The organism is Mesorhizobium sp. B2-8-5, from assembly GCF_006440675.2.
Classification (GTDB): Bacteria; Pseudomonadota; Alphaproteobacteria; order Rhizobiales; family Rhizobiaceae; genus Mesorhizobium.
This window is the reverse complement of record NZ_CP083951.1, coordinates 56,105-283,381: the sequence shown is the minus strand read 5'-3', so window position 1 is coordinate 283,381 and position 227,277 is coordinate 56,105. Positions and strand designations below refer to the sequence as shown.

Genomic DNA, 227,277 nt, shown 5'->3' with positions numbered 1-227,277 from the left:
ATCTGCCGCGAGGAGATCGCTGCCGCCGGCGCCGACATCCTCGTCTACACCAGCCACGAGGTGCGCCCGGTGATCCGCGAGCAGTCGCGGCTGAACTCGGTGCTGATCGAGGCCTACGCCACCTCGCGCGGCCGCAAGCAGTTGAAGGGCATCGAGGCCGTCTCGAAGAAATACGGCTTCAAATATGGCGTGCAGACGCTGCTCTCCTTCGGTGGCCTGACCTCGATCAACCATCCGCGCCTGCACGAGACGATGATCTCCGGGCCGATCGGCGGCATCCTGGGCGCCGCCTATGTCGGCAATCTGATCGGCAACGACTCGCTGATCTGCTCGGATATGGGCGGCACGTCCTTCGACATGGGCGTCATCACGCGCGGCCAGACACGCATCGAGAACGAACCGCTGATGGACCGCTTCAAGCTCAACGTGCCGACGTTGCATCTCGACACGATCGGCGCCGGCGCCGGCATGATCCTCAAGGTCGATCCGCTGACCCGCAAGGTCTCGCTGGGACCGGAAAGCGCCGGCTCCGATCCCGGACCGATCTGCTTCGCCAAGGGCGGCACCGAACCGACCATCGCCGATTGCGATGCCATCCTCGGCCGCCTGAACCCCCACTACTTCCTTGGCGGCAAGGTCGTGCTGCAGGTCGAGAAGGCGAGGAAAGCGTTCGAGGAAAAATGCGCCCGGGTGCTCGGCGTCGGTGTCGAGGAAGCGGCCGAAGGCATGATCGACATGCTGGAGGCCGACGCCAACAACGCGCTGCGCCGCGTCATTTCCGGCCAGGGCATCCATCCTTCGGAATTCACGCTTTTGTCCTACGGCGGCTCGGGGCCGCTGCATCTGGCCGGCTGCTCCAGGGGCATCGGCTTCAAGGACATCATCACCTTCCAGTTCGCCGCCGCCTTCTCGGCCTTCGGCTGCACTACCGCCGATTTCATGCGCCGCCATTCGGTATCGACCCAGATCGACATCGGCGCGCGGGCAAGCGATGACGAGCTGGTCGCCTTCGGCAAGAAGGTCACCAACGTCTGGGACGACCTGACCAAGGCCGCGGTCGACGAAATGGTCGCCGACGGCCACGCGCTCACCAAGATCAAGACCGTGCCGTTCCTGATGATGCGTTACACCGGCCAGTTGGAAGACGTCGAGGTGATGGCGCCGCTGTCGGCGATTCACTCCGCCGACGACATGCGCAGGATCATCGCCGAGTTCGAGGCGGTCTACGCCAAGGTCAACCATCGCGTCTCGCGCTATGGCGAGGCTGGCTTCTCGATCACCGAGCTCGGGTTGATCGCCACCGCCGACAAGGTGAAGCCAACTTTGGTCAAGCGTCCGCTCGGCAAGTCGGATCCGGCGTCTGCCCATAAGGACGTGCGCGAGGCCTATATCGGCGGCCGCTGGCACAAGGCCAATCTCTACGAGATGGACCTGCTGCAACCCGGTCACGAGGTCATCGGCCCGGCCATCATCGAACATCCGGCGACGACGCTCGTCGTCCATCCGCAGGACCGGGTCCATGTCGACGAATGGACGCTGCTCCACTACACCCACGCTTGAGAAGGGCGAACGCCATGCTGGACAAACCCGCCTCTGCGCTGCGCATCCGCGAACGGCTGATCGAATCCGAACGGCTGATGGAAGAGACCGGCTGCTATGACGGCATCACCGAGCTTCAGCTGCGCAACCAGGACCCGCTGAAATTCGAGACGCTGCACACCAAGCTGCGCGCCTACTGCGTCTCGGCGCGCGAGATGGCGCGCCGCATCTCCGCCTCGCCCGGCGTGCGCGAGGTCGGCGAGATGGTCGTCGCCATCTACACGCCGGAAGGCGACGCGATCGCGCTTTCCAACGGCATCATGGTGCATGTGCACACGATGAGCCGCTTCATCAAATGGATGATCCGCAACGGCTACGAGGAAAATCCGCAGATCCGCGACGGCGACATCTTCGCCAACAACGACGCCTTCATCGGCACCGTGCAGGTGCCGGACGTGATGGACGTCATGCCGATCTTCCATTCCGGCAAGCTCGTCGGCTGGGCCGGTGCCGTCTGCCACGAGCTCGAAGCCGGCGGCATCACGCCCGGCGGCGACGTGGCACTCGCCCAGGAGCGCTTTACCGAAGGCCTGTTCGTCTGCGCCGAAAAGGTCGGCCAGAACGACGAACTGCGGCGCGACTACGTCATCCGCTGCGAGCGCAATCTCAGGATGCCGATCTACTGGGTGCTCGACGAGAAGGCCAAGGTCGCCTCCTGCATCGATATGCGCGAAAGCGTCAAGGCGCTGATCGACGAGATCGGCCTCGACTACTGGATGCAGGTGTCGAAGGAGTTCATCGAGGAAGGCCGGCGCGCTCAGCTCGCCCGCACGCGCCAGCTCACGGTGCCCGGCATCTACCGCGGCCACACTTTTTACGGCCACGTCACCAAGGGCAAGCCCGGCTACCAGCCGCTCGGCGATCCCGACTGGCTCTACAACATCCCGATCGAGATGGAGATCACCAGCGACGGCAAGATCAAGATGGACTTCGAGGGCACGCAGCCCTGGGGCTATCATTCGATGAACTGCACGCCGGCCGGCATGGATGGCGGCATGTTCGTGACGCTGACGCAGCACATGAACTTCGAGGGCCTGGTCAATGACGGCGCATGGATGGCGACCGAGCTGAAGCTGCCGCACGGCACCTGGACCAACCCCGACAACGAGATGGTGGCGACCGCCACCTCCTGGGCGCTGTTGCTGCCCGCCTATGGCGTCTTCCAGCGGCTCTTGTCGCGCTCCTTCATCGCGCGCGGCTTCGTCGAGGAAGCCTTTGTCGGCCAGGTCAACAGCCCGATGATCGAGATGGGCGGCACCAGCCAGTACGGCACGCCCTTCGGCATGGCGCATTTCGAATGCGCCGCCGCTGGCTCGGGCGCCTTGGCCATCAAGGACGGGCTGGACACAGCCTATGTCGGCTGGAATCCGGAATCCGACATGGGCAACATCGAGATCTGGGAACAGAACATGCCGATGCTCTATATCGGCAGGTCGATCGTTCCCAATTCCGGCGGCGCCGGCAAATATCGCGGCGGCTGTTCCTTCCTGTCGACCTGGCTGGTTTCCAAGACCGATCATCTCAGGCTGGTGACCTCCGAGCATTCCTCGCGCGTCTTCGACAATGGTGGGCTGTGCGGCGGCTATCCGGCGCCGACCTGCCAGAAGCATCGCGCGGTGCGGGACTCGAACATCTTCGAGCTGGCCGAAAATGGCGCGCCGCTGGCGCACCACACCGGCACCAATCCCTACCGCTCGGAGCTGGAAGTGCGGCTGGAAGGCGAGCATGTGACGCTGGAAGGGCCGTACATCACTGCGCCGCACAAGACCGGTGACGTCTTCACCCACTCCTATAATGGCGGCGGCGGTTACGGCGACGTGCTGGAGCGCGATCCCGTCAAGACCGCCCGGGACGTCGAGAACGGCTTCCTCACCAGGGAAGCGGCCGAAGGCATCTTCGGCATCGTGCTCGACGAGGACGAGGAGGGGTTCCCGGTCGCCAATCTGGAAGCCACCAAGCGCCATCGCGCCGAAATGCGGGCAAAGCGCCTGGCGCACGCCAGGCCGGTTTCGGAATGGATGGCCAAGGAGCGCGAGCGGGTGAAGGCGGCCGGTTTCGCGCCCGAGGTGAAGAAGATGTATGCCAGCGCCATCAAGCTCTCGCCGCGCTTCACCAAGGACTTTTCGACCTTCTGGGATGTCGATGCCAAATCGACCTTCGGCGTGGAGTAAGGACCATGACCTCATACAGCAAGGAAGTCATCGCCGATCTGGTTGCCGGCACGCTGCCGTGGCCGCAGACGCGCCGCATCATGAGCGCCTACAAGGACGACGACCGTTTCTTCAAATATGTCGCGGTGCTGCAGGACCGCGTCGGCTGGAAGGATCCGATCCTGCTCCCGGTCGGCGACCATCTTTTCATCTGCCAGAGCGGCGACGAACGGGTGACGAAATGCGAATGCGGCCACTCCTTCGGCGACTACCGCAGGAACTGGAAGCTGAAGGCCGCGATCATCGTGCGCGACACGGAGGAGACGCTGCGCGAGATCTACCCCAACAGCGACCTGCCGGATCCGGATTGGATGGAAATCCGCGAATTCATCTGTCCCGAATGCGGCACGCTGCATGAGGTGGAAGCGGCTGCGCCCGGCTATCCGATCGTTCACGATTTCGAGCCGGATCTCGAAGGCTTTTATCGCGACTGGCTCGGCAAGCCGCTGGAGTCGTCAACGAGAGCAATTCCAGGAAAAGCGTGAAGCGGTTTTCCGTCCGGAATTGCGTCAACAGAGTGGGAGGCTGATGCCGCAGATGGGTCGCGTCGCAGGCAAGGTGGCGCTCGTAACCGGGGCCGGTCTCGGCCTCGGGCGGGCGTCTTCGCTCCTTCTGGCGTCGGAAGGCGCGAAGTTGGTCGTCAGCGACATCGACGAGAGGCTCGCCGGCGATACGGCGGCGGAGATCGTCAAGGCTGGCGGCGAGGCGCTGGCGTTGCGCCATGATGTGTCGAAGCCCGAAGACTGGCCCGCCGTCATGACGGCGGTCGAGCAGCGCTTCGGCCGGCTCGACGTACTGGTCAACAATGCCGGCATTGCCATTGCCCGGAACATCGAAGACACGACACTCGCCGAATGGCGGCGCACCATGGCGATCAACCTTGACGGCGTCTTCCTCGGCTGCCAGGCAGGCATCAAGCTGATGAAGAAATCCGGTGGCGGATCGATCGTCAATCTCTCCTCCATAGACGGCATCATCGGTGAGGCGGATCTTGCCGCCTACTGCGCCTCCAAGGGTGGCGTGCGCACCTTGACCAAGGCTGTTGCGGTGCATTGCGCCGAGCAGCGCTACGGCATCCGCTGCAACTCGATCCATCCCGGCTATATCTGGACGCCGCAGACAGAAAACTACCTGCGCGATCTGGGCACGCTCGAGCAGGAGAAGGCCAAGGCCTTGTCGCGCCACCCCATTGGCTTCCTCGGCGAACCCAACGACATCGCCTTCATGGTCCTCTATCTCGCCTCGGACGAATCCAAATTCGTCACCGGCTCCGAAATGGTGGTCGACGGAGGCTATCTTGCAGTGTGAACGCGGAGACCGCTTGCGATGACCAACCTCACCGGCCGCGGCGCCATCGTCACCGGCGGCTTTTCGGGCATGGGTTTTGCCATCGCCACGGCGCTCGCCAAAGCAGGCGCCAATGTCGCCGTCGGTTCCTATGTGGCGCCTCCGCAGCCGGGCAGGGCGGACGCCGCTTATTATCCCGGCACCGACGAGATCGAGCGCGTGAAGTCGGCGCTTGCCGCTTACGGCACCAAGGTGCATGCCGCCCATCTCGACGTGCGCGACAGCGCGCTCACCAACCTCTTCTTCGCCGAAGCGCAGGCGGCCATCGGCCAGGCAGATATCCTGGTCAACGCCGCCGGCACCACGGCAGAGCAGCCGGTCTGCGGCCATTCCGACGAGCTGTGGGACAAGATCGTCGACACCAATCTCACCGGCGCATTTCGCGCGACGCGCGCCGTCCTGCCCGGCATGATCGAGCGCGGCTGGGGCCGGATCGTCAACGTCGGCTCGACGGCGGCTTCCGTCGGCTGGAAGGACAATCCCGCCTATTGCGCCTCCAAGGCCGGCCTGCTTGGGCTCACCCGTTGCGTCGCGCTCGAAGGCGCTGCGCATGGCGTCACCTGCGTGATGATCAGTCCGACCTGGGTTGAGACCGAGCTGATGCGCCGCAATGTGGCGCAGGTCGTCGAGCGCGAAGGCAAGGGCCGCAGCGCCGAGGAATTGATGGACGAATTCAGGAAAGGCAACCCCCAGGGGCGCATGATGCAGCCGGAAGAGATTGCAGCACTTGCGGTCTTCCTCTGCACGGACCTGGCCAAGGGGATTACCATGGAAAACATCCAGATCACTGGCGGCGCATTGTGGTAGCGTCGGACGAGGGAGTGGATCCCGGCCCTCATGGGAGAAGGCCGGCGTAGAAGAAGGGCTATCAACCAGCTAGGGGAACTGACATGAGAATGAAAACTGCCTTGAAGGGGGTCGGTCTCGGCCTCGCGCTGATGTTTGCCGCGACGACGGCCGGCCAAAGCGCCGATCTCGGCGCCAAGGACGAGCCGATCAAGCTCGCGATGTTGGAATGGACGGGCGCGCATGTTTCGACCCACATCGCGGGGCAGCTTCTGGAGAAGCTCGGCTATCACGTCGAATACGTCACTGCCGGCAACTTCCCGCAATTCTCGGGGTTGGCCGACGGCTCGCTCAGCGCCTCGGTCGAAATCTGGCTCAACAATGTCGGCGACATCTATCCGAAGGTGCTGGCGGAGAAGAAAATCGAGGACATCGGCAAGCTCGACCTGAAGACGCAGGAAGGCTGGATCTACCCCAAATTCATGGAGAAGGTCTGCCCGGGCCTGCCAGACTGGAATGCGCTGAACAAGCCAGAATGCGTGCAGGCGCTGGCGACGCCCGAGACGGCGCCCAACGGCCGCTTCCTTGATTATCCAGCCGATTGGGGTTCGCGCGCGGCCACCATCCTAGCCGACAACAACATGCCTTACACCGCTGTGCCATCCGGTTCCGAAGGCGCGCTGGTCGCCGAGTTGGAAGCGGCCGAGGCGGCCAAGACGCCGCTGATCATGATGTTCTGGGGCCCGCATTACGCGCTGGCCGAGAGCGATGTGGGTTGGGTGACGATGCCGCCCTGCAAGGAACAGACCAACGAGCACTGCATCACGCCTCCGGACGTCGACAAGATCGTCTGGTCGGGCTTCGGCGCCAAATGGCCGGCAGCCTACGCCTTCCTGAAAGCCTTCAAGATGGATGCGACCGAACAGCAGAAGATGATGCTGGCCGTCGACAAGCAGGGCAAGGACCTCGACGCCGTCGTCAAGGAATGGATCGACAAGAACGAGGCGGTGTGGAAACCTTGGCTCGACGCCGCCAAGGGATAATTCGCCGATGTGCCTGACAAAGGCCAAGGGCAACACGGGCCCGGTTTCCGCAATGCGCGGAGCCGGGCGGGCGATCGGCACGGGTCGATAGGAATGGACACTGCCGCGCGCCCGGTCAAGCTTGCCTGCCGCAATGTCTGGAAGGTCTATGGCCGGCGCCCGGGCTACTATTTCGACTCGCGCGGCTATGTCATCGATCCCGACGCGCTGGCCGAGCGGCTGCGTGCGGAGGCGCATCTGCCGGCCGTGGTCGACGCCAGTTTCGAAGTGGCGACCGGCGAGATATTCGTCATCATGGGCCTGTCCGGCTCCGGCAAGTCGACCTTGGTGCGCTGCCTGTCGCGCCTGGTCGAGCCGAGCGCTGGCGAAATCCTGCTCGACGGCAGGAACCTGCTCGCCGCCAGCGGCAAGCAGCTCATCGAACTGCGCCGCCACGCCATGGGCATGGTGTTCCAGAATTTCGGCCTGCTGCCGCATCTGAGTGTATTGGGCAATGTCGCCTTCCCGTTGAAGATCCAGGGCAAGTCGGCGAAGGAACGGGAGACGCGCGCCCGCGAGATGATCGCGCTGGTCGGGCTCGAAGGCCGCGAGGCGTCCCTCCCGCATCAGCTCTCCGGCGGCCAGCAGCAGCGCGTCGGCATCGCCCGCTCGCTCGCGGTGGGCCCGGAGCTCTGGTTCCTCGACGAGCCGTTCTCGGCGCTCGATCCGCTGATCCGCAAGCAGATGCAGGATGAGTTCCTGCGCCTGCAGCGCATGCTGAAGAAGACCATCATCTTCATCACCCACGACATCGCCGAGGCCTTCCGCCTGGCCGACCGGCTGGCGATCATGCGGGCGGGCAAGATCGTGCAGATCGGTCGACCGGCCGACATCGTGCTCAATCCGGCCGACGATTATGTCGCGCAGTTCACCGAGGACATGCCGCTGCTGCGCGTCATCACGGCTGGCGACATTGCCACGCCGGCCGATGGCGCCGCGCTGCCGGAGCGGAGCATCGCCGCCGACACCAGCCTCGAGGCGCTTATCCCTCAGCTCGCCTCCGGCGTGACGGCCTTCGCGGTGCCCGGCGCCGGCGACGGCCCGCCGGCGGTGCTCAGCGCCGGCGCGGTGCTTGCCGTGCTGGAGCGCGAGCAGGCAAGACGCACGCGCTCATGACGGCGCCGGCCGCGATCGCACCACCCCCGCAAAGGATCGCCATCGCGCCGGCCCTTGTCCCCTGGTGCGGCCTGGCCGTGCTGACGGTGCTTTGCCTGCTGCTGAAAACCGAGCTTCCCTGGCTGGTCAGTTTCCCCAAGGAATGGACGCTGCCGCTGGCCACTTACATCAACGTCGTGACCGACGTTGTCGTCGCCGTTATCCAGCCCGGGTTCCGGGCACTCTCCGCCTTGCTCGATGCGCCGATGCGCGGCGCGCGGTTGGCGCTCGCCTGGTTGCCCTGGCCGGCGGTGATGCTGGCTGTCGCCGCGCTGGCGCTGAAATCGAGCGGCGAGCGGCTGGCGCTCTTCGCGCTCGCCACGCTCGCCTATATCCTGCTTGCCGGCTACTGGCCGCAGAGCATGAACACGCTGGCGCTGGTGCTGCTTGCCGTGCCGATCTCGACCGTGCTCGGCTTCCTGCTTGGCGTTCTCGGCTACGCTCGCCCGCACTGGCGTCCTGCGCTGCTCGGCGCGCTCGACCTGATGCAGACGGTGCCGGCTTTCGCCTACCTCATCCCGCTGCTGCTTCTGTTCGGCTTCGGCCCGGTGGTGGGCCTGATCGCCTCGGCAATCTACGCGACGCCGCCGATGGTGCGCAACACCATGCTCGGCCTCGACCGCGTGCCGGCGGCGATCAGCGAGGCCGGCCTGATGAGCGGCTGCACGCGCCGCCAGCAATTCTGGCAGGTCGAGGTGCCGACGGCACTGCCGCAGCTTCTCGTCGGCTTCAACCAAACGACGATGGCGGCGCTGTCGATGGTCATCGTCGCCGCCATCATCGGCGGCTTCGAGGATATCGGCTGGGAGGTCCTGTCTTCCATGCGCAAGGCCGAGTTCGGCCAGAGCATCCTCTCCGGCCTGGTGATCGCGCTGCTCGCCATCCTCATCGACCGTCTCACCATCGGCTTCGCCAAGGCGCCGGAGACCGGGCCGACGCGGGCCATGCGCTGGATGACGCCGCGCCGGCTGGCTGTGTCGCTGGCGGTCGCGCTGGCTCTGGCCGTGGTCATCCGGCTTGCCGCGCCCGATGCGACGCTCCTGCCGGAAACCGGGCTGCGCATGCAGATGGGCGCCGTCAACCAGTGGCTGCTGGGACTCGTGCGCGACTATGCCTGGTTCTTCAACGGCGTGCGCAATGCCGTGCTCTATTGCCTGCTTTTGCCGATGCGCGTCGGCATTTCGGGCGCGGCGACGCCTGCAATATGGGGCTTCACCCTGCCGCCGTCGGTACTGGCCGTCTATGTGGTTTTGGTGGCGGCCTTGGCTGGGTTGGCCCTGTGCCGTTTCGGCTGGCGGGCAGCGGTCGCCGTGGTCGCCGCCGGCCTTGTTCTCTACACCGGCTTTCTCGATCTGCCCTGGCCTGTCTTCATCCTTGCCGTCGCCTTGCTTGCCGGTCAGGTGGCGGGCTATCGCCTCGGTATCTTCGCGCTGGCCGGCTTCGGGCTGATCCTGGTCAACGGCCTGTGGCCGCAACTGGTGCAGTCGCTCTATCTCTGCACGCTGGCAGTCCTTCTTTGCCTTCTGGTCGGTGGCGCCCTCGGCACATGGGCGGCGCACAGCGACCGCGTCTCGCGCATCCTGAAGCCGATCTGCGACGCGCTGCAGACCATGCCGCAATTCGTCTTCCTCATCCCGGCGTTGATGTTCTTCAAGGTCGGCGAGTTCACGGCGCTGATCGCCATCATGCTCTACGCCATCGTGCCGCCGATCCGCTATGTCGAGCATGGATTGCGGCATGTGCGCGCCGATGTCGTCGAGGCGGTCGAGCAGATGGGCGCGACGCCGATGCAGACGCTGCTGCACGCCAAGCTGCCGCTGGCGCTTCCCGTCGTCATGCTCGGCCTCAACCAGACCATCATGGCGGCGCTCTCGATGCTGGCGATCGCCGCCCTTGTCGGCACGCGCGATCTCGGCCAGGCGGTCTATGTCGCGCTCGGCAAGGCCGATGCCGGCATGGGCCTGATCGCCGGCCTGTCGATTGCCTTCCTGGCGATCCTGGCCGACCGGCTCATCCAGGCCGCGGTCGCGCGCTCCGCGGCTGCGTCGCACTGATCAGACCGGAGCCGGCATACGGCCGCTGGCATGCCTCTCGTCCTCGGCGGGAATGGCCACTCTGCGGCGCCGGAAAGCCGGCAACGGGGTCAGGCTGAACAGGCCATAGTAGACGATGAAGGATGCCATGAAGTAGGGGCCGAGCATCTCGACCTCGAAGAAGGAGCGGATCAGCATCAGGCCGATCGCGCCGGCAAGCACCACCGAATCGGCGTTCCAGTCGCCGAACACCACTTTCGACACGTGCCCGTAGAAAGAACGCAGGATGACCAGCGCCAGCAAGGTGACGCCGATAAAGCCGATTTCAACCAGTGTCTCGACATAGGTGTTGTGGAAGTGGAAGCCGGAGCGGGTCGAGATGTAGAATTCCGCCCACAGCCGTTCCGGATCGGCAAAGCCTTGCACCCAATAGGCGGCATAGCCATAGCCGAGCAGCGGATGCTGCTGCGCCGCCTCCCAACCTTGCTCCCACAGATAGGTGCGGCCGGTGAGCGTCGAATCCTTGCCGAAGATGCCGAGCACGACATCCAGCAGGCCGAGGTTGAGCGCCGCGACCACCCCTGTCACCAGCGCGCCGGCGCCGACGATGAACAGCACGCGGCGATAGCGCAGCGACAGCACCTTGGTCATGCTGAGCAGCGCCACGATGCCGATCACCGCCGGCAGCGAGGCCACCGACGTTGCCGAATGGGCGATGGCCAGCATGTAGACCGACAACAGCATGATCGGCGCGGTCCAGACGAAGCCCAGCCAGTTGCGCCGGTAGAAGGCCAGGAACGCAAGGCAGAAGAAGATGCCGAGCGATGAGAAGAAGCCGATCTGGTTCTTGGAGCCGAAGGCGCCGACGAAATTGACCGTGCCGTCGATCGTGTCGAGCGCGTAAGCGCCGACTTTCAGTGAATAGAGCAGAACGAAGAAGATGCCGATCAGCGAGCCCACCACCAGCGTGCGCACGTTGATGGTGCGCGCCGTGACATAGGCGCAGACGATGTGCGAGGAATATTGCACCGCCGCGCGCGCGCTGATGCCTGCCGCCTGGGACCAGAACACCGAGAAGCAGACATAGGCCGCAAGCAGAATGGGCAGCCAGGCGCTGGAGAGCTTCCAGGTGAAGCGCCGGTAATCGACGAACAGCAGCGGCAGCCAGACGGCGTAGTAGGCGAGGATCAGGATCTGGCCGAAATTGGGCGAGTAGGCGAAGGCGAGCATGGAAACCGCGACGGCGAAAGTGCCGTAGGTCTCGTTGCGATAGGGATCGATCAGAATGGATTTCGGAATCTTCATACCGGATTTTGTCCGTTGAGCCCTTCTTGTGCGACGAACCGCTACGCCACGGCCCGCGCGCGCTGCATCTGCCGCTGCAGGAAGCGCCGCACCGGCTCGTCATAGATGCGCGTGGCGATGTCGGCGATGACGACGACCGAGGCCGCCATCACGATGCCGAACCAGGGATGATGCGCGAACGGATCGATCGAGAAGGCCTTGCCGGCCCCGGCGATGATCATCAGCATCGGCGTATGAATGATGTAGATCGGGTAGGAAATCCGCCCGAGCCAGCCATAGAAGCCTGATAGAAGCGGCGCGGTCGGTGCCACCGCGCCGGTCATCACCATGAGCGGGAAGACGATGACGATGGCGGCGAGGTCGTAGACGACGCGCGCGCCGCCGGCCGGAGCGATGGCGAAGACGGCAAGCGTGAGCAGGATCACGCCTTCGACCCAGAAGCCGCGCCGCAGGAAGCCGAGGCTGCCCTGCCAGCGCTCCATCGATCGGCAGAGCAGCACGCCCAGGAAGAACGAGAAAGTTACGCGCGGCAGGCCGCTGAGGATGGTCTTGCCAGTCATGCCGAAATCGAGCGTGCCGGCGAAGATCGAGGCGACGACGAGCAGCACGAGGCTGGCGCCGACGATCCCCGTCAGCACCCGCCGCGAGAGGAGCGCGAAGACCGCGACATAGGCGATGTTGACGATGAGTTCGAAGAACAGCGACCACGAAGCGGGATTGAGCGGAAAGATCGTGTGATAGGCGTCGCTGACCAGCGGGATGAAGAGCATGCCGGTCGTCAGCTGCATGCCGATCTCGGACAGCGGCATGTATTCGGCCGGCATGAGCCTGTTCTTGACCAGCAGGTAGAAGAAGCCGAGCAGCGTGCCGGCGAGATAGAGCGGATAGAGCCGGATCAGGCGGATGGCCACGAAGGAGCCGAAGCCCATGCCGTTCTCGATCTTGCGGTCATAGGCATGCGCGATGACGAATCCGCTGAGCAGGAAGAACAGATCGACCGCGAGATAGCTCGACGGCAGCACCTTGCCGTCGGCCAGGAACGGCGAGAAATGGTAGAGCATGACGCTGATCGCCGCCACGCCGCGGATGGCGTCGAGATTCAGATAGACGTGACGCTGGGCTGCGGGCTGCATGTTATGCCTTCAAGCGGTCCAAAACAGATCGCCCGCCCGCGCCGCAACGCGAACGAGCCTGGCTTGTCCCTCCCGCCTCCGGTTCCCGGCTCGCTTCGGGCAAGCTTCGGTCCGGCGGCGCTACTGGCTGGCCGTCGGCGCCAGCTTCACCTTGATCACGTCGCCCGGCAGAACAGGCGTGTCTTCCTTGGCTTCGATCTCGCTCGTCTTGCCGTCGGCAACCCGCACTAGCGAATAGAGCAGGGCCGGCTCCTCATCTCCGGTGATGCTGGCCGCCGTCGCGGGGTCCGACGCCTGCGCGATCAGGCCCTTCTGCATGCCGGCCTTCAACGTCGCCTCGTTCAGGTCGGCCTCGGCCTGCTGCCGGTTGGCGGTAAGGGTGGAATTCAGCGAGTTCCTGGCATCGATGGCGTCCTGCTCGGCCTTGCTGATCGACTGCTTGGCGGTGAGGATGGCCGTCTCGTAATCCAGGATCTTGCCCTGCAGGTCGGTGACCGACTGCTGCGAGGAAAGCAGGCGCGCATTGGCAACCAGGCCCTTCTGCGCCAGTGGACCGATGCTTTCGGCCTGCTTCTCGGCCAGATCGACCTGCTTCTGCTGGTTGGCGATCTTCTTTTGCAGCGATTCGATTTCCGACTGCAGAACGCCCTTCAAATCGTCGAGCGCATCGAGCTTCAGCTTCAGCGATTTCTGGTCGGAGACCAGGATCGCCGTTTCGTCGGCGACGATGGTCGCCAGTTTCGGATCGCCCCCCTCGATTTCCTTAGGCACCTCGAAAGTCGTCTTGCCTGCAAGGTCGGCATCGATCCTGGCTCGTTTGACGAGCAGGCGGATGCGCTGATCGTCATAGATATCGAAGCTGCCCTTGGCGGTAACCAGATCCTTCCCAAGCTGCGGGCCGTAATCGGCGTTGCGCCTTATGCCGCCGGCGATGCTGACTGCCTTGAGCACCGTCAGATCGGGCACGAAGGGAAACTGGCCGGGGTTCTGGACTTCGCCGGAAATATAGAACGGCCGGAACTGCGCCATCTCGACCGAGGCTTCCGGCTTGTCGGGCAGCGCCAGCTTGCGCTGCAACGCCAGCCCGATCGCCGAAGCGACTTCCGCCGTCGTCTTGCCGGCGGCCTGCATGTCGCCGACGAACGGCACCGAGAGCGTCCCGCTCGGGCCGACCGAATATTCGCCATTGAGGGCTGACCAGTCGCGGAACGTGCCGTCGACCGTCTGCCATTCGGCGACGCGGATGTTGAGCTTGTCCTGTGGGCCAAGCTGATAATCGCCGGCGGCGGCCAGCTGCGGCATCGCGAGCGACGCCGCAACAAGCAACGCGCCCGCGAAGCGGGCCGTCGTCTTGGACAGGAGACTGCAGGCGTAAGACAGTCCGAAGGGGTTTTTTGTCAAATACGTTTCCGATTCGCTTTGGCCCCATCCACCCGATGAGATCACTGCCGGATGCCTGCCCCGAATCTGGCGGAGCAGGCCCGTCGGTCAATAGCTGCCGCGTGACATCCACACGGCAGGAACGGTCTTGAAGATGATGCGAATATCCTCGGACAAAGACCAGTTCTCGACATAGTGGCGATCGAAGGCGACGCGCGTGTCGTAGGACACGTCGTTGCGGCCGCTGACCTGCCACAACCCGGTCAAGCCCGGACGCGACTTCAAGTAATAGACCGCGGCACTGCCGTAGATCTCCAATTCGTCGCGCACGACCGGGCGCGGGCCGACAAGGCTCATGTCGCCCTGCAGGATGTTGAGGATCTGCGGCAGTTCATCGAGGCTGAGCTTGCGAAGCACCTGCCCGACGCGGGTGACGCGTGGATCGTTCTTCAGTTTGCGTGTCGCGATCCATTCGGCGTTGGCATCGGCATTGGCCGCCAGATACGCAGCGAGCACGCGCTCGCCATCCGGCACCATGGTGCGGAATTTGAGGCAGGAGAAAATCCTGCCGCCGCGGCCGATGCGCTTGTGGCCATAGAAGATCGGACCGTTGTCCGAAAGCTTGACCAGCAGCGCGACCATTAGGAAAAGCGGGCTGAGCAGGATCAGCCCGGCCAGGGAACCGACGATATCGAAACTGCGTTTGAGCAGACCGCCGATGGGGGGTGGAAAATCAACGCCGACCTGCGCAAAACCCGCATTAGCCGACTTGGCGACGTCCCTCATGCAGAAGCTCCATACGTTGAACGGATGGTTTACGACAAGATATCAAAAAAATGCTGCAGCGCAACACACAATTTCCCATCGGACTGAAATGCTCACGTCATGAATTGACTAAATAATAAACCTGCCCTGCCCAAATTTTCACCTTTGTGGCACGTTTATGACAAGGTGAGAGCGAACCAGGAAAATGTAGTCCGCCTTTTAGGCCATTTTTGGACAGTGCATTCTTTGCTGCAGAAGAAACGCGGTTGCGCGCCGTCGGAAGCACTCGCCATGGTAAGTTATTCAGATAAAATACTAATCAAAGTGGCGAGTTTTACTGAAGCGGCAGGCGGCTAATTGAATAGCTGCCGGAGCCAGAGTGTGCGACGCAGCATGGCAGAGTCGATCTCGTAAAATCGTTGGAAACCATACCTGCACGGCCTTGCTCCGGCCGACCCGCCTTAATAGAGTCGCAAATTGTTCCTGTCATAGTCTGCATGGGTAAGGAAGGTCGGAAGCAACCGGCCGGATAGGGCAGCCAGAAAAAGCTCTTTGGCGCAACGGGGAGTTACGCGGGTGGGTAAGTCGCAGCTTCTGCATGCTCGTCTCGGTTGAGAGGCCGGCGAACATGTCTCTGCCAAAATTCATCGTCGGGATGATCTTCGCGCTCGCGATCGTCATCGGCTGGTCTTATTTCGATGGCGCGTCGGCGGGTACCATCCTCCTTCGCGCCGTCGTCTGTGCCGTCATCATCCAGGCCGGCTATTTCCTCCTCGTCTTTGCCATGATTGGCGGAACCACGCCGACATCGGCCGACAAGGCCCGCGAGGCTGACCGCGGCACGATCCTGAACAAGGTCGCCGACGGCGAAAAGCTAAGCGCCAGACGCAGCCTCCACTGAACGTTCGACCGGCGCCGGGACCAGTCCCGTCTCGACCGATGACGCGCCTTCGCGCTCGGCCTGCTCGCCGGACAGCATCCTGGCAAGGCGGCTGCCGGCCTTTGCCTTCAGCCGCCGATATTGTCCGACCTCGACGATGCGTCCGTTCTCGATGGCCACCACCCAGTCGGCGAAGGCAATCATCGACGGCCGGTGCGCGATGGTCAAAATCGTCATTTGGCCGCGCAGCGCCTCGATCGATTGGGCGATCAGCGACTGATTCTGCCAGTCGAGCGCGCTCGTCGCCTCGTCGAGGATGAGCAGCGAAGGCTTGCGCAGCAGCGCCCGCGCCAAGGCGATGCGCTGCCGCTCCCCGCCGGAAAGCCGGACGCCGCGGTCGCCCACCACCGTCTCCAGCCGCAATGCCAGGCGCTCCACGAAATCGGCCGCATGGGCGTTGCGCAAGGCCGCCCATAGTTCTTCGTCGCTGGCCGCGGGCGCGGCAAGGCGCAAATTGGCGGCGATCGTGTCATGCAGCAGGAACACGTCCTGCGGCACATAGGCGACCCGATCGCGCCAGGCCCTGCGATTTTGCGCCGTGATCTCCACGCCGTCGGCCAGGATGCGTCCCGCGGTCGGTTCGAGCAGGCCGAGCAGCATGTCGGCGATCGTGCTCTTGCCGGAACCGGAAGGGCCGATCAGCGCCGTCACCTTGCCGGCCGGCAGGCCGAAGGTGATATCGCTGACCACCGGCTTGCCGTCGCCCTCGCCATAGGCGAATGCCACATCGCGGATGTTGAGGCCGGTCTCGAGAGACAGTCTTGCCCCTTGTTCGGCCATGCTTTCTTCCGGCTCGCGCTCGGCATCGAAGCGGGCCTGGAGGCTTTTCATCGAAGCATAGGCCGGCAGGTTGATCAGCACCTGCTGGGTCTGGAGCTGCATGTCCATGAAGCGCGGCGCGACCCGCATGAAGACCAGGAGCAGCACGACGATCTCGGCCAGCGACAGGTGGAAACGGACCAGCGCGACATAGATGAAGAGGCTGAGCCCGATCACGCTCGTAACCTGGAACAGGGCGGTGCCGAGCGAACTGTTGCGGACGAAGGCGATGTTGTCGGTCTTCATCTTGTCCAGCGTCGCGCCGAGCTCGGCAAAATAGCTTGCCTCGACATTCAGGCTCTTGGCGACCTTGATGCCGCCGAGGAACTCGGAGACCGTGCGGTACTGATCCTGGCGATTGCCGGTCAGGGTGCGGCCATAGGCGCTGGCGCGCGCCCTGAACGGCTGCAGCGCAACCAGCAGCACCAGGCCGATGAAAATGGCGAAGGACGTCATCACCGGCGAGATGAACAGCGAGACCACGAGATAGCCGGTGAGAAGCAGCGTCGCTTGGGTCAGCATCAGCAGCGAGAAGGCGGCCACCTGCACTCGGTCGACATCGCCGTTCAGCGCATGGTCGAGATCGGAGCCGCGGATGCGGGTGAAAACGCCCCAGCGCGCCTTGCCGACGCTCTCGAACAGGTTCATGCGCACGCGGTTGACGAAGTCGTAGAGCAGCCGAGCCATGTAGACCGACTTGAAGCGGTTGAACGTCGCTTGCAGCGCCACCAGCGCGACGAGCAGGCAGAGCACGGTCGCGAGCGACAGCGTTCCGCCGGGCACCAGCCAATGCAAGGCCTCCGGCACCCGCACCGCATAGTCCTGGTCGGGCTTGCCGATCAGGCGCAGCAGCGGAACGAGCAGAAGGATCGAGATGCCTTCGGTGAGACTGCCCAGGATCAGGAAGGCAAGCGCCGTCGCCGTGCGCCGTCCGCCGACATGCGCCATCATGGCGCCGAAACCGGCGATGTCCCGGAAAAGCGACAGGCGAAACTTCGAGGACCAGCCCATGCCCTGGCTCACCTCGTTCCGGACGCCAGGTCGGTTTCGATCGCGGCGACCGCTTCGTCGATCCGGGCGAGTCCGGCCGGCACTTCGAGGCGGCTGACGCCGACCCGGCCGGCGACCTGCGCGCATTGGCTAAGATGCGCGGCGGCAAGATCGCCGGGCAGCGCCTGCCGGCCGAACCGCGTGACATAGGAGAATTTGATGATCGCTGGCAACGCGGCGGCGCCGATCAATGGCGAGATCGCCGCCCGCCCGCCGCGTTCGAGCACATAGATGCGCGATACCGGCACCGCCTCGGTGGCAAATCCGTCATGCAGCCGATGCTGCGCCTTGTCGATCTGCGGATGCACCTGCGGACGCACTTCCGCCTGCTCGAGGCGAATGGCGCTGGCCGCGTCCGCCGCGAGCTTGAGCTGCGGAAATCCGGGCAGGATCATCGGCCGGTCAGGATCGGACAAATCCAGCGCCACGACGTCGTCGGTGAGCAGGCGGTGACCGGCGCGGATCATCGCGCCCGCCGTCGTCGACTTGCCGGCGCCCTTGTCGCCCATGAAGATCACGCTCCTGCCGCCGACGGCAATGGCGCTGGCATGCAGGACGAGCAGCCCGCGCCGATGCAGGGCAAGCGCCATCACCGGCCCGAGCAGCGGAAAGGCGAGCAGCGGGTCGTCGATCCCCAGCGCCGGATCGACATCGATCCGCTTGGCGTCGCTGATCATGAAGGTGCCGACCGCCTGCCAGGAAAGATATTGGCGCGTCGCCTCGAACCGGAACGCCGCGGCGCCCAGCGATGCGCCGTCGGGAAAGTCGACCGGCCCGATAGCGATATCGAGGTCGGGTGTCGCCGGCGCCATCGGTTCCAGTTCCGGCAAGGCCACTTCCGAGCTGACGACCAGCCCATAGGCCCTGTAGAAATGGCGGACGCGTCCGCCCGGCGCCGTCGTCTCGGTGGCTGGTTCGGGCTGCGCAAGACCGTTATGGCGTTTCGTTGAATCGCCATCACGGTCTAACTCTTTGTTAGGGCATGATCTTTCTCCGAAAACCGGTTCCCACTTTTCGGGATCATGCTCTAGGGAAGCGATCGGAAGGTTCATGCGGGGCTTCCTTGGATTTGCCGCAGCCACAGCGACAGCGAAACCGAGCGCCAGACATGCTGGACGTCGGGCAGCGTCGCCTGCTCGGGCTGGCGCAGCATGCGCTCATAAACCGCGTTCACTTCAGGCAGGTTGACATAGGGCGCGATCCACTCGCTGTCCGATATCAAAAGCTTGTCCAGTAGCTCGCGGTGGTTGCCGAGCATGCCCCTGACCAGGTTGGCGGTGAAATCGATCTTGTCGCGCCGCCATTGCACCGCCGGCGGCAGAACGCCTTGCATCGCCCGGCGCAGCACATGGCGGCCAAAACCGTCCTTGAGCTTTTCCTCGCCGGGCAGCGCCAGGCAGAATTCGACGAGCGGCTTGTCCCAGAACGGATAGCGCGGCTCGACGCCGAAATTGGCGGCGGCCTTGTCGAGCACTTCGAAGGCATGCGGCACCAGCCCGGTGGACAGAAGCCAGCGATGCGTCAGCGCTTCGCTGGCGCTGACGGCGGCGGACATGTAGCCGCTGCGATGAAAGCGCTCCGCAAGATCGGTGCGCCTGGCAAGGTCCGGATTGACCAGGCCCGCCCAGGCGCGCGGTGCCGATGCCGGCCGCTGCCGCACCTTGCCGACAAGGCGTCGGGCCATCGATCGCATCCGGGCGATCCGCCAGGCCGGTCCGTAGATGGTCAGGAACTTGAAGTAGAGGGAGAGCATGCCCTCGCCATAGGTGTTCGCAGCGCTGTGCAATTCGCGCCACAACTCGAGCCACCGGCCGGCATTGGCGAGTTCGTGAAGGTGTCCATGGCCCTGCGAGACGACCTCGTCGCCGCCATGTCCATCGAGAAGCACTTTGACGCCTTTTGCGCCCGCCGTCCGGTAAAGGTCGCGCGTCAACGACAGGCCGGGCGCCAGGAACGTGCCCTCCTGCTCCTCCAGGATGCGCTCGAACTCGGCGAAGGGCGCGTAATTGCTCACCGCAATCAGCGTGGCGTCGAGCGGATTGCCGTCGAGCACCGCATCGATGAACGGCTTCTCGTCCATCGACGAGCCCTTGTCGAAAACCAGCGAGAAGGTCTTGAGCCTCGGGTTGCGCTGCGCGGCCGCGCGAAGACCAGCAACGCAAGCGATCGAGGAGGAATCGAGCCCGCCGCTCAGCATGGCGCCGACGGCCGGCGTGCCGCGCATCCGGTTCTCCACCGATTGCGCGAAGAGATGCCTGAATTCCTCGGCCGCGTCCGAGCGCGGCGGCCGTTGCGACGGCTCGATCTGCCAGTAGCGCCGCAGCACCACCTGGTGGCCTGCGACCGTCATGCCGTGCCGTGCCGGCAGGCGGAAGATCTCGGCGTAGGGCGTGGCCTGCGGATCGTCCGGCAGGCCGGCGAGGAAGCCGGAAATCTGGTGCTCGCTGAGGCGCCTGCCGATGCCGTCCAGCGCAAGGATCGGCCCGATCTCCGAGGCGAACGCGAAGCGCCTGCCGGTCGAATGATAGTAGAAAGGTTTGACGCCGAAATGGTCGCGCGCGCAAAACAGCGCCTGGCGCTCGCCGTCCCATATGGCGAAGGCGAAATCGCCCTGCAGATAGGTCGGGCAGGCCTCGCCCCATTTGAGGTAGGCGCGCATGATGAGCACCGCGTCGGCGATCGACCGGTCGCGCATGCCGAGCCGCGCCAGAAGCTCGTCGCGATTGTCCAGCCGGCAGTCTGCGGTGATGGCGAGCTTGCCGCCGGCCATCGTCAGTGGGCCGGGACCATCCTCGCCGGTCGTGTCGAGCCAGGCGTGGCCGAGCGCCACGCTGCCCTCCGTCCACCACGAGTTGCCGTCGCGGGCGCGGTGGCGCATGCGCGAAAGCATCTGCTGGATATCGCCGGCCCCGGCGGGCCGGTCATTGTCGCTGAGCACGATTCCTGCGACGCCGCTCATCGCTCACGACCCATGGTCGACCAGATGGGCAAATCCTTTGATCGAGCCGCCAAGCACGATGTGGTTGCCGCTCATCAGCCAGGCATGCGCCTTGAACTCGCTGCCCGTTCCTTTCTCGATGCCGATGCTGATCTTCGAGGCGCTGCCCTGGCGCGCGAGCAGATACTGTCCAGCCAGCGCCTGGGTAAGGCAGCTGGCGCCTGGCACGAGCCGCGCCGCGGCGGCGACGCCCCATGCGACACGCCGCAGGTCGGCGATGCTGGCATCGCGTCCGGCGTCCAGCCGCGTCACCAGGCTGCGGACACGGTTGTAGGAAGACAGCGTCAGCGCAAGCCGTACCGCGCTCACCACCGTCAGGCAGCGCGCCAGAAACAGCATTTCCTGGCCGCTCAGCGAGCGGAGCCTAGACCAGTTCCTCACTGTGGAGCCTCGCAAGCCCTGCTTCGCTCAGCCCCTTGAGCAAGCCCTCGACATCGGCCTTGCAGCGTTCGGCGTCGACATTGTAGCGCGCAAGCACGGCGCTGCGGATATCGAGGACCGATCGCGGCTCCTGGATCTGCTCCCAGATGAAGGCGCCGACGCCGTTCAGGCTGTAATAGACATTGGATTTCAGGTGGAGCAGCGCCAGTCCGGCGCCGAATTCACAAGCCACCGCCTCGTTGGTCGCGACGACGCGGTCATCGTCCGAAGGGTTCCAGTGCATCCTAAAACCTCGTTGCTGGCCCGCCGCGCCGTCAGACGTTGCCGTGGATCGGTTGCCGACGATCCCCGGCAGGAAGCCGGGGGACAAAAGCCCCCCGGGCTCACCTGTTGGAGAACACCCGGAGCCCCAACTTCGACTCCCGGATACCTGTAAGCTTTAAGAGAAAGTCAGCTCGCCGATCGGCGTGTGCGCGGGAAAGCTCGCGTCGAGCGCCGTCGTGCCAGCACCGCCCTGCGTGATCGTTTCAATCGAACCATGAACCGTCAGGCTGGGGGTTTCGTACTCATGCTTTTCAACATTCTGTTCCATTTTACTCTCCAATTAAGGACTGGAAGCGGCTGCAGGCTGCCGCCAGCATATCGCTATGCTGCAATGCGATTGCTGCACGGCACCATCCATGAGTCAAGCCTGATTTACCAAGCATTAATCAATTCTTGGTTGCGCTCGCCTTCGTTGGTAATCAAGGTGTAGGCGCCGTCATCCTAAACCTCAGCCGTCCACGAATTCAACCGTAGGTCTTTGCCGTTTAAATAAGCATCTGATTTAATTATGATAATTTGCTAGGCGAGAAATTCATTTCGCAAATGCGAAGAATTTGCTGCAAGAAATCGCCACGTTCCGGCTCGCGTTGGCATATCCGGTTTTGTCTTCAAAAGTGATTGAGCGTGCAGCGGTTTTAAACGCTGCGGTTGCAGTCACGAGCCGGCCTCTGCCCGGTTTTGGGCGATCTCGTCAATTTTCCCGATGCTTTTCTTCGCAGGTGCGGTATAAACCGCGCGGGCGGCATTTTGCGGAGAACGACATCGGGCATGGCGATGCAGGATGGCTCCTATGAAAGGCTGCGCGCCGCCGGCTGCGCTGACGAAGTCGCTTATGTGCAGGCCTGCCTGAGGCTGTTTTTCGCGCCAGGCGTCGACATCACGGGCGGCCGGGCCGACATGCCCGCGCCGACAATCTCGTCGGCCCCGGCAATCTCAGCGACCCCAACAATCTCGGCAGCCGCAACAATCTTGGCAGCCCCAACAATCTCGGCAGCCCCAACAATCTCGGCGGCCAATGTCGCCGACATCGCCAGGTTGAACAAGGTCGCCGTCTTCCTGCTCAAGGCGCTCGCGCATACGCCCGGGAATGCCGCGCCAGCGGAGTTGCCTGCCTGGCTCGACGGCTACCGCCGGCGCACCATGTCGATGAATGCCGCCTGCATCGGCGATTCGATGGCCATCGATCGCGTGCTGCGCGAAAGCCGGGTCGATTTCGTCTTCCTCAAGGGGCCGCTGCAGCAGCATCTGCTCTATGGCGACCATTTCATGAAGCCATCCGGCGATGTCGACATACTGGTTTCGCCGACCGGTTTCGCCAGGGCCCGCGATGCGTTGCGCACGATCGGCTATGAGGTTGCCGGCAAGTCGCGTTCGGTCTGGTGGGTGCGCTTCCTCGGCGAGCAGCATATGGTTCGCGAAGACGGCACGAGGGCCTCGACCGTCGACCTCCACCACCGTCTCCAGCAGCCGGGGTCGCCCAGCCCCCGCGACATCGACGGCTTCCTGCGCCGCAAGCGCGAAGTCGCGGTGGCCGGCGCCGCCATGCCGATCATCTCGGCGGCCGACACCTTGCTTTTGTCTGCGATCAGCGTCGCCAAGGCCTTTTTCAACCGCGAGCCCTGCGCCGGCTATGTCTGCGACGTCAGGGCCAGCGCCAGCCGCCTGAGCGAAGCCGAGCAGCGGATGGTTCTCGACCACGCCGCCGAGCAGGGCCTGGCGGACACGCTGCTCTTGGGGTTGCGTGCCGCCGACGTGCTGCTCGGCGCCGCCGGTACGCTGCTTTCGGATCGCGCCGACCGCATTCTGGCGCGCATCGACAACGCCGATCTCTTCCACATGGTGGTCGCGCCCTGGCTCGCGTCGCTGCGCTGGCCGCAGCGCCGCCATGTGCTGTGGGAGCTCTGCGGCCGCGAGCCGGTCCGTTACCTGGCTGAAGCCGGCTGGGCTGCCTCCGCCGACCTCAGCCGGCGCATCTTCGAGCGCCCGGCCACGATTGAGCCGGCGCGGAGCGAAATGATCAAAATCGTGGGCGGGGCGGCCACTCATGCAAGCGAAAGGTGAGCCCATGCCCGTGACGACGCCTGTGACGAGCCCGATGGCGACCTTGGGGGTCTGCGTCATCATCGCCGCCCGCAATGCGGCGCGCACGATCCCCGCCGCCATCGCTTCGGCGCTGCGCGAGAGGGAAGTCGCCGAAGTCGTCGTGGTCGACGACGCTTCCACCGACAACACCCGCGACGTGGCTTTGGCCGCCGACGACGGCAGCGGCCGGCTTGCCGTCATCCGCCTCGACGTCAATCGCGGTCCTTCCGCCGCGCGCAACGCCGCTATCCGGGCTTCAAGATCGCCTTTCATCAGCATTCTCGACGCCGACGATTTCTTCCTCGAAGGCCGCTTCCGCCGGCTTTTCGCCAGCACCGACTGGGATTTCGCGGCCGACAACATCATGCTGATCCGCGACGATGCCGCGACAGACTTTGCCAAGGTCGCCGCGCCGCCTTTCGCGGCCGATCCGGAATTTCTCGATTTCGAGCGCTTCATCGACGGCAACATCTCGCGCCGCCGCGTCCTGCGCGGCGAGCTCGGTTTCCTGAAGCCGGTAATCAGCAGGGGTTTTCTCGAACGGCATGGGCTGGCTTACGATGAAAGCTTGCGTCTTGGCGAAGATTACGAACTCTATGCGCGCGCTGTCGCCCGCGGGGCGCGCTTCAAGGTCATCAAGTCCTGCGGCTATGGCGCGATCGTCCGCGCCGATTCGCTGAGTGGGCGCCATCGAACGCAGGATTTGAAGCGTCTTGCCGATGCCGACCTGGCGCTGCTGGCGCTCGACAACCTTCCGGAGCGCTCGAAGGCCGCCTTGCGGCGCCACGAGCGCCATGTCCGCGACAAATACCGGTTGCGCAATTTCCTCGACGTCAAAGCCGAGCGTGGGCTGGCGTCGGCCGCGGCTTATGCCTTCGCCAGCCAGTCGAATCTGATCCCGATCGTGCGCGGCGTCGCCACCGACAAACTCGACGCGCTGTTCCGCCGCGCCGGGATTGCTGCAAAGCAACAAATACCGCCGACGCGCTTCCTGATGGCGGCGACGAGCGCCGCAAACGAATGATCCCACATCACGCCGCAAGCCGTCATCCCTCAAAAAATCCGCATTCGCAAAACTATGATGTTGCCTAGTCGCCCCGGTAGTGGCAGTCTATGCTGCAATGCAGCAATTTCGAAAAGGCCGACAGGATGGCTTCGATTTTTGGCTTCAGATCCCGAGATCCGGCTCGCGACCGCCAGACCGATCTCCAGCGTTTCGACCGACTGGCGAAGCTGTTCGACCAGATCGCTGCCGAGATCGAGGCGGAGAAGACCGGGCTGGAGAATCGCTACAGGTCGACGGCCGCCAACGCGGCCTTTCTGGTCGAGGCGATGGAGAATGGTTCGGCGTCGACCAGCAAGGGCTCGGATGTCAGCGCGATGACGAATTCGATCCTGAACTGCGAGCGGCGCATTGCGGAGCTCGTTCGCCAAAAAGGCCTGGTGAAGGAACTGCGTCATTCGCTCGACGCGATCGTCGAGGATGGTGCCGATCGGTCTGCACCGCAGTCCGCGGCAAGAGGCTGACGGCGCCTTCGGGTGTCGTCATCGGTACGAGACATTAGAGGAGTTCAAGAGGGCGAAGGATCGGAAGCGGCTCGCTCGCGCGGCCAAGGAAGACTTTGGGTTGGGCGGACAACACAAGGTGAGTTTGTTATGAACGCAGATCCCAGCAACACCTCCACCATGGCGGTGTGCGACAAGTCGCATACGCCCGGGAATGGATTAAACAGCCTGCGGCTCGGCGTGGTCGGCGCCTTGTTCGCCATCGCAGCGACCCTTGCGGCGAGTCCGCATCCGGCGCACGCGCAAGGGACGCAACAGGAGTTGCAAAGCGCGCCGTCCTTCGTCGATAATTTCTCGAATTTCGACCGGTCCCGCTGGTTCGTCTCGGACGGCTGGACCAATGGCGCCCATCAGAATTGCACCTGGTCGAAGGATCTCGTGCGGCTTTCCGATGGCGTGCTGTCGCTGGGCTTCGAAAAGCGCAAGCTGAAGGATCGCGATTTCGCCTGCGCCGAGGTCCAGACCAAGCAGCGCTACGGCTACGGTGTCTACGAGGCGCGCATGAAGACCGGCACCGGCTCAGGCCTCAACGCCGCCTTCTTCTCCTATATCGGTCCGCAGGACAAACAGCCCTGGGACGAGATCGACTTCGAGGTCCTCACCAAGGATCCGTCGAAGGTGCAGGTCAACAGCTACATCCAGGGCAAGCCGAAGAACGGCAAGCTGGTCGACGTCGAAGGCGGCGCCGACAAGGGTTTCAACGACTACGGCTTCGTTTGGGAGAAGGACCGGCTGCGCTGGTATGTCAACGGCAAGCTCGTCCATGAAGTGACCAATCCCGACGAGTTGCCGACGCATTCGCAGAAAATCTTCTTCAGCCTCTGGGGCAGCGACAAGCTGACCAACTGGATGGGCGCCTTCGTCGATCCCGGCAGCAAGGTGACCCTGGAGGTCAAGCGCGTCGCTTTCACCGCTTTGGGCCAACCATGCCAGTTTCCGGAATCGCTGGCATGCAGCATAAGTAACAGCAACTAGGCATGATCCCGAAAAGTGGGAACTGGTTTTCGGATTAAGATCATGCCGAACCAACTAGGCCGTTGGGCCTGAGGGACATCTGAACCGGCCGGACCACCTTTTGTGGCCCGGCCTTTGACAGGAATAGAACCAAATGAATTTGACGGTGTTTGGGATTGGCTATGTCGGTCTCGTCCAGGCCGCTGTGCTTGCCGAGGTCGGCCACGAGGTGGTGTGCGTCGACATCGACGAGAAGAAGGTGGAGCGGCTCAACCAGGGCCTGATCCCGATTTTCGAACCGGGCCTGGAGGCCCTCGTCAAGGAAAACCACGCGGCCGGCCGCATCCGCTTCACCACGGACGCGGCAGCGGCGGTCAGGCATGGCCAGATCCAGATGATCGCGGTCGGCACGCCGCCGGGCGAGGATGGCTCGGCCGATCTGAAATATGTGCTCGCCGTCGCCGAGACCATCGGTCGTGAGATGGACAGCGCCAAGATCGTCGTCGGCAAATCGACCGTGCCGGTCGGCACCTGCGAAAAGGTGAAGGCCAGGATCGCCGAAACGCTGAAGAAGCGCGGCCGCGAGGATCTCAGCTTCGACGTCGCCTCGAACCCCGAATTCCTCAAGGAGGGCTCGGCGGTCGCCGACTGCATGAAGCCGGACCGCATCATCGTCGGCACCTCCAGCGAGGACACCGAGATGGTGATGCGCGAGCTCTACGCGCCCTTCAACCGCAACCACGAGAAGATGATCGTGATGGATGTGCGCAGCGCCGAATTCACCAAATACGCCGCCAACTGCATGCTGGCGACCAAGATCAGCTTCATGAACGAGATGGCCAATCTCGCCGAGCAATTGGGCGCCGACATCGAGGAGGTGCGCAAGGGCATCGGCTCGGATCCGCGCATCGGCTACCACTTCATCTATCCCGGCCTCGGCTATGGCGGCTCCTGCTTCCCCAAGGACGTGCGCGCGCTTATCAAGACCGCCGAGGGCGTCAAGTTCGACGCCAAGCTGCTGCGCGCCGTCGAGGAGCGCAACAATGCGCAAAAGTCGGTCCTGTTCGACAAGGTCAACCACTATTTCAAGGGCGCGCTCAGGGGCAAGACATTCGCCGTCTGGGGGCTGGCCTTCAAGCCCAACACGGACGACATGCGCGAGGCGCCGTCGCGCACGCTGATGGAAGCGCTGTGGGCGGCCGGCGCCAAGGTCCAGGCCTACGATCCCGAGGCGATGCAGGAATGCCAGGCGATCTACGGCCTGCGCGACGACCTGCTTTTGTGCGGCACCAAGGAGGCGGCGCTGCGCGGCGCCGACGCGCTGTTGATCTGCACCGAATGGAAGAGCTTCCGCGCGCCGTCCTTCGACGCGCTCAAGGATGCGCTGACGACGCCGGTCATCTTCGACGGCCGCAACCTCTACGATCCCAAGGTGATCGCGCGCTACGGCATCGAATATTTCTCGATCGGCAGGATGGCGGCATGACGATGGCCGCTTGCCTCGAGGACGATCGCCGCCGCGAACGACAACGGCGCCGACAATGACCATGCGCGTGGAGCAGGAGGGTTCGATCTGATGGTGCTCGACGTTCGGCCCGAACAAATCGCCAGCGAGCATTTCGATCTCGTCGTCATCGGATCCGGCTTCGGGTCGTCCTTCTTCCTGCACGAATTCCTGAAGCGGCGCAAAGCCCGCGTCCTGGTGCTGGAATGGGGCCGCCACAACACGCATGAGTGGCAGCTCAGCCAGAACGCCAACACCGACATAGACGATGAAACCACCTACGATACTGACAATCCCGACAAGCCTTGGAACTACACGATCGGTCTTGGCGGCGGCACCAATTGCTGGTTCGCGCAGACGCCGCGTTTCCATCCCAACGACTTCAAGCTGAAGAGCACCTACGGCGTCGGCAATGACTGGCCGATCAGCTATGACGACCTCGAACCGTTCTATGGCGATGCCGAGGAGGTCATGTCGATCTCCGGCGATCCCGACATGGCGCGGATGCTGCCGCGCTCGCGGCCGTTTCCGCAGCCGCCGCATCGCATGTCGACACCCGACCGCATGATGAAGGCGGCGCAGCCGGATCAGCATTTCGTCATGCCGACCGCCCGGGCGCGCGTGGCGACCTCGCAACGCGCCTCATGCTGCGCCAATCTCAGATGCTGGCTGTGTCCGGCGGACGCCAAGTTCACCGTCAACAACGGGCTGATGCATGTGTTCCAGCATCCGGACGTCTCGGTCTGTCTCGGCGCCGAGGTGCGCCGGTTCGATCATGCCGGCGGTGCGGTCCGCTCCGTCACCTTCGTCCACAAGGGCAAGGAATATTCGGTCGGCGGCGATCTCTTCATCCTCGGCGCCAATGCCATACAGAGCCCGGCGATCATGTTGCGCTCCGGACTTGGCGGCGAGTTCGTCGGCTTGGGCTTGCACGAATCCTATGGCTGGAATTACGAAGCCTATCTCGGCGGCGTCGACAATTTCGACGGCTCGACCATCACCACCGGCCTCAATTTCAGTCTCTATGACGGGCCGCACCGGGCCGAGCATGCGGCGGCGCTCGTCTATTTCGAGAACCGCTGGCAGCACGGCATGCGCGCCGAGAAGGGAAGGCTGCGGCAGGTGCTGCCGCTGGTCATCGTCACCGAGAACCTGCTCGACCCGGAAAATCGCGTCGTGCTCGACAAGGACGAGAACGCCTTCGTGACCTTCAGGGGCGCGTCGGACTACGCCACCAAGGGCATGGCGAAAGCGCTGGAAAGGTTGCCGGAACTGCTCAAGCCGCTGCCGGTCGAACAGATTTTCGATCGCGGCATAAGGCCGACCGAATCGCATGTGCAGGGCACGCTGCGCATGGGCACGGGCCCGGTCGATTCCGTGGTCGACCGCGACATGATCCACCACCAGCTCAGGAACCTCGTGGTCGTCGGCACCAGCACCTATCCGAGCTGTTCCTGCGCCAATCCAAGCCTGACCGCGGCTGCCCTGTCCTTGCGGGCGGCGGGGAAGCTGGCGGCATGAGGGAGGGGTCGATGAAGATCACGCGCCGCACCGCGCTGGCCATCGTCGCCGGCGGCATTGCCTCCACCGGCATCGCGGCCGCTGCCATCTCGTCCTTATCGGACGAGGATCTGGTTCGCGTCACGCTCGAAAAATATTTCGGGCCGCTCAACATGCGCATCGAGCACCTGCAGCAATTCGTGCTCGAATTCCAGAACCGCAACCCCTGGATATTCCCGAGCGCCAAGGTAGCCGATGTGGTGACGCTGGCGGAAACGGTGAAGCTCGGCAAGGCGCGCGAGCTGCTGCCTCAGGACAAGCGGCGCGACCTCCGCCATTTCGACCGCTGGGTCATCGCCGAGTTCCACATGCTGACCGATTATGCCTGGCGCAGTTCGCCCGACGATCCGATCCGCTTCACCGGCTGGCATCCATGCACCAATCCCTTCGCCAATCTCGATCTGCAGAATGCGTAAGGCAGGCGGAACAGAAGACAGTATGAGGTCACCAATGGCTGCACCGCGGAAACCGACGGTCACCGTCATCGTTCCTACCTTCAACCGGGAAAAGTTCCTGCCCGAATCCATCGCCAGCCTGCTCCAGCAGACCGCGGCGCCGGATCAGATCCTGATCGTGGACGACGGCTCGACGGATAACACCAGCGCGGTGGCGGCCTCTTTCCCCGCGCCGGTGGAATATTACCGCAAGGAGAATGGCGGCAAATCGACGGCGCTGAATTTCGCCCTGAAGCACTGCACGGGAGATTTCGTCTGGATATTCGACGACGACGACGTCGCGCACCCGACGGCGCTCGAGCGGTTTCTCGCCGCCTTCGATCGGGAGCCGGCCGCCGATTTCGCTTTCGGTGAATATGCGCGTTTCCAGCAGTCGGCTCAGATCCAAGAGCAGAATTACGAGATCGTCGCGTTCGGCCACGTCAGCCAGGACAATTTCTTTCCGTCCCACCTCGAATATTGCCACGTCCACCAGCCGGGCCTGCTGGTGCGCCGCAAATGCTACGACGAGGTTGGAGGCTTCAATGAAACCCTTGTCCGGTCGCAGGACTACGAGATGATGCTGAGGCTTGCGCGCCGGTTCAAGGGCGTCAGGGTCGACGGCCTCATGTTCTTCCAGCGCCAGCACGACATGGTCCGCGGCAGCACCAAGGTGGTGATTTCCTATACCGACCGGATCAAGGCCTGGGGCTCGTACGACCGGGTGATCATGGAAGAAGTCTACAAGTCGGTCGATCTGCATGAGTATCTCGACCGCTCGGAGCAGGCCTTGCCGAAGACGGCCGATCTCGAGATGCAGGCATTGCTGCAGCGTTCGAGCATCATGGCCAGGAAGGGTCTATGGCACCACGCGGCCGAAGACATCCGCCGCTACGCCCTGCTTGCCGAACGAGCCGGAAAGACCTCGCTCAGCGACAAGGAACGCGCCATCGTGCGGCGTACATTCGAAGCCTACGATACGGGCCTGGCATCCGCCCCCGCCGACGAATTCGTCTCGGCGGTGAAGGCATGGAAGTCGGGAGCGCTGAAGGCCGACATCGTCAGGGAATACATGCATTCGTTTCCTCACTACCTGGCGCAGGACTTGAAGGCGGGAAAGGTGATCCCGGCATCGAAGTTGTTGCGGGAGTACTCGACGCTGTCGCTTTCCGCCTCGGTCAGCCGTCTGTGTCAGGCAATGACTTCGAAGCTTCCATTGGCGCGCGGCGCAGGCTGATCGGCGCGCATGCTCATCCGCCGGGCCGGATAGGAGTCGAATGATGAAAGTGCTTTTTGCGAGCGGCAACGGATACATTCCCGAGTTCACCGGCGGCGTGCAATCCAACACCCACCATCTGGTCGAACAGCTGATCGAGCACGGCCACCAGGCCTCGGTCCTCGCCTCGCTGTTCGGCGACGGCATGTTCGGCCTCAAGGCGCGCGCCAAGATGAAGCTGTTGCGGCAGCCCGCCGTTGTCGACAATTTCCCCGGCTATCCGGTGATGCGCGCGTGGTACCCCTGGGAGGCGGCCGGCTTCGCCGTCGGGAAAACCAGACCCGATGTCGCCGTCGTGCAGTGCCACAAGTCGGTCCTGCTCGGAAAAGCGCTTCTGGCGGAGGGAGTGCCGCTGGTCGTCTATCTCCACAATGTCGAGTTTCACGAACTCGCCGGCGATCCGCGCGAACTCGGTTCGGCTATATACATCGCCAATTCGGAGTTCACGGCGCGCACCTACAAGGAAAAATTCGGCATCGAGTCCATCGTGCTTCCGCCGACCATCAACGACGCGCTCTATTGCACGCACACGACCGGCGAATTCGTCACCATGATCAATCCCTATGAGGAAAAGGGTTTCGATCTGGCGGTCAAGATTGCGGCCGCCTGTCCGGAGATTCCCTTCCTGTTCGTGGAAAGCTGGAAACTGGACGACGACCATCGCGCCCGCGTCGAGAAGGCCATCGCGCCGCTCTCGAACGTTACGCTCGAAAACCGCACCAACGACATGAAGACGGTCTATGGCCGCACCAGGATCCTGCTTGCCCCGAGCAAATGGGAGGAAGCCTGGGGCCGCGTCGCATCCGAGGCGCATTGCAGCGGCATCCCGGTCGTCGGATCGAAGCGTGGCGGCCTGCCCGAAGCCATCGGGCCCGGCGGCGTGTTGCTCGACTACGACGATCCGGTCGCCGACTGGGCCGCGGCGGTCCGGCGCCTGTGGAACGACCGCCCGGAATACGAACGGCTTTCGGCCGCGGCTATCGCCTTCTCCAAACGCCCGGAGCTCGACCCCGCGCGGCAATTGGTTGTGTTTCTCGATCTTCTCGAAAGGGCGGCCCGGCAGGGCGTCCGCCGCGCCGCCTAATTTCTTATGCCGGGCGCTTCACCCGGTTCTTCAGCGCCTGGTAGCCGCGCTCGCCGAGCAGCGCGCGCGCCGTCGCCTTCACGGCCTGCTTTCGCCCGTCGAGTGAATTGATTTGTCTCAGCCGCGCCGGCAGGTTGCGCGCCGCCTGCTGCAGCGCCGGCAGCGACATCGGGTCGGGCAGGCTCACCATGTTGGTTTCGACGCACAGCACCGGCTTGCCGGAGAGCTTCGCGATCCTCTGCGCCTGCTCGTGCTCGCTCTCGATGAACAGGATGGCGTCCGACTTGCGGTAGAACTCGGCCTTGAAGCTGCCATGCGCGCCGAGCCGCTGCCGCTCGGCCTTGTTGGGCAGATCGAGCATGATGAGATGATCGTATTTGATGTCGCGGCTGGCGAGCCATGCCTCGGTAAGCTTGCGGTATTTTTCCAGCCGGCTCGTCACCAGCCAGCCGATCTTGCGGGTCGGCCCGAGCAGCGGCCGCGCCTCGGCCAGGAACTTCTCGTAGGCCGGGCCGTCGTCGTTTTCGTCCTCGGTCGGATCGAGGCAAAGCACGCCGTCAATGTCGACGCAGCACTGCTCGAGGAAGACATGGTGCATGAAATTCCACTGGAACATCCTAGGATGCGGCACGGCCTCGAAGACCATGTCGGTCTCCTCGTGCTGCAGCGACAGCCCGAACACGGCGGCGAAGATGAAATCGCCCTCGATGCCGCTGGCCGCGACCTTTTCGCGCGCATCGCGCATGGCGGTGCCGCCGATGATGCTGTCGTCGATCACCAGGATCTTGCGCATCTCGGAAGCCTGCCGGTCGAGGCCCGCCCAGCGTTTCGTGATCCCGGAAGTATAGATCCTGCCGGCCAGGAAGCTGTCGAGATCGGTCATCGGGATGTTCGCGATCAGGCTGACCATGGTGCCGGCGAGGATGCCGCTCCTCGGCACGCCGACAACCAGGTCGATGTCGCGCGGCAGCCGGTGCAGGTTGCGTACGATCGCGTCGTTCATGTCTGAAATCGATCGGTAGTTCATGCGGTTATCCCTGTCCTGAAGTCAGCATTTCGCGAGCAGGCCGGGCTCATTTGGCCCCGCTCGGGGCTGCGAGGACCCCTCGTGCCGGGATCAGCCGCAAGGCCTCGCGAAGCGCTTCGCGGCCGGCGCTGAAGGCAAGTGCGACGACAATGGTGGCAAGATAGGAGAGCGCCGCGCCGGCGGCCAGCGCAACGACGGGCGGCGCCTGCAGCATCGGTTTGGCGAGCCAGACCAGGCCAAACGCCAGATGCGCGCCAAGCACGAAAGGCAATGCCGCGTGAAGCACATGGCTGGCCTTCAGCGGTCCGTGCCTGCCGACATAAAGCCACAGGAAGGGCGTGCGCATATATTCGCTGATTGCGTAGGCGACCGCGACGCCCAGCGCCCCGTAGGGCAGGCCGATGGCGAAGGCCAGCACCGAGGTCACGGCGGTGACGATACCCCAGCGCATGAAGTCACCCGAGCGGCCCTGGCTTACGAACAGCCATCCCGCGGGGTTGTTGAGCGGCTGCAGCAATCCGGCAAAGCCTAGCGCCAGGAAGATCGGCGCGCTCCCCCGCCACTGCTCGCCGAGCACGAAGGGAATGAGCGTGTCCGACATGGCGGTGGCGAAGGCGACACCCGGTAGCGCGACCAGAAGGATAAGCGGCATGACACGCAGATAGGCGCTGCGGTAGCGGTCCGGCTCGTCCTTCAATCGCGACAATGCCGGCACCATCACCTTCGACAGCGGGTTGGTGATCTGGCTGAGCGGGAAAAGCAAGAGCTTGTAGGCGCGGTCGTAGAGGCCGAGCTGCGCCTCGCCCCAGTATTTGCCGATCAGCACATTGTCGAGGTTGCGAGCGAAGAAATTGGCGAAGTTGAAGCCGGTGATGCCGGCGCCGAAATTGATCAGCGCGCCGATGCCTTCGACCTTGCGCGGCAGGCCGGGGCGCCAGCGCGAAAAATACCAGTAGCACAAGGTCGGCAGCACCGCGCTCGCCAGCGTGCCGGCGAACAGCGCCCAATAGGAGCGATCGATGAAGGTCCAGGCGATCGAGACGACGACACCGACGATGGCGCTGGCGATGTCGATGATGGCCAACCGCGTGAACTCCATGCGGCGCGTCAACAGCGCCACATGCTGGGCTCCCAGGCCATAGGCTACGATCTGCAGGCCAAAGGCGGCGACTAGGCCTGTCACGCGCGGCTCGCCATAGAAGGCGGCGACCAGCGGCGCCGAAGCCGCAAGCACGCAGGCCAGCAGCGCGCTCACCGCCACGTTGATCCAGAACAGGTAGTTGACCTCATCGTGACGGATACCGCTCTTCTGGATCGTCGCCTGGGTCAGGCCGAAATCCTGGAACAGCGCGATGAAGGCAAGCACCGGCGCGCACATCGCCACGACGCCGAAATCCTGCGGCGACAACAAGCGCGACAGCACGATGACGGAAATGATCTGCGTCGCCACCCGCACGCCTTGCGCGATCGCGGTGACAACCGCGCCGCGTCCGACCGATTTGCGCAGAGAGCCCTCAGGCGGATCGAATGCACTGGTTTCCAAATTCAGGATCCCTGATCTTGCATCGGTCCGACATCGTCGCGACCGGCGCCCGCCGCCATGCATAAGCTACCGCAAGATGTTTTTGCAGTGCAACAAAAAATCTGCGGGCGCTTGCTACGCCGCACCAAAATTGTTGCGATGCAGCAAAAGCTGTACTAGCATCCCCGATGGGTGGGCCAACAGCGGTCGAGTTACATGCTGCATGTCTTGTACCTTGTGCATGACGTATCCGACCCGGCGGTGCGCCGGAGGGTTCAGATGCTCAAGGCAGGCGGCGCCAGGGTCACCTTGGCGGGCTTCCGCCGCACCACCGGTCCGGTCGCCGAAATCGAGGGTGTCGAGCCGGTCGACCTTGGCGCGACGCGCGACGGCCGATTCGCACAGCGCATCGCCGCGGTCGCCAAGGCAGCCGTGTCGATCGGCGCGAAATTGGGCGCCGTGTCCAGGCCCGATCTCATCATCGCGCGCAACCTCGAAATGCTGGCGCTGGCCCGCCGCGCCAGTAGCGCGCTCGGAGCGAGCGTGCCGATCGTCTATGAATGCCTCGATATCCACCGTCTGGTGCTGCGCGACGATTTCGTCGGCAGGACGCTGCGTGGCGCCGAACGTCATCTCGCCCGCGACGTGAGGCTTCTGGTGACAAGCTCGCCGGCCTTCATCGCCAATTATTTCGAGCCGTTCGGGCAGATCGTCGCACCTGTCGAGCTGATCGAGAACAAATATTTCGAGGCGGCATCCGTTGTCGCCGCGCATTCTTTCGAGGATGACAGCCCGGCGACGCCGCCTTGGCGCATCGGCTGGTTCGGCGCGCTGCGCTGTCGCCGCTCGCTGGAGCTGCTGGCCGATTTCACCCGCCGCCAGGCGGGCCGTTTCGAGGTCGTGCTGAGAGGCCGCCCGGCGCTGTCCGAATTCCCGGATTTTCATGGTTTCGTCGAGGCAGAGCCCTGGCTTTCGTTCGAGGGGCCTTACCGCAATCCGGAGGACATGGCGACAATCTATGGGCAGGTGCATTTCTCCTGGGCGATCGATTTCTTCGAAGCCGGCCAGAATTCCGAATGGCTGCTTCCCAACCGCCTCTATGAGGGCTGCCGCTTCGGCGCCGTGCCAATCTCGATGGCGGACACCGAAACCGGCAGGTTCCTGAAACGGCAAGACATCGGTGTGCTCCTGCCCGAAGCGACGCCCGAAGACATCGAGGCGATGCTCGGTCGGATGGATCAGGATCGATATCGCGGCCTGAAGTCTCGGGTGTTGGCGCGCAACCCCAGAACCTGGAGCTACGACCGCAGCGATTGCGCGGCCTTCGTCGACAAGCTGCGCGGCCTTGCCGCAATGCCTTCAAATTTTGCGACGACGGAGGCGGTGGCGTGATGGCAGGGGACTCGCAAGAGCCGATGACGCAGGCCACCACACCGATCCTGATCGTCATTCCATGCCTCAACGAGGCAGCCCATATCGGCGGCCTGCTCGACCAGTTGCGGCCCGCTGCGGCGCGGCTCGGCGGCCGCATCGTCGTCGCCGACGGCGGCAGCACCGACGGCACGCAAGCCATCGTCGAAAAGATCGTGGCGAAGGATGCCCGGGTCGTCCTGCTCGCCAATCCGAAGCGTCTCCAGAGCGCCGCCATCAATCTCGCGGTGGCGACCCTTGGCGAAGGCGCCGACTACCTCATCCGCATCGACGCGCATGGCGGCTATCCGGACGATTACTGCGAGCGGCTGGTCGAGGAAGCCCTTGCCACCGGCGCCGATTCGGTCGTCGTTTCGATGCTGACCGCCGGCACCGGCGCCGTGCAGAAGGCGGTCGCGGCGGCGCAGAATTCCAAGCTCGGCACCGGTGGCTCGAAGCACCGGCACATGTCCGAGGGCGAATGGGTCGATCACGGCCACCACGCGCTGATGCGCATCGCCGCTTTCAGGCATGTGGGCGGCTACGACGAGAGCTTCAGCCACAACGAGGACGCCGAGCTCGACTACCGCCTGCGCCAGGCCGGCTACCGCATCTGGATGAGCGGCAGGACGCAGATGGTCTACTATCCGCGCTCGACGCTGAAGAGCCTCTATTTCCAGTATCTCGGCTATGGCCGCGGCCGCGCCAGGAACGTCCTGAAGCATCGCATGGTGCCGAAGGTTCGTCAGATGATCCCGCTGCTGGTGGCGCCCGTGGTGCTGCTGGCCCTGTTTTCCTTCGTCCACTGGACCGCCGCGGTGCCTTTCCTTTTGTGGATGGCCGTGTGCCTCGGTTACGGGCTGGTGGCGGCGCTACGCCAGCGCAACGCCAGCATCGCGCTGGCCGGGGTCTCGGCGATGGTCATGCATTTTGGCTGGTCGGCCGGCTTCTGGCAGCAGCTTCTGGCGTCGCGCTCCCAGCGCAAGGTGGCGTGATGGCCAGCCGCTCGATCGACATCTGCATCTGCACCTTTCGCCGGCCGGAGCTGGCTGACACGCTGCGCTCCGTCGCCGCGCTGGAGAAGCCCGAGGGCGCGGTGATCGGCGTCGTTATTGCCGACAATGACGACGAGCCCAGCGCGCAGAAGCTGGTGAAGGCATTGGCCGAGGAACTGAAGCTGCCGGTCCGCTACCGCCACACGCCGGCGCGCAACATCTCGATCGCCCGCAACGCCTGCCTAGACGCCAGCGTGTCGGACTTCGTCGCCTTTATCGACGACGACGAGACGGCGTCTCCCGGCTGGCTGGTCGAATTGATGGAGGCGGCCGACGCCACGGGCGCCACGGCGGTGCTCGGACCGGTGCGGGCGCATTATCGCCAGGACGCGCCGGACTGGATGCAGAAGGGCGACTTCCATTCCACCTTGCCGGTTTGGGTGCGCGGCGAGATCCGCACCGGCTACACCTGCAACGTTCTGCTCAAAATGACCGATGCGAGCCTGCGCGGCCGGCGCTTCAGCCTGGCGCGCGGCCAGACCGGCGGCGAGGATACCGAGTTCTTCGATGCCATGGTCAAGGCCGGCGGCAGCATCGCCTTTGCACCCGAGGCTTTCGTCGACGAGGTCGTGCCGCGCGCCAGGGCCGCGTTCGACTGGCTGCGCCGCCGCCGCTTCCGCTTCGGCCAGACGCATGGCCACCTGATCGGTCGCGGCGCCGGCGGCGTGCGCCGCGCCGGCCAGGTCGGGCTGGCTTCGGCCAAGGCCGCCTATTGCTTCGGCATGGCCATTTTGACCGCGATCAGCCCGGTTCGACGGAACCGCAGCGTGCTGCGCGGCATTATGCACGTTGGCGTCATCAGCGGTTTGGTCGGCGTCCGCGAAATCCGCCAGTACGGCCTCACTTCGCCAGAACAAGGAAACAAGCGTGCAGCCTGACGTCAGCTTCGTCATCGCCGCCTATAACGCGGAGGCCACTCTCGACCGCGCCATCGCCGGCGCGATCGCGCAACTTGGCGTGACCGTCGAGGTCATCGTCGTCGACGACCAGTCGCGCGACGGCACGTTGGATGTGGCGCGCGCTTATCCGCAAGATATCGTCAAGGTGGTGGCGCTGCCCGCCAATCGTGGTCCTGGCGGCGCCCGCAATGCCGGCCTCGACCTGGCGCGCGGCCGCTGGGTGGCAGTGCTCGATTCCGATGACGCGGTCCTTCCCGACCGCCTGGCCACGATGATCTCGCGCGCCGAAGCGGCGGGTGCGCAAATTGCGGTCGACAATGTGCAGGTCGTGCGCGAGGACGGCACGCCCGACGACATCATGTTCCCGGCCGGCTATCTCGAAGGCCTGCGCGAAATCTCGCTGGCCGACTACATCGCCGGCAATCTGGTCTTCGAATCGCGTTTCAATCTCGGCTATCTGAAGCCGATCTTCCAGCGCCGCTTCCTCGACGACAACAGGCTGCGCTACGACGAGAAGCTGCGCATCGGCGAGGACTACATCCTCCTGGCGAGCGCGCTGGCCAGCGGCGGCCGCTGCGTGGTTGAGCCGACAGTCGGCTATGTCTACCACATCCGCACCGGCTCGATCTCGCGCGTGCTCGAATTGCATCACGTCGAGGCGATGACGCGCGCCGACGCCGCCTTCGCGGCGGCATATCCCATGGACAGCAGCGCAAAGGCGGCCTTCGCCAGGCGTGGCCGCAGCCTGCGCAAAGCGGCGTCGTTCCTGTCCCTGGTTCAGCATATCAAGGCACGCGCCCCGCTCAAGGCGATCGGCGCGGCGCTCAGGGATCCGGCCGCGATCGGGCATATGTCGATGCCGATCGCGGTCCGGATCAGAAGGGTTGCGGCGCAAATTCGCCGTGGGGGTGGGGAGATGAAGCATGCGGGCGATTTGATAGCCGGCGATAGGTAGAAATCTTTTCTGTCAGAAGGAAGAGCAGATGCAGAAAGTCAGGAAGGCAGTCATCCCGGTGGCGGGGCTCGGAACGCGGTTCCTGCCGGCGACCAAGTCGATGCCGAAGGAGATGCTGCCCGTCGTCGACAAGCCTGTCGTGCAATATGCCGTCGACGAGGCGTTCGAGGCTGGCATCGAGCACATCGTCTTCGTCACCGGCCGTAACAAGGCGGTCATCGAGGACTATTTCGACCTGCATCCTGAACTGATCGGCACGCTGGAGCAGACCGGCAAAAAGGCGCAGTTGCAATCGCTGGAAAGCCTGTTGCCGGAGGCCGGCGCCACCTCCTTCATCCGCCAGCAGTCGCCGCAAGGTCTCGGCCACGCCGTCTGGTGCGCGCGCGACGTGATCGGCAATGAGCCCTTCGCGCTGCTGCTCCCCGACATGGTGTCCTTTGGTGCGCGCGGTTGCCTTGCCGAGACGGTCGATCTTTATCAGCGGACCGGCGGCAATGTGATCGCCGTCGAGCGCTGCGACCCGGCCGAAACCAGCAAATACGGCATTGTCGGCCGCGGCGACGACGTGGCATCCGGCTTCGAAGTGACGGCGATGGTCGAAAAACCCGCGCCGGCCAATGCGCCGTCGAATTTCTACATCAACGGCCGTTACGTTCTGCAGCCGGAGATATTTGCGCTGCTCGGCAATCAGCAGCGCGGCGCCGGCAACGAGATCCAGCTCACCGACGCCATGGTGCGGCTGGCCCAAAGCCAGCCTTTCTACGCGCGGCCTTTCGATGGCCGCATGTTCGACTGCGGCTCCAAGGAAGGCTTCATCGAGGCCACCATCGCCTTCGCCCTGGCGCGCGACGACATGAAGGGGCCTGTCCTCGAGATGCTGCAGCAATTCGTCCGGTCGCATGAGCGCCGGGAAGTAGCCGCATAATGCCCATCTTTCGGGTGCATATGCGAACCCGCGATGGCGCGACAGCCACTCAAGCGCCAGGGCCTTCCGGCCCGGCGCATCCTGGCAACGACGTTGCGCGGTCTTTTCTGGTCACGACGCCGATCTACCAAGGCCGATAGCGCCTGCAACCTGGAATTGGACCGAAGATGAACTATGCCAACTTCCCTCTCGACAAGAGGATGCCGTTGCCCAGCACCGATCCGGAAAAGGGTGAAGACTTCATCGATATCGAGCGTCTGCTTGGCATGGCCGCCCGACAGGTCAAGGTGGTGGCGGTCTGCGCCATCATCGGCTTGTTCCTGGGCGTGATCTATCTGCAGACCACACCCAAGCAATATATGTCGGTGGCGAGCGTCCTGATCGACGAGGGCCTGAACAAGGTCGTCGACGATATCTCGGCGGCGTCGCAAACCATGCAGACCGACGCTTCGCTGCTCAGCCAGATCGAGATCCTGACGTCCGCGCGCCTTGCATCGGTGGTGGTCGACAAGCTGAAGCTCGACCAGAACGAAGCGTTCATGAACCCGCCGCAATCGGCTCTGGCCAAGGGCATCGGTTTCTTGCGCGGCGCGGTCGGCTATTTCCGCGGCAGTTCGGCCGATGACATCCCCGGCATGCAGAATGTCGACGAAGCGACGCGCCAGGCCATGATCAAGACGGCACGCCACGATTATGCCGTGCTGAAGCTGCAGAGCGAGGTGCTGGCGCAGCGCAACGGCCGCAGCTACGTCATTTCCATCGGCTACCAGGCGCCTGATCCTGCCTTGGCCACGGCCATCACCAAGGCCTATGCCGACGCCTATCTGGCCGACCAGCTCAATGCCAGCTTCGACGCCACCGAGCGCGCGGCCTTGTGGCTGCAGGGCCGGCTCACGGAGTTGCGCGAAAGCTCTCAGCAGGCAGCGATGGCCGTCGAGAAGTTCAGGGCCGAACATGGATTATCTGCCAACAGCGACGGCCAGCTCTTGAGCGACAAGCAGCTCGCCGATCTCAACGCACAGCTCATCGTCGCCCAGGCCGATACCGCCAGAGCCAGCGCCCGCTACCAGCAATACAAGGCGATCGTCGACAGCGGCTCCGAAAGCGCCTTCAACGATTCGGCCATCGGCGCCGACCAGCCGAGCAGCTCGGTCATCATCGCGCTCAAGACCCGCTATCTGGCCGTCGCCAAGCGCCTGCAGGACGTCGAGACGAATTTCGGCAAGGATCACCCGCAGGCGATCGCGTTGGCCAAGGAAAAGGCCGATGTCTCGGCGCAGATCTTCGGCCAGCTGAAGCAGCTCACCGAAAGCTACCGCAACGATTTCGAGGTGGCGCAGGCGCGCGAGACGGCTTTGCGCGACAAGATTTCCACCGCCGCCGGCAAGAGCTCGATCGACAACCAGTCGCAGGTGAAGCTGAAGGAGCTCGACCAGCAGGCCCAGGCGCTGACCACGCTCTATCAGACCTTCCTCAGCCGCTATGAGGAAGCTTCGCAGCAGCAGTCCTTCCCGGTCGGCAAGGTCCGCATCATTTCCGACGCGACGATGCCGCTCGCGGCTTCCAGCCCGCGCACCTTGCGCGTGCTGGCGCTCTCGCTGGTGCTCGGCCTGATGCTTGGCGCCGGCTTCGGCGGCCTCAACGAGTTCAACGAGCGTTTCTTCAGGACGGGCGAGGACATTCGCGACCGCGTCGGCCTGAAATTCCTCGGTTATCTGCCGACGATCGGCGGCGGCAAGGCCAAGGATAGCAAAGCCGACGACCTGCCGGCCGACGGCAAGGTGGCCAGTCTCTCCGCGGCTGAGAGACGGGCGCGCATGCGCGTCAGCATCGACGCCCCGGCCTCGATGTTCGCCGAGACGCTGCGCAACGCCAAGATCGCCTTCGACGTGGTGATGGAAGACCGCGGCAGCCGGGTGATCGGCGTCATTTCGGTGCTGCCCGGCGAAGGCAAGTCGACGGTCGCCGCGAACCTTGCCGGCCTGCTCGCCGCCAACGGCGCCAAAACCCTGCTCATCGACGGCGACTTGCGCAATCCTGGCTTGAGCCGCAGCCTCGGCATGGAGGCCGAGCAGGGCCTGATGGAAGCGGTGGTCAACGGCCAGACCTGGCAGTCGGTCGGTAAGGTCGACCGCCAGACCAAGCTCGCGATCATTCCCGCCGTGCTGCGCGGCCAGTTCTCGCACACCAGCGAGCTTCTGGGCTCGGCCGGCATGCGGCGCTTCATCGACAACGCCAAGGAGACGTTCGAATACATCATCGTCGACCTGCCGCCGCTCGGCCCCGTCGTCGACGCCAAGGCTTTCGCGCCGCTGGTCGACGGTTTCGTGCTGGTCACCGAATGGGGCCGCACGCCGCGCAACATGGTGCGCTCGATGCTGGAATCCGAGCCCTATATCGCCAACAAGGTGATCGGCGCGGTGCTCAACAAGGTCGATTTGAAGAAGCTGGCCAAATACGGCTCGCTCGGTGGCTCGGAAAGGTTCTTCGACCGCTATTCGACCTATTATCTGGACAAGTCGGAATCGCGCGCCAAACAGGCTGCCTGACGCGCCGTCTTCAATCTCTTGAAGACAGCAGCCGGCCGTATTTGCCGACGATCCTGAGCGCGGTCAGCCGCCCGGTTTGGAAGGCGCCGGTGTCGATGTCGAGCCGGCGCCCGTCGAGCGTCGGAACCTCCACGACCGTGTGTCCGTGCACCACCCAGCGGTCGAGACGGTGCGCAGCCTCGAAGAACTCCTCGCGGATGTTGAGGAGGTCGCTCTCGTCCTGCGCCTCGAGCGCGATACCGGGCCGGATACCGGCATGGACGAAGACGAAATGCTCGGAGCAGACCATTATGGGCAACGTGCGCAGGAAGTCGACATGGCCGGCGGGAAAGGCCTCGCGTATATGCGCGTCCGTCCGTTCGCTGGAACCGTAGAGGCTTGCCAGGCGGTCCGGATCGATGCCGTAGGAGAACAACGTCTCGCGCCCGCCATAGCCGAGCCAGGTCTCACGCGAGAGATAGCCATCCAGATAGAGGAGCAGCGCGACCTCGTGGTTTCCCACCAGGCAGACGCGCAGGAACCCTCTCGGCGGCGGCGCCATCAGATGGTCGACCACGCGCCGCGAGTGCGGCCCGCGGTCGATATAGTCGCCCAGCATGATGATGATCTTGCGGCCGCTGAACCGCTGCGCATCGAGCTGGATCTTTTGCTCCAGCGCGCGCAGTTCGTCGTGGCAGCCATGCACGTCGCCGATCGCGTAGACGACCGTGTCGCGCATGTCCATGACGAGGCGCTCGCGTGGCGCGGGTCGAGGGCGTCTCGATCGTTGGAAAAGATTCACGGATTGAGGCTCGGCTATTTGCACTGACTGCGCCTCGATATCATGCCGAATGCAAACAATTCCACACCGGCGCGCGATCGGCAGTCGCGTCGTCAGGCGGCCTTCAACCGATAGCGGAACAGCGTGTAGTCCAAGAGCCGCCGGATCCGCGGCTCGGCCTCGGCCGCGATCAGCCAGCTCACCGCGATCATGGCAGCGCCGACAATGGGAATAGCGGCCAGATAGGGCACACCGGCGCGCGTCAGGGCGCCGAGCATCGCCGCACCGACGACATCGTGGATGAGATAGAGCGGATAGGTCATCAGTCCGATCCGCCGCCAGCCGCGCCAGGACAGGTCGAGGCGCAGCGACCACGCCATCAGCGCCACCGCCGCGAGGAAGACGACGATTGGCGCCGTGTAAGGCATCGTGGCTTCCACCTTGACGCTGTGCACGTCGACCGAGCTCGCGATCTGCAATGCGCCCCCGAACAGGAACAGCGCCGCGAAGGCAAGCCGCGGCAGGCTTATCGCCTTGAAGCGCATCAACCACAGAAGCACGCCGACGGCGAAGAACGCGCCGTGATGCACCAGAGCCAGCTGCAGCCAGCGCGTCTCGGCGAGAGCGGTCCAGCCGAAGGCGAAATAGGCGCACCAGAACAATGTGCTGGCGAGGCCGATGACGATGGCCACTATCTCCATCAAGTCGAATCGGCCGAACCGCAGCAGGACCCAGACGATGGCATAGAACGCAATCTCGATACCGAGCGTCCAGTAGACGCTGTCCACCCACGGTTCGAAGGGCACGAACAGCCCGGTGCGGACGAGGCGGATCACGGCGTCCGTCGGCCAGGAGAGGCCGACAGCGAGCAGGACGATGGCGGAGATCGGCGCGCAGATCCAGACCGCCGGCATAAGCCGCCGGAAGCGCGCCTCGAAGAATTTCAGCGGCGTGGAATTCTCGGCGCTGAAGGCGATGACGAAACCGCTGATGACGAAGAACACCTGCACGCCGACCCAGCCGGAACCGGCGAAGGCCATTTCGGGATGCGGCGGGATGCCACCGGTGGCGCGCGCCGAAACGCCGTCGGGGAAGGCCCAGACCCAGAAGCCATAATGATAGAACATCACCATGACGGCAGCCAGGAAACGCAGGATGTCGACACCGCCGAATGTCGTCTTGTGCTGAGCCATGCCGTGCCTTCGGTATGGCCCCCCACGCAAACTTTAAAGTCTATTGCTGCGCTGCACAACAAGCGATTGCAGTGCGGGACAAATTCGTGAATTCTTCCTTAACGCGGCCGTCTGCTTGGCGACTACACCCCGATGCCGCGGCCCTTCAGCGCCGCCGTGATCTCGTCGAGAATGGCGGGATCGTCGATGGTCGCCGGCATTGTCCATTCCTCCTTGTCGGCGATCTTCTGCATCGTGCCGCGCAGGATCTTGCCGGAGCGGGTCTTGGGCAGCCGCTTGATCGTCACCACCGTCTTGAAGGCGGCAACCGGGCCGATCCGCTCGCGCACCAGCCCTACCACCTCGCTTTCGATCGCGCCGCTATCGCGCGACACGCCGGCATTGAGAACGACGAAGCCGAGCGGCACCTGGCCTTTCATGGCATCGGCAATGCCGATGACCGCGCATTCGGCGACATCGGGATGGGCCGCCAGCACCTCTTCCATGGCGCCCGTCGAGAGCCGGTGGCCGGCGACGTTGATGATGTCGTCGGTGCGGGCCATGACATAGAGATAGCCGTCCTCGTCCATCATGCCGGCGTCGGCCGTCTTGTAGTAGCCGGGAAACTCTTCGAGATAGGCCTGGCGGAAGCGGGCGTCGGCGTTCCACAGCGTCGGCAGGCAGCCGGCGGGCAATGGCAGCTTGACCACGACATTGCCGAGCGTGCCGCGCGCCACCTCGTGGCCGGCATCGTCGAGGATACGGATGTCGTAGCCCGGCATCGGCACGCCGGGCGAGCCGTATTTCACCGGCAACAGCCCGAGCCCCGCCGGGTTGATCGTCATCGGCGAGCCGGTCTCGGTCTGCCACCAATGGTCGATTACCGGACAGCCGAGCTTCTGCTCAGCCCATTTGATGGTTTCGGGATCGGCGCGCTCGCCGGCCAGGAACAGGGTGCGGAATTTCGACAGATCGTATTTCGGCACGAACTCGCCCTTGGGATCCTGCCCTTTGATGGCGCGGAAGGCGGTCGGCGCGGTGAACAGCGCCACCACGCCATGCTCTGCGATCACCCGCCAGTAGGTGCCGGCGTCCGGCGTGCCGATCGGCTTGCCCTCGAGCAGCACGCTGGCGCAGCCATGCAGAAGCGGCCCGTAGACGATATAGGAATGACCGACCACCCAGCCGACGTCGGAGGCAGCCCAGAACACTTCGCCGGGCTTCACGCCGAACTCGTTGTCCATGGTCCATTTCAGCGCGACCATGTGGCCGCCATTGTCGCGCACAATGCCTTTCGGCTGGCCTGTCGTGCCGGAGGTGTAGATGATGTAAAGCGGGTCGGTAGCCAGCACCGGCACGCAGTCGACATTGGCGCCGGCCGCCCGTTCACGCGCCACCGCGTCCGCATAGTCGAAGTCGTAATTGTCCTTCATCTCGCAGCGCAGCTGCTCGCGCTGCAGGATGAGGCAGGCGTCGGGCTTGTGCTTCGACATCTCGATCGCCTTGTCGAGCAGCGGCTTGTAGGCGACCACGCGGCCTGGCTCCAGGCCGCAGGAGGCGGTGATGATCAGCTTCGGCTTGGCGTCGTCGATACGGGTGGCGAGCTCATGCGAGGCGAAGCCGCCGAAGACCACCGAATGCACGGCGCCCAGCCTCGCGCAGGCGAGCATGGCGATCGCAGCTTCCGCCACCATCGGCATGTAGATGATGACGCGGTCGCCCTTGCCGATGCCGCGATGCCTCAGCACCGAGGCCAGCGCGACGACCTCGCGCTTCAATTCGGCATAGGTGAATTTCCGGATCGTGCCGGTGATGGCGCTGTCATGGATCAGCGCCAGCTGGTCGGCGCGTCCGCCGGCGACATGGCGGTCGATTGCGTTGTAGCAGGTGTTGCAGGTGGCGCCGATGAACCAGCGGCCATAGACGCCTTCCGCTGGATCGAAGACCTTTTCGGCTGGTGTGTACCAGTCGATCGCCTTCGCCGCCTCGGCCCAGAACCCTATGGGGTCGCTTTTCCAGCCCTCATAGACTTCGCGGTAGCGTGAGGCCATGTGGTCTTCCTCCAGGATGTTTGCCGCTGGGGAATAGCCTAAGTCGTTCTTGCCGGCCATGTCTTCCTGCATTTTGGTCGACATCGCCGGTAAACGGCTCCGTCCGGCGCCTGGCTGGAGGCGTCGCCGTCACGGTCTGCGATATCAGCCGGCTTAGAGCGGTAGCGCGGCCAGCATCAGCCCGACGCCGCCGGCGATCAGGATGGCCGCCGCAAGCGCCTTCCGATGGCGCTCGAACGCCGTCGGAGCCCGTTCCCAATTGTAACGCATACACATCACTCCCCAAAGCCCGGCGGACTCATAGCTTACCCAAGGGCAGGAAGGCAAGACTTCGCTAATATTCGCCCCGCGACGGGCAAGGCCTGCCGAGCTATCGTCCCCTTCGCCACCCCACAGCGATGGACAGCCTTGCTGTGCCGCGCTAATTGCTCTTCAGCGAAGGGAGCGGGCGGATGGCGGAAATCGGCTCTGAAACGGTGCTGCGCATGGCGGACGATGCGTCCGTGCAGCATGTCGGCGATGGCGCCGTCGTGCTCTTGGCGCGCAGCGGCCAGCTTTACACCTGCAACGACACGACCGAGGCTTTCCTCGACAAGGTGAACGGTGCGCGCAACCTCGACCAGATCGTCGACCTGCTGTCGGACGAGTTCGAGGTCGACAAGGCAACGCTCGACCAGGACATGGCCGAATTGGCCGCCGAACTGGTGGCCGAAGGCATCCTCGCCGACCCGGGCGCGTGATGGCCGACGGCCCTGCCCTGCGCATCCTGTTCCGCGTCCATTTGTGGCTCAGCGCCCGGCTGATGCCGGTGCTGGTCGGGCGGCGCGATTTCGAAGGTGTGTTGAAACTGGCGCCGCTGCAGTCGCCGGCGCCCTATCGTGACTTGCCCTGGACCTACATCGTCCACCGCGTCAAGCGAACGGTGCGGCGTCCCTGGCTGATGCGCGACCGCAGGTGCCTTCGGGAAGGCCTGCTCGGTTTTCGCTTTCTGCGCATGGCCGGCCTTGATGCGGAGCTGCGTTTCGGCGTCGATGCCAAGTCGATGAACGAGCCTCGCCTGTCGGCGCATTGCTGGGTCTGCCTCGACGACAAGCCGGTGGTCAGCGACAGCCAGCCCGGCATGGTGGAGATCTACCGCCACCCGGCCAGGATGAAGGCGCCAGCCGCTTGAGCGACCAGACTTTCCGCTACGACCTCAACGGTCAGGTTCTGGGCATCACCGCCGCGCGTGCCGATCTGTGGCCGAGCTTCGACCTGATGCTCGGCGCCTTGCGTGTGGACGAGCCTGTCCAGCCCGGCTTTCGCGTCGACATCGTCGAAACGCTTGAGTTGCACGAGAACCCCGAAGGAAAGCTGGCTTTCGACGGCGAAGTGCCGCTGGACGGCCATTGCCGCATGATCGACGCCGGAAGCGTCTTCCATCTCGTCTTCCCGGGCCAGCAGACCGTGTCGATCCACGACGGCGGGGGCCAGGCCGAAATCCGTCTTCATCCGGACAGCAAGATCAAGTGGACCCTGCTGATGATGGTGCTGGACGCAGCGCTCGACGCGGACGGCCAGCATATGCTGCACACCGCGGGCCTCACCTTGCCTGGAAAGGACGGCCTGGTTCTCATTCATGCGCCAAGCGGCACAGGCAAGTCGACCACATCGCTCGCGCTTGCGTCGCGGGGCTTCGGCCTCTGCTCGGACGACGTGATGATCCTCAACGCAAGCGGGCAGGGCATCACCGCCTGGGGCATGCCGCGCAGGGTGAAGGTCCACCGCAACACGGCGGCGATGCTGCCCTTCGTGGCGCCTTGCCTGGGCGAAAAATGGGACACCGAGGGCGAGCAGTCCGTTTCGCTGGACCGCCTCGGCGAAATCATCCGCGTCGAGGATGTGGGCGCCAGACCCGTCGCCGCGCTCCTGCATCTTGCGCGTTCGGCAGGCACCGAGACCCGGCTGCTGCCGATGGCCAGGACCGACGCCATGGTGGCTTTGGCCACGGACAATGTGCGGACCGGCATGACCGGCCTGCTGTCGCTGCAGAAGAGGCGCATGGCGATGATCGCCGCCCTGGTGAAGGCGGTGCCGACCTTTACGCTCGAAATCGGGGCAAGTCCCGCCGATGCGGCCGCGTTGATCCAGGCTGCCCTTGAGGCGTGTTAGAGCAATTCCAGGAAAAGTGTGGGCGGCTTTGCGTCCGGGAATTGCGACAAAACAAAAGCCTGGAGCATGATCCCGAAAAGTGGGAACCGGCTCTCGGAGAAGATCATGCTCCAGCAAAGAGTTAGCCCTTCGCGCCGAAACGCCGGATGTGGAAGGATCGCTGTTCCCGCCGGGCCTGGCGGGGTTTCGACTGCCATCGCAACAACAGCCTGGACAGCTTGTTGTAGCCCAGATGGACGACGCGGGCGTCGGCGCAGTCGAACTCCACCAGCCCCCATCGGCATTTCGCCGCTTCGCCGCTGGGTGGCCCCAGGCGGCGGACCGGCTGAGCCAACCGGACTGGTCTTCCATTGATCAGCACACTGACCGGAACACTCGGTCCGACGATCCGGCACAGTCGGGCGACATGGTCGCTTGACGACTGCGTGCCGACGATCAACGGGCCCTGTTCGATCTGCGCCCAGACATATGCCCCATCCGGCTGGGGCAATCCGGCAAGCCCGCCACGGCAAAACTCGGGCGCAATATCCGCCGCGAGCGCAGCCATCGCGTCGGCCAGGGCCCGGTTCACCGTTGCGGCCGAATGCCAGTCCTCTGCTACAAAGCCAACATGCGCGAGGATGTCGCCCTCGTCGAAGCCGGACGTCATCTTGTGCAAGGTCACGCCGCCATGGGCTTCATGCATCTGGTCGATAACCAGCCGGTGTATCGGATGCGGGCCGCGATAGTGCGGCAGAAGCGCGGGATGCAGGTTGAGGCCGCCGTTTGGAAACAGCTCCAGCACGGTTCGCGGGATCAGCTTGCCATATCCGAAGCAGATCAGAAGATCGGCGCCGAGCACGTCGAGCTCTCGCCCGAGCGTATCCCAGTCGTAGGGCGGGCTGAATTCGATCAGCCGGGGCATGGCGTGTCTGGGATGAAATATCAACGCAAACCGTCGCCGCAGGCGACGGCGCAGGACACTGAAGCTGAAGCGTTTGCCGGCACGTGGGCCCGGCACGACCACGGCGGCGATGCCGTGGCCGCCATTTGCCCAGCGCGCAAGCATGGGCGCGGTGACGGGAGAAACCTCGGTGACGAACACGGCCGAGAGCGGTTTCTCCATCCCAGGCTCAGGCTGGATATGGTCGCGGCCGCGCCAGCCTCTGCACCCAGCGGAAGGCATCGCGGCTGAGGCGCGAGCGTAGCTTTTCGCGGGAATTGACCCGAAGCAGCATGTTGCCGGTGATGAGCCATTTCGCCAGCCGTATCGAGAGGTCAGGCTTGATGCGGTTGGCAAGCTCGATCGCGCGTGGCGCGCCGAACAGGCGTCCGGTGACGTTGAGGACCGTGGCCAGCTCAAGCTCGATGCCGGTCATGCGGGCGGCCTCGAGCAGCCGCGTTTCCTCCTCCGGCGATTTCAGCCCCCGCACGCCTTGCAGCACGTCGACGCAGAGCTGCAGCCGGTGGAATTTGTGGCCGCCGGCGGCATGGACGATGGCGATGGTGAGGAGCGCGGCCGGCGTGTCGGTTTCGCCGTCGTCGATCGCCTGCAATTCACGAAATCCCAGCGACAGGCGCCGGCGCATACCGGTGTCGTGCACCAGATCGCCATGCAACTCGATCAGCAGGCTGGAGTTCTCTTTCTCCAGCCATTTGAACTCCTGCAATTCATGCGACTCGGCCTCGTCGCTGCCGAGCTCGAAGCCGCATTCGCCGATGGTCTTGTTGGCTTCCTCGATGCTGGCGGGGTCGACGAGAATGTCGATGTCGGTGAAGGGACGGTCCGCAACCTGGCGATAAAGCTTGCGTGCGAACACCGGTCCCTTGACGATCCGGGCCGGCACGCCTTTCGCCGCCAATGCCTTCATGATGCGGTCGCCATGGTACTGCAACAACATCGACTGACCGGTCGCCATCGTCGCTTCATCGCGCAACTCCGACAATTTCCGCTGCAAGGCTGTGTCCTGCGGCAGTTGAGCGTCGCCGATTTCCCTCAGTTTGCGCAGCATGATCGGCAGCACGCCGTGGAACTCCGCATTGGCGAGCAGCGCCAGCAGGGTTTTGGCCGCAAGGCCATTGCCCGCGGCGGCCGGTGCCTCGGGGTCGGCGAAGGTCAGCAGCAGTTTCTCATCGGCAGGCGCAAGAGAAGGCAGCATCAATCTGGTCGAGATTCGTCCATGGAAGACAGATATGGCGAACATGGTTGCAGAAAAGCATCAGGGATGCCAGCAGCGCGAGGGCAAACCCCGCGCATGAATTGACAGTGCGAATAGCTTTGCCGCATTCTCACAAGCTGGAGTCGGAGGGCACGAAAATGACCAAGAAGCAATATCGAGCACCGGTGCTGCGCAAGGTGGGCAAGCTGTCCGCTGTCGTCGCCGGCCCGTCAAAGGTGGTCTAGGCCATCAATCCGCAGCTTCAGCTCGGCTGAAACCGCTTACATCCCCCAGCGCAGCGTCGCCGTGTGAACCGGCGCGTCCCAAAGTGCTGACGTTTCGTCGTCGAGCATGGTCAGCGTGATCGAGCATCCCGCCATGTCGAGCGACGTCACATAGGATCCGACGAGCGAGCGGACAACCGTCACGCCCTGTTTCTCGAACATTCTGCGGGCGCTGTTGTACATCACATATAGCTCCATCGACGGCGTGCCGCCGAAGCCGTTGACGAACAGCAGCGCCGGTCCTTTGGCCCGTTCGCCGAGGTCGCCGGCAATCGCGGCGCAGACCTCCTCGGCGATGGCATCGGCGCTCTTCAGCGTGTCGCGCCGCCGGCCGGGCTCGCCGTGGATGCCGACGCCGAATTCCATCTCGCCGTCGCCGATCTCGAAGGTCGGCTTGCCGGCGGCGGGCACCGTGCCGCTGGTCAGCGCCACACCCATCGAGCGCGTCGCGGCATTGACGCGGTCGCCCAGCGCCTTGAGCGCGGGCAGCGGCATGCCTTGCTCGGCCGCCGCGCCGACGATCTTTTCCACCACCAGCGTGCCGGCGACGCCGCGCCGCCCGGTCGTGTAGGACGAGTTCTCGACCGCGACGTCGTCATTGGTCACCACCTGCAGCACGCCGTCCGCCATCTCGGCCGCCATGTCGAAATTCATCACGTCGCCTTCGTAGTTCTTGACGATGAACAGGCAGCCGGCGCCGGTGTCGACGGACTGCACGGCGGCCAGCATCTGGTCGGGCGTCGGTGAGGTGAAGACCTGGCCGGGGCAGGCGGCGTCGAGCATGCCATGGCCGACAAAGCCGCCATGCAGCGGCTCGTGGCCGGAGCCACCGCCCGAGATCAACGCCACCTTGCCTGGCTTCAGTTCCCTGCGGCGGATGAATTTGTGCTCCTCGCCAAGCACGAGGATGTCGGCATGGGCCGCCGCAAAGCCATCGAGGCTCTCGGTCAGGACCGTGTCCACCGAATTGATGAATTTCTTCATGGCAGTCCTCCCGACGGTCTTTAGTTTACGCAATTCCGAAACGGAAAACCGCCACACACTTTTCCTGGAATTGCTTTTGCTCAGCTGCTGCCCTTGCCGGCGATGCTGGTTATCTTCTGGATGAATTCGTTGATCGCCCGGTCGAGCGCGGCGTTCTGCCTGTCGTCGCCGAAATCCGGCACGATGAGCGAGACATGGCGTGTCTTGCGCGGACCGGAAGCCGCGGGCACTTTGCCGGGATGCGCCTGGTGATAGGCGGCCATGAACTGGTCGCGCTCGGCCTGGCTGAAGTGGCAGACGGAAAAGATGGACGGCAGATGCTTTGACGGGATCGGGATCGAATAGGCCGGGCTGGAAATTTGCGTGACGAAGCTGCGGTGCTTGCCGAGCGCATCGGCAAGGCGCTGGCGCATGCCCGAAGGGCGCTGGTCGATGACCTGCGACAGGATCGTCTTGTAGGCGCGGATCGCCTCTTCCGAGCCTGTTTCCGGTATCTTCTCGGTCCTGCCCATGCCGCGCCTACACCGGCACGTCCGCGATGGCCGCCTTGGCCATGGCGAGTTGCGCGGGAGCGACCGACAGGTCGCGCAGGCCGGCCTCGAGCAGCGCCGGGATGGCTGCCGGATCGCCGCCCGCGTCGCCGCACAGGCTGACCGGGATACCTCTTTCCCGCCCGAAGGCGGTGACCGCAGCGATCAGCCGCAGCACCGCCGGGTGACGGACGGAGTTGAGATGCGCCACGGCTGCGTTGTCCCGCGCGGCCGCCATCACATATTGCGTCAGGTCGTTGGAGCCGATCGAGAAGAAGGCGACATCGGCGAAGGCTTCTGGCGCCAGCGCGACGGACGGCACCTCGACCATGATGCCGAGCGGCGGCAGCCTGTGCGCGACGGCCTGCGCGGCAAGTGCTGCCTGTTCCCCGGCGAACAGCGTGGCGGCTTGGCTGTACTCGTCGGGCGTGGCGATCATCGGGAACATCACCTTCAGATTGCCGTGGATGGCGGCGCGCAGCAATGCCCGGATCTGTACGCGGAAGATATCGCGCCGCGCCAGCGACAGCCTTATGCCGCGCAAGCCGAGAAACGGATTGGTTTCCTCGACCGTGAAACCCGGTATCGGCTTGTCGCCGCCGGCGTCCACGGTGCGGATGGTCACCGGCTTGTCGCCGGCCCAGTCCAGCACCTTGCGGTAGGCACGGTATTGCATCTCCTCGTCCGGCAATGTCTTTCCGAACAGGAATTCGGTGCGCATCAGGCCGACGCCGTCGCAGCTTGCGATATCGATGCCGTCGACGTCGGACGGGTAGGCGATGTTGACCTGGACGCGCACGGTGGTGCCGGCCTTGGTCACCGCCGGCTCCGTCAGGAATGTCCGCGCCGCGCCCTGCCGGTCGGCGAAGGCGGAGGCGGATTGCCGGAAGGCTTCGATCTCGGCCGGCGACGGCGAGAAAACGATCCCGCCGCGCTCGGCATCGAGCAGCGCCGGGCCGGTGAGCGGTCCAGCCGGGATGTCGAGACCGACGACCATCGGCACGCCGCGCGAGCGCGCCAGCATGGCGACATGGCTGGCGGTGCTGCCACGCTTGAGCGCAATGCCGCCGCCTTTGCTCCAATCGGTTTCGAGAAAACGCGTCGGCGCGATGTCCTCGCCATAGAGGATCGCGCCCGGGGGCGCCGCGACCTCGCTGTCCTCGCTCAGCGCCCGCAGCACCTGATCGCGAATGTCGCGCAGGTCCGCGGCGCGGGCGCGGAAATAGTCCTGGTCCGACGCTTCGTAGCCGGCGACCTCGCCGTCCAGCGCCGCGCGCCAGGCGGCGTCCGCCGCCTGCCCGGAACCGATCGCCGCGAAGGCCGGACCGCTCAGGGCGTCGTCCTCCAGCATGGCGATGTGGAATTCGAGGATGCCCGCGGCGTCGCCGTCGGCGGTTTCGATCAGCGCCGCCAGCCGGCCGACGGCCTTGCCGATCGCCACTTCCAGCGCAGCTCTCTCTTCCGCCGCGTCCGCCTTGGCTTCGTAGCCGGCCGGAGGCTGGTCGAGATCGAACAGCGGGCCTTCGGCGTAACCGGGGGAGGCGGGGATGCCGTCAATCCGCATGGCTCGCGTTCCTTGCGAGCACATCGACATGCAGATACGTCTCAAGCGGACCTGGCATGATCCGCGTCCTCGTCGAAGTCACGCTGCACCAGATCGACCAGCGCTTTCACCGCCTGGGCCGCGCCGTCACCCTTGGCGCGGATGTGCAGCATGGTCCCTTTCGGCGCCTTGGCCGCCATCACCTTGACGATGCTCTTGGCGTCGAACCAGGGACCGTTGGCGGCCACCGCCACTTCCACCTCGGCCGCGAACGACTTCGCGAGCTTGGTGAACTTCACCGAAGGGCGCGCGTGCAGGCCCACGGCGTGGGTGATCAGGACCGTTGCTTCGGCAGATGCGGACATTCAGTCGGTTCCCGTTCCTTCACGCCGGCGACAATTCATGCGCCGTCGCCACCACTTCCTTGAGCGAGGCGCCGCCAGAGGATTCGGTCGCCGCCATCACCGCGCCTTCGACGATCGGCGCGTTGCAGACGACTATTCTGTGAGAGCGCGGCTCGCCGATCATCTCGATCGCCATCTCCGAATTGGTCTCGGCGCCGCCGAGATCGACAAGTATGGCGACGCCCGCTTCCGACCAGGCTTTGTCGATCGCATCCATGATCGCCTCGACGCTGGTGCCGAGCCCGCCATGGCCGTTTCCACCGCACCATGCAAGCGGCACTTCATCGCCTACCATCTGGCGCACCATGTCGGCCGTGCCCTCGGCGACCAGGGGCGAATGCGACACGATGACGATACCGACATTGCTCATCAAATACCCTCTATCGCTTCCGCGACTGCGCGCACCAGCAGCGCGGTCGAGCGCGCTCCGGCGTCCATATGCCCGATCGAGCGCTCTCCCAGGAAGGAAGCGCGTCCGCGCAGGGCCTTCATCGGCACCGTGGCTTCCGCCGCCTTGTCGGCCGCATCGACGATTTCGGTGGCCGTCTTGCCTTGCGTCAGCGCCTCATACACCGGCTGCAGCACATCGAGCATGGTTTTTTGTCCCGGCTGCGATTTGCCGCGCGCCGCGACCGCCTCGATCGCCTTGCCCAGCGCCGCGGCCAGCCCGCTTCGATCGGGTGCTGCCGGCATGTCCTTGCCGAGCGCCATGAACAATGTGCCGAACAGCGGCCCGGAGGCGCCGCCGACGGTCATCACCAGCTTGGTGCCGACCGCCTTCAGCGCCTCGGGCAGCGGCTTGGCCGAAAAGGCGTCCGCCTCGGCGCGCACCGCCTCGAAGCCGCGCTTCATGTTCAGCCCGTGGTCGCCGTCGCCGATCGCCTGGTCGAGCGCGGTCAGTTCCTCGGCATGCGCCGCGATCGTATCGGCCGCCGCGGCGATCAGTCTGGAGAAATCGGCTGCGGCCATTTTTCTGCCCTTCATGCCGGGGCAAACAGCGCCGCCACGGCAGCGAAGACTTCGGCTACCGCGAAGGCGCCGGGATCCGCAACGTCGAGCTGCCTGCCGATATAGGCGGAACGGCCGGCCTTCGCCTTCCGCATCGCGGCGGTTGCCTCGGCGCCTTGCCGCGCTGCTTTAGCCGCCGCTTCCAGTCCGGTTGCGTCGAGAGCCCGCAGTGCCGGCTCCAGCGCATCGACCATCGTGCGGTCGCCGACCTTGGCGCCGCCGTAGAAGGTCATCCGGTCGAGCCCGGCGAGCAAGGCCTTGCTGACCGACGCGCCGCTGCCGAGTGACTGCGACGCGGCGGTGAAGAAGATCGACAACAGCACGCCGCTGGAACCGCCCATCGACGAGCCCAGCGTATCGCCGATCGCAGCGGCGGTAGCGGCGCGATCGGCAAGCGGCAGCGTCTCGATGCGCTCGAGGATGCTGCGCGCCCCGGTCGCCACGGTCGAGCCGGTGTCGCCATCGCCTGCCTTGGCGTCGAGCGCGTTGAGCGGCTCTTCCAGCGAGATCAGCCTTTGGCAGACGGCTCTGATCAGCCGCTCTCCGGCCGCATCGTGGCTAGCTGGCTTTGTGGCTGTGCCGATGGCGGGCTTGGCCATCGCCACGACGACCGGCGCGCGAACCGGCTTTGCCGGCAGCCAGGCATGCGGGCCGACGGGCGCGAGCAGCGCCGCCTCGCGCTCGGCGTCCAGCTTGATCAGCGACAGCGAGAAGCCGTTCATGTTGAGCGCCGTCATCAGATGCCCGGGGCCGATCGTCAGCGCCACGGCCTTGGCGAGCGGCGAGGCGAGCACCGCATTGGCGATCAAGGACATTTCGAGCGGCGGCACCGAGCCGAGATTGTTGATCAGCAAGGCATAGCGGCTGCCGGTGTCAAGCCGCGCGGCGAGGCGCTCCGCCATGATGGCGACGAATGCGCCGGCGCTCTGCAGGGCGATGCGCTCGACGCCCGGCTCGCCATGGATGCCGAGGCCAAGCTCGCCGTCTTCGGCGCCGAAGCGCTCCTCATGCGCCTGTCCGGGGATCGAGCAGGAGGACAGCGAGATGCCGAGCGAAAAGATGTCCTTCGCCGCCGCGCGCGCCGCGGCCGCGACCGACGCCAGGTCACGGCCGCTTTCCGAAAGATGCCCGGCGATCTTGTGCACGAACAGCGTGCCGGCGACCCCGCGCGGCTGCGCGATATCGGGCAGCGCGATATCGTCGCCGACGATCGCCATCTCGACCGCCAGACCCTCGGCGCGCGCCTTCTCCGCGGCCAGCCCGAAATTGAGCCGGTCGCCGGTGTAGTTCTTGACGACCAGCAGGCAGCCGGCGGGGCCGGTCGTGGCGCGGATCGCCGCCAGCACCGCCTCGACGCTCGGCGAGGCGAAGATCTCGCCGGAGACGGCTGCCGTCAGCATGCCGGTGCCGACGAAGCCGGCATGCGAGGGTTCATGCCCGGCGCCACCACCGGAAACGATCGCCACCTTCGTCTTGTCCCAGTCGGCGCGCAGCACGACCTTGATCTCGGGATAGCCGTCGAGGCGGGCGAGCGCGCCCGATCCCGCCGTGGCGAGGAAGCCGTCGAGCGCTTCGGTGACGATCGTGTCCTTGCGGTTGAAAAAGTGCTTCATGGATTTCGTCCAGTCCGTATCTGCGGTCGTCAATCGGTGTGCCAATAAGGCGCGAGGCGGCTACATCAGTCCCCCCGCTACATCAATCTTTGCCCGTCCGAGCCGAAATAGAGCGGCGCCATGTAGCGGATCGTCACCTTGTCCCCCTTTGCGAGCGGCGTGTCGGGATCGGTCAGCGTCACCAGCTTCTTCGCTCCCACGGTCACATGCAGGTGGTTCTGGTCGCCGAGATGCTCGACCCAGTCGACCACGCCGTCGGCATGGCCATTCATCGCCTTCTCGATCGCGAGATGCTCGGTGCGGGCGCCGATCGTCGCCGTTCCGGTCGGCGCGCCGCCGTCGGGCAGCAGTCCGGCCGGCAGGAGGTTGATCGCCGGCTGGCCGAGGCGCGCCGCGACATGAAGGTTTGCCGGCTCCGAATAGATCGCGCGCGGCGTGCCGATCTGCACCAGCACGCCGTCGGCGAGGATGCCGATGCGGTCGGCCATGGTCATCGCCTCGATCTGGTCGTGCGTGACATAGAGCATGGTGGCGCCGAGCTCGGACTGGATGCGCTTCAACTCGAGCCTGAGATCGGCGCGCAGCTTGGCGTCAAGCGAGGACAGCGGCTCGTCCATCAGGTAGATCGCCGGCTTGCGCACCAGGGCGCGGCCGATGGCGACGCGTTGCATCTCGCCGCCCGACAGTTTCGTCGAGCGGTTGTCGAGCTTGTGGTCGATGCGCACCATGCGCGCCACTTCCTCGACGCGGCGCCGCACCGCCTCCTCCGGAAAACGCCGCGCCGGAGAGCGCAGCGGGAAGGCGAGGTTGTCGAACACCGAAAGATGCGGATAGAGCGAATATTGCTGGAAGACGAAGGCGGTGTCGCGCTCGGCCGGCGACAGCGCGGTCGCGTCATGGCCGCCGATATGGATCGTGCCGCTGTCCGGCCGCTCCAGCCCGGCGACCAGCCTCAGCGTCGTCGTCTTGCCGGCGCCGGTCGGACCGAGCAGCACGACGAATTCGCCGTCCTTGATGGCAAGGTCGAGATCGTTGATCGCGACGGTGTCGCCGAAACTCTTGGTCACGCCCTTGATATGGACATCAGCCATGGCGCGCCTCCACTGCCTGATCATGCATGGCGGTCCTGACCGCACGTCCGGAGCCCTTTTCGAACAGCGACAGCCGGGCGCTGCTCAAGGCCAGTCCGACCTGTTCGCCGGGGCTGAGATGGATGCCGGCCGGCACCCGCGCCTTGATGATGCCGTCGGCCGTCTCGACCGCGACGATCTGCGTGGTGCCGAGATATTCGGTGCCGTAGATGGCGCCGCGCAGCTTCGAGGCATCGTCGAAGCGGATGTGCTCGGGCCGGATGCCGAGCGCCATGTCGGCGGGTTCGATGTCCTCGCGGACTTCCGGCACCGTCACCTTGGCGCCCTGCACGACGATCTCCTTCGCGCCCCTGGCAAGCCCGCCGCCGAACTTCAGGAAATTCATCGGCGGCGAGCCGATGAAATCGGCGACGAACATGGTTGCCGGCCGGTCGTAGATCTCGCGCGGCGTGCCGAACTGCTCGATGACGCCGTGATTCATCACCGCGATCTTGTCGGCCATGGACATGGCTTCCATCTGGTCGTGCGTGACATAGACGGTCGTGGCGTGGATGCGGTTGTGCAGCTCGCGCAGCTCATGCACCATCAGGTCGCGGAACTCGGTATCGAGCGTGCCGAGCGGCTCGTCCATCAGGAAGCATTTCGGCCGCCGCACGATGGCGCGGCCGAGCGCGACGCGCTGGCGGTCGCCGCCGGCCAGGCCGGAGACCGACTTGTCCAGCAGATGGTCGATACGCAGCAGCTTGGCGGTCTCCTCGACGCGGCTGCGGATCTCGGCCGACGCCATGCCCTGCGCCAGCAACGGAAAGCCGATATTCCGGCGCACGTTCATATGCGGGTAGAGCGCGAAGAGCTGGAAGACGAAGGCGATGTCGCGCTCGCGCGCCCGGCGCATGGTGACGTCCTCGCCGCCGAGCAGGATCTTGCCGCCGGTAGGCAGCTCGAGGCCGGCGATCATGCGCAGCGTCGTCGTCTTGCCGCAGCCGGACGGCCCGAGCATGACGAAGAACTCGCCGTCCTCAACGACGAAATTGGAATCCTGCACGGCGACGAATGCGCCGAAGGCTTTCCTCAGGTTCTGAACACGGATATCGGCCATCGTTATTCCGGGAATTTCGAGACGATGATGAACATGACCGTGCCGGCAAGCATGGTGATGAAGGAATAGGTGTAGAGCGACAGCGCGAAGGGCTGGAACAGCATCAGGAAGCCGATCGCGATGATCGCTGTCGCGATGTTTTCCATCAGGCCGCGCCTTGCCCAGCGGGGCCAAGAGGAGCGCTTGGAGACAACGGTGCGGCTCATGCGTTCCTCCCTTCCTTCTCGTTCAAGGGGAGAGATGATTGCCAGGTGGTTCCCCCACTCCGTCGCTGCTTCGCAGCGCCACCTCTCCCCCCTCCGGAGGGAGAGGAAGGGAGCTTGGCTGAATGAAGTTCGCGCCCTTCCTCTACCCCGTCGATCGGGGGAGAGGTGTCGAGCGAAGCTCGACGGAGTGGGGGTCGACTTATTCCCACACTGCTCATTTGCGCACCGCGCCGAAGGTGATGCCGCGCAGGAGCTGCTTGCGGAGCAGGATGGTGAAGACGAGGATCGGCACCAGGAAGATGGTCGTGCCTGCCGCCACCGCCGGCCAGTCCTGGCCACCCTCGCCGATGATGGTCGGGATGAAGGGCGGCGCTGTCTGCGCCGTGCCGGAGGTCAAGAGCGCTGCGAATGCATATTCGTTCCAGGCAAAGATCAGGCAGAAGATGGCGGTCGCGGCGATGCCGGTGGTCGCCTGCGGCAGCACGGTGCGCCAGAAGGCTTGCAGCCGCGTATAGCCGTCGATCATCGCGGCCTCCTCGTATTCGCGCGGGATCTCGTCGATGAAGCCCTTGAGCAGCCAGACCGCCAAAGAGACGTTGACCGCGGTGTAGAGCAGGATCATGCCGAGCGCGGTGTCGGAGAGGCCGAGTTCGCGATACATCAAGTAGATAGGGATCGCCACCGCGATCGGAGGCATGAAGCGCGTCGACAGGATGAAGAACAGAAGGTCGTCGGCTAGAGGCACCTTGAAGCGTGAGAAGCCATAGGCCGAGAGCGTGCCGAGGAACACCGCGCAGAAGGTCGAGCCGAAGGCGATGATCAGCGAGTTGACGAAGCGCGGCAGGAAGTTCGACGGCCCGGCGATCACCATGTTGCGCTTGCGCACGGTCTCGTCGCAGAAGCCGGTCGCCGGCCCGAGCGAGTTGATGTATTCCGGCGTCTGCCGGGTGCGGGTGGTGAACAGGTTGCAATAGCCCTCGATGCTCGGCTGGAAGACGATCTTCGGCGGGTAGGCGATCGAATCCGGCGGCGTCTTGAAGCTGGTGGCGAAGATCCACAACAGCGGCACGATCGAGATCAGCGCATAGGCTATGATGATCGTGCCGGCGATCAGCTTCGCGTTCGACGAGGGTGCTACGACGGAATGGGCGGTGGTCAGGCTCATCTCTGCTTCACCTTGTTGAGCGCCTTGACGTAGATGTTGGCGAGGCCGAACACCGCGACAAACAGGATGATGGCGAAGGCCGAGGAATAGCCGGTGCGCCAGCTCTCGAAGGCCTGCCGCTTCAGCGTGATCGAGGCGACCTCGGTGGTCGAGCCGGGTCCGCCGCCGGTCAGCAGGTTGACCATGTCGAACATCTTGAAGTTCTCGATGCCGCGGAACAGCACGGCCAGCATGATGAAGGGCAGCGCCATCGGCAGCGTGATCGACCAGAATTGCCGCCAGTTGGAGGCGCGGTCGACCTCGGCCGCCTCGTAGATGTATTCGGGAATCGAGCGCAGGCCGGCGAGGCAGATCAGCATGACGTAAGGCGTCCACATCCAGGTGTCGACGATGATGATTGCCCATGGCGCCAGTTCGACATTGGACAGCATCTGGACATTCGTCGGCGGAATACCGGTGACGAAGGAGATGACATAGGAAAACAGCCCGATCTGCGGCTCGTAGAGGAAGCGCCAGAAATTGCCGACCACAGCCGGCGACAACATCATCGGCACCAGGATGATGGTGGTCCAGAAGGCGTGGCCGCGGAACTTGCGGTCGATCAGCCAGGCCAGCGTGAAGCCGATGACGGTCTGCAGGAGGATCGTCCAGAACACGAAATGCGCCGTCGTCTGCATGGCGATCCAGATGTCCTGGTCGCCAAGGATGCGCTGGTAATTCGACAGCCCCAAATTCTTCACAACCTCGTTGGGCCGGTTGGCGCGGTAATTGGTGAAGGAGAGATAGATCGCCCAGAACAGCGGGAAGATGTTGATGGCCAACAGCAAAAGGATCGTCGGCGAGATGAACAGCCAGGCGAGGCCCTTGTCGCTGATGCCCCGGATCTTCTTGGCCAACGGCTCCGGCGTCGCCCGGGCAACGTTGTCCGCAGTCCGATTGAGCATGGTAAGTCCTGCTTCGGTCACGGGTAAGTCTCGGCTATGGAATTTATCTGAACTGCGTCCCGTGCCAAGGGCGGCACGGGACGCGTCGATGTTGCTCGGGAGGAGCGGTTACATCTTGCCGTCGTCCTGGAACACCTGCGTCCAGTCCTTGACCAGACCGTCCAGCGCGTCCTTGGGCGAGCCCTGGCCGGCCACGACATAGTCATGGAAGCGCTTCTGCGAGGCCTGCAGCAGCGGCGCGTAGCTGGGTTCGGCCCAGAAGTCCTTCACGATCGCCATCGAGTCGAGGAAGGCCTGCGCATAGGGCTGGCTGGACGGGAATTTCGGGTCCTTGACCACCGAGTTCAGGCAGGAATAGCCGCCGAGCGACCACCACTTGGCCTGCACGTCCTTGTTGGCGAACCACTTGATGTATTTCAGCGCCGATTCCTGCTTGTCGGAGTAGGAAACCACCGAGATACCCTGGCCGCCGAGCTGCGCGAACTGGTCGCCGTCGGGACCCTTCGGATTGACGAAATAGCCGATCTTGTCGCCGCCGACATTCTCGTCCTTCTGCAGGCCGGGCCAGGTGAAGGCGAAGTTCATATGCATCGCCACCTGGCCGGATTTGAAGGCGTCGACGCCTTCGCCCATGTAGCTGTTGGAGGCGCCGGGCGGCGTGCAGCAATCATAGAGCGACTTGTAGAATTCCAGCCCCTTCACCGATTTCTCGGAGTTGACGAAGCCTTCCATCTCGTAGGGCTTCTTCGGGTTCTCATACTGGAAGCCATAGCTGTAGAGCACGTCCATGGCGCCCATGGTGATGCCTTCCGAGCCGCGCTCGGTGTAGATCGAGGCGCCATAGACCGTCTTGCCGTCGATCTGCCGCTTCTGGAAGAATTCGGCGATCTGCTTCAGCTGGTCGAAGGTGGTCGGCGGGGCGAGGTCCCAGCCATACTTTTCCTTGAATTCCTTCTGCAGCTCGGGCTTGGAGAACCAGTCCTTGCGATAGGTCCAGCCGACGACGTCGCCCATGGCCGGCAGCGCCCAGTAGTTCGGCGTGTTCTTCGGCCATTCGGAATAGCCGACCACGGTTGCCGGCACGAAATCGTCCATGCTGATCTTCTCCTTGTCGAAGAAGTCGTTCAGCTTGACGTAATGGCCGTTCTCGGCGGCGCCGCCGATCCACTGGCTGTCGCCGATGATCAGGTCGCAGAGCTTGCCATGCGAGTTGAGCTCGTTGAGGAAGCGGTCGGCGTAATTGGTCCACGGCACGAACTCGAACTTCATGCCGATGCCGGTTTCCTTGGTGAAGTCCTTGGACAGTTCCACGAGCGCGTTGGCCGGATCCCAGGCCGCCCAGCACAGCGTCAAGTCTTCCGCATGCGCGACGTTCGAGACGGCTGTCGACGCAGAGATCGCCGAGGCCAGTCCCAACGCCAGTTTCAAGGTCGATTTCATGCCTTACCTCCCATTTGCGAAACGCGTCCGGATGACGGTTTCAAGAGCCCCTCAACCCTCGCTCCTCCGAGGGCCTGAACACGGCGAGCTATGCGTCGCTATGGTGCGCGACGCGCCGCCGATGTTTAGTAATTTGTTTAGTGATGCCATTTTTACTAAACAACGCAAGCGAATTCGTTGCTGCGCCGCAGCATGACGAAACGGGTGATTGAAATCGTTGGGAAATGGTCGCCGGACGCTGCGCCCGCCGCGGTCAGCCGGCCCGGTCGGCGGGGCCTGGGTTTGCCGTCACCGGCCGGATCGGCGGCGCCGGCGGCAGGAGCGCGCGTATATCCGCGAAGGGGAAGGTCGGCTCGAAGCGGAAGCCCTCGGCCAGCGCGCCGGCGGCGCCGTTGCATTGCCCGGCGCGAAACTCGTTCTGGAGGCGTGCCCTGTGCACATAATGCTCTGGACCCTGCGAGTGATGCGCGCGGATCGCTTTCGCCTTGATCTCCCAGTGATGCGAGGTCTCGACATAATGCGTCGGCGAAAAACCGGTGCCACCGAGCGTATCGGCATGCAGCACAGGGACGGCGAAGGATGCGGCTATGCGCACGCCATCGGACAGGGCGCGATGGTCGCCGTGGTAGTCGTAGGGCGCATGGGTGATAGCGAGGTCGGGTTTCACCTCGCCGATCAGCGCCTTCAGCACCGAAATCAACGCTGCATCGGCAATGAGCGCGCCGTCGGGAAAGTTGAGGAAACGCGGCTCGACGCCGAGCAGCCCCGCCGCCTTGGCCGCCTCCTCGCGCCGCAGGCGGGCAAGCGTCTTCGGGTCGCCCTTGCCGCCCTTGGCACCATCGGTGGCTATCGCAAAAGTCAGCTCTGCGCCTTGCGCCGCATAGGCGGCCAGCGTACCGAACATGAATATCTCGATGTCGTCGGGATGTGCCCCCAGCGCCAATATCTTCACGTCTTCTCTCCCGGAAATGCTATGCCGAACGGAATCCTGCTCGCCCTGATCGCCTATGCAAGCTATTCGTTCAGCGACGGGGTCATCAAGAGCCTGGGCGGGCAGTTCACCGTCTTCGAGATCGGCTTCTTCTCGACCTTGTTTGCCGGCTGCTTTCTGTTCTTCACCAAGCCCAATGACGAACGCTGGCGCGATTTCTGGCGCACCAAAAGGCCATGGGCGGTGCAGGCGCGCGCCTTGGCGGGCATCGCGTCGGGTGTGCTCAGCGTTTATTCCTTCACCACCATTCCGCTGGCGGAAGTCTACGCGCTGATCTTCCTGGCGCCGCTGCTGGTCACCATCCTGTCGACGGTCATCCTGAAGGAAAAGGTCGGTCCCTGGCGGTGGCTGGCCGTGGTCGCCGGCTTCTTCGGCGTCATGCTGGTGGTGCGGCCGGGCTTTCGCGAATTGCATCTCGGCCATCTCGCCGCCTTCGCCAACGCCTTCCTCGCCGCCACCAGCGTCATCCTGATGCGCTCGCTCGCCAAGCAGGAAAAGCGCACGACGATTCTCGGCGCCCTGGTCGGCTATGGCCTTGTCTTCAACGGCGTCGGCGCGGCCGCGACGTCGTTCTCGCTCCCCAATCTCGGGCAATTGGTTTGGCTGATGCTGGCCGGTGTCTTCACCGCCGGCGGACAGCTGCTGCAGCTGCTTGCGGTCAAATACGCGCCCGCGAACCGCATCGCGCCGACGCATTACTCGCAGATCGTCTGGGCGGTCATCCTCGGCGCGCTGTTCTTCCAGGAATATCCCGACTGGCTGTCATTGGTCGGCCTGGCGGTGGTCGGCGCCTCCGGCCTTCTGACGATGGTGCGCGAAGAGGTGAGGCTCGGCACCGTGCGCTGGAACCCGTTTTCGCGCACCAGGCTTTGACCGCGCACCGGTCTGGCAAGTTGCATGGCGACCGCGACCGCTGATATGCGGGCCAGATGACGACGAAATCCCTGCCGGAGCTTCCGGTCACTGCCGTGCTGCCGGCGCTCGGCGAAGCGCTCTCGCAGCGCAGCAGCGCCGTGCTGGTGGCGCCGCCCGGCGCCGGCAAGACGACGCTGGTGCCGCTGGCGCTGCTCGACGCGCCCTGGCTGGGCAAAGGCCGGATCGTGCTGCTCGAACCGCGCCGGCTGGCCGCTCGCGCCGCTGCCCGCCGCATGGCCGAGCTGCTCGGCGAGGAACCCGGCGGCACAGTCGGCTATGCCATGCGCATGGAGAACCGCACGTCGGCGCGGACAAAAATCCTGGTCGTCACCGAAGGCGTGCTCTCCCGCATGATTCTCGACGACCCGGAACTGCCCGGGGTTTCCGCGGTAATCTTCGACGAATTCCATGAGCGCTCGCTCGACGGCGATTTCGGCCTGGCGCTGGCGCTCGACGTGCAGGGCGCGCTGCGGCCTGACCTGCGTCTGCTGGTCATGTCGGCGACGCTCGACGGCGCCCGCGTCGCGAGGCTTCTGGCGCAGGCACCGGTGATCGAAAGCGAGGGCCGCGCTTATCCGGTCGAGGTTCGCTACGACGAACGGCCGGCCGGCCTGGCGATCGAGGACGCCATGGCCAAGGCCGTGCGCGCAGCCCTGGCCGGCGAGCAGGGCAGCGTGCTCGCCTTCCTGCCCGGACAGCGCGAGATCGAGCGCACCGCCGAGCGGCTTCAGGGCAATGTCGCCGCCGACACCGACATCGTTCCGCTCTACGGCCAGCTCGACAACCGGGCGCAGGATCAGGCGATCAGACCGGCGCCGGCCGGCCGCCGCAAGGTGGTGCTGGCGACCTCGATCGCCGAGACCTCGATCACCATCGACGGCGTCCGTGTCGTCATCGATTCCGGCCTGTCGCGCCTGCCGCGCTACGAGCCGGCGAGCGGCCTGACCAGGCTTGAGACGGTGCGCGTCAGCAAGGCGTCGGCCGACCAGCGCGCCGGCCGCGCCGGCCGCACTCAAGCCGGCGTGGCGGTTCGCCTGTGGCGGGCCGAGCAGACCGCGTCGCTTCCCGCCTTCACGCCGCCGGAAATCCTCGAGGCCGATCTGTCCGGACTGCTGCTTGACTGCGCCGCCTTCGGCGTCGCCGATCCGTCCAGCCTTTCGTTCCTCGATCCGCCGCCGGCCCCGGCGCTCAGCGAGGCGAGGGTGCTGCTGAAGGCGCTTCATGCCATCGACGATGCCAGCCGGCTGACGAAGGCGGGTGCTGCCATGCGCAAGCTGGCATTGCCGGTGCGGTTGGCGCATATGGTGGCAGAAGCGGTGAGAGGCGGTCATGCGCAGGAAGCGGCGACACTTGCCGTATTGCTGACCGAGCGCGGATTGGGCGGCGACAGCGCCGATCTCGAACGCCGCCTGATCCGCTTTCGCGGCGAGAAATCGCCGCGCGCCAACGCCGCCAGGCAGCTCGCCGAGCGTTTGGCCAGACAGGCTGGCGGCGGGCAGGGTGGCGAGGCGGTCTCCGCCGGCTCGCTCCTCATCCATGCCTGGCCGGATCGGGTGGCGAGGGCGCGCGGCGAGCGCGGCCGCTTCGTGCTCGCCAACGGCTCGGGCGCCATGGTCGAAGCAGCCGATCCGCTCGCCAATGAGACCTGGCTGGTGGTCGCCGACCTGCAGGGCAAGGCGCAGAACGCCCGCATCACCGCCGCTGCGCCGGTCGGCGAAACCGATATCCGCGCCGCTCTTGCCGATCGCATCGAGACGAAGCGCGAGACGACCTTCGACCGCGAGCGCCGCGCCGTGCGGGTGCGCGAAACCGCGCGGCTCGGCGCCATCACCTTGTCCGAGCGTATGCTGCCGGCGCCGTCGGGCGCCGATGCCGATCAGGCTATCCTCGACGCCTTACGGGAGCACGGCCTGTCGCTGCTCGATTGGGGCAAGGATGCCGAGACGACGCGGCAGCGGCTCGGCTGGCTGCATCGCGGCCTGGGAGCGCCCTGGCCCGACGTTTCGGATGAAGCGCTGGTCGAGGGCCTCGACGACTGGCTCTTGCCGTTTCTCGCCGGCGACGCCTCTTTCGCGGCCATCAAGCCGGCGACTTTGTCGTCGGCACTCATGGCCTTGGTCCCGCACGACCTGCAGCGCAAGGTCGACGCGCTGGCGCCGACCCATTTCGACGCGCCGTCGGGTAGTCACGTGCCGATCCGCTACGACGGCGAATGGCCGGTGCTTGCGGTCCGCGTGCAGGAGCTGTTCGGCCTCGACCGTCATCCGGCGATCGCGGGCGGCACCGTGCCGCTGACGCTGGAGCTTCTCTCGCCGGCGCACCGCCCCATCCAGACGACGCGCGACCTCCCCGGCTTCTGGCGCGGTTCCTGGGCGGATGTGCGCGCCGATATGCGCGGTCGCTATCCAAAGCATGTCTGGCCGGAAAACCCGCTGCTGGCCCCCGCCACCAGCCGCGCTAAGCCGCGCGGAACGTAGGATTGCACAGAAGCTTGGTGGGCCTCGCTGGCGAGCGGTATACGTTGGCGATTAGCGCAAACGCTCATCACTTCGTCATCCACGGGCGGAGCAAGGAGCGAAGCGACGCGCGTAGACCCGAGGATCCATTCCGTGACTTCGAAGCGTTGCGACGGTTCAGAATTCCGCTCCGCTGCGCTCTACGATCGAGGTAACGGAATGGATCCTCGGGTCTGCGCTCCGCTTCGCGTCGCTCCGCCCGTGGATGACGAAATCGCGAGGCCTCTCGGCCAATCACCAAGCGCTCATGATGGTGAACCGAAACACCGGCTGCCAATCGCTCAAGTCGCCTTTACAGCGCTACTAGCGCTTACCCTCCCGCGGTTATAATCGTAAGTCGATGATCAACATCCTGCGCGCGCCCGATTCCCAGCAAAGCCAGCGGCTGCGGCTCAACACGCTCATCCGCCTGCGCTGGCTGGCCATCGTCGGCCAGAGCCTGACCGTGCTGGTCGTCGCCTATGGCCTGAAATTCCCGCTGCCGGTGTCGATGTGCTTCGCGCTGATCGCCTGCTCTGCCTGGATGAATCTGTGGCTCACCTTCCGCTATCCGGCGGCGCACCGCCTGACCCCGCTTTCGGCCTTCGCGATTCTCACCTTCGACGGCATCCAGCTCACCGGCCTGCTCTACATGACCGGCGGCCTGACCAACCCGTTTTGCGTGCTGCTTTCGGTCCCGGTCGTCATCTCGGCCGCTTCGCTGCCGCTGCCCATGACCGCGGTGCTGGGCGCGCTGGTCATGATAGCCGCCACGTTGCTGGTGTTCTTCCACCTGCCACTGCCCTGGTATGAGGACGCGCCGCTGCCGATGCCGTTCATCTATGTCGCCGGCATGTGGATGGCGGTGTTCGCCTCGATCGCCTTCACCGCCATCTATGCATTCCGTGTCGCGGCGGAGGCGCGCCTGCTCGCCAACGCTCTGGCCGCCACCGAACTGGTGCTTCAGCGCGAGCAGCATCTGTCGGCGCTGGACGGGCTGGCGGCGGCGGCCGCGCACGAACTCGGCACGCCCTTGGCGACCATCACCGTCGTCGCCAAGGAGATGGAGAAGGCGCTCGGCAAGGACCCGAAATACGGCGAGGACGTGAAGCTGCTGCGCTCGCAAAGCGAGCGTTGCCGCGAGATCCTGAAGCGGCTGACCAGCCTTTCGTCGGAAGGCGAAGCGCATCTGTCGCGCATGCCGCTCACCTCGCTGGTCGAGGAGGTGACGGCGCCGCATCGCGATTTCGGCATCTCGATCCGGCTGCGGCCCGGCGAGTGTATCGGTCCCGAGCCCATCGGCCAGCGCAGCCCAGGCGTCATCTACGGGCTCGGCAACCTGGTCGAGAATGCCGTCGATTTCGCCCGCAAGTCGGTCACCGTCAGCTGGAGTTGGGACAATGACAAGGTCCTCTTCTCGATCACCGATGACGGGCCGGGCTTTCCGGCCGAGATCATCGACCGCATCGGCGAGCCCTATATGTCGACGCGCCAGGGCACGGAGGCCGGCGGCGGCCTGGGGCTAGGGCTGTTCATCGCCAAGACCTTGCTGGAACGATCGGGCGCCACCATCGATTTCCGCAATTCGAGCGGGCTTGGCGAAGGCGCGGTGGTGCAGATCGCATGGCCACGCGGCGTCTTCCTCAACCAGGACCAGGCGTCGGCCACCATGTTCGACAATGCCTAAAGCAATTCCAGGAAAAGTGCGCAGCGGTTGGGCTCGGCGACTTCGCCGTAGTTTTCCGTCCGGAATTGCGAAACGGTGAAAAGCCCTGCAATTACTGCATGGCAGCTCTGTTGCCGGCTGTAAAAATTGGACATTGCCCTTGCGGGACTGTATCTGCGTAAAAGTAAGGCATGCCGCCCAAAACCGTGCAGCTTTTTTGGCAAACGGCGTGCCTGGAAACAAGGACTTAAGGCGCATTCGCTAGAATTCGTTCCGGGGCGAGGTGGTTCAAGTCAGTAGGATGCCGATAAGATGAGCGGAGACGAAACGACTGTTGCAATGGTGGAGGGCGAGGACACCTCGCTGCTCATCGTCGAGGACGACAAGCCGTTCCTCACCCGGCTCGCCCGGGCGATGGAGACCCGGGGCTTCGTGGTCGAGACGGCGGAGAGCGTGGAGGAGGCGGTCGCCAAGGCGCGCGCCCATCCGCCAGCCTATGCGGTGGTCGACATGCGGCTCGGCGACGGCAATGGCCTCGATGTCGTTGCCGCCATTCGCGAGAGACGCGACGATGCCCGCGCCATCATCCTGACCGGCTACGGCAACATCGCCACCGCGGTGACAGCGGTGAAGCTCGGCGCCATCGACTACCTCTCCAAGCCCGCCGATGCCGACGACGTCTTCGCCGCGCTTACCCGGACCTCAGGCGAGCGCGCGGCGCCGCCGGAAAACCCGATGTCGGCCGACCGCGTGCGCTGGGAGCACATCCAGCGCGTCTACGAAATGTGCGATCGCAACGTGTCCGAGACGGCGCGCCGGCTGAACATGCATCGGCGCACCCTGCAGCGTATCCTCGCGAAGCGGGCTCCGCGCTAGGCAAGCGTCGTCATCCACGGGCGAAGCGGACGCGGAGACCCGAGGATCCATGCCGTGACCTTGGCCGGAGGATGCAGCGGAGCAGAATTCTGCGCCGTCGGCACCGCTCCGATGTAACGGAATGGATCCTCGGGTCTGCGCTGCGTCGCTCCGCTCCTTGCTTCGCCCGTGGATGACGAAGAGACGGACGTTTCGGCCAATTTTCGAAGCATCGGCTGCGGTGTCGCCCGTAAGCCTTGCATCGCCACTGACGTTGCGCATCATTGGACCACAGATTCCCGGCCAACAGGCTAGGTTAGCGAGGCACCATGCAAGACGAACGGCCGAAATCGATCCTGCGTGAATTCCTCGACGGCGAGGCCGCTGGCGGCATCATCCTGATGGTGGCTGCAGCCCTTGCGCTGATCGTCGCCAACTCGCCTTTGGCCACAACCTATTTCGCCGTCCTGCACGCCTATCTCGGACCGCTCAGCGTCTCGCACTGGATCAATGACGGGCTGATGGCGGTGTTCTTCCTGCTGGTCGGGCTGGAGATCAAGCGCGAGATGCTGGATGGTCAGCTCTCGACCTGGCCGCGCCGGGTGCTGCCCGGCATCGCCGCCGCCGGCGGCATGCTGGTTCCGGCGCTGGTCTACGTCGCCGTCAATCGCGACAACGCGGCCGCGCTTCCCGGCTGGGCGATCCCGACCGCCACCGACATCGCCTTCGCGCTCGGCGTGCTTTCGCTGCTCGGCAGCCGGGTGCCCGCCTCGCTGAAAGTCTTCCTCACCGCTCTCGCCATCATCGACGATCTCGGCGCCGTCATCATCATCGCGCTGTTCTACACCAGCGGCCTGTCGCTCGCCTACCTCGCGGCCGCCTTCGTCGTCATCGCCTTGCTGGTCGTGCTCAACCGCATGCGCGCCATGAAGCTCTGGCCGTATCTGCTGCTCGGCGCGCTGCTGTGGGTGCTGGTGCTGAAGTCGGGCGTGCACGCCACGCTGGCCGGCGTGGCGCTGGCGCTCACCATCCCGCTGGAGCGTTCTCCCGGCATCAGCCACGATCTCGAGCAGTCGCCGCTGCACCGGCTGGAACACGGCCTGCACAAGCTGGTGCCCTTCCTCGTCATCCCGATCTTCGGTTTCGCCAATGCCGGCGTCTCGCTCGGCGGCCTGAGCTTTGCGGCCCTTGTCGAGCCATTGACGCTGGGCGTCGCCGCCGGCCTGGTGCTGGGCAAGCTGGTCGGCGTCTTCGGCTCCTCGGCGCTCGCGATCCGCTTCGGCCTCGCCGACCTGCCGGTCAATGCCGGCTGGCTGCACATGCTGGGCATTTCGCTGCTTTGCGGCATCGGCTTCACCATGAGCCTGTTCATCGGCCTGCTCGCCTTCGCCAGCGACCCGGCGCTTCAGGATGCGGTGAAGGTCGGCATCCTTGCTGGCTCGCTGGTTGCCGCGCTGCTGGGCGCCGCCATCCTGCTCATGGCGCCGGCGGGCAGCGGAGTGGAAGAAGAAGTGGAATAGGTCAGCTGCAACGCCTATTTCCTCTCCCGCCTAGTGCGCGAGGAACAGGCGCTACTCGCTCTCGCCATCGAGCGCCGGCACGGCGACGCCGGCAAGCTCGGCCGCCAAGAGCCGCGCGGCGCCCGCGCGGGCCATCCGCAGCATCAGCGCCTTGCGCGTCGCTGCCGCCATGCGGTGCTCTGGTGCATCGCGCAGGATCTCCGCGCCGTAGCCGTCGGAAAGGATGAAGCCGCACTCCTCGGGAAAGATGTCCTGGGGAACGCCGGGATGGGTGGCGAAGAAGAAGCGGTCGGAATGCAGCCGGTAGTCCGGCCATTTGCGGTCGACCCTGAAATCCTCGATCGAGGATTTGATCTCGATGATCCAGACGTCGCCCTGCCTGGTCAGCGCGACGAGATCGGCGCGGCGGCCTGTCGCCAGCGAAAGCTCCGGCAGCACATGCGCGCCCATTTCGGTCAGCAGCCGCTGCACGCCGCGCCGCACCAGCATGGCGCGCTCCGACTGGCGGCCGTCGATCAAAGGGTTGAGGGGAATCGGGGAAACGATGGGCATGGATGGCACCATGCCAGATTTTGTTCACGGTTTGAACCCGTTTTCTAGGGGCGATTATATATTTGACAGACCCAAGCGGACGTGCGATAACGATTCCAAGAAGTTATCGTTATGTCCGTTCTGTCCCGCCCCTACTTTCATGATGAAGCCGCCGCATTTGAGCATGTTGAGGGTATGCTGTGGCCGCAGGGTCCGGTCTGCCATCATTGCGGCTCCATGGAAAAGCACTACGCCTTGAAGGGCGGTCGCACCAAGCCTTCCAAAAAGAACCCGCACGGCCTTGAAATCCACGGCCTCTACAAGTGCAGCGATTGCCGCAAGAAGTTCACGGTTCGTATGGGCACGATCTTCGAAGTGTCCAAGCTCCCGCTGCACATTTGGCTTCAGGCAATTCACGCCATGTGCGCGAGCAAGAAGGGCGTTTCGGCTCACCAACTGCACCGCGCTCTGGAAATCACCTACAAGACCGCTTGGTTCCTTTGCCATCGCATTCGTGAAACCATGCGCTCGGATGACTTCACGCCCATGGGCGGCAACGGCAAGACCGTCGAAGTTGACGAGACCTATATCGGCCGCCTCAAGAACACGCCGGTTAAGCTGCCGTTATGGAAATATGAGGGCCGAAAACGGCGAAAGTTTCGGTAGCGAAACGAGCGGCGCGGCTTATATGCATTTATTTCATCACGTCAAGCCTAATGGTCTTGAACTGGACTTGAAACGCTATATCTTGATTCGCGAGCCCTGCTTCGGTCGAAGCCTTGCGTTCATACGTAGGGTACTCATGTAGGCCTTAGTGGGGCTTCTTTCTTTTCCCTCTTTTCAGATCCTGGATGCTGTTGTTTGGCTTGAACAACCAGTGCCTGTAGGGGTGTGACCATCTCTCTTCGACGCCATTCGCGCATGCGGTGCTGGTCCCAACGTTGAAGTTTGGATAGAGCGACCAAATTTCATCTTTTATGGCTTTGTATACGGCCTCTTTGGCGACTGCTCGCTTCGACCGCCGGGCGCGGGGTTTTGGCGGTCGAGTGTGCTTTTCATTCAAGCGGGACTGCATCGCTCCAAGCACTATGTCTAGGCCTTGCAGGACTGGGTGAGCCTTTGAGTTGACGGAGGCAATGTCATCCTTCTTGATTGTCACCTGTGCCTGCCTCCAAATCGGGAAAGCGGACAAAGACGACATATAGTCTTTGAATAACTCAAATTTTGAACTGGTCTGCGGAACATCATCAAGAAGCAATGAGACTTTGGTGCCTTCATGGTTTCCGTTGCAGTAGCGCAGGCCGAACGAGTGCTTCACAAATTGATAGTACAGTAGAAAATAATCGTTTCCAATATGCTCGTCCGTCAGGCCCCGTGCTTGATTTATGTTTTGGGTGAACATAACTCGCATCTTGATTCTGCCATCTCGCACAAACTCAAAATAGTATTTGATAAATTCTATGTATTTGTCTTTGTAAGATGCGGTAACTCTATCCCACTTCATTTCTGAGTGTATGTTAAGCTGCTCTTTTTTTGTGTCTAGCAATGCCGTTAGCACGCTTTGATCACTTGCACGTATCAAAGCTCCGCCATAGAAATGCGAGTAGAATTCACCCTTATCGTCGGATTCGTCGCAATATATGATTAGAGATTGCCGCATTATGCCCGCCCAGCGAAAGGAGCGTCACAATGCCCGAACGAACCGAAAAGCCGCAAGTAGAAAAGTTCCGCGAGCTGGCGCGCAAAATTGGCACCGCCGATTCCGAAGAACCGTTGAACGAAGCCCTCAGGAAGGTTGCGAAGGTGCCACCGCCCAAGCAGGAAAACCATAAAAATAGCGACGAATAAGGTGTCTTTACAACCTTCGATTCCTTGACCAATCGGTAAAAGCATTATTAACTTTTTGCCGTTACGCTGCCGAAACGACCCCGCTTTTTCAAGGACCCGAATGCGAGATGCGGATGTAAGGCGGGCGATCAAGTTTAAGCTTGATGCCCTCCATAGAGACGATCCCTCGACGCGCATTGTCGAGGAAATGGGTATTTGGGGATCGACAGTCCGTGTTGATATGGCTGTCATTAACGGTGAACTTGCTGGCTATGAGCTTAAGAGCAACGCCGACACCGTACTAAGGCTCCCATATCAGGTTGAGATTTACAGCAAGGTATTCGACCGTATGACGCTCGTTGTCGGCGACAAACTCGCCGACAAAGCTCTTCCTCTGATACCGGCATGGTGGGGTTGCACCGTCGCAACCATGCAGAATGATCAAATTCGGCTCACGCTGAAACGCAAAGGCCGCAAGAACCCTTCCGTCGACCCTAGCGTCGTCGTTCAAATGCTGTGGCGCGAAGAGGCAATATCGGCTCTCGAAGCATACGGTTTGGCGGATGGCTGGCGGACCAAGAGGTCCGCCGATATTGCAAACCGCCTCTTGACAGGCTTGTCACCCAAGCAACTAGCCGACGAGGTCCGCAAGGCTTTGAAGGCGCGAATGAAGCTAGGGCAATTGGCTACGGGTAAGCTCAATATGTCTATTGATGCCGTATGCGACCCAAGTGGCCGGGCTGCCTGCTGAGGTACCGGGGACGCCTGCGATAGCATTGATCGTCAGATCTCCCCAGCAAGCCGGCAATGGCACACGCTGAAGAAGCGCCACAATGGATGCCGCATAGCTGCGGTATTGCACGTCGCGAGCAACTGAGCCGGGGCCTTTGGTTTTCACGCCATGGAATATCTGAAACTGGCCGTGCGGAGTATATTTTGCGTTGATAGGCACGGGGCCAGGTATATTGTCGGTGGAGGCGTCAGGGCCTACCGTCGCGTAGTCTCCGAAGTGCAGGGCGTAGCCAACGGGATGGGCAACTAGAGCTTGCCACAGATCAAGCTCCGCGCGCGCCAACATCGTTTGGCCAACTAAGTAGCCAGTCAGCGTAGCTGGAATATTTCCACCTGCGACCGTTACAGAGCGCCACGCTTGGGCTTGGTGCAAATTCTGAAACACAGTGCGGGTAGCGGCACCCAAGGCCAGCGCGGTTCCAACGCTGCCGCCAAGGTCAACAATCAAGTCAGTTTGGGCTATCGGGCAGTACCAGTTGCCGACCAAGGTTGCGAGATTGGTCATTTCATTCAAAGTGACGCGCAATGCCGCGCCCCTGTTATCCGCCGCGATCATGCGGGAAACCGCTGAGTGGTAGGCGGGAGGGGCCAAATATTTTACTGATGGCACAAGTGTGAGCCCAGCCGCGTTCGCGCTTGCTCTTATGTTGTCAAGATGGTGGAACGCTGGGGTCCCCGGCAGGTCTGAGGCGTCAATGAATAGCTTGCCGGTGCCCCAGGCATCGCTGACCTGCTTAACGAACGCATCAGGAGCACTAAGCGGCGCGTTTTTTGGCGGTGTTTTCGGTGGGGCCTTGGGCGGCTTAGTATCGCCGTAACTCAACTGCGCCAATACAATAAGCGGCACAACGTTGGTGCGGCCGGCTGGACTAAGGTTGCTCAGCGCTGTCCGCTCTCCTTGCTTCCATCTTAGAATCGGAACGTAATTGACCATACGAATCTTCCCCCCAGTTTCGATTTTCTTGGGGCGAAGCTAACACGCCAACTGCTGCATCGCCAGTCGGGTCTGTCAAATATATAATCGCCTTTCTATGGGCTTCGCTGCACTTATTGCGAGTCGCCCGCCCGGAATTCATCCGCCAGGAGCCTGGCCAGGTGGTCGCGGCTCAGGCTCAATGTCTCTTTCAGGAACCACAGGAAGTTGCGCGGGCCGTCTGTCGGCAAGCCGCTTTCCTCGGCCTGGGTGATGGCCGCGCGCTGTCGCTCGATCCGCTGTTCAATCTCGCGGATATGCTGCTCGACCCGTTCGATGTCTTCCTGCATGCCCATGGCCCAGCAATCTCATTGTGCGGTTGTCAAAATAGCACCAAACCGGAAATGGTCGGAGTTCAAAGCCAAATGGGAGGCTCAAGAAAAGTTTAGTTCTTGCTAATCAAATCCCCTGGCAGCAATCTCACCGTGGAGGAATTCCCCATGACCCGCGATCAGATGCTCGCCCACCTCCGGTCCGCTGACGCCGCCGCGCGCGAGGCGGCGGCGCATGGGCATCATCCGTTCGGTTGCGTGCTTGTCGGGCCGGATGATCGCGTTTTGATGCGGCAGGGCAATCTCGACACGGTGCGCCATGCCGAGACGGAGCTCGCCCGCCGCGCCGCGGCGGCCTATGAGCCGGAGTTCCTGTGGCAATGCATGCTGGTCTCGACCGGCGAACCCTGCGCGATGTGCGCCGGCACGATGTATTGGGCGAATATCGGGCGGCTGGTCTACGGCTTCGAGGAGACCGATCTCCTAGCGCTCACCGGCGATCACACGGAGAATCCGACGATGAACCTCGCCTCGCGCACCGTATTCGCCGCCGGCCAGAAGAAGATCGAGGTCTTCGGCCCGTTCCCCGAAATCGCGGACGAACTGCTCGCATCGCACCGCGATTTCTGGAAGCGCTGACAGGCCTCGGACCTCAGGCTGCTCCCGCCATGTCATCCAGGATCGGGCAGTCCGGCCGGTCATCGCCATGGCAGGCGTGGATCAGTGTCTGCAGCGTCGAGCGCATCGACTGCAATTCGCGCAGCTTCTCCTCGATCGCCCTGACATGGGCGGCGGCGATCTCGCGCACGTCGTGGCTGGCGCGGCCGCGGTCCTGATAGAGCGCCATCAGCTGCCTGCAATCGTCGATTGAGAAGCCGAGATTGCGCGCACGGCGCAGGAAGGCCAGCCGGTGGATATCGTCGCCGGAGTAATCGCGATAGCCATTCTCGGCCCGCGCCGGACGGATCAGGCCGATCTCCTCATAATAGCGGATGGTCTTGGCCGGCAGGCCGGAACGCTCGGCGGCATCACCGACATTCATGGCGCTCTCCTCGAACCCAGGCGGCTCTATGAGCCGCCTCATTGATTTTGTTTCACAATCCTGTGAGGCCTGTTGCGGAAATGCCGCAGTTCGGCACTTACCCGCGTGCAAGATCTTGCATATAGGCAGTGCGCGCTTGGCAAGCAAAAGAAATGCCAGCATGAATGATGACAACAAAGCGGCCGACTCGTGCCGCTGGCATCCAGGCGGGGCATCGGACCTTTTCATGCGCTTGAAGTCATTTGCAATCCTTGCCGCTCTTGCGCTGTCGACCGCGATCAGCGGGTGCAGCACCATCGGTGGGCAAATGTTCACCAACAACTATGGCGCGATGACCGATGCCGGCTATCAGCTGCCGCGCATCCCGATCGAGAAGGTCCCCGCCAGGTACCACCGCCAGGAAGTGCGGTACGACTCGCCGGAGAAGCCGGGCACCATCATCGTCGATACGCAGAACAAGTTCCTCTATTTCATCGAAGGCGACGGCATGGCGATGCGCTACGGCATCGGCGTCGGCCGCGAGGGTTTTGAATGGCACGGCACCGCTCATATCGCGCTGAAGCGCGAATGGCCGACCTGGACGCCGCCCTCGCAGATGATCAAGCGCCAGCCCGAGCTCGCCAAATTCGCCGGCGGCATGGAGCCGGGCCTGAAGAACCCGCTCGGCGCGCGCGCCATGTATCTTTTCAACAAGGGCGGCGACATGGGCTACCGCCTGCATGGCAGCCCGGAATGGTTCTCGATCGGCAAGGCGATGTCGTCGGGCTGCATCCGGCTGATGAACCAGGACATTATCGACCTCTACGACCGCACGTCGGTCGGCGCCAAGGTCATCGTGATGTGATCACGAAGGCCGCGGCCAAAAGCTTTCGCAAGCGGACCGTCTAGGCAACAACAAGACGTCCAAAAACAGAAAACCGGGCTGTTGGGGCCCGGTTTTTTGTTTTTGCGTCTTGGATCGGATTTCGCTTCGCCGCACTGCGCGGCCGGCGAAGTGGATTCTCAGGCGACCTGCTCGACCTGCTGGACTTCCGGAACAAAGTGGCGAAGCAGGTTCTGGATGCCGTGCTTCAGCGTTGCCGTCGACGACGGGCAGCCGGCGCAGGCGCCCTTCATGTGCAGGAACACGGTGCCGTTCTCGAAGCCGCGGAAGGTGATGTCGCCGCCGTCCTGGGCAACGGCCGGGCGCACGCGCGTGTCGAGCAGTTCCTTGATGGTCAGCACCAACTCTTCGTCGGCCTTGTCGTAGAACTCGCCGGTCTCGCCGGCTTGGCTCGCCGGAGCGGTCGTGGCCATGACCGGCGCACCGGACATGAAATGCTCCATGATGGCGCCGAGGATCGCCGGCTTCAGATGCTGCCAGTCCGGACCGTCCTTGGTCACGGTGATGAAATCATAGCCGAAGAAGACGCCGGTGACGCCCGGGATCTCGAACAGACGGCCGGCCAGCGGCGAGGCCTCCGCCGCGGTTTCGGCGTTGCGGAAATCGGCTGTGCCTTCGCCCAGCACTTCCTTGCCCGGCAGGAATTTCAGCGTCGCCGGGTTCGGCGTCGATTCGGTCTGGATGAACATGGGTATCTCCAGGCCCTTCCCGGGCCGATAGTTTGGAATAATTCTAAATAGGCTCTATCGGCTGGACATTCAAGCGAAACGCGTCGCCCGAACAGCTGGCTGGCGGAATGTTTTTACCGGGTCCGTCACGGCTTTTGAAGTGGTTGTAGTGATCAGGTCGGCGGAGGCCTGGGATTGAGGTGGCTTAAGCTAAGCTGTCGATCTCTTCGTCGGACAGATTCTGCGGCACCACCGTGACTGGAATGGGGAAGGCCGCTCCCCTGCCGGCAACCGCGCTGACCAGCGGTCCAGGGCCTTCCTTGCCGGCGCCGGCTGCCAGCACCAGGATGGCGATGTCCTGGTCTTCCTCGATCAGCTTGTGGATTTCTTCCGTGGGCTTGCCTTCGCGCACGACCAGCTCCGGTTCGATGCCGAGCTTCTGCCGCACCTTGTTCGCATAGCCGTCGAGCGCCGCGCGCGCCGTCGCATTCGCTTCCTCGCGCATGATCTTCTCGACCCCCAGCCAATGCTGAAAATCGTCCGGCACGATGACATAGAGCAGCACCAGCACGCCGCTGGTGCTTTGCGCCCGCTTCGAGGCATAGGCGACTGCGCGCTCGCATTCCGGCGTATCGTCGATGATCGTCAGGAATTTCCTGCGATGGCCGGCTTCGCGGCTGAGGCGTTTGGAGACCATGTCTATCTGCTCGGTATGGTTCGGCCGCAATCTGCCACCGCGGCCGACCGGCGGCAAGCCGCCGGCTGGCGCGGCAATGGTCCTATGGGACCAACTCGTCGGTCAGTCCTGCAACAGGCCGATAATGTCACGCACCGTCTTCATCGTGCCCTCGGCGATGGCGCGGGCGCGGCCGCCGCCGTCCTTGAGCACGGCGTCGACATAGGCGCGGTCGCCCTCGATGCGGCGCATCTCGGAAGCGATCGGCGCCAGCTTCTCCACGGCAAGGTCGGCCAGAGCCGGCTTGAACACGGAGAATTGCTGACCGCCATATTCCTTCAGCACGTCTTCCTTCGAGATCTCGGCGAGACCGGCATAGATGCCGACGAGGTTTTCGGCCTCGGGCCGGCTTTCCAGCCCCTCGATCTCGCTCGGCAAGGCCTCCGGGTCGGTCTTGGCCTTGCGGATCTTCTTCGAGATGGTGTCGGCATCGTCGGTCAAATTGATGCGCGAGAGGTCCGACGGATCCGACTTCGACATCTTCTTCGAGCCGTCGCGCAGGCTCATGATGCGCGCCGCCGGACCACCGATCACCGGCTCGGTGATCGGGAAGTAACCGTTCACCGTCTCTTCGCCGACCTGCATTTCGACGCCGACGCCGAGCGCGGCGATCTTCTCGGAGAAGTCGTTGTTGAATTTCTGCGCGATGTCGCGGGTGAGCTCCAGATGCTGCTTCTGGTCCTCGCCCACCGGCACATGGGTGGCGCGATAGAGCAGGATGTCGGCAGCCATCAGGCTCGGATAGGCGAGCAGGCCGAGCGAGGCGTTCTCGCGGTCCTTGCCGGCCTTGTCCTTGAACTGCGTCATCCGGTACATCCAGCCGATGCGCGCCACGCAGTTGAAGATCCAGGCAAGCTCGGCGTGCTGCATGACCCGCGACTGGTTGAAGACGATGTGCTTCTTCGGGTCTATGCCGGAGGCCAGGAACGCCGCGGTGATCGATCGCGTCTGGTCGCCCAGGTCCTGATGCACCAGCTGCGCCGTCAGCGAATGCAGGTCGACGACGCAGTAGATGCAGTCGGACTGTTCCTGGAGAGCGACGAATTTCTTGATGGCGCCGAGATAGTTGCCGAGATGCAGGTTGCCGGTCGGCTGGACGCCCGAAAAGACGAGTGGCTTGAAGGCGGACATGAATTCCTCATGGCTTGTGGAGGGCCGTATAAGCGTGATTCCAAAAAGTTGCAGATGTTTTGGAGCCAATCACACGGCTGGAAACCGCGCGCGGCGAAAGTCTTGCGACGGCGCGCTTATGGACGAAGCCGGCCGCGCGATCAAGAGGCGCGGACCGAGCTGGCATGGCTCATCGGTACGTTGACATTGCCACGCATAAGCTACATCTTTCTAACTACATAAAGGAATGTAGCGATGACTATCAACATCAACAACAAGGAAGCCGACAGGCTGACGCGCGCTTTCGCCAAAGCTGAAGGGGTAGGCATCACCGAGGCAATCGTGATTGCCATGCGCGAGGCCCTGGAGCGGCGGCGCAATCGCGAGACGCCACTGGAAACGGCGGCGCGACTGCGAGCCGAGTTTGGAATCAAGCTTAGCGAACAAGCGCGCAAACCGTTGCCGCAGTCCGTTTATGATGAACTTTCCGGCGACGACTGATGTTTGTCGACGCAGCAGCCATCGTCGCGATCCTGAGCAACGAGACGGAAGCCGAGCGATGCGCGCAGGCCGTCATGGAGGCATCGGCACCGTTCACGTCGGCGATAGCCGTTTGGGAGGCCGCGATGGCGCTCGCGCGACCAGAAAAGCTGGCGATTCCGGTCGCAAGAAGCGCGGAGATTGTAGATCGCTTTCTAGAAGAGCGGGCCATTGCCTTGCGCGAGCTTCCGCCTGCACCCGAGGCAACATCCCTGTCCATCGAGGCCGCTTCGCGGTTTCGCAACAATGCTGTCCGCCTAAACATGGCGGACTGCTTCCACTACGCTTGCGCGCGATACTACGCCGTTCCGATGCTTTCCACGGCCAATGAATTCCGGCTCACGGATCTGGAGACCGTTCCCTGACGGGTGGTGGCGCTTTGGGTGAACGACGTTTCACATTGCGCCGGACCATGCCGAAATCGGCGCCGCCGGTGCCGAAGGCGGCGATGAAGTAGAGCGCGGCGCCCCCGGCGACCAGGCCAAGCACCGTCGTCGCCTTCACCACGAGCGGCGAGCCAGGCCCAATCTGTGTGGCAAAGTGGCGCTCCGCGAAGTAAAGCGCCACGGCCATGATTACGGCCGAGAGCACCAGCCGGGGAATGCGTCTCAAGAGCGGCACGTCGCGGCCCCAATGGCCGCGCCTGATCAGCATGCCGAGCAGCATCAGCGCGTTGACCCAGCCGGCAACGGCCGAGGCCACCGCGATGCCAGGCGCGCCCATCGACGGGAACAGGGTCAATGCAGTGGCGACATTCACGCCGACCGAGATGGCGGCAAAAATCATCGGCGTCCGGGTGTCCTCGCGCGCGAAATAGCCGGGCGTGAACGCCTTGATCAAAACGAAGGCGGGCAGGCCGAGGCCGAAGATCGCCAGGATCGAGGCGACGATCGGCGTCGAGTGGTTGGCGGCGAAGGCGCCGCGCTCATAGACCAGCCGCACGATCGGTTCCGACATCACCCAGAGCGCGGCTGCCGCCGGCAAGGTCATGAACAAGGTGAACTCGACCGAGCGGTTCTGCAGATTGGCGGCCTCGATCAGATTGCCCGATTTCAGCGCCCGCGACAGTTCCGGCAACAGCACGATGGCGACGGCCACGCCGACGACGCCGAGCGGGAGCTGGTAGATGCGATCGGCATAGGCGAGCGACGACACCGCGCTGTTCTGCGCCGAGGCGATCGCCGTGCCGATCAGCTGGTTGATCTGGGTGATGCCGCCGGTGATCGCCGCCGGCAGCGCCAGGATCAGCAACCTCTTGACGTTGGGCGTCATCTTCGGCCAGCGGAAGCCGATCGAGATGCCGGCATTGCGCACCGCTATCCAGACGATGGCAAGCTGCACGATGCCCGCCGCCAGCACGCCCCAGGACAAGCCGAAGCCGACATCACGCGCGTCCAGCCCGTGATACCAGGCATAGGCGAGCACGCCGATCAGGATGATGTTGAGGAAGGCGGGCGCGATCGCCGCCGCGAAATAGCGGCGCAGCGAGTTCAGCATGCCGGCCATCATGGCGCCGAGCGACATGCAGATCAGGTACGGGAACATGATCGTCGCAAGCCGGACGGTCGTCTCGAACTTGCCTGGAATGTCGGCAAAGCCCGGCGCCACCAGGTAGCGCACGATCAGCGGCATCGCCAGTTCCATCGCGATTGTCAGTGCCAAAAGCGCCGAAAACAGCACACCGAACACTTCCTCCGAAAAGCGCTTGGCGCCTTCGGTGCCATGCTGCTCGATCTCCTTGGCGAACAGCGGCACGAAAGCGGCGTTGAAGGCGCCCTCGGCAAACAGCCGGCGGAAGGTGTTGGGGAACTGGAAGGCGGCGTTGAAGGCGTCGGCGACCGGCCCGGTGCCGAGTGCCGCCGCCATCAGCATCTCACGGCCGAAACCCAGCGCCCGGCTCATCAGCGTGCCGGAAGCGACGGTGGCGAATTTCTTGACTAGGCTCATGCTGGGGACGACTGCCAGAAAAATTGCGTCAAATGGATGGTCACTCGGCCGCTGCCTTGGCCTTGCCGTTACGTTCGGACGAATTGCCTTCGAGCGTATCGATCAGCCGCTTGTGGATGGTGGCGGTGCGCGTCGGGCTGTCGATCTTCAGTCCGGTCAGGTCGGTGACGTAAAACGTGTCGATGACCTTCTCGCCGAAGGTGGTGATATGCGCCGAGGCGATGTCGAGCGACAGGTCCGACAGCGTCCCGGTGATCTCGGACAGCAGGCCCGGCCGGTCCAGCCCCTCGACCTCGACCACCGAAAAGCGGTTCGACAGCGTGTTTCGGATCTCGGCGCGGGGCGGAATCCTGAAAGCCTTGGCGCCGCGCTTCGGCTTGGTGCGCTTCTCGATCATCTCGGGCAGCCAGCTCTTGCCGGACAGCACGTCCTCGATCAGCCGGCCGACCCGCTCGGCGCGCCGGCGCTCGTCCTCGTCGAGGTCGAATTCCCTCGAGATCAGGATCGAGTCCAGCGCCCGCCCGTCCGAGGTGGTGAAGATCTGCGCGTCGACGATGTTGCCGCCGGCCGCGGCGCATGCCCCGGCGATGATCGAAAGCAGGCGCGGATGGTCCGGCGCCAGCACGGTGATCTCGGTCACCGCTTCGAACTCATGCGTCTTGACCATGGTGGCGAGCTTCTTGCCTGCCGCATCCGCCTCGCGGACGAACTCGGCGTGTCGCAACTGGTCGGGCAGATCGACGGTGAGCAGATAGTTCTCGTAGTGCAGGGCGACGTAGCGTTTGCGCTCCTTCGCCGGCCATGCCGCCAGCGCCTCGGCCAGCCGCTCGCGCGCCGCCGTCGTGCGCTCGGCGCGCGACACCTCGGAAAAGCCGCCGGTCAAAAGCAGCTCCGTCTCGAAATAGAGTGTGCGAAGCAGCTGGCCTTTCCAACCATTCCACACGCCCGGCCCGACGCCCCTGATGTCGCAGACGGTGAGGATCAAAAGCAACTTCAGCCGCTCGACCGACTGCACGATGGAGGCGAAATCCTCGATCGTCTTGCGGTCGTTGAGGTCGCGCGTCTGCGCCGTCATCGACATCACGAGATGGTTCTCGACCAGCCAGGCGACGGTCTCGGTGTCGGCCGCCGACAATCCCATATGCGGACAGATGCGCCGCGCGATCCTGGCCCCGGCTTCCGAATGGTCCTCCGGCCGGCCCTTGGCGATGTCGTGCAAAAGCACGGCGACATAGAGCGCCTCGCGGCTCTTCTTCAGTCCCGGCATCAGCGTATGCGACAGCGGATGCACCTTCGCGCCGTCGCCGCGCTCGATCTCGGCCAGCACGCCGATGCAGCGGATCAGATGCTCGTCCACCGTATAGTGGTGGTACATCGAGAACTGCATCATGGCGACGATCTTGCCGAAGTCCGGGATCAGCCTGCCGAGCAGCCCGGCCTCGTTCATGCGCCTGAGATTGAGCTCGGCATTGCGGTCCGACGTCAGTATGTCGAGGAACAGCCGGTTGGCTTCCTCGTCGCGCCGGAGCGACTTGTTGACGAGCCCGAGCGAGCGGGTGAGCAGCTTCAGCGCGTCGGGGTGGAACTCCAGCCCGTGCTTGTCGGCAAACCAGAACAGCCTGAGCAGGTTGACCGGATCGCGCTCGAACACGCTGTCGTCGGCGATGTTGATGCGGTGGTTGTCGACGATGAAGTCGGAGGTGCCGGCAAGCTTGCGCTTGCGCCGCGAGAAGGTGAGGAAGATGCGGTTGAAGCCCGGCACGTGCTTGGCCTGCTCTTCCTCGAGCGCCGCGCAGAAGATGCGGGTGAGGTCACCGACATCCTTGGCGACGAGGAAATAGTGCTTCATGAAGCGCTCGACCGCCGACAGGCCGGGATGCGTCGTATAGCCCAGACGCTCGGCGATCTCGCGCTGGATGTCGAAATGCAGCCGCTCCTCCGCCTTGCCGGTGAGGAAATGCATGTGGCAGCGCACCGCCCACAGGAAATCCTCGGCCTTCTGGAATTCGCGATATTCGGCCTCGGTGAAGACGCCCTTCTCGACCAGCTCCTCGCCGGTGCGCACGCGATAGAAATATTTGCCGATCCAAAACAGCGTCTGCAGGTCGCGCAGGCCGCCCTTGCCGTCCTTGACATTGGGTTCGACCAGGTAGCGGCTTTCGCCGGCCTTGGCGTGGCGCTCGTCGCGCTCGGCAAGCTTGGCCTGCACATATTCCGGCCCGGTGGTGCGCACCACTTCGTGATCGAAGCGCGTGAGCAGCTCGTCATAGAGCTTGTGTTCGCCCCACAGGAAGCGCGCCTCGAGGATCGAGGTGCGGATGGTGATGTCGCTGCGCGAGAGCCTGAGGCACTCGTCGATGTTGCGGGTGGCGTGGCCGACCTTCAGCCCCATGTCCCACAGCATGTAGAGCATGTATTCGACGATCTGTTCGCCCCATGGGGTCTGCTTGTAGGGCAGCAGGAAAAGCAGGTCTATGTCGGAGCCCGGCGCCAGCGTGCCGCGGCCGTAGCCGCCGACGGCAACGACCGCCATGCGCTCGGCCGCGGACCGGTTCTTGACCCGGTAGACATGGGTAGCGGCGAAATCATAGAGCGCCCGGATCAGCTCATCCATCAGATGCGAGAGCCGCTCGGCGCAGGCATTGCCGCCGCCATCCTGCTTGAGCATGGCTTCGGCGATCTTTCGCCCTTCCGCCATCCTGGCCTTGAGCAGCTGGAGGACGGCCGTGCGAACAGCCGGTCCTGAACCGTCGCCGGCGCTCGCCGCCGTCAGCGCGGTCAAGTCGCGGCGCAAGGCATCGCCATCGATGATTTCGTCGAGTTTCAGGGAGATCTTTGCCATTCGGCGGCGTCTATAGCCTGTTTTCGCGGCGCTGTGTATGGGGCGGGCGGCGCGTTTCCAGCAGCGTGCGATGGACGCCACGCGAAGCCGGATGGCGATAGCCGGAAAAATCCAAACCGGCCCTTGACCTTCCAGTTACTGGAAGCACTACCTCCGCCTCAGTTCGAGATTCAGAGGCCTGCCCATGACCCATTCCGACCATCACCACCATCATGCGCATGGCGGCTGCTGCTCCGCGAAGGATGCCGCGCCTGGCGCCGAAGCGGTGGTTCGCGATCCTGTCTGCGGCATGACGGTCGATCCGGCGGCCGGCAAGCCGACGGCCGAGCAGGGCGGCCGGACATTTCATTTCTGCAGCGAGCGCTGCCGCACGAAATTCCAGGCCGAGCCGGAAGCATATCTTTCCGCCACCGACCCGGTCTGCGGCATGAATGTCGACCGCGCGAGCGCGAAGCACTTCGTTCGCCACGAAGGCCAGGGCTTCTATTTCTGCTCCGCCAGCTGCAAGGGCAAATTCGAAGCCGAGCCGGCAAAATACCTCGCCGGCCGGCCCGAGCCTCAGCCGATGTCGAAGGGCACGCAGTACACCTGCCCGATGCATCCCGAGATCGTCCGCGACAAGCCCGGCTCCTGCCCGATCTGCGGCATGGCGCTGGAGCCGATGGGCGTGCCGACCGGCGAGGAAGGCCCGAATCCCGAGCTCCTCGATTTCACGCGCCGGTTCTGGGTCAGCGCGGCACTCTCGGTGCCCCTCCTGACCATCGCCATGGCACCGATGCTGGGCCTCAGCTTCGAAAACCTCGTCGACGGCCGCGCCAAGACCTGGGTCGAGCTGGCGCTGGCGAGCCCGGTGGTGCTGTGGGCGGCGTTTCCGTTCTTCCATCGCGGTTGGGAATCGATCCTCAACCGCAGCCCCAATATGTGGACGCTGATTTCGCTGGGCGTCGGTGCTGCCTATCTCTTCAGCCTGGTCGCTACGCTGTTCCCGGATGTCTTCCCGCATCAGTTCCGCGGCCATGACGGCGCCGTGCCGGTCTATTTCGAGGCCGCCGCCGTGATCGTCGCGCTGGTCTTTATCGGCCAGGTGCTGGAACTCAGGGCCCGCGAGCGTACCGGCTCGGCCATCCGCGCGCTGCTCGACCTCGCGCCGAAGACCGCGCGGCTGATCGGCGCCGACGGCTCCGAGACGGATGTGCCGCTCGACAGCGTCAAGACCGGAGATAAGCTGCGCATCCGCCCCGGCGACGCCGTGCCGGTCGACGGCACGGTGCTGGAGGGACGCTCGGCTATCGACGAATCCATGATCACGGGCGAACCGCTACCGGTCGAAAAAACGGAAGGCGACACGCTCACCGGCGGCACGCTGAACAAGAACGGTTCGCTGGTCATGCGCGCCGAGAAGGTCGGCGCCGAGACCACGCTATCGCGCATCGTCGAGCTGGTCGCCAAGGCGCAGCGCTCGCGCGCGCCGATCCAGGGTCTCGCCGACCGCGTGTCCTTCTATTTCGTCCCGGCCGTCGTGCTGGTGGCGACCCTTGCCTTCATCGCTTGGGCGATCCTCGGTCCCGAACCGAGCTTGATCTTCGCCATCGTCTCGGCGGTGTCGGTGCTGATCATCGCCTGTCCCTGCGCGCTCGGCCTTGCGACACCGATGTCGATCATGACCGCGACCGGGCGCGGCGCGCATGCCGGCGTGCTGATCAAGGAAGCGGCGGCGTTGGAGCGTTTTGCCTCGGTCGATACGCTGATCGTCGACAAGACCGGCACGCTGACCGAGGGCAAGCCGCGGCTTACCGATGTCGTCGCGGCCGACGGCATCGACGAGAACGAGCTGCTGGGCCTCGCCGCCGCGCTCGAAAAGGGCTCCGAGCATCCGCTGGCCGAGGCGATCGTCGAGGGCGCCGCCGCGCGCGGTCTGAAGCTGGCCGACGCGGTCGATTTCCAAGCCATCACCGGCAAGGGCGTTTCGGGCACGGTTTCGGGCAGGAAGGTCGCGCTCGGCAATGCGGCGATGATGGCGGATCTCGGCGTCGAAACGCCGGCGGCCAATGCCGAAGCGATGCAGGCCGAAGGCAAGACGGCCATGTTCGTGGCCGTCGCCGGCAGGTTCGCCGGCATCGTCGCTGTCGCCGACCCCGTTAAGGTAACGACGGCCGAAGCGATCAAGGCCCTGCATGACAAGGGCCTGCGCATCATCATGGCCACTGGCGACAACGAGCGCACGGCAAAAGCGATCGCCGGCAGGCTCGGCATCGACGAGGTCCGCGCCGGGCTGCTGCCGGACGAGAAGGGCGCGCTGGTCGAGGAATTGCGTGCCAAGGGTGCCGCCGTCGCCATGGCCGGCGACGGCGTCAACGACGCGCCGGCGCTGGCCAGTGCCGATGTCGGTATCGCCATGGGCACCGGCGCCGATGTCGCGGTCGAAAGCGCCGGCATCACGCTGGTCAAGGGCGACCTCAACGGCATTGTGAGGGCACGTACGCTGGCTCAGGCGACGATCGGCAATATCCGCCAGAACCTGTTTTTCGCCTTCCTCTACAACGTGCTTGGCGTGCCGGTGGCGGCCGGCGTCCTTTACCCGCTCACCGGCATGCTGCTGTCGCCGATGCTCGCGGCGGCGGCGATGAGCCTGTCATCGGTGTCGGTCATTGCCAATGCCTTGCGGCTGAGAACATTGAAACTGTGAGCAAAGCCCCCAGATACGCTATCCAACAGAAGGAGACCTGAATGACCTTGGCCAAGAAAATCGTGCTGCTGCTGATGGCCGCAGGAATGCTGCTTGCCGTCTTCCTCGAAAGCGTGCCGGCTTCGTCGGAAGAGATGAAGCATGACATGTCCAAGATGGCGATGGGTGCCCAGAGCCCGGCCACCGGCGGCTACGAGGCCGCGATGAAGAAGATGCACAAGGACATGATGATCAAATACACCGGCAATGCCGATGTCGATTTCGTCCGCGGCATGATCCCGCATCATCAGGGCGCCATCGACATGGCCAAGGTCGTGATCGCCAACGGCAAGGATCCGGAAATCCGCAAGCTCGCCGAAGGCGTCGTCACGGCGCAGGAAGCCGAGATCAAGGAGATGCAGGACTGGCTCGCCAAGCATCCGGCGAAGTAGCCGCTGCGGGAAATCCGGGCAGCCAGGTATCCAGGCGGCCACGAGCCTTCGGTCTGGATTTCCGGCCACGGCTGTGCTGCGATCCGGCTTCACGCGGAGAAAGCCATGCCCCCGTCAATCAACCGCTCGTCGATCAGAACCCTGAAGCTGCCGTCCGGCGAAGCCGTTCCGGTGCTCGGCCAAGGCACATGGAAAATGGGCGAGGATCGACGGCGCCGCGCCGATGAGGTGGCGGCGTTGAAGATGGGGCTCGATCTCGGTATCACGCTGATCGACACGGCGGAGATGTATGCCAGCGGCGGCGCCGAGGAAGTGGTGGCTGAGGCCATCGTCGGGCGCCGCGACGAGACCTTCCTGGTCTCCAAGGTGCTGCCCTCCAACGCCTCGCGCGCCGGCGTGAAGCGCGCCTGCGAGAACAGCCTGAAGCGGCTCGCCACCGACCGCATCGATCTCTATCTGCTGCATTGGCCGGGCAGCGTGCCGCTTTCGGAAACCGTGGAGGCGTTCGAGGCGCTGAAAACGGAAGGCAAGATCCGCCACTGGGGCGTCAGCAATTTCGACACCGACGAGATGGAGGAACTGGTCGGCTTTGACCATGGCGGCGACGTCCAGACCAATCAGGTGCTCTACAATCTGTCGCGGCGCGGCCCCGAATTCGACCTCGCCCCGTGGTGCGCGGAACGCGGCATCCCGCTGATGGCCTATTCGCCGGTCGAGCAGGGCGCGCTGGCTCGCAATACCCGGCTGGAAATCGTCGCTGCCCGCCACAACGCCACCGCCGCGCAGATCGCGCTTGCTTGGGTGATGATGCAGGACGGCGTCATCGCCATCCCGAAGGCCGGTCGCCAGGAGCACGTGCGCCAGAACGCCGCCGCGCTTGACATCAAGCTGACGCCGCAGGATTTCGCCGATCTCGACCGCGCCTTCCCGCCGCCGACGCGTAAGCGTGGGCTGGAAATGATCTAGTTCCCTTGAACAGGCGTTTTGATCGGTCACCTCTGTTTGCGTTCGCAGACGGCATACCTTGGAGATTGGCCGAAACGCCCATCGCGATCGTCATTCTAGGGCGGGGCAGGAGCGAAGCTCCGTCGCGAAGACCCTAGAATCCATGCCGGTACCTCAGCCGAAGAATGCAGCGGAGTAGAAGTTCTGCACCGTGAGCGGCGCTCTCACGTCACGGAATGGATCTATGGTCTGCGCCGCGTCGCTTCGCTCCTTGCTCCGCCATAGAATGACGAGGCTGGGACGGTGTCAACCAAACCCCGGCGTTTGCTGATTTCACGCAAATCAACGGAAAATCTTGCACCAGGGCAAACGGCAACCCTTCAAAATCCCTGGGAGGATCCGCCCTAGACCTTGGCCGGAATCCCAAGCCGCGTGCGCAGTCGCCGCAATGCCCTTGAAAACACATCGAGGTCATTGGCGGCGCGGGCCAGCGTGAGCGCGCCCTGAATGGCGGCGACGGCTTCCTCGGCCAACTCGCTGGCCTCGCCCGGTCGGTGCCCGGATCGCGCCAGCGCATCGGCGAGATGCGTGACCCATCGGCCGAAATAGTCTCTTATCTGGTCGGCGAACAGGTCGCGCGATTCATCCAGCGCGAAGGCGCCGATCAGGCAAACGCGCCGTCCCGAGCGGAAATAGCTGTCCGTCGCCGCGAGCATCCGTTCGATCCCTGCCAGCGGATCGGTGCTGTCGCGCAACGGCGCGAAGACATTGTCCTCGAACCAGCCGTCGATATGGGCAATGACAGCCCTCGCCATCTCCTCCTTGCCGCCGGGGAAGAAGTGGTAGAGGCTTCCTTTGCCGAGCCCTGTCGCCTCGCCGATCAAGGACAGGCTGGCGCCCTCGTAGCCATGCTCGCGGAAAACTTCCGCAACGACCCCCAGCAGCTGATCGCGGTCTGGCGCGATGCGCCGCATCCATTCGCCCCCTAGAGCCGGATGATTGCAGGTCGAATCGACCTGCAATCATCCGGCTCTACATCAAAGAGATAGAGCATGATGTCGCCCGAAAACCGCTTCACACTTTTCGGCATCATGCTCTAGAGCCCGAGTTCCGAAAGGCCGGGATGGTCGTCCGGCCGGCGGCCGAGCGGCCAATGATACTTCCGCTCGCTTTCGGTGATCGGCAGATCGTTGATGCTCGCCACGCGCCGGCGCATCAGCCCGGCTTCGTCGAACTCCCAATTCTCGTTGCCGTAGGAGCGGAACCAATGCCCGCTGTCGTCGCGCCATTCATAGGCGAAGCGCACCGCGATGCGGTTTTCGTTCCAGGTCCAGACCTCCTTGATCAGGCGATAGTCCAGCTCGCGCGACCATTTGCGCTTGAGGAAATCGACGATTTCGCCGCGGCCGGAGACAAACTCGGCCCGGTTCCGCCAGATGCTGTCCTCGGTGTAGGCGAGCGAGACCCGCTCAGGATCGCGGCTGTTCCAGGCATCCTCGGCAAGGCGCGCCTTTTGCGCCGCTGTCTCGGCCGTGAATGGCGGCAATGGCGGACGGCTCATGAGATCTCCTGTCGGTTTCGATCGTCGATAACCGACATTGTACCGATCGGTACAATGAGTCAATGGCCAGAGTGACGAGCGGGACAGGTGCTATCGCTTTGTCGCCAGCCCCTTCAGCCGGTAGAGCGCCTCCAGCGCCTCGCGCGGCGTCATCTCGTCGGGATTGATGGCGCCGAGCGCGTCGTCGAGCGCATCGGTCTTCACCGGCTTCGGCGCTTCGCGCTTCACCGCCACAGAAAACAGCGGCAGGTCGTCGACGAGCCGATTTGTCTTGCCCGAGACTTCGCCCTCTTCGAGTTGGTGCAGCACTTCCTTGGCGCGGGCGACGACCGCTTCCGGCAGGCCGGCCAGCCGTGCCACCTGCACGCCGTAGGAACGGTCGGCCGCGCCCTTGCCGACCTCGTGCAGGAAGACGACATCGCCTTCCCATTCCTTGACCCGCATGGTGACGTTGTGAAGCCGGGGCAATTTGCCGGCCAGGGCCGTCATCTCATGGAAATGCGTGGCGAAGATCGCCCGGCAGCGGTTCTTCTCATGCAGATATTCCACCGCCGCCCAGGCGATCGACAACCCGTCGAAGGTCGCGGTGCCGCGGCCGATCTCGTCGAGGATGACCAGCGCCCGCTCGCCCGCCTGGTTGAGGATCGCCGCCGTCTCGACCATCTCGACCATGAAGGTCGAACGTCCCCGCGCCAGATCGTCCGAGGCGCCGACGCGCGAGAACAGCCGGTCGACGACGCCGATATGGGCGCTTTGCGCCGGCACGAAGGAGCCGGTCTGGGCGAGGATGGCGATCAGCGCATTCTGCCTGAGGAATGTCGATTTGCCGCCCATATTGGGGCCGGTAAGCAGCCAGATCGCGCCGGCCTTGGCGCCGCCGTCGGGCGAGAGGTCGCAATCATTGGCGACAAACGGGCCTTCGCCCGAGCGCCTGAGCGCCTGTTCGACCACCGGATGTCGCCCGCCGGCAATGTCGAAGGCGAGGCTGGCATCGACCGTAGGCCTGCACCAGTCTTCGCTTTCGGAGAGCAGCGCCAGCGCCGCCGACACGTCGAGCACGGCCAGCGCCTCGGCGCCGGCGCGGATCTTGTCAGCCTCGCTCACCACCTCGGCCGTCAGCCGGTCGAATGTCGCGAGCTCGATGCTCAGCGCCTTGTCGGCGGCATTGGCGATCTTCGATTCCAGCTCCGCCAGTTCGGTCGTGGTGAAGCGCATGGCGTTGGCCATGGTCTGGCGATGGATGAAGCGCGCCTTGGCGGCGTCGCTGCCGGTCATGATCGCGTGATGGTTGGCGGTGACCTCGATGTAGTAGCCGAGCACATTGTTGTGCCGGATCTTCAGCGAGCGGATGCCGGTCTCCTCGATCAGCGACCGCTCCAGCCCGGCGATCACTTTTCGCGATTCGTCGCGCAACGCCCGCATCTCGTCGAGCTCGGCATTGTAGCTCGACCGCACGAAGCCGCCGTCGCGCTTGATCAGCGGCAGCTCGTCGTCGAGCGCTTCGCTGAGGTGACGGGCGAGCGCCTCGGGCAAGGCGTGGATCGAGGCAAGCGCGGCGGTGAGCTCGGCGGGCAGGGCGGCTGCCGCGAACAATTCGGCGATCGCGCCAGCCGCCTCGAAGCCGGCGCGCAGGGCGCCGAGATCGCGCGGGCCGCCGCGGTTGAGCGCCAGGCGGGAGAGCGCTCGCGGCATGTCGGCGACGCTTTTCAGGCTCGCCCGCAAACCCTGGCAAAGCCGCGTCTCGGAGCGGAAAAAGGAGACCGAATCCAGTCGCGCCGCGATCGTCGCCGGATCGGTCAGCGGCGCCATCAGCCGGTCGGCCAGCAATCGCGCGCCGCCGCCGGTCACGGTGCGGTCGATCGCCTTGAACAGCGAGCCGTCGCGGCTGCCCGACAGCGTGCGCAGCAATTCCAGATTGGCGCGCGTCGCCGGATCGATGAACAGCGTCGAGCCCTGCTCCTCGCGCTCGGGTCGCGACAGCGGCGGCCGTTCGGCCTTCTGCGTTTTTTCGACATAGGCTATGGCGCCCGAGATCGCCGACAGCTCGGCGCGCGAAAACGTGCCGAAACTGTCTGGCGTCGCGACCTCGAAGAAGCGCGCGATGCGGCTTGTGGCCGAAGCCGAATCGAACAGCGAAGGCGGTTGCGGGCTGGCGACCCGGCCCAGCACGTCGAACACCGGCCTGAGCTCCGGATCGTGGAAAGCCGGCTCGGCGACGATCAGCTCGCGCGGGTCGACGCGAAAGATGTCGGCAAGCAGTCGCTCGGCGCTCGTCTCGGCGACGCGGAAGGCGCCGGTCGAAATGTCGATCCAGGCCAGTGCGAAACTCGCCTGACTGGCCGCGCCGCCCCCCTTGACGCGGCCGAGCGCCATCAGGAAGCTCGATTCCGAGGGTGCCAGCAGCTTGTCCTCGGTGATGGTGCCGGGCGTGACCAGCCGCACCACGTCGCGGCGCACCACCGATTTGGAGCCGCGTTTCTTGGCTTCGGCGGGGTCCTCGATCTGCTCGCAGACGGCAACGCGAAAACCTTGCGCGATCAGCTTCTGCAGATAGTCGTCCGCCGCATGCACCGGCACGCCGCACATCGGGATGTCGTGGCCCTGGTGCTTGCCGCGCTTGGTCAAAACGATGCCCAGGGCCTGGCTCGCCTTCTCCGCGTCGTCGAAGAACAGCTCGTAGAAATCGCCCATGCGGTAGAACAGCAGCGAATCCGGGTTCGCCGCCTTGATCTCGATGAATTGCTCCATCATCGGCGTGACGCCGCTCGTGGCGGGCGCAGGCGTCGTCGTCTCCTGGGCGTCGGTATCTGCGAGCATGTGCATGTTCATGCGGCAACGCTAGCAGAAGTGGCAGCCCGGTTTAATGCCGGTGCCGCGAAAAGCAGGGGAAGACTGGCGCTGGCCTGTTGTGACGCGCCTGGTTGCGCCGGGCCGGCCTGGCACTCTATGCTTCCCGTGGGGAAAGGGCGGCGGGGGACTCGTGGATCGGGACAAGCTGGAGACGTTCGACGAGATGGTCGGCCCGGTCGGCTCGGCCGCCGAGCGCCTCTGGCTGCTGGCGACGCGGCGCGCCCATCGAACCGCGAACAAGCTCAGGGTTTCGGCGCGCAAGCGCTTTCCCTATATCCTGCCGGCGCGCGGTCCCGTGTCCGATCTCGACGGCGGCATCGAGATGTCGGCTCATATATTCAGCCGCGACCCGCTGGTGCTCTATATCCCGGTCGGCGGACCCCGTCCCCTGCATCCGCTGGCGGCCATCGGCCGGCGCCTTGCCGAGCGGCGCGCCACCTTTCTGCTGATGCCGATGTGGACGATGGAGAGGCCTGCCGTCATCGCCCAGATGGGCCGCGATCTTGCCTGGTATGCGGCGCGTTTTCGTCTTCATGAGGTGATTTTCCTCTGCAACAACGAGGAAGAGCGCCGTCTCATCGCCGCGGTCGGCGGCAAAGCCATGTTCTCCAATCACAATCTGATGATATCGGAAGATGTTTTCCGGCCGCTGCCGGATGTGCCGGTCGAGTTCGACGCCGTCTACAATGGCCGCATCTCGCCGATGAAACGCCACTATCTTGCCTTCGAGATCGATCGGCTTGTCCACATCACCTATTCGATCGGCGAATTGACGCCACCCGCCGCCCGCGCCTTCATTCGCCGCCTCCAGGCGCAATCGCCGCGCCATTGCATCGCCAACCCGATCGTGGACGGTCTGCCCGGCCGGCTGGCCTCCGCCGAGGTCAACCGGGTCTACAACCAGGCCGCCGTCGGGCTGTGCCTGTCCGCCGTGGAAGGGGCAATGTATTCCAGCATGGAGTATCTGATGGCCGGATTGCCGATCGTCAGCACGCCGAGCCTCGGCGGGCGCGACGTCTATTTCGATCCGGACTATTGCCTGATCGTCGATCCGGAGCCGACGGCCGTTCGCCGCGCCGTCGAGCGGCTTCGAGATCGCGCCATGCCGCGCGAGGAAATCCGCGGCAGGACGCTGGAAAAGGTTCGCGCCCAGCGGCAGGAACTCACCGCGTTCCTGTCGGCGCTTCTGCGGCGCAAGGGCAGCAGCGCTCCCCCGCTGGAGACGTGGCCGTTCTCAGGCACCGAGGGCTTGATGCGCTGGGCCACCGTGCGGGAAATTGCCGCGCTCGTCGGCGAACCGGACCGCGCCTGACCGCTTGGCCGTTTACAGCGCTGCCGTGTAGCCTTAATCCCAAGACACATAAACACGCACCTGCCTCAAGGGTGCGCGAAGGCGAGGAAATCAAAAGCATCATGGCCAGGAAAACCGAAAGCAGCGGCCCCTCCGTCAGTCCAGAGGAGGCGCTGGAATTCCACGCCATGGGACGGCCCGGCAAGCTGGAGATCGTCGCCACCAAGCCGATGGCCACGCAACGCGATCTGAGCCTCGCCTATTCGCCTGGCGTCGCCGTTCCCGTGCGCGCCATCGCCGAGGATCCGAGCCGCGCCTTCGATTATACGACGCGCGGCAATATGGTCGCCGTCATCTCGAACGGCACCGCCATTCTCGGTCTCGGCAATCTCGGCGCGCTGGCCTCGAAGCCGGTCATGGAAGGCAAAGCGGTGCTGTTCAAGCGTTTCGCCGATGTCGATTCCATCGACCTTGAAGTGGCGACCGAGGATGCCGACGAGTTCATAAACTGCGTGCGCTTCCTCGGCCCCTCTTTCGGCGGCATCAATCTCGAGGACATCAAGGCGCCGGAATGCTTCATCATCGAGCAGCGGCTGCGCGAGCTGATGGACATCCCTGTCTTCCATGACGACCAGCACGGAACGGCCATCATCTCGGCCGCCGGGCTGATCAACGCGCTGGAGATCACCGGCCGCGACATGAAGACCACGAAGATGGTCTGCAATGGCGCGGGCGCCGCCGGCATCGCCTGCATCGAACTTATGAAGGCGATGGGTTTTGCGCCGGGAAACATCATCCTGTGCGACACCAAGGGCGTGGTCTTCCAGGGCCGCACCGAAGGCATGAACCAGTGGAAGTCGGCGCATGCGGTCAAGACCGGGGCGCGCAGCCTGGCCGAGGCGCTGGACGGCGCCGACGTCTTCCTCGGCCTGTCCGCCAAGGGCGCGCTCACCACCGCCATGGTGCAGTCGATGGCCAAGAACCCGATCATCTTCGCCATGGCCAATCCCGATCCGGAGATCACGCCGGAGGAAGTGGCCGAGATCCGCACCGACGCCATCATGGCAACGGGCCGCTCGGACTATCCGAACCAGGTCAACAATGTGCTGGGCTTTCCCTATATCTTCCGGGGAGCGCTCGATGTGCGCGCCACCACCATCAACGACGAGATGAAGATCGCCGCGGCCCGGGCGTTGGCCGAACTGGCGCGCCAGGACGTGCCGGATGATGTCGCCGCCGCCTATCAGGGCAACCGTCCGAAATTCGGCCCCAACTACATCATCCCGGTGCCGTTCGATCCGCGCCTGATCTCGGCGATCCCGCTGGCGGTGGCGAAGGCGGCGATGGAATCCGGCGTCGCCCGCAAGCCGATCCTCGATCTCGACCGCTACGCGCAGGAACTGTCCGCCCGCCGCGATCCTATCGCCTCGACCTTGCAGCGCATCTACGACCGCGTGCGCCGCCAGCCCAAGCGCATCGTCTTCGCCGAGGGCGAGGAGGAGCAGGTGATGCGCGCCGCCGTCTCCTATGTGAACCAGAGGCTCGGCACGGCGATCCTGCTCGGCCGCGACGACGTCATCAAGGACAATGCCCGCAATGCCGGCATCGACCTGAACAAGCCGGGCCTGGAGATCATCAACGCCAGGCTGTCGCGCCGCAACGGCATCTACACCGACTATCTCTACGAGCGCATGCAGCGGAAGGGTTTCCTGTTTCGCGACTGCCAGCGCCTGATCAACAACGACCGCAACCATTTCGCCGCCTGCATGGTGGCGCTGGGCGATGCCGACGGCATCGTCACCGGCGTCACCCGCAACTATTCGACCGCGCTCGACGACGTGCGCCGCATCATCGACGCCAAGCCCGGCCACCGCGTCATCGGCGTGTCGATCGTGCTGGCGCGGGGCAGGACGGTGCTGGTCGCCGACACCGCCGTGCACGACATGCCGAACGCCGAACAGATCGCCGACATCGCCGAGGAGGCGGCCGGCTTCGCCCGCCGCATGGGCTACGAGCCGAGGCTCGCCATGCTTGCCTATTCCACCTTCGGCCATCCGCAGGGCGAACGTTCCGAGCGCGTGCAGGAGGCGGTGCGCATCCTCGACAAGCGCCGCGTCGATTTCGAATATGACGGCGAGATGGCAGCGGACGTGGCGCTGAACCCGCGCGCCATGGCGCAATATCCGTTCATCCGGCTGACCGGCCCGGCCAATGTGCTGATCATGCCGGCATTCCACTCGGCCTCGATCTCGACCAAGATGCTGCAGGAACTCGGCGGCTCGACCGTCATCGGCCCGCTGCTGGTCGGCCTAAACAAGCCGGTACAGATCGTCTCGCTCAACGCCAAGGACTCGGACATCGTGAACATGGCGGCGATCGCCGCCTATACGGCGGGGAACTGACGAGACCGTTTCATTGCTTGAGTCAAAACAAAAAAGGCCCGCGGCGATGCCGCGGGCCTTTACTTTGCGATCTTTGCGTTCGATCAGAAGTTGCGCTGGAAACGGACGATACCGCCCCAACTGTTTTCCTTGTCGGCCTTGGTGAAGTTGAAGTCGTCGGCCTGGCCGAACTTGCCGTCATGGTAGTAGTCGACTTCGGTCGTGACCGTGAAGCCCGGAACGAGCGTGTAGGCTACGTTTGCCGCGACGGCGAAGTTCTTGGCGTCGTCGGCCGAGACCTGGAGGTTGAAGGCGGTCTTCGGATCGAACTTGTACGTGCCGCCGCCCCAGACGGCCCAGTTGCCGCCCCAGGGCTTGTAGAAGCCGCGGCCTTTGGCATGGTCGATGAAGTTGTCGTCGGTGCCGTAGCCGCCCATGACGAACAGCGACAGTTCCTTGGTGACGTTGACGTCCAGGCGAACCTTGCCGGCCACTTCCTCGTAGTTGCTGTCATAGGCGACGACGCCGGTGATCGCGCCCCAGTCGCCCTTGTACTTCAGGCCGCCGACGACATGTGGGACATAGCTGTCGATCGTGCCGGCGATGAGCACGGTGCTGCCGCTGGTGACGTCCGCACCTTCTTCGAGCGAGACCACGCCCGAGAAGCCGCTGCCGGCGTCGAAATAGTAGCTGACGACGTTGGTGACCTTGATGCCGTACGGGATGATCGTGTCCTGCACCACGTTGCCGGCATAGCCGATGAACTGGTCGTAAGGCGTCTCATCCACACCGACGCGCAGGCCGCCGAGCTGGACCCAGCCGAATTCCAGGTTCACCGCCGACGCACCGTTCTTGAAGTTGAAGCGGGTCTCGGTATAGGTCTTCAACGTGCCGAGCTCGGTCTCCTGGCCGGTCCAGGTCCTCAGCGCGAAACGGGCATTCTTATTCCAGCTGTTCTGCGAATCGCGGTCTATGACGTCGGTCGTCTTGCGGCCGTCGAGGGTGCCGGGATCGCCGAAGCCGGCGTCATAGCGGATGTAGCCGCCGACGCGCAGGCAGGTCTCGGTGCCGGGGATGTAGAAGTAGCCGGCGCCATAGACGTCGCAGATCTTGACGTATTCGGCCGGTTCCGGCTCGGCGACGGTCACCGCGTCGGCGGCGCGCGCGCCCGAAACTGCGATCAGTGCCGCAGCGGAGCCGAGAAGAAGGCTCTTGATGTTCATTTTCTTGAATCTCCAGTCAAAGGTTCAAGACAGGCCTGACATGCCGTTCGGCTTTTGCCACCCCCGTCCCCATCGTTGAAAAAGTCGCGCACCGGCGCCGCTTCTTCGCCTTGGACATGGCTTAATCGGCCGTCATGTACAACAGAGATTGTGTCTGAAAGGCGGCTTTTTGAATCTTATGAAGGTCTTGTTGCCCAAATATCACGTCATATATTTGTAAAAATGGAACATATTGCACAATCTATACAATCGAAACGCGAAGAAGGACGCGGAAACGTGCCAAATGTGCCAATATTACAGTTTTGTGACGAAAGATTTGCCGGCTAAAAGGAGCAGGCGAACGCGGAAAAAAGACTCCGGGTCAGGACAGTCCGCGGGCTGCGCGTACCACGTCCTCGACCATGTCATCCCTCAACATCTCGATGGGAACGCGGCCATCCAACTCCGGCGACGGCCGGCTCAGCCAAAACCAGGCAAGCCTCGGATTGGCGATCGCCGAAAGCACCTCGCTGATCCCCGGGACCGGCCTGCCGTCGACGAACTGGGCCAAGGGGAAGACATGTTTGCGGCCGCCCTTGCGCAAGGCAACGACCTCACCGCGTCTTTGCCAGCGATGCAGCGTGGAGCGCGGGATACGGAGCCTCTCTTCCAGATAGGTCGAGCCGGCGACCTCGCCGGCCCAATCCTCGATCAGCATGGATTGCAGGTCCGCGGCTCGCTTGGCGATCGGCTGGGCCGTCGGCCTCCCTGTCTCCGACTTCGGCGGCGAGCGCTCGAAGGCGCGGTCGGATATGGCCGCGCCGTCGCTCGTTGCCTTCTCCGTCATCACACGAAGAAAGTCGGACGCAAGGTCGGTCCACTCGCCCTTGAAGGAGCCGATGGCAAGGCGCTGCGCCGGCGGCAGGAAGGGGAGGGCGGCAGCCACATGGCCGGCGATCTTGCTTGCCGAAGTCAGCGCCTCGGCGTCCAGCATGACGCCATGCTGCATCAGCGCCTGTCGCACGGCTTCGGCCATAAGGCCTGCCAATGCCTCTTGTGAAATCCCGTCGGACGGGTTCTGGAATCTGGTCATGAATCTATCTTGCGGCCCGCGCTCCTCCCCAGGCGCCGGCGGTTGCTGAAAATCTATCGCGGAAAATAAAATATGCGACGGCAACGGGCCTCGCGGCCCGGCAACTTGCTGGTTTGCATTTTCACACCCCTGGTTTGGCGTGCCGAAATGTCAGTCGCGGAACGCCTATTTTGCATCTTAGAAGTCCAACGTGACAGGTCCGCGACAGGCGGCCCTGTTTGGAGGCAGCCGGCGATGACGCAACGGCATCTCTTCCCACGCAATTGCGGGACCGAAAGCCGCCACTGCTTTGTCAGGGTGTTCACAAGCGGATCATCGTTTCGCGGGAGCGATGATCTGCTCCATCTGTTTGTTTCGGCACGATTTTCGACGGAAGGCTACAGCGAACACACCAAGCCCATCCGTAGGCCGATTAGAGAAGCCCGGCTTGCTCGGCCTCGCGGCGCAGGTTCTGGCGCGGGCGCGGGCCGATCTGCTGGATCACCAGCCCGGCCGCCAGCGAGCCGAGGTCGCCGCAATCCTTGAGGCTGCGCCCGGTCGTGTAGCCGTAGAGGAAGCCAGCGGCGTAGAGATCGCCGGCGCCGGTCGTGTCGACCAGTTCCTTGATCTTCGTCGCCTGGATGATGACGGTCTCGTCGCCGCGCACGATGACCGAGCCTTTCTCGGAACGGGTGACGGCGGCTATTCTGCAATCCTTGCGGATGGCGGCGAGCGCCTCCTCGAAGGAGGCGGTCTGGTAGAGCGACTTGATCTCGTGGCTGTTGGCAAAGACGATGTCGACGGTGCCCGAACGCATCAGCTCGAGGAATTCGTCGCGGTAGCGGTCGACGCAGAAGGAATCCGACAATGTCATCGACACTTCGCGGCCGGCCGCATGCGCCAGCTTCGCCGTCTGGCGGATAGCCTCCTTGGCGCGCGGCGGATCCCACAGATAGCCTTCGAAATAGGTCACCTTGGAGCCGGAGGCCTTGTCGGCCTCGACATCCTCGGGGCCAAGTTCGACGCACGCGCCGAGATAGGTGTTCATCGAACGCTCGCCGTCGGGCGTGACGAAGATCATCGAGCGCGCCGTCGGCGGTTCGCCCTTGAGCGGCCCGGTATCGAAGGCCACGCCCTGGGCATGGATGTCGTGCGTGTAGATTTCGCCCAGTGCGTCGTTCGACACCTTGCCGAAGAAGGCTGCCCGTCCGCCGAGGCTGGCGACGCCAGCCGCCGTGTTGCCGGCGCTACCGCCGGAAGCTTCGATCGCTGGTCCCATGCGGCTGTAAAGCAATTCGGCGCGCCTGGCGTCGATGAGGTTCATCGCGCCCTTGATGATGCCGTTGGTCTCGAGAAAAGCCTCGTCGCATTGCGCGATGATGTCGACAATGGCATTGCCGATGCAAAGCACGTCATATTCCGGCATCAAAATCTCCGCCAAGGACTACCCGGCTATCTGGCATGCCGGCCGGGCGCGGGTCTAGCGAGTTGGCGCTGCTTTGCCTACCCTGAAAATCGCCATTGCCTTCCGTGACGCCGCCCTCGGCGCCGATTGTTCGCCGGCTGCGGCAGCGTTCGTATCGAACTGGCCCACAACAGTCACGACCCTGACAGCTATGGTTTCACCGCGATCTAAACATTTCCGCGGCGTCGCGGGCTAGAAGCGGATCGTCCGGCGACAGGCTGAAGGGCGCGAACCACGAATGTCCGAAAAGACCGAAATGTCCACCGACCTGGCGCTGCTCGGCGTCCTGGCGGTGCTGTGGGGCGCTTCGTATACTTTCATCAAGATCGGCGTCGAGACGATCCCGCCCGTGACCTTCATCGCCGCCCGGACGCTGATCGCCGGGGCTATTCTCTTCACCATCATCCGCTGGCGGGGCCTCGCCATGCCCGCCGACGCGCCGACATGGCGCCGGTTCGCCTTCCAGGCCTGCCTCAACAGCGTCGTGCCGTTCACGCTGATCGCCGCCGCCGAGCGCTCGGTCGATGCCGGCCTTGCCACCATCCTCAATTCGACGTCGCCGATCTTCACCTTCCTGCTGACGGCATTGGTCACGCGCCATGAGCCCGTCACGGCGCGCAAGCTGGTCGGTGTCGGCGCCGGCATCGTCGGCATCTGTCTCATCATCGGCACGGAGGCGCTTGGCGGACTTGGCCATGACCTGTGGGCACAGCTTGCAATCGTCATTGCGACGATCTCCTATGCCGGGGCGGCGATTTTCGGCCGCGGCTTCAAGGGCCTCGATCCGATAATACCCGCCGCGGGTTCGATGCTTTGCGGCGCCGTGATGCTCGTGCCGCTCAGCCTGATCGTCGACCGGCCCTGGACGCTCGCGCCTTCGGCCGCGTCGATCCTGGCCCTGCTTGGACTGTCGGTCTTTTCAACGGCGCTGGCCTTCGTCATCTATTTCCGGCTGATCCACACGCTGGGCTCGGTCGGCACCACCTCCCAGGCCTATCTGCGCGTGCCGATCGGCGTCGGCATCGGCGCCATCGTCCTCGGCGAAAGCCTCGGGCCAGCGGCCTGGGTCGGCATGGCCTTCGTCGTTGCAGGCGTCGCGGCAATGACGATTCCGGCCAGGCAGGCCAGGCTCGCGCGATAATGCATGTCGCCCAAAAGTGTGAAGCGGTTTTGGGCCAAGCGACATGCTTCGAGACAAAAACCCAAAGCGCGTCGACGCGACGCGCTTTGGTTGCGCCAGGGATCGAGCCGGCCTATCTGCGAAACGTCGTTTCTCGATGAGGGCCTGGACCTGCCGTGATCCTAGACGCCGCCCGCGCCGCCGCCAGCCGGCTGTTCTCGCCTGAATTCCGCTCCGTCTTCCTGAAGACGCTGGGGCTGACGCTGCTCGCTTTGGTGGCGCTCTGGCTCGGCCTCGAGAGCCTGCTCGAATGGCTGGCCTGGTCCTGGCTGCAAGCGCTGCTGCCAGGTCTGCCGTCCTGGGCTGGATGGCTGGGCGGCATCATCGCCAGCATCGTTCTGGCTGTGGGCTTGGCCTTGCTCGTCGCGCCGGTCACGGCGATCGTCGCCGGCCTCTTCCTCGACGATGTCGCCGAAGTGGTCGAGCGTACCGACTATCCCAACGATCCGCCCGGCAGGCCCGTGCCCGCGCTGCATTCGCTCGTGCTGGCGATCAAATTCTTCGGCGTGGTGGTCCTCGGCAACATCGTCGCGCTGCTCTTGCTTCTGGTGCCGGGCATCAACATTGCCGCCTTCTTCATCGTCAACGGCTATCTGCTCGGCCGGGAATTCTTCGAGTTTGCCGCCATGCGTTTTCGTCCCGAACCCGAGGCCAAGGCGCTGCGCCGCAAATATGCCGGCACTGTGTTCCTCGCCGGACTGGTCATCGCCCTGTTCCTGGCGGTGCCGCTGCTCAACCTTCTGACGCCGCTTTTCGCGGCCGCCATGATGGTGCATCTGCACAAGACGGTTTCGGCGCGGGAGCCGGTCTAGCCCTGCTCCTTGCCCTCCCGGAACAGCGCCTGCAGCTTGCCAAACGGCATCGCCGCCCGGGTGAAGCCGAAGGTGCCATCCTGCTGGATCTCGCGGGCCGCCGTCTCCAGCATGCCATAGGCGAAATTGGTCAGCCATGGTCCGAGCGAGATGCGCTTGACGCCGCCCATGGCAAGGTCGGCGATGGTGAAGCCTGGCCGGGCCATCACATTGACCGGCCGGCTCACCGACGAGCAGATCGTGCGCACCATCCCGACGTCGCTAATGCCCGGCGCGTAGAGCACGTCGGCGCCGGCTTTCTCGAAAGCCTGCAGCCGCTTGATGGTATCGTCGAGATCGCTCTTGCCCCACAGGAAATTCTCGGCCCGCGCGGTGAAGACGAAATCGTGCTTGAGCGCGCGGGCAGCCTCGACGGCCGCCGCGACGCGTTCGGTCGCCAGCGCGAAATCGTAGATCGGATTGGCGGCGTCGCCGGTGTGGTCCTCGATCGAGCAGCCGGCGAGGCCCGCGGCTTCGGCCGCGAAGATGGTTTCGGCCGCCTGCTCGGGGCTGTCGCCCTTGCCGCGCTCCAGATCGGCCGAAACCGGCAGGTCTGTCGCCGCAGTCACCTCGCGGCAATGGTGGATCATGGCGTCGAACGTCACGGCGCCGTCCGGCAGGCCGCGCGAGAAGGCAAAGCCGGCGCTGGTCGTCGCCAGCGCCTTGAAACCGAACGAAGCGAGAAGCTTGGTCGTGCCGATATCCCAGGGGTTGGGTATGACGAAGGTGGAGGCATGCAGATCGCGAAAAATCTTGCCCTTGTCCATGGCGGGTCCTCGATTGGGGGTCGTACGCGGAATTTATCGCGGTCGCTCGAACCGGGCAAACGAATGCGTCTGGCTCAGAAGCGCTCGGCGTTTTCTGCTGACAATTTCTCGAAGGCGCCAGAATCCTTGATGTAGCGCGACGCCTTGGCATCCCAGCGATAAGTGACGGAAATATCGTGCGAGACGGCCTTGGGCGCGGGTTCCTCGCAGCTTTCGCCGCTCGGCTTGGTGGCGTCGGTCACCGTCACCTTGATCGCCGAATAGGGTTTGTCGCCAGCATGCGTCTGGAAGGACAGGTCCTGCGTGCGCTTATAGGCGCAGACATTTTCGTCGAATGTGTTGATCTGGTCGATAGGCTCGAAGCGGCCGTCGCGGACCAGGATCAGGATCGTGCCGACATAGCCCTGGTTCGAATTGAAATGCGTGCTCATGGTTATGAGCGCGTCGTCATCCGGGCTGATCGCGAGCTTGCCCGGATCGCGAAAATAGGTGCTTTGGTCGGTTCCGACATTGACGGCGTCGAGCAGCTTCGGCTTGCCCGTGATGTCGTAAAGCGCCAGCGCGGCAAACCCTTCGGCGCTGTCCTGCGCCTGGCCGAGGTCGAAAAGCATCGCCAGCCGGTCCTTGCCGCCTGCCTTGACGGCGAGCACGGCGGCATTGGAAAGGCTGATGGTCTCGGGCGGCGAGCCGCCCTCGTCGCCGCCGAGGATGTCGCGCATCTCGATCGGCGCGCTGCCCTTGTAGAAACCGTCGTCGCCGGCCTTGAGATCGGGCACGATCATTTCGGCGAGGTCGAAATAGGTAACGTCCCGATGTCCGGGAACGGCGCTGCTCACCTCCGGAAAGCTGACGGCCTGGGCCGCCGCGGCCGTCCACAGGCACGGCAGCAGCAGGCATGCAAGCATGAAATGGCATAGTTTGGAAATCATGGACCGCGCCCCCTCGGATGCGCTCACGCTAGCACGGCGTTTTGCGGTGCGCAGCCGGGTGCGATCAGCGTATGGGCACGAGTCCGGCCAACTCCCGCATGTCGTCGAACAATATGCCGCCGGCCGCCGCCAGGCCGTCGCGATCGGAGAACGGATCGGCGTGGTAGGAGAACACCCGCATGCCGGCGGCGATGCCGGCCTGGGTACCGGCGACGCTGTCCTCGATGACGATGCTGTCGGCCGGCGCGAAGCCCATCGTCTTTGCGGCATGCAGGAAGAGGTCCGGGAACGGCTTGCCGCGCCCGACCATGGTCGAGGAGAACATGGCATGCTCGAACAGCGGCAAAAGCCCGGTCTGCCCAAGCGTGATGTGCATCTTGGAGACCCGCGCCGAGGAGGCGACGCAATAGGCGATGCCGGCTTTGCGCACCGTCTCGATGAAGTCGCGCACATAGGGGATCGCCTCGACGCCATGCGAGAAAAGGTCCGGCAGGCCGGCATTCCAGCGATCGACGAAGTCGGAGCCGAGCCTGACCTCGGTCGTCTCTTCGATCTCCTTCTGCACCGAGGCCATGCTGCGGCCGGAGAAGTTGTTGCGGCAATATTCGAATGTCGTCGTAAAACCGGCGGCGGTCAGCCATTCGGCAAGGCGCCTGTTGGCAAGGTTCTCGGTGTCGACCAAGACCCCGTCGCAGTCGAAAATAACGAGTTTAGGGATTGCCATTCAAGCGGTGCCGGTCGACCCGAAACCGCCAGCGCCCCGCGTCGTGCCGCCGGCCAGCGCGCGTTCCTCGACCGCAACCTGGGTCACGGCGGCGAAGACGATCTGGGCGATGCGCAGGCCGCGCGTCACTGAAAAATCCTCGTCGCCGAGATTGACCAGCAGCACCTTCACCTCACCGCGATAGTCGCTGTCGACGGTGCCGGGCGAGTTGAGCACGGTAAGGCCATGCTTGAAGGCAAGGCCGGAACGTGGCCGCACCTGGCCTTCCATGCCTTCGGGGATTTCCAGGATCAGGCCGGTCGGCACCAGGGCTCGCTTTCCAGGCAGGATGAGCAGCGGCCGGTCTTCCGGCACCGCCGCGCGCAAATCCATGCCGGCGGCGCCCGCGCTCTCATAGGCCGGCAGAGGCAAGCCTTCACCATGCGGAAGCCTGACGAAACCGACGGTGGGGCCGATGACGGAGGAAGAATGGACAGCCGTGCGCATGAGCACACTCCTATCGGCGCGAAAGCCGATTCGGTCAACTCTGACGTAGGGCCTATCAACGGCTTTCTTTCGCGTCCGGTTCCAGGGCCCGTCAGCGTAGTTCCACCGGCACCACGGTCGTCTCCTTGATCTCCTCCATGACGAAGGAGGCCGAGACGTCCGACAGCGCCACCTTGGCGATCAGCCGCTGGTAGAGACGGTCATAGGCTTTCACGTCGGCGACACGGGCGCGCACCACATAGTCGAGATCGCCCGACATGCGGTAGACGCCGGTTATCTCCGGAAAGCCGGTCACCGCCGCACGGAATTTCTGCAGCCAGTCCGGATCGTGGTTGGAAGTGCGGATCAGGATGAACACAGACAGGCCGAGGCCTAGCTTGTCGGCATCGACCAGCGCGACGCGACCGGTGATGACGCCATCTTCCTCCAGGCGCTTGACGCGCCGCCAGCAGGCATTGCGCGACAGCGCCACCCGCTCCGACAGCTGATCGACCGACAGCGTGCCGTCGCGTTGCAGCTCGGCCAGCAATCTTCGATCGATCTCATCAATTTCCACCGACATGTTGGGATGAATGTCCCATGAAGCCGGCAAAAGCAAGGACAATTTGGGACCGATGAACCAAACCCATGTGGCACGATACTCAGCATTCGGGGCTCATCCCGGCAGGAGGGATCACCATGACGACCAGGCTTGCGGCGCTCTTCACCTCTCACCCGGAGAAGGTCGGCGAGACCTATTTCGGCCACATGGCCTTCGCCGCCTGGTTCTGTTCGCGGCTGTCGATGGCGGCGGGCGCCGCGCTCGTTCACGCTTTCTTGCCATTTCTGTTCGAAACTACGGCGAGCCGAATCGTTCGCGAGCTCTATGAGCGCACGCACAACAGAGGCTCGCATGCGGTCAAGGAGCCGGCGGCTCTGATGGATCGCGCCTGATAGATGGTGGAAAGCGATGTGCCGGTGGGCGGCCTATCTTGGTGAAGCGGTCTTCCTCGAAGACATCATCACCGCGCCCTGCCACTCGTTGATTGCCCAGAGCCACTGCGCCCAGGAAGCCAAGTCGCCGACCAATGGCGACGGCTTCGGACTCGCCTGGTATGGCGACCGGCCCGAGCCCGGCCTTTATCGCGACATCCTGCCGGCCTGGTCCGACCCCAATCTGAAGAGCCTGTGCCGGCAGATAAAATCCGGCCTGTTTCTAGCCCATGTCCGCGCCTCGACCGGCGGCGCCACCAGCCGCATGAACTGCCACCCCTTCATCTCCGGCCGCTGGTCGTTCATGCATAACGGCCAGATCGGCGGCTTCGAAAAGATCCGCCGCGCGCTGGAAAATTCGCTTTCCGACGCGGTCTTCGACCAGCGCGAGGGCACAACCGATTCCGAGCTCTTTTTCCTGCTGATGATCGATGAAGGATTGTCCGGCGATCCGCAGGGCGCGGTCTCGCGGGCGACCAGCCGCGTGCTCGATACGTCGCGCCGGGCCGGCATCGAGCCATCCCTGAAACTGACGGCGGCCTTTTCCGATGGCCAGGCGCTGTACGCGGTTCGCTATGCCACCGACGACCATGCGCCGACGCTCTATACCGGCGCCTTCGCCAAGCGCGACGGCCATTGCATCGTCTCGGAGCCTTTCGACCGCGACGGTGGCGAGTGGCAGGCGATACCCCCGGCGAGCTTCGTCACCATGACGAGGGACGGTACCGGGATCCGCCCGTTTGCGCCGGCGGCGAATAAGCTGGCGCTGGTCGGCTGACGCAAATCCCAGGCTGCCGCGTTCAGGCAGAGATCAGCAAAACGTAAGCACGGCGTAAGGACGCCAAAGCTCCCTCCTGTCATCTGTGGCGCCCGACGAGCCGCGAATTCATTCGCACGCTCAAAAACGCATCGATAAGAGGATCACAGGACAATGTGCCGGTGGGCAGCCTATCTCGGCGACGCGATCTTCCTGGAAGACGTCATCGCCGCACCCTCCCATTCCCTGATCGCTCAGAGCCGCCAGGCGCGGGAGGCGAAATCGCCGACCAATGCCGACGGCTTCGGCGTGGCCTGGTATGGCGATCGGCCGGAACCCGGCCTTTACCGCGATGTCCTGCCGGCCTGGTCCGATACCAATCTCAGCAGTCTCGGACGCCAGATAAAATCCGGCCTGTTCCTGGCCCATGTGCGCGCCTCGACGGGCGGCGGCACCGGCCGCGCGAACTGCCACCCCTTCGTCTCGGGCCACTGGTCGTTCATGCACAACGGCCAGATCGGCGGCTTTGAGCGGGTCCGTCGGGTGCTGGAGAATTCGCTCTCGGATGCGCTGTTCGACCAGCTCGAAGGGACCACGGATTCCGAACTCTTTTTCCGCGTGATGCTCGACGAAGGCCTCGCGCAGGATCCGCAAGGCGCGGTGTCCCGCGCCACCAGCCGCGTGCTCGAGGCTGCGCGCCGCGCCGGCATCGAGCCGGTCCTCAAACTGACCGCCGCCTTCAGTGACGGAAGGGCGCTTCACGCCGTTCGCTACGCCACCGACGGCCAGGCTCCGACGCTCTACACCGCCGCCTTCGCCAAGGGCGTTGGTCGTTGCATCGCCTCGGAACCGTTCGATCGCGATGGCCGGACCTGGCACGAGATTCCGCAATCGAGCTTCGTGACGATGACCCGCGACCGCACCAGCATCCGGCCGTTCGCGCCAGCTGCCGCCGCGCTGGCGCTGGCAAGCTGAGGTCTCGGCATACTCTCTGCCGGCGGCTTCCGCCGCCAGCCGGCTACTGATCGAAGCGCGACAGAGCGTAAGGCGCGAGCAACGCATCGCGCTCGTCGTCGAGGATTTCGCGGGCAGCGAACAGCCCCACGGCCGGCGCCAGCGTGATGCCGGAATGGGTGACGGCGATGTAGAGGCCGCCGACACCGTCGGCGCGGCTGACGATCGGGAAACCATCGGCCGGCGTCGGACGGTAGCCGATCGTGTGGAAGTCGAGTTCCAGCCCGTCGGCGCCGCGCAGCATCGCTTTCATCGCCTCGAAAAGCGCGCGCGCGTCGGCCTGCGGGTTCTCGCCCGGCTCGCCGCCGCCGAAGTCAGAGCCGGCGACGATGCGTCCCTCGGCCGTCTGGCGCATATGCAGTTTCTCGGCCAGCACCAGCCCGTTGAGCAGCTTCTTGTAGGGGCGAGAATGCACGATCAGGCCGGGCGGGGTCCCGATCGGCAGCTTCACGCCCGCCGTCGAGGCGATCGCCGGAGCACCGGCGCCCGCTGCAATCACCACCTCGTCGGCGGCGATGCTCTCGCCCGATACGACGACGCCCGTGACCTTGCCGTTGGACAGCGCCAGCGCATCGACAGTCCCCGGGACGATCCGCGCGCCGCGCCGTTCGGCGTCCGCCAGCAGCACTTTTGTGGTCGCCACAGGCTCGGCCACGCCTTCCTCTGCGACGTAGAGCGCAAACGGCGGAAGCTCCGCCAGGTTGGGCTCGATGCGCGCCGCTTGTTCGCGCCCGACCCGCGCGATGCCATAGCCCCAGGACGAATGCTCGGCCGCGTACGTCTCGAGCTCGTCCGCGGGCAGGTCCCAGCACAGGCCGCCGCACCAGGTGAGCGGCAGACCGGACAGGTCGTTCGCCAGCCGTTTCCATTCGGCCATGGCGCGGATGCGCAGCCGAAAATAGGTTTCCGGATTGCCCCAGCTTGCATTGATCCAGGCAAAGGAATTCGGCGTGGCGACGCCGCCGGCGCCACTTGTCGAGACGACCGTAACGCGCGCGCCGGCTTTCGTCAGATGCCAGGCGATCGAGGCGCCGATGATACCGGCGCCGACGACGATGACTTGTTTTGCGCTGCTCATGCCGGACCTTTTGAGGAGAATTTCCCGTCATGCCACATGCCGGCTTGACCTCAAGTGGGAGGCGGCTAGGCACCGCCCACCGCTACCGCCTGCGCGCCGGCAATCAGGTCCTCCAGCTCTTCGCAGCGCCGCATGAGCCGGGAAGAGTCGACTTTCTTCGCGACCGCCAGCGCGGTGCCGAGCTCCAGCTCAGCGCCGGAACGATCGCCGATCTTGATGAGCAGCGCCGCGAGCGACAGCCTGGCGTCGGCGACATTGATCGGCGAGCCGATCTCGTTCCAGCGCCAGCATGCGATCTGCAGCTCCCGGGCAGCTTCGGCGAGGCGCTCTTCCTGCATGAAAAGCTCCGCCTTGGCTTCCGCGGTCAGCGCCTGGATGGAGGCCATCGGCCAGCGCTGCGGCTGGGTCTCCAATTCGGCGATTACCTCTCTCGCCCGCTCGCGCCGATTGATGCGCGCCGCCACTTTGGCCAGCGTGGCAAGGACCATGCCTCGCCGCTGCAACGTCGGCCAGCCATTGCCCACCAAGGACCGTTCGAGAGCGCTGAAAGCGGCCTCCGCCTGTCCTTGCTCGAGTTGCAGCAGCGCAAACCCGGGCTGCGGATCCCAGCCCGCGGCGTGCGACGCGCGGTAGGCGGTTTCGGCTTCCGTGAATTCTCCGGCCGCGAGGTGAATATCGCCCAGCACGCGCAAGGCATCGCCCATCGCCCAGGGCGCGTCGAGGGCGAGCTGGTCGAGCGCCGCGCGCACCAACGCCTCCGCCTCCTTCAGCGTGCCATGAACACCGAGCACTTCGGCGCGGTGCAGCCGGCACGAGCCCGAAAGGTCTTCCAGCCCATGTCCCCTGCACCAGTCCTCATAGCCAAGCGTCCATTGGTTGGCGCGTGACCAGTCGCCGAAATTCCGGCAGGCCCACAGGATGTTGCAGTAGAGGATGCCGCCGACAACCGGGTCGACGTCGCTGGACAGGCCGAGCGCCGCGGCAAAATCCTGATCCTCCTGCCCGGATTTGGTTTCGCCGAGGCAAAGCTTGAAGAAGCCGCGATAGATCAGGCCGAGGGACTCCACGACCGGGTCGTCGAGATGCCTGCCGACCGCGAAGGCTTGCTCGGCGAGCGCAAGCGCCTGCTCCGGCTCGGCTTCCGCGCCCATGATGCGAGCGCCCATCCAGCACCAGAGGCCGTGCTCCCTGCTGTCGTTGGCGGCATCGATCAATTGCGCGGCACGCTTGTGCCAGCCCTTGGCGACGGCAAGTTCGCCTCTCTCGAGATGGATTCTGGCCAGGGTTATTGCCGGCGAAGCCGCGCGCAGGCGCTCGCCGGCGACGCCAAAGGCCGTCACCGCGCGCGCCAGAAGCGGGATCGCTTCGGCCGGCCGCCCCATGCATTCCAGTGCCAGCGCCCATTCCTCGAGGTCGGGCGTGAGCAACTCGTCGGCGGCATCCGCTTTTGCGAAGGAAGCCGCGGCCTCATGCCATTTTCTGACTGCAACGGCCGCGCGTGCCGACAGGATTGATGAACCGGGGCTCGAAGGCCCGTTGCCCGCATCGGCCCGCGCCGGCCCGTTTTCCGAAGCGGTCGCCTGGTCGAGGCAAATCCGGTAGCCGAAGCGGGGCAGGTTGCGCAGTGACGTCTCCATGCCGCCCTGGCGAAGGATGCCGCGGGCAAGGCTCGCGACGCGCTGCAGCGAAGCCTCGGTCACCGTCACGCCGGGCCACAGCGTCTCAAGCAATTCGTCCTTGCTCATGGCACGGTCCTGGTGCCGCAGCAAAATGGCGATGAAATCGAAGACGAGGGGCTGCGCCTCGATCTCGTTTCCAGCGAGACGAAGGGCACGGGAGTCTTCATTGAGTTCGAAGTCGCCGAAGCAATAAATTCCCATCGGCAGCAATCCCTGTAACGGCAATAGGCAAAAGATCAGAAGAAGATAAGGGCGGCGTAAGGACTGTTGGCCGCCTGTTCCGTAATTCCCCGTCTGCCTGGCGGGCCAAACCGCAGTTTAGCGCAGCGGCCCCCGGCATGTCACCGGCACCGACCTAATCGGGTGCCCGGGGCATTTGAACCCCAGATCAAGGAGATTGCAAAATGCAGAAATACATCATCGAACGGGAGATTCCCAAGGTCGGCACCTTCGAGCGCCAGCAGCTTCGCGACGCCTCCAAGGCCTCAAACGCCGTTCTGGCCGAGCTCGGTCCGGACATCCAGTGGGTCGAATCCTTCGTGGCCGACGACAAGACCTTTTGCGTCTATCTCGCCAAGGACGAAGCGATCATCCAACGCCACGCCAAGATGAGCGGCTTCCCGGCGACGAAGATCACCGAAGTCAAGCGCCTGTTCGATCCGACGACGGCTTACGCCACCGCCTGACCGGGAGGGATCGATCGTGAAGCGCTTTGCGGAAATCGTCCTTGCGGCCGGCGCCTCGGCGCTGTTTTACAGCACTGCGGTCGCCCATGACATGCCCGATCCCGTGCTCAACCGGTCCCGGGAAATGGCGGCCAAGTATCTCGACATCAAGGTCGCCAAGGCGGACGGCTACCAGCAGCTGTTCGAATGCACGACGCATGACGAGCACGGCACGATGGGCGTCCATTTCATCCATCCCGCCCGCGCCGGCGACGGCAAGCTGGTGCTCGGCGAGCCGGACGTGCTGACCTACGAGCCGGAGGCCGATGGCTCGATGCAGCTCGTCGGCATGGAATACATCGTCTTCGAAAAGGACTGGAAGGGGAAAAGCGTGCCTGAATTCCTCGGCCGCACCCTGCAACGCAAGACGACGGTGGGCGTCCACCCCGTGGACCCCTACTACGAACTCCACGTCTGGCACTGGCGGCACAATCCGGCCGGCATGTTCGCCGACTGGAACCCGTATGTGAGCTGCGAGCACGACCGGTCCTGACCTTTTGTCGGCAAAAGGCCTTTGGGAGGGCCACCGGTGGCCCTCCCTTCACCGTTTTATCGAAAGGAGATACGATCATGACTATCCTTGTGCAGGAGCGTGCGGCCAGTCGCTCCGTGCTCCGGCGCCCCTTTGCCGTGGCCATCGATATCTGCCATGCCGGCGGAAGTTTCCTTGCGCGCATCATCCGCATCCGCAGGGATCGCGCCCTGCTGGACGAGTTGCCGGACTACCTGCTGCGCGACATCGGCATCGACCGCTCGGAAATCTCGTCGGTCACCTGGTTCGGCAAAGGCCGGTAGCGACGGTCCGTGGATTTGAAGGCCAACGTCTTTTTCCCGTGGCGCTTCCCGGGTCGCGACCAGCACTCTGCCCAAAACCGTCGACAGGCCGGGAAAGCGCTGCTAGAAGCCCGCGCCACAGACAGGATTCCACGACTTGGCAGAAGACATCGAACAGGCCGTATCGCGCCGCCGCACCTTCGCGATCATCGCCCACCCCGACGCGGGCAAGACGACGCTCACCGAAAAGCTGCTGCTGTTCGGCGGCGCCATCCAGCTTGCCGGCGAGGTCAAGGCCAAGAAGGATCGCATCCAGACGCGGTCCGACTGGATGAAGATCGAGCGCGAGCGCGGCATCTCCGTCGTCACCTCGGTGATGACCTTCGAATATGAAGGCAATGTCTTCAACCTGCTCGACACGCCCGGCCACGAGGATTTTGCCGACGACACCTACCGCACGCTGTCGGCGGTGGATTCGGCCGTCATGGTCATCGACGCCGCCAAGGGCATCGAGCCGCGCACGCTGAAGCTGTTCGAGGTCTGCCGGCTGCGCGACATCCCGATCATCACCTTCGTCAACAAGATGGACCGCGAAAGCCGCGATCCGTTCGAGATCCTCGACGAGATCGAGCAGAAGCTGGCGCTCGACACGGCGCCCATCACCTGGCCGATCGGCCGCGGCAGGACGTTTTCCGGAACCTATCACCTGGCGCTCAATGCCGTGCGCAGGGGTGATGAGGAAAAGGAGCGCACGCCCGTCAATGGCCCGGATTCCAACCGCGTCGCCGGGCTCTTGCCGGACAATGAGCGCGAAGCCTTCATCGAGGAACTGGAACTCGCGCGGGAAGCCTGCCGCCCGCTCGACGTGGACGCCTTCCGCGAAGGTCATCTGACGCCGGTCTATTTCGGCTCGGCGCTGCGCAACTATGGCGTCCGCGATCTGATCGAGGCGCTGGGCGCCTACGGCCCGCCGCCCCGCGCGCAGGAGGCCGATACCCGAACGGTCGAGGCGACGGAGGAGAAGATGACCTCCTTCGTCTTCAAGATCCAGGCCAACATGGACCCCAACCACCGCGACCGCATCGCCTTCGTGCGCGTCTGCTCGGGCACGCTGGAACGCGGCATGAAGGCCAAGCTTGTGCGCACCGGCAAGCCGATGTCGCTCTCGGCGCCGCAATTCTTCTTCGCCCGCACCCGCGTCACCGCCGACGAGGCTTACGCCGGCGACGTCGTCGGCATTCCCAACCACGGCACCCTGCGCATCGGTGACACGCTCACCGAAGGCGAGGAGATCCTGTTCCGCGGCGTGCCCAATTTCGCGCCGGAAATCCTGCGTCGCGTGCGCCTCGGCGACGCCATGAAGGCGAAAAAGCTCAAGGAAGCGCTGCACCAGATGGCCGAGGAGGGCGTCGTCCAGCTGTTCTCGCCCGAGGACGGCTCGCCGGCCATCGTCGGCGTCGTCGGCGCGCTGCAGCTCGACGTGCTCAAGGAACGGCTCAACATCGAATACACGCTGCCAGTTGATTTCGAAATGTCGCGTTTCTCGATCTGCCGCTGGATTTCGGCCGACGACAAGGCGGAAGTGCAGCGCTTCATCGAAGCGCATCGCGGCGACATCGCCCGCGATCTCGACAACGATCCGGTGTTTCTGGCCCAGCACGCCTTCTCACTGAATTACGAGGCCGAGCGCTGGAAGGTGATCCGCTTCGCCACCGTCAAGGACTACCAGGTCCGCGACAAGGCGGCGTGATTCTAGTGAGTAGTGAAGTAGTTGATTGGTAATTGGAAAGAGCTGGCATCGCTACTCACTACTCACTGCTCACTACTCACTAATTCTCATCCCCTCGCGGCCGCTTCGATCTTGTCGATCTCGATCTTGCCCATCTGCATCATTGCCGACATCACCCGGCCGGCCTTGCCCTGGTCGGGGTCCATGAGCAGGCGCGGCAGCTGTTCCGGCACCACCTGCCAGGAAACGCCGAACTTGTCCTTCAGCCAGCCGCAAGGTCCGGGCTCGCCACCTTCGCTGAGCCTGGTCCAGAAATGATCGACCTCTTCCTGCGTCTTGCAGTCGATCGATTGCGATATGGCTTCGGTGAAATTGAATTCCGGTCCACCATTGAGTGCCTGGAACGGCACCCCGTCGAGCTCGAACGTGGTCACCAGCACCTTGCCCTCGTCACGATGGCCCTTGGGCCAGCGCATGATGCTCAGCACCTTCGAGTTCTTGAAGATGGAAATGTAATGGTTCATCGCCTCTTCGGCCTGGCCGTCGAACCACAGGCAGGTAGTGATCTTTTGCATGTGTTTGTCCTCCGAATGCTTCTTTTGCGGTTACCGTCAAACGGCTGGCCGCGAGAAATGGTGCCATGCCGTCTGCCCAAAGGACGGCCGGGCGGGCCGCGATCCGACACAGGCTTGCTGTTTTTCCGCAAGAATCTGGCGCAGTGCAAAATGGTGGTCATGCCGGGCCGTGATCGCTATAACCGCTGCCGACTAAAATTTGAGCGCCGCCCGCCGCGCATCGGCGCGGCCAGCCAGCAAGGACAGTTCGATGCCTGCCTATCGTTCCCGCACCACCACCCATGGCCGCAACATGGCCGGCGCCCGCGGCCTGTGGCGCGCAACCGGCATGAAGGATAGCGATTTCGGCAAGCCGATCATCGCCGTGGTCAATTCCTTTACCCAGTTCGTGCCGGGCCACGTGCATCTGAAGGACCTCGGCCAGCTTGTCGCGCGCGAGATCGAGAAGGCCGGCGGCGTCGCCAAGGAGTTCAACACCATCGCCGTCGATGACGGCATCGCCATGGGTCACGACGGCATGCTCTATTCGCTGCCGTCGCGCGAGCTGATCGCCGATTCCGTCGAATACATGGTCAACGCGCATTGCGCCGATGCCATGGTCTGCATCTCCAACTGCGACAAGATCACCCCCGGCATGTTGATGGCCTCGCTGCGCCTCAACATCCCGACCGTGTTCGTTTCCGGCGGGCCGATGGAGGCCGGCAAGGTGGTGCTGGCCGGCAAGGCGCAGGCGCTCGACCTGGTCGACGCCATGGTCGCGGCTGCCGACGACAATATCTCCGACGAGGACGTCAAGGTCATCGAGCGGTCGGCCTGCCCGACCTGCGGTTCCTGCTCCGGCATGTTCACCGCCAATTCGATGAACTGCCTGACCGAGGCGCTGGGCCTGTCTCTGCCCGGCAACGGTTCGACCTTGGCCACCCATGCCGACCGCAAGCGCCTGTTCGTCGAGGCCGGCCATCTCGTCGTCGATCTCGCCCAGCGCTATTACGAGCAGGACGACGAAACAGCACTGCCGCGCAGCATCGCCTCCAAGGGCGCCTTCGAGAACGCCATGGCGCTCGATATCGCCATGGGTGGTTCGACCAACACGGTTCTGCACATCCTCGCCGCCGCCCATGAGGGTGAGGTCGACTTCACCATGGAGGACATCGATCGGCTGTCGCGCAAGGTGCCTGTGCTTTGCAAGGTCGCGCCAGCCAAGTCCGATGTCCACATGGAGGACGTCCACCGCGCCGGCGGCATCATGGCCATTCTCGGCCAGCTCGACGAGGCCGGTCTGATCAATCGCGACCTGCCGACTGTGCATACGGCGACCCTTGGCGAGGCCCTCGACCATTGGGATATTTCGCGCACCTCTGCCGAAAACGTCCGCGACTTCTTCCTGGCCGCTCCCGGCGGCGTGCCGACCCAGGTCGCCTTCAGCCAGGACCGCCGCTGGGACGAACTCGACACCGACCGCGAGAAGGGCGTCATCCGCTCGGCCAAGACGCCGTTCTCGAAAGACGGTGGCCTTGCCGTGCTGAAGGGCAATCTGGCGCTCGACGGCTGCATCGTGAAGACCGCCGGCGTCGACGAATCGATCCTGAAGTTCACCGGCCCGGCCCGCGTCTTCGAAAGCCAGGACGCCTCCGTCAAGGCGATCCTCGGCAACGAGATCAAGGCCGGCGACATCGTCGTCATCCGCTATGAGGGACCGCGCGGCGGCCCCGGCATGCAGGAGATGCTCTACCCGACCAGCTACCTGAAGTCGAAGGGCCTCGGCAAAGCCTGCGCCCTGATCACCGACGGCCGCTTCTCCGGTGGCACGTCCGGCCTGTCGATCGGCCACGTTTCGCCGGAAGCCGCCGAAGGCGGCGCGATCGGGCTGGTCCAGGAAGGCGACACGATCGAGATCGACATCCCCAACCGCACGATCCGGCTCGCCATCAGTGATGCCGAGCTCGAAGCGCGCCGCACGGCGATGAATGCGAAAGGCCCGGATGGCTGGAAGCCGGCCGAAAAGCGCAAGCGCAAGGTGACGACCGCGCTGCGCGCCTACGCCGCCTTCGCCACCAGCGCAGACAAGGGCGCTGTGCGGAAAGTGCCGGAGTGATGAACGCCTCTCCTTCTCACGCAAGGGGAGAAGGAGAGGCGCCGCGCTACGGCATCAGCTGATATTCATAAAGCTTCTGGTAGAGCCCGCCCTGCTTGAGCAGGGCCTTGTGCGGGCCGCTTTCCACCACCTTGCCCTTTTCCAGCACCACGATCGTGTCGGCCTGGTGCACGGTGGAAAGCCGGTGCGCGATCACGATGGTCGTGCGGCCGACGGTGAGCTGCTGCAGCGCGTCGCGGAACAGCGCTTCCGACTCGGCGTCGAGCGCGCTGGTCGCCTCGTCGAGCAGCAGGATCTCGGCGTTGCGCAGCATGGCGCGCGCGATCGAGATGCGCTGGCGCTGGCCGCCGGACAAAAGCGAACCGTTCTCGCCGACCTCCGTGTCGTAACCCTTGGTCATGGCGCTGATGAACTCATGCGCGTTGGCGGCCTTGGCGGCGCCGATCACCTCTTCGTCCGTCGCGCCCTCGCGGCCGAGGCGGATATTGTGCATGACGGTGCCAGCGAACAGGAACGTGTCCTGGCTGACATAGGCGATCTTCTGCCTGAGCGAATCGAGCGTCGCGAACGAGATGTCCTGGCCGTCGAACATCACCTTGCCGGTCTGCGGGTCGTACATGCGCATGATCAGGTTGAGGATCGTCGACTTGCCGCTGCCGGACGGCCCGACCAGCGCCGTCATCTTGCCGGCCTTGAGCGTCAGGTTGAAGCCCTCGAACACCGGCGGGCTTTCCGGATAGGCGAAGTTCACATTGTCAAACCGGATTTCGCCTGGGCCGGGTTGCAGCGGAGTGGCGCCGGGTTTCTCGGCGAGCGTCAGCGGCCGGTCGGCAAGCTGGAACATCATGCGCACGCCGACGATGCCGGTCTCGAGCGAGATGCGAACGCGGGCCAGGCGCTTTGCCGGCTCATAGGCCAGGAGCAGCGACGCGATGAAGGCCATGATGTTGCCCGGCATCTGCCCGCCCTGCAGCACCAGGAACCCGCTGACGAAGACCGCCCCAGCGATCGCCAGGCCGGCAAGCGTTTCCATCACCGGGCTGGTGGCTGCCTCCAACGTCGCGATGTTGTTGGCGCGGTTCTCGACATCGGAGACGGCCTTGTACATGCGCTTGCGCATCGCGCCTTCGAGGTTGAAGGATTTGACGACGCGCACGCCGATCGCCGTTTCCTGCATCACATGCACGATCTGGCCAAGCGACATGAATTCCATGGACGCGATCTTGCGCACGCGTTTCAGGATGCGGTTGACGCCATAGATCGCCACTGGCCCGACGGCAAAGCAGATCAGCGACAGCCACGGCTGTTGCCAAACCATGACCGCGACCAGCACGATCAAGGTCACCAGGTCGCGCACATAGGAGGTGACGACGAGATCCAGCACGCTGCGCGCGGCCTGAGCGTTGTTGGTCATGCGGGCGATCAGGTCGGCCGACGAGGTCGAATGGTAGAATTCGATGCCGTGCGCCAGGATGCGATCGTAGATTTTGCGTTGACGGTCGGCGATGATGGCGTTGCCGACACGGCTCATGCAATAGGCCTGCACGAACGTTGCGAAGCCCTTGAGCAGGAAGATCCCCGCGACGCTCGCCGCTATCATGTTGACACGGTCGAGCCTCTTGAAGACGACGAATTCGTTGGTGATCTCGCGCAGGATCCAGGCGCTGGCACCGGTCGTGGCGGCCACCACCAGCATCGACACTATGGCCGCGCCATAGCCGAATTTATGCTCGTGGAAGGATTCCCTCACCAGTCTTGCGATGAGGCGCTGGTTTTCCGTGGAACGGAAGAAGCGAAACAACGGCCGATCCTGTGTCTGGCTGCGAGAATTTCGGATTCGCCACGAGGGCGAGAGGCGGCTTATAGAGCGAGTTGCGGCGCGATGGAACCTTTCGGCTCCCGGGGAAAGAAAAGGCTGCGCCAGGCTGTCTTTTCGGCCACGATGATTGCCGATTCTTGAAAAGGGTGACGACAGATGGATTTCGACCTCATCGTGCGCGGCGGCACGCTGCCGGACGGCAGGATTGCCGATATCGGCATTGCCGGCGAAACCATTCGGGCGGTCGAGCAGAAACTGCCGGGCTCCGCGCCGACCGAGATCGACGCCCGCGGCAATCTGGTCTCGCCGCCCTTCGTCGATCCGCATTTCCATATGGATGCGACGCTGTCCTACGGCATCCCGCGCATCAACGCTTCCGGAACGCTGCTCGAAGGCATTGCGCTCTGGGGCGAGTTGAAGCCGCTTCTGACGCATGAAGCGGTGCGCGAGCGCGCGCTCGCCTATTGCGACTGGGCGGTGTCGATGGGCCTCCTCGCCATCCGCAGCCATGTCGACGTCTGCGACGACCGATTGCTCGCGGTGGAAGCGCTGCTCGATGTCAAGAAAACCGTCGCACCCTATATCGACCTGCAACTGGTCGCGTTTCCGCAGGATGGCCTCTATCGCTCCCCGACGGCGCTGAAGAACACCATCCGCGCGCTCGACAAGGGCGTCGATATCGTCGGCGGCATCCCGCATTTCGAGCGCAGCATGGCGGATGGCACGCGCTCGGTCACGGAGCTTTGCGAGATCGCGGCCAAACGCGGCCTGATGGTCGACATGCATTGCGACGAGACCGATGATCCGCTGTCGCGCCATATCGAGCAACTGGCCTATGAAACGCAGCGCCTCGGGTTGCAGGGCAGGGTGGCCGGCTCGCACCTCACCTCCATGCATTCGATGGACAATTACTACGTCTCGAAGCTTTTGCCGCTCATCGCCGAGGCCGGCGTGTCGGCAATCCCCAATCCGCTGATCAACATCATGCTGCAGGGGCGCCACGACATCTTCCCGAAGCGGCGCGGCCTGACCCGGGTCAAGGAGATGCAGGCGCTCGGCATCCGCGTCGGCTGGGGCCAGGATTGCGTGCTCGACCCCTGGTATTCGCTAGGCACCGCCGACATGCTCGACGTCGCCTTCATGGGCCTGCATGTCGCGCAGATGTCGAACCCCGCCGACATGGCGCGCTGCTTCGACATGGTGACCAACGTCAACGCCGCCATCATGGGACTGGACCATCTGGGTCTCGCGGTCGGCAAGCGGGCGAGCCTCGTCGTGCTCGATGCCGGCAATGCGATCGAAGCCGTTCGCCTGCGCCCCGAGCGACTCTGCGTCATTGCCAGGGGCAGGGTTGTGGCCGAGCGGACCAGGCAGGAAACGCGGCTGTCGATCGCCGGACGGCCGATGCAGGTGAACCGGCGGCACAAGGCCGGCTAGCCGATTTCCGCCGCTGGTCTTACCGATTTCCCCGGATTTCCCTCGTCAAAACGGCTGCTTGCGGCTAGGGAGCCGGCATGGCCCTGTCCCTTGCGCGCAATTTCACGATCAGGAACATGTTGCTCGCCGGCATCCTCTTGATGCTGGCCGGCGACTTCATGTTCGCGCTGAACGACGCGATGGGCAAATGGCTGGTCGCGAGCTTCTCCGTCGGACAGGTGGTGCTCATCCGCTCGATCGGCGCCTTCATCGTGCTGGGTCCGATGATCGCCAACCAGGGCACGACCAGGCTGTTTCACATGGACCGGCCGGTTTTGCAGTTCCTGCGTGTCGTGGCCACCACAACCGATACCGGGCTGTTCTATGCCGCGGTCGTCTACCTGCCGCTGGCCGACGTGATGAGCTTCTACATGGCCGGGCCGATCTATGTCGCGGCCCTGTCGCATCTCTTGCTCGGCGAAAAGGTCGGCTGGCGCCGCTGGCTGGCGATCCTGGTCGGCTTCTGCGGCGTGTTGATCATCCTGAAGCCGTCCTCGGCGGCCTTCTCGTTGTCTTCGGCCTTCGCGCTCGTGGGCAGCATCGCCTTCGGCTTCGCCATCATCCTCGGCCGTCTTCTGCGCGGCACCAGCGACACGAGTTTGGTTACCTGGCAGACCATCGGCACGCTGATTGTCGGCGGTCTGCTCACCATCGGCGCCTGGCGCACGCCGTCGGCGCTCGATTTCGGGGCCATGCTTTTGCTCGGCGTCGTCTCTTGCGCCGCGCATCTGATGATCACAAGGGCGCTGAAGCTGGCGCCGGCCTCGACGCTGGCGCCGCTGCATTACACCCTGCTCCTGTGGGCTGTGGTCTTCGGCCTCGTGTTCTTCGGCGATGTCCCGGGGCCGCGTATCCTGGTCGGCGCGGTCATCGTCGTGCTCGCCGGCCTGTTCATCTTCCATCGCCAGAAGGTGGTGGAGACCGAGGTGCCGCCGGAGAACGTGCCGAAGGGCGTGAACTAACCCGCGCGTATCGCGGCCAGATGCCTAGAGAATTCCGTTGTCTCCATCAGCGCCTTGCAGCGGGCGAAGCGGCCGTCGGCATAGGCTCGGAAATCGTCGGCCGGATTGTCGTTGGCGAGCTGGATCAGTCCCCAGAGCGTCCAGAGCAGATCGCACATCGCCTTGTAGATGACAATACGTCCGCGCTCCACCGGCCTCGCCTCGCCACCGAAATAGGCGTGCATCAGTTCCTCGTCCTGGCCGACATCGAATTTGCCCTCGACCGAAAGGTCGCCGAGGTCCCACAGCGGATCGTTCATGCCGGAATATTCCCAGTCGACGATCCACATCCGATCGCCCGTATCGAGGAAATTCTCGCACAGCGGGTCGCAATGGCAGGCGGCGAGCGGGATTGCGTGCGCTGCAAGGGCCGCGCGCACAGCTTCCGCCTCGCGCACCACGTCGTGATAGCCGGCGGGCAGCGCCACGTCCTTGGTCGACAAAACCTTGAGATAGTCGTCGATCATCGCGAACAATTCGAAGCGGAAGGGAAAGACCGCGCCGGAAGAGTGGAGCTTGTGGAAGGCCTGGCCGGCCCGCGCCGGGCTGCCCGGCCGCGCCTTGAATTTTTCGGACGACATCGTCTCGGCGCCAGCAATAAAACGCGTCGCCATCAGGCCGGACGCCGGATCGGCATGGAGCACTTCGGGACTGACGCCGGCCCTGGCCGCCTCGCGCGCCGCCACCGCCTCGTTGGCGCGGTTGATATATTCTTGCGTGCCCTTGCCAGGAATGCGCAGACACGCTTCGCCGGCCCTGTAGACCATGTTGGTCAGACCGCCCAAACGCTGCAGCGGTCCGTCATAGCCTGCCAGCGCCGGAATGGCGGCCAACGCGGCGCGCGCCTCGTCCATCGTCATCCCCTTTACCATCACACGATGTTTTATAGCGGAACGGTTCCACAGTTTTTGCCGCTTGGCTACCATTGCGGATACGAATCGGCGGCGGGAGCAGAAATGGCGGACGGCAAGCACAGCGGCTCGCTAAGCGCGGCCTACGCCGCGAAGCGGCCTGAGGAAGTGGCGGCGATCTATGACAGCTGGTCCGAGACCTATGACGCCGACATGTCGGCCGCCGGCTACCGCCACCCGACGATATGCCTTGCGCTGCTTGCCCGGCACCTGCCGCGCGGCGCCGAACCCTTGCTCGATGCCGGCGCCGGCACCGGTCTGATCGGCGAATGGCTGGCCATCACCGGCTATCCCAGGGTCGAGGCGCTCGACATCTCGCAAGGCATGCTGGACAAGGCAGGCGCGAAGGGCGTCTACACGGCGCTGCATCGCCTGGCCATGGGCGACGCTTTGCCCTTCGCCGGCGGCGCCTATGCCGGCATTGTTTCGGCGGGCGTCTTCACCTCGGGCCATGTCGGGGTCGAGGGACTGGACGAGCTGATCCGCATCTGCCGTCCAGGCGGCGTCATCGTGCTGACCGTCAAGAACACGCTTTGGCAGGCCGGCTTCGCCGAGCGCATCGCCGGGCTTGAGGCTCAAGGCAGGTTGAAGCGCGTCGAGGAAACGGCGCCCTATGCCTCGATGCCGGGCGAAACCGATACCGTGCCGAGCAGGGGGCTTGTGCTGCGCGTCAGCTGACCCGCTCTGCGTGGATCAGGCCCTTATCCTTGCTCCGGCCGGATCGTACATCGGCTCGAGATGGATTTTTCCCGGCGTGCGTTCCATCGCCACCACCAACTCGTAGTCGCCAGAGGCAAGGAACTCGTCGCCGACGCCGTCGGCATTGCGCACATAGCCGTAGCCGATGTTCTTGCCCACCGTGTAGCCGTGGCCGCCGCTGGTGAGGTAGCCCACCGGTTCGCCATTGCGCAGGATCGTCTCGCGCCCGACCAGCACGATCTCGGGATCGTCCACGGTGAAGCCGGCAAAACGTTTCGTCGGCGCTTTGCCGGCTGCTTTCCCCAGCGCCCTGCGTCCGACGAAGTCGGTGTTCTTGCGAAGCTTCACCGCCCAGCCGAGCCCGGCCTCCAGCGGCGTGTCGTTCGGCGTGATGTCGGAACCCCAGGCGCGGTAGCCTTTCTCCAGCCTGAGCGACTCCAGCGCGCGGTAGCCGACCGGGCGAATGCCATGCACTTTGCCCGCCGCCATCAGCGCGTCGAAAACCTCGCCGGTGGCGGCGATCGGCGCATGCAGCTCCCAGCCGAGCTCGCCGACATAAGTGACGCGCAGCGCCTTCACGCCATGGCCGGCTATTGCGATCTCGCGCGCATGGCCAAAGGGGAAGGCGGCGTTCGAGACATCGGCCTCCGTCACCGCCGACAGCACGTCGCGGGCGCGCGGCCCCATCAGCGACAGCGTGCCGAAATCTTCCGTGACGTCCTTCAACCTGGCGTCGAGGCCCGAGCCGATATGGTCGCTTATCCAGGACAGATCATGCGTGCGGAAGCCGGTGCCGGTGACGATGTAGAACCGGTCCTCGCCGAGCCGCGACACGGTGAGGTCGGCCTCGATGCCGCCGCGCGTGTTGAGGAGCTGCGTGTAGGTCAGCCGTCCGACCGGCTTGTTGACGTCGTTGGCGCAGATCCAGTCGAGCGCCTTCAGCGCGTCCGCGCCGGTCAGCTCGTATTTGGCGAAGGAGGACTGGTCGAAGATGCCGACCTTCTCGCGCACATGACGGTGTTCGTCGCCGACCGGGCCGAACCAATTCTGGCGGCCCATCGAATAGACGTCTTCGGCGGCCGCGCCGTCCGGCGCGAACCAGTTCGGCCGCTCCCAGCCGAGCTTGGAGCCGAACACGGCGCGGTGCGTCTTCAGCCGCTCATAGAGTGGCGAGACGATGCGCGGCCGTCCTGTCAGATACTCCTCGTGCGGGAAGCCGATCGTGTAGTGCTTGCCATAGGCTTCCAGCGTGCGGTCGCTGACCCAGTCGCGGTCGCGGTGCAGGCCGGAGAAGCGTCTGATGTCGACCACCCAGAGGTCGAGCGGCGCCTCGCCGTCGACCACCCATTGCGCCAGCACCCAGCCAGCGCCGCCGCCCGACGCGATGCCGAAGGCGTTGAAGCCGGCGCCGACGAACATGTTGGCGCATTCGGGCGCGACGCCCAGGATGAAATTGCCATCCGGCGTGAAACTCTCCGACCCGTTGATCATCTGCTTGACGCCGGCGGTTTGCAGAGCCGGAACACGCGCGATCGCCTGGGTCATATGCTGTTCGAAGTGATCGTAGTCGTCGTCGAACAGGCGGAATTCCCAGTCGTTGGGGACGTCACCCCCTGGGAGATTGGTCGTCCAGGCCTGCGGGTTGGGCTCATAGCCGCCCATTACCAGCCCGCCGACCTCTTCCTTGAAATAGGTGCGGCGGTCGGGGTCGCGGATCGTCGGCGCGTCGTTGGCCAGCCCCTCGATCTTCTCGGTGATGATGTACTGGTGCTTGACCGGCTGCAGCGGCACGTTGATGCCGGCCATCGCGCCGACCTGCCTTGCCCACTGCCCGGCGCAGTTCACCACCTTGCCGCAGGCGATGTCGCCTTTTGAAGTCTTCACCGCCGTGATGCGGCCGTCCTTCATCGCAAAGCCGGTGACGCGCACGTCCTCGAACAGTTTCGCGCCATGCATGCGCGCGCCCCTGGCGAGCGACTGGGCGATATCGGAGGGGCTTGCCTGCCCGTCGGTCGGCAGCCACGAGGCGCCGACCAGATCGCCGGTCTCCATCAGCGGCCACATTCGCTTCACTTCCGCAGGCGACAGAAGCTGCATGTCCATGCCGAAGCTTTTTGCCGTGGTCGCCAGCCGCTTGAATTCGGTCCAACGGTCGGCGTTCGTTGCCAGCCGCAAACAGCCGGTCATCTTCCAGCCGGTCGCCAGGCCCGTCTCGGCCTCCAGTCCCTTGTAGAGATCGACGGAATATTTGAGCACGCGCGTGATCGAGGCCGAGGAGCGCAACTGCCCGACCAGTCCGGCGGCGTGCCAGGTCGAGCCCGAGGTCAGCTTGCCCTGCTCGAGAAGCACCACATCGGCCTTGTGGTCGCGTGCCAGATGATAGGCAGTGGAGCAGCCGATGATGCCGCCGCCGATGACGACGATTTCGGCATGGCTGGGCAAAGTCATGACTTGGTCCCGTATTTCGTCCAGTAATTCTCAAGCGCCGCGTCGAGCCGGACGAGGTTTTCCTCGGTATAGGCGACATAGTCGATGCCGGGCGCGTCGAGATAAAGCTCGGAGACCATGCTCCACATCGCCTCGCGCAGCAGCGAGGCGCATTGCATGGCGGCATGCGAACGGCGGATTTCGCCGTCCGGCTCCTTCATGAAATAGGCGGTCAGGAAGGCGAAGGATTCGTCGTTGCTCATGCCGGCATTGGACGCGACGCCGGCGAGGTCGAACATCGCCGTGTTGAAGCCGGCATACTCGAAGTCGATCAACCACAGCCGTTTGCCGTCGTCGAGAATATTGGCCGGCAAAAGATCGTTGTGGCCGAAGACGATCGGCAAAAGCTTCTGCGCCCGCTCGAGCTCGTCGGCGAGCGAAAGATAGCGCGGCAACTGATCCTTCTTTCGGCTGCCGCCTTCGTCCAGCGTGCGCGCATAGTCGCGGATGACGTGGAACACCCAGAACATGAAGCCGGCGCCGGAGACGTGGTTCGGCATCTCGCGATGGAAGCCGCGCAGCAGAGCCGCCACGCTGCCGATATTGGCGCGCACATCCTCTCCGAGGAAAGTCTTGGCGCCAAGAAATTCCGTCACCAGTATGCCGGGCTCGGCATAATGCACGGCCGGCGCGAAGCCCGCCGCATGCGCTGCCCGCGCCGTCATCACCTCGCGCTCGCGAAAGACATGGTGGAACGGGAAGTCCTGGCCGATGCGCACGACATGGCGCCCGGCCGCATCCGTGACGACAAAATTGGCGTTGCTGAGGCCGCCCGGCAGCGGCTCGATCTCGATGCCGCCGTTCCAGCACGGCAGGGCGCGGATGCGGTCTTCGGCGTTCACGGCTTCGTTCCGGCCTCAGCCGGCCCCGCCCAAAACAAGGATGGCAAAAAATGAAAAAGCCTCGTCGGTGCGAGACGCCAGGATCGGTATCCCGCACCGCACCGACGAGCCCCTTGGCCAGGTATGATATCCCGGCATCCGCCCCCGCGGATTTGATAAAAGCTCGCGCCTGGCTGGTTCCAGGCGATCTGGTCACTAGGCTGCGGCTCTGCCATCACCCTCCCGCGGCAGTTCCGAGCCTGTCACAAGGTTAATGTCATGCCAGGGTGGCAGAGCTGTCAATCAAAAGCTGTGACTTTTTTTGGGTGTTTTGCCCGAAAATATGAGCGACTCCTTTCAAAGCGTTGCCAAAGCCTTAAATTCGGTCAAAGTGCCGGACATCCACATGATCCATTCGAAACGGCATGGCGAAATCCTGCGGCTCCTCAACGAGGAGGGCACGATCACCATAGCCAGCCTTGCCGAACGTCTGGGCGTCTCGCTGGAAACGGTGCGGCGCGACGTCAAGCCGCTGGCCGACGACGGTTCGGTGCTGAAGATGCATGGCGCCGTGGGCCTTGCCTCGATGGTGGGCGAGGCGCCGTTCGAGCGGCGCATGCGCGAAAATGCCGAAGCCAAGCGCCTGATCGCCAGGATGGTCGCGGCCACGATCCGCGATGGCGAGGCGATCATGCTCGACACCGGCACGACCACATCCTTCCTCGCGCGAGAGTTGCTCGGCCATCGCCGGCTGACGGTGGTCACCAATTCCTCCGACATCGCCCGCACGCTGGCGACGGTGAACGGCAACAAGGTCTATATGGCCGGCGGCGAGCTGCGCAGCGATTCAGGCGCGGCTTTCGGCATCTCGGCGATCGAGTTCGTCAGCCGCTTTTCGGTCGATCACGCGGTGATTTCGATCGGCGCGGTCGACGCCGCCGCCGGCCTCACCGACTACGAGTTGGAAGAGGCGGAATTCGCCCGCATGGTGCTGTCGCGCGGCCAGCGCTCGCTGGTCGTCACCGACCACACCAAGTTCGGCCGCCAAGGACTGGTCCGGGTCTGCGGCTTCGACGGCTTTTCCGAGCTCGTCACCGACCAGCCGCCGCCACGCGACATAGCCGCCGCGCTGAGCCAGGCCGGCGCCCGGCTCAGTATTGCCGCAGCCTGACGCGCCCAAGGAATGAGGGGCTAACCGAACACCAGCGACTGGTGCGCCGCAACCCCGGCCATCGCGCCGCCCGACACCGCGAAGGCGATGTTGTGCATCAGGCGCGCGGCGTCTCCAGCCGCGAAGACGCCGGGCACCGATGTCTGCTGCTTGTCGTCCACGACGATCGCCCGGCCAAGCGGGCCTTCGTTGAAGGCGCAGCCCAGCTGCTCGGCGAGCGGACTTGCCATTTCGTTGCGCGGCGCGGTGAACAGCGCCCGCACGCTTGCGCTGCGATTACCATCCAGCCTGACGACCAGACCGTCGGCGGCGTTGTTGTGCACTTCCGCCACTTTAGCCGGCTCGAACCTGATGTTGCGCTTCTCCAATGCCCGCGCCTGGTCCGTGTCCGGTTCGAACAAGCCGTCAGCGAACAGCGTGACGTCGCCCCAGTCGGAAATCAGCTCGGCCTGGTGCAGCGACATCGGTCCGGTCGCCAGCACGCCGAGCGGCCCGCCGGCCACTTCGTAGCCGTGGCAATAGGGGCAATGCAGCACCGTCTTGCCCCACTGCGCGGCAAGTCCTGGAACGTCCGGCAGGATGTCGCGGACACCGGTGGCGAGCACCAGCCGTGTCGCGCCGAAGCCCTCGCCATCCTCCATCCGGACCTCGAAGCCGGCGCCGGCAGCGGCGGTCCGCTCGGCGCGGCCGTCCATCACCTTGACGGTGGGATAGGCAAGCAACTGTGCCCTGGCCTCGTCGAGGATGTCCGACGGCGCCCGCCCGTCCTGGCCGAAGAAGCCATGCGAATGCTCGGCAAAGCGGTTCCGCGGCTGCCCGGCATCGATCATCAGCACCTTGCGCCGCCCGCGCGCCGCATACATGGCGGCGGAGAGGCCGGCAAAGCTGCCGCCGACGACGATCACATCATACTGCATGGCTAGATACTCCAATCAGGTCATAACGGCGGCGGAAGTCGGCCGTCAGGTCGGCCAGCGTGATATGGCTGAGCCGCTCAGTGAGCAGCCTTTCCGCCTCCAGGCGAAAATCGTCGAGCACGGCGATCACCGCCTGCTCGACCAGGCACCCGGGACTTTCCGGCTCAGTGCTGAACGGCAGCAGCGTTTCGCCGAGCGCGGCGCTGATCTCGGCCAGCGAGATCTTGTCCGGCGCGCGGCCGAGCTGCCAGCCGCCGCCATGGCCGCGCGACGAGGTGACGATGCCGGCCTCGCGCAAGCCGGCGATGGTGCGGCGCACGACCACCGGATTGGTGTGGATGAAGCCGGCCAATTGCTCCGAGGTCAGCGCCCGGTCGGGCGCGTCGGCCATGTGGACGAGGATATGCAGGGTCGAGGACAGTCGGCTGTTGCGTTTCATGTAACTTAGATAGTTACGAATAGAGCGGCCGTCAAGTTTTGGACCTTGCCCACTTCCCAGCACCGCATTGGCCGGTGTTTAGTCCGGCCATGGCCTTCACCATCCGCCAATTGCAGTTCTTCGTCGCCGTCGCCGAGCAAGGCACCGTCTCGGGCGCCGCGCAGAACCTGTCCATTTCCCAGTCCTCGGTCACCGAGGCGATCAAGGAATTGGAGAGCGATCTCGGCGTCGAGCTGTTCGAGCGCCATCCGCGCGGCCTCAACATCACCCACAAGGGTCACCAGTTCCTGCGCCACGCGACCAAGATCCTGGCCGATGTCTCGGATGCGCGCCGTTCCTTCTCCAGTGAGCAGGCCGCCGCGGGCGGCCGCCTGCAGCTCGGCGTCACCTCGCTGGTCGCCGGCTATGTGCTCTCCGATCTGCTCGCGCGCTACCGCCGCGCCTATCCCGGCGTCGAGGTTTCGGCCATTGAGGACAATGGCGACTATCTCGAGCACCTTCTGGTCGGCGGCAAGCTCGACATCGCCGTCATGGTGACGTCCAACCTGCGCGACCGCACCGCGCTGCAGTCGGAAATCCTGGAAGTCTCGGCCTACCGGCTGTGGGTTCCGCTCAGCCACAGGCTCGCCAGCGCCGACATCATCTCGATCGGCGATATCGCGTCCGAGCCGCTGATCATGCTCACCGTCGACGAGATCGAGGAGAACACCGGCAAGCTGCTGTCGGCGATCGGCGCCCGGCCGCATGTCGCCTTCCGCACCCGCTCGGTCGAGGCGGTGCGCAGCCTTGTCGCCACCGGCGCCGGCGTGGCGCTGCTGCCCGACCTCGTCTACCGGCCCTGGTCGCTGGAAGGCGACCGCATCGAATCGCGCGACGTTTCCGGTTCGCTGCCAGTGGTCCAAGTCGGCACCGTCTGGCGCCGCGGCTCCGGCTTGCCGCAGGCCGCGCGCGACTTCATCGGCCTCGCGCAGTCGCAGCGGATGGTGCGCCAGCGACTGTGATACCTATCGGTAAAACCGATATCGGCTTTCTGATAAATGAATTTGCGAAACCGGATTTTTCACAGCACCTTCCGTTCAGGGAACAAAGCCGCGCCCTGAGAGCGCTGCCCCTAGCAATGGGAGATCGACGATGAATGCATTCCTGAAGTCGTGCACGGCGCTGACAGTCGCGCTGACTTTTTCCAGTCAGGCCATCGCCCAGGTCAAGGAACTCGGCAAGGGCGAGGGCGAGGTCAACATCGTTGCCTGGCCGGGCTATATCGAGCGCGGCGAGACCGACAAGGGCTATGACTGGGTGACGGCTTTCGAGAAGGAAAGCGGCTGCAAGGTCAACGTCAAGACCGCCAACACCTCGGACGAGATGGTCTCGCTGATGAACGAAGGCGGCTTCGACCTCGTCACCGCTTCGGGCGATGCCTCGCTGCGCCTCGTCGCCGGCAAGCGTGTCCAGCCGATCAACACCGATCTGATCCCAAGCTGGAAGACCGTCGACGACCGCCTGAAGGATGCGCCCTGGTTCACCGTCGACAAGGTGCATTACGGCGTTCCCTATCAGTGGGGCCCTAACATCCTGATGTACAGCACCGACGTCTTCAAGGAAGCGCCCAAGAGCTGGAATGTCGTCTTCGAGGAAATGAAGCTGCCCGACGGCAAGTCGAACAAGGGCCGCGTCCAGGCCTATGACGGCCCGATCCACATCGCTGACGCCGCCAACTATTTGATGTTCCACAAGCCGGAACTCGGCATCAAGGACCCTTACGAGCTCAATGAGGACCAGTACAAGGCGGCGCTCGATCTTTTGCGCACGCAACGCACGCTGGTCGGCCGCTACTGGCACGATGCCGCGATCCAGGTCGACGACTTCCAGAACGAGGGCGTGGTCGCCTCAGGCTCATGGCCCTATCAGGTCAACACGCTGGTCGCCGCCAAGAAGCCGGTCGCCTCGACCGTGCCGGAAGAAGGTGTCACCGGTTGGGCCGACACCACCATGATGGAAGCCGACGCCGCTCATCCGAACTGCGCCTATATGTGGCTCGAGCATTCCTTGTCGCCGAAGGTCCAGGGCGACGTCTCGGCCTGGTTCGGCTCGCTGCCGGTCGTGCCCGCCGCCTGCAAGGGCAACGAACTGCTCGGCGAGGAAGGCTGCAAGACCAACGGCTACGAGAATTTCGACAAGATCAAGTTCTGGAAGACGCCGGTGTCGAAATGCGCCAGCCAGAACGACCAGTGCGTGCCTTACTACCGCTGGGTGTCGGACTATATCGGCGTCATCGGCGGCCGGTGATCTCCTAGTCCTCCCCTCCGGGGGTAGGTTCGAGATGCAGTGTCGGGGTGGGGCGATCCCCACCCGAGGGCTGAACCGCGACCTCTCGCGGGGAGGTGGTTCGCCGCGCGAATTTTCCAGACCCGGCTATAGACAGCCCGGCTATAGACAGACAGGCTATAGACAGACAGGCCCATGACCTCTGCCGTTTCCTTCAAACAAGTCTCGCGCCATTTTGGCAACGTGCGCGCCGTCGACGCCGTCGATCTCGACATCGTACCGGGCGAGTTCTTCGCCATGCTGGGGCCGTCAGGGTCCGGCAAGACGACCTGCCTGCGTCTCATCGCCGGCTTCGAGCAGCCGACGGCCGGCTCGATCTCCATCTTCGGCGCCCGCGCCGAGGGCGTTCCGCCCTATCGCCGCAACGTCAACACCGTCTTCCAGGACTATGCGCTGTTCCCGCATCTCAACGTGCTCGACAATGTCGCCTACGGCCTGATGGTCAAGGGCGTCGGCAAGGCCGAGCGACTGAAGGCGGCGGAGGAAGCGCTGTCGCTGGTGCGCCTGCCGGGCTATGGCGCGCGCCGCCCCGGCCAGCTATCCGGCGGCCAGCGCCAGCGTGTCGCGCTTGCCCGCGCGCTGGTCAACCAGCCCAAGGTGCTGCTGCTGGACGAGCCGCTCGGCGCGCTCGACCTCAAGCTGCGCGAGAACATGCAGGAGGAATTGAAATCGCTGCAGAAGGTGCTCGGCATCACCTTCGTCTTCGTCACCCACGACCAGGGCGAGGCGCTGTCCATGGCCGACCGCGTCGCCGTCTTCAACGATGGCAGGATCATGCAGGTCGGCACGCCGGAGGATATCTACCAGCGGCCGAACACGCGCTTCGTCGCCGATTTCGTCGGCTCGTCCAACGTGCTGTCGCCGGATTTCGTCCAGCGCTATTCCGGCCAGCATCGCTGGGGGAGTCTGCGCCCGGAGTCCATCCGCATCTCCAGCGCGGCCAGCGGCGACGGCGTCGCCGCGCGCCTTGTCGGGGCCAACTACCTCGGCGCCACGACAAGGCTGGCACTCGACGCCGATGGGTTGCGGCTGCACGCGGTGGTGCCGGCCGGCACGGCGCTGCCGGCGGAAGGCGAGCCTGTGATGCTGACCTTCAACCGCGAGAGCCTGCATCTGATGGACGAGCCGGCATGACCGTGCTCGGGATAGTGGCCAGTCAGGCAGGCGAGGCGCTCTACGGCGCCCCCCTCTGGCCTGCCGGCCATCTCCCCCACAAGGGGGGAGATTGGCTGTTTCGGCGCCCCACGCATCCTTCCGACGTTGGTGACTGGCGAAATCGCAGGCGACGGCTGATCTCCCCCCTTGTGGGGGAGATGTCCGGCAGGACAGAGGGGGGCGCGAAGGATCTCGGCTTCCCCCACAATGCCCTTCAGCACGCGGCGGCCCCATGACCGTCGCCGCTGTTCAGTCCAACCCCACCCCGGCCATCCTGCCCGGCAGCGGCGGCATGCGCGGTGCGCTCTCCGACCTGTTCTGGCGCCGGCCGAAGCTTCTGCTGCTGCTCATGCTCCTGCCACCAGTGCTATGGCTAGGCATTGTCTATATCGGCTCGCTGTTCGCGCTGCTGGCGCAGAGCTTCTTCTCGATCGACGAGTTTTCCGGCCTCATCAACCGCGAGTTCACGCTGAAGACCTATGGCGACCTGTTCCAGGCAGCCAATCTCGACATCATCCTGCGCACGGTGACGATGGCGGCGCTTGTCACGCTTGCCTCGGCAATCATTGCTTTCCCCATCGCCTATTACGCGGCGCGCTATGCGCGCGGCCGCTGGAAGGCGCTGTTCTATCTCGGCGTCATGCTGCCGCTGTGGTCGAGCTATCTGGTCAAGATCTACGCCTGGAAGCTGATCCTGGCCAAGGAAGGCATCCTCACTTGGCTGCTCGCCAAGCTGAACCTGCTCTGGCTGCTCGATGCCTGGCTGTCGCTGCCGATCGTCGGCGGCAACTCGCTGTCGGTCTCCTTCACCGGCACTTTCATTGTCTTCGTCTATGTCTGGCTGCCCTTCATGATCCTGCCGGTGCAGGCCGCGCTCGAACGCGTGCCCGGCAATCTGGTCGAGGCCTCGTCCGATCTCGGCGCCTCACCCGGCCAGACCTTCCGCAACGTGCTGTTCCCGCTGGCGCTGCCCGGCATCGTCGCCGGCTCGATCTTCACCTTCTCGCTGACTTTGGGCGACTACATCATCCCGCAGATCATCGGCACCTCGCGCCTGTTCATCGGCCAGGCCGTTTATTCGCAGCAGGGCACCGCCGGCAACATTCCGTTGGCTGCCGCCTTCACCGTGGTGCCCATCGTCATCATGGGCTTCTATCTCTGGGGCGCCAAGCGCATGGGGGCTTTCGATGCGCTCTGACGGTGGCCAATCCGCTCCGCTCGGCCTGAAGATCGCCGCCGCCTGCGGCCTGCTCTTCCTGCATCTGCCGATCCTCCTGATCTTCGTCTATGCCTTCACGACGGAAGAGAAGAGCTTCGTCTGGCCGCCGCCGGGGCTCACCACGCATTGGTTCGCCGTCACCTGGAACCGGCCGGACGTATGGGACGCGCTGTCGCTCTCTGTCCGCGTCGCCGCCATCTCGACGGCGATCGCGCTGGTGCTCGGCACGCTCTGCGCCGCCGCCGTCTCGCAGACGCGCTTCTTCGGCCGCGAGGCCATCTCGCTGCTGGTCATCCTGCCGATCGCGCTGCCCGGCATCATCACCGGCATTGCGCTACGCTCCGCCTTTGCGCTGGCCGACATCCCGTTCTCGTTCTGGACGATCGTGCTTGGCCACGCCACCTTCTGCGTGGTCGTCGTCTACAACAACGCCGTCGCCCGTTTCCGCCGCACCTCCGGCTCGATGATCGAGGCGTCGATGGACCTCGGCGCCGACGGTTTCCAGACGTTCCGGCATGTCGTGCTGCCCAACATCGCAACCGCATTGTTTGCCGGCGGCATGCTCGCCTTCGCGCTGTCCTTCGACGAGGTCATCGTCACCACCTTCACCGCCGGCCAGCAGCAGACCGTGCCGATCTGGATGCTGGAGGAACTGATCCGCCCGCGCCAGCGCCCGGTCACCAATGTCGTGGCCATGGTCGTCGTGCTGGTGACGCTGCTGCCGATCCTCTTTGCCTATTACCTGACCCGCGACGGCGACCAGATCGCCGGCAGCGGGAAATGAAAATAGCGAATAGGGAATAGCCAATAGCGAACAGGGAAATCGATAGCCAAGCCCTACTCGCTATTCGCTACTCGCTACTCGCTCCTGAATAAGGAGAGACCCCATGGACACCCAGATGCTGATCGGCTCGAAGTTCGAGAAGGGCACCGAGACCGAGGAGCCGATCCTCAATCCGAAGACCGGCGCGACGATCCTCAACCTGCCCGAAGCGAGTCCGGCGCAGATCGAGGCTGCCGTCGCTGTGGCCGAACGAGCGTTCGTCAGTTGGTCGCGCACCACGCCGGCGCAGCGCTCGGGCTATCTGCTCAAGATCGCCGACCGCATCGAAGCCGAGGCGAAGGACTTCGCGGCGCTCGAAGCGCTGAATTGCGGCAAGCCGATCAACGCCGTGCTCAATGACGAGATTCCGGCGATCGTCGACTGCTACCGCTTCTTTGCCGGCGCGGTGCGTTCGATGCCCGGCCAGGTTGCCGGCGAATATATTCCGGGCCACACCTCGATGGTGCGGCGCGACCCGGTCGGCATCGTCGCTTCCATCGCGCCCTGGAACTATCCGCTGATGATGATGGCCTGGAAGCTGGCGCCGGCGATCGGCGGCGGCAACACGGTCGTCTTCAAGCCGTCGGAGCAGACGCCGCTGACGGCGCTGAAGCTGGCGAAGATCCTCGCCCAGGTGCTGCCCGAGGGCGTCGTCAATGTCGTGCTCGGCCGCGGCGACAGCGTCGGAAACACGCTGATCAACCACCCCAAGGTGAACATGATCTCGATCACCGGTGACGTCGCCACCGGCAAGAAGGTGCTGCAGGCGGCCGCCAAGTCGGTCAAGCGCACGCATCTGGAGCTTGGTGGCAAGGCGCCGGTCATCGTCTTCGACGACGCCGATCTCGGCGCGGTGGTCAACGGCCTGCGCGCCTTCGGCTATTACAATGCCGGCCAGGACTGCACCGCCGCTTGCCGCATCTATGCCGGCAAGAAGATCTACGACAAGCTCGTCGCCGACCTCTCTTCCGCCGTCTCGACCATCAAATACAACCAGCCGGACGACACCGAGAACGAGATCGGGCCGCTGATCTCGCGCCGCCAGCGCGACCGCGTGTCGAGCTTCGTCGAGCGCGCTTCGGAACTGAAGCACATCGAGATCACCACCGGCGGCAAGCCGGGCGAGGGCTCCGGCTTCTACTACCAGCCGACCGTCGTCGCCGGCGCGCTGCAGGAAGACGAGATCGTGCGCCGCGAGGTGTTCGGTCCGGTCGTCTCGGTCACTCGCTTCTCCGACGTCGATGAAGCGGTGAACTGGGCGAACGACAGCGACTACGGCCTGGCCTCGTCGGTATGGACGAAAGACGTCTCGCGCGCCATGGCGACGGCCGCCCGCCTGCAATATGGCTGCACCTGGATCAACACGCACTTCATGCTGACCAACGAGATGCCGCATGGCGGCCTGAAGCAGTCCGGCTACGGCAAGGACATGTCGCTCTACGCGCTGGAGGACTACACCGCCGTCCGCCACGTGATGGTGGCGCACGGCTAGGCGCCTTCTGCCTCTCCCCTTGTGGGGGAGGTCGGATTGTCCCGAATTGCGAAGAGCAATTCGGAGGCAATCCGACCTCGGCGCGACGATCCCTGCGTCGGCGGGACCAGCGTAAGAATTAAGCGGCTGTCCTGCCCTCCGTCATCGAAGTCGCGGGCTTGATGTTCTGGTTGACCCGGAAGACGTTGAAGGGGTCATAGGTGCGCTTCACCTGGCTCAGCCGCTCGTAATTTGCGCCATAGCTCGCCTGCACGCGCGCTTCTCCTTCGTCGTCCATCATGAAATTCACGTAACCGCCTTCGCCGTTATGGGGGTGGATGCTCGTCCAGTAGTTCTTGGCCCACCTGGTGAGGTCGGCGGCCTTGCCCGGATCGGGATCGATGGCGGCGATGACCATCGACCAGGTTGCGTCGCGCGCGTTCCACGCGGTTTCGTTCTTGCCGACGCGGCGAACGGCGCCGTCGATCGGGTAAAGATGCATGAGCGACAATTCGCTCGGCGCCGTGGCGGCCTGGGCGATATGGGTGGCGATGGCTTCGTCGGGAAGCGACTTCACGAAATCGCCCTTCCAATACCATTGCAGGCCTTTCGGAAGCAGCGGATCGAACAAAGCCTGCAAGGCCGGGAATGGCATCACGCCCATCCAGTTGAAAATCGGCGGCGGCAGATTATCGAGCAGCGGCGCCATGGCCTTGCGTCCGTCCTCCTCGGTGCCGTTGTAGCAGGAGATGATTGCGCAGGCGCGCTTGCCCCAATATTCGCGCGGGAAGGGATCGGTCGAGGGAACGGTTTTCAGGCCGACAAAGGCGCCAAGATCTTCCGGCGCCTCCGGCAGGTAGTCGCGATAGGTTCGCATGACGGCCAACGCATCCTTGGCCTCCCAGAACACCGGGCCGCCGAAGATCATGTTCACAGGATGGGCCTGGAACAGGAAGCTGGTCACGACGCCGAAATTGCCGCCGCCGCCCCGGAGCGCCCAGAACAGGTCGGGATTCTCAGCTTTGCTGGCTGTCACCACGCTGCCGTCGGCCAGCACCAGATCGGCTTCGACCAGATTGTCGATGGTGAGACCGTATCTGCGCGTGAGATAGCCCGTCCCGCCGCCGAGGGTAAGACCGGCAACGCCCGTGGTCGAGACGATGCCGGCCGGAACAGCCAGCCCGAAAGGATGGGTGGCATGGTCCACGTCACCCGACGTGCAGCCTGGCCCGACCCTCACGGTGCGCGTTTTCGGATCGACATGGACCCCTTTCATCATCGACAGGTCGATGACGAGGCCGTTGTCGCAAATCCCCAGCCCGGCGCCGTTGTGCCCGCCGCCGCGCACGGCGATCAGCAGGTCGTTATCGCGCGCGTATTTCACGGCGGTGATCACGTCGGCGACATCGGCGCAGCGTGCGATCAGCAGCGGGCGCTTTTCGATCATGCCGTTATAGACCTTGCGGGCCTCGTCATAGCCGGCATCGTCACGCAGGATCACCTCCCCGCGCAGGCTTTCACGCAGTTTTGCATGGGTTTCGTCGGTCATCGGTTTGCTCCCTTGATTGCGCCCACCGCCATGCGGCGTCGGCGCGACGCATTTGTTGCTTCGTTATGCCGCCTCGACGGGCGGGTGCGTTCGACGGTGCAGGAAGAGCACATTGCACCAATCCGGTGCGCGCCGCTTCGCCCGAAAGGGCCAGCGGGGCATGGCCCGGGAGAGCCATGACATGGCAGCCAACCCGGCCGGGGCCGGCCGTGCCGGGATGCTCGGTCCCTGGCCCTGTCGATCTGATGCTGACGAGCGGCCGCCCGCGTCGCGGCCACTCGCGCCTTCGTGCTCGCCGGCGGCCTCTCAGCCCCGGCTCTTCGACGGTGCAGCTATTCCACGATGCGGAAGATCTGCCACTGGCTGGTGCCCGACACCACATAGGGCTCTAATTCCTTGCCCCATTTGGCGTGCGCGTCGATCTTGGCGATCTTGGCGAAGAACGCTTCCAGCTGGGCCAGGCTTTCGACCTCGTGATGGGACTCGATCGTCGCTTCACGTGCGCCGATCGAGCCGGTCATCAGGCGAAAATTCAAGTCAGCGAGCCCGACCTGCGAGCCGATCTCGCGCTCCCATTTCCGCATCAGCTCGAGTGCGGTCTGCTTCTGCCCGAACTTCGCGTCGATCTGCCATCTGGCGCTGAACATGTTTGCTCTCCCTCATGATTGCGGCCAGGCCGCTGTTGATTTGTCCGCGACTTGTTATTCGTCCCAGGCCTGCACGACGGTCTGCCGCGCGATCAGGCCGTTCTTCAGCTCCACCATCGCCGCGCAGCACACTTTTGTGCCGTCCGGATAGGCGCAGGCTTGCATGAAGGCGAGGTTGTCCCCCTCGGCGATGGTGGTATCCACCTTGTGGGTCATCGCCCGGCTGCAGATATCGTCCCAGAAGGTGCTGATCGCCGCGCGGCCGCGGATCTCGCGCGGCTTGCTCGGCGGATTGTTCCGGTCGATCACCCGCACCAGCGCATCGTCATTGTAGAAGCTCGACAAGAGCTTGCCGTCACGGCCCTCGATCGCCTTCTTGATCGCGGCGCCATCCACTGTCTTTGTCTTGGTCAACATTTCTTGCCTCCATGGCCCGTCTGATCGGGCGTTCCGTTGCTCGGGACGCAGCCCGGCGTGACCGCCGGGCCGAGGGTCTTTCACTGCGACTTCGCCTTGACGGCGGCGAACAGGTCGTCGGTCTGCTTCTTGAATGTGGCGAGGTCGACCTGGCTGCCGTTGAGCATCGTCGACCAGTGGCGCACGATCGCCGCCATGGCGATGGCCTCCTTGATCTCCTCGTCGCTCGCGCCGTTCGCCTTGGCCGCCAGCGTGTGGAAATAGATGCAGTACTGGCAGGGGATCTGCGAAGCGACCGCCAGGCCCATCAGCTCCTTGGTCTTGCCATTGAGGGCGGTGTTCGGATTGAGCTGCACGCCCTTGATCTCGGCCCACGCACCGGCCACCGCGACATCGGGCAGCGTCTTGAACATGTCGGGCACCGTGCCGAGCGTGGCCTGGATATCTTTGTAGGCCGCGGTTGCCGAGGCGTCCTCGGCCCGTGCCTGAGTGATGGCCAGCAACGCGCCCGCGGCAAATGCCAGCAATCCGATCTTGCGATTCAATTTCAGCATTTCATCCTCCATTCGCAGTGCCTTTGTGGCTGCATCGCCTAGCCTGCATGGGGAGAATTGATACCTCTTAGGGCGCCCCGACCGCTTCGCCCGAAAGCGCCATGGTTCTCATGGCCCGTCCGGGCCAGCATGTCTGGCCGAGAAGGCCGCCGCCGCCGCCCGCGACGGCAGGTCGAGCTTGAGCAATATGTTGGCGACATGGCGCTTGACCGTGTGCTCGCTGAGGCAGAGTTCGGCGGCGATCGCGGCATTGCTCTTGCCGTCGGCGATCAGGTTCACCACCTCGCTCTCGCGCGCCGTCAGCGCGGCCGGCTCGGCGGGCCTTGCCTTGGGCCGGCAGGCCGGCTCCAGATGCTGCTCCGACGTCGCCAGAACTGCCGGCATGGGCTCGTCCACCTCATCGAGGCTGACGCGGCCGGCATCGACGAAATGCAGGCCGGAACCTATTGCGAGATCGGCGACTAGCCGCGAGGCGAGGATGTCGCCGCGCCCGGCATGCGCGGCGAGCTGCATCGTCACCCGCGCCGTCAGCCCGACCGGCTGGCCGCGCATTTCGATCTCGCCGACATGCACGCCTTGCGCGCTGGCCACGCCGATCTGCTGGGCCGCCTCGCGCAGCGCCGCGGCGCAGCGCACGGCGCGCGCCGGCCCATCGAAGCGCGACATCATCAATTCGCCATGCGTGCCGGCCGTGCGGCCGCCATGGCGGCCGACCAGAAGCCGCCAGGTTTCCTGGAAGCGCTGGCTGCGCTCGCTCCACATGCGGTCGCCGAGCTTGGCCGTGTCGTAGATGCGCGTCCCCAGCAGCGCCGCCAGCACGCGCTCGGTGTCGGCCACCGCCGGTTCTCCGGTCAGGAATTCCTCGATCAGATCGGCCACTCGGTCGACGTCGCCGGTCCAGATCGGGTGGTCGCGCCCAGAGATCTCGACCAGGCGAGCGCCGGGGATCTTCCTGGCCAGGAAGCGGCTGGCATCAGGGTCGACGCGGGCGTCGTTACGGCGATGGATCAGGAATGTCGGCACCCTGATCATCCCGAGTATATCGCGCACGTCGATATCGGCGTTCATGCGGGCAAGCGCTGCGGCCGCCGTCGGACTGGCCGACAGCCGCTCAAACCGGGCCCACCACTGGGTGAAGTGGGTATCGTCCACCCGGCCAGGCGCGAAATTCGGCAAGGTGGCGCCGGTGCCCCACGATGTCTCCGCCGTCTCGATGAAAGCTTCCAGCCGTTCCGGCGGCATCACCCATCTGTGGAAATGCGCATAGGCGCCATAGAGGACGAGCGCGCGCGTCCGCTCCGGATAGGTGGCGGCGAACAGCATCGCCATCGGCGCGCCCTCCGAGGCGCCGAGGATCGCCGCCCGGCCGCTGCCGGCGGCGTCCATCACCGCGCGCACATCGTCCATGCGCGTTTCGAGACTGGGCAGATTGTGGTTGTCGACGCGGTCGGAAAGCCCGGTGCCGCGCTTGTCGAACAGGATCAGGCGCGAGAAGGCCGAGAGCCGTTTCAACAGGCGGCTGTAGCCTTCGTCTTCCCAATGCAGATCGAGATTGGAAATGAAGCCCGGCACGAAGACCAGATCGAACGCGCCCTGGCCGACCACCTGATAGGCGATCCGCACCTCTCCGCTGCGCGCGTATCTGGTCTCGATCGGCCTCACGAGTTCTTCCGCCTGGCCTGACGATTTCCGATCGTCAAACATAGCAGAGCCGACCAGGTAGCGGCAGCTTAAACTTTAGCAAAAAGAAATGTAAGACGGCCGGTCGCTGCGACTATTTCTGCGAAGCGGCGATGTCGGCCGGGAAAGCCTTGAGTCCAAGCTTCGTGTCGGCCTCCGCCGGGCTGATCGGTCGCTTGATCTTGGCCGAGGCGGCGATCACAAGGTCGTCGAAATTCTCCGTGCCGGCGTCCAGCATCTCGAAGAATTGGCGCCGCATCCGAGGCTCCCAGAACTTGTTGATGTGCTCGGCAACGCCGGTAATGCCTTCCTCGCGCGGCTTCGAATGGAAGAAGGTGGCGATCTGGTTGGCCATGCGCACCAGCTTTTCCTTGGTGCTGGCGATGTGGTCTTCGTCATGCGACATGCTTGGCAACTCCGGAAGCCACCCGTTCGGGGTGGGTGAAAATATCGAAATCGTCGCCGCGAACCAGCGCCACCAGCGTCATGCCGGCGGCCTCGGCCGTGCGAATGGCAAGCGCGGTCGGCGCCGAGACCGCCATGATGATCGAAGCGCCGATGGCTGCCGTCTTTTGCACCATCTCGACCGACACGCGCGAGGTCACCACGACGGCGCCGCTCGCGCCGTCGATGCCGGCCTTGGCCAGCGCACCGGCGAGCTTGTCCAGCGCGTTGTGGCGGCCGACATCCTCACGCGCCATCACGATGCCCTTGCCGGGAACGTAGAAGCCGGCGGCATGCACAGCGCCGGTTTCGGTGTGCAGCGGCTGGACCTTCGACAAAAGCCTGACCGAACGGGTGATGTCTTCGGCATCGAGCGTAAGCTTTGACGCACCGACCGCATCGACCGAACGCATCGCCTCCTCGATCGATTCGATGCCGCACAGGCCGCAGCCGACCGGCCCGGCAAGCCTGCGCCGCCGCGCCTGGAAGCGCGTGTTGGCCTGGTCCTTCAGCCGGATCTGGATATCGATGCCGGCGCCGAGATCCTCGACTTCGATCGCCTCGATCTCCTTTGGGTCGGCGATGATGCCTTCGGTGAGCGAGAAGCCGAGCGCGAAATCCTCGAAATCGGCCGGGCTTGCCATCATCACCGCATGCGTGGTGCCGGCAAAGGAGAACGCCACCGGCGTCTCCTCCGGCACCATGCGGTTCGCGGCCGAGGTGCCGCCGGCGCGATGCGCGAGGCGAGAGATTTGGGAGATAGGAGGGCGGTTCACGAGGCGCCAGCCCCTGGCCTGCCGGCCATTTCGCTCACGATATGTCGAAAGCCTCTTACGTCAATCGGCAATTGCTCTCCAACGCCTTCCCCCGCTCCGTCGCCGCTTCGCAGCGCCACCTCTCCCCCCTCCGGAGGGAGAGGAAAGGAGCCAACTGGGATCGCCGCGCGCCTTTCCTCTCCCCCGTCGATCGGGGGAGAGGTGTCGAGCGAAGCTCGACGGAGTGGGGGTCGATCAGCCGTCAAGATTGAGCTCTGTCCTCGACACACCTACTCCGCCGCCTGCAGCGGGGCGATGCGCCGGCTCTGCTTGGCCTGTTCGTTATAGTCCTTCTGCCAGTCGCTCGGGCCGTTGGACGGCGCCACCTGCACGGCGGTGACCTTGTATTCCGGACAATTGGTCGCCCAGTCCGAGAAGTCGGTGGTGATCACGTTGGCCTGCGTGTCCGGGTGGTGGAAGGTCGTGTAGACGACGCCGGGCGAGACGCGGTCGGTGATCAGCGCGCGCAGCGTGGTTTCGCCCGAGCGGCTCGCCAGCCGCACCCAGTCGCCTTCGCGCACGCCGCGGACCTCGGCGTCGTGCGGATGGATCTCCAGCCGGTCCTCGGCGTGCCACATCGAATTCTCGGTGCGCCGGGTCTGCGCGCCGACATTGTACTGCGACAGGATACGGCCGGTGGTGAGCAGCAGCGGATAGCGCGGACCTGTGCGCTCGTCGGTCGCCACATATTCGGTGCGGATGAACTTGCCCTTGCCGCGCACGAAACCGTCGACATGCATGATCGGCGTGCCGAGCGGCGCCTTCTCGTTGCAGGGCCACTGCACCGAGCCGACGCGGTCGAGCAGCTCGAAGGAGACGCCGGCAAAGCTCGGCGTCGTCTTGGCGATCTCGTCCATGATCTGCGACGGATGCGTGTAGTTCCAGTCGAGCCCGATGGCGCGGGCGAGCTCCTGCGTCGCTTCCCAGTCGGCATAGCGCGCCTTCGGTTCGATGACTTTGCGCACCATGTTGATGCGGCGCTCGGCATTGGTGAAGGTGCCGTCCTTCTCGAGGAAGGTCGAGCCCGGCAGGAAGACATGTGCGTAGTTCGCCGTCTCGTTGAGGAAGAGGTCGTGCACGACCACGCATTCCATCGCGGCGAGGCCGCCGGCGACATGCTTGGTGTCCGGATCGGACTGCAGGATGTCCTCGCCCTGGATGTAGATGCCCTTGAACGAACCGTCGACGGCTGCGTCCAGCATGTTGGGAATGCGCAGGCCGGGCTCGTCGTCCAGCTTCACGCCCCACAGGCTTTCATAGATGTCGCGCACCGCCTCGCCCGAGATGTGGCGGTAGCCCGGCAATTCATGCGGGAACGAGCCCATGTCGCAGGAGCCCTGCACGTTGTTCTGGCCGCGCAGCGGGTTCACGCCGACGCCTTGCCGGCCGATATTGCCCGTGGCCATGGCGAGGTTGGCGATGGCGATCACCGTGGTGGAGCCCTGGCTGTGCTCCGTCACGCCGAGGCCGTAATAGATCGCGCCGTTGCCGCCCTTGGCATACATGCGCGCGGCACCCCGGATCAGTTCCGGATCCACGCCCGATAGCTTGCCGACGGTTTCGGGGCTGTTCTCCGGCAGGGCGACGAAGGATGCCCAGTCCTGGAACTCGGCCCAGTCGCAGCGCTCGCGGATGAAGGCCTCGTCGAACAGGCCTTCGGTGACGACGACATGCGCCAGCGCCGTCAGCACCGCCACGTTGGTGCCGGGCTTCAAGGGCAGGTGGTAGTCGGCCTCGATATGCGCCGACTTGACCATCTCGGTGCGGCGCGGATCGAGCACGATCAGCTTGGCGCCCTGGCGCAGCCGCTTCTTCAGCCGCGAGGCGAACACCGGATGGGCCGAAGCCGGATTGGCGCCGATGATGACGGCGACGTCGGTGAATTCGACCGAATCGAAATCCTGCGTGCCGGCGGAGGTGCCGTATGTCTGGCCGAGCCCGTAGCCGGTCGGCGAATGGCAGACGCGGGCGCAGGTGTCGACATTGTTGTTGCGGAAGCCCTGCCGCACCAGCTTCTGGACGAGATAGGTCTCCTCGTTGGTGCAGCGGGACGAGGTGATGCCGCCGATCGCGGTGCGTCCGTACTGATACTGGATGCGGCGGAATTCCTTGGCGGTGTGGGCGATCGCCTCTTCCCAGCTCACTTCGCGCCACGGATCGGAGATCTTCTCGCGGACCATCGGCGACAGGATGCGGTCCTTGTGGGTGGCGTAGCCATAGGCGAAGCGGCCCTTGACGCAGGAATGGCCGTGGTTCGCCTTGCCGTCCTTGTAAGGCATCATGCGGATGACCTCGTCATCCTTCACCTCGGCCTTGAACGAGCAGCCGACGCCGCAATAGGCGCAGGTGGTGACGGCCGAGCGCTCCGGCATGCCCTTTTCGAGCACGGTCTTCTCGCGCAGCGCGTCCGTCGGGCAGGCCTGCACGCAGGCGCCGCAGGAGACGCATTCGGAAGCGATGAAGTCCTCATGCATGCCGGCGACCATGCGCGACTCGAAGCCGCGGCCCTCGATGGTCAGCGCGAAGGTGCCTTGCACCTCCTCGCAGGCGCGCACGCAGCGCGAGCAGACGATGCACTGCGCCGGATCATAGGTGAAATAGGGATTGGATTCGTCACGCGCGATGTAGTCGACCGCCAGCGAGCCATGGCCAGGCGCAACGCCGTTCTCTTCCTTGACGTGGTTGCGGCCTTCGACGCCGTAGCGGTTCTCGGCGAGGCCGACCGACTTCGCCACCGCGTCGAATTCGCTGGCGCCGGTTCCGGCCTTCTCGTTCCAGCCGGTCGGATGGTCGGAGACATAGAGCTCCATGACGCCGCGGCGGATGGCGTCGAGCCGGTCCGACTGCGTGCGCACCACCATGCCTTCGCCGACCGGCGTCGTGCAGGAGGCCGGCGTGCCGCCGCGTCCTTCGATCTCGACCAGGCAGACGCGGCACGAGCCGAAGGAGTCCAGCATGTCGGTGGCGCAGAGCTTCGGGATCTCGACCCCGCCCTCCATCGCCGCGCGCATGATCGACGTGCCTTCCGGCACGGTGATGCTTTGCCCGTCGACGGTCAGCGTGATCTGCTTCGTCGCTTTCGACTCCGGCGTTCCGTAGTCGATCTCTTCGATGAGTGTCGGGAAGTCGGCCTTGATGTTCATCTTCTGCCAGCTCCTATTCAGCCGCCACGCGCGCAGGCGCGGGTTTGAAATCCTCGGGGAAATGCGTGATCGAGCTCATCACCGGGTAGGGCGTGAAGCCGCCCAGCGCGCAGAGCGATCCGAACTTCATCGTGTTGCAGAGATCGGTGACCAGAGCGAGGTTCTTCTCCGCCTCGATGCCGGCGGCGACCTTGTCGAGAACCTCCACGCCGCGCGTCGAGCCGATGCGGCAGGGCGTGCACTTGCCGCAGCTTTCGATGGCGCAGAATTCCATGGCGAAGCGCGCCTGCTTCAGCATGTCGGCGCTGTCGTCGAACACGGTGATGCCGGCATGGCCGATCAGCCCGTCGCGCTTGGCGAATTCCTCGTAGTCGAAGGGTGTGTCGAACAAGGCGCGCGGGAAATAGGCGCCGAGCGGGCCGCCGACCTGCACCGCCTTGACCGGGCGCCCCGAAGCCGTGCCGCCGCCGATATCGTCGACGATCTCGCCCAGCGTCAGGCCGAAGGCCGTCTCGAACAGGCCGCCATTCTTGACGTTGCCGGCGATCTGGATCGGGATCGTGCCGCGCGAGCGGCCCATGCCGAAATCCTTATAGTAGGCGGCGCCCTTGTCCATGATGACAGGCACAGAGGCCAGGCTGATCACATTGTTGATCACCGTCGGCTTGCCGAACAGGCCCTGGATGGCCGGCAGCGGCGGCTTGGCGCGCACCACGCCGCGCTTGCCCTCGAGGCTGTTCAAGAGCGAGGTTTCCTCGCCGCAGACATAGGCGCCGGCGCCGACGCGGATCTCCATGTCGAAGGCGTTGGGCGAACCCAGCACATTGACGCCCAGCACGCCCGCCTTGCGGGCGATCGCCACGGCCTTGTTCATCGTCGCCACCGCATGCGGATATTCCGAGCGGATATAGACGAAACCTTTGGTCGCCCCGGTCGCGATGCCGGCGATCGCCATGCCTTCGATCAGCACGAAGGGATCGCCTTCCATGATCATGCGGTCGGCGAAAGTGGCGCTGTCCCCTTCGTCGGCGTTGCAGACGATGTATTTCTGCGCGCCCGCCGTATCCAGCACCGTCTTCCACTTGATGCCGGTCGGGAAGCCCGCGCCGCCGCGGCCGCGCAGGCCGGACTCGGTAACCTGCTTGACGACATCGGCCGGCGCCATGGCGACCGCGTTCTGCAGCCCGCGCAAGCCGCCCAGCGACTTGTAGGCGTCGAGCGACAGCGGGTCGTTGATGCCGCAGCGTGCGAAGGTCAGCCGCGTCTGCTTGGCGAAGAAGGGGATCTTGTCGGGCGAGCCCAGCCAGCGCTTGTGGTGGCCGCCCTTGAGGAAGCCGCTGTCGAACAGGCTCTTGACGTCGGACGGCTTGACCGGCCCGTAGGCGACGCGGCCCTCGGCTGTGGCCACCTCGACCATCGGCTCCAGGAAATAGGCGCCCCGCGAGCCGTTGCGCACGATCTTGGCCTCGATGCCGCGCTCCTTGAGTTCCTTCTCGATTGCTTTGGCGATCTTTTCGGCGCCGAGCGCCAGCGCGCCGGAATCTGCCGGGACATAGATGCGCGGGATCATGAACGTACCTCCGCGACGATCTCTTCGATCTTCTCGTCATCGAGCCGGCCGATGACTTCGCCGTCGAGCATCGCCGACGGCGAGCAGGCGCAAAGCCCGAGGCAGTAGACCGGCTCCAGTGTAACCGATCCGTCGCGCGTGGTCTCGTGGAAATCGATGCCGAGCAACTGCTTGACCTTGGCCGCGACGGTGTCCGAGCCCATCGACTGGCAGGCTTCCGCCTGGCAAAGCTTCAGCACATGCCGTCCGGCCGGCTTGGCGCGGAAATCGTGATAGAAGCTGACGACGCCGTGCACCTCGGCCCGGGAGAGGTTCAGCCCGTCGGCGATCACCGGCAGCGCGTCCTTCGGAACGTGCCCGAACTCTTCCTGTATGCTGTGCAGGATCGGCAGCAGCGGGCCTTCGAGGCCCTTCATCTCGTCAATGATCGCCGCCGTGCGCGACGCGATCTCGGTACTTGCGGCCTGCATGGTCACGCAGCGCCCTCCCTGGTCGTGGCGGCCAATGTATGTCACCCCAGGATATAGAGCGGTTTCGGGGCAACGACATGCATAGGGCGCAATATCGCTAAGTCCTTACGAAATCAGAGGAAACCTCCGAAATCAATAAAGCGCTCCCGTCGCTTGATAGAAATTTTCTATCAAAATCAGGCAGCTCGCATTGTCTAGCCTAGCGGTGGCGGCGGAAATCGTCCGCCAGCGCCATCGCCTCGTCCAGCAGCGCCTGCACCAGCGGCGTGTGCGGCTCGCGCGGCGCCGCCACCAGCCCGACCGTGTGGCTGGCATCCGGCTCGACGATGGGGATGGCTCGGATGGGCTCGGAAAAGCCGAACGTTTCCGCAAGGTTGAGCGGCATGATCGATGACCATTTGCCTGTACGGATATGCGAGAAGAGAACGATCATAGAATTGGATTCCAGCGTCGGCCGCACCTGCACGCCGGCTTCCGCCAGGTGCTGGTCGATGATGCGCCGGTTCTGCATGTCCGGCGTCAGCAGGCAGAGCGGCAGCTGGCTGATCTCGGCCCACGACACTTTGTCGCGGTCGGAATAAGGGTTCCCGACCGCCGTGATCAGCTGGTAGCGCTCGTCATAGAGCGGCACGCTGGTGACGCGCCCGAGCGGCTCGTTGTCGAGATAGGTGATGCCGGCATCGACATCGAAATTGCCGAGCAGCGACAGCACTTCGATCGATGTGCGCGACAGCACCGAAAAGGTGACGCCCGGATGCTTTTCGCGGAATGGCGTCGTCAGCCGCGCCACCATGGCCAGCGCCGTCGGGATCGCCGCGATCCGGATGCGCCCGGACAGACCGTGGCGCGCCGCCCGCATCTCCTCGCGCATGGTGCGCGAGTCGCCGACGATGCGGCGCGCCCAGCCCAGCACCTGCTTGCCTTCCGGCGTCAGGCCCTGGAAGCGGGAGCCGCGCAGCACCAGCATGACGCCGAGCTGCCCCTCGAGCTGCTTGATGCCGGCCGACAGCGTCGGCTGCGTGACGCCGCACACCTCCGCGGCCCGGCCGAAATGCTCCTCCTTGGCCAAAGCGATGAAAAATTCCAGTTTGTCGATCATCGACGCAAACTATCGAGCGCCGAAAGCCTGCGCCAGATAGGCTGTTGCGATCGGGCACAATCTTGACGTCGACCGACAACCCCGGCGCTTTTATCCAACCAGGTTGAGGATATTGCCGTCGGGGTCCTTGAACCAGGCGACCTTCATGCCGTCGCCGACATGGATGTCGCCTTCAAGCGTCAGGCCCGGCATCTCATAGTGCTCGAAGCTGACGCCTTTCGATTTCAGCGACTTGACGATCGGCCCGATCTGGTCGCCGACCGTCCATGTCACCGCTGTCGCCTTGTTGGTGCCGGCGAACTGCGAATGATAGACGTTGATGAGCGTGTCGCCGCTTTTGTAGACGATCAGTTCGCCGCCCATGTCGTCCACTTGGCTGAGGCCTAGCGTTCCTTCATAGAAAGCCTTGGCCCTTTCCAGGTCCTTCACTGCGAGATTGGCTGTCGCATTGCTGTTTTGGAGCATGACGGTCTCCTTCACAGATTATCGTGATGGCAATCGAGATAGCGCGGATAGGTCGTTTGACCATGGCCGAGGCCCGGACCTCGACCCCGGTTGGCAAATCCGACACCATCCGTCGCTTTCCGGGCACGCCGGGCGAGCCATTGCGCCACGGCTTGGTTCTGCCGGGAAACTGCACTATCTGGAACGCCAAAGCCCCGAGGAAAGATCATGACCGTTACCAAGGAATCCGTCGTCGAGCGCCTGAAGACGGTGAACGGGCCGGACTTCACCGGCAACATCGTCGATCTCGGCATGGTCTCGGAGATATTCATCGCCGATTCGAAGGTCTTCTTCTCGATCACCGTTCCCGCCGCCCGCGCCCAGGAGCTCGAGCCGCTGCGCGCCGCCGCCGAACGCGCGGTGAAGGCCATCCCCGGCGTCGCCAGCGCCGTCGTCGCGCTGACGGCGGAGAAGAAGGGCGGCGGCATGGAAGCGCCCGTTCCGGCACGCCCGGCTGCTCCGCGGCCCGCCGCTCCGCCGCCGGCGCCGCAGCGACCCGCGCCGCACGCGCCCGCATCGCAGAGCCACGGCAAGCGCGGCGTGCCCGGCATCGACGCCATCATCGCGGTCGCCTCCGGCAAGGGCGGCGTCGGTAAATCGACCACCGCGGTCAATCTGGCGCTCGGCCTTGCCGCCAACGGGCTGAAGGTCGGCGTGCTCGATGCCGACATCTACGGCCCGTCGATGCCCAGGTTGCTCAACATCCACGGCCGGCCGCAGACCGTCGATGGCAAGGTGCTGAAGCCGATGCAGAATTACGGCCTCAAGGTGATGTCGATGGGCTTCCTCGTCGATGAGGAGACGCCGATGATCTGGCGCGGCCCGATGGTGATGTCGGCGCTGACGCAAATGCTGCGCGAGGTCGAGTGGGGCCCGCTCGACGTGCTGGTGGTCGACATGCCGCCCGGCACCGGCGACGCCCAGCTAACCATGGCCCAGCAGGTGCCGCTCGCCGGCGCCGTCATCGTCTCGACGCCGCAGGACCTCGCCCTGATCGACGCCCGCAAGGGCCTCAACATGTTCAAGAAGGTCGACGTGCCGCTGCTAGGCATCGTCGAGAACATGAGCTACTTCCTCGCTCCGGACACGGGCAAGCGCTACGACATTTTCGGCCATGGCGGCGCGCGCCGCGAGGCTGAGCGCCTCGGCGTCACCTTCCTCGGCGAGGTGCCGCTGGAAATGGGCATTCGCGAAAGCTCGGACGCCGGCACCCCGGTCGTCGCCTCCAAGCCGGACGGCGCAGAGGCGAAGATCTATCGCGATATCGCCAGCAAGGTCTGGGAAAGGGTCCAGGAGGAGCGCGGCGCTGCCGAAGCCGCCGTGCCGAGCATCGTGTTCGAATAACCCCCTTTCCTTTGAGGGATCAGGCGCCGACCTTCTCGCCGAATGTCGAGAAGAACTGTCCTGCCAATTTCTTCGATGTCGATTCGATCAGCCGGCTGCCGAGCTGCGCGATCTTGCCTCCGACCTCGGCCTTGGCTGCGTATCTGAGCACTGTCGAGTCCGCCCCGTCGGCGGTCAGCGTCACGTCGGCGCCGCCCTTGGCGAAGCCGGCGATGCCGCCCTTGCCTTCGCCCTGGATGGTATAGGAATGCGGCGGCTTGAGGTTCTTCAGCGTGACTTCGCCGTTGAAGGTCGCCTTGATCGGGCCGATCTTCAGCACCACGGTCGCCGCCATCTCGGTGTTCGAGGTCTTTTCCAGACTCTGGCAACCGGGAATCGCCACTTTCAGGATTTCCGGGTCGTTGAGGGCTTCCCACACTTTCCCGATGGGTGCGGCGATCCGCTCCTCGCCTTCGATCACCAAAGCCATCAAGACCTCCCGGATTGCTGATGCTGGTCGGTCGTAGCGCGCGGCCCGAAACAAGTCTATCGCACCAAAGTCCGGGTCCCGGCAGCGCCTGCCTCTTGCCTGCATGAACGCATTGTCCTATCGATTTGTCATACAAATACGGAGACCACCATGGCAGGCGCCCCCACCAGGAAGAAGAAATTTCGCTCGCAGGAGTGGTTCGACAATCCCGACAATCCAGGCATGACGGCGCTCTATCTCGAGCGTTACCTCAACTACGGCCTGACGCGCGCCGAGCTGATGTCGGGCAAGCCGCTGATCGGCATCGCGCAGACCGGTTCCGACCTTTCGCCCTGCAACCGGCATCACATCGAGCTTGCCAAGCGCGTGCGCGAAGGCATCGTCTCGATGGGCGGCATCCCGTTCGAGTTCCCGTGCCATCCGATCCAGGAGACCGGCAAGCGCCCCACCGCCGCGCTCGACCGCAACCTCGCCTATCTCAGCCTCGTCGAGGTGCTCTACGGCTATCCGCTTGACGGCGTCGTGCTCACCATCGGCTGCGACAAGACCACGCCTGCGCTGCTGATGGCTGCTGCGACCGTCAATATTCCGGCGATCGCGCTGTCGGTCGGCCCGATGCTCAACGGCTGGCACAAGGGCAAGCGCACCGGCTCCGGCACCATCGTCTGGGAATCGCGCCAGCGCCTGTCGGCCGGCGAGATCGACTATGACGAGTTCATGGACATCGTCGCCTCCTCGGCGCCGTCAACCGGCTATTGCAACACCATGGGCACCGCCACCACGATGAATTCGCTGGCCGAGGCGCTCGGCATGCAATTGCCGGGCTCCGCTGCCATTCCCGCGCCCTATCGCGAGCGCGGCCAGATCGCCTACGAGACCGGCAAGCGCATCGTCGACATGGTGCATGAGGACCTGAAGCCGTCCGACATCATGACGCGCGAGGCCTTCGAGAACGCCATCGTCGTCAACTCGGCCATCGGCGGCTCTACCAACGCGCCGATCCACCTCAACGCAATCGCACGCCATCTCGGCGTGCCGCTCGACAATGACGACTGGCAGAAGATCGGCCTCGACATCCCGCTCCTGGTCAACCTGCAGCCGACGGGCGAGTATCTCGGCGAGGACTATCACCATGCCGGCGGCGTGCCGACGGTCGTCGCCGAATTGATGAAGGGCGGCCTGCTGCCGCATCCCGATGCCATCACCGCCAACGGCAGGTCGATGGGCGACAATTGCCGGGATGCCGTCAACGAGAATCACGACGTCATCCGCAGCGCCGACAAGCCGCTCAAGGCCAATGCCGGCTTCATCAACCTCAAGGGCAACCTGTTCGATTCCGCCATCATGAAGACCAGCGGCATCTCGCCCGAATTCCGTGAGCGCTATCTCTCCAACCCGAACGACCCGGAGGCCTTCGAGGGCAACGCGATGGTCTTCGACGGGCCGGAGGATTACCACGCCCGCATCGACGATCCGGCGCAGGGCATCGACGAGCACACGATCCTGTTCATGCGCGGCGCCGGTCCGGTCGGCTATCCGGGCGGCGCCGAGGTGGTCAACATGCAGCCGCCTGCCTACCTGATCAAGAAGGGCATCCACGCCCTTGCCTGCATCGGTGACGGCCGCCAGTCCGGCACGTCGGGTTCTCCGTCGATCCTCAATGCCTCGCCTGAAGCCGCGATCGGCGGCGGGCTGGCGCTGCTCAAGAGCGGCGACCGCGTCCGCATCGACCTGAAAAAGGCCACGGCCAATATCCTCGTCAGCGACGAGGAGATCGCCAAGCGGCGCGCCGCGCTGCAGGCCAATGGCGGCTATCACTATCCCAAGCACCAGACGCCCTGGCAGGAGATCCAGCGCGGCATGGTCGACCAGTTCTCGGCCGGCATGGTGCTGAAGCCGGCGGTGAAGTACCAGGACGTCGCCCATACCAGCGGCGTGCCGCGCGACAATCACTGAATTCCGGCTTGGAGAAATCAAGGGGCGGCTTGCGAAGCGCAGCCGCCCCTTTCTTGTGCCCTTGTTTCAGCCGCACGGCGCATCCAGATAGGCGTCGTACAAGCTGGTTGAGGACACAGGATCATCATGGCCAGGCGGCGCTCTTCCCTCGGCTTTCTCGGCATGTTCGGTCGCTCCGGCGACTTGCGCCAGCTCGACGACGCGTTGCGCGCGGCCGACCTGCATCCGGCTTTGGTGCCGGAAGGAGTGAAGCTTACCATCGTCAATCTGATGAACGACCGCTGGCCCGATGAGCCGCCGGCAGGCGCCTATCAATCCGTGGCGCAGCTCTGCGGCTATTGCGTCGCCGGGCCGCAGGTGTTCGAGCAGGCCAACGGCCGCGAGCCGACATTGGAGGTCGAGCGCCGCATCGAAGCGGCGCTTGAGGCCGGCGACAGTCTCGACGCGCAGATCGTGCTGATGACGCTGCACGCCAAGCTGATCAACGCCGAGGTGGTCGAGCGCTATGGGCTGAGCGCGGAATGATCCGACGAACAGGATGCGTTGAGATTTCGGTCAGGCCGGCCTCACCGGAATATCAATGCGTCCTAGCCGCCCATCTTGTTGCGCGGCAACTTGATCATCTCGCCGAAGCGCGCGCGCAATTTGTCGTCGAGCAGGCGCGAGACGTGGCGCGGGAAACGCTCGGCAAGCACGCGCTTCTTCTCCGCGATCGCCCGCGACAGGATGTCGGGCCGGCCCTTTTCGTTCCATTCCTTGGGCGAGAAACGGTCGCCGACGGCGGGATAGAAATACTCGGTCTGCATCAGCTTCAACGTCTGATCATTGCCGAGATAGTGCCCGGGACCCTTCATGCAGACATCGGCGATGGTGTCGATCGACAGCGCCTCGTCGGTCACCTCGATGCCGCGCACGCAGCGCAGGCAATGACCGAGCATGTCGTTGTCGATGATCAGGCTTTCCAGGCAGAAGCCGAGCAGCGAGGCATGCATGCCAGCTGACTCATAGACGAGATTGAGGCCGGCAAGACCGGCCATCACGTCGGTGATGCCCTTTTCATAACCAGACTGGATGTCGGGCAGTTTCGAATCCGTCATGCCGGCGGCCGAACCACCCGGCAGGTCGTAATATTGCGCCATCTGCGCGCAGGCCGCGGTCAGCACCGCCTGTTCGGCCGAGCCGCCGGACATGGCGCCGGTGCGGAGGTCGGAAACGAACGGCCAGGTGCCGAAGATCGCCGGATGTCCAGGCTTGATGGCATTGACATAGACCAGGCCCATCAGCACTTCCGCCACCGCCTGCACGACGGCTCCGGCAATCGCCGCCGGCGCGGTGGCGCCGGCTTGTCCGGCCGACAGAAGCAGGATCGGAATGCCGCCTTCGACGCAGGCCTCGAGCACGCCGCAGGCGTCCTCGGCGAACTTCATCGGCGGCACGACGAAGCAGTTCGAGTTCGACACGAACGGCCGCGCCCGGAAATTCTCCTCGCCGCCGGCGATCGCATAGAGCATTTCCAGCGCCGGCTTGACGTTCTCGCGCACGGTGAACGAGGTGCCGACATGCTTGGATGTCCCCATCACGCAGGCATAGAGCGTGTTGAAATCCATATCGAGCGGATCGGGAATGTCGCGCGGCACCATGGTGCGCTGGAAGAAATGGATGTTGTCGAGCCCGTCGACGAGACGGGCCGCGTCGTAGAGATCCTGCAGCAGCGATTCGCGGTATTCGCGCTTCTCGACGTCGACCAGATGCACCGCCGCGCCCGCCGTGCCGTAATGCACGCGTTTGCCCTGGATCAGCATGTCGTGCTTCGGATCCTGGCCGTGGAGGGTGAAGTTGCGCGCGGCCTTCTTGATCGTGTCCAGCACCAGCGCGCGCGGCAGCCGGATGCGGCCGTCGTCGCCATAGGTGCCGCCGACCCGGGTCAGCGCCTCGATGCAGGACGGGATGGCGTTGGCGAACCCGACCGTCTCCAGGAGCGTCAGCACCGCTTCGTGGATGCGCTCGCGATCGTTCTGGCTCAATGGTCCGTAGCTGCCGCCCTCGAGGCCTGCCCGGACCGGCCGGATGTCGTCGGCTAAAGGCGCTGCCCGCATTGCACGACGCGCTTCGCGCCCGCCGGAACGCCGCGAACGCTGGTCCGACGACGCTTCCTGCTTCTCGAAAGCCACTGACATGGAAGCACTCCACCTTTTGTCTTTGTCTGCGAAGCTGGCGCGGCGGTTGGTCCACCATCGGCCTGCCTCGTCCCCTTCTGGCCCCGACTATGCCGTCGGCATTGGTGCAGCCTATGAGCCAGCCAATCCCGTCGAATATGCCAGATTTCTAAAGCGATAAGGGCGCCCAAACAAAAAGGGCCGGCGCAGCGCCGGCCCTTTTTGGAAGTCTGTGGCGGTCAGGCGGCCGCAGGCCTGCGGCCGGCGGCGGTGGCGAGTTCGCGGATGCCCGGCTCGATATGCTGCAGCGAGATCGAGGAGATGCCCAAGCGCATGAAACGAGAGGGCTTTTCGCTGCGGTCGAAGAACCGGTCGCCGGGTTCGATGATGACGCTGCGCGAAGCGGCGGCTTCGGCAAGGCCACGTGAATCGGTACCGCGCGGCCCTTCCAGCCAGAGCGATGTGCCGCCCGCCGAGTCGGTCGAGCGCCATTCTGGCAGGAAAGCGGAAATCGCATGGACCAGACGCTTGCGCCGTTCGTCGAAGGCGGTGGAAAGCCTGCGCACCAGCGCCTCGTGATGGCCGAGCGACAGGAACAGCGCAACGGCGCGCTGGTTGTTCGCCGGCGGGTGTCTGAGCATGAAGCGGCGCAGCGCGCGAAGCTCGGCGATCAGCCCGGCCGAGGCCACGATGTAGCCAAGCCTGAGACCCGGAGCCAGCGTCTTCGACATCGAGCCGACATAGATGACGCGGCCGGAGCGATCGAGGCTCTTCAGCGCCTGCTGCGGCGCCTCGTCGAGCAGTTGGCTGTCATAGCCGTCCTCGATGATGATCTGGTTGTTGCGGTTGGCGCGCGCCAGAAGATCCTGCCGCCGCTCCGCCGACAATGGCACCATGGTCGGGCAGTGGTGGCTGGGCGTGACGAAGACGAAGCCGGAATCGCTGGGGATCGACGAGGTCACAATGCCCGACTGGTCGACCGGGACCGGCTGGATATCGGCGCCGGCCAGCCGGAAGATCGAGCGGGCATCGGGGTAGCCGGGGTCTTCCATCGCCACTTTCGAGCCCTTGGTCATCAAGAGCGTGGCCAACATATAGAGCGCGTTCTGCGCCCCCAGCGTCACGATGATCTCGTCCGGATTGGCGAAGATGCCGCGCCGCGGCAAAAGCCTGGCCTGGATCTGCTCGATCAGCAGCGGATCGTCGCGGTCCACCATGTCGGACGCCCAGTTGCGGATCTCGAGCACCGCCAGCGCCATGCGGTTGCACTCGCGCCATTCGGCGGTCGGAAACAGCGCCGGATCGAACTGGCCGTAGACGAACGGATAGGAGGACTTGATCCAGTTGTCGTGCTTGGCCGGCGGCGGCATGTCGCTTGCGGCGATCTGCCGGCGCGCCTTCCAGTCGATCTCGTTCTGCTGGTCCGGCGCCTTCTGGTGCGGCTTGGCGGGAGTGGCCAGCACGTCCGGATTGACGAAATGGCCGCGCCGTTCGCGCGCGACCAGGAAGCCCTGGTCGACCAGCTGCTGGAAGGCGAGCACCACCGTGCCGCGGGCAACCCCAAGTTTTTCCGCGAGAATGCGGCAGGACGGCAGCGGCATCGAGGCGGCGATCTGTCGGTCGAGAATGGCCGCGACGATCGCTTGGCGGATCTGCGCCTGAAGGGTTTGGCCGGATTCAGCCGAAATCCGGAACAGGCCGGACCATATGGCCGTGTCATTGCGCTGTGGCATGGGAAATCTTCCTCGGATGGCCAGCTGTTTTCTCTTGGCTGGACCAGTGGAGTGTATGGGTGGCATAAGGGGTTGCGCCAATCAATTTTTCTGATCGCTGGGATTTATGCCAGTGATCTATCAAGCGCGACGCGGAGCGTCGTCGCCACACGTTAAGGCGCGACGCGCAGCGTCGTCGTGGCATCACCCCAAGCGCGATGCGCAGCATCGTCGCCTCGCGATGCGCAGGATCGTCGCGGCGAAATTCCCGCCTCCTCACCGTCCAATATCACCTCTCATCAAAGCGTGACGAGGTGCGTCACCGCCACCGCTTGAACGAAATGGAAATCGGCTCGATAGAATGACGCGCCGACACGCGCCGGAAACATCCGGCCTGTTAAAATGGTTTAAAAACCCGCCAGGAGCCCGCCAGTGGATCAGTCAAGCTTCGACAAGCAGGTCGCCGCTCTGCGTGAGCAGCGCGCGGCGGCCAGAGGCACCATGCGCGAGGCCTTCGCCGCCGATCCCAAGCGCTTCGAGACATTCTCCGCCACCGATGGGGATCTTCTGCTCGATTGGTCGAAATGCGCGGTCGACGCAAGCACGATGACGATGCTGGAAAAGCTCGCGGGCGCGGCCGATCTCGCGGGACGCCGCGCCGCAATGTTCGAAGGCAAGAAAATCAACATCACCGAGAACCGCGCCGTGCTGCACACCGCGCTGCGCAACCTGACCGGCAAGAGTGTGATCGTCGACGGTCAGGACACCAAGGCCGACGTGATTGCCGTGCTCGACGCCATGGGCGCCTTCGCCGACGCCATCCGCTCCGGCAAGGCGCCTGGCGCCACCGGCAAGAAGATCACCGACATCGTCAACATCGGCATCGGCGGCTCGGACCTCGGCCCGGCGATGGTGACGCTGGCGCTAGCGCCCTATCATGATGGGCCGCGCGCGCATTATGTCTCCAATGTCGACGGCGCCCACATCCATGACACGCTGAAGGGCCTGTCGGCGGAAACGACCTTGTTCGTCATCGCCTCCAAGACCTTCACCACGGTCGAGACGATGACGAATGCGCAGACGGCGCGCGATTGGGTGCAGAAGGCGCTTGGCAAGGAAGCGGTCGGCAAGCATTTCGCCGCCGTCTCGACCGCGCTCGACCTCGTGGCGAAGTTCGGGATCGAACAAGACCGCGTCTTCGGCTTCTGGGACTGGGTGGGCGGCCGCTACTCGGTTTGGAGCGCCATCGGCCTGCCGGTGATGATTTCCGTCGGCCCGCGCAATTTCCGCGCTTTCCTCGATGGCGCACATGAGATGGACGAGCATTTCCGCACCGCGCCGATGCAAAAGAACCTGCCGGTGCTTTTGGGGCTCATCGGCTGGTGGCATCGCGTCGTCTGCAAATATCCGGCCCGTGCCGTCATTCCTTACGACCAGCGCCTGTCGCGCCTGCCGGCCTATCTGCAGCAGCTCGACATGGAATCGAACGGCAAGAGCGTCACGCTGGACGGCACCGCGGTCGCCACACCGACCGGTCCGCTTGTCTGGGGCGAGCCCGGCACCAACGGCCAGCATGCCTTCTTCCAGCTCCTGCATCAGGGCACCGACTTCATCCCGGTCGAGTTCCTCGCCGCGGCCGTCGGTCACGAGCCTGAACTGAGGCACCAGCACGATCTGCTGCTCGCCAACTGCCTGGCGCAGTCGGAAGCCTTCATGAAGGGGCGAACGCTGGAAGAGGCGCGCGCGCAGATGCTGTCCAAGGGCATGAAGCCGGCCGACGTCGATCGCATTGCGCCGCACCGCGTCTTCTCGGGCAATCGCCCCTCGCTGACCATTCTCTATAGAAAACTCGATCCGCGCACGCTGGGTCGGGTCATCGCGCTTTACGAGCATCGCGTCTTCGTCGAGGGCACGCTGTTCAACATCAATTCCTTCGACCAATGGGGTGTTGAGTTGGGCAAGGAATTGGCGACCGGCCTGCTGCCTGTCGTGGAGGGTAAGGAGACTGCCGCAAAACGCGACGCCTCGACTGCCGGACTGGTGGGACATATCCACCAATTGCGTGGCGCGGAGTAAAAGGATTGGCGGATATCAAGGGAATATTGTTCGACAAGGACGGCACGCTTGTCGACTTCAACACAACCTGGCTCGGCGTCGCCGACTTCATGGCGATGGATGCCGCCGAGGGCGACCGCTGGAAAGCGGATCGGCTGCTTGCCGCCGCCGGCTTCGACTTCGTCACGAAACGCTTCAAGCCCGATTCGATCTTCGCTTCCGGCTCGAACATGGACGTCGTCGAGCTCTGGTTCCCGCGTCTGTCCGAGGAGGACCAGATGCACGCCGTTTCCCGTTTCAACGAGATCACTTCGGTGCAGGGGTCGGCTATGGCGGTCGCGCTGCCGGGCGTCATCGACTCGCTGCGGACATTGCACAAACGATCCTATCGGATGGGCGTTGCCACCAACGATTCGACCAGCGGCGCCGAAAGGACGCTCGCTACGCTGGGCATCGCGCAGCTCTTCGATGCCGCCTTCGGCTACGACGCCGTTGCCAATTCCAAGCCGGCGCCCGACACGGTCGTCGCTTTCTGCGACCTGACCGGGCTAAAACCGGGCGAGATCGCCATGGTCGGCGACAATCGCCATGACCTCGAAATGGCGCGCGCCGGCGGCTGCGGCCTGGCGGTGGGCGTTCTCTCCGGCACCGGCACGCGCGACTCGCTGGCGCCGATGGCGGACGCCGTTCTGGATTCGGTTGCCGACCTGCCTGATTTCCTGGCCGCGCGGGTGAACGTCCCGGCGGGCTAGCCACGTTCCGCCACGAAAGCGAACACGGCGCTGGGCCTGGGCACGCTGCCGCCGTTTCCGCCGACATCCGGCACCTGGTATTCGCCGAGCAGGCAAAGCCGTGGCCTGGGCAGCCAGGCGCGGCCGGGGTCGCCGACCAGCACGTCGATGCCGGCGGCGAGGCAGCGGTCGAGGAACGGCATCATCCGCTGCCCCACATCCTGCGCGTAGAAGACGTCGCCCGCCAGCACCAGCTCGACCGCCGGCGGCGGACCGGCGGTAATGTCCTTGCCGACGATCTCGATGGCGACGCCATTTGCTTGCGCGTTGAGGCCGAGCGCCACAGCGCCGTTGCGGTCTATCTCCGCCGCGATCACCGCGCGCGCTCCGGCCTTTGCCGCCGCGATGCCGACCAGCCCCGAGCCGGCGCCGAGGTCGAGCACCCGCTTCCCGGCGACGATCGACGGACGGTCGAGAATATAGCGGGCCAGCACCGCGCCACCGGCCCAGGCATAGGCCCAATAGGGCGGCTGTGGCTCGGTCGCGTTTCCGTCGCTGTCGTCGTCCGGTTCGAGCAGCCGCCGCAGTCCGCTGCCGGGATGCGCCTGATGGAGCTGGATCTCCGGCACTGACGGCACCGGCGCCAGCCGCATGTTCGCCTTGATGAATTCCGCCGGATCGAGCCGCTCGCCTCGCTCACGTGTCTTGCCGGCGGAAGGATCGCTCAAGCCTGGTCCCGCAGCGCCCGCCGCAGGATCTTGCCGACCGGCGTCTTCGGCAGCTCGGTGCGGAACTCGATGAATTTCGGCCGCTTGTAGCCGGTCAGGTTCTCGCGGCAATAGGCCATCAGCGCCTCGACGGTGAGCGCCGGGTCCTTCTTCACCACGAACAATTTAGGCACTTCGCCGGAATGCTCGTCCGGCACGCCGATCGCCGCCACTTCGAGCACGCCCGGGTGATGCGCCACCACCTCTTCCAATTCGTTGGGATAGACGTTGAAGCCGGAGACCAGGATCATGTCCTTCTTGCGGTCGACGATCTTGGTGTAGCCGCGTTCGTCCATGAAGCCCATGTCGCCGGATTTGAAGAAGCCGTCCTTGGTCATCACCTTGGCGGTCTCGTCGGGCCGGTTCCAGTAGCTGGCCATCACCTGCGGGCCGCGGATGCAGATCTCGCCCACTTCGCCGAGCGGCACGTTGTTGCCATCGTCGTCGCGGATGGCGATTTCCGTCGAAGGCAACGGCAGGCCGATCGTGCCGGTGAAGTCGCTGGAGCTGAACTTGTTGGCGGTCGCCACCGGCGAGGTTTCGGACAGACCGTAGCCTTCGCTCACCGGGCAGCCGGTCAGCGCCTTCCAGCGTTCGGCGACGCCCTTCTGCACCGCCATGCCGCCGCCCAGCGTCAGGATCAGCGGCTTGAAGTCGAGCTTGCGGAACTCCTCATTGTTCAGCAGCGCGTTGAACAGCGTGTTGAGGCCGGGAAAGATATGCATCGGGTATTTCGCCAGTTCCTTGACGAAGCCCGGAATGTCACGCGGGTTGGGGATCAGTACGTTCTGCGCGCCCTGCTGCATGCCCATCAGCGCGTTCACCGTCAGCGCGAAGATGTGATAGAGCGGCAGCGCGCAGATGAAGTTGAGATGCGCCGGCTTGGGCTTCACCGTATAGGCGTCATCCACCCAAAGCGAATTCTGCGCGACGTTCGAAAGCACGTTGCGATGCAGCAGCACGGCGCCCTTCGAGACGCCGGTGGTGCCGCCCGTATATTGCAGGAAGGCGATGTCGTCGCCTGAGACCATGGGCGGCTTGAAGGCGATGGTCGCGCCGGTCTTGAGCACGGCGTTGAATTTGACATGGCCGGGCAGCGACCATGCCGGAACCATCTTCTTCACCCGCCGCACGACGAGGTTGACGATGGTGCCCTTGAGGCCGCCCAGCATGTCGCCCATCGCCGCGACGATGACATGCTTGACCGGCGTCCTGGCGATCACCGCCTGCAGCGTGCCGGCGAAGTTTTCGAGGATGACGATCGCCTGCGCGCCGGGATCCTTCAACTGATGCTCCAGCTCGCGCGGCGTGTAGAGCGGATTGACGTTCACCACCGTGTAGCCGGCGCGCAGGATGGCCATCATCGCCACCGGATATTGCAGCACGTTCGGCATCATCAGCGCCACGCGCGCGCCCTTCTCCAGGCCTCTCGCCTGCAGGTAGGCGCCGAACGCGGCCGACAGCCGCTCGAGCTCGGCATAGGTCATCGACTTGCCCATGCACACGAAGGCCGGCTGCCCACCGAATTGCTTGCAGGCGCCGACTAGGAAGTCGCCGATGGACTTGTAGGGCAGGGCGCCGATCTCGGCCGGCATGTTCTTCGGATAGCTTTTCAGCCATGGCTTTTCCGGCAGGCCGACGGTGAGCTCGGTGATCGCTTTCGGCAGGCCTTTCGAGGCCGGTCTGGCGGTGGTCGGCTTGGCGGCCTCCGCTTTTGCGGTTGCCGGCTTGTCCACTTTCGCGGCTGCGGCCTTGGACTTTGCCGCTGCCGGTTTGGCGGTGGCTGGTTTCGCGGCGGACTTGGCGGGCGCAGGCTTTGCTGCCGCCTTTGCCTTCGGCGTGGCTGCGGCCTTCATAGCCTTGGGCGCATCGCTTCCGGCGGCGGCCTTGGCCCTTGCTTTCGCCGCGGCTGTCGTCTTGGCTGCTCTTGCCACCTGTCTCTCCCTGTCGCCTTCTATCCGGGCGCCCGCCTCCAACGAAGCGTCCTCCTCGCCGGTTGCGGATTTTCCGGAAATCCCGCCCATCGTCTATGTATTGCCTCTATCGGCGACCGTGCAAGCCTTGCCCCGGCGGCAATGCGGGGAAAGATTTGCAGTCGAAATGCTGTGCTTCGATCGCCTTCCGCATCGTGCTTGGACGGAGGGCGATTCCGGGCAGTCATGCCTGACGTCGCCATTTCGAAAGGCGGCCGATCAATAAAAAATCGCCATCGTTAATAATGTCGTGAGCAGAAAAAACTGCTAACTTTTTCTGCATTTGGAGCAAAAGCTAGATTCTTTTCCCGCTTCCCATGGGGTACGCAAACGAGGTGTTCCAAAGGCGAAGAAACGGTGCTTATATGCGCCCTTCGCGAGCCTGATAGAGGGGCTTGAGAGAACATCAGGGAGTGCTCAATGAAAAAGACAATGACTTTTGCAGCCGCGTTGCTGGCTGCAAGCGTCCTCAGCGGCATGGCCAGTGCTAAGACGCTCGTTTATTGCTCGGAAGCGTCGCCGGCCAATTTCGATCCGGGTACGACGACCGGCGGTAACGACTTCGACGCGTCTTCGCGCACCGTCTATTCGCGACTGGTCGAATTCAAGCACGGTGGCACCGAGATCGAGCCTGGTCTGGCCGACAAGTGGGAAATTTCCGACGATGGCCTGGTCTATACTTTCCATCTGCATCCGGGTGTGAAGTTCCAGACCACCGACTATTTCAAGCCGACGCGCGACCTCAACGCCGACGACGTCGTCTTCTCCTTCGATCGCCAGTTCAACAAGGAGAATCCGTGGAACGGCGACAAGTATCTGCCGAACCTCACCTGGGACTATTACACCGGCATGGACATGCCGAAATACGTCGCCAAGTGGGAGAAGGTCGACGACCTCACCGTCAAGCTGACGCTGACCGAGCCAAACGCGCCGATGCTGGCCAATCTCGGCATGGACTTCGCCTCGATCGTGTCGAAGGAATATGCCGACCAGTTGCAGAAGGACGGCAAGATGGCCGACTTCTCGACCAAGCCGATCGGCACCGGTCCGTTCCAGTTCGTCGACTACCAGCTGGATTCGGTCATCCGCTATGCGGCCAATCCCGACTACTTCAAGGGCAAGGAAAAGATCGACGATCTCGTCTTCGCCATCACGCCTGACGCGACCGCCCGCATCCAGAAGGTGCTGGCTGGCGAATGCGACATCGCGCCCTATCCGAACCCGGCCGACATCGCCACCATCAAGGCCAACAAGGACGTGACCCTGATGGATCAGGCCGGCCTGAACATCGGCTATATGAGCTACAACACCACGATCCCGCCGCTCGACAAACCGGAAGTGCGTCATGCACTCAACCAGGCGATCGACCGGGAAGCCCTGATCAAGTCGCTGTTCCAGGACGCCGGCGCCACCCCGGCCGAGAACCTCATCCCGCCGACCATGTGGTCGTGGGACAAGGACGTGAAGACCGACGCCTACAATCCGGATGAGGCCAAGAAGGTGCTTGAGGCTGCCGGGCTGAAGGAAATCCAGCTCTGGGCTGCCGACCGCGTTCGTCCCTACAACCCGAACTTCCAGCGCGCGGCCGAGCTGATCCAGGCTGATTGGGCCAAGGTCGGCGTCAAGGCGAACATCGTCAACTATGAGTGGACGAAGTATCGCGAGGAAGGCAAGAAGAAGGACCGTCCCGGCGCCTTCCAGATCGGCTGGACCGGCGACAATGGCGATCCGGACAACTTCTTCGCCACTCTCTTCGCCTGCTCCGCCATCGGCGTGTCGAACTACTCCAGCTGGTGCGACAAGGACTTCGAGGACCTGATCCAGAAGGCCAAGAAGACCAGCGACCAGGCCGAGCGCACCAAGCTCTATGAGCAGGCGCAGGTGATCTTCGCCAAGGAAGCGCCCGCCTTCCTGCTGGCCCACAGCCAGGTCTATTCGGTCGTTCGCAACAACGTCACCGGCTACAAGATGGACCCGCTCGGCATTCACCGCTTCGACGGCGTTGACAAAGCCGAATAAGATTGCGAACGGGGCGGCGTAAACTTTAGCGCCGCCCCATTCCATTCAAGATGCTCCGATATCTTCTCAACAAAATCGCCCTCCTGATCCCGACCCTTGTCGGCATCACCATCTGCGCCTTCGCGTTCGTGCGACTGCTGCCCGGCGACCCGATTCTTGCCATGGCCGGCGAGCATGGCGTCGCGCCCGCCCGCTATGAAGAGCTGAAGCAACAGTTCGGCTACAATCTGCCGATTTGGGAGCAATACGCTCGCTATGTCGGTGAGGTCGCCACCGGCGATTTCGGCGTCTCCATTTCCTCCAAGCGCCCGGTGCTCGAGGAGTTCAAGACACTCTTCCCGGCGACGCTGGAGCTGTCCTTCTTCGCCATGATCTTCGCCATGGTCCTCGGCATCCCGGCCGGCATCTTTGCCGCCGTCAAACGCGGCTCCTGGTTCGACCAGTCGCTGATGGGCACGGCGCTTGTCGGCTATTCCATGCCGATCTTCTGGTGGGGCCTACTGCTCATCATCTTCTTTTCCGGCTATCTCGGCTGGACGCCGGTCTCGGGCCGCATCGGCCTGCAGTTCTTCTTCAAGCCGATCACCGGCTTCATGACGATCGACACCTTGCTCTACGGCAAATGGGACGCCTTCCGCTCGGCGCTCAGCCATCTCGTCCTGCCGGCGATCGTGCTCGGCACCATTCCGCTGGCGGTGATCGCGCGCCAGACGCGCTCGGCCATGCTGGAAGTGCTGGGCGAAGACTATGTCCGCACCGCGCGCGCCAAGGGCCTTTCGGCGGGCCGCGTCATCGGCGTGCATGCGCTGCGCAACGCGCTCATCCCGGTCGTCACCACCATCGGCCTGCAGGTCGGCACGCTGCTCGCCGGCGCCATCCTCACCGAAACCATCTTCGCCTGGCCGGGCATCGGCAAGTGGATGGTCGATTCCATCTTCAAGCGCGACTATGTCGTCGTGCAATCGGGTCTGCTGTTGATCGCCCTCATCGTCATGGCGGTGAACCTCATCGTCGATGTGCTCTACGCCGTCATAAACCCACGCATCAGGGCGGCATAAATGAGCCAGACCGAAATCGCCCCGATGGCCGCCGGCAGCCCGGATCGCCTCACCGGCCTCAAGACCTTCTGGCACTATTTCTCGGTCAACCGCGGCGCCGTCATCGGCCTGTTCGTCTTCATCCTGTTGGTTCTGGCTGCCCTCTTCGCGCCGCTGCTCGCGCCCTATGCGCCCGACGTGCAGGACAAGACCGCGTTCCTGCGGCCTCCGGCCTGGCAGGATGGCGGCTCGACGCAATATCTGCTCGGTACCGACCCGGTCGGCCGCGACATCCTCTCGCGCCTGCTCTACGGCGCGCGCTTCTCGCTGCTGATCGGCGCGGTGGTGGTCACGCTGGCGCTCACCGGCGGCATCACGCTCGGCCTGCTGGCGGGCTATTTCCGCGGCTGGGTCGACGTCGCGATCATGCGCGTCATGGACCTGATCCTGGCCTTCCCGTCGCTGCTCTTGGCGCTGGTGCTGGTCACCATCCTCGGCCCCGGCCTGTTCAACGCCATGCTGGCGATCGCGCTCGTCCTGCAGCCGCATTTCGCCCGTCTGGTGCGCGCCGCCGTGATGGCCGAGAAGAGTCGCGAATATGTCGTGGCGGCGAAGGTCGCCGGCGCTGGCCATATCAGGCTGATGCTTGCCACCATCCTGCCCAACTGCCTGGCGCCGCTGATCGTCCAGGGCACGCTGTCCTTCTCCAACGCCATCCTGGAAGCCGCAGCGCTCGGCTTCCTCGGCCTTGGCGCCCAGCCGCCGACGCCGGAATGGGGAACCATGCTTGCCTCGGCGCGTGAATTCATCCTGCGCGCCTGGTGGGTGGTGACCTTCCCGGGTCTCGCCATCCTCATCACCGTGCTTGCCATCAATCTCGTCGGAGACGGGCTGCGCGATGCGCTCGATCCCAAGCTCAGGAGGTCGTGATGGCGCTGCTCGACATCCAGAATCTCGTCGTCGAATTCCAGACCGCATCCGGTCCGTTCCGCGCCGTCGACGGCGTCTCGCTCCATGTCGACGAACGCGAGGTGCTCGCCATCGTCGGCGAATCCGGCTCCGGCAAGTCGGTGTCGATGCTGGCCGTGATGGGCCTGTTGCCTTGGACCGCCACCGTCACCGCCGACCGTATGACCTTCAACGGCCGCGATATGTTGAAGATGAGCCCGACCGATCGCCGCAAGATCATCGGCAAGGATATTGCCATGATCTTCCAGGAGCCGATCGCCAGCCTCAATCCCTGCTTCACCGTCGGCTTCCAGATCGAGGAAGTGCTGCGCTTCCACATGGGCATGGACAAGGCCCAGCGCCGGGCGCGCGCCATCGAGCTTTTCAAGCAGGTCGGCATTCCGGAACCGGAGGAGCGGCTCAATTCCTTCCCGCACCAGATGTCGGGCGGCCAGTGCCAGCGCGTCATGATCGCCATGGCGATCGCCTGCAACCCAAAGCTTTTGATCGCCGACGAGCCGACCACCGCGCTCGACGTCACCATCCAGAAGCAGATCCTCGACCTGCTGGTCTCGCTGCAGGCCAAATACGGCATGGGCCTGATCATGATCACCCACAATATGGGCGTGGTGGCCGAGACCGCCGACCGCGTCATCGTCCAGTACAAGGGCCGCAAGATGGAAGAGGCCGACGTGCTGTCGCTCTTTGAATCGCCTAAGAGCAACTACACGCGCGCGCTGCTCTCGGCGCTGCCGGAGAACGCCGTCGGCGACCGGCTGCCGACCGTCTCCGACATGCTGTTCGAGCCGGCGCCCCAGGGAGCTAGTACATGACCGGAGCCGGCGCATGACCAAGGTCGTCGAAGGCAAGGACATCAAGCGCGACTACCATGTCGGCGGCGGCCTGTTCCGCGGCGCGCGCACCGTGCACGCGGTGAAGGGCGTGTCCTTTAGCGTCGAGAAGGGCAAGACGCTGGCCATCGTCGGCGAGAGCGGCTGCGGCAAGTCCACGCTTGCCCGCATCATCACGCTGATCGATCCGGCCACCTCCGGAGAACTCTTCATCGACGGCAACAAGGTCGACATCGCCAGGGATGGCTTGTCGAAGGAAATGCGCCGCAAGGTGCAGATCGTCTTCCAGAATCCTTATGGTTCGCTCAACCCGCGCCAGAAGATCGGCGACGTGCTCGGCGAGCCGCTCTTGATCAACACCGACAAGCCGGTCGAAGAGCGCCGCGACCTGGCGATGAAGATGCTGAAGAAGGTCGGCCTCGGACCGGAGCATTACAACCGCTACCCGCACATGTTCTCTGGCGGCCAGCGCCAGCGCATCGCCATTGCCCGCGCGCTGATGCTGAATCCGAGCTTGCTGGTGCTGGACGAGCCGGTCTCGGCGCTCGACCTTTCGGTGCAGGCGCAGGTGCTCAACCTGCTCGCCGATCTGCAGGACGAGTTCCAGCTCACCTATGTCTTCATCAGCCACGACCTCTCGGTGGTGCGCTACATCGCCGACGACGTGATGGTGATGTATTTCGGCGAAGCGGTCGAATATGGTCCGCGCGATGAGGTCTTTTCCGACCCCAAGCACGCCTACACCAAGACGCTGTTCGCCGCGACGCCGCGCGCCGACATCGCGAGCATCAAGGCGAGGTTGGCGAAGAAGAAAGCGGCGTAAGCCCCGCAGGTCGTCATTCTAGGGCGGAGCGCTGCGAAGCAGCGCGCAGACCCTGGAATCCATGCCGTTACCTAGATGGCGAGCGCGGCGGAGCAGAATTCTGCACCGTTGCGGCGCTCGCGTGTCACGGAATGGATCCTCGGGTCTGCGCCGCGTCGCTTCGCTCCTTGCTTCGCCCGTGGATGACGACGCCGAGCTAATTGCGCTCCGCCTACGCCAACTTCGCAATAATCGCCCGCAGTGCCTCGCCGAATTTGTGCACTTCCTCCACCGTGTTGTAGTGCACCAGCGAGGCGCGGATGGCGCCGCTGTCCATCGACAAATTGAGCCGCTTCATCAGCCGCGGCGCGTACATGTGGCCGTCGCGGATGCCGATCTGCATAGCCGCCATCTCCTCGACGATCCGCTGCGGCGACAGCGTGCCGATGTTGAAGCAGAAGGTCGGCACGCGCTCGTTGATGCGCGCCTCGTCGCCGACGCCGTAAATCGTGGCATTGCAATCCTTCAACGCCTTCAGCATCTCGCGCGCCAGCAATAGCTCATAGTCGCGGATGGCGCCCATGCCGGCGATGATGTTGTCGCGCCGCGAGCGGTTGTTGGACGGCGCAAGATTGCGGCCGATCAGCTCCAGATACTGCACCGCCGCGTCCATGCCGGACACGTTCTCGTAGATGAAGGTGCCGGCCTCGACCTTGTAGGGCGGCTCGTCGGGGATGAAATCCTCGCGGAACGTCGGTAGCCGCTTCAGCGTTTCGAAGCGGCCCCACAGGAAGCCCATATGCGGCGAGAAATTCTTGTAGCCGGAGCAGACGAGATAGTCGCAGTCCCAGGCCTGCACGTCCATCAGTCCGTGCGGCCCGTAATGCACGCAGTCGAGGAACACTTCGGCGCCTGCCGCATGCGCGATCCTGGCCACCGAGGCGACATCGACGATCGAGCCGATCGAATGCGCCGTCACCGTGCAGGCGACGAGGCGCGTGCGCTCCGACACCAGCGGCTTGAGATCGTCGACATGCAGATTGCCGTCCTCGCGCATGCGCCACCATTTGAACTTGGCGCCGACGGATTCCAGTGCCAGCCAGGTGGCGATGTTGGCGTCATGGTCCATGTCGGTGATGACGATCTCCTCGCGTCCCCCAACCGCGTCATTGGAAAGCATCTGGCCGATGCCGAGGCTGACCAGGCGGATGAACGATGTGGCGTTCATGCCGAAGCAGATTTCGGACGGGCTGTAGGCATTGATCAGCAGCGCGACGCTTGTCCGCGCCTCGGCCACCGACTGGTCGACGGTGACGCTGCGGCCATAGCGGCCGCCGCGCTGCACATTGTGCGACACCAGATGGTTGGTCACCGCGTCGAGCACGCTTTGCGGGATCTGCGCGCCGGCGGCGTTGTCCATGAAGATGAAGTCGCCGGCACGCTGCAGCGCCGGGAACATCGCCCGAATCTTTTCGACGGGGAACGCGGCGGCGTTCGCATTGTCTGTCTGATGCTTGTTCACGGGTAAGCTCCTGCGAAGGACTTGGATAGGGACTGGTTGGCGTCAGCGCGTCTTCTCTGTCTGGAAGCGGCGCTCGAGCAGGCTGACGAGGCGAACCATCGGCCAGAGGAAGATCAGATAGACCAGCGCCGCGCCGATCAGCGGTGACGGGTTCGCGTAGAGCGACTGCGCATTGGTCGCTTCCTTCAAGAGTTCCGGCAGCGCCACGGTCGAGGCGAGCGAGGTGTCCTTGAACATCGAGACGCAGTTGCTGGTCATCGGCGGGATGACCACGCGGATGGCTTGCGGCAGCACCACTTTGCGCAGAGTGAGCATGAACGGCAGGCCGAGCGCCTGCGCCGCCTCGAACTGGCCCTTCGGAATGCTCTCGATGCCGGAGCGGAACACTTCGGCCGAATAGGCCGACATGATGATGGCGAATGCCGTCACGGCGGACGCCCAGGACGACAGGCGGATGCCGAGGAAAGGCAGCGCGTAATAGATCAGGATCAGCACGACCAGCACCGGCAAGGCGCGGAAGATGTCGGTGTAGCCGATGGCGAGCCAGCGCAACGGTTTCGGCGCGTAGAGCCGCACAAGGCTGATCGCCAGCCCCATGACGATGCCGATGACGATGCTCATAATTCCGAGCAGCAGCGTGTTGAGGAAGCCGCGCAGCAGCGCCGGCAGGCTCGACGCGATAACGTCGGGATTGAAGAAGGTGTCGATTAGCGACATGGGGTGTTCCCGAACCGTGTCAGAGCAATTCCAGGAAACGTGTGAAACGGTTTTCCGTCCGGAATTGCGTAAAAACGAGGGTAGAGGCCCGAAACATCAGATCAGCTCTGCCCTGCGGTTCCGGGAGAAAGGAAACGAGCCGTGCGGGCCTCGAAAGCCGACACGGCTCGTTTTTCGTCAGCCCGCTCAGGCCTTGGGCAGCGGCATTTCCTTGACCGTCGAGGAGTCGGCCGGCGCGTCGGTGCCGAACCACTTCTTGTGGATGGCGGCCAGCGTGCCATCCTTCTTCATCGCCGTCAGCGCGTCATTCAGCTTGCCGAGCAGCGGATGGTCCTTGGTCATCATCAGCCCGTACTGTTCGCCGGTCTTGATGCGCTGCTTGACGACGAGGTCCTTCATCTTCTGGAAGGAGTACTGCATGCCGGGGATGTCGCTGACGGCGGCGTCGACGCGGCCGGCGCTGAGGTCGAGCAGAAGGTTCTGCTGCGTGTCGTAGCCCTTCACATCGCTGAAGCCGTCGGCTGCCTGGTGGTCCTTGACCCAGGTCTCGCCGGTCGAGCCGGACAGCACGCCGACGACCTTGCCCTTGAGATCTGCCTCGGCGTTGATCGCGCTGTCGGTCTTGGTGGCGATGCCCATGTCGGAATCATAATAGGGCTGCGTGAAGGACTGCGACTTCAGCCGCTCTGCCGTGATGGTGATCGAGGAGATGGCGACGTCGATGCGCTTGGAGGTGGTGGCCGCGAACAGCGCCTGGAAGCCGAGATCGGCGATGTCGGTGGTCATGCCGATGCGCTTGGCCGCCTCGTTGACGATGTCGACCTCGAAGCCTTCGAAAGTGCCGCTCTCGTTCTTATATTCGAAGGGCGGGTTGGTCGGGTAGGCACCGACATTGAGCACATCGGCGGCATAAGCGGTGGCGGGGCCGGCGGCGATGCCGATGGCGGCGGCCAGAACAAGCAGGTTGCGACGCGTAAAGCTCATTTGGTTTCCCTCTGGGTCTTCCCTCTGGTTGTTGATCGGGCAGGGCTGACCCCGCACGGTTTCTTGCCGTCCCGCCTCCCAGCGGGGCGTCAATTCATGGCGGCGACCATGCGGGTGAGCGCGGTCGCTATCTGGTCGCGGTCGCGGCAGACGCACATTCTGAGGAATGCCGTTGCCGAGCTTCCGAAGAGATGGCCGGGCGCCAGCCCGACGCGGGCCGTCTCCAGGATCCTGGCGCAGGCTTGCCGGGCGTCGCTTTCACCCTCAAGCGCAAAGAAGGCATACATGCCGCCGCGCGGTTTGGTCGGCAGGATGATGCCTGGGATTTGCGCCAGCCTGTCATAGGCAAGGTCGAGGCCGGTCCTGATCCGCTGTCTGATTTCCTCGACCAGCGGCTCGCCCTGCCGGATCGCCGCCACGGCGCCGGCCTGGATCGGGGCCGCGGTGCCGCTGTTGATATATTGCGTCATCGCGCCGAGTTGGTCGGCAACGCCTGAAGGATGGGTCAGCCAGCCGATGCGCCAGCCGGTCATCGCCCAGGCTTTCGAGAAGCTGTTGACCGACAGCACCCTGTCGCCGTCCTCGGCGATCTGCAGGATCGAGGGCGCGACGTCGCCGTCGAAATAGAGCCGGCCATAGACCTCGTCGGAAATGATCCAGATACCGGTGCGCCGGCTGAAGTCGAGCAGCGCTTGCATCTCTTCGCGCGTCGCCGTCCAGCCGGTCGGGTTGGACGGCGTCGACAGGAAGATGGCGCGAGTGCGCGCGTCGCAGGTGGCGAACAGCCGGTCGAGGTCGAGCCGCCAGTCATCCTTGAAGTCGAGCGAGAACGGCCGCGGCTCGCCGCCGATCAGGTGGATCGCGTTGTGGATGTTCGGCCATTGCGGCGCGACATAGACGACGTTGGTGCCTGTATCGACCAGCAGCTCGAGCGCAAGGTACAGCGCCTGCATGCCGCCCGGCGTCACCGTGGTCCGCGCGATCGGGATCGAACGGCCATGAATGCGCGTCTGGTATTCCGACAGCGCCTCGTTCAGCGGGCCGTGCCCACGCATGTTGGGAACGTAGAAAGTCAGGCCCTCGTCGAAAGCGGCCTTCGCCGCGTCGCGGATGAAGGCGGGCGTCACCATGTCGCCCTCGCCGTACCAGAGTGCGATGACATCGCCGAGCTCTCGCGCGCGAACCGCCAGGTTTGCGATGTTTTCCGTGTGCAGGTCGCGAATTTGCGCCCGCACGCCATCGAAAGCATAGCGCGCGCTGGACGACGACTGGGGCAACACAAACGACAAGGACTGAAACCCCCTTCCACCAACGATGGACCGACCGGAAAAGCCCCTCCGCCACGGCAGTCGCATCAGCTTCGGATGCTATCCAAAGCGCGGCGCTTTTCAAGGCAAAAGTTTTAAGCTTAAAAAGTTGGCTGGCCTGTCGCTTCGCCGATACGCCTTTTGACCGCGATCGTCATTAGGCGTGTTGAGGTCAGGCCGGCATCACCTGAATATCAACATGCCTTAGCCCAGTTCGGCGCGCGCGGCGGTACAGTTGGCCGCGGCGCCGGCGCCAAGAAACATCGTGTCGCTGGCCAGCACGAAGAAGCTCGCGCCGATGGCTGTCCATCGGCCGACATTCTGCGGGCTGGTGCAAAATATGCCGGCGGTCCTGCCATGTGCCGCCGCCGCGCCGATGATTGTCCTGATCGCCTGGGAGAGCTTGTCCGCGCCCGCCGGTCCGACGGCATCGATCGACACCGAGAGGTCGCCTGGGCCGACGAAGACAACATCGATGCCGTCGACGGCTGTGATCGCCTCGATATTGGCCAGCCCCTCGGCGGTCTCGACCTGAATGGCAACGACAATCCGCTCATTGGCGGCGGCAAGATATTCGGGAATGCGATAGCCGTAGCCGGCGGCCCGACCGGGGCCGACACCGCGCTCGCCGTGCGGCGGATAGCGCGAGGCCTTGACCGCCATCGCCGCCTGGGCCGCTGTCGAGACGCGCGGGATCAGCACGCCTTGCGCGCCGCTGTCCAGCGCCGCCTGGATCGCTTCTGGCGCATGGCCGGGAACGCGCACGATGGTCGGCACACGGTGCACGTCGGCCGCGCGCAGCATGGTCTCGATCGTCTCGCGCGAAATCTGCGCGTGCTCCCAGTCGATGCAGAGGAAATCGAGGCCGGACGACGCCATCACTTCGACCGCGACCGGATGGGGGATGGCGGCGAAGGACCCGATGAGGTTCGCCTTGCCGATGCATTTCTGGCGGAATTCGCTCATGCCTATCCCCTTTTCGTGTTGCCCAATGCATATCCGCAAACTGCGGTGAGGCGAAGCTGTTTCAGGCTTGAAATATTTTTCTCCGGGCCTAGCGTGTGGGACTTCCGCCACGAGTTCCGGACATGATCAAAGCGCATCCCCTGCACGGCCCGAACAGACTGAAGCTCGGTGTCTTTTCCACCAACGCCGATGGCGGGCTGGCCATCACCGATGTGCCGGAACGCTGGACGGCAAGCTGGCAGGATAATCTGACGGCGGCGCAGATCGCCGATCGCGCGGGCCTCGAATTCATGCTGCCGATCGCCCGCTGGCGCGGCTTCGGCGGCCGCAACAAGGTGCGTGAATTCTCCTTCGAGACCTTCACCTGGGCGGCGGCGCTTGCAGCCGCTACCGAACAGATCGGCTTGTTCATGACCGTGCATGTGCCGCTGGTGCATCCGCTCTATGCCGCCAAGGCGCTGGCGACGGTCGACCATATCAGCCAGGGCAGGGCGGGGCTCAACATCGTCTGCGGCTGGAACCCGAAGGAATTCGGCATGTTCGGGACGCCGCTGGTTGAAAAGGGTTATGACCAGGCAGCCGAGTGGATCGAGATACTTGAACGGCTTTATGCTTCAAGCGAGCCGCTCGACTATGAGGGCGCTTACTATCGGCTGAAGGAAGCGGTGAGCCGGCCGGCCAGCCTGCAGGCGCCGCGCCCGGTGACGATGAACGCCGCTTTCGGCGGACCGGGCCGGGATTTCGCCGCCGCCAGATGCGACTATCTTTTCACGACCTTCTCGGAGATGAGCGATGCCGGCAAGCATGTAACCGATATCGGCGAGCGCGCCTCCAAGATGGGCCGCGACGTCGGCGTCTACACCGTGGCGCATGTGGTCTGCCGCCCGACCATGGAGGAGGCGCAAGCCTATTACACGCGCTACGCCGTCACGACGGCCGATCACGAAGCGGTCGATGCCCATATGGCCGGCAAAAAGGAATTCTCGCAGTCGCATGATCCGCATGCCTATGACCGCTACCGCCAGCGTTTCGCCGGCGGCGCTGGCACCTATCCGCTGATCGGCACGCCGGAAACGATCGCCGCCGACATGGCGGCGATCGCCGTCCATGGCTACCAGGGCATCGCGCTGTCCTTCGTCAACTACACCCAGGAACTGCCCTATTTCTGCGACCACGTGCTGCCGTTGCTAAGGCAGGCGGGCCTTCGCCAGTAGCTACTCGGGTATCACCGCCGTCGCTTGAATCTCCACCTTGGCCCGGTCCTCGACCAGCGCCACCACCTGCATGGCGGCCATCGCCGGGAAATGCCGGCCGATCACGTCGCGGTAGGCTTCGCCGATGCCTTTGAGGTTACCGACATACTCGGCCTTGTCGGTGAAGTACCAGGTCATCGAGGTGATGTGCCGCGGCTCGCCGCCGGCTTCGGCGAGCACGGCGACGACATTGGCGAGCGTCTGGCGCACTTGGCCGACGAAGTCGTCGATCTCGAATTTGCATTCGGCGTTCCAGCCGACCTGACCGCCGACGAACACCAGTCGTCCTTGTGCGGCCACGCCATTGGCGTAGCCGATCGGCTTAGCCCAGCCTTCGGGCTGCAGGATCGTATGCATGTCTGGCCTCCCCTATTTCAAATTTGGTTCGCAAGGCATCGCGTCACGCCCCGCCCATCAGCTGCCTGGCGATCACCACCTTCTGCACGTCCGAAGCGCCCTCATAGATGCGCAGCGCCCGGATCTCGCGATAGAGGCTCTCGACGATGTGGCCCTTGCGCACGCCGTCGCCGCCATGCAACTGCACCGCCTTGTCGATCACTTCCTGCGCCTTGTCGGTGGCGAACAGCTTGGCCATCGCCGCTTCGCGCGTCACCCGCGCGGCGCCCATGTCCTTGGTCCAGGCGGCGCGGTAAATGAGCAGCGCGGCGGCATCCACATCCAGCGCCATGTCGGCGAGGTGGCCCTGCACCATCTGCAATTCCGCCATCGGCGCGCCGAACAGCTTGCGTTCGGCCGCTCTGCTGACGCTCTCGTCCAGCGCGCGTCGTGCGAAGCCGAGTGCCGCCGCGCCCACCGTGGAGCGGAAGACGTCGAGCACCGACATGGCGATGCGGAAACCATCGCCGGGCTTGCCGACAAGCGCGGAAGCCGGAACCCGTACATTATCAAAGGAGAGCCGGGCCAGCGGGTGTGGCGCGATGACCTCGAGCCGCTCGGCGACGCTGAGCCCCTTCGCGTCGCTAGGCACGACGAAAGCGGAAATCCCTTTCGCGCCGGGCGCCTCACCGGTGCGGGCGAACACGACATAGAGGTCTGCGATGCCGCCATTGGAGATCCAGGTCTTTTCGCCGGAAAGCACATAGTCGCCGCCGTCGCGGACAGCGGTCATCTCCATGTTGGCGACGTCCGATCCCGAGCGCGGCTCCGACAGCGCGAAAGCCGAGATGGCCTTTCCGGCCCGCGTCTTTTCCAGCCAGCGCTGCTGCTCCGGCGTCCCGAACAGCGAGATCGCGCCGGTGCCCAGCCCCTGCATGGCGAAGGCGAAATCGGCGAGCCCATCGTGGCGCGCCAGCGTCTCGCGTGTAATGCAGAGCGTGCGCACGTCGAGCGGTCCGGGGTTGGCGGGGTCCAGCGCCGTCGGCTTCAGCCAACCGTCGCGGCCGAGTTCAGCGACGAGTTCGCGGCAGGCGGCGTCGACGTCATCATGGTCGACAGGGAGATTTCGTTGGCACCAGGCTTCGAGACGCTCGGCGAGCTCGCGGTGGCGGTCCTCGAAGAAGGGCCAGTCGAGGAAGGAGCGGTCAGGCATTCTCGCCTCCGCAGTTCTGCGAGGTTTGCACTCTACGGCGCCCCCCTCTGTCCTGCCGGACATCTCCCCCACAAGGGGGGAGATCAGCTTTCTTGCCGACTTTCGCCAATCGCCAAGATTGCAGGATCGAGCGGGGCGCCCGAGCTGCTAATCTCCCCCCTTGTGGGGGAGATGTCCGGCAGGACAGAGGGGGGCGCTGTCCCGCCAGCATGTCCTTGTTAAGCGGACACAACATCCTCAATTCCCCTCGAACACCGGCTTTTCCTTCGCCACGAACGCGTTGTAGGCGCGTTCGAAATCGCCGGTCTGCATGCAGATCGCCTGCGCCTGCGCTTCCGCCTCGATCGCCTGGTCGAGGCCCATCGACCATTCCTGGTTGAGCTGCGTCTTGGTGATGCCATGCGCGAAGGTCGGGCCGGCGACGATGCGCGCCGCCAAATCGAGCGCGTCGGCTTCGAGTGCCGCCGCATCGACCAGACGGTTGTAGAACCCCCAGCGCTCGCCCTCGGTGGCGCTCATGGTGCGGCCGGTGTAGAGCAACTCGGCCGCGCGGCCCTGGCCGATGATGCGCGGCAGGATCGCGCAGGCGCCCATGTCGCAGCCGGCGAGGCCGACGCGGGTGAACAGGAAGGCGGTCTTTGCCTCCGGCGTGGCGATGCGGATGTCGGAGGCCATGGCGATGATTGCGCCGGCGCCGACGGCCACGCCGTCGACCGCGGAAATGATCGGCTTGCCGCAGTTCAGCATCGCCTTGACGAAGTCGCCGGTCATGCGCGTGAAGGCGAGCAGTTCCTTCATGTCCATCTTGACCAGCGGTCCGATGATGTCGTGGACATCGCCGCCTGAGCAGAAATTGCCGCCATTGGGCAGGAACACCACGGCATCGACATCGTCGGCATAGACCAGGTCGCGAAACGTGTCGCGCAACTCGGCATAGCTGTCGAAGGTGAGCGGGTTCTTGCGCTCCGGACGGTCGAGCCGAACCTTCGCGACCTTACCTTCGACCTCCCAGAGGAAATGCTTCGGCTTGAGTTTGGCCATGGCGCTCATTCGCGTCCCTCCCAATTGCTGCGAAACGATTTCAGCATGCCGGCCAGCCGCCGTGCCTCGTCCTCGCTGACATTACCGAGCAGCTCGCCGACCCAGCTCTCATGAGCGGCGGCGATCGCGGCGAAAGATTTCGTGCCTTCCTCGGTCAGCCGCACCATGGAGGTGCGCCGGTCGCCATTGCGCCGCGCCCGCGTCACCAGGCCTTCGGAAACCAGCCGGTCGACAATGCCGGTGACATTGCCGTTCGACACCAGCAGAAAGCGCGACAGGTCGCTCATCAGCATACCTTCCGGCACGCGGTAGAGCGCCGCCATCACGTCGAAGCGCGGCAGCGTCGTGTCGAACTCCTTCTTCAGCCGCTCCCGCAGTTCGGCCTCGATGGTGCGCGAGGCGCGCAGCAGGCGTATCCACAGCCGCAGCCTGTCCTTGCCCGGTCCAGCGGACGTCGGTCCCGCTACCATGTTTCACCTCCCGAGACCGAGATTGCCTGCCCAGTGATCGACCGCGCGGCGCAGCTGCACAGCCAAAGCACCGCCGTCGCGACTTCCTCCGGCTGGATGAAACGCCCTTGCGGGTTCGTCGCCGCGAGGTTCGCGCGCGCTTCATCGGTGGAACGTCCCGTCTTCTCGACGATGCGCTGGACGGATTCCTCAAGCATCTCGGTTTCGACGAAGCCCGGGCAGACGGCGTTGACGGTGACGCCGGATTTGGCTGTTTCGGCGGCCAAAGCCCGCATCAACCCGACCACGCCGTGCTTGGCGGCGACGTAAGGCGCGACATAGGCATAGCCTTTGAGGCCCGCGGTCGAGGCGACGAAAACAATCCTGCCCTGTTTGCGCCCCAGCATTCCCGCGAGCGCCGGCTTCACGGTCAGGAAGGCGCCGGTGAGGTTGACGTCCAGCGTGCGCTGCCAGTCGCCCAGCGAAGTCTTGTGCGCCGGCGCACTAACCGCCATGCCGGCATTGGCGACGACGATGTCGAATGGTCCGCGCGCGGCTTCCGCCTTCTCGTGGAGGGCTGCCATGTCGGCCTCCTTCGTGACATCGGCGGCGGCAGCAAAGATGCGGTCGCTTTCCTTTGCGACCTCGGCAAGGGCAGCTTCGCGCCGTCCGCAGATGGTGACGGCCAGACCTTCTGCCGCCAGTGCCAGCGCGATGGCCTTGCCGACGCCGGAACCGCCGCCGGTGACCAGCGCGTGCTTGCCGGTGATTTCGCGCGCGGCGCTCATACTTTGAGCCCTGCTGCCGCTTCGCGCTCGGCCAGCCGGTAGATCTGGTCGCGTCCGGGCAGATAGGGATCGGGCCATTTGACGCCGCGATCGCCTAGCGTCACCGCCGCGTGCAGCGTCCAGTAGGGGTCGGCAAGATGCGGCCTGGCCAGCGCCACAAGGTCGGCGCGCCCGGCCATCAGGATCGAATTGGCATGGTCCGGCTCATAGATGTTGCCGACCGCCATCGTCGCCATGCCGACCTCGTTGCGGATGCGGTCGGAAAACGGCGTCTGGAACATGCGGCCATAGACCGGCCTGGCGGCGATCGATGTCTGCCCGGCCGATACGTCGCAAAGATCGACGCCGGCCTCGTGCAGCATCTTCGCGATCTCGACCGCGTCCGAAGGCGTGACGCCTTCGATGCCGACCCAGTCATTGGCCGAAATGCGCATCGAAATCGGCTTTTCGGCCGGCCACACCGCGCGCACCGCATGGAAGATCTCCAGCGGATAGCGCATGCGGCTTTCCAGCGAGCCGCCATAGTCGTCGGTGCGGCGGTTGGTCAGCGGCGTGATGAAGGCCGACAGCAGGTAGCCGTGCGCGGCATGGATCTCCAGCATGTCGAAGCCGCAGCGTTCGGCCATCTGGGCCGAGGCGACGAACTGGTCGCGGACCAGATCCATGTCGGCGCGGTCCATCGCCTTCGGCACCTGGTTCTTCGGCGACCACGCGACGGCCGAAGGCCCCATCACCGGCCAATTGCCGGAGGGCAGCGGCACGTCGGTTCCTTCCCAGCCCACCCGGGTCGAGCCCTTGGCGCCGGAATGGCCGATCTGGGCGCAGATCTTTGCTTCGGTCTCGGCATGGACGAAATCGACCAGCCGCTTCCAGGCGACCTCATGCTCCGGTTTGTAGAAGCCCGGGCATCCGGGCGTGATGCGTCCTTCCGGGCTGACGCAGGTCATCTCGATGTAAAGCAGGCCGGCGCCACCTTTGGCGCGCTCGGCATAGTGCGTAAAATGCCAGTCGGTCGGGCAGCCGTCGATCGCCTTGTACTGCGCCATCGGCGAAACGACGATGCGGTTGGCTAAAGTCATGTCGCGCAGCTTGAACGGCGCGAACATCGGCGCGCGGCGTAAGCTGTTGCCGCCGGCGCCGGCCTTGCGCTGGAACCATTCCTCGGCGCCCGCCAGCCATTCGGCATCGCGCAGACGAAGGTTCTCGTGGCTGATGCGCTGCGAGCGGGTGAGCAGCGAATAGTTGAATTGAACTGGATCGAGGCCGAGATATCGTTCGACTTCCTCGAACCATTCCAGCGAGTTGCGCGCCGCCGATTGCAGCTTCAGCACCTCGGTGCGCCGCGCATCCTCATATTTGTGGAAGGCCGCGTCGAGATCGGGCTCGGACTCGACATAATCGGCGAGCGCCACCGCGCTCTCCAGCGCGAGCTTGGTGCCGGAGCCGATGGAGAAATGCGCCGAGGCCGCCGCATCGCCCATAAGCGCCAGGTTCTTGTAAGACCAGCGCTCGCACAGCACGCGCGGGAAATTGATCCAGGCCGAACCTCTGATGTGGTTGGCATTGGTCATCAGCGGATGGCCGCCGAGATGCTTTGCAAAGATGCGCTCGCAGATCGCGATCGATTCCTGCTGCGTCATCTGGCCGAAACCGAACGCGGCCCAGGTCTGTTCGCTGCATTCGACGATGAAGGTCGCGGTCTCGCTGTCGAACTGGTAGGCATGCGCCCACACCCAGCCATGCTCCGTCTTCTCGAAGATGAAGGTGAAGGCGTCGTCGAATTTCTGCGTCGTGCCCAGCCACACGAACTTGCATTTGCGGGTGTCGATGTCTGGCTTGAAGACATCGGCGAAGGCCGCGCGCGATTTCGAGTTCAGCCCGTCGGCGGCGACCACCAGATCATGCGTTTCCATGAAGGGTTTCGGGTCGGAAATATCGGTCTCGAACATCATCTTGATGCCGAGCTCGCGGGCGCGCCGCTGCAGCAGGACCAAGAGCCGCTTGCGCCCGATGCCGCAGAAGCCATGGCCCGAGGACACCGTGCGCACACCGTCATGGATGACGGCGATGTCGTCCCAATAGGCGAAATGCTTCTTGATCCAGACGGCGCTGACCGGGTCGTTCCTGGTCAGGTTCTCCAGCGTCTCCGCCGACAGCACCACGCCCCATCCGAACGTGTCGTCGGCGCGGTTGCGCTCATAGAGCGTCACCTCGTGCGCGGCGTCGCGCAGCTTGAGCGAGATGGCAAAGTAGAGGCCGGCTGGTCCGCCGCCGAGAACCGCAACCTTCATGTCTTGCGATCTCCTCCAGAGCAATTCCGGGAAAAGTAGCGGTTTCCGTCCGGAATTGCGTGAAACGCTCTAAGGCATCGGGAACGCCGGCAATGCCAGCGATCCCAATTTTCAGTATTGCGCCGCGCGGCAGTTATTTCAAGCTTAAAGTTTCATAATTGAATGATCGCCGCCGGCGCGTTTGGTTCTTCACTTGGTCGGATCCTTCGGGCTCCACAACACTGTCTCGGCGCCCTTTTCATAGGCCATCCCATCCGGGTAGCTGATCGCCTCCAACTGCAGCCCCCACGGCGCCTGGAAATAGAGGATGGTCTGGCCGGCGGCCGGCCCTTCCTTCACCGGCAGCGGTCCCATCCTGGTCTTCACTCCCTTGGCCTCCAGATAGGCCTTCGCGGCGGCGACGTCGTCGACATAGAAGGCGATGTGGAAGCCGCCGATGTCGCTGTTCTTCGGCGTCAGATCCTTCTGGTCGGGCGCGGTGTACTTGAACAGCTCGATGTTCGAGCCATAGCCGCAGCGCACCATGGTGATCTCCTCGATCACCGCCTTCGGATCGACGCCGAGCACGTCTTGCATGAACGTGCCCTTGTCGTCGGCGAACGGGCCGAAGGACATCGCCTTCTTGCAGCCGACGACATTGGTGAAGAAGTCGACGGCCTGCTTCATGTCGGGCACGGTAAGGCCGGTGTGGTCGTGCCCGCGCATGCCGGGTATGGAATCCGCCGAGGCCGCTGCCATGGAGCCGAACAAGGCGGTTGCAAGGATCGTGGTCTGGATTGCGTATTTCATGTCACCCTCCGTTCGCGGGCTGGCTTGAAAAACGCACGTCCGAGGCCCGCTGGTCGGCGTGCGGATGGGTTTCATGCGGGAGCCTTGGCGGGCGGCCGCAGCCAGTCCGGATCGATCTCCGGCAGCGGAATGGCGGCAAGCAGGTCGCGCGTGTAGGTTTCCTTCGGGCTGGCGAACAGCGCATCTGTAGCGCTCGCCTCGACGATCACGCCTTCGCGCATGACGATGACCTGCTGGCAGAGCCGCCGGATCACCGAAAGGTCGTGGCTGATGAAGGCGACCGTCAGTCCCATCTCGGCCGCCAGTCTTTCCAGCAGCGTCAGGATCTGCGCCTGCGTCGAGACGTCGAGGCCGGAGACGATCTCGTCGGCCAGCACGAATTTCGGCGACAGCGCCAGTGCCCGCGCGATGCCGACACGCTGCCGCTGGCCGCCCGAAAGCTCGTGGCGGTAGCGGCTGGTAAAACTCTGCGGCAGGCCGACGCGCTGCAGGGCTTCCGCCACGCGCTCCTTCAGCCGGTCGCCAAGCCCGTTCTGCCTCAGGGGCGCCGCGATAATGCTGAAGATCGTGTGGCGCGGGTTGAGCGACGACATCGGGTCCTGGAAGATCATCTGCAGGTCGCGGCGAAGTGGCCTCAGCTCGGCTTCCGAAAGACGGCTGATGTCGTGCCCCTCGAAGCTGATCCTGCCGGCGCTCGGCTCGAGCAGTCGCACCAGAGCGCGTCCGAGCGTCGACTTGCCGGAGCCGGACTCGCCGACGATGCCGGTGACCGATCCCTTGGGCAGGTCGAAGTCCAGCCCTTTCAGGATTTCGGCCAGCGGCGCGCGGCCGATCAGCGGCTTGCGCGTCATGTCCGGCAGCGCCACCTTCAGCCCGCGCACGGAAAACAGCGGCTCAGCCATGGCCGGGCCTCCAGCCTTTGTCGGCGGCGGCGATCTCGGCCGCCAGCCCGGCAAGCACGCTCTCGTCCACCGGCTTCAGCGAGGCATACGGATCGGTGTAGCGCGGCGTCGCCGCGATCAGCGCGCGCGTGTACGGATGCTGCGGGGCTGCCAGGAGCTGCGCGGTATCGGCCTCCTCGACCACCTTGCCAGCATAGAGCACCGAGACTTTCTGGCTGATCTTGGCGACGACGCCGAGGTCATGGGTGACGAACAGGATCGCCGTGCCGTGATCGCGCTGCAGTTGCGCGATCAGCCGCAGGATCTGCTTCTGCACGGTGACGTCGAGCGCAGTCGTCGGCTCGTCGGCAACGATCAGCCTCGGCTCCGCCGCGAAGGCCGCCGCGATCAGCACGCGCTGGCGCATGCCGCCGGACAGTTCGTGCGGATAGCTTTTCAGCACGCGCTCGGGATCGCGGATCTGCACCTCGTCGAGCAACTGACGGATGCGCTGGTCGGCCCTCTCTGCGCTCCAGCCGAGGATGCGCACCAGCCGGTCGGTCATCTGCGGGCCGATGCGCCGCGAGGGGTTGAGCGCGGTCAGCGGATCCTGCGGGATCAGCGCCGTGCGCGCGCCGATCAGGTTCCGCCGCGCCTTGGGATCGAGCCGGCCGAGATCCTCGCCCTCGATCAGCATATCGCCCTCGACGACGCGCACGCTTTTCGGCAGGACGCCGAGCACGGCCTTGCCGATCATCGTCTTGCCGGCGCCGCTCTCGCCGACCAGCGCGCGCACTTCGCCCGGCTGGACAGCAAGCGACACCGAGCGCAGCACACGCTGGCCGTTGGGAAGCACGGCGCTCAAGCGGCGGATGTCGAGGCACGCGCTCATCGCAGCACCGGATCGAAGCGCGCCTTCAGCGCCTCGCCAAACTGGCTGAAGGAAAGCACTGTCAGGATCAGCGTGATCAGCGGGAACACCAGCACCCACCAGGCCTGATGGATCGACAGCCGGCCCTCGGCGATGATGCCGCCCCAGGTCGGATCGTCGGTCGAGATCGACAGATTGACGAAGGACAGGATCGCTTCGACGATCACCGCGATGCCCATTTCGAGCGACAACAGCGCCACCACCGACGGCAGCACATTGGGCAGCACTTCGCGCAGCATGATGCCCATGCGGCCATAACCGGCGATGCGCGCGCTCTCGACATAGTCCATGCGCGCCTGGCTCATCGCCTCGGCGCGGATGACCCGGCAGAAGCGTGTCCAGTCGATGATCGCGATGGCGAGGATGACGGAACTGAGCCCCGTGCCCAGCACCGCGACCAGAAGGATCGCGAACAGCACCGGCGGGAACGCCATCCACACGTCGACGATGCGCGAGATGATGCGGTCGGCCCAGCCGCCGAAATAGCCCGCGATCAGCCCCAGCGCCGAACCGAGGAGACAGGCGGACGTCGCGGCGGCGAAGGCAACGATGAAGGCGATGCGGCCGCCGAAAATCAGGCGCGACAGCAGGTCCCGGCCGAGGCTGTCGGTGCCCAGCCAATAGCCGGGCTCGGCGCCGTCGAGCCAGAAGGGCGGCAGGCGCTCCAGCATCAGGTCCTGCGCCAGGGGATCCTGCGGCGCGATCAGCGGCGCGAAGATCGCCGCCAGCAGCGCCAGCACAAGCCAGCCGCCGGCCAGCCACAGCCGCGGGCTCAAGCCGCGTCGGGCGACACTCGCCTCATCCATGGCGCAGCCTCGGATTGAGCAGCGCATACGTCATGTCGACGGCGAGGTTGATCAGCACGAAAAGCAGCGCGAACACCAGCACGATGCCCTGGATCAGCGGCAGGTCGCGGTTGATGACGGCGTCGATCGCCATGTTGCCGAGCCCCTCATAGGAGAACAGCCGCTCGACGATGACGGTGCCGCCGATGAGGAAGGTGAACTGCACGCCGACCAGCGTCAGCGTCGGCAATGCCGCGTTCTTCAGCGCCTCGCGCAGGATCACCTGCGTCTCGGAAAACCCCTTCACGCGCGCCAGCACCACATAGTCGAGGTCGAGCACTTCCTTCAGCGACTGTTTCAAGAGCTGCGCGATGATCGCCGCCAGCGGCAGCGCCAGCGCGACTGCCGGCATCAGCATGTGTTTCAGCAGATCCCAGGTGAGGTCGAAGCGGAGCCTGAGGATGCTCTCGGCCAGATAGAACTGGGTGGCGAAAGGCAAATCGAGCTGCGGCGACACCCGGCCCGAAATGTCGAACACCGGCACCAGCACGCCGAACAGCAGGATCAGCACCAGGCCCCACAGGAAATCGGGGATGGAGAGCGTCGCGCCGCTGGCGATGTCGATGCCGGCCTCTATCGCCGTGCCGCGCGAGCGCGCGCCGAGGATCGCGGCGGTGGCGCCGATCGCGATCGCCATCAGCAGCGCCACGGTCGCAAGCTCCAGCGTCGCCGGCAGCCGGTTGAACACCAGCCCCAGCACATCCTGGCGCAGCGAGATCGAGGTGCCGAAATCGCCGTGCAGCACGCCGCCGAGCCAGATGAAGAACTGCTGCACGATCGACTTATCCAGCCCATAGAGCGCGCGAAGCCGCGCAATGTCGTCATTGCTGGCGCCGGGCGGCAGCATCATGGCGATCGGGTCGCCGGGCGCCACGCGGATGACGACGAAGACGACGATGGCGACGCCGAACAGCGTCACCAGCATCGTCAGCAGACGAACGAGGAATCTTTGCAGCAGCATGCGGGCGTAATCACTCTAACGAACTCCCCCTCATCCGACCGCTTCACGGCCACCTTCTCCCCGAGGGGAGAAGAGGTCGCCGACGGCTGAGCCAGCCTCTTCTCCCCTCCGGGGAGAAGGTGGCCCGAAGGGCCGGATGAGGGGGCCTGCCGGGCGAAGACCGGCAGGAGCAAGGCCGACAATCAGGCCGGGGTCATCAGCGCCGGTAGCAGCGCGCCGGACACATGCTGCACGACATTGACCTTCTTCGAGTGCACGATCGGTTGCGCATATTGGATCAGGGGCAGCACGTAGGCCTGCTCGGCGATGTATTTGTCGACGGCCTTCCAGCCGGCGATGCGCTTGGTCTCGTCCTTCTCGCCCCACAGCGGGTTGATCATGTCGATCAGGTCCTGGCTGTCCCAAACCGAATGCGGGCTCGGGCCATACATGGCAAAGCCGGTCGAGGTGGTCGGATCGCCGATCGAGTTGCCCCAGTTGTAGAAGGCGGCCGGCGCCAGCTTGTCGGCGGCGCGCAGCTCGTAATGCTTGGCGATCTCGTAGACCTCGATATTGGCCTCGATGCCGACCTTGCGCCACATGCCGACGATCGCCTGGATCATCTCGTAATCCTTGGGCTTGAAGCCCTTGGTCGTCTGAATAGTGAACTTGACCGGCTTCTTGGGCGAATAGCCGGAGGCGGCGAGCAGCTCCTTGGCCTTCTCCGGATTGTGCTCGACTTTGATCGATGGATCGAAGGCGGTGTATTCCGGCGTCTCCAGCGTCGCGATCGGCTGGCCGTAGCCGCGCAGCAGCCGCTTGACCAGAAGCTCCTTGTCGACAGCCATCACGGCCGCCTGGCGGACATTCTTGTCCAGCATCGCCTCGATGTCGTTGAAAAAGATCATGCCGATGTCGGAGACGTTCTTGATCGAGCCGGCCAGCCCGTCCTTGGCGATCAGCCGGTCATATTCCTCATAGGGGATTTCAAGCGTCACCTGCGAGGAGCCGGATTCGATCTCGGCGACGCGGCTTGCCGCGTCGGTGACGAATTTGATCGTCACATTCTCGAAGGCGGGCTTAGTGCCCCAATAGTGCGGGTTGGCCTTGAGCCGCAGGAACGCATTGCGCTCGAACTTGTCGACCATATAGGGACCGGTGCCGATCGGCGCCTTCTCGAAGCCTTCCGCGCCGACCTTCTCGTAATAGGCCTTGGGCAGGATGTAGCCGGTCAGGAAAGACATCCACTTGAAATAGACCGGGTCGAACTGCACGACGTCGCCGGTGATCTTGTTGCCGTCGATCTTGAAATTGTTGACGTTCTTCCAGACGAACTGGATCGGATTGCCGGTCTTCTCGTCGCCAGCCCGCTGCAGCGACCACACGACGTCTTCCGGTGTGAAGGGCGATCCGTCATGCCATTTCACGCCGTCGCGCACCGTCATCGTTACCTTGGTGCGGTCGTCGTTCCAGCCCCATTCGGTGAGCAGGCCCGGCGTGAAGGAAAGATCGGGCTTCTGGCCGATGATCTGATCGAACACCGACTGGTACAGGCCCTGGATGGTCGGGTTGACGGCCGAGGGTCCGGTCGTCGGGTCCCATGATGGCAGGTTGACGTTGTAGGCGATGGTGAGCTCGTCCGCCGCCTTTGCCGCCCTCGGCAGGCCGAGCGTCGCAGCACCGATCGCCGCGGCGCCGTACCCAAGCAAGTCACGTCTGTTGATGGTCATGGTCGTTCCCCTTGTTGGTTGTCATTTGTCCGCGCGGCGTTTTCATTCGGGGGTGGGCAACCGCGCCTTGTCCATCCCGGATTTCTTCGGCTCAACTTCCTCCCAGCTGTTGGGCGAGCATATAGCCCGAGCCCGCGGCCGTGCCGGCGCCGGGCCATGTCGCGGCGCCGGTGAGGTAAAGATTGGCGACCGGCGTGTTCCAGCGCGCGAAGCCGCGCGCCGGGCGGAAGAGAAAATTCTGCGCCAGGTGATGGCTGCCGCAGATCTGGTCGCCGCCGACGAGGTTCGGATTCTCACGCTCGAGGTCGAGCGGCGAGAAGATCGCGCGGCCAAGAATCTTGCTGCGCAAACCCGGCGCATAACTCTCGATGATGTCGAGCGCGCGCTCGGCATAGGCGTCCTTGACCGCATCCCAGTGCGCAGGCGCGATCTTGCCCGCGGTGTCGCCAAGGATCTCCGCCGGCAGCATGCGCACCTGCACCCACAGCACATGCTTGCCTTGCGGCGCTCGCGAGGGATCGACAGCCGTCGGCTGGCCGACGACCAGCACCGGCTGCTCAGGCAGCAGCCCGGCGATCGCCTGCTGATAGACGCGCGACATGGCATCGAGCGACGGCGCCAGATGCACATAGGCGAACTGGCGAAGTTCCGCGCCCGCGCTCCAGTCGGGCAGGTCGTCCAGCGCCAGATGGATCATCATCGTGCCCGGCGCGTGGCGGAATGTCTTCATCGCCGCATCGAAGCCGGCGTCGCCAGAGCCATTGGGCAGCAGCTTGCCCGGCAGCGCCTTCGGCGCGACACCGGCAATGACGGCCTTGGTCGCGCTATGGGTTTCGCCGGATGCCAGCCGCACGCCGGTCGCCATGCCGCCGGAAACCGTGATCTCGGCGATCTCCGCGCCGGTCGTGATCTGGCCGCCGGCCACCGTCACCATGCCGGCCAGCGCGCGGATGATGGTGTCGGCGCCGCCCTTGCCCAGCACCATGCCGAAACTCTGGTTGGCCATCGATTCCAGGTAAGGGAACACTGCGCCGCCGGCGATGTCGGGCGCGAAATCGAGATGCATGCCCCAGGCCGCGAGGGTCGTGCGCACATGCGGCGTCTCGAAATTTTCCTCGAGCCAGGCGCGAGGCGACGACAACAGCAATCGAGCCGTATCGAGCGCGCCGGCCAGGCCCTTCTTGCGCCACAGATTCCAGCCCGTGCCGGCCAGCGCCCTTGCGCTCATCGGCGAGCCCAGCAGGCGGAACAGATGCTCGGCTTCGCCGGGAAAGGCGCCAACCAGCCGGCGCCATGTGGCTGCATCCGCCGCGGAGAAGGCGGCCAGCCGCGACGCGGTCTTTTCCAGATCGTGGCTGACGCCGAACCACTTTCCATCTGGAAACGCGCTGGCGAAACAATCGGCCACCGGCGCGAATTCCAGCCCGTGGCTTTTCAATTCATTTGCATATTTCCGGTGGAAGGCGGAGCCGGCGAAGAGACTCAAATTCATCGCGCCGAAATCGTGCCGGAAGCCGGGAAGCGTGTACTCGGCGGTCCGCACCGCGCCGCCGATCGTCTCGCTGCGCTCGAAAACCGCTATTTTCCAGCCTTTGAGCGCCAAATGCGCGGCGCATGCCAGACTGTTATGGCCCGCCCCGACAAAGATGGCGTCGAACTCGCTCACGCCCCGCCCCAAAATGCTTTATGCTTAAAGATAATTGCAGATGCATATGTTTTCGTCTAGTAGGTATGTTAAGGGCCGCAACGAGCCTTGAAGGTCACGAACAAGAGGGAACAAAAGACCATGGACACGCAGAAACTCCTCGGCGAGGTCGCCGGCCAGCTGCTTTCGGGCGCCATCAAGGTGGTCGACCTGACGGCGCCGCTCGGGCCGAACACGCCGCTGATCAAGCTGCCGCCGGAACTCGCCGTCGACACGCCGAAGATCGAGATCCACGAGATCTCCAAATACGACAAGAACGGCCCGTGGTGGGCCTGGAACTGGCTGAAGCTCGGCGAGCATTCGGGCACGCATTTCGACGCGCCGCAGCACTGGATCACCGGCAAGGACTATCCGGACGGCGCCACCGACACCATTCCGGCGCAGAATTTCATCGGCCCGGTCAACGTCATCGATTGCTCGAAAGAATCCGCCGCCGACCACGATTTCCTGCTCACCGTCGACCACATCAAGGCCTGGGAAGCCAAGCATGGTGCGATCAATCCCGGCGAGTGGGTGGTGATGCGCACCGACTGGTACAAGCGCAACGGCTCGGAAGCCGAGTTCCTCAACGCCAACGAGACCGGCCCGCATACGCCCGGCCCGACGGCCGAGGCCATCCAGTTCCTGATCGCCAAGGACGTCAAGGGCTGGGGCTCGGAGACGATCGGTACCGACGCCGGCAAGGCCGGCGGCATGGAGCCGCCATTCCCGGCCCACACGCTGATGCACAAGGCCAACCGTTACGGACTCGCCAGCCTCTGCAACCTCGACCAGCTGCCGCCGAAGGGCGCGATCCTGATTGCCGCCCCGCTCAAGATCGAGCGCGGCACCGGCAGCCCGATCCGGGCATTGGCGCTGGTGCCGGGCAAATAGGCGAGGCGACGGTCTTCGGGAGAAGATCATGCTTGCGGGCAATGGAGTGATGACAGCGAGAGGGCGGCAGCCTGGCAAGGCCAGCGCTCTACGGTGCCCCCCTCTGGCCTGCCGGCCATCTCCCCCACTTGGGGAGAGATTGGCAGCTTTGGCGCCCTGCTCGATCCTGCGACGCGGACAATTGGCGAAAGCCGCGATGACGGCTGATCTCCCCCCTTGTGGGGGAGATGTCCGGCAGGACAGAGGGGGGCGCGAAGGAACTCGGCTTAGCCCGATTGGCCTCCTGTCATCCGCGAGCGCCCAATGACCGCCCCCGATCACATCATCGTCGGCAGCGGCATCAACGCCCTGGTCTGCGCGGCGATGCTGGGCGCCAAGGGCGTCAAGGTGCTCGTGCTCGAGCGCAACGACCGCATCGGCGGCTGCGTGCGCACCGAGGAGATCACGGCGCCAGGCTTCGTCCATGACGTGATGGCCACGACCTTCGTGCTGTTCATCACCTCGCCGGCCTTTGCCGCGCTCGGCAAGGACCTTGCGCGGCACGGGCTGGAGTTCTGCCACACGGCGACACCCACCGGTGTGCTCACGCCCGACGGCAGCCACGCCGTGCTCACCACCGACCGCGCCGCCAACATCGCGGCGCTGAACCGGATCGCCTCCGGCGACGGCGATCGCCACGGCGGCGATGTCGGCGGCATCGAGCGCAACGCCGGGCTGCTCTTCGGCCTGCTCGGCGGCGCGCTCTGGTCCTATCCGACAACGAAGCTCATCGCCGGCGAGGCTTGGCGGCGCGGCCCGCGCAACCTCGCCGCCTTCATGGGCGAGGCGCTGGTGCCCGCGCGGACTTGGTTGGAAACGACTTACACCTCCGATGTCGTCCGTGCGCTCTGGGCGCCCTGGGTGCTGCATGCCGGGCTCGGCCCGGAAGACGCCTTCTCCGGCCAGATTGCCAAGGTCATCGCCTTCGCGCTGGAGGCAGCCGGCGCGCCGATCGTCAAGGGCGGCGCGAAAAACCTGCTCGCCGCCTTCGAGGCGCTTATCAAGGAGCGCGGCGGCGAGATCCGCGTCAACGCCGACGTCGCCTCGATCGTCCAGACCGGCGGCCGTGCCTCCGGCGTCCGGCTCGCCTCCGGCGAGACGCTGACGGCGGCGAAAAGCGTCATCTGCTCGGTCACACCGACGCAGCTCTACGGCCGCCTGCTCGGCGACACGGCTCCAAAGCGCGACGTCGAAGCGACGCGCGTTTATCGCTACGGCAAAGGCAACTTCCAGATCCACTATGCGCTGGACAAGCCGCCGGCCTGGCGCGGCGAGGGCCTCGACAAGGTGGCGCTGCTGCATCTTACGCCGGGGCTCGATGGCGTGTCGAAGGCCTGCAACGAGGCGGTGCGCGGCCTGCTGCCGGAAGTGCCGACCATCTGCGTCGGCCAGCCGCATGCGCTCGATCCGTCGCGCTGCCCTCAGGGCAAGGCCATCCTGTGGCTGCAACTGCCGGAGGCGCCGCGTCACATCAAGGGCGATGCCGCCGGCAAGCTCGATGTCCCGGCCGACGGCCGCTGGACCGAGGCGCTGCGCGAGGCTTATGCCGACCGCGTCGAGGCGATCCTCGCCAACCACATCGACGGTTTCCGCGAAACGGTCATTGCCCGCCGCACCTATTCGCCGGCCGATCTCGAGGCGATGAACGTCAACTTGGTCGGCGGCGATCCCTATGGCGGCTCGTCGACCATCGACCAGTCCTTCCTGTGGCGGCCGTTCAAGGCCAGCCGCAACCACGAGACCGGCATCAAGGGCCTCTATCATATCGGCGCCTCGACCCATCCCGGCGCCGGCCTCGGCGGCGGTTCCGGCTTCCTTCTGGCGGGGAGGCTGTGATGGAACAGAAGCTCGCCGAAAAGCGCCAGCGCATTTCGACCCTCGGCCAGATCGGCCTGCAGCAATTCGCGCCCTATCTGATGAACCGCATCATGGGCCGCTACAACGCCACTTTGCGCGACGACTTCCGCAAGCAGGGCTTGACCATCCCGCAGGTGCGCACGCTTGCCGTGCTGTCGGTCGCCGACGGCGTCACCGTCAACGACCTCTCGGTCTACACGGTCATCGAGCAGTCGACGTTGAGCCGCACGCTCGACGCGCTGGAGGGCCAGGGCCTGGTGCGGCGCGAGCAGGGCGTCACCGACAGCCGCATCCGCCACGTTTTTCTTACCGATGACGGGCGAGCGCTGTTCACCCGCGCCTGGCCTGCAATGCATGACGCTTTCGAAGCCATGTTCGACGGTGTCGATGATGCCGAATACGCCGCGCTGATCGCGACGCTGCAAAAAATGCTGAAGAACATCCGCAAGCACGAAATCTAGATGCACGCGCCGCCCCGTGGCAGCGGGAAGGCGGCAACGGAAGGAGGCAGAGATGGCCGAACGGTCTTTTGCCAAGGAAGTCGAAAAGCTGAGATTAGGGGCCGGCGAGGAATTCGCCGGCGAGGGCATCCTCGCCATCACCAAGGCGCTCTTGCAGTGCGGCGTAGGCTATGTCGGCGGCTACCAGGGCGCGCCGATCAGCCATCTGATGGATGTGCTGGCCGACGCGCAGGATATTCTGGGCGAGCTCGGCGTGCATTTCGAGGCGAGTGCCTCGGAAGCGACAGCCACCGCCATGCTCGCTGCCTCCGTGCATTATCCGATCCGCGGCGCCGCCACCTTCAAGTCGACGGTCGGCACCAATGTCGCTTCCGATGCACTGGCCAATCTCGCCTCGGGCGGCGTCACCGGCGGCGCGCTGATCATCGTCGGCGAAGACTATGGCGAGGGCTCCTCCATCATGCAGGAGCGCAGCCACGCCTTCGCCATGAAGAGCCAGGTCTGGCTGCTCGACCCGCGCCCGAACCTGCCCTCGATCGTCAAGGCGGTCGAGGACGGCTTCGAGCTGTCGGAGGTGTCGAACACGCCGGTGATGCTGCAGGTGCGCATCCGTTGCTGCCATGTCCACGGCCATTTCATCGCCAAGGACAACAAGCGCCCGCCAATGTCGGTCGCCGATGCGCTGTCGGCGCCGCGCCGCGACACCGGCCGCATCGTGCTGCCGCCCGCTTCCTTCCTGCATGAGAAGGAAAAGGTCGCCAAGCGCTGGCCGGCGGCGGTCGATTTCATCAAGAGCCGCAAGATCAACGAGATCTTCGGCTCGGACCACGGCTCGGTCGGCATCGTCATGCAGGGCGGCATGTATAATTCGGTCATCCGCGCGCTGCAGCGGCTCGGCCTTGCCGACACTTATGGCGAGACCGACGTGCCGCTTTACGTGCTCAACGCCGTCTACCCGCTCGTCGACGACGAGTTCCTCGCCTTCTGCGAGGGCAAGCAGGCGGTGCTGGTGGTCGAGGAGGGCCAGCCCAATTATGTCGAGCAGGCCTTTGCCGCCATGCTGCACAAGGCCGGCCGCGGCACCAGGCTGGTCGGCAAGGAGCATCTGCCGATGGCCGGCGAATATACCGGGCAGGTCATGCTCGACGGCATCGGCTCCTTCCTGCGGGCGCACGCCCCGCATCTGCTGCCGGGCGAGGTGCGCGCGCCGAACAAGGCGGGCGAGGGCGTCGACACGGCCGACCTCATCAATGTCGTTCCTGGGCGTCCGCCGGGCTTTTGCATTGGCTGTCCCGAGCGGCCGATCTTCGCCGCGACGAAGCTTGTCGAGCAGGAGCTCGGCAAGCACCACATCGCCTCCGACATAGGCTGCCATCTGTTCTCGATCATGCCGCCCTTCGAGCTCGGCGCCACCACCATGGGCTATGGGCTGGGGCCGGCCTCGGCTTCGGCGTTCAATTCGCCGGACGCCAAACGCCGCTCGATCTCCTTCGTCGGCGACGGCGGCTTCTGGCACAACGGCCTCACCTCCTCGATCGGCAATGCGGTGTTCAACAAGAATGACGGCGTCATCGTCATCGTCGACAATTTCTACTCGGCCGCCACCGGCGGCCAGGACATCCTGTCCTCGCGCGCCAACAACCGCACCAAGTCGACCAAGCATCCGATCGATGAAGCGGTGAAGGGCATGGGCGTCAAATGGCTGCGCCACATCGACCGCACCTATGATGTCGGCAAGATGCAAGCCGCGTTGCGCGAGGCGCTGACCACCGAGGAAAAGGGGCCGAAGGTCATCGTCGCCTCGTCCGAATGCATGCTTAATCGCCAGCGCCGCGAGAAGCCGCTGGTCGACAAGGCGATCAAGGGCGGCGAGCGCGTGGTGAAGCCGAAATTCGGCGTTGACGAGGACATCTGCACCGGCGACCACGCCTGCATGCGGCTGTCCGGCTGCCCGTCACTGTCGGTCAAGTCGCTCGACGATCCGCTGCGCGACGATCCGGTCGCCTCGATCGACCAGAATTGCGTCGGCTGCGGCAATTGCGGCGAGGTGGCGGATGCGGCCGTGCTTTGCCCGTCCTTCTACCGCGCCGACGTCGTCCACAATCCCGGCCGCTGGGACCGTTTCCTGGAAGGCGCGCGCCGCGCCGTGATCGGGCTGTTGCAGCGCCGCCGTGAAAGCCGCCGCTTGACGTTCGCCGATGCTTGACCAGGCTTCTCCCCTGCGCCCGAAGGCGGGCGCGTATGACGACGAGCGGGTGATAAAACTCGCCGTGCTCGCGGTCGGCGGCCAGGGCGGCGGCGTGCTTGCCGACTGGATCACCGACGTCGCCGAGCGCAACGGCTATATCGCCCAATCGACCTCCGTGGCCGGTGTCGCCCAGCGCACCGGCGCCACGATCTATTACATTGAGATGGCCCGCGACACCGGCCGCCTGCCGGTCTTCGCGCTGTCGCCCTCGCAGGGTGACGTCGACATATTGATCGCCGCCGAGCTGATGGAAGCCGGCCGCGCCATCATCCGCGGTTTCGTCACGCCCGAGCGCACGACGCTGATTACGTCCTCGCACCGCATCGCCGCCGTCTCGGAAAAGATCGAGCCGGGCGACGGCCGCGCCTCGTCGGAAAAGGTGCATGCGACGGCGCAAGCGGCGGCGAAGCGCTTCATCGCCTTCGACATGGAGAAGATCGCCGCCGACAACGGCACCATGATCTCGGCCAGCCTGCTTGGCGCGCTGGCCGGCTCCGACGCGCTGCCCTTCACCCGCGAAACTTACGAGCAGGCGATCGGCGCCGGCGGCCGCGGTGTCAAGCCGAGCCTCGCGGCCTTTGGCGCGGCCTACGATCGCGCGCGCGGGATCGCGGCAGCGGCCGCCGGCGAAAAGGCGGCGGGGGAGCATGCCGTTGCCCAGCCCAAGTCGACGGCGAAGGTCAGCGGACCGGAAACCCTCCTCAAGGGGTGGCAGGAGCTTGCCGGTCGCGTGGCATTGCTCCCGGAACCCGTGCGCGACATGGCCGAGCGCGGGCTGAAGAAGGTCGTCGATTACCAGGGCATCGCCTATGGCGGCGAGTATCTCGACCGGCTGGACAAGGCGGTGGCGCTGGACAATGCGGAGCGCGGCTACACGCTGTCGATCGCCGCGGCAAAGCACCTTGCCAACGCCATGTGCTATGACGACATGATCCGCGTCGCGGATTTGAAGACACGCTCGACGCGAGACAAGCGGGTGCGCAAGGAGGTCGGCGTCAAGGAAGGCTCGGTGCTGCAGGTCACCGAATATTTCCATCCGCGCATCGAGGAATTCTGCGGCACGCTGCCGGCAGGGCTCGGAAGCTACATTGAGAGCCGGCCCAAGCTCGCCGCTTTTCTCGACCGCCGCATCAATCGCGGCCGCCACATCCGCACCGACAGTTTCACCGGCTTCGCCATGCTGTGGTTCATCGGCGGCCTGCGCCGCTGGCGCCGCCGCCTGCTGCGCCACAGGGTCGAGGTCGAGCATCTGGAGCGCTGGTACGATCTGGCGCTAGGCAAGGCACGTGAAGACTATGCGCTCGGAGTCGAAATCTTGAACTGCCGCCGACTGATCAAGGGCTACAGCGACACCCATGCCCGCGCCCAGTCGAAATTCGACCGCGTGCTGTCGGCGCTGCCGATGCTCAAGGGCCGCGAAGACGCCGCCGACTGGATCCGCCGCCTGCGCGAGGCGGCGCTGAAAGACGAGAAAGGCGACATGCTGGACGGCGCGTTGAAGACGGTGGCGACACTCAACGAAGGCGCCGCCCGCTAACGAAGACGTGATCCGCACCGCTCCGACGGAATTCGGCCCTGTCCTCCGTTTCACGGCGGTATGGATGAATCACGGAGACAACGCATGTTCGCAAAGTATTTTCTACCCATCGCCATTGCCGCCGGCACGTTGATGCTGTCCGGCGTCGGCTCGCAGGCGATGCCGATGGCCAAGCCAGGTGCTTCGCCGCTGCCGATCGAAACGGTCGGCTGGCGCTGCGGTCCCGGCTGGCACGCGAGCCGTTGGGGCAATTGCGTGCCCAACGGCCGCCGGTTCATCCGGCCGGTGCGCCATTGGCATCCCGGGTTCTGGGCGCACCACCGCTGGCACCCCGGCTATTGGAACTGATGATCCGTCGAGAGGATCGCGGTCGATGCCCGCGCTGGCAACGGCGCGGGCGTTTTTTGTTGAGTTACATGCGCGAGGGTCATGTCGGTGGAACGTCGCGCCAGCGTTGGTGATTGGCCGAGGCTCCTCAGCCTCGTCATCCACGGGCGGAGCAAGGAGCGAAGCGACGCAGCGCAGACCCGAGGATCCATTCCGTGACGTTCAGGCGTTGCCACGGTTCAGAATTCTGCTCCGCAGCACCCACGATCAAAGTCACGGAATGGATCCTCGGGTCTCCGCGTCCGCTTCGCTCCCGCTCCGCCCGTGGATGACGAACTGACTGGCGCCGCCAGCCTATCGCTGACCGCAAACTCACGACTCACGCCACCAGATCCCGCATCGGCTTCACCGCCGCCGACTCTGGAAACACCTTGTCGCCAAGCACCGCCGCCGACAGCCCGAACTGGTCGGCAAGCAGACCCTTCAGCACCGCGCGCACATCGCTGGTCGGCGCCAGGTCGCGGCCTTCGTAGAGCTGCGCCGGCTTAAGTCCCGGCCAGTCGGCGATGACGCGACCGCCCTTGATCGCGCCGCCGGCGAGCAGCACCACCGTGCCGGTGCCGTGGTCGGTGCCAACCGTGCCGTTGATGCGGGCCGTGCGGCCGAATTCGGTGATGGCGACGACAGCCGTGTCGCGCCAACGCTCGCCAAGCCCCTTCTCGAATTCCTCGAAGGCGCCGTCGAGGCCGCCGAGCAGATTGGCGAGCCGCCCTGTGGCGCCGCCTTCGTTGACATGCGTGTCCCAGCCGTCGAAGGCGAGCGCGGCGATGCGAGGCCCGTCATCGGCCGCCATCAGCCGCGCCGCGCCTTGCGCCGATTGCCGCATGCCGACGGCATTGTCGAGGCCGCCCTTTGGCTTCATCGTCTTGCCGTCGAGCTGATCGCCCAGCGCCATCCGGTCGGCGTCGAGCCCTTTCTGCAGAGCTGCCGCCAGCACAGGATCGCGATGGTTGTAGAGGTCGAGCACGCGTTCAGCCAAGGCGTCGCCCGGCGTCGGCAGCGTCTGCGGCGCCCAGCCGAGCACCGGGGCGCCGCCGCGGATCACCAGCGGCGTCGAAGGCCCGACCGCCAGCCCACCGAGCTTTGCCACGCGCTCGCCCGCCGGCAGGCTGGCCAACGCCCGGTTGAGCCAGCCGGTGGTGGCGTTGCCGGGACCGGGCAGGCCGCTTTCCAGCACGTCCTGGCCGTCGAAATGCGAGCGGTCGCGATAACCGGTCGCCGCCGCATGCACCACCGCAGCCTGGCCCGCTTTGAACAGGCGCGCAAACACCGGCATTGCCGGGTTGACGGCGAAGAAACCGTCGAGCGGCAATGCCGGGTTGGCGCCTGAGAGCGAAAGCGCGATATCGCCATGCAGGCCGGCATAGTCCGGATCGCCAACCGGACCGACGGTCGACAACCCGTCCAGCGCGCCGCGCAGCACGATGACGATCAGGCGCGGGTCGCGATTCTCGGCCGCGCGCGCGAAGCGCGGCAGATAGGCCCAGGCAAACAGCGCGCCGCCGGTCATCAGCACCGCGCGCCGGGACAGGCTGGGGGTTTCGCAAAGAAGGCTCATGGCCGCATCTCCATCACTGTTACCGGCGCTGAAATTCCGGCGCCATCAACAGCAGCGCCAGGCCTTGCTGCCTGGACTCCGCGCGGGAAATCGCCTGCCGCGTCTCGGCCGAGACGGAGGTGCCGATCAGCGACGCCAGCATCTCGTCTGGATCGCCGATATCGTCCGCCTGCTTCGCCGCCTGCCAGGCGATGTCCAGTCGCGTCTTGAGGCCCTCGGCGGAAACCCATGCGTCCGTCCGGTCGGAAAAGCCGTTCGGCCCCGGCGGTCGCCACAACGGTTCGCCGAGCACGCTCAGCCAGCGGAGCGATCGTTGCGGTTCGTTGCCGGCGGTAGCGCCGACCGCCCGCCGCAGCGCCACGACATAGTCCAAGGGCGAGCGCAGCTTCGTGAGCGGCGTCGACCAGGTTTCGGGCATGTCGATCAGCGTCAACGCGATCGCGCGCAGGTCGCCGTCGGTCTTGGTGAAGGCCGCGGCCAGGCGAGCGACCGCCGCCGGCGGCGGATCGTCCGCGATGAAGTGACGGGCAAGCTTGCTGGCAATGTGCTGCGCGGTGGCCGTATGGCGGGCAATGTCGTTGAGCGCCGCCTCCGCCTGGCCCATGCCGCCCTCGGCATAGGTCTTGCCGAGCAGCACCGCCTGGCCCGGCTGATGCGCATTGGCGTTGAAGACGAAGCTTCCCGGCTCCCCCAGCCGCCCCTCGCGCCCGGCCATCGTCCAGCCGGTCAGCATGGCGGCGAAACTGGTGACGTCGGCCTGAGTATAGCCGCTGCCGACGCCCAGCGTGTGCAGCTCCAGGATCTCGCGGGCGAGGTTCTCGTTGAGACCGCGTCCGCGCTGCTTGCCGGCGCGGGAATCGGGGCCGATGGACTGCCGGTTGTCGAGGTAAAACAGCATCGCGGGATGATGCTCGACGGCCAGCAGCATGTCGGCGAAGCGGCCGAGCACGAAGGGCCGGATCGCCTCGCGCTCGAAGGCGCCGGCGCTGGCCCGCACGACCGGTGCCTTGGCGACGGAAACGCAGAAATGGTTCGACCAGAAGCCGACCAGGCGCTCTACGAAGCCGGGCGTCGCAGTGAGCGCCTTGTCGAACCGGGCCTGCGCTTCGTCGCGATAGATATCGGCCTCGACACGCGGCACCATGGGTTTGGCTTTTGCCACGGCCGGGCCGACTGGATCATCCGTTGCCATCGGCTGAATAGCGGCGGCCGCCGTCTCGTCCCGCGCCGCCTTGCGCTCCATGGCTGCCGCCATGCTGGCCTGGATCGCCGCGGTGCCGTCCAGCAACCCGGTATTACGCGGATCGTCGGGGGAAATGAGCGCGATGTCCTGCTGTTTGAGCTCAGCCTCGAGGTAGCCACGCGGATCGGCGGCGATCTTGCCGAGCTCGTCGCCGGGTTTCGCGCCGAGGCCGAACCGGTTGAGCGCCACCAGGGCGGGGTCCGGCGAGACGGAATTTGCAAACGGTGCGGCCAACGAAGCCTCCGTTGGACCCGACGCCGATCGCGTCGGTTTCATGGATCATCGGGAATCCCCGCGATGCCGGCCGCAGCACAGGCATCGTGAAGGGTTGTTACCAGCGGCGCCAGTGGTGCCAGCGGTGGTAAGGATGCCAGACCGGGCCGATATAGACGCGCGGTCCGCCCCAGTAATAATAGCCGGGATAGATCACGCGGCGATTGGGCACGCAGCGGCCCCAGTGGTTGGGATGCCAGCCCGGACCGCAGCCCCAGGCGACGTGCTCTATCATTGCGGGCGCCGGCGCAACCGGTGCGATCGGCATCGCCGAGGCGGCGCTTGCGGCCGCCGTTCCGCCGATGGCGAGCGCGGCCGCAAGCGAATACTTCGTCAGACTGTTCATGGGATACTCCCGAGAGTTTCGAGGTTGAAGAGAACCTGCCCGCCGCCAAGGCGGTCGCAGGCCTGTCCCTCTTTCCCTTGAACGGGGCGTGCTCGCCCTTTCCGTCGCTGCCTATGGCGATTTTTTTGCGGGTGGCTGCCTGCCGGCACGCCGAAGCAGGGCGTCGGCCAGCAGCCGGCGGTCTTCCGGCGAGCCCGATGCGGCGAACTCGATGATGCGTTGCTCGAGCCGGGTGCGCACGGTGACATCGGCATTGCGCGCGCGCTCCAGGGCGGCGGCAAGCGCGTTGGTGTCGAGAGCCGGCTGTTGCAGGAGGTTCGCCGCCTCACGCCGCGCGGCCTGGCCGTCGAGGATCACGTCGCGGGACTCGCGGCGAACCTCGCGCAACGCCTGGCGGAAGATCTTGCGATCGGCGGCAGGCAACCGGCCGCCGGCCGATTCCAGCGAATAGCCCGGATTCGACTTGCCGATCAGCCAGCCGGCGCCGCCCGCCACCGCGCCGATCAGAAAAACATTCAGCACCAGCGATGCCGCGACAAGACGGGGGCTCATAGGTCTTCCTCGTAAGGATCGGCGTCGGGACCGACATCGCCGAACGACGTCGCGTTGGCATCCATCACATAATGGTCGGGCTGCATATCTGGGTTGACGACGGTCACCAGCGCCAGGCCGGCCACGGCGCCGGCCAGCCCGACACCGGCAAGCCCGAAGCCCAGCCACCAGAACCGGCGGTGGCGGCCCTGCCTGACCTCGGTCGCGGCGCGGGCGACAATGGCGCGATGGAGCGCCGGGCCGGATGCTTCGACGCGATGCCGGTCGAGCATGGCGTCGAGCCTGCCGGCGCGCGCCAGGATGGCCTGGCCCTCCTCGGTATCGGCAAACAACATGGCGGCGGCCTGCTCGGCCGGCGGCCAGCGGTGCAATGCGCCGCCATAGGCGTCCGCCAGTGCGGCGAAGCGCCTGGCATCCATCGGCCCGTTTGCGGTCTTCTCAGCCATCTCGTTCCCCCTTCCACCGTTTTGACGTGGCCCCCCACGCCGCAGTCCTCAAAATTCGCAGTCCCTTCGAAGTCTCAGTCATCGCCATCTCCCGCGAGCATGGCCTGCAGAGCGCGCCGGCCGCGCGCGAGCAGGCTTTCCAGCGCGTCGACGCTGACCTGCATGGCGCCGGCGGCCTCGATGTTGGACAGCTCCTGATAATACACCAGCACGATCGCCTCGCGCTGGCGCGGCGCGATGCGCTGCAGCGCCTGGTTGACCCTGCGCTCTTCGTCGCCCGCCATTGCATCTGGAAGCGGCGCTTCATCGGCCACCTCCGGCAACTCGTCCGTCGTCCATTCGCGCCGGCGCCGCAGCCGGTCGTAGCAGAGATTGAGCGCGACGCGGTGGATCCAGGTGTCGAAGCGCGCCTGCCCCTGGCGCCAGCCCGAGGCGTGGCGCCAGATGCGCACGAAGGTTTCCTGGGCGACGTCCTCGGCCTCCGCCGCGTCGCCGAGCATCCGGGCGGCCAGGGCCAGGATGCGCGGCAGCTTGCGCGCCACCATCGCCTGCACGGCGGCGGGGTCGCCGGCGCCGATGCGGCGTACCAGCTCCTCGTCCGGATCGGCGCCCATCAACCGGGGCGCTCGCGACTGTCATTGTGCGGCATAGCCTCTTGGTCATTGCTCCTGATTGGGAGCGGATTTGTGGCCCGGCCTCTCGTCGGCGCTAAGCACGCCGTCGCTATTCTTGTCGAGCCTGGCGAAGCGCTTGGCGAGGAAGGCGTCGACCTCGCCCTTGTCGACGAAGCCGTCCTTGTTGGTGTCCATGCGCGCGAAGGATTTGGCCGGATCGCCCTTGGCCTTGCGGGCGGTCTGGAAAGCGGTCCATTCGGCGAGGCTGACCTTGCCGTCATTGTCGGTGTCGGCCCGCATGAACGCCTTTTCCCGGCGTGCTTCGAACTTTTCCAGGGTGAGGCCGGACTTGTCCGTGGCGGCAGCCGAGCTGCTCGGCGCCGTCTGGGCCGGGGCAGGGGGCGGCGTCGTTGTCTGGGCGACCGCGGCCGCGGTCTGCAGGCCAAGGGCAACGACAAATATCGTGGGGCGGATCATGCTCTCGTCTCCGGTGGGGCGCGGCCATTGGCGGCCACGCTTCAGCCATTGAACGCGAGACAGAGCAAAATCCGTCGGTCCTTTTTCGACCGGACAACAAGCCTACCGGATCCGACGCAGCCGGACCGAAGGATTCCTAAGGGGTAGGAGGCGACGACTATCTCGGGTGGTCGACGGCCACCAGCTGGTCCGGCTTGAAGCCGGCATGCTGCGGCGTCCAGACGTCGCCTTCGCGGTTGAACCAGTGGCACAGATACGTGCCTGAGGCCGCGCCGTCGCTGATTGTCATTCCCGGGCCTCCGGATTTCAGCCTGACGACGTCTCCGGTCTTGAAACTGTTGGGCATTTCGACCTCCCATGCTGACAAATGGAGTTTCCCACCAACATCGATTCCCGACAATGGCCGAGATGCGCCGATCACGTGGTGCAGGGGGAAGGCGTGGAAAACTGGTGCCGCTAGCGTGATCCGCGAGGCAGCACTGTCATATCAAGGCTTTTGAGCTCCACTGATTGGCTGCCTTCTCCGCCCGGGAGGACGATCATGGACCTTTCTTCCGACAATTTGCGGCATGGGCGCACAGGTGGAAGCCCGGCTCGCTTTTTGTGGTTAGGATTTGAGGTCAGCAAGCCGGGCTATGCGCCGACCGATGGGCGGGGGGCTTGGGGTTATCAGCCGGCGCGATCGCGAGACTGTCTGATTTGCCTGCCAGCCCACAATCGACTGAGGTCCGTCCTGCCAAACGCATTGGTCCGAAAGGACCAAAGATATAGCCCCTTATTCCGTTGGGGCAGCTTGCCCGCCGATGGTCTTTTGTTACCTGCCCCCATTGCCCACGGTTAACGGGCAGACCGCTCAAACGCTCGGCCTCCGTTAACAGTTTGGTTCTCGTGGAGAAACTTGGTGCCGCTTGCGTGACTCGAACACGCGACCCCATCATTACGAATGATGTGCTCTACCAACTGAGCTAAAGCGGCCCGGGAAGCGTCAGGCTTCCAGAATGGGCTGGGTGATAGACTCAACCGCTCGCTAATTCAAGATGGGCAGCGGTGAATTCCGGCCTCGTTGGCGGCAATTCCGATCTAGGGTTACCGCGCAACGGGCGCAGGCGCGGCCCGTGGCGGCGTGCGGGCCGCACGTCCTTCGCACCTGGCTGGCCGGCGCGACCGCGCCGGTGGTGACGAAAAATGTTGATTCTTAAACAAAAAATGCCGAAATGGCTTTGGCCGGCAAGGCAGCCGCTCGCCGTTGATCGATTGGTCGTCTGCGGCTGACGATCAGACAACCGTGAGCGAACGCGCAGAGGGAGCTCGCTTGGACCCCATCGAGAAAGCGATCCGCAATGCCTTCGAGAAAGGCAATGCCGAGGACCGGGCGTTCCGCGAGAAGGTCTATCGATCGGCCTTTGCCGCGCTCGACCGTGTCCTGCAGGCCAATCCGAACGTCACGGTCGAGGCCGCCATCAGCCGCCGCAAGGCGGTGCAGGCCAAGATCGCCGAGATCGAATCGGAGTTCCTGCCGGCCGTGCCCGATGTGACGCTGCCGCCGGAAAACGTCGCCTCGGCCGGCAATGGCGCGCCGGATCCCCGCGTCGAAGCGCCGGCCGTGTCGGCCGCGCCGTCGGTCGACGCGCCGCTGCCGCCATCGCAATCCGCGCCCTCGCCCTCGATCACCGTCGACGGCCCGGTGCAGCCCGATGCTTCGGACCAGCCGCGCTCACGCGTGCTGCCGCGCGTGCCCGACATCATGCCGGACGAGACGGCGCTTCCCGACGCGCCGTCGCTCGACGATTCGCCGGGCGCTCCCGTCGGCAACGGCGCTGAGGTCGCGCCCGACCGCGACGAGCGGCGCATCAGGGGGCGGCGCCTGCCGCTGACCGCGATCTTCGTCGTCGCGACGCTGCTCGCGGCCGCCGGCATCGGCCTCTATTTCGCCAAGCAGACCGGCGTCTTCAAGACGGCGGCCGAGCTCGACACCGGCCCGCCGGAACCGACGCCGACGCTGGACGACGAGGATTCCACGCCGCCGGCCGAACCCGGCTCGCCGCAGAAGCCGGGCGAGGCCGACCAGTCGAAGAACTGGATCAACGTCTTCTCGCCGGCCGATCCGACCCGTGTCAGCACGCCGTCCGACGCCGCCGCCGAGGTGATGAAGGACGACACCGGCCAGTTCCTGCGCATCCGCTCGGGCGCGTCGGGTTCGGCCATCGCCTTCGATGTCGGCCAGGGCGTGCTGGAGAAGCTTGCCGGCAAGCACGCTATGTTCGACATCGTCGCCCGCTCGGAAGAAGGCAAGGAGACGCAGATATCGGTCGATTGCAATTTCGGCGATTTCGGCGATTGCGGCCGCAAGCGCTACGCCGTCGGCCACGAGCGCAACGAATATCTGTTCGACGTGCAGTTCCCGGACAAGCATCCGGGCGCGGCCGGCACCATCGCGGTCAACTCCGACTTCGACCAGAAGGGCAAGTCCGTCGATATCTACGAGATCCGCGTTTCGATCGCGGAGTGATCGCGCCGCTCTGTCTGCAGGCGCCGGCGCGCCGGCGAGGGGTCGTCCCTAGCCGTCCAGCAGCGCCTGCAGCGTTTCGATGCGATCGGCTTCCGCGGCCGGCTTGTCCCAGCGCAACCGCGAGATGCGGGGAAAGCGCATCGCGATGCCCGATTTGTGGCGGGTCGAGCGGTTGAGGCCTTCGAACGCCACCTCCAGCACCAGGCCGTTCCCGCGGTCGGCGCGCACCGAGCGCACCGGCCCGAAACGCTCGATCGTGTTGTCGCGCACATATTTGTCGATCTCTCTCAACTCCTCGTCGGTGAAGCCGAAATAGGCTTTGCCGACCGGCACCAGCTCTTCCGAACCCCTGGGGCCGGACCAGACGCCGAACGTGTAGTCGGAATAGAAGCTGGAGCGCTTGCCGTGGCCGCGCTGCGCATACATCAGCACCGCGTCGATGGTGTGCGGATCGCGCTTCCATTTGAACCAGGGGCCCTTCGGCCGGCCTGCAAGGTAGGGCGAATCCCAGCGCTTCAGCATCACCCCTTCGATGATCGGATGCGGCGGCGCCTGGCGCAGCCGCTCCAGCGTCTCCCAGTCGGAGAACGCGACAAAGGGCGAGAGATCGAAGCGGCTGGGATCGAGCGTCCCGACGAAGGCTTCGAGGCGCTTGCGGCGCTCGCCGAAGGGCAGCGCGCGCAGATCCTCGCCGTCGATCTGCAGCGCGTCGTAGCAGCGCATGAAGGCCGGATATTGCTGCTGGATCTTCGGCGAGACGCTCTTGCGGTTCAGCCGCTGCTGCAGGTCGGAAAAGGTTCCGGTCGCCTCGCGCGGGTCGCCGACCAGCAGCTCGCCGTCCAGCGCCGCTTCGAAATTCATGGCCGCGGCGAGGTCCGGGAAGGCGCCGGACACGTCATCGCTGGTGCGCGAATAGAGCCTGCGCACGCCGCCTTCGCACACTGCCTGCACGCGGATGCCGTCCCACTTCCATTCCGCCGCATAATCGGCCGGATCGAGTTTTTCGAGGTCGTTGTCGCCAACGGCATTGGAAAGCATCGCCGGCCGGAACAGCGCGAGTGCGGCGCTCCTCGGCTTTTCCGCCCGGCCCTCCAGCCAGGCGAACAGCTCGGTGTAGGGCGGCGCCAGACCGTGCCAGAGCTCCTCGATCTCGGCTACGTCGACTTGGCCGAGGTCGGCCAGCGCCTGCTTGGCGAGCCGCGCCGACACGCCGATGCGCAGGCCGCCAGTGACCAGCTTGATGATGGCGAAGCGCGCCGAGATGCTGGCGTCGTCGAGCAGCCGTGACAGCACCTTCGGCCCGTCGGAACGGCTCGCCGCCTGCAGCCTGCCGACCACCTCGGCAAGCGTCGGCACATGATTGGGGATATGCCCTTGCGGTTGCGGCCAGACCAACGACACGGTCTCGGCGAGGTCGCCGACATAGTCGTAGGAATAGCCAAACAGCACCGGATCCATGCGCTCGACCACCAGCGCGCGCAGCATCGCCGGCTTCACCGCCGCGATGTTGAGATCGCCCGTGATCGCCGCCAGCGCCAGCCCGCGATCGGGGTCCTCGACGCTGCGGAAATAATCGGTGAGCAGCGTCAGCTTGCCGTTGCGCGACGGCGTCAGCACCAGACGGTCGAGGAGCTCGGCGAAGCGGTTCATGGGGATGTGCGCCCCGCCAATGGCGAAAGCCGGCGCGAGGCACCCCCCTCTGGCCTGCCGGCCATCTCCCCCGCACGGGGGGAGATTGGCAGTTTCGGCCCTGCCGCACATCCTGCAATGTCGATGATTGGCGAAAGCCGTCGCGACATCCGATCTCCCCCCTTGCGGGGGAGATGGCCGGCAGGCCAGAGGGGGGTGTGAAGGATCGCGGCGTTGCCAATTCCCGCATCAAGAATCGCCATCAATCGCCCTCGTCCTCATATCCCACCAGATGCAGCGGCCGCGCGGCGATGCCCTCCAGCTCGCACCAGCGCACCAGCGCCTCCTCGCGGCCATGCGTCACCCAGATTTCCTCCGCCCCCGTTTCCTTGATGGTGATGATCAGCTCGTCCCAGTCGGCATGGTCGGAAATGATCAGCGGCAGCTCGACGCCGCCCTGCTTGGCCCGCTGGCGGATGCGCATCCAGCCCGAGGCGAAGCAGGAGATCGGGTCCGGAAAACGCCGCGCCCAGCGGTCGGCGAAGGCCGACGGCGGTCCGACGACGATGGCGCCGGCGAAATCGGCCTTGCTGCCGCTCTCCACGGTTCCCGGCTCGAGCCTGCCGAGATCGATGCCCTGACTCTGATAATATTCGCTGAGCTTGGCCAGCGCGCCGTGGATATAGATCGGCCTGTCATAGCCGGCGTCGCGCAACAGCCGCATCACGCGCTGCGCCTTGCCGAGCGCATAGGCGCCGATCAAATGCGAGCGTTCGGGAAACTGCGCCGCCGATTTGAGCACGCGCGCGATCTCCTCATGGTCGGGCGGATGCCGGAACACCGGCAGGCCGAAGGTCGCTTCGGTGATGAAAACATCGCAGCGGACAGGCTCGAACGGCAGGCAGGTCGCGTCCTTCTGCCGCTTGTAGTCGCCGGAGGCGACGATGCGCATGCCCCCATGCTCGACGCAGATCTGCGCCGAGCCCAACACATGCCCGGCCGGATGGAAGGTGACGGCGACGCCGTTGATGTCGATCGTCTGACCGAGAGTTGCCGCTTGCGTCGTTCCGGCGAAATCCTCGCCATAGCGCAGTCCCATGATGTCGAGCGTCTCTTGCGTCGCAAGCACCGAGCGGTGGCCGGATCGCGCATGGTCGGAGTGGCCGTGCGTGATCAGAGCCCGCTCGACGGGCCGCACCGGATCGATGAAGAAATCGCCGGGCGGGCAGTAGAGGCCCTCCGGCCGGGATTTGAGCAGGTCGCTGGCGCGCATGGCTTTGAACATAGTAGCTAAATTTGCCGCGGGAAGCCCGTTGCAAGAGACTGCTGACTCGTCCTGGATCCCAATCGCGTTTCGTTGAAACGCCATCACGATCCAGCTCTTTGTTGGAGCAAGATCTCTCTCCGAAAACCGGTTCCCACTTTTTGCTTCGCTGACCTTTGGTTCGGGATCATGCTATGGAGCCAGCCGCCGGCCCGCCTCGCCGGTGGGATCCTTCACGAATGAAACCGCTCCAGGCCTCGTCGGGCGATTTGAATGCCGACCGTCGCGCCGATTTCGCCGAGATGCTTCTCGCCTCGGGCGAGCCTGCGCAGGCGGCGGAGCTTTTGCTTGGCGCGCTGGAGCTGGCGCCGCGCTGGGCCGCCGGCTGGTTTCGCCTCGGCGAGATGCAGGAAGCGGCCGGCCTGCCCGACCAGGCCGCGCAGGCCTGGGCCATGGCGCTGAAGCTGGAGCCCGCGGATCGCCTTGGCGCCGCGCTCAAGCTTCAGCTGATCGGCAAGGCGGTCGCCGCGGCGGCGCCGCCCAGCGCCTTTGTCGAGACCTTGTTCGATCACTATGCCGACAGTTTCGAGGAATCGCTTGTCGGCAAGCTTGGCTACGGGCTGCCGGATTTTCTCGGGCCCGCCATTGGCAAGGCAAGGCCCGGCCGATTCCGGCTGGCACTCGACCTTGGCTGCGGCACCGGCCTGATGGGCGAAAGGCTGCGCCCTTTCGTCGACCGGCTGGAGGGCTACGACATCTCGGCCGGCATGCTGAGAAAGGCGAGGGCCAAGGGCATCTACGACCGGCTGGCCAAGGCCGACCTTCAGCATTTCTCTCACACCGGCGACAGAGCCGACCTCGTGGTCGCCGCCGACGTGTTCATCTATGTCGGCGCGCTCGACCGGATCGTCGGCGCGGTTGCGAACATGCTTGCCGATGGCGGCATATTCGCCTTTTCGCTCGAGACGCTTGTCGGCGGCGGCGATTTCGCCCTTTTGCCGTCACGGCGTTATGCCCATTCCGAGGCCTATGCGCGGCACGTGCTTTGTGCCAACGGGCTTTCGGTCCTGTCGCTGGAAAGCATGGTTATCCGTCACGACCGGCGCGATCCCGTCGAGGGCCTGGCCATCGTGGCTGGCTTCCCTGCTACAGCTACCGAGGCGGGGAATCCGGCAACGGCATGAGGTCGACCTTGCTGCGAAAAAGCCTGAATGGCATGGTCCGGGTTGCGCGGGGCGGATACCACGAGGAGATATCCATGCGCTGGATCATGATTGCGTTGGCGTCCTGCCTGGCGGTGGCCGGATGTGTCGGCGGCACGTCGATGGCCGAGCGTCAGGACGAGGACGTCCAATCCTCATTGCAGTATGACGATGTGCCTTGCGATCAATTGCTGGCGCAGCGCAATCAACTGGCGCAGCAGAACAATCTGCCTGTCACCGCCAAGCCGAGCTTCTCCAATCCGGCGATGGGCTTTGGCCCGTTCACGCCGGACATGCGCTCCAAGGCTTCGCGCGACAGCAACAAGGCGAGCGGCGAGATCGACGCCATGAACCGCTCGATCGACCGCCGCGACTGCGGCAAGCCGAAGAAGAAGGAGACATTCGGGCTGCCGGGCTCGAAGCCTTCCTGACATTCGATATTCCGCTTTGCGATCGGTCGGGTCGTCGAGCATTGTGTTTGAAGGCCGCTATGAATCTCTCGGATCTCGGCAACCGCATCTGCATCCTGGCACCGTCCAACAGCGACAAGTCCGCTCTTGCCAATGCGATCGCGCGCAAGCGCGGCTTGGATCGCTTGGATCAGCTCTTTGCTTCCGCGATCGGAATTTGTCTCCCAACTAATATCCGGCCTCTCTGTCGACCAGGTTGTCCAGTCTTTCGCCGCGCTCGAAGGCGGCCATCTGGCGAAGCATGATCGGTACCAGATGGGCCGGGTCCGAGGTCGCCGCCGCATGCGGCGTGACGAACACTTTCGGGTGGCTCCATAACGGGCTGGTCTTCGGCAGCGGCTCGACTTCGAACACGTCGAGGCTTGCTTCCTTCAGCGTGCCGTCGTCCAGCGCGCGCACGATGTCGGCGTCCTTCTGCAGCCGTCCGCGCCCGGCATTGATCAGCACCGCGCCGCCAAGCCCGTTACGCCGGCGCAGTTCCTTGAGCAGTCCGTAATTGACGATGCCCTGGGTCTGCGGCGTGAGCGGCAAGAGCACAACCAGGATATCGGTGGCGTTGAGGAAGGGGATCAGCCCCGCCTCGCCGGCATAGGTCGAAACGCCCTTCATCCCCCGCTCGCTGCGCGACCAGCCATTGACGGCGAAACCGAGCGAAAGCAGCACCGAAGCCGCGGCGCGGCCGAGATGGCCGAGGCCCATGATGCCGACGGAGATGTCGCTGGCCGGCCGTTGCGGCGGCTCGTGCCAGGTTTTCTTCGCCTGCTGGCCGCGGTAGAGCATGCTCTGGCGGTGATGGTCGAGCACTCGCCATACGACATATTCGGTCATGTATTGGGTGAGATTGTCGGCGACGATCCTGACGATAGGCACGTCTGGCAGGCCGGGATCGGCAAAGATGTGGTCGACGCCGGCGCCGATCGAAAAGATGACGCGCAGATTGGGCAGCGACTTGAGAAGGTTGGGCTTCTGCTTCCACACCACCGCATAGGTGATCGACGGATCGTTGGCGCCGTTTGGCTCCAGCACGACCTCGCGCTCGGCCGAGAGCAACTCATGCCAGCGCTGCGGGTGGATGCCCGTGAGGGCAAGCAGGACTTTGCCTTTTTCCATTTGCGGATTTTTCTTCCCTGTTTCGCCGGTGCGGGTCCGATTACTCGCTGACCACGCCGGTCGGTGCCGTCTCGATCTTGAAGGCTGCCGCCATCAGCGCCCGCGTATAGTCGGTTTGCGGGCTGCTGAAAATCTGTGCGGAAGGTCCCGCCTCGACGATCTGGCCATTGCGCATGACGATGACGTCATTGGCAAGGGCGCGGACCACCTTGAGGTCGTGGCTGATGAAGAGATAGGCGAGATTGTGCTTAGCCTGAAGGCCGCGCAGAAGGTCGACCACTTGCGCCTGCACGCTCATGTCGAGCGCCGAGGTCGGCTCGTCGAGCATAACGAAGCGCGGGTTGAGCACCATGGCGCGGGCGATGGCGACACGCTGGCGCTGGCCCCCGGAAAACTCGTGTGGGTAGCGGTGGCGCGTCTCGGGATCGAGGCCGACCTCTTTCAGCACGGCGACCACCTTGTCGTCGCGCTGGTCGGCCGAGAGCTTCGGCTCGTGAATCTTCAACCCTTCCTCGATGATCTCCGAGACCGACAGGCGCGGGCTGAGCGATCCGAACGGATCCTGGAAGACGATCTGCAGTTCGCGCCGCAGCGGCCGCATGGCGCTGAAGGAGAGCTGGTTGATGTCGCGTCCGTTGAAATTGATCGTGCCGGTCGAGGAGATCATCCGGGCGAGCGCTAAGCCCAGCGTCGTCTTGCCCGAGCCGGATTCGCCGACGACGCCCAGCGTCTGGCCGGCGCGCACCGTGACGTCGATGCCGTCCACCGCCTTCACATGGTCGACGGTCTTGCGGAAGAAACCTCGTCTGATCGGGAACCAGACCTTGATGTCCTTGCCGGTCATGACGGATTTGGCGCCAGGGTCGGCCGCGGGCGGCTTGCCCTTCGGCTCTGCTGCCAGCAGATGCTTTGTATAGTCATGCCGCGGATTGGCGAAGATTTCCCCGGTCGGGCCGCTCTCGACGATCTTGCCCTTGGTCATGACACAGACGCGGTCGGCGATCCTGCGCACGATGCCGAGATCGTGTGTGATGAACAGCAGCGACATGCCCTTGCGGGCTTTGAGCTTCGCCAGCAATTCGAGGATCTGCGCCTGCACGGTGACGTCGAGCGCCGTCGTCGGCTCGTCGGCGATCAGAAGCTGCGGCTCGTTGGCCAAAGCCATGGCGATCATGACGCGCTGGCGCTGGCCGCCGGAGAGCTGGTGCGGATAGGCGTCGAGGCGTTTCTGCGGATCGCGAATGCCGACCTCGTTGAGCAGCTCCAGCGTGCGGGAGCGGGCGGCTTGATCGCGCATGCCCTGATGCAGCTGCAGCACCTCGACGATCTGCTGCTCGATCGTGTGCAGCGGGTTGAGCGAGGTCATCGGCTCCTGGAAGATCATGGTGATCTTGTTGCCGCGCACGCCGCGCAACGCCTTCTCGTTCATGGCGAGCAGGTCGGCGCCGCTGAACAGGATCTTGCCCGAGGGATGGCTGGCGGCGGGATAGGGAAGGAGCTTCAACACCGACAGCGCCGAGACCGATTTGCCCGACCCGGATTCGCCGACCAGGGCAACCGTCTCGCCCTTGGCGATGTCGAATGAGATATGGTCGACGGCGATCGATTGCTTGCCGCCCTGCGCGAAGGCGACGCTCAGATCTTGGACGGACAGCAGGGCTTCGCTCATTTGAACGTCTTGCGCGGATCGAAAGCATCGCGTGTCGCCTCGCCGATGAAGACCAGCAGCGACAGCATCAGCGAAATGACGATGAAGCCGGAGATGCCGAGCCAGGGAGCGTTGAGGTTGCGCTGCGCCTGTTTCAGCAGTTCGCCGAGCGAGGCCGAGCCGGGCGGTAGGCCGAAGCCGAGATAGTCGAGCGAGGTCAGCGTCGAGATGGAGCCCGAGAGCAGGAAGGGCAGGAAGGTCAGCGTCGCCACCATGGCGTTCGGCAACAAGTGCCGGAACATGATGGTGAGGTTCGGCACGCCGAGCGCCCGCGCCGCGTTGACATATTCGAAGTTGCGCGCGCGCAGGAATTCAGCCCGCACCACGCCGACCAGCGCCACCCAGGAGAACAGCAGCATCAGGCTGAGCAGGATGAAGAAGCCCGGCGGCAGGATGGCCGAGACGATCAGCAGGAGGTAGAGCACCGGGATCGCCGACCAGATTTCGATGAAACGCTGGAAGAGAAGGTCGGTCCAGCCGCCGAAATAACCCTGCACCGCGCCGGCCGCGACGCCGATCAGCGACGAGCCGAGCGTCAGGATCAGGCCGAACAGAACCGAGATGCGGAAGCCGTAGAGCACGCGCGCCAGCACGTCGCGCGCCTGGTCGTCGGTGCCCAGCCAGTTCCAGTTGCCGACGACGCAGTTCTCGTCGGCCTCTCCCTTCGGGTACTGACTGCAGCGCGTCTTCTTGTCGTAAAGCCAGGACGGTTTTGCCGGTGCCGGTTCCGGAATGGCGTTGTTGACCGTCTGGTAGGAGTAGCGAACCGGCGGCCAGATCATCCAGCCATTGGAATTGATCTCGTCCTGGATCACCGGATCGCGATAATCGGTGACGGCGTAGAAACCGCCGAACTTCTCTTCCGGATAGGCGACCAGAACCGGAAACAGGATCTCGCCCTTGTATGAGACGACGATCGGCTTGTCGTTGGCGATCAGCTCGGAAAACAGCGACAGCACGAACAGCAAAAGGAAGATCCAGAGCGACCAGTAGCCGCGCCGGTTGGCCTTGAAATTCTGCAACCGCCTCTGGTTGAGCGGCGACAGAAATGGCCTGCGAGGCCGCGCCGGCGCGCTTTCGATCGCGGCCTCGGCCATCAGATGTCTCTCCGCTCGAAGTCGATGCGCGGATCGACCCGGGTGTAGATCAGGTCTGACAAAAGTCCGACGAACAGACCAAGCAGCGAGAAGATGTAGAGGGTGGCGAACACCACCGGATAGTCGCGGTCGATCACCGACTTGAAGCCGAGCAGGCCGAGGCCGTCGAGCGAGAAGATGTTCTCGATCAGCAGCGAGCCGGTGAAGAAGGCCGAGATGAAGGCGCCAGGGAAGCCGGCAATCACGATCAGCATGGCGTTTCGAAAGACGTGGCCGTAGAGCACCTTGTGCTCCGACAGCCCCTTGGCGCGCGCCGTCACCACATATTGCTTGCGGATTTCTTCAAGGAAGGAGTTCTTGGTGAGAAGGGTGGTCGTCGCGAAAGCCGAAAGCACGAGCGCCGTCAGCGGCAGCGTCATGTGCCAGAAATAGTCGGCGATCTTGCCCGGCCACGACAGCTGGTCCCAATTGTCCGAAACGATACCGCGCAGCGGAAACCAGTCCCAGAACGAGCCGCCCGCGAACAGCACCATGAGCATGATGCCGAACAGGAAGCCTGGAATGGCATAGCCGACGATGACGACGCCGCTGGTCCATACGTCGAAGGTCGAGCCGTCCTTCACCGCCTTGCGGATACCGAGCGGAATCGAGATCAGGTAGGATAAAAGCGTGATCCACAGGCCGATGGAGATGGAGACGGGCATCTTCTCCAGGATCAGGTTCAGCACCGAGATATCGCGGAAATAGCTATCGCCGAAATCGAAGCGGCTATAGTTCCACAGCATCATACCGAAGCGCTCGAGCGGCGGCTTGTCGAAGCCGAACTGCTTTTCCAGCTTCTTGATGAATTCGGGATCGAGCCCCTGCGCGCCGCGGTATTTCGAGCCGACATCGCCGGCCACGTCGAAATTGGCGCCACCGGCGTCGCCGCCACCGCTGCCGAGGCGGTCGTTACCGCCCTGGTTGGTCAGCCGTGCAATCACCTGCTCGACAGGGCCGCCCGGCGCGAACTGGATGACCGCGAAGGAAATCGCCATGATGCCGAACAGCGTCGGGATCATGAGAAGAATGCGGCGCAGGATATAGGCGCCCATCAGGCGACGGGCCCCGCGCGAACAGTGATGTCAGGCCTTGCCAATCTTTGCCGCCTTGCCCTTGTCGACCCACCACAGCGCCTCGACCGGAAAGCCGAAATCGGGTTTCTGTTCGGGGAAGCCGAACATGTCCCAATAGGCGCTTCGGTGATTCGCCAGATACCAACTTGGAATCCAATCGCGCCGCGCGCGCAAGGCCCGGTCCAAGACGCGCATGGCGGTGGTCAGGCTTTCACGGTCCTTGGCGGCGCCGACGGCATCGATCAACGCATCGATGGCCGGGCTTGCAATGCCCGACAGGTTGCGCGAGCCCGATACGGCGGCGCTGCGCGAGTGGAAGAAAATTTCCAGATCGTCGCGGGTCGGCGTGGCGCTGAAATTGAAGGCGGCCGAGAGCAGGTCGAAATCGAATGTCGATTGCCTGAGCTGGTACTGTGCCGAATCCACCAGGCGGATCGAGGCATCGATGCCGATGGCTTTCATGTTGGCGACCCAGGGCGAATAGACCTGCACGAAGGTCTCGTCGTCGACCAGGAATTCGGCGGACAGCCGCCCGCCCTTGTCATTGACCACGAAGTCGCCGGAGCGCTTCCAGCCCGCCTGAGCGAGCAATTTCAGCGCCGCGCTCAGTTGCTTGCGGTCCCGCCCTGAACCGTCTGACGGCGGTTGCGTCACCGCTTCGCCGAAGGTCTCCGGTGGCAACTCGTCGCGCAGCGGTTCAAGCAGCGCCAGCTCCTGCGGCGTTGGCATGCCCGAGGCCCGGAAGTCGGATTTCTCGAAGCAGGATTGCGAGCGCTCATAGGAACCATAGAAGAAGTTGCGCCGCGTCCATTCGAAATCGAAGCAGAGCGCGATCGCCTGCCGCACGCGCGGATCCTTGAATTGCTCCCGCCGCTGGTTGACCGCGGTGGCCTGCATGGAAGGCGTGGTTTCGGCCGGGAACTCATGCTTGATCACCTTGCCGGCGGTGAAGGCTGGAAAGTCGTAGGCCGTTGCCCAGACGCGCGACGTGAATTCCTCGCGGTAGAGGATCTCGCCCTTCTTGAAAGCCTCGAACCCGGCCGTCCGGTCCTGGTAGAATTCGATGCGGATGCGCCCGAAATTGTTCTGGCCGCGATTGACCGGCAGGTCGTTGCCCCAGTAGTCGGCCACGCGCTCATATTCGATCCAGGCGCCCGCCGACCAGCGCCCGACCTTATAGGCGCTAGAGCCGAGCGGCGGATTGAGCTGCGAGGAATCGAACGGGTTGGCTGTAAAGAAGGCCTTCGAAAGGATCGGAAAACCGACCACGTTGAGGATGGTGCGGGCCGACTGCTTGCCGGAGAATTTGAGCTCGACCGTGTGGGCGTCCTTCGCCGCCGCGTCCTCCAGATGCGTCAGCGACAGCGCGTAGTCCGGATGCCCTTTGTCTTTCAGCAGCTTGAAGGTGAAGGCGACATCGTCGGCGGTGAGCGGCGAGCCGTCATGGAAACGTGCCTGCGGGCGCAGCGAGAATGTGAAGCCGTTGCGGTCGTCGGAGATTGTGACACCGTCGGCGATCAGTCCATAGACCGCGTCTGGCTCGTCGAGTGCCCGCACCATCAAGGAATCGAAGCACATTTCCATGCGCTGCGGAGAATCGCCCTTGGCGACGAATGAGTTCAGCGTGTTGAAGGTCTGCGGGCTCTGGTTGGCGCCCCAGTTCGGCGGCGAGAAGTTGAAGATGCCGCCTTGCGGCGCATCGACATCGACATAGTCGAAATGGGTGAAATCGGGCTTGTATTTGAGGTCGCCGAAGGCCGACAGGCCGTGCAGCTTGACACCGGCCGGGGTGTCGGCAAAGGCCCGGCCGGGCAGCAGGGCGGCGGCTGTGGCCGCGGCGCCGAGCGCCAGGAAGTCGCGGCGAGGAAGCAAAATCCGCCGCCCCATCAATTGAGGCCCTTGTACTTGGCGGCCAGCGCCTTTTCCTTCGCGGGGTCGATCCACCAGGAATCGATATCGGCGCCGCGGTAGCTTGGCTGCTTTTCCGGCATGCCGAACTTGTTCCAATAGGCAAGCCACACCACCGCGCGGTAGAATTGCGGGACCACATAGTAGTTCCACAACAACACCCGATCGAGCGCGTGGGTGGCCGCGACGAGGTCGTCGCGATCGGTCGCGAAGATGATGTGGTCGACCAATGCGTCGACAACCGGGTCCTTGATGCCGGAATAATTGCGCGATCCGGGCGCGTCGGCGGCCTTCGAGCTCCAGAAATCGCGCTGTTCGTTGCCCGGCGATTCCGACTGCTGCAGCAGGTTGGTGATGACGTCGTAGTCGAAATTGTTGACGCGGTTGACGTATTGGCTGGGATCGATGATCCGCAGCGTCGCATCGACGCCGATCTTGCGCAGGTTAGCGATATAATTGCCTGAGAGGATCTGGTCCGTGTCGGACGTGCCGAGGATCTCGAATTTGAACGGCGCGCCGGTCTTGGCGTTCACCATCTTGCCGCCCTTGATCACCCAGCCCGCCTGGGCGAAGAGGTCCACCGCCTGCTTCAGATACTTCCGTTCCGCCTGCGGCGAGTCATAGACCGGCAGCTTGAATTCCTGGGTGAACAATTCAGGCGGCAGCTTGTCTCGATACTTCTCCAGGATCTCGAGCTCCTTGCCTTGCGGCAACCCGCTCGACGCCAATTCGGTGCCCTGGAAATAACTTTTGGTGCGCGTGTTGGAATTGAAGAACAGCGTGCGGTTCATCGTCTCGAAATCGTAAGGATAGGTCAGCGCTTCGCGCACGCGGCGATCCTGGAACAGCGGCCGGCGCTGGTTGAGCATGAAAGCCTGCATCGGCTCCGGCGAGGTGGTCTTGAATTCCTTCTTGATCACGTCGCCGGCGCTGATGGCGGGAAAATTATAGGCCGTGGCCCAACGTCTCGAGCTGTTTTCCGGCTTGATGTCGTCCAGCCCGCCCTTGGTGAAGGCCTGCCAGGCGGCGTTGTCGTCCAGTATGTAGGTAAAGCGCTGGGTGTCGAAATTCTCCCGGCCGACCTTCACCGGCAGCTTGGCGCCCCAATAATCCGGCACGCGCTGCCAGACGATCTCCGAGCCCGGCTTGAAGCTGGCGATCTTATAGGCGGCGGAGCCCAGCGGCGGCTCCAGCGTCGGCCTAGTGATGTCGCGCTTCTTGCCGCTGGCATCGGTGCCTTCCCACCAGTGCTTCGGCAAAACGACGAGATCGCCGAGGATCTTGGGCAGCTCGCGGTTGCCCTTCTGGTTGAAATGGAATTCGACCTCATGGTCGGAGATCGCCACAGCATCGGTGACGTTCTCGAAATAGCGGCTGTATTGTGGGCTGTTGGCCTTGAGCATCTGGAAGGACCAGATCACGTCATCGACGGTGATTGGCTGGCCGTCATGCCATTTTGCCCGCGGATCGAGTCGGTAGGTGGCGGACGAATAGTCGGAAGGGTATTTGTAGGCATCGGCGACCAGTGGGTGGCTGACGCTGCCCTCGTCGGTCGCCTGGTCCATCAGCGTGTCGTAGAGCAGCCCGCCGCCGAAGCCGACCAGCCCCGCGGCCGGCGATCCCTGCACGATATAGGGGTTGAAGCTGTCGAACGTACCGGTGACAACGGAGTTGTAGGTTCCACCTTTCGGCGCATCGGGATTGACGTAGTCGTAACGTTTGAAATTCTCGCCGTATTTTGAAGGCCCGATCAGCGACGACGTCGTGTGCCACTCATCGGCGAAGCCGACCTGCAGGCTGGCGGCGAAGGCGAGCGCGAACGCCGATGCGAAAAGCGTGCGGAAGCGGCCAACCTTCATGCGTTCTCCTCGTCGCGAACTTTGCTCACCCGCAATCTAGATCATTTGACGCCGGTGGGAACCGCAAGTGCCGCCTTTGTCGCCGCCCATGCGGCTTTCCCAACAGAAAAGCCGGGACGAACCCGGCTTTTCCAAGGAAGTCTCTGCGACAAATTGTTTATTGAGCGGGTGCCGCGGGCTTGGCCGGAGCGGCTCCCTCGGCCGGCTTGGCCGGCGCGGCGCCTTCCGCCGGCTTGGCGCCTTCGGCGGGCTTGGCCTCGGCCGAAGCGCCCGGCTGCGGCAGCGGCTTCGGATTGTCCGACAGCGTGCGCAGATAGGCGATCACATTGGCCCGGTCTTCATCCTTCGGCAGACCGGCGAAGCCCATCGCCGTGCCCTTCACGAACTTCTTCGGCGAGGTGATGAAGTGGTTGAGATTGTCGTAGGTCCAGTGCTCCTGGCCGCCTTTCGAAAAATCCTTCATGCCGGCCGAATAGGCGAAGCCTTCATGCTCGGCGACCGGGCGGTCGACGATATCCCAGAGATCCGGGCCGACCTTGTTCGGACCGCCCTTTTCGCCGGAATGGCAGGCCTGGCATTTCTTGAAGATCGCGGCGCCAGCCTCGGCATTGGCGGTGGCGAGCAGGTCGGCGATCGGCTTGGCTTCCGCCGCGGGAGCAGCCGGACCGCCTTCGGTCGGTTCCTGCGCTTCGATGGCGAAGCCGGGCTTTTCGGGCGCCGGCGAGGCGAACAATCCGTCCGAGACGAGGCCTATGGAAAAGACGAGGAAGCAGGTTCCCAGAAATCCGCCGAGCAGCTTGTTGACTTCGTTGGAATCCATACGCCCCTTGCTCCCTTTTCCGGCGGACCGTCCCGTCCACTCCGTCCGTCGGTATCGCGAACTGCCTCGAAAGGCCAGTCAAATCGGGCGGAAACTAGGTCTTTTGCTCAGGCGTTGCAACACCTATAAGGGCGCTTCCAGTGAGACCTTTTGCCACTTTCCATCCGCTTTTTTCGACCGCCCTGAAATCCGATGTCAACCTTGATCCTGATCCCCGCCCGCATGGCCTCGACGCGTCTGCCGGGCAAGCCGCTGGCCGACATTGCGGGCGCGCCGATGATCGTCCATGTCGCCCGCCGGTCCGCCGAGGCCGGGCTTGGCCGCGTGGTGGTGGCGACCGATACCGAAGTCGTCGCGCAAGCCGTGCGGGCGCATGGCTTCGAGGCTGTCATGACCCGCGCGGATCACGAATCGGGCTCCGACCGCATCTTCGAGGCGCTGACCGCCCTCGACCCCGAAAACCAGGTGGAAACGATCGTCAACGTCCAGGGCGACCTGCCGACCATCGATCCCGAGATCATCGGCGCGTCGCTGCGGCCGTTTGAGGACAAATCGGTCGATATCGCCACGCTGGGCGTCGAGATCGTGCGCGACGAGGAGAAGACCAACCAGAACGTGGTCAAGATCGTCGGCTCGCCGCTGTCGGCGACACGGTTGAGAGCGCTCTATTTCACTCGTGCCACCGCGCCCTGGGGCGCGGGGCCGCTCTACCACCACATCGGCCTCTACGCCTATCGCCGTGCGGCGCTGGAACGCTTCGTCGCGCTCAAGCCGTCGCCGCTGGAGCGGCGCGAACGGCTGGAGCAACTGCGCGCGCTGGAAGCCGGCATGCGCATCGACGCCGAGATCGTCAAATCGCTGCCCCTTGGCGTCGACACCCCCGACGACCTGGAGCGGGCGCGAAAAATCCTTTCAAACTGAGACATCCGTGATGGCTGAAAAGACCAACAGAATTTCCTTCCAGGGCGAGCCGGGCGCCAACTCCGACACGGCTTGCCGCAACATGTTCCCGTCGATGGAACCGTTGCCTTGCCCGACCTTCGAGGATGCTTTCAACGCGGTCGAGACCGGCAAGGCCGAACTCGCCATGATCCCGATCGAGAACACGATCGCCGGGCGCGTTGCCGACATCCACCACCTTCTGCCGGAATCGAAGCTGCACATCGTCGGCGAGTATTTCCTGCCGATCCATTTCCAGCTGATGGTGCTGCCGGGGGTGAAGCGCGAAGAGATCAAGACCGTGCACAGCCACATCCATGCGCTCGGCCAGTGCCGCAAATATATCCGCAAGAACGGCTGGAGGCCGGTGATCGCCGGCGACACGGCGGGTTCGGCCAAGATGGTCTCGGAGGTCAGGGACCGCACCATGGCCTCGCTGGCGCCGGCTTTGGCCGCGGAGTTCTATGGGCTCGATATCATCGAGAAGAATGTCGAGGACACCGATTCGAACGTCACCCGCTTCGTCGTGCTGACCAAGAACAAGCAATGGGTGGAGCGTCCCGCGCCGGACGCCAAGATGATGACCACCTTCATCTTCCGTGTCCGCAACGTGCCGGCCGCGCTCTATAAGGCGATGGGCGGCTTCGCCACCAACGGCATCAACATGACCAAGCTCGAAAGCTACCAGCTCGGCGCCTTCACCGCGACGTTGTTTTACGCCGACATCGAGGGCCACCCGGACGATCCGCTGGTCAAGCTGGCGCTCGACGAGTTGCGCTTCTTCTCGCGCGAGATGCGCATCCTGGGTGTTTATCCGGCCAGCGCCTCGCGCGATGAGTGGAAGGTGGCGGATTGACCGGTTAGTCGGAGCTCACGACCTTCGAGATTGGGGGAGCCTTCGCGACTTCGTCATCCACGGGCGGAGCGACGCGAAGCGGAGCGCAGACGCGAGGATCCATTCCGTAACCTTGATCGTAGAGCGCAGCGGAGCAGAATTCTGGACCGTCGCAACGCGTCGAAGTCACGGCATGGATCCTCGGGTCTGCGCGCGTCGCTTCGCTCCTTGCTTCGCCCGTGGATGACGAAGCACGAAGGCCTTCGCCAATCTCCGACGTTTGCACTCAATCCGATATCACCCCCAGCCGAGCGGCACGTAGTCGATCTCCATGAACTTATCGACCTCGGGCACCCAGCGGTCGCGCACGAAGGCGACATGGTCCGGGTGCTCGTTGTAGCGCGTGTAGGCTGCCTGGTCGGCGAACTCCATCGAGAAGCCGAACTGGTAGTCGTTCTTCGGGCTCACCTGCCGCAACTGCTCGAAATGCGCGACGCCCTTGATCCCGGTCAGGATCTTCTTCGCGTCGTGGAGGAAGCGCTTCGTCTCCAGCGACTGCAGCGGGTGCTTCAGCGTGAACACGACGGTGTGACGGATCATTCTTCTGCTCCTATTCGCTGTCGACCCAGGCGCGGATGAGGTGATGGGCGATTGCCCCTTTCGGCGGTGTAATCAAGCCGTCGGCATGCGTCCTGTCCAGCATCGTGCGCACCTCGTCGCGCAAAAACCAGCGGCAGTCCTCCAGCTCGTTGAGGTCGGCCTGGATATCCTCGTTGAGCGGCTCGCCGAAGCAGCCGATCATCAGCGAATAGGGGAACGGCCAGGGCTGGCTGGCGTGATAGACCACGCGGCCGAGCCGGATGCCGGCCTCTTCAAGCGTCTCGCGCCGCACCGCCGCCTCGATCGTCTCGCCCGGTTCGATGAAGCCGGCAAGCGCGGAATACATGCCCGGCGCGAAATGCTTGCCGCGCCCCAGCAGGCATTTTTCATGCGTCACCGTCAGCATGATCGCCACCGGGTCGGTGCGCGGGAAATGGTCGGTGCCGCAGACCGGGCAATGCCGCCGGTAGCCGCCGGCCCGCATTTCCGAGCGGTTGCCGCATTTCGAGCAGAAGGCATGGCTGGCGTGCCAGGCGAGCAGCGCCGCGCCTTGCGCCAGCGCGCCGGCCGCCGCCTCGTCGACCAACCCCTGCATATAGACGGAGCGGTAGTCGATCGCCTTGATCGTCTCGGGCAGCTTTTCCGGCTCGACGCCGGCGGGCGCCGCCAGCACGGGGCCTTCCTCGGAAAAGCCGAGCAGCACGCCTTGGCCGAGCGAAACCTCGAAGGCCCGGCTTTCATCCGCCTTGAACCAGGGGTCGAACGTGCCGTCGTCAAGTTTGAGGTAAAGCCGCCCGGCATGCATCAGCATCAGCCGCGCGGTCCGGTCGGCCAGCGCTTTTTCGACCGCGTCGTCGGCGCGGTTCTCGGACTGCCGGTCGATCCGGTTGCCGGCGAAACCGACGAATTGACTGGGCTCGCGCAAGGGCGCGTCGAACAGGCGAAAGCTCATGGGGACTCGGGTGGGCTGAGGACTCGGGGTGCGGAATGGACACTGGTCAGCTTATAGCGCCGCCTTGATCGTTTCGGCAAACCGCCTGATATCGGAGCGCTGGTAGGGCTCGCGCATGCCGTGCCCCCAGACCGGTCCCGGCCAGCCGGGATCGCCCTCGGAGCGGGCGACGACATGGACATGCAGCTGGCGCACGATGTTGCCCAAAGCGCCAGTGTTGATCTTGGTGCAGCCGGTCACCCGCTTCAGCGCTTGCGCCACCATATTGGTCTCGAAGGTCAGCATCGCCTGGTCGAGCGGCGTCAGGTCGTGAATTTCTTCCACGCCCGGCCGCTGCGGCACCAGCACCAGCCATGGCCAGCGGCTGTCGTTCATCAGCCTGAGCTCGCAAAGGCCAAGCCACATAAGCTGCTCGCTGTCCGCCTCCAGCCGGGCGTCCAGCGTGAATCCGGCCTCGAGGCCAGGCAGCATCGGCGTTTCCTTCACTTTTGTTATTTTGTAAGCATTTTCCAAACCCGGGACGCTAGAGCGGCGGCAAGGTGGCTGCAAGCGATTCATTGACCGCCGCCATCGATTTGAAGGACTTTCCGCCTTCGATGTGGTCATGGGTTCCGGCTCGGCCCTTGCATTTCGCCGCCGAATTGCCGATATGGAACGCGGGAGGTTGGTGGTGGACGATCCACTCGCCAACCGGGTCAGGTCCGGAAGGAAGCAGCCCTAACGAGCCCGGAACGGGTCATTGTTCCAGCCTCCCACCTCTTCGCCTTTCTCCCGCGACATTGACGGCCCCGAGCCGTGCGGGCGAGACTATGCGTAGGAATCGGCCGCCTTCCGTCGCGGTCCTGGGAGCTTTGGCGGCGAATGAGCGAAGCCGGAAATTTGGGGCCAGAAAGCCTGGAAACAGGTAAGGCCGCCGCTTATCGCGTCCTGGCGCGCAAATATCGCCCTTCGAATTTCTCCGAGCTGATCGGCCAGGAGCCGATGGTCCGCACACTGACCAACGCCTTTGCCACCGGCCGCATCGCCCAGGCCTGGATGCTGACCGGCGTGCGCGGTGTCGGCAAGACGACGACCGCGCGCATCCTGGCGCGGGCACTGAACTACAAAACGGCGACCGTCGATCAGCCCTCCGTCGACCTTTCGATCCCCGGCGAGCATTGCCAGGCGATCATGGAAGGACGCCATGTCGACGTCATCGAGATGGATGCCGCCTCTCACACCGGCATCGACGACATCAGGGACATCATCGACCGCGTCCGCTACGCGCCGGTCTCGGCACGCTACAAGGTCTACATCATCGACGAAGTGCACATGCTCTCCACGCAGGCCTTCAACGGCCTCCTGAAGACGCTGGAAGAGCCGCCGCCGCACGTCAAATTCATCTTTGCCACCACCGAGATCCGCAAGGTGCCGATAACGGTGCTGTCGCGCTGCCAGCGCTTCGATCTGAGGCGCATCGATGCCAGCGCGCTGGTCGGGCATCTGTCCTCGATCGCTGCCAAGGAAGGCATTGCCGTCGACGACGAGGCCCTGGCGATGATCGCGCGGGCCGCCGAAGGCTCGGCGCGCGATTCGCTTTCCATCCTCGACCAGGCGATCGCCCACGGCAGCGGCACGGTGAGCGCCGAGGCGGTGCGCGCCATGCTCGGCCTTGCCGACCGCGCCCGCATCATCGACCTGTTCGAGCATGTCATGAAGGGCGACGTGGCGGCCGCGCTCGCCGAGTTCCGCGCGCAATACGACACCGGCGCCGATCCGGCCGCCGTGCTTACCGATCTTGCCGAGTTCAACCACCTCGTCACCCGCCTGCGCTTCGTGCCGGCAGCCGCCGACGATGCGTCGCTTTCCGAGGACGAGCGTCGGCGCGGTGCCGAATTCGCCGGCACGCTTTCGGTGCGCGTGCTGTCGCGGACCTGGCAGATGCTGCTCAAGGGCATTCCCGAGGTGCAGTCCTCCAACCGCCCGGTCAGCGCCGGCGAAATGGTGCTGATCAGGCTGGCGCACGCCGCCGACCTGCCGACGCTGGACGAGGCGCTGAAATCGCTGGAGGGCGCGGGCCCGCTGCCGAATGGTGCGCCGCGCGCCAACGGAGCGCCGGCCGGCAATGGCGGTGGCGCGAGCCCCGTCGCGCAGACCCGGATGCCTGCTTCCACCGGTGGCGGTGCCCAGACGATGCGCCTGGTCGAAACGCAGCCCGTGCCCGCCGCCTTCGTTCCGGCGCCGGAGCCGGTCGCCGAGGCGCCCGTCGTTCCGGTCAAATCGCTGGCCGACATCGTCGCGCTTGCCGACGCCAATCGCGACATGGCCTTCAAGGTGCTGCTGAAACGCTGCGTGCGGCCGGTTCGCATCGAGCCCGGCCGGCTCGACGTCACCTTGACCGACGACGCGCCGAAGATGCTGCTCAACGACCTCACCGCCAAGCTGCGCGCCTGGACCGGCCGCAACTGGCTGGTGTCGCTGTCGAAGGAAGAGGGCGGCCAGACATTGGCCGAGATGGAGACGACGAAGCGCGAGAACGCCTTCTCCGACGCCAAGAGCGACCCGACTGTCGCGGCCATACTCGCCCGTTTCCCTGGCGCCAAGATCATCGATGTGCGCATCCCGGACGTGCCGGACGTGGAAGAAGCCGAGGCCGACCTGCCGGTCGAGCCGGCGGCCGATGACGACGAGACCTGAAACATTTTTAGAGGACCAACCGATGAAAGATCTTCTCGGCCTTATGGGCAAGGCGAAGGAAATGCAGGCCAAGTTCCAGGCCATGCAGGACGAGATCGCCACGCTTGAAGCCACCGGCCAGGCCGGCGGCGGTCTGGTCAGCATCACGCTTTCCGGCAAGTTCGAAATGAAGACGCTGAAGATCGATCCGTCTTTGATCAAGGCGGACGAAGCCGAGATCCTCGAGGACCTCATCCTGGCCGCCCACAATGACGCCAAAAATAAGGTCGAGCAGATCATGCAGGAGAAGACCAAGGCGCTCACGGCAGGCTTGCCGATCCCGCCCGGAATGAAATTGCCGTTCTGAGGCCGTGTGTGCCAGTTAATTGATTATGAACGGAAATTGAGTCCGGGCTGCAATATTAACTATTTTGCCGGCAATGCTCACGGGCACATTTCGCGACATTCATAAAGTTTTACCCAAGTCCAGAAGTTGCTAACCTTCTAGCCATCTTTTTGCCCGAAAGAGTCTCATTCTTGCCACATCTCGGGGCGGGCTGGCATCTGGACATGAGGCTTTTTTGGTGATCGCGACGCGATGGAAGACGCCGCTGCTGCTTATCGGCATCGTCACTTCCCCCTTGCTCCTGGCCGGCTGCAGCCAGACCACTTCCTCGCATGGCATGTCGGGTCTGACCGATGCCCTTACGCCGAGCTTCCTCACGCGTTCCTCCAGCCATTCGCTGAAGGACAAGGAATGCTTGCAAAGGGCTATGTTCTTCGAGTCCAACCGGTCGAGCCGCGACGGCATGATCGCGGTCGGCACGGTCGTCATGAACCGGCTTCGCTCGGGCCAGCACGGCAACACCATCTGTCAGGTTGTCGGCGAGCCAGGCCAGTTTGCTCCGGGCGTCATGACTCGGCCGATGAACTCGAAGGCCCTGCCGGATGTCGAGGAGGCAGCCGATGCGGTGCTGAGAGGCGAACGCAAGGCCAAGCTCAAGAACACGATGTATTTCCACACCGCCGGCCTGCGCTTCCCCTACAAGAACATGCATTACACCATGGTTGCCGGCGGCAACGCCTTCTATGAGAAGCGCGGCCGCAACTGGCAGCCGCTGCCGGACGAGCCGATGGTCGCCATGAACGTGGACGACAAGCAGAAGTCTGACCGGCAGAAACCGGCGGCCGACGCTCCGGTGCTCGTGGCTTCCGCCGAGCCGATCGTCAAGACGATCGTCCGTCCGGACCCGGCAAAGCAGGCCGCATTGGCCACGGCCGCGCGGACCGAAGACGCTTCCGCCGAACAGACCTATGTGACGGCTTCTGTTGCACCTTCTGCCAAGTCCGGCCGTCTGGCGCAGAAGCAGATGGTCGTGGCGATGCAGGAGCCCATGGCCGAACCGGACGCCTCGCGTTTCGGCGGCACCCTCAAGGGCCGCTACATCACTTCGGTGCCCAATGCGCCGCAGGAAGCGGCGATGGGCTTCCAGTCGACGCCTGAGAACACCGACGCCATCGGCGCGATGATCGTCAGCCAGGACCGGCCGCTCGAAGCCAACTGAACCCGATTGCATCCAAAGCAAGGCCCGCCATGGCAGCATGGCGGGCTTGTGCCGTTGCTGGCTGTCCTGAAAAATCCTAGATCAAGGCGATGTCGAAGAGAATCGCCGGTCCGGAAATCGAACGCCTGATCCAGCTCCTGGCCAAGGTGCCGGGGCTTGGGCCGCGCTCGGCCAGGCGCGCCGCGCTTCATCTCATCAAGAAGAAGGAGCAGCTGCTCGAGCCTCTGGCCGCCGCCATGGGCGAAGCGGTCGACAAGGTGCGCATCTGCTCGACCTGCGGCAATGTCGATACCTCCGACCCTTGCATGATCTGCACCGACCCGCGCCGCGACGCCGGCACGCTGATCGTCGTCGAGGACGTCTCCGACCTCTGGGCGCTGGAGCGCGCCGCAGCCATGAACGTGCGCTACCACGTGCTTGGCGGCACGCTGTCGCCGCTCGACGGCATCGGTCCGGACCAGCTCAACATCCGCTCGCTGGTCGACCGTGTCGCCGGCGGCGAGGTGAAGGAAGTCATCCTTGCCGTCAACGCCACCGTCGAGGGGCAGACGACAGCGCATTATCTGACCGACCAGCTGTCTGGCTTCGAGGTCAAGGTGACGCGGCTCGCGCATGGCGTGCCGGTCGGCGGCGAGCTCGATTACCTCGACGAAGGCACGCTGGCCGCCGCGCTGCGATCGAGGACGGCGTTTTGAAGTTGGCGGGGAGGGCGCGCGTGACAGATGTTATTCCTCGAGATTCCGCGCTCCGTCACACCCCCCTCTGCCCTGCCGGGCATCTCCCCCGCAAGGGGGGAGATTGGCAGTTTCTTTGCCGGCGCTTTTATCCCCACGTCGGCGATTGGCGAAAGCCTGCGCGACATCTGATCTCCCCCCTTGCGGGGGAGATGTCCGGCAGGACAGAGGGGGGTGTGAAGGAACGCCAGCATTTCAGGTTGGCTATTCTTTCCTTCCTAGCGACGCTTCTCGCTCTCTTCATTACCACCCCCACCCATGCCGCCCCCATCGACGACCAGTTCCAGGCTTGGCTCCAAACCGACCTCTGGCCCGAAGCCAAGTCCAGAGGCATCTCCAAAAAAACCTTCGACGCTGCCTTCCTCGGCGTGAAGCCGAACCTCAAGCTGCCCGATCTCGTCCTGCCCGGCGAGAAGCCGACGACACCTGAGAAGCAGCATCAGGCCGAGTTCGGCCCGCCGGCCAACTACTTCGCCGAGAAGATCATTCGGGCCGTCACGTCGGGCGGAAGGACGCGCGAGAGCGCCAACGCCCGGACGCTCGGGCTGATCGAGAAGCGCTACGGCGTTCCGGGCGAGATCGTGCTGGCGATCTGGGGCCGCGAGACCGGCTTCGGCGCGGCCAAGATGCCGTACGACGCGTTCGAGGTGCTGGGCACCAAGGCGTTCATGTCGACCAAGAAGGACTTCTTCCGCACCGAGGTGCTGGCGGCGCTCGAAATCGTCGAGCGCGGGCTGGCGCCGGT

At 64.5% G+C, this 227,277-nt stretch carries 207 protein-coding genes, 1 tRNA gene and 1 other RNA gene (2 of these 209 only partly in view); 92 read left to right on the top strand and 117 right to left on the bottom strand.

What is annotated here, in order from left to right:
- The 8 genes from FJ430_RS01325 to FJ430_RS01290 form a co-directional block, all read left to right on the top strand.
- A protein-coding gene (locus tag FJ430_RS01325) for a hydantoinase/oxoprolinase family protein (RefSeq protein ID WP_413467855.1) crosses the window boundary here: on the top strand, positions 1-1,560 show its 3' portion. Its footprint begins 528 nt before the window's first position; only the last 1,560 of its 2,088 coding nucleotides appear in the window; its start codon lies off the left edge, out of view; its stop codon occupies positions 1,558-1,560.
- Between the two features lie 14 nt (positions 1,561-1,574).
- Positions 1,575-3,770, top strand: a complete 2,196-nt coding sequence (locus tag FJ430_RS01320; protein WP_140702399.1) for a hydantoinase B/oxoprolinase family protein — start codon at positions 1,575-1,577, stop codon at positions 3,768-3,770.
- Positions 3,771-3,775: 5 nt separating this feature from the next.
- Complete coding sequence (locus FJ430_RS01315; protein ID WP_140644792.1) at positions 3,776-4,294, top strand: acetone carboxylase subunit gamma; 519 nt, start codon at positions 3,776-3,778, stop codon at positions 4,292-4,294.
- Positions 4,295-4,346: 52 nt separating this feature from the next.
- A complete protein-coding gene (locus tag FJ430_RS01310; protein WP_140702402.1) occupies positions 4,347-5,117 on the top strand; it encodes a glucose 1-dehydrogenase in 771 nt (256 codons plus the stop codon).
- Positions 5,118-5,135: 18 nt separating this feature from the next.
- Positions 5,136-5,963, top strand: a complete 828-nt coding sequence (locus FJ430_RS01305; RefSeq protein ID WP_140702404.1) for an SDR family NAD(P)-dependent oxidoreductase — start codon at positions 5,136-5,138, stop codon at positions 5,961-5,963.
- Positions 5,964-6,046: 83 nt separating this feature from the next.
- Entirely contained in the window at positions 6,047-6,985 is a 939-nt protein-coding gene (locus tag FJ430_RS01300) for an ABC transporter substrate-binding protein (protein WP_140702406.1), read from the top strand.
- A 93-nt stretch (positions 6,986-7,078) separates the two neighbouring features.
- Positions 7,079-8,140, top strand: coding sequence for a quaternary amine ABC transporter ATP-binding protein (locus tag FJ430_RS01295; protein ID WP_140702408.1), 1,062 nt, complete (start codon positions 7,079-7,081; stop codon positions 8,138-8,140).
- Complete coding sequence (locus tag FJ430_RS01290) at positions 8,137-10,233, top strand: ABC transporter permease (RefSeq protein WP_140702410.1); 2,097 nt, start codon at positions 8,137-8,139, stop codon at positions 10,231-10,233. Before FJ430_RS01295 ends, FJ430_RS01290 begins: the two co-directional genes overlap by 4 nt.
- Here FJ430_RS01290 and FJ430_RS01285 read toward each other — a convergent pair whose 3' ends face one another.
- The 4 genes from FJ430_RS01285 to FJ430_RS01270 all read right to left on the bottom strand — a co-directional run bounded on the left by FJ430_RS01285 (position 10,234) and on the right by FJ430_RS01270 (position 14,816).
- A complete protein-coding gene (locus FJ430_RS01285; RefSeq protein WP_140702412.1) occupies positions 10,234-11,517 on the bottom strand; it encodes an O-antigen ligase family protein in 1,284 nt (427 codons plus the stop codon). It abuts the gene before it with no gap.
- 41 nt (positions 11,518-11,558) lie between these two features.
- On the bottom strand, positions 11,559-12,650 hold the full coding sequence (locus FJ430_RS01280) for an acyltransferase family protein (protein WP_140702414.1): 1,092 nt from the start codon (positions 12,648-12,650) through the stop codon (positions 11,559-11,561).
- A 120-nt stretch (positions 12,651-12,770) separates the two neighbouring features.
- On the bottom strand, positions 12,771-13,952 hold the full coding sequence (locus tag FJ430_RS01275) for a polysaccharide biosynthesis/export family protein (RefSeq protein ID WP_140644846.1): 1,182 nt from the start codon (positions 13,950-13,952) through the stop codon (positions 12,771-12,773).
- Positions 13,953-14,138: 186 nt separating this feature from the next.
- A complete protein-coding gene (locus tag FJ430_RS01270; RefSeq protein ID WP_140650473.1) occupies positions 14,139-14,816 on the bottom strand; it encodes a sugar transferase in 678 nt (225 codons plus the stop codon).
- A gap of 607 nt (positions 14,817-15,423) precedes the next feature.
- Here FJ430_RS01270 and FJ430_RS01265 point away from each other — a divergent pair.
- Positions 15,424-15,696, top strand: coding sequence for an exopolysaccharide production repressor exox (locus tag FJ430_RS01265; RefSeq protein WP_140650471.1), 273 nt, complete (start codon positions 15,424-15,426; stop codon positions 15,694-15,696).
- Here FJ430_RS01265 and FJ430_RS01260 read toward each other — a convergent pair.
- The 6 genes from FJ430_RS01260 to FJ430_RS01235 all read right to left on the bottom strand — a co-directional run bounded on the left by FJ430_RS01260 (position 15,670) and on the right by FJ430_RS01235 (position 21,575).
- On the bottom strand, positions 15,670-17,565 hold the full coding sequence (locus FJ430_RS01260) for an ABC transporter ATP-binding protein (protein ID WP_140702416.1): 1,896 nt from the start codon (positions 17,563-17,565) through the stop codon (positions 15,670-15,672). The genes FJ430_RS01265 and FJ430_RS01260 overlap by 27 nt on opposite strands.
- An 8-nt stretch (positions 17,566-17,573) precedes the next feature.
- Positions 17,574-18,434: a serine kinase gene (locus FJ430_RS01255; RefSeq protein WP_413467821.1), complete on the bottom strand. Its 861-nt coding sequence runs from the start codon at positions 18,432-18,434 to the stop codon at positions 17,574-17,576.
- A gap of 218 nt (positions 18,435-18,652) precedes the next feature.
- Positions 18,653-20,563: a lasso peptide isopeptide bond-forming cyclase gene (locus FJ430_RS01250; protein WP_140702418.1), complete on the bottom strand. Its 1,911-nt coding sequence runs from the start codon at positions 20,561-20,563 to the stop codon at positions 18,653-18,655.
- Positions 20,564-20,566: 3 nt separating this feature from the next.
- Positions 20,567-20,983 carry a lasso peptide biosynthesis B2 protein gene (locus tag FJ430_RS01245; RefSeq protein ID WP_226892033.1) on the bottom strand — a complete coding sequence of 139 codons (417 nt, stop codon included), beginning with the start codon at positions 20,981-20,983 and terminating at the stop codon, positions 20,567-20,569.
- Positions 20,967-21,266 carry a PqqD family protein gene (locus FJ430_RS01240; RefSeq protein WP_140702420.1) on the bottom strand — a complete coding sequence of 100 codons (300 nt, stop codon included), beginning with the start codon at positions 21,264-21,266 and terminating at the stop codon, positions 20,967-20,969. Before FJ430_RS01240 ends, FJ430_RS01245 begins: the two co-directional genes overlap by 17 nt.
- Before the next feature lie 156 nt (positions 21,267-21,422).
- A complete protein-coding gene (locus FJ430_RS01235) occupies positions 21,423-21,575 on the bottom strand; it encodes a lasso RiPP family leader peptide-containing protein (protein ID WP_127229803.1) in 153 nt (50 codons plus the stop codon).
- 500 nt (positions 21,576-22,075) lie between these two features.
- Between FJ430_RS01235 and FJ430_RS01230 the strand changes: the two genes are divergently transcribed.
- The 9 genes from FJ430_RS01230 (at position 22,076) to FJ430_RS01190 (ending at position 31,767) form a co-directional block, all read left to right on the top strand.
- Positions 22,076-23,368 (top strand): nucleotidyltransferase family protein, encoded by a 1,293-nt coding sequence (locus FJ430_RS01230; protein WP_140702422.1) that lies wholly within the window; start codon positions 22,076-22,078, stop codon positions 23,366-23,368.
- Between the two features lie 4 nt (positions 23,369-23,372).
- The gene (locus tag FJ430_RS01225; protein ID WP_226892032.1) at positions 23,373-24,413 is read left to right on the top strand and encodes a glycosyltransferase family 2 protein; all 1,041 of its coding nucleotides are present in this window, start codon (positions 23,373-23,375) and stop codon (positions 24,411-24,413) included.
- Positions 24,414-24,538: 125 nt separating this feature from the next.
- The gene (locus tag FJ430_RS01220; protein ID WP_140644806.1) at positions 24,539-24,916 is read left to right on the top strand and encodes a hypothetical protein; all 378 of its coding nucleotides are present in this window, start codon (positions 24,539-24,541) and stop codon (positions 24,914-24,916) included.
- A 129-nt stretch (positions 24,917-25,045) separates the two neighbouring features.
- The gene (locus tag FJ430_RS01215; RefSeq protein WP_140702424.1) at positions 25,046-25,930 is read left to right on the top strand and encodes a glycoside hydrolase family 16 protein; all 885 of its coding nucleotides are present in this window, start codon (positions 25,046-25,048) and stop codon (positions 25,928-25,930) included.
- 133 nt (positions 25,931-26,063) lie between these two features.
- Positions 26,064-27,395 (top strand): UDP-glucose dehydrogenase family protein, encoded by a 1,332-nt coding sequence (locus tag FJ430_RS01210; protein ID WP_140702426.1) that lies wholly within the window; start codon positions 26,064-26,066, stop codon positions 27,393-27,395.
- Positions 27,396-27,485: 90 nt separating this feature from the next.
- The gene (locus FJ430_RS01205) at positions 27,486-28,934 is read left to right on the top strand and encodes a GMC oxidoreductase (RefSeq protein ID WP_140702428.1); all 1,449 of its coding nucleotides are present in this window, start codon (positions 27,486-27,488) and stop codon (positions 28,932-28,934) included.
- An 11-nt stretch (positions 28,935-28,945) separates the two neighbouring features.
- The gene (locus tag FJ430_RS01200) at positions 28,946-29,389 is read left to right on the top strand and encodes a hypothetical protein (protein ID WP_140644809.1); all 444 of its coding nucleotides are present in this window, start codon (positions 28,946-28,948) and stop codon (positions 29,387-29,389) included.
- Positions 29,390-29,423: 34 nt separating this feature from the next.
- The gene (locus FJ430_RS01195; RefSeq protein ID WP_181175213.1) at positions 29,424-30,644 is read left to right on the top strand and encodes a glycosyltransferase family 2 protein; all 1,221 of its coding nucleotides are present in this window, start codon (positions 29,424-29,426) and stop codon (positions 30,642-30,644) included.
- Between the two features lie 43 nt (positions 30,645-30,687).
- Entirely contained in the window at positions 30,688-31,767 is a 1,080-nt protein-coding gene (locus tag FJ430_RS01190; protein WP_140702432.1) for a glycosyltransferase, read from the top strand.
- 4 nt (positions 31,768-31,771) lie between these two features.
- On the opposite strand, the gene FJ430_RS01185 is transcribed toward FJ430_RS01190, so the two are convergent.
- Positions 31,772-32,794 (bottom strand): phosphoribosyltransferase, encoded by a 1,023-nt coding sequence (locus tag FJ430_RS01185; RefSeq protein WP_140702434.1) that lies wholly within the window; start codon positions 32,792-32,794, stop codon positions 31,772-31,774.
- A 46-nt stretch (positions 32,795-32,840) separates the two neighbouring features.
- A complete protein-coding gene (locus FJ430_RS01180; RefSeq protein ID WP_140702436.1) occupies positions 32,841-34,337 on the bottom strand; it encodes a lipopolysaccharide biosynthesis protein in 1,497 nt (498 codons plus the stop codon).
- A gap of 195 nt (positions 34,338-34,532) precedes the next feature.
- Between FJ430_RS01180 and FJ430_RS01175 the strand changes: the two genes are divergently transcribed.
- From FJ430_RS01175 to FJ430_RS01150, 6 genes are all read left to right on the top strand, one after another.
- Positions 34,533-35,708, top strand: a complete 1,176-nt coding sequence (locus tag FJ430_RS01175; RefSeq protein ID WP_140702438.1) for a glycosyl transferase family 1 — start codon at positions 34,533-34,535, stop codon at positions 35,706-35,708.
- 23 nt (positions 35,709-35,731) lie between these two features.
- Positions 35,732-36,721, top strand: coding sequence for a glycosyltransferase family 2 protein (locus FJ430_RS01170; RefSeq protein ID WP_140702863.1), 990 nt, complete (start codon positions 35,732-35,734; stop codon positions 36,719-36,721).
- Entirely contained in the window at positions 36,721-37,659 is a 939-nt protein-coding gene (locus FJ430_RS01165) for a glycosyltransferase (RefSeq protein ID WP_140702440.1), read from the top strand. The genes FJ430_RS01170 and FJ430_RS01165 overlap by 1 nt, the downstream gene beginning before the upstream one ends.
- The gene (locus FJ430_RS01160) at positions 37,649-38,635 is read left to right on the top strand and encodes a glycosyltransferase family 2 protein (protein ID WP_140702442.1); all 987 of its coding nucleotides are present in this window, start codon (positions 37,649-37,651) and stop codon (positions 38,633-38,635) included. Before FJ430_RS01165 ends, FJ430_RS01160 begins: the two co-directional genes overlap by 11 nt.
- A gap of 28 nt (positions 38,636-38,663) precedes the next feature.
- Positions 38,664-39,560, top strand: coding sequence for a UTP--glucose-1-phosphate uridylyltransferase GalU (gene galU / locus FJ430_RS01155; protein WP_140702444.1), 897 nt, complete (start codon positions 38,664-38,666; stop codon positions 39,558-39,560).
- Between the two features lie 167 nt (positions 39,561-39,727).
- On the top strand, positions 39,728-42,109 hold the full coding sequence (locus tag FJ430_RS01150; protein ID WP_140650427.1) for a polysaccharide biosynthesis tyrosine autokinase: 2,382 nt from the start codon (positions 39,728-39,730) through the stop codon (positions 42,107-42,109).
- 10 nt (positions 42,110-42,119) lie between these two features.
- Here the strand turns inward: FJ430_RS01150 and FJ430_RS01145 are convergent, their stop codons facing one another.
- The 3 genes from FJ430_RS01145 to FJ430_RS01135 form a co-directional block, all read right to left on the bottom strand.
- The gene (locus FJ430_RS01145; RefSeq protein ID WP_226892031.1) at positions 42,120-42,833 is read right to left on the bottom strand and encodes a metallophosphoesterase; all 714 of its coding nucleotides are present in this window, start codon (positions 42,831-42,833) and stop codon (positions 42,120-42,122) included.
- A gap of 149 nt (positions 42,834-42,982) precedes the next feature.
- The gene (locus FJ430_RS01140) at positions 42,983-44,062 is read right to left on the bottom strand and encodes an acyltransferase family protein (RefSeq protein WP_140702446.1); all 1,080 of its coding nucleotides are present in this window, start codon (positions 44,060-44,062) and stop codon (positions 42,983-42,985) included.
- Between the two features lie 122 nt (positions 44,063-44,184).
- Positions 44,185-46,092 carry a propionyl-CoA synthetase gene (locus tag FJ430_RS01135; protein WP_140702865.1) on the bottom strand — a complete coding sequence of 636 codons (1,908 nt, stop codon included), beginning with the start codon at positions 46,090-46,092 and terminating at the stop codon, positions 44,185-44,187.
- A 452-nt stretch (positions 46,093-46,544) separates the two neighbouring features.
- Between FJ430_RS01135 and FJ430_RS01130 the strand changes: the two genes are divergently transcribed.
- The 3 genes from FJ430_RS01130 to FJ430_RS01120 are packed head-to-tail and all read left to right on the top strand — an operon-like array spanning position 46,545 to position 48,243.
- Positions 46,545-46,832: a PqqD family protein gene (locus tag FJ430_RS01130; RefSeq protein ID WP_140644822.1), complete on the top strand. Its 288-nt coding sequence runs from the start codon at positions 46,545-46,547 to the stop codon at positions 46,830-46,832.
- Positions 46,832-47,263, top strand: coding sequence for a lasso peptide biosynthesis B2 protein (locus FJ430_RS01125; RefSeq protein ID WP_140644823.1), 432 nt, complete (start codon positions 46,832-46,834; stop codon positions 47,261-47,263). Before FJ430_RS01130 ends, FJ430_RS01125 begins: the two co-directional genes overlap by 1 nt.
- Positions 47,260-48,243, top strand: a complete 984-nt coding sequence (locus FJ430_RS01120) for a serine kinase (protein ID WP_140702448.1) — start codon at positions 47,260-47,262, stop codon at positions 48,241-48,243. Before FJ430_RS01125 ends, FJ430_RS01120 begins: the two co-directional genes overlap by 4 nt.
- A gap of 121 nt (positions 48,244-48,364) precedes the next feature.
- Here FJ430_RS01120 and FJ430_RS01115 read toward each other — a convergent pair whose 3' ends face one another.
- The 16 genes from FJ430_RS01115 to FJ430_RS01040 form a co-directional block, all read right to left on the bottom strand.
- Positions 48,365-49,348: a formyltransferase family protein gene (locus FJ430_RS01115; RefSeq protein ID WP_181175214.1), complete on the bottom strand. Its 984-nt coding sequence runs from the start codon at positions 49,346-49,348 to the stop codon at positions 48,365-48,367.
- A 7-nt stretch (positions 49,349-49,355) separates the two neighbouring features.
- A complete protein-coding gene (locus FJ430_RS01110) occupies positions 49,356-50,381 on the bottom strand; it encodes a nucleotidyltransferase family protein (RefSeq protein WP_140866531.1) in 1,026 nt (341 codons plus the stop codon).
- A gap of 281 nt (positions 50,382-50,662) precedes the next feature.
- The gene (gene dhaK, locus FJ430_RS01105; protein WP_140702452.1) at positions 50,663-51,649 is read right to left on the bottom strand and encodes a dihydroxyacetone kinase subunit DhaK; all 987 of its coding nucleotides are present in this window, start codon (positions 51,647-51,649) and stop codon (positions 50,663-50,665) included.
- An 80-nt stretch (positions 51,650-51,729) separates the two neighbouring features.
- On the bottom strand, positions 51,730-52,161 hold the full coding sequence (locus FJ430_RS01100; RefSeq protein ID WP_140702454.1) for a hypothetical protein: 432 nt from the start codon (positions 52,159-52,161) through the stop codon (positions 51,730-51,732).
- 7 nt (positions 52,162-52,168) lie between these two features.
- Positions 52,169-53,743 (bottom strand): phosphoenolpyruvate--protein phosphotransferase, encoded by a 1,575-nt coding sequence (gene ptsP / locus FJ430_RS01095; RefSeq protein ID WP_140702456.1) that lies wholly within the window; start codon positions 53,741-53,743, stop codon positions 52,169-52,171.
- 41 nt (positions 53,744-53,784) lie between these two features.
- Positions 53,785-54,087, bottom strand: coding sequence for an HPr family phosphocarrier protein (locus FJ430_RS01090; protein ID WP_040988690.1), 303 nt, complete (start codon positions 54,085-54,087; stop codon positions 53,785-53,787).
- 19 nt (positions 54,088-54,106) lie between these two features.
- Positions 54,107-54,496 (bottom strand): dihydroxyacetone kinase phosphoryl donor subunit DhaM, encoded by a 390-nt coding sequence (gene dhaM / locus FJ430_RS01085; RefSeq protein ID WP_140702458.1) that lies wholly within the window; start codon positions 54,494-54,496, stop codon positions 54,107-54,109.
- On the bottom strand, positions 54,496-55,095 hold the full coding sequence (gene dhaL / locus FJ430_RS01080; RefSeq protein WP_140702460.1) for a dihydroxyacetone kinase subunit DhaL: 600 nt from the start codon (positions 55,093-55,095) through the stop codon (positions 54,496-54,498). Before dhaL ends, dhaM begins: the two co-directional genes overlap by 1 nt.
- 11 nt (positions 55,096-55,106) lie before the next feature.
- Positions 55,107-56,747 carry a dihydroxyacetone kinase subunit DhaK gene (locus FJ430_RS01075; RefSeq protein ID WP_140702462.1) on the bottom strand — a complete coding sequence of 547 codons (1,641 nt, stop codon included), beginning with the start codon at positions 56,745-56,747 and terminating at the stop codon, positions 55,107-55,109.
- A 77-nt stretch (positions 56,748-56,824) separates the two neighbouring features.
- The gene (locus tag FJ430_RS01070) at positions 56,825-57,838 is read right to left on the bottom strand and encodes an ABC transporter ATP-binding protein (RefSeq protein ID WP_140702464.1); all 1,014 of its coding nucleotides are present in this window, start codon (positions 57,836-57,838) and stop codon (positions 56,825-56,827) included.
- Positions 57,831-58,937 carry an ABC transporter ATP-binding protein gene (locus FJ430_RS01065; protein WP_140702467.1) on the bottom strand — a complete coding sequence of 369 codons (1,107 nt, stop codon included), beginning with the start codon at positions 58,935-58,937 and terminating at the stop codon, positions 57,831-57,833. Before FJ430_RS01065 ends, FJ430_RS01070 begins: the two co-directional genes overlap by 8 nt.
- Positions 58,938-58,939: 2 nt before the next feature.
- Positions 58,940-59,143, bottom strand: coding sequence for a hypothetical protein (locus tag FJ430_RS01060; RefSeq protein ID WP_140702469.1), 204 nt, complete (start codon positions 59,141-59,143; stop codon positions 58,940-58,942).
- A gap of 214 nt (positions 59,144-59,357) precedes the next feature.
- Positions 59,358-60,308 carry a carbohydrate ABC transporter permease gene (locus tag FJ430_RS01055; RefSeq protein ID WP_041001244.1) on the bottom strand — a complete coding sequence of 317 codons (951 nt, stop codon included), beginning with the start codon at positions 60,306-60,308 and terminating at the stop codon, positions 59,358-59,360.
- The gene (locus tag FJ430_RS01050; RefSeq protein ID WP_140702471.1) at positions 60,305-61,252 is read right to left on the bottom strand and encodes a carbohydrate ABC transporter permease; all 948 of its coding nucleotides are present in this window, start codon (positions 61,250-61,252) and stop codon (positions 60,305-60,307) included. Before FJ430_RS01050 ends, FJ430_RS01055 begins: the two co-directional genes overlap by 4 nt.
- Before the next feature lie 108 nt (positions 61,253-61,360).
- The gene (locus FJ430_RS01045; RefSeq protein ID WP_140702473.1) at positions 61,361-62,692 is read right to left on the bottom strand and encodes an ABC transporter substrate-binding protein; all 1,332 of its coding nucleotides are present in this window, start codon (positions 62,690-62,692) and stop codon (positions 61,361-61,363) included.
- 253 nt (positions 62,693-62,945) lie between these two features.
- Positions 62,946-63,644 carry a PIG-L deacetylase family protein gene (locus FJ430_RS01040; protein ID WP_140702475.1) on the bottom strand — a complete coding sequence of 233 codons (699 nt, stop codon included), beginning with the start codon at positions 63,642-63,644 and terminating at the stop codon, positions 62,946-62,948.
- Positions 63,645-63,665: 21 nt separating this feature from the next.
- Between FJ430_RS01040 and FJ430_RS01035 the strand changes: the two genes are divergently transcribed.
- The 5 genes from FJ430_RS01035 to nhaA all read left to right on the top strand — a co-directional run bounded on the left by FJ430_RS01035 (position 63,666) and on the right by nhaA (position 71,134).
- On the top strand, positions 63,666-64,556 hold the full coding sequence (locus FJ430_RS01035; protein WP_140650370.1) for a DMT family transporter: 891 nt from the start codon (positions 63,666-63,668) through the stop codon (positions 64,554-64,556).
- Between the two features lie 56 nt (positions 64,557-64,612).
- Complete coding sequence (gene hrpB / locus FJ430_RS01030) at positions 64,613-67,075, top strand: ATP-dependent helicase HrpB (RefSeq protein WP_140702477.1); 2,463 nt, start codon at positions 64,613-64,615, stop codon at positions 67,073-67,075.
- Between the two features lie 379 nt (positions 67,076-67,454).
- A complete protein-coding gene (locus FJ430_RS01025; protein WP_140702479.1) occupies positions 67,455-68,780 on the top strand; it encodes an ActS/PrrB/RegB family redox-sensitive histidine kinase in 1,326 nt (441 codons plus the stop codon).
- 291 nt (positions 68,781-69,071) lie between these two features.
- Positions 69,072-69,635: an ActR/PrrA/RegA family redox response regulator transcription factor gene (locus tag FJ430_RS01020; RefSeq protein ID WP_140647361.1), complete on the top strand. Its 564-nt coding sequence runs from the start codon at positions 69,072-69,074 to the stop codon at positions 69,633-69,635.
- 308 nt (positions 69,636-69,943) lie between these two features.
- Positions 69,944-71,134, top strand: a complete 1,191-nt coding sequence (gene nhaA / locus FJ430_RS01015) for a Na+/H+ antiporter NhaA (RefSeq protein WP_140702481.1) — start codon at positions 69,944-69,946, stop codon at positions 71,132-71,134.
- Between the two features lie 51 nt (positions 71,135-71,185).
- On the opposite strand, the gene FJ430_RS01010 is transcribed toward nhaA, so the two are convergent.
- Positions 71,186-71,686, bottom strand: coding sequence for an MmcB family DNA repair protein (locus FJ430_RS01010; RefSeq protein WP_181166940.1), 501 nt, complete (start codon positions 71,684-71,686; stop codon positions 71,186-71,188).
- 111 nt (positions 71,687-71,797) lie between these two features.
- Between FJ430_RS01010 and FJ430_RS01005 the strand changes: the two genes are divergently transcribed.
- A complete protein-coding gene (locus FJ430_RS01005) occupies positions 71,798-72,331 on the top strand; it encodes an IS1595 family transposase (RefSeq protein ID WP_264296076.1) in 534 nt (177 codons plus the stop codon).
- 145 nt (positions 72,332-72,476) lie between these two features.
- Here FJ430_RS01005 and FJ430_RS01000 read toward each other — a convergent pair whose 3' ends face one another.
- Positions 72,477-73,325, bottom strand: coding sequence for a DUF3800 domain-containing protein (locus FJ430_RS01000; RefSeq protein ID WP_140702485.1), 849 nt, complete (start codon positions 73,323-73,325; stop codon positions 72,477-72,479).
- Between the two features lie 29 nt (positions 73,326-73,354).
- On the opposite strand from FJ430_RS01000, the gene FJ430_RS00995 reads away from it, so the two are divergent.
- Both FJ430_RS00995 and FJ430_RS00990 read left to right on the top strand, forming a co-directional pair.
- Positions 73,355-73,513, top strand: a complete 159-nt coding sequence (locus FJ430_RS00995; protein ID WP_181175215.1) for a hypothetical protein — start codon at positions 73,355-73,357, stop codon at positions 73,511-73,513.
- Positions 73,514-73,613: 100 nt separating this feature from the next.
- Positions 73,614-74,243 carry a sce7726 family protein gene (locus FJ430_RS00990; protein ID WP_140702487.1) on the top strand — a complete coding sequence of 210 codons (630 nt, stop codon included), beginning with the start codon at positions 73,614-73,616 and terminating at the stop codon, positions 74,241-74,243.
- Here the strand turns inward: FJ430_RS00990 and FJ430_RS00985 are convergent.
- Both FJ430_RS00985 and FJ430_RS00980 read right to left on the bottom strand, forming a co-directional pair.
- Positions 74,166-75,218, bottom strand: a complete 1,053-nt coding sequence (locus tag FJ430_RS00985; RefSeq protein ID WP_140702489.1) for a beta family protein — start codon at positions 75,216-75,218, stop codon at positions 74,166-74,168. The two genes, FJ430_RS00990 and FJ430_RS00985, sit on opposite strands and share 78 nt — an antisense overlap.
- A 113-nt stretch (positions 75,219-75,331) precedes the next feature.
- A complete protein-coding gene (locus FJ430_RS00980; protein ID WP_140702491.1) occupies positions 75,332-75,553 on the bottom strand; it encodes a hypothetical protein in 222 nt (73 codons plus the stop codon).
- A 144-nt stretch (positions 75,554-75,697) separates the two neighbouring features.
- On the opposite strand from FJ430_RS00980, the gene FJ430_RS00975 reads away from it, so the two are divergent.
- Positions 75,698-76,168, top strand: a complete 471-nt coding sequence (locus FJ430_RS00975; protein WP_140702494.1) for a nucleoside deaminase — start codon at positions 75,698-75,700, stop codon at positions 76,166-76,168.
- Between the two features lie 13 nt (positions 76,169-76,181).
- Here the strand turns inward: FJ430_RS00975 and cueR are convergent, their stop codons facing one another.
- A complete protein-coding gene (cueR, locus tag FJ430_RS00970) occupies positions 76,182-76,571 on the bottom strand; it encodes a Cu(I)-responsive transcriptional regulator (RefSeq protein WP_140650341.1) in 390 nt (129 codons plus the stop codon).
- A 226-nt stretch (positions 76,572-76,797) separates the two neighbouring features.
- On the opposite strand from cueR, the gene FJ430_RS00965 reads away from it, so the two are divergent.
- Complete coding sequence (locus FJ430_RS00965) at positions 76,798-77,415, top strand: L,D-transpeptidase (RefSeq protein ID WP_140650338.1); 618 nt, start codon at positions 76,798-76,800, stop codon at positions 77,413-77,415.
- A 158-nt stretch (positions 77,416-77,573) separates the two neighbouring features.
- Here FJ430_RS00965 and FJ430_RS00960 read toward each other — a convergent pair whose 3' ends face one another.
- From FJ430_RS00960 to trpS, 3 genes are all read right to left on the bottom strand, one after another.
- Positions 77,574-78,143: a NifU family protein gene (locus FJ430_RS00960; protein ID WP_140702498.1), complete on the bottom strand. Its 570-nt coding sequence runs from the start codon at positions 78,141-78,143 to the stop codon at positions 77,574-77,576.
- A 184-nt stretch (positions 78,144-78,327) separates the two neighbouring features.
- Entirely contained in the window at positions 78,328-78,819 is a 492-nt protein-coding gene (locus FJ430_RS00955) for a universal stress protein (RefSeq protein WP_140647347.1), read from the bottom strand.
- A gap of 102 nt (positions 78,820-78,921) precedes the next feature.
- The gene (gene trpS / locus FJ430_RS00950; protein WP_140702500.1) at positions 78,922-79,989 is read right to left on the bottom strand and encodes a tryptophan--tRNA ligase; all 1,068 of its coding nucleotides are present in this window, start codon (positions 79,987-79,989) and stop codon (positions 78,922-78,924) included.
- A gap of 234 nt (positions 79,990-80,223) precedes the next feature.
- Between trpS and FJ430_RS00945 the strand changes: the two genes are divergently transcribed.
- Both FJ430_RS00945 and FJ430_RS00940 read left to right on the top strand, forming a co-directional pair.
- Positions 80,224-80,469, top strand: coding sequence for a type II toxin-antitoxin system VapB family antitoxin (locus FJ430_RS00945; RefSeq protein WP_095766111.1), 246 nt, complete (start codon positions 80,224-80,226; stop codon positions 80,467-80,469).
- The gene (locus FJ430_RS00940) at positions 80,469-80,873 is read left to right on the top strand and encodes a type II toxin-antitoxin system VapC family toxin (RefSeq protein ID WP_140647345.1); all 405 of its coding nucleotides are present in this window, start codon (positions 80,469-80,471) and stop codon (positions 80,871-80,873) included. Before FJ430_RS00945 ends, FJ430_RS00940 begins: the two co-directional genes overlap by 1 nt.
- Here the strand turns inward: FJ430_RS00940 and murJ are convergent.
- Entirely contained in the window at positions 80,848-82,455 is a 1,608-nt protein-coding gene (murJ, locus tag FJ430_RS00935; RefSeq protein ID WP_140702502.1) for a murein biosynthesis integral membrane protein MurJ, read from the bottom strand. The two genes, FJ430_RS00940 and murJ, sit on opposite strands and share 26 nt — an antisense overlap.
- A gap of 40 nt (positions 82,456-82,495) precedes the next feature.
- Positions 82,496-85,297, bottom strand: a complete 2,802-nt coding sequence (locus tag FJ430_RS00930) for a [protein-PII] uridylyltransferase (protein ID WP_140702504.1) — start codon at positions 85,295-85,297, stop codon at positions 82,496-82,498.
- Between the two features lie 184 nt (positions 85,298-85,481).
- Between FJ430_RS00930 and FJ430_RS00925 the strand changes: the two genes are divergently transcribed.
- The 3 genes from FJ430_RS00925 to FJ430_RS00915 all read left to right on the top strand — a co-directional run bounded on the left by FJ430_RS00925 (position 85,482) and on the right by FJ430_RS00915 (position 89,380).
- Positions 85,482-87,983: a heavy metal translocating P-type ATPase gene (locus tag FJ430_RS00925; protein WP_140702506.1), complete on the top strand. Its 2,502-nt coding sequence runs from the start codon at positions 85,482-85,484 to the stop codon at positions 87,981-87,983.
- 41 nt (positions 87,984-88,024) lie between these two features.
- A complete protein-coding gene (locus FJ430_RS00920) occupies positions 88,025-88,414 on the top strand; it encodes a DUF305 domain-containing protein (protein WP_140702508.1) in 390 nt (129 codons plus the stop codon).
- Positions 88,415-88,519: 105 nt separating this feature from the next.
- Positions 88,520-89,380: an aldo/keto reductase gene (locus FJ430_RS00915; protein WP_140702510.1), complete on the top strand. Its 861-nt coding sequence runs from the start codon at positions 88,520-88,522 to the stop codon at positions 89,378-89,380.
- 383 nt (positions 89,381-89,763) lie between these two features.
- On the opposite strand, the gene FJ430_RS00910 is transcribed toward FJ430_RS00915, so the two are convergent.
- The 3 genes from FJ430_RS00910 to mutS form a co-directional block, all read right to left on the bottom strand.
- Complete coding sequence (locus tag FJ430_RS00910; RefSeq protein WP_140647339.1) at positions 89,764-90,333, bottom strand: TetR/AcrR family transcriptional regulator; 570 nt, start codon at positions 90,331-90,333, stop codon at positions 89,764-89,766.
- Between the two features lie 122 nt (positions 90,334-90,455).
- Positions 90,456-90,920 (bottom strand): DUF1348 family protein, encoded by a 465-nt coding sequence (locus FJ430_RS00905; RefSeq protein WP_140702512.1) that lies wholly within the window; start codon positions 90,918-90,920, stop codon positions 90,456-90,458.
- Positions 90,921-91,010: 90 nt separating this feature from the next.
- Positions 91,011-93,737: a DNA mismatch repair protein MutS gene (gene mutS / locus FJ430_RS00900; RefSeq protein WP_413467820.1), complete on the bottom strand. Its 2,727-nt coding sequence runs from the start codon at positions 93,735-93,737 to the stop codon at positions 91,011-91,013.
- Positions 93,738-93,900: 163 nt separating this feature from the next.
- On the opposite strand from mutS, the gene FJ430_RS00895 reads away from it, so the two are divergent.
- A complete protein-coding gene (locus FJ430_RS00895) occupies positions 93,901-95,082 on the top strand; it encodes a glycosyltransferase (RefSeq protein WP_140702516.1) in 1,182 nt (393 codons plus the stop codon).
- A gap of 101 nt (positions 95,083-95,183) precedes the next feature.
- Positions 95,184-97,463: an NADP-dependent malic enzyme gene (locus FJ430_RS00890; RefSeq protein ID WP_140702518.1), complete on the top strand. Its 2,280-nt coding sequence runs from the start codon at positions 95,184-95,186 to the stop codon at positions 97,461-97,463.
- An 83-nt stretch (positions 97,464-97,546) separates the two neighbouring features.
- Here FJ430_RS00890 and FJ430_RS00885 read toward each other — a convergent pair whose 3' ends face one another.
- From FJ430_RS00885 to FJ430_RS00875, 3 genes are all read right to left on the bottom strand, one after another.
- Entirely contained in the window at positions 97,547-98,665 is a 1,119-nt protein-coding gene (locus FJ430_RS00885; protein WP_140702520.1) for a porin, read from the bottom strand.
- Positions 98,666-99,026: 361 nt separating this feature from the next.
- Entirely contained in the window at positions 99,027-99,737 is a 711-nt protein-coding gene (locus FJ430_RS00880) for an antitoxin Xre/MbcA/ParS toxin-binding domain-containing protein (protein WP_140702522.1), read from the bottom strand.
- A gap of 412 nt (positions 99,738-100,149) precedes the next feature.
- Positions 100,150-101,142: an adenosine kinase gene (locus FJ430_RS00875; protein WP_140702524.1), complete on the bottom strand. Its 993-nt coding sequence runs from the start codon at positions 101,140-101,142 to the stop codon at positions 100,150-100,152.
- A 277-nt stretch (positions 101,143-101,419) separates the two neighbouring features.
- Here FJ430_RS00875 and FJ430_RS00870 point away from each other — a divergent pair, with 277 nt between their 5' ends.
- Entirely contained in the window at positions 101,420-102,322 is a 903-nt protein-coding gene (locus FJ430_RS00870) for a DMT family transporter (RefSeq protein WP_140702526.1), read from the top strand.
- 155 nt (positions 102,323-102,477) lie between these two features.
- Positions 102,478-103,173 carry a sulfate transporter family protein gene (locus tag FJ430_RS00865; protein WP_140702528.1) on the top strand — a complete coding sequence of 232 codons (696 nt, stop codon included), beginning with the start codon at positions 102,478-102,480 and terminating at the stop codon, positions 103,171-103,173.
- On the opposite strand, the gene FJ430_RS00860 is transcribed toward FJ430_RS00865, so the two are convergent.
- The 5 genes from FJ430_RS00860 to FJ430_RS00840 form a co-directional block, all read right to left on the bottom strand.
- Complete coding sequence (locus FJ430_RS00860; protein WP_140647329.1) at positions 103,170-103,979, bottom strand: isocitrate lyase/PEP mutase family protein; 810 nt, start codon at positions 103,977-103,979, stop codon at positions 103,170-103,172. The two genes, FJ430_RS00865 and FJ430_RS00860, sit on opposite strands and share 4 nt — an antisense overlap.
- Positions 103,980-104,053: 74 nt before the next feature.
- On the bottom strand, positions 104,054-104,908 hold the full coding sequence (locus tag FJ430_RS00855) for a hypothetical protein (protein WP_140702530.1): 855 nt from the start codon (positions 104,906-104,908) through the stop codon (positions 104,054-104,056).
- Positions 104,909-104,972: 64 nt separating this feature from the next.
- Positions 104,973-105,632 carry an HAD family hydrolase gene (locus FJ430_RS00850; RefSeq protein ID WP_140702532.1) on the bottom strand — a complete coding sequence of 220 codons (660 nt, stop codon included), beginning with the start codon at positions 105,630-105,632 and terminating at the stop codon, positions 104,973-104,975.
- On the bottom strand, positions 105,633-106,118 hold the full coding sequence (dut, locus tag FJ430_RS00845; RefSeq protein ID WP_140702534.1) for a dUTP diphosphatase: 486 nt from the start codon (positions 106,116-106,118) through the stop codon (positions 105,633-105,635). It abuts the gene before it with no gap.
- Positions 106,119-106,209: 91 nt separating this feature from the next.
- The gene (locus FJ430_RS00840) at positions 106,210-106,680 is read right to left on the bottom strand and encodes an Lrp/AsnC family transcriptional regulator (RefSeq protein ID WP_140647325.1); all 471 of its coding nucleotides are present in this window, start codon (positions 106,678-106,680) and stop codon (positions 106,210-106,212) included.
- A 116-nt stretch (positions 106,681-106,796) separates the two neighbouring features.
- Here FJ430_RS00840 and FJ430_RS00835 point away from each other — a divergent pair, with 116 nt between their 5' ends.
- From FJ430_RS00835 to FJ430_RS00825, 3 genes are all read left to right on the top strand, one after another.
- Positions 106,797-107,051: a DUF6356 family protein gene (locus FJ430_RS00835; RefSeq protein WP_140702536.1), complete on the top strand. Its 255-nt coding sequence runs from the start codon at positions 106,797-106,799 to the stop codon at positions 107,049-107,051.
- A 16-nt stretch (positions 107,052-107,067) separates the two neighbouring features.
- A complete protein-coding gene (locus tag FJ430_RS00830; protein ID WP_140702538.1) occupies positions 107,068-107,868 on the top strand; it encodes a class II glutamine amidotransferase in 801 nt (266 codons plus the stop codon).
- A 153-nt stretch (positions 107,869-108,021) separates the two neighbouring features.
- Entirely contained in the window at positions 108,022-108,822 is an 801-nt protein-coding gene (locus FJ430_RS00825) for a class II glutamine amidotransferase (protein WP_140647322.1), read from the top strand.
- Positions 108,823-108,865: 43 nt separating this feature from the next.
- On the opposite strand, the gene FJ430_RS00820 is transcribed toward FJ430_RS00825, so the two are convergent.
- Together FJ430_RS00820 and FJ430_RS00815 are read right to left on the bottom strand one after the other, a co-directional pair.
- A complete protein-coding gene (locus FJ430_RS00820) occupies positions 108,866-109,939 on the bottom strand; it encodes an NAD(P)/FAD-dependent oxidoreductase (RefSeq protein WP_140702540.1) in 1,074 nt (357 codons plus the stop codon).
- Positions 109,940-110,004: 65 nt separating this feature from the next.
- Entirely contained in the window at positions 110,005-111,684 is a 1,680-nt protein-coding gene (locus FJ430_RS00815; RefSeq protein WP_413467819.1) for a hypothetical protein, read from the bottom strand.
- A gap of 338 nt (positions 111,685-112,022) precedes the next feature.
- Between FJ430_RS00815 and FJ430_RS00810 the strand changes: the two genes are divergently transcribed.
- The 4 genes from FJ430_RS00810 to FJ430_RS00795 all read left to right on the top strand — a co-directional run bounded on the left by FJ430_RS00810 (position 112,023) and on the right by FJ430_RS00795 (position 114,867).
- Positions 112,023-112,304, top strand: a complete 282-nt coding sequence (locus FJ430_RS00810) for a DUF4242 domain-containing protein (RefSeq protein ID WP_140650260.1) — start codon at positions 112,023-112,025, stop codon at positions 112,302-112,304.
- Positions 112,305-112,320: 16 nt separating this feature from the next.
- Positions 112,321-112,836, top strand: a complete 516-nt coding sequence (locus FJ430_RS00805) for a hypothetical protein (RefSeq protein ID WP_140702544.1) — start codon at positions 112,321-112,323, stop codon at positions 112,834-112,836.
- A 77-nt stretch (positions 112,837-112,913) separates the two neighbouring features.
- Entirely contained in the window at positions 112,914-113,138 is a 225-nt protein-coding gene (locus FJ430_RS00800; RefSeq protein WP_140702546.1) for a DUF1127 domain-containing protein, read from the top strand.
- A 136-nt stretch (positions 113,139-113,274) separates the two neighbouring features.
- Complete coding sequence (locus FJ430_RS00795; RefSeq protein ID WP_140702548.1) at positions 113,275-114,867, top strand: peptide chain release factor 3; 1,593 nt, start codon at positions 113,275-113,277, stop codon at positions 114,865-114,867.
- An 86-nt stretch (positions 114,868-114,953) separates the two neighbouring features.
- On the opposite strand, the gene FJ430_RS00790 is transcribed toward FJ430_RS00795, so the two are convergent.
- Entirely contained in the window at positions 114,954-115,421 is a 468-nt protein-coding gene (locus FJ430_RS00790; protein ID WP_140702550.1) for a VOC family protein, read from the bottom strand.
- Positions 115,422-115,671: 250 nt separating this feature from the next.
- On the opposite strand from FJ430_RS00790, the gene ilvD reads away from it, so the two are divergent.
- Positions 115,672-117,516, top strand: a complete 1,845-nt coding sequence (gene ilvD / locus FJ430_RS00785) for a dihydroxy-acid dehydratase (protein WP_140702552.1) — start codon at positions 115,672-115,674, stop codon at positions 117,514-117,516.
- 46 nt (positions 117,517-117,562) lie between these two features.
- Here ilvD and FJ430_RS00780 read toward each other — a convergent pair whose 3' ends face one another.
- The gene (locus FJ430_RS00780) at positions 117,563-119,317 is read right to left on the bottom strand and encodes an ABC transporter ATP-binding protein (protein ID WP_140702554.1); all 1,755 of its coding nucleotides are present in this window, start codon (positions 119,315-119,317) and stop codon (positions 117,563-117,565) included.
- 174 nt (positions 119,318-119,491) lie between these two features.
- Between FJ430_RS00780 and FJ430_RS00775 the strand changes: the two genes are divergently transcribed.
- Both FJ430_RS00775 and FJ430_RS00770 read left to right on the top strand, forming a co-directional pair.
- Positions 119,492-120,772 (top strand): amidohydrolase family protein, encoded by a 1,281-nt coding sequence (locus tag FJ430_RS00775; RefSeq protein ID WP_140702556.1) that lies wholly within the window; start codon positions 119,492-119,494, stop codon positions 120,770-120,772.
- Positions 120,773-120,849: 77 nt separating this feature from the next.
- Positions 120,850-121,773, top strand: a complete 924-nt coding sequence (locus tag FJ430_RS00770) for a DMT family transporter (protein ID WP_140702558.1) — start codon at positions 120,850-120,852, stop codon at positions 121,771-121,773.
- Here the strand turns inward: FJ430_RS00770 and FJ430_RS00765 are convergent.
- Positions 121,770-122,672, bottom strand: coding sequence for a phosphotransferase family protein (locus tag FJ430_RS00765; protein ID WP_140702560.1), 903 nt, complete (start codon positions 122,670-122,672; stop codon positions 121,770-121,772). The two genes, FJ430_RS00770 and FJ430_RS00765, sit on opposite strands and share 4 nt — an antisense overlap.
- A 96-nt stretch (positions 122,673-122,768) precedes the next feature.
- On the opposite strand from FJ430_RS00765, the gene FJ430_RS00760 reads away from it, so the two are divergent.
- The gene (locus tag FJ430_RS00760) at positions 122,769-123,401 is read left to right on the top strand and encodes a class I SAM-dependent DNA methyltransferase (protein WP_140650236.1); all 633 of its coding nucleotides are present in this window, start codon (positions 122,769-122,771) and stop codon (positions 123,399-123,401) included.
- Between the two features lie 15 nt (positions 123,402-123,416).
- On the opposite strand, the gene FJ430_RS00755 is transcribed toward FJ430_RS00760, so the two are convergent.
- A complete protein-coding gene (locus FJ430_RS00755; protein WP_140702562.1) occupies positions 123,417-125,870 on the bottom strand; it encodes a GcvT family protein in 2,454 nt (817 codons plus the stop codon).
- On the bottom strand, positions 125,867-126,751 hold the full coding sequence (locus FJ430_RS00750; protein WP_140702564.1) for a phosphotransferase family protein: 885 nt from the start codon (positions 126,749-126,751) through the stop codon (positions 125,867-125,869). The genes FJ430_RS00755 and FJ430_RS00750 overlap by 4 nt, the downstream gene beginning before the upstream one ends.
- 385 nt (positions 126,752-127,136) lie before the next feature.
- Here FJ430_RS00750 and FJ430_RS00745 point away from each other — a divergent pair, with 385 nt between their 5' ends.
- Positions 127,137-127,901: a DeoR/GlpR family DNA-binding transcription regulator gene (locus tag FJ430_RS00745; protein ID WP_140702566.1), complete on the top strand. Its 765-nt coding sequence runs from the start codon at positions 127,137-127,139 to the stop codon at positions 127,899-127,901.
- 20 nt (positions 127,902-127,921) lie between these two features.
- On the opposite strand, the gene FJ430_RS00740 is transcribed toward FJ430_RS00745, so the two are convergent.
- Together FJ430_RS00740 and FJ430_RS00735 are read right to left on the bottom strand one after the other, a co-directional pair.
- A complete protein-coding gene (locus FJ430_RS00740; RefSeq protein ID WP_140702568.1) occupies positions 127,922-128,818 on the bottom strand; it encodes an NAD(P)/FAD-dependent oxidoreductase in 897 nt (298 codons plus the stop codon).
- Positions 128,808-129,257, bottom strand: coding sequence for an RrF2 family transcriptional regulator (locus FJ430_RS00735; protein ID WP_140650228.1), 450 nt, complete (start codon positions 129,255-129,257; stop codon positions 128,808-128,810). The genes FJ430_RS00740 and FJ430_RS00735 overlap by 11 nt, the downstream gene beginning before the upstream one ends.
- Positions 129,258-129,346: 89 nt before the next feature.
- On the opposite strand from FJ430_RS00735, the gene FJ430_RS00730 reads away from it, so the two are divergent.
- The 6 genes from FJ430_RS00730 to FJ430_RS00705 all read left to right on the top strand — a co-directional run bounded on the left by FJ430_RS00730 (position 129,347) and on the right by FJ430_RS00705 (position 136,271).
- Positions 129,347-130,258 (top strand): LysR substrate-binding domain-containing protein, encoded by a 912-nt coding sequence (locus FJ430_RS00730; protein ID WP_140702570.1) that lies wholly within the window; start codon positions 129,347-129,349, stop codon positions 130,256-130,258.
- A gap of 130 nt (positions 130,259-130,388) precedes the next feature.
- The gene (locus FJ430_RS00725) at positions 130,389-131,543 is read left to right on the top strand and encodes an ABC transporter substrate-binding protein (protein ID WP_140702572.1); all 1,155 of its coding nucleotides are present in this window, start codon (positions 130,389-130,391) and stop codon (positions 131,541-131,543) included.
- Positions 131,544-131,717: 174 nt separating this feature from the next.
- A complete protein-coding gene (locus tag FJ430_RS00720) occupies positions 131,718-132,716 on the top strand; it encodes an ABC transporter ATP-binding protein (RefSeq protein WP_140702574.1) in 999 nt (332 codons plus the stop codon).
- A 313-nt stretch (positions 132,717-133,029) separates the two neighbouring features.
- Positions 133,030-133,935 carry an ABC transporter permease gene (locus tag FJ430_RS00715; RefSeq protein WP_181166848.1) on the top strand — a complete coding sequence of 302 codons (906 nt, stop codon included), beginning with the start codon at positions 133,030-133,032 and terminating at the stop codon, positions 133,933-133,935.
- Positions 133,925-134,740, top strand: coding sequence for an ABC transporter permease (locus FJ430_RS00710; protein WP_140702578.1), 816 nt, complete (start codon positions 133,925-133,927; stop codon positions 134,738-134,740). Before FJ430_RS00715 ends, FJ430_RS00710 begins: the two co-directional genes overlap by 11 nt.
- Positions 134,741-134,843: 103 nt before the next feature.
- On the top strand, positions 134,844-136,271 hold the full coding sequence (locus FJ430_RS00705; RefSeq protein ID WP_140702580.1) for a gamma-aminobutyraldehyde dehydrogenase: 1,428 nt from the start codon (positions 134,844-134,846) through the stop codon (positions 136,269-136,271).
- 118 nt (positions 136,272-136,389) lie between these two features.
- On the opposite strand, the gene FJ430_RS00700 is transcribed toward FJ430_RS00705, so the two are convergent.
- The 12 genes from FJ430_RS00700 to FJ430_RS00645 form a co-directional block, all read right to left on the bottom strand.
- Positions 136,390-137,799, bottom strand: coding sequence for an FAD-binding oxidoreductase (locus tag FJ430_RS00700; protein ID WP_140702582.1), 1,410 nt, complete (start codon positions 137,797-137,799; stop codon positions 136,390-136,392).
- Between the two features lie 332 nt (positions 137,800-138,131).
- A complete protein-coding gene (locus FJ430_RS00695) occupies positions 138,132-138,446 on the bottom strand; it encodes a hypothetical protein (RefSeq protein ID WP_140647069.1) in 315 nt (104 codons plus the stop codon).
- Positions 138,447-138,500: 54 nt separating this feature from the next.
- On the bottom strand, positions 138,501-138,863 hold the full coding sequence (locus tag FJ430_RS00690; RefSeq protein ID WP_140702584.1) for a nuclear transport factor 2 family protein: 363 nt from the start codon (positions 138,861-138,863) through the stop codon (positions 138,501-138,503).
- Between the two features lie 80 nt (positions 138,864-138,943).
- Complete coding sequence (locus FJ430_RS00685; RefSeq protein WP_140702587.1) at positions 138,944-139,417, bottom strand: carboxymuconolactone decarboxylase family protein; 474 nt, start codon at positions 139,415-139,417, stop codon at positions 138,944-138,946.
- 108 nt (positions 139,418-139,525) lie between these two features.
- Positions 139,526-141,079 carry an alpha/beta fold hydrolase gene (locus FJ430_RS00680; protein WP_140658343.1) on the bottom strand — a complete coding sequence of 518 codons (1,554 nt, stop codon included), beginning with the start codon at positions 141,077-141,079 and terminating at the stop codon, positions 139,526-139,528.
- Between the two features lie 112 nt (positions 141,080-141,191).
- Positions 141,192-141,503, bottom strand: coding sequence for a formate dehydrogenase subunit delta (locus FJ430_RS00675; protein WP_140647072.1), 312 nt, complete (start codon positions 141,501-141,503; stop codon positions 141,192-141,194).
- Complete coding sequence (fdhD, locus tag FJ430_RS00670) at positions 141,493-142,317, bottom strand: formate dehydrogenase accessory sulfurtransferase FdhD (protein ID WP_140647073.1); 825 nt, start codon at positions 142,315-142,317, stop codon at positions 141,493-141,495. Before fdhD ends, FJ430_RS00675 begins: the two co-directional genes overlap by 11 nt.
- Before the next feature lie 269 nt (positions 142,318-142,586).
- Entirely contained in the window at positions 142,587-145,499 is a 2,913-nt protein-coding gene (gene fdhF, locus FJ430_RS00665) for a formate dehydrogenase subunit alpha (RefSeq protein WP_140702589.1), read from the bottom strand.
- 13 nt (positions 145,500-145,512) lie between these two features.
- Positions 145,513-147,069: a formate dehydrogenase beta subunit gene (locus FJ430_RS00660; RefSeq protein ID WP_140702591.1), complete on the bottom strand. Its 1,557-nt coding sequence runs from the start codon at positions 147,067-147,069 to the stop codon at positions 145,513-145,515.
- Positions 147,066-147,545, bottom strand: a complete 480-nt coding sequence (locus FJ430_RS00655; RefSeq protein WP_140702593.1) for a formate dehydrogenase subunit gamma — start codon at positions 147,543-147,545, stop codon at positions 147,066-147,068. Before FJ430_RS00655 ends, FJ430_RS00660 begins: the two co-directional genes overlap by 4 nt.
- Before the next feature lie 193 nt (positions 147,546-147,738).
- Positions 147,739-148,638, bottom strand: coding sequence for a LysR family transcriptional regulator (locus FJ430_RS00650; RefSeq protein WP_140647077.1), 900 nt, complete (start codon positions 148,636-148,638; stop codon positions 147,739-147,741).
- 90 nt (positions 148,639-148,728) lie between these two features.
- Entirely contained in the window at positions 148,729-149,103 is a 375-nt protein-coding gene (locus FJ430_RS00645; RefSeq protein ID WP_140702595.1) for a VOC family protein, read from the bottom strand.
- 207 nt (positions 149,104-149,310) lie between these two features.
- On the opposite strand from FJ430_RS00645, the gene FJ430_RS00640 reads away from it, so the two are divergent.
- A complete protein-coding gene (locus FJ430_RS00640) occupies positions 149,311-150,486 on the top strand; it encodes an Mrp/NBP35 family ATP-binding protein (protein ID WP_140702597.1) in 1,176 nt (391 codons plus the stop codon).
- Between the two features lie 19 nt (positions 150,487-150,505).
- Here the strand turns inward: FJ430_RS00640 and FJ430_RS00635 are convergent, their stop codons facing one another.
- Positions 150,506-150,955: an SRPBCC family protein gene (locus FJ430_RS00635; RefSeq protein WP_140702599.1), complete on the bottom strand. Its 450-nt coding sequence runs from the start codon at positions 150,953-150,955 to the stop codon at positions 150,506-150,508.
- Positions 150,956-151,105: 150 nt separating this feature from the next.
- On the opposite strand from FJ430_RS00635, the gene FJ430_RS00630 reads away from it, so the two are divergent.
- Positions 151,106-152,911: an IlvD/Edd family dehydratase gene (locus FJ430_RS00630; protein WP_140702601.1), complete on the top strand. Its 1,806-nt coding sequence runs from the start codon at positions 151,106-151,108 to the stop codon at positions 152,909-152,911.
- 126 nt (positions 152,912-153,037) lie between these two features.
- The gene (locus tag FJ430_RS00625) at positions 153,038-153,436 is read left to right on the top strand and encodes a hypothetical protein (protein ID WP_140702603.1); all 399 of its coding nucleotides are present in this window, start codon (positions 153,038-153,040) and stop codon (positions 153,434-153,436) included.
- A 62-nt stretch (positions 153,437-153,498) separates the two neighbouring features.
- On the opposite strand, the gene FJ430_RS00620 is transcribed toward FJ430_RS00625, so the two are convergent.
- Positions 153,499-155,088 (bottom strand): trimethylamine methyltransferase family protein, encoded by a 1,590-nt coding sequence (locus tag FJ430_RS00620; protein ID WP_140647083.1) that lies wholly within the window; start codon positions 155,086-155,088, stop codon positions 153,499-153,501.
- Positions 155,089-155,306: 218 nt separating this feature from the next.
- On the bottom strand, positions 155,307-156,800 hold the full coding sequence (locus FJ430_RS00615; protein WP_140647084.1) for a PLP-dependent aminotransferase family protein: 1,494 nt from the start codon (positions 156,798-156,800) through the stop codon (positions 155,307-155,309).
- A gap of 447 nt (positions 156,801-157,247) precedes the next feature.
- Between FJ430_RS00615 and pgi the strand changes: the two genes are divergently transcribed.
- Both pgi and FJ430_RS00605 read left to right on the top strand, forming a co-directional pair.
- Positions 157,248-158,855, top strand: coding sequence for a glucose-6-phosphate isomerase (gene pgi / locus FJ430_RS00610; RefSeq protein ID WP_413467854.1), 1,608 nt, complete (start codon positions 157,248-157,250; stop codon positions 158,853-158,855).
- A gap of 5 nt (positions 158,856-158,860) precedes the next feature.
- Positions 158,861-159,586, top strand: a complete 726-nt coding sequence (locus FJ430_RS00605; RefSeq protein ID WP_140702607.1) for an HAD family hydrolase — start codon at positions 158,861-158,863, stop codon at positions 159,584-159,586.
- Here FJ430_RS00605 and FJ430_RS00600 read toward each other — a convergent pair.
- The gene (locus FJ430_RS00600; protein ID WP_140702870.1) at positions 159,583-160,218 is read right to left on the bottom strand and encodes a class I SAM-dependent methyltransferase; all 636 of its coding nucleotides are present in this window, start codon (positions 160,216-160,218) and stop codon (positions 159,583-159,585) included. The genes FJ430_RS00605 and FJ430_RS00600 overlap by 4 nt on opposite strands.
- Positions 160,219-160,289: 71 nt before the next feature.
- Entirely contained in the window at positions 160,290-162,266 is a 1,977-nt protein-coding gene (locus tag FJ430_RS00595; protein ID WP_140702609.1) for a long-chain fatty acid--CoA ligase, read from the bottom strand.
- Between the two features lie 459 nt (positions 162,267-162,725).
- Here FJ430_RS00595 and FJ430_RS00590 point away from each other — a divergent pair, with 459 nt between their 5' ends.
- From FJ430_RS00590 to FJ430_RS00570, 5 genes are read left to right on the top strand one after another with little or no spacing between them, the layout of a single operon-like run.
- Positions 162,726-164,324, top strand: a complete 1,599-nt coding sequence (locus FJ430_RS00590) for an ABC transporter substrate-binding protein (RefSeq protein WP_140658321.1) — start codon at positions 162,726-162,728, stop codon at positions 164,322-164,324.
- A 50-nt stretch (positions 164,325-164,374) separates the two neighbouring features.
- A complete protein-coding gene (locus FJ430_RS00585; RefSeq protein WP_140702611.1) occupies positions 164,375-165,382 on the top strand; it encodes an ABC transporter permease subunit in 1,008 nt (335 codons plus the stop codon).
- Positions 165,383-166,291 (top strand): ABC transporter permease subunit, encoded by a 909-nt coding sequence (locus FJ430_RS00580; protein ID WP_140647090.1) that lies wholly within the window; start codon positions 165,383-165,385, stop codon positions 166,289-166,291. It abuts the gene before it with no gap.
- Positions 166,291-167,142 (top strand): ABC transporter ATP-binding protein, encoded by an 852-nt coding sequence (locus FJ430_RS00575; RefSeq protein WP_140658317.1) that lies wholly within the window; start codon positions 166,291-166,293, stop codon positions 167,140-167,142. The genes FJ430_RS00580 and FJ430_RS00575 overlap by 1 nt, the downstream gene beginning before the upstream one ends.
- Before the next feature lie 13 nt (positions 167,143-167,155).
- Positions 167,156-167,983: a dipeptide ABC transporter ATP-binding protein gene (locus FJ430_RS00570; RefSeq protein ID WP_140702613.1), complete on the top strand. Its 828-nt coding sequence runs from the start codon at positions 167,156-167,158 to the stop codon at positions 167,981-167,983.
- Between the two features lie 211 nt (positions 167,984-168,194).
- Here FJ430_RS00570 and FJ430_RS00565 read toward each other — a convergent pair whose 3' ends face one another.
- The 5 genes from FJ430_RS00565 to FJ430_RS00545 form a co-directional block, all read right to left on the bottom strand.
- Positions 168,195-169,484 carry a cysteine desulfurase-like protein gene (locus FJ430_RS00565; RefSeq protein WP_140702615.1) on the bottom strand — a complete coding sequence of 430 codons (1,290 nt, stop codon included), beginning with the start codon at positions 169,482-169,484 and terminating at the stop codon, positions 168,195-168,197.
- A 42-nt stretch (positions 169,485-169,526) separates the two neighbouring features.
- On the bottom strand, positions 169,527-170,201 hold the full coding sequence (locus tag FJ430_RS00560) for an amino acid ABC transporter permease (RefSeq protein ID WP_140647094.1): 675 nt from the start codon (positions 170,199-170,201) through the stop codon (positions 169,527-169,529).
- Positions 170,202-170,387: 186 nt separating this feature from the next.
- Positions 170,388-171,185 carry an ABC transporter substrate-binding protein gene (locus FJ430_RS00555; protein WP_140702617.1) on the bottom strand — a complete coding sequence of 266 codons (798 nt, stop codon included), beginning with the start codon at positions 171,183-171,185 and terminating at the stop codon, positions 170,388-170,390.
- Between the two features lie 89 nt (positions 171,186-171,274).
- Positions 171,275-172,474 (bottom strand): pyridoxal phosphate-dependent aminotransferase, encoded by a 1,200-nt coding sequence (locus FJ430_RS00550; RefSeq protein WP_140702619.1) that lies wholly within the window; start codon positions 172,472-172,474, stop codon positions 171,275-171,277.
- A gap of 222 nt (positions 172,475-172,696) precedes the next feature.
- Positions 172,697-173,458 carry an HpcH/HpaI aldolase family protein gene (locus FJ430_RS00545; RefSeq protein WP_140702621.1) on the bottom strand — a complete coding sequence of 254 codons (762 nt, stop codon included), beginning with the start codon at positions 173,456-173,458 and terminating at the stop codon, positions 172,697-172,699.
- A gap of 122 nt (positions 173,459-173,580) precedes the next feature.
- Between FJ430_RS00545 and FJ430_RS00540 the strand changes: the two genes are divergently transcribed.
- Positions 173,581-174,672 (top strand): LLM class flavin-dependent oxidoreductase, encoded by a 1,092-nt coding sequence (locus FJ430_RS00540; protein WP_140702623.1) that lies wholly within the window; start codon positions 173,581-173,583, stop codon positions 174,670-174,672.
- Here FJ430_RS00540 and FJ430_RS00535 read toward each other — a convergent pair whose 3' ends face one another.
- The 13 genes from FJ430_RS00535 to FJ430_RS00475 form a co-directional block, all read right to left on the bottom strand.
- The gene (locus tag FJ430_RS00535) at positions 174,673-175,068 is read right to left on the bottom strand and encodes a RidA family protein (protein ID WP_140702628.1); all 396 of its coding nucleotides are present in this window, start codon (positions 175,066-175,068) and stop codon (positions 174,673-174,675) included.
- Between the two features lie 43 nt (positions 175,069-175,111).
- On the bottom strand, positions 175,112-176,260 hold the full coding sequence (locus FJ430_RS00530; RefSeq protein WP_140702630.1) for an acyl-CoA dehydrogenase family protein: 1,149 nt from the start codon (positions 176,258-176,260) through the stop codon (positions 175,112-175,114).
- Between the two features lie 237 nt (positions 176,261-176,497).
- The gene (locus tag FJ430_RS00525; RefSeq protein WP_140702632.1) at positions 176,498-177,310 is read right to left on the bottom strand and encodes an enoyl-CoA hydratase family protein; all 813 of its coding nucleotides are present in this window, start codon (positions 177,308-177,310) and stop codon (positions 176,498-176,500) included.
- Positions 177,307-177,771 carry a MarR family winged helix-turn-helix transcriptional regulator gene (locus FJ430_RS00520; RefSeq protein ID WP_140658297.1) on the bottom strand — a complete coding sequence of 155 codons (465 nt, stop codon included), beginning with the start codon at positions 177,769-177,771 and terminating at the stop codon, positions 177,307-177,309. Before FJ430_RS00520 ends, FJ430_RS00525 begins: the two co-directional genes overlap by 4 nt.
- Positions 177,765-178,538, bottom strand: coding sequence for an SDR family NAD(P)-dependent oxidoreductase (locus FJ430_RS00515; protein WP_140658295.1), 774 nt, complete (start codon positions 178,536-178,538; stop codon positions 177,765-177,767). Before FJ430_RS00515 ends, FJ430_RS00520 begins: the two co-directional genes overlap by 7 nt.
- Positions 178,535-180,829, bottom strand: a complete 2,295-nt coding sequence (locus tag FJ430_RS00510) for a bifunctional salicylyl-CoA 5-hydroxylase/oxidoreductase (RefSeq protein ID WP_140702634.1) — start codon at positions 180,827-180,829, stop codon at positions 178,535-178,537. Before FJ430_RS00510 ends, FJ430_RS00515 begins: the two co-directional genes overlap by 4 nt.
- A gap of 189 nt (positions 180,830-181,018) precedes the next feature.
- Positions 181,019-181,618: a VOC family protein gene (locus FJ430_RS00505; protein ID WP_140658291.1), complete on the bottom strand. Its 600-nt coding sequence runs from the start codon at positions 181,616-181,618 to the stop codon at positions 181,019-181,021.
- Positions 181,619-181,689: 71 nt separating this feature from the next.
- A complete protein-coding gene (locus FJ430_RS00500; RefSeq protein ID WP_140702636.1) occupies positions 181,690-182,520 on the bottom strand; it encodes an ATP-binding cassette domain-containing protein in 831 nt (276 codons plus the stop codon).
- A complete protein-coding gene (locus FJ430_RS00495) occupies positions 182,513-183,391 on the bottom strand; it encodes an ABC transporter ATP-binding protein (protein ID WP_140702640.1) in 879 nt (292 codons plus the stop codon). Before FJ430_RS00495 ends, FJ430_RS00500 begins: the two co-directional genes overlap by 8 nt.
- The gene (locus tag FJ430_RS00490) at positions 183,388-184,236 is read right to left on the bottom strand and encodes an ABC transporter permease (RefSeq protein WP_140702642.1); all 849 of its coding nucleotides are present in this window, start codon (positions 184,234-184,236) and stop codon (positions 183,388-183,390) included. Before FJ430_RS00490 ends, FJ430_RS00495 begins: the two co-directional genes overlap by 4 nt.
- Positions 184,229-185,236 carry an ABC transporter permease gene (locus FJ430_RS00485; protein WP_140702645.1) on the bottom strand — a complete coding sequence of 336 codons (1,008 nt, stop codon included), beginning with the start codon at positions 185,234-185,236 and terminating at the stop codon, positions 184,229-184,231. Before FJ430_RS00485 ends, FJ430_RS00490 begins: the two co-directional genes overlap by 8 nt.
- Positions 185,237-185,418: 182 nt before the next feature.
- Positions 185,419-186,945 (bottom strand): ABC transporter substrate-binding protein, encoded by a 1,527-nt coding sequence (locus FJ430_RS00480; RefSeq protein WP_140702647.1) that lies wholly within the window; start codon positions 186,943-186,945, stop codon positions 185,419-185,421.
- A gap of 91 nt (positions 186,946-187,036) precedes the next feature.
- The gene (locus FJ430_RS00475; protein WP_140702649.1) at positions 187,037-188,611 is read right to left on the bottom strand and encodes a phytoene desaturase family protein; all 1,575 of its coding nucleotides are present in this window, start codon (positions 188,609-188,611) and stop codon (positions 187,037-187,039) included.
- A gap of 120 nt (positions 188,612-188,731) precedes the next feature.
- On the opposite strand from FJ430_RS00475, the gene FJ430_RS00470 reads away from it, so the two are divergent.
- The 6 genes from FJ430_RS00470 (at position 188,732) to FJ430_RS00445 (ending at position 196,013) form a co-directional block, all read left to right on the top strand.
- Positions 188,732-189,523 carry a cyclase family protein gene (locus FJ430_RS00470; RefSeq protein ID WP_140702651.1) on the top strand — a complete coding sequence of 264 codons (792 nt, stop codon included), beginning with the start codon at positions 188,732-188,734 and terminating at the stop codon, positions 189,521-189,523.
- Between the two features lie 303 nt (positions 189,524-189,826).
- Entirely contained in the window at positions 189,827-191,398 is a 1,572-nt protein-coding gene (locus tag FJ430_RS00465; RefSeq protein WP_140702653.1) for a phytoene desaturase family protein, read from the top strand.
- Positions 191,398-191,880, top strand: coding sequence for a MarR family winged helix-turn-helix transcriptional regulator (locus tag FJ430_RS00460; protein ID WP_140702655.1), 483 nt, complete (start codon positions 191,398-191,400; stop codon positions 191,878-191,880). The genes FJ430_RS00465 and FJ430_RS00460 overlap by 1 nt, the downstream gene beginning before the upstream one ends.
- A gap of 52 nt (positions 191,881-191,932) precedes the next feature.
- The gene (locus tag FJ430_RS00455) at positions 191,933-194,086 is read left to right on the top strand and encodes an indolepyruvate ferredoxin oxidoreductase subunit alpha (protein ID WP_140702658.1); all 2,154 of its coding nucleotides are present in this window, start codon (positions 191,933-191,935) and stop codon (positions 194,084-194,086) included.
- Positions 194,079-195,665, top strand: a complete 1,587-nt coding sequence (locus tag FJ430_RS00450) for an indolepyruvate oxidoreductase subunit beta family protein (protein ID WP_140702661.1) — start codon at positions 194,079-194,081, stop codon at positions 195,663-195,665. Before FJ430_RS00455 ends, FJ430_RS00450 begins: the two co-directional genes overlap by 8 nt.
- Positions 195,666-195,749: 84 nt before the next feature.
- A complete protein-coding gene (locus tag FJ430_RS00445; RefSeq protein ID WP_140702663.1) occupies positions 195,750-196,013 on the top strand; it encodes a GCG_CRPN prefix-to-repeats domain-containing protein in 264 nt (87 codons plus the stop codon).
- A 358-nt stretch (positions 196,014-196,371) separates the two neighbouring features.
- Here FJ430_RS00445 and FJ430_RS00440 read toward each other — a convergent pair whose 3' ends face one another.
- The 9 genes from FJ430_RS00440 to FJ430_RS00400 all read right to left on the bottom strand — a co-directional run bounded on the left by FJ430_RS00440 (position 196,372) and on the right by FJ430_RS00400 (position 202,536).
- Positions 196,372-197,610 (bottom strand): DUF1501 domain-containing protein, encoded by a 1,239-nt coding sequence (locus FJ430_RS00440; RefSeq protein ID WP_140702665.1) that lies wholly within the window; start codon positions 197,608-197,610, stop codon positions 196,372-196,374.
- A gap of 19 nt (positions 197,611-197,629) precedes the next feature.
- On the bottom strand, positions 197,630-199,087 hold the full coding sequence (locus FJ430_RS00435; protein WP_226892027.1) for a DUF1800 domain-containing protein: 1,458 nt from the start codon (positions 199,085-199,087) through the stop codon (positions 197,630-197,632).
- Positions 199,088-199,184: 97 nt separating this feature from the next.
- Complete coding sequence (locus FJ430_RS00430) at positions 199,185-199,472, bottom strand: GCG_CRPN prefix-to-repeats domain-containing protein (RefSeq protein WP_140702669.1); 288 nt, start codon at positions 199,470-199,472, stop codon at positions 199,185-199,187.
- A 111-nt stretch (positions 199,473-199,583) separates the two neighbouring features.
- Positions 199,584-200,024, bottom strand: a complete 441-nt coding sequence (locus FJ430_RS00425; protein ID WP_140702671.1) for a periplasmic heavy metal sensor — start codon at positions 200,022-200,024, stop codon at positions 199,584-199,586.
- Positions 200,021-200,470: a hypothetical protein gene (locus FJ430_RS00420; RefSeq protein WP_140702673.1), complete on the bottom strand. Its 450-nt coding sequence runs from the start codon at positions 200,468-200,470 to the stop codon at positions 200,021-200,023. Before FJ430_RS00420 ends, FJ430_RS00425 begins: the two co-directional genes overlap by 4 nt.
- Positions 200,471-200,544: 74 nt before the next feature.
- Positions 200,545-201,084: an RNA polymerase sigma factor gene (locus tag FJ430_RS00415; protein WP_140702676.1), complete on the bottom strand. Its 540-nt coding sequence runs from the start codon at positions 201,082-201,084 to the stop codon at positions 200,545-200,547.
- Between the two features lie 45 nt (positions 201,085-201,129).
- Entirely contained in the window at positions 201,130-201,561 is a 432-nt protein-coding gene (locus FJ430_RS00410; RefSeq protein WP_140702679.1) for an EF-hand domain-containing protein, read from the bottom strand.
- A 157-nt stretch (positions 201,562-201,718) separates the two neighbouring features.
- On the bottom strand, positions 201,719-201,850 hold the full coding sequence (locus FJ430_RS00405) for a hypothetical protein (RefSeq protein ID WP_264296071.1): 132 nt from the start codon (positions 201,848-201,850) through the stop codon (positions 201,719-201,721).
- 610 nt (positions 201,851-202,460) lie between these two features.
- A tRNA-Thr gene (locus FJ430_RS00400) sits at positions 202,461-202,536 on the bottom strand.
- A 337-nt stretch (positions 202,537-202,873) separates the two neighbouring features.
- Between FJ430_RS00400 and FJ430_RS00395 the strand changes: the two genes are divergently transcribed.
- A complete protein-coding gene (locus FJ430_RS00395; RefSeq protein ID WP_140702684.1) occupies positions 202,874-204,070 on the top strand; it encodes a hypothetical protein in 1,197 nt (398 codons plus the stop codon).
- A gap of 48 nt (positions 204,071-204,118) precedes the next feature.
- On the opposite strand, the gene FJ430_RS00390 is transcribed toward FJ430_RS00395, so the two are convergent.
- Both FJ430_RS00390 and FJ430_RS00385 read right to left on the bottom strand, forming a co-directional pair.
- Positions 204,119-205,720 carry a cisplatin damage response ATP-dependent DNA ligase gene (locus FJ430_RS00390; RefSeq protein WP_140702686.1) on the bottom strand — a complete coding sequence of 534 codons (1,602 nt, stop codon included), beginning with the start codon at positions 205,718-205,720 and terminating at the stop codon, positions 204,119-204,121.
- A 241-nt stretch (positions 205,721-205,961) separates the two neighbouring features.
- Positions 205,962-206,972 (bottom strand): ligase-associated DNA damage response exonuclease, encoded by a 1,011-nt coding sequence (locus tag FJ430_RS00385; protein WP_140702872.1) that lies wholly within the window; start codon positions 206,970-206,972, stop codon positions 205,962-205,964.
- Positions 206,973-207,202: 230 nt separating this feature from the next.
- On the opposite strand from FJ430_RS00385, the gene FJ430_RS00380 reads away from it, so the two are divergent.
- The gene (locus tag FJ430_RS00380) at positions 207,203-208,147 is read left to right on the top strand and encodes a methyltransferase domain-containing protein (protein ID WP_140702688.1); all 945 of its coding nucleotides are present in this window, start codon (positions 207,203-207,205) and stop codon (positions 208,145-208,147) included.
- Positions 208,148-208,221: 74 nt separating this feature from the next.
- Complete coding sequence (locus FJ430_RS00375) at positions 208,222-208,596, top strand: hypothetical protein (RefSeq protein WP_140656100.1); 375 nt, start codon at positions 208,222-208,224, stop codon at positions 208,594-208,596.
- 207 nt (positions 208,597-208,803) lie between these two features.
- On the opposite strand, the gene FJ430_RS00370 is transcribed toward FJ430_RS00375, so the two are convergent.
- The 7 genes from FJ430_RS00370 to FJ430_RS00340 all read right to left on the bottom strand — a co-directional run bounded on the left by FJ430_RS00370 (position 208,804) and on the right by FJ430_RS00340 (position 218,252).
- Complete coding sequence (locus tag FJ430_RS00370; protein WP_140702690.1) at positions 208,804-209,745, bottom strand: 2-hydroxyacid dehydrogenase; 942 nt, start codon at positions 209,743-209,745, stop codon at positions 208,804-208,806.
- Positions 209,746-209,785: 40 nt separating this feature from the next.
- Entirely contained in the window at positions 209,786-211,414 is a 1,629-nt protein-coding gene (locus FJ430_RS00365) for an ABC transporter ATP-binding protein (protein WP_140702692.1), read from the bottom strand.
- Positions 211,411-212,550, bottom strand: a complete 1,140-nt coding sequence (locus tag FJ430_RS00360) for an ABC transporter permease (RefSeq protein WP_140702696.1) — start codon at positions 212,548-212,550, stop codon at positions 211,411-211,413. Before FJ430_RS00360 ends, FJ430_RS00365 begins: the two co-directional genes overlap by 4 nt.
- Complete coding sequence (locus tag FJ430_RS00355; protein ID WP_140702698.1) at positions 212,550-213,644, bottom strand: microcin C ABC transporter permease YejB; 1,095 nt, start codon at positions 213,642-213,644, stop codon at positions 212,550-212,552. Before FJ430_RS00355 ends, FJ430_RS00360 begins: the two co-directional genes overlap by 1 nt.
- Positions 213,645-213,674: 30 nt before the next feature.
- Positions 213,675-215,552, bottom strand: coding sequence for an extracellular solute-binding protein (locus FJ430_RS00350; RefSeq protein WP_140702700.1), 1,878 nt, complete (start codon positions 215,550-215,552; stop codon positions 213,675-213,677).
- The gene (locus FJ430_RS00345; protein ID WP_140702702.1) at positions 215,552-217,432 is read right to left on the bottom strand and encodes an extracellular solute-binding protein; all 1,881 of its coding nucleotides are present in this window, start codon (positions 217,430-217,432) and stop codon (positions 215,552-215,554) included. Before FJ430_RS00345 ends, FJ430_RS00350 begins: the two co-directional genes overlap by 1 nt.
- A 157-nt stretch (positions 217,433-217,589) precedes the next feature.
- A complete protein-coding gene (locus tag FJ430_RS00340) occupies positions 217,590-218,252 on the bottom strand; it encodes a c-type cytochrome (protein WP_140656124.1) in 663 nt (220 codons plus the stop codon).
- 192 nt (positions 218,253-218,444) lie between these two features.
- Here FJ430_RS00340 and FJ430_RS00335 point away from each other — a divergent pair, with 192 nt between their 5' ends.
- Both FJ430_RS00335 and FJ430_RS00330 read left to right on the top strand, forming a co-directional pair.
- Complete coding sequence (locus FJ430_RS00335; RefSeq protein ID WP_140702704.1) at positions 218,445-219,173, top strand: 3-deoxy-manno-octulosonate cytidylyltransferase; 729 nt, start codon at positions 218,445-218,447, stop codon at positions 219,171-219,173.
- 10 nt (positions 219,174-219,183) lie between these two features.
- Positions 219,184-220,047, top strand: a complete 864-nt coding sequence (locus FJ430_RS00330; RefSeq protein ID WP_140702706.1) for a prephenate dehydratase — start codon at positions 219,184-219,186, stop codon at positions 220,045-220,047.
- Positions 220,048-220,323: 276 nt separating this feature from the next.
- On the opposite strand, the gene FJ430_RS00325 is transcribed toward FJ430_RS00330, so the two are convergent.
- From FJ430_RS00325 to FJ430_RS00315, 3 genes are read right to left on the bottom strand one after another with little or no spacing between them, the layout of a single operon-like run.
- Entirely contained in the window at positions 220,324-220,626 is a 303-nt protein-coding gene (locus FJ430_RS00325; RefSeq protein ID WP_140656134.1) for a Dabb family protein, read from the bottom strand.
- Between the two features lie 10 nt (positions 220,627-220,636).
- The gene (gene nudC / locus FJ430_RS00320) at positions 220,637-221,578 is read right to left on the bottom strand and encodes an NAD(+) diphosphatase (protein WP_140702708.1); all 942 of its coding nucleotides are present in this window, start codon (positions 221,576-221,578) and stop codon (positions 220,637-220,639) included.
- A gap of 51 nt (positions 221,579-221,629) precedes the next feature.
- The gene (locus FJ430_RS00315; protein ID WP_140702710.1) at positions 221,630-222,049 is read right to left on the bottom strand and encodes an HIT domain-containing protein; all 420 of its coding nucleotides are present in this window, start codon (positions 222,047-222,049) and stop codon (positions 221,630-221,632) included.
- A gap of 188 nt (positions 222,050-222,237) precedes the next feature.
- Here FJ430_RS00315 and ffs point away from each other — a divergent pair.
- The 6 genes from ffs to FJ430_RS00285 all read left to right on the top strand — a co-directional run.
- Positions 222,238-222,334: signal recognition particle sRNA small type (ffs, locus tag FJ430_RS00310), an RNA gene on the top strand.
- A gap of 105 nt (positions 222,335-222,439) precedes the next feature.
- Positions 222,440-224,254, top strand: a complete 1,815-nt coding sequence (locus FJ430_RS00305) for a DNA polymerase III subunit gamma/tau (RefSeq protein ID WP_140702712.1) — start codon at positions 222,440-222,442, stop codon at positions 224,252-224,254.
- 22 nt (positions 224,255-224,276) lie between these two features.
- The gene (locus tag FJ430_RS00300) at positions 224,277-224,600 is read left to right on the top strand and encodes a YbaB/EbfC family nucleoid-associated protein (RefSeq protein ID WP_140702714.1); all 324 of its coding nucleotides are present in this window, start codon (positions 224,277-224,279) and stop codon (positions 224,598-224,600) included.
- Between the two features lie 217 nt (positions 224,601-224,817).
- Positions 224,818-225,798 carry a cell wall hydrolase gene (locus FJ430_RS00295; protein WP_140645372.1) on the top strand — a complete coding sequence of 327 codons (981 nt, stop codon included), beginning with the start codon at positions 224,818-224,820 and terminating at the stop codon, positions 225,796-225,798.
- A gap of 89 nt (positions 225,799-225,887) precedes the next feature.
- On the top strand, positions 225,888-226,493 hold the full coding sequence (gene recR, locus FJ430_RS00290) for a recombination mediator RecR (protein WP_040985994.1): 606 nt from the start codon (positions 225,888-225,890) through the stop codon (positions 226,491-226,493).
- A gap of 191 nt (positions 226,494-226,684) precedes the next feature.
- Positions 226,685-227,277, top strand: the beginning of a protein-coding gene (locus tag FJ430_RS00285) for a lytic murein transglycosylase (protein ID WP_140702716.1). Its footprint extends 685 nt past the window's final position; 593 of the gene's 1,278 nt are visible here — the first part of the coding sequence; the start codon lies at positions 226,685-226,687; its stop codon lies off the right edge, out of view.

Bases quoted from the DNA above. Each gene is read 5' to 3' on its own strand.
- FJ430_RS00960 (WP_140702498.1), bottom strand. From the start codon at position 78,143: ATGTTCATCCAGACCGAATCGACGCCGAACCCGGCGACGCTGAAATTC.
- FJ430_RS01110 (WP_140866531.1), bottom strand. From the start codon at position 50,381: ATGCTGCCTTCTCTTGCGCCTGCCGATGAGAAACTGCTGCTGACCTTC.
- hrpB (WP_140702477.1), top strand. From the start codon at position 64,613: ATGACGACGAAATCCCTGCCGGAGCTTCCGGTCACTGCCGTGCTGCCG.
- FJ430_RS00560 (WP_140647094.1), bottom strand. From the start codon at position 170,201: ATGTCGCTAATCGACACCTTCTTCAATCCCGACGTTATCGCGTCGAGC.
- FJ430_RS00930 (WP_140702504.1), bottom strand. From the start codon at position 85,297: ATGGCAAAGATCTCCCTGAAACTCGACGAAATCATCGATGGCGATGCC.
- FJ430_RS00330 (WP_140702706.1), top strand. From the start codon at position 219,184: ATGGCTGAAAAGACCAACAGAATTTCCTTCCAGGGCGAGCCGGGCGCC.
- trpS (WP_140702500.1), bottom strand. From the start codon at position 79,989: ATGTCCGCCTTCAAGCCACTCGTCTTTTCGGGCGTCCAGCCGACCGGC.
- FJ430_RS01115 (WP_181175214.1), bottom strand. From the start codon at position 49,348: ATGGAGAAACCGCTCTCGGCCGTGTTCGTCACCGAGGTTTCTCCCGTC.
- FJ430_RS00385 (WP_140702872.1), bottom strand. From the start codon at position 206,972: ATGCGCGCCAGCGACCTGCTCAAATCCCGGCCGGAGGGCCTCTACTGC.
- FJ430_RS00860 (WP_140647329.1), bottom strand. From the start codon at position 103,979: ATGGACAAGGGCAAGATTTTTCGCGATCTGCATGCCTCCACCTTCGTC.
- FJ430_RS00920 (WP_140702508.1), top strand. From the start codon at position 88,025: ATGACCTTGGCCAAGAAAATCGTGCTGCTGCTGATGGCCGCAGGAATG.
- FJ430_RS00745 (WP_140702566.1), top strand. From the start codon at position 127,137: ATGATCCATTCGAAACGGCATGGCGAAATCCTGCGGCTCCTCAACGAG.
- FJ430_RS00835 (WP_140702536.1), top strand. From the start codon at position 106,797: ATGACGACCAGGCTTGCGGCGCTCTTCACCTCTCACCCGGAGAAGGTC.
- fdhF (WP_140702589.1), bottom strand. From the start codon at position 145,499: ATGAACATCAAGGCCGACTTCCCGACACTCATCGAAGAGATCGACTAC.
- FJ430_RS00430 (WP_140702669.1), bottom strand. From the start codon at position 199,472: ATGAACAGTCTGACGAAGTATTCGCTTGCGGCCGCGCTCGCCATCGGC.
- FJ430_RS01250 (WP_140702418.1), bottom strand. From the start codon at position 20,563: ATGAGCGGCGTCGCAGGAATCGTGCTCAGCGACAATGACCGGCCCGCC.
- FJ430_RS00775 (WP_140702556.1), top strand. From the start codon at position 119,492: ATGGATTTCGACCTCATCGTGCGCGGCGGCACGCTGCCGGACGGCAGG.
- FJ430_RS00890 (WP_140702518.1), top strand. From the start codon at position 95,184: ATGGCCAGGAAAACCGAAAGCAGCGGCCCCTCCGTCAGTCCAGAGGAG.
- FJ430_RS00315 (WP_140702710.1), bottom strand. From the start codon at position 222,049: ATGCTGCCTGGCCTCGAGGCCGGATTCACGCTGGACGCCCGGCTGGAG.
- FJ430_RS00990 (WP_140702487.1), top strand. From the start codon at position 73,614: ATGCGAGATGCGGATGTAAGGCGGGCGATCAAGTTTAAGCTTGATGCC.
- FJ430_RS01165 (WP_140702440.1), top strand. From the start codon at position 36,721: ATGGCCAGCCGCTCGATCGACATCTGCATCTGCACCTTTCGCCGGCCG.
- FJ430_RS00940 (WP_140647345.1), top strand. From the start codon at position 80,469: ATGTTTGTCGACGCAGCAGCCATCGTCGCGATCCTGAGCAACGAGACG.
- FJ430_RS00695 (WP_140647069.1), bottom strand. From the start codon at position 138,446: ATGTTCAGCGCCAGATGGCAGATCGACGCGAAGTTCGGGCAGAAGCAG.
- nhaA (WP_140702481.1), top strand. From the start codon at position 69,944: ATGCAAGACGAACGGCCGAAATCGATCCTGCGTGAATTCCTCGACGGC.
- FJ430_RS00685 (WP_140702587.1), bottom strand. From the start codon at position 139,417: ATGCTGAAATTGAATCGCAAGATCGGATTGCTGGCATTTGCCGCGGGC.
- FJ430_RS01240 (WP_140702420.1), bottom strand. From the start codon at position 21,266: ATGCACTGGAACCCTTCGGACGATGACCGCGTCGTCGCGACCAACGAG.
- FJ430_RS00375 (WP_140656100.1), top strand. From the start codon at position 208,222: ATGCGCTGGATCATGATTGCGTTGGCGTCCTGCCTGGCGGTGGCCGGA.
- FJ430_RS01215 (WP_140702424.1), top strand. From the start codon at position 25,046: ATGAACGCAGATCCCAGCAACACCTCCACCATGGCGGTGTGCGACAAG.
- FJ430_RS00355 (WP_140702698.1), bottom strand. From the start codon at position 213,644: ATGGGCGCCTATATCCTGCGCCGCATTCTTCTCATGATCCCGACGCTG.
- FJ430_RS00995 (WP_181175215.1), top strand. From the start codon at position 73,355: ATGCCCGAACGAACCGAAAAGCCGCAAGTAGAAAAGTTCCGCGAGCTG.
- FJ430_RS00615 (WP_140647084.1), bottom strand. From the start codon at position 156,800: ATGCCACAGCGCAATGACACGGCCATATGGTCCGGCCTGTTCCGGATT.
- FJ430_RS00645 (WP_140702595.1), bottom strand. From the start codon at position 149,103: ATGCTCCAAAACAGCAATGCGACAGCCAATCTCGCAGTGAAGGACCTG.
- FJ430_RS00445 (WP_140702663.1), top strand. From the start codon at position 195,750: ATGTTCGCAAAGTATTTTCTACCCATCGCCATTGCCGCCGGCACGTTG.
- cueR (WP_140650341.1), bottom strand. From the start codon at position 76,571: ATGAATGTCGGTGATGCCGCCGAGCGTTCCGGCCTGCCGGCCAAGACC.
- FJ430_RS00985 (WP_140702489.1), bottom strand. From the start codon at position 75,218: ATGGTCAATTACGTTCCGATTCTAAGATGGAAGCAAGGAGAGCGGACA.
- FJ430_RS00910 (WP_140647339.1), bottom strand. From the start codon at position 90,333: ATGCGGCGCATCGCGCCAGACCGCGATCAGCTGCTGGGGGTCGTTGCG.
- FJ430_RS00345 (WP_140702702.1), bottom strand. From the start codon at position 217,432: ATGAAGGTTGGCCGCTTCCGCACGCTTTTCGCATCGGCGTTCGCGCTC.
- FJ430_RS01060 (WP_140702469.1), bottom strand. From the start codon at position 59,143: ATGAGCCGCACCGTTGTCTCCAAGCGCTCCTCTTGGCCCCGCTGGGCA.
- FJ430_RS00905 (WP_140702512.1), bottom strand. From the start codon at position 90,920: ATGAGCCGTCCGCCATTGCCGCCATTCACGGCCGAGACAGCGGCGCAA.
- FJ430_RS01275 (WP_140644846.1), bottom strand. From the start codon at position 13,952: ATGCCGCAGCTGGCCGCCGCCGGCGATTATCAGCTTGGCCCACAGGAC.
- FJ430_RS00440 (WP_140702665.1), bottom strand. From the start codon at position 197,610: ATGAGCCTTCTTTGCGAAACCCCCAGCCTGTCCCGGCGCGCGGTGCTG.
- FJ430_RS00945 (WP_095766111.1), top strand. From the start codon at position 80,224: ATGACTATCAACATCAACAACAAGGAAGCCGACAGGCTGACGCGCGCT.
- FJ430_RS00390 (WP_140702686.1), bottom strand. From the start codon at position 205,720: ATGAACCGCTTCGCCGAGCTCCTCGACCGTCTGGTGCTGACGCCGTCG.
- FJ430_RS00635 (WP_140702599.1), bottom strand. From the start codon at position 150,955: ATGGCTTTGGTGATCGAAGGCGAGGAGCGGATCGCCGCACCCATCGGG.
- FJ430_RS00325 (WP_140656134.1), bottom strand. From the start codon at position 220,626: ATGATCCGTCACACCGTCGTGTTCACGCTGAAGCACCCGCTGCAGTCG.
- FJ430_RS01315 (WP_140644792.1), top strand. From the start codon at position 3,776: ATGACCTCATACAGCAAGGAAGTCATCGCCGATCTGGTTGCCGGCACG.
- FJ430_RS00885 (WP_140702520.1), bottom strand. From the start codon at position 98,665: ATGAACATCAAGAGCCTTCTTCTCGGCTCCGCTGCGGCACTGATCGCA.
- FJ430_RS01010 (WP_181166940.1), bottom strand. From the start codon at position 71,686: ATGCCCATCGTTTCCCCGATTCCCCTCAACCCTTTGATCGACGGCCGC.
- FJ430_RS01125 (WP_140644823.1), top strand. From the start codon at position 46,832: ATGGCCGACGGCCCTGCCCTGCGCATCCTGTTCCGCGTCCATTTGTGG.
- ilvD (WP_140702552.1), top strand. From the start codon at position 115,672: ATGCCTGCCTATCGTTCCCGCACCACCACCCATGGCCGCAACATGGCC.
- FJ430_RS01075 (WP_140702462.1), bottom strand. From the start codon at position 56,747: ATGAAGCACTTTTTCAACCGCAAGGACACGATCGTCACCGAAGCGCTC.
- FJ430_RS01200 (WP_140644809.1), top strand. From the start codon at position 28,946: ATGAAGATCACGCGCCGCACCGCGCTGGCCATCGTCGCCGGCGGCATT.
- ptsP (WP_140702456.1), bottom strand. From the start codon at position 53,743: ATGCGGATTGACGGCATCCCCGCCTCCCCCGGTTACGCCGAAGGCCCG.
- FJ430_RS01025 (WP_140702479.1), top strand. From the start codon at position 67,455: ATGATCAACATCCTGCGCGCGCCCGATTCCCAGCAAAGCCAGCGGCTG.
- FJ430_RS01170 (WP_140702863.1), top strand. From the start codon at position 35,732: ATGACGCAGGCCACCACACCGATCCTGATCGTCATTCCATGCCTCAAC.
- dut (WP_140702534.1), bottom strand. From the start codon at position 106,118: ATGCGCACGGCTGTCCATTCTTCCTCCGTCATCGGCCCCACCGTCGGT.
- FJ430_RS00730 (WP_140702570.1), top strand. From the start codon at position 129,347: ATGGCCTTCACCATCCGCCAATTGCAGTTCTTCGTCGCCGTCGCCGAG.
- FJ430_RS01175 (WP_140702438.1), top strand. From the start codon at position 34,533: ATGCTGCATGTCTTGTACCTTGTGCATGACGTATCCGACCCGGCGGTG.
- FJ430_RS01265 (WP_140650471.1), top strand. From the start codon at position 15,424: ATGTCTCTGCCAAAATTCATCGTCGGGATGATCTTCGCGCTCGCGATC.
- FJ430_RS00480 (WP_140702647.1), bottom strand. From the start codon at position 186,945: ATGACCATCAACAGACGTGACTTGCTTGGGTACGGCGCCGCGGCGATC.
- FJ430_RS00485 (WP_140702645.1), bottom strand. From the start codon at position 185,236: ATGCTGCTGCAAAGATTCCTCGTTCGTCTGCTGACGATGCTGGTGACG.
- FJ430_RS00915 (WP_140702510.1), top strand. From the start codon at position 88,520: ATGCCCCCGTCAATCAACCGCTCGTCGATCAGAACCCTGAAGCTGCCG.
- FJ430_RS00925 (WP_140702506.1), top strand. From the start codon at position 85,482: ATGACCCATTCCGACCATCACCACCATCATGCGCATGGCGGCTGCTGC.
- FJ430_RS01225 (WP_226892032.1), top strand. From the start codon at position 23,373: ATGCCCGTGACGACGCCTGTGACGAGCCCGATGGCGACCTTGGGGGTC.
- FJ430_RS00575 (WP_140658317.1), top strand. From the start codon at position 166,291: ATGGCGCTGCTCGACATCCAGAATCTCGTCGTCGAATTCCAGACCGCA.
- FJ430_RS00535 (WP_140702628.1), bottom strand. From the start codon at position 175,068: ATGCATACGATCCTGCAGCCCGAAGGCTGGGCTAAGCCGATCGGCTAC.
- FJ430_RS01270 (WP_140650473.1), bottom strand. From the start codon at position 14,816: ATGAGGGACGTCGCCAAGTCGGCTAATGCGGGTTTTGCGCAGGTCGGC.
- FJ430_RS00600 (WP_140702870.1), bottom strand. From the start codon at position 160,218: ATGCGGCTGGCGCCGGTGCCGTCAGTGCCGGAGATCCAGCTCCATCAG.
- FJ430_RS00770 (WP_140702558.1), top strand. From the start codon at position 120,850: ATGGCCCTGTCCCTTGCGCGCAATTTCACGATCAGGAACATGTTGCTC.
- FJ430_RS00640 (WP_140702597.1), top strand. From the start codon at position 149,311: ATGACCGTTACCAAGGAATCCGTCGTCGAGCGCCTGAAGACGGTGAAC.
- FJ430_RS00490 (WP_140702642.1), bottom strand. From the start codon at position 184,236: ATGGATGAGGCGAGTGTCGCCCGACGCGGCTTGAGCCCGCGGCTGTGG.
- FJ430_RS01150 (WP_140650427.1), top strand. From the start codon at position 39,728: ATGAACTATGCCAACTTCCCTCTCGACAAGAGGATGCCGTTGCCCAGC.
- FJ430_RS00340 (WP_140656124.1), bottom strand. From the start codon at position 218,252: ATGGATTCCAACGAAGTCAACAAGCTGCTCGGCGGATTTCTGGGAACC.
- FJ430_RS00825 (WP_140647322.1), top strand. From the start codon at position 108,022: ATGTGCCGGTGGGCAGCCTATCTCGGCGACGCGATCTTCCTGGAAGAC.
- dhaL (WP_140702460.1), bottom strand. From the start codon at position 55,095: ATGGCCGCAGCCGATTTCTCCAGACTGATCGCCGCGGCGGCCGATACG.
- FJ430_RS00455 (WP_140702658.1), top strand. From the start codon at position 191,933: ATGGCCGAACGGTCTTTTGCCAAGGAAGTCGAAAAGCTGAGATTAGGG.
- FJ430_RS00790 (WP_140702550.1), bottom strand. From the start codon at position 115,421: ATGCAAAAGATCACTACCTGCCTGTGGTTCGACGGCCAGGCCGAAGAG.
- nudC (WP_140702708.1), bottom strand. From the start codon at position 221,578: ATGAGCTTTCGCCTGTTCGACGCGCCCTTGCGCGAGCCCAGTCAATTC.
- FJ430_RS00875 (WP_140702524.1), bottom strand. From the start codon at position 101,142: ATGCCGGAATATGACGTGCTTTGCATCGGCAATGCCATTGTCGACATC.
- FJ430_RS01310 (WP_140702402.1), top strand. From the start codon at position 4,347: ATGGGTCGCGTCGCAGGCAAGGTGGCGCTCGTAACCGGGGCCGGTCTC.
- dhaM (WP_140702458.1), bottom strand. From the start codon at position 54,496: ATGAGCAATGTCGGTATCGTCATCGTGTCGCATTCGCCCCTGGTCGCC.
- FJ430_RS00870 (WP_140702526.1), top strand. From the start codon at position 101,420: ATGTCCGAAAAGACCGAAATGTCCACCGACCTGGCGCTGCTCGGCGTC.
- FJ430_RS00520 (WP_140658297.1), bottom strand. From the start codon at position 177,771: ATGGTAGCGGGACCGACGTCCGCTGGACCGGGCAAGGACAGGCTGCGG.
- FJ430_RS00350 (WP_140702700.1), bottom strand. From the start codon at position 215,552: ATGGGGCGGCGGATTTTGCTTCCTCGCCGCGACTTCCTGGCGCTCGGC.
- FJ430_RS00815 (WP_413467819.1), bottom strand. From the start codon at position 111,684: ATGAGCAAGGACGAATTGCTTGAGACGCTGTGGCCCGGCGTGACGGTG.
- FJ430_RS00415 (WP_140702676.1), bottom strand. From the start codon at position 201,084: ATGGGCGCCGATCCGGACGAGGAGCTGGTACGCCGCATCGGCGCCGGC.
- FJ430_RS00620 (WP_140647083.1), bottom strand. From the start codon at position 155,088: ATGTCAGTGGCTTTCGAGAAGCAGGAAGCGTCGTCGGACCAGCGTTCG.
- FJ430_RS00625 (WP_140702603.1), top strand. From the start codon at position 153,038: ATGGCCAGGCGGCGCTCTTCCCTCGGCTTTCTCGGCATGTTCGGTCGC.
- FJ430_RS01290 (WP_140702410.1), top strand. From the start codon at position 8,137: ATGACGGCGCCGGCCGCGATCGCACCACCCCCGCAAAGGATCGCCATC.
- FJ430_RS01020 (WP_140647361.1), top strand. From the start codon at position 69,072: ATGAGCGGAGACGAAACGACTGTTGCAATGGTGGAGGGCGAGGACACC.
- FJ430_RS00500 (WP_140702636.1), bottom strand. From the start codon at position 182,520: ATGGCTGAGCCGCTGTTTTCCGTGCGCGGGCTGAAGGTGGCGCTGCCG.
- FJ430_RS00570 (WP_140702613.1), top strand. From the start codon at position 167,156: ATGACCAAGGTCGTCGAAGGCAAGGACATCAAGCGCGACTACCATGTC.
- FJ430_RS00420 (WP_140702673.1), bottom strand. From the start codon at position 200,470: ATGGCTGAGAAGACCGCAAACGGGCCGATGGATGCCAGGCGCTTCGCC.
- FJ430_RS00850 (WP_140702532.1), bottom strand. From the start codon at position 105,632: ATGGCAATCCCTAAACTCGTTATTTTCGACTGCGACGGGGTCTTGGTC.
- FJ430_RS01000 (WP_140702485.1), bottom strand. From the start codon at position 73,325: ATGCGGCAATCTCTAATCATATATTGCGACGAATCCGACGATAAGGGT.
- FJ430_RS00980 (WP_140702491.1), bottom strand. From the start codon at position 75,553: ATGGGCATGCAGGAAGACATCGAACGGGTCGAGCAGCATATCCGCGAG.
- FJ430_RS01070 (WP_140702464.1), bottom strand. From the start codon at position 57,838: ATGGCTGATGTCCATATCAAGGGCGTGACCAAGAGTTTCGGCGACACC.
- FJ430_RS00585 (WP_140702611.1), top strand. From the start codon at position 164,375: ATGCTCCGATATCTTCTCAACAAAATCGCCCTCCTGATCCCGACCCTT.
- FJ430_RS00710 (WP_140702578.1), top strand. From the start codon at position 133,925: ATGCGCTCTGACGGTGGCCAATCCGCTCCGCTCGGCCTGAAGATCGCC.
- FJ430_RS00880 (WP_140702522.1), bottom strand. From the start codon at position 99,737: ATGACCAGATTCCAGAACCCGTCCGACGGGATTTCACAAGAGGCATTG.
- FJ430_RS00305 (WP_140702712.1), top strand. From the start codon at position 222,440: ATGAGCGAAGCCGGAAATTTGGGGCCAGAAAGCCTGGAAACAGGTAAG.
- FJ430_RS00450 (WP_140702661.1), top strand. From the start codon at position 194,079: ATGCTTGACCAGGCTTCTCCCCTGCGCCCGAAGGCGGGCGCGTATGAC.
- FJ430_RS00540 (WP_140702623.1), top strand. From the start codon at position 173,581: ATGATCAAAGCGCATCCCCTGCACGGCCCGAACAGACTGAAGCTCGGT.
- FJ430_RS01230 (WP_140702422.1), top strand. From the start codon at position 22,076: ATGGCGATGCAGGATGGCTCCTATGAAAGGCTGCGCGCCGCCGGCTGC.
- FJ430_RS00705 (WP_140702580.1), top strand. From the start codon at position 134,844: ATGGACACCCAGATGCTGATCGGCTCGAAGTTCGAGAAGGGCACCGAG.
- recR (WP_040985994.1), top strand. From the start codon at position 225,888: ATGTCGAAGAGAATCGCCGGTCCGGAAATCGAACGCCTGATCCAGCTC.
- FJ430_RS00675 (WP_140647072.1), bottom strand. From the start codon at position 141,503: ATGTCGCATGACGAAGACCACATCGCCAGCACCAAGGAAAAGCTGGTG.
- FJ430_RS01050 (WP_140702471.1), bottom strand. From the start codon at position 61,252: ATGCTCAATCGGACTGCGGACAACGTTGCCCGGGCGACGCCGGAGCCG.
- FJ430_RS01100 (WP_140702454.1), bottom strand. From the start codon at position 52,161: ATGGGCAGGACCGAGAAGATACCGGAAACAGGCTCGGAAGAGGCGATC.
- FJ430_RS00755 (WP_140702562.1), bottom strand. From the start codon at position 125,870: ATGACTTTGCCCAGCCATGCCGAAATCGTCGTCATCGGCGGCGGCATC.
- mutS (WP_413467820.1), bottom strand. From the start codon at position 93,737: ATGCTCGCAGATACCGACGCCCAGGAGACGACGACGCCTGCGCCCGCC.
- FJ430_RS00365 (WP_140702692.1), bottom strand. From the start codon at position 211,414: ATGAGCGAAGCCCTGCTGTCCGTCCAAGATCTGAGCGTCGCCTTCGCG.
- FJ430_RS00405 (WP_264296071.1), bottom strand. From the start codon at position 201,850: ATGACAATCAGCGACGGCGCGGCCTCAGGCACGTATCTGTGCCACTGG.
- FJ430_RS01185 (WP_140702434.1), bottom strand. From the start codon at position 32,794: ATGAACTACCGATCGATTTCAGACATGAACGACGCGATCGTACGCAAC.
- FJ430_RS00425 (WP_140702671.1), bottom strand. From the start codon at position 200,024: ATGAGCCCCCGTCTTGTCGCGGCATCGCTGGTGCTGAATGTTTTTCTG.
- FJ430_RS01305 (WP_140702404.1), top strand. From the start codon at position 5,136: ATGACCAACCTCACCGGCCGCGGCGCCATCGTCACCGGCGGCTTTTCG.
- FJ430_RS00740 (WP_140702568.1), bottom strand. From the start codon at position 128,818: ATGCAGTATGATGTGATCGTCGTCGGCGGCAGCTTTGCCGGCCTCTCC.
- FJ430_RS00720 (WP_140702574.1), top strand. From the start codon at position 131,718: ATGACCTCTGCCGTTTCCTTCAAACAAGTCTCGCGCCATTTTGGCAAC.
- FJ430_RS00965 (WP_140650338.1), top strand. From the start codon at position 76,798: ATGCGCTTGAAGTCATTTGCAATCCTTGCCGCTCTTGCGCTGTCGACC.
- FJ430_RS00410 (WP_140702679.1), bottom strand. From the start codon at position 201,561: ATGATCCGCCCCACGATATTTGTCGTTGCCCTTGGCCTGCAGACCGCG.
- FJ430_RS01280 (WP_140702414.1), bottom strand. From the start codon at position 12,650: ATGCAGCCCGCAGCCCAGCGTCACGTCTATCTGAATCTCGACGCCATC.
- FJ430_RS00515 (WP_140658295.1), bottom strand. From the start codon at position 178,538: ATGAGCGCCGCGCGCGAAATCACCGGCAAGCACGCGCTGGTCACCGGC.
- FJ430_RS01205 (WP_140702428.1), top strand. From the start codon at position 27,486: ATGGTGCTCGACGTTCGGCCCGAACAAATCGCCAGCGAGCATTTCGAT.
- FJ430_RS00725 (WP_140702572.1), top strand. From the start codon at position 130,389: ATGAATGCATTCCTGAAGTCGTGCACGGCGCTGACAGTCGCGCTGACT.
- FJ430_RS00700 (WP_140702582.1), bottom strand. From the start codon at position 137,799: ATGACCGACGAAACCCATGCAAAACTGCGTGAAAGCCTGCGCGGGGAG.
- FJ430_RS00590 (WP_140658321.1), top strand. From the start codon at position 162,726: ATGAAAAAGACAATGACTTTTGCAGCCGCGTTGCTGGCTGCAAGCGTC.
- FJ430_RS00975 (WP_140702494.1), top strand. From the start codon at position 75,698: ATGACCCGCGATCAGATGCTCGCCCACCTCCGGTCCGCTGACGCCGCC.
- FJ430_RS00335 (WP_140702704.1), top strand. From the start codon at position 218,445: ATGTCAACCTTGATCCTGATCCCCGCCCGCATGGCCTCGACGCGTCTG.
- FJ430_RS01300 (WP_140702406.1), top strand. From the start codon at position 6,047: ATGAGAATGAAAACTGCCTTGAAGGGGGTCGGTCTCGGCCTCGCGCTG.
- FJ430_RS01135 (WP_140702865.1), bottom strand. From the start codon at position 46,092: ATGGCCTCACGCTACCGCGAAGTCTATGAGGGCTGGAAAAGCGACCCC.
- FJ430_RS01140 (WP_140702446.1), bottom strand. From the start codon at position 44,062: ATGGCTCAGCACAAGACGACATTCGGCGGTGTCGACATCCTGCGTTTC.
- FJ430_RS00530 (WP_140702630.1), bottom strand. From the start codon at position 176,260: ATGCCTGACCGCTCCTTCCTCGACTGGCCCTTCTTCGAGGACCGCCAC.
- FJ430_RS01220 (WP_140644806.1), top strand. From the start codon at position 24,539: ATGGCTTCGATTTTTGGCTTCAGATCCCGAGATCCGGCTCGCGACCGC.
- FJ430_RS00735 (WP_140650228.1), bottom strand. From the start codon at position 129,257: ATGAAACGCAACAGCCGACTGTCCTCGACCCTGCATATCCTCGTCCAC.
- FJ430_RS01035 (WP_140650370.1), top strand. From the start codon at position 63,666: ATGCCGAACGGAATCCTGCTCGCCCTGATCGCCTATGCAAGCTATTCG.
- FJ430_RS01260 (WP_140702416.1), bottom strand. From the start codon at position 17,565: ATGGGCTGGTCCTCGAAGTTTCGCCTGTCGCTTTTCCGGGACATCGCC.
- FJ430_RS00760 (WP_140650236.1), top strand. From the start codon at position 122,769: ATGGCGGACGGCAAGCACAGCGGCTCGCTAAGCGCGGCCTACGCCGCG.
- FJ430_RS00820 (WP_140702540.1), bottom strand. From the start codon at position 109,939: ATGAGCAGCGCAAAACAAGTCATCGTCGTCGGCGCCGGTATCATCGGC.
- FJ430_RS00380 (WP_140702688.1), top strand. From the start codon at position 207,203: ATGAAACCGCTCCAGGCCTCGTCGGGCGATTTGAATGCCGACCGTCGC.
- FJ430_RS01145 (WP_226892031.1), bottom strand. From the start codon at position 42,833: ATGGACATGCGCGACACGGTCGTCTACGCGATCGGCGACGTGCATGGC.
- FJ430_RS01130 (WP_140644822.1), top strand. From the start codon at position 46,545: ATGGCGGAAATCGGCTCTGAAACGGTGCTGCGCATGGCGGACGATGCG.
- FJ430_RS00840 (WP_140647325.1), bottom strand. From the start codon at position 106,680: ATGTCGGTGGAAATTGATGAGATCGATCGAAGATTGCTGGCCGAGCTG.
- FJ430_RS00690 (WP_140702584.1), bottom strand. From the start codon at position 138,863: ATGTTGACCAAGACAAAGACAGTGGATGGCGCCGCGATCAAGAAGGCG.
- FJ430_RS00545 (WP_140702621.1), bottom strand. From the start codon at position 173,458: ATGAGCGAATTCCGCCAGAAATGCATCGGCAAGGCGAACCTCATCGGG.
- FJ430_RS01320 (WP_140702399.1), top strand. From the start codon at position 1,575: ATGCTGGACAAACCCGCCTCTGCGCTGCGCATCCGCGAACGGCTGATC.
- FJ430_RS00810 (WP_140650260.1), top strand. From the start codon at position 112,023: ATGCAGAAATACATCATCGAACGGGAGATTCCCAAGGTCGGCACCTTC.
- FJ430_RS00370 (WP_140702690.1), bottom strand. From the start codon at position 209,745: ATGGAAAAAGGCAAAGTCCTGCTTGCCCTCACGGGCATCCACCCGCAG.
- FJ430_RS01045 (WP_140702473.1), bottom strand. From the start codon at position 62,692: ATGAAATCGACCTTGAAACTGGCGTTGGGACTGGCCTCGGCGATCTCT.
- FJ430_RS00765 (WP_140702560.1), bottom strand. From the start codon at position 122,672: ATGACGATGGACGAGGCGCGCGCCGCGTTGGCCGCCATTCCGGCGCTG.
- FJ430_RS00525 (WP_140702632.1), bottom strand. From the start codon at position 177,310: ATGAGCGCCATGGCCAAACTCAAGCCGAAGCATTTCCTCTGGGAGGTC.
- FJ430_RS00650 (WP_140647077.1), bottom strand. From the start codon at position 148,638: ATGATCGACAAACTGGAATTTTTCATCGCTTTGGCCAAGGAGGAGCAT.
- FJ430_RS01235 (WP_127229803.1), bottom strand. From the start codon at position 21,575: ATGGAACAGAATGTTGAAAAGCATGAGTACGAAACCCCCAGCCTGACG.
- FJ430_RS00360 (WP_140702696.1), bottom strand. From the start codon at position 212,550: ATGGCCGAGGCCGCGATCGAAAGCGCGCCGGCGCGGCCTCGCAGGCCA.
- FJ430_RS00955 (WP_140647347.1), bottom strand. From the start codon at position 78,819: ATGGTCTCCAAACGCCTCAGCCGCGAAGCCGGCCATCGCAGGAAATTC.
- FJ430_RS00580 (WP_140647090.1), top strand. From the start codon at position 165,383: ATGAGCCAGACCGAAATCGCCCCGATGGCCGCCGGCAGCCCGGATCGC.
- FJ430_RS01065 (WP_140702467.1), bottom strand. From the start codon at position 58,937: ATGGCCGATATCCGTGTTCAGAACCTGAGGAAAGCCTTCGGCGCATTC.
- FJ430_RS00630 (WP_140702601.1), top strand. From the start codon at position 151,106: ATGGCAGGCGCCCCCACCAGGAAGAAGAAATTTCGCTCGCAGGAGTGG.
- FJ430_RS00660 (WP_140702591.1), bottom strand. From the start codon at position 147,069: ATGATCCCGCGCATCTATGTCCCGGCAGATTCCGGCGCGCTGGCGCTC.
- FJ430_RS00465 (WP_140702653.1), top strand. From the start codon at position 189,827: ATGACCGCCCCCGATCACATCATCGTCGGCAGCGGCATCAACGCCCTG.
- FJ430_RS00300 (WP_140702714.1), top strand. From the start codon at position 224,277: ATGAAAGATCTTCTCGGCCTTATGGGCAAGGCGAAGGAAATGCAGGCC.
- dhaK (WP_140702452.1), bottom strand. From the start codon at position 51,649: ATGAAGAAATTCATCAATTCGGTGGACACGGTCCTGACCGAGAGCCTC.
- FJ430_RS00460 (WP_140702655.1), top strand. From the start codon at position 191,398: ATGGAACAGAAGCTCGCCGAAAAGCGCCAGCGCATTTCGACCCTCGGC.
- FJ430_RS01055 (WP_041001244.1), bottom strand. From the start codon at position 60,308: ATGAGCCTGACCACCGCCCATTCCGTCGTAGCACCCTCGTCGAACGCG.
- FJ430_RS01005 (WP_264296076.1), top strand. From the start codon at position 71,798: ATGTCCGTTCTGTCCCGCCCCTACTTTCATGATGAAGCCGCCGCATTT.
- FJ430_RS00830 (WP_140702538.1), top strand. From the start codon at position 107,068: ATGTGCCGGTGGGCGGCCTATCTTGGTGAAGCGGTCTTCCTCGAAGAC.
- FJ430_RS00510 (WP_140702634.1), bottom strand. From the start codon at position 180,829: ATGAAGGTTGCGGTTCTCGGCGGCGGACCAGCCGGCCTCTACTTTGCC.
- FJ430_RS01195 (WP_181175213.1), top strand. From the start codon at position 29,424: ATGGCTGCACCGCGGAAACCGACGGTCACCGTCATCGTTCCTACCTTC.
- galU (WP_140702444.1), top strand. From the start codon at position 38,664: ATGCAGAAAGTCAGGAAGGCAGTCATCCCGGTGGCGGGGCTCGGAACG.
- FJ430_RS00505 (WP_140658291.1), bottom strand. From the start codon at position 181,618: ATGAAATACGCAATCCAGACCACGATCCTTGCAACCGCCTTGTTCGGC.
- FJ430_RS00715 (WP_181166848.1), top strand. From the start codon at position 133,030: ATGCGCGGTGCGCTCTCCGACCTGTTCTGGCGCCGGCCGAAGCTTCTG.
- FJ430_RS01190 (WP_140702432.1), top strand. From the start codon at position 30,688: ATGAAAGTGCTTTTTGCGAGCGGCAACGGATACATTCCCGAGTTCACC.
- FJ430_RS01210 (WP_140702426.1), top strand. From the start codon at position 26,064: ATGAATTTGACGGTGTTTGGGATTGGCTATGTCGGTCTCGTCCAGGCC.
- FJ430_RS00470 (WP_140702651.1), top strand. From the start codon at position 188,732: ATGGACACGCAGAAACTCCTCGGCGAGGTCGCCGGCCAGCTGCTTTCG.
- FJ430_RS01285 (WP_140702412.1), bottom strand. From the start codon at position 11,517: ATGAAGATTCCGAAATCCATTCTGATCGATCCCTATCGCAACGAGACC.
- murJ (WP_140702502.1), bottom strand. From the start codon at position 82,455: ATGAGCCTAGTCAAGAAATTCGCCACCGTCGCTTCCGGCACGCTGATG.
- FJ430_RS01090 (WP_040988690.1), bottom strand. From the start codon at position 54,087: ATGTCCGCATCTGCCGAAGCAACGGTCCTGATCACCCACGCCGTGGGC.
- FJ430_RS01295 (WP_140702408.1), top strand. From the start codon at position 7,079: ATGGACACTGCCGCGCGCCCGGTCAAGCTTGCCTGCCGCAATGTCTGG.
- FJ430_RS00495 (WP_140702640.1), bottom strand. From the start codon at position 183,391: ATGAGCGCGTGCCTCGACATCCGCCGCTTGAGCGCCGTGCTTCCCAAC.
- FJ430_RS00555 (WP_140702617.1), bottom strand. From the start codon at position 171,185: ATGAGCTTTACGCGTCGCAACCTGCTTGTTCTGGCCGCCGCCATCGGC.
- FJ430_RS00855 (WP_140702530.1), bottom strand. From the start codon at position 104,908: ATGATTTCCAAACTATGCCATTTCATGCTTGCATGCCTGCTGCTGCCG.
- FJ430_RS00800 (WP_140702546.1), top strand. From the start codon at position 112,914: ATGACTATCCTTGTGCAGGAGCGTGCGGCCAGTCGCTCCGTGCTCCGG.